The following is a 230,686-nucleotide window of genomic DNA, read 5'->3' on the forward strand; positions in this document are numbered from 1 at the left end:
TAAGTACTTTTTTCTTAGACCAGCACCATACTCCTTATCCATCACATCAACCATTTTATTGAGCACAACATTCTTCATTTGCTCTGTTTCAAGTTGACGTTCAAGCCGTTTGATTTGTTGGGCTGTAGTTTCTTTTGATTTAGGCATGTTTGGCATACATATGGGTTGCGACCAATCAAGTTTACCATGCTTTCGGAGCCAGGCGAGTACAGTACTTCGTCCTTGGATCCCGTAATGCTTTTGAGCTTGTTTATAAGTTAAGTCGCCTTTTTCAACTTGCTCTATGACTGCTAATTTAAAGCCTAACGTATAATCACGTTGTGAACGTTTGGTGCCTGTAGTAATTGAGCTTTTCATTTTAAAGTCCTAAATGTGTAAACACATTTCAGGACGGGACATAGAAAATAAAAAAGCCAATTGCATTATGCAATTGGCTTTTTTTAGCTCTTCAAATTTACATAGAAGAGTAACGGAACAACTTAACCCAGTGTCGGTTTAGTTGGACCCGCTGAGTTTCGGCTAGTAACTTGCGAAACAAGTGCTGACTTACCAGATACAGTATGTGATGTTCTTTGCGCTTTCTCTACGAAATCACTTGGAATAACACCATTACTAATAATGGTTTCAGGCTTTGTCATTGGTGCCGATGCTTTACCTGATGTTTTAGTTGCTGCAGCTTTAACTTGACGCTTAATGTTTTTAACTTTAGCACGTACTTTCTTTGGTTTTTCATCAACGGTTACTGCTGGCGTATCTTCAACTACCTCTGCAACAGTTTCTATGCTTGTTGAAGTTTCTACTTTAGCAGGTTCTACCACAAGCTCTGGTGCTGTTGTGGCAACAGGTTGCTCGATAGATACTTGTTCTTCCATTTTAGTGTCTACAACATCAACCGCAGCCTTTGGTGCTATTTCTTCAACAGTAGGTGTTGTGTCTGTTTTAGTCGTTTCAGCCTCTACTTTTATCGGCTGTTCATTAACTTCTTCATCAGCTTTAATAACAGTTTTTGCAGGCTCATCAAAAGGTAAGTTTTGTTGAACTTCATTTTCTGGGTTATTAATAACTTCAGTTAATATCTCAGCGTGAACTTTTTGAACTTGTTCTACAGTCGGCGCTGACTCAGTAACTTCATTTAAAGTAGTATCAGATGAAGTTGCATTTTGCTCAGGGTAACGAGCAGTAACTGGATCTTCAGTAATTTCAGTACTTACTTCGCCTGCTTCTGCACTTTGTCTACGACGTTGGCCGTGAGCTCGCATATGACGAGGAGAACGACGACTTCTTGGACGTTGTTGCTCATCTTTTGCTGTGTTAGCTGTTTGCTCTACAGTGACGGTTTCGACGTTATTCGTTGTTTCTACTACCGCTGAATTTTCAACTTGAATGGTGTCAACTGTACTTGTATCAACAACATTACTTACAGGGGCTGCAGCTTCAACTTTTACATCTTCAACATGCGTATTGTTTTTAACATCAGAATTAACACGCACTTTTTTACGATTGTTACGACGTTGACGACGCTCAGCTACCTTTTCTTCTTTAGGCTTTTGAACACGTTCTTTTTGAGGCTTAGCGGTTGTAGGTGTTGCATTGCTTTGTTTATTAGCACTATCATCGCTGACTTCTTGAGGCTTACGCTTGTCATTACGTGTGTCATTACGACTTTCGTTACGTGAGTCATTGCTTGAATCATTGCGACCTTCATTTCGTGAGTCATTACGATTATTACGACGTTGACCTTGGCGAGCTCTTTGTGGGCGACGTTCACTATTTCTAGTATTACTCTCTGGAGCCTTTTTGGGAGCCGGTTTAACTTCTACTTTTTCTTCTGCAGCAAAAAGTGCTTTAACCCAAGAAACCACACCTGTGATTAAGCTTTTTGATTCAGCTTTACTCTCTACAACCGGCGCGGGCTCTTGCTTCTTAGGCGCTTGTTTAGGCGATGACATGCCTTGTAGTAAAGGTTCTACACGTTTGCTGATTTCTTTATCAAACTTCGGCATTATTGCTTCTTCAGGCACGGCTTGCTTAATAGCCATATCGTAGCTAGCTTCTTCAATACCTTCGTCATTTCTTACGCGAATAACTTCATATTGCGGCGTTACCATATTCGGATTAGGGATAATAAGAATATTTACGCTGTGATGTTTTTCAATATGAAATACAGAACGACGTTTTTCGTTTAATAAATACGTTGCAACAGGCACAGGTACTTGCGCTTGAACTTGTTGTGTATTGTCTTTAATGGCTTCTTCTTCCATTAAACGTAGAATTGACAATGCTAATGATTCAACACCACGAACATGACCAGTACCACTACAACGAGGACAAACACCTTGGCTAGTTTCACCAATAGAAGGGCGTAAACGCTGACGCGACATTTCAAGTAAGCCAAAACGTGAGATACGACCTAATTGAATGCGAGCTCTGTCTTGTTTCACCGCATCGCGCATTCTATTTTCAACTTCACGTTGGTGGCGAACAGGGGTCATATCGATGAAATCGATTACCACTAAACCACCTAAATCGCGCAAGCGTAATTGGCGTGCAATTTCTTCAGCAGCTTCTAAGTTAGTATTAAATGCTGTTTCTTCTATATCTCCGCCTTTAGTTGCTCGGGCAGAGTTAATATCAATTGATGTTAGTGCTTCTGTAGGGTCAATAACAATTGAGCCGCCAGACGGTAAACGTACTTCACGTTGAAAGGCTGTTTCTATTTGCGTTTCAATTTGATAATGGGTAAATAAAGGTACGTCATTGCTGTAAAGTTTAACTTTACTTAAAAAGTCTGGACGAACAATTTCAATGTGCTTTTTAACACTTTCAAATATTTTAGGACGATCAATCAAGACTTCGCCAATATCACGACGTAAATAGTCGCGAATAGCGCGTAAAATAACGTTAGTTTCTTGATGAATTAAGAAAGGTGCAGGACGGCTCGCGCCAGCTTCTGATATAGCATTCCAATGATGTAATAGAACATTTAAGTCCCATTCAAGCTCTTCATATTCTTTACCAACACCAGCGGTACGAACAATTAAGCCCATGCCTTTAGGAAGAGTAAGTTTGCTTAATGATGTTTTTAAGTCAGTACGCTCATCACCTTCGATACGACGAGAAATACCGCCAGCACGAGGGTTGTTTGGCATAAGAACTAAATAGCTACCAGCAAGACTAATAAAAGTAGTTAACGCTGCGCCTTTTTGGCCACGCTCTTCTTTATCAATTTGCACGATAACTTCTTGGCCTTCACGCAATACTTCTTTGATATTAGGACGGCCTTGGAAGCTGTAACCTTTAGGGAAGTATTCTCGAGCGATTTCTTTCATAGGTAAGAAACCGTGACGATCAGCACCGTAATCAACGAACGCCGCTTCTAACGACGGTTCAATACGGGTGATTTTTGCTTTGTAGATATTTGATTTTTTTTGTTCGTGACCAGGACTTTCGATATCTAAATCATAAAGTTGTTGACCATCGACAAGTGCTACACGTAATTCTTCCGATTGTGTAGCGTTAATTAACATACGTTTCATAGTTTGTGTGACTCATTTTAGTCACAACACACCATTGCTTAGAACACAAAGTAATCTATCGCTATGGTAACAGCAACTTGTCAGCCTCACGGGTGTCAATCTTACTACGCCATATTACGCAGCAAGCTGTTAAAAATTCTGATTGTCTTTATAACTGAGGTGATAAACACCACAGTAAAATTGATTCTTTATGTGCTCAGACTGTGTGCTGTGCGCAACAGGAAATTAAGTGCATCGTTAATTTTAGTTCGATAATTTTATCGTGTTTTTCTAATATTTAACGGTTGAAAATATGACTTATTTTTTCTGTTTAATTACATAATCGCTTTATTGCGCCGGACAATATGTTTATGTGTTGTTTTTGACAAGTTACACGCGTCAAATTCACAATAGGCCTTACTTTTAATATCTCGACAATGATGTTTGATAAAATTGTCTAATACTAACGTGGCCGCATATTTGCCTCTTACGTCTCGCTTAAAGCATCCTTTTTACTTGTTACGGCTGAAATGCAGCGGTAACCATCCTATTATCACACTTTATTTATAGATAAGGCAATAAAATCCTCGTTTAAATTGCCTGTAATAGCAAAAAAATATGTTAAACTGCGGGCAATTATGGTTCCTAGTAAAACAGATATGACAGATAGTCCAAAACCTCAAGTTAGATTTTTCACCGTAGACAGCGAAGATGCGGGTCAACGTATCGATAACTTTTTAATGAAAACACTAAAAGGTGTGCCAAAAAGCATGTTTTATCGCCTCTTACGAAAAGGTGAAATTCGTGTCAATAAAAAGCGTACAAAACCTGAGTATAAGTTGGTTGATGAAGACATTATTCGCGTTGCTCCCATTCGCGTGTCAGAAAATACGAATACCGTTTCTACACAATTAAATGTTGTTGCTAATTTAGAGAAGCAAATATTATTTGAAGACGAGCGTTTAATTGTTATCAATAAACCTTCTGGCATGGCTGTGCATGGTGGTAGTGGATTAAGTTTCGGTTTGATTGAAGCATTGCGAGCTTTGCGACCCGATGCGCGAATGCTAGAACTTGTACATCGACTTGATCGAGATACATCAGGTTGTTTAGTTGTCGCAAAAAAACGTTCAGCATTACGACACATGCATGAGCAACTAAGAAATAAAACCGTACAAAAGTATTATCATGCTTTAGTTAAAGGGCGTTGGTCTGCTAAATTGACCCGCGTTACTGAAGGTTTAAAGAAAAATGACTTAAAGTCAGGTGAGCGGGTTGTGGTGGTTGATAATATTAACGGCAAAGAATCTGAAACACGCTTCAAAGTACTGCAACATTATAAAAATGCAACGCTTGTGAGAGCCTTTCCTGTAACTGGGCGGACACATCAAATTCGTGTGCATTGTCAAACCAAAGGGCATTCGATTGCTTGTGATGCAAAATATGGCCATGAAGATTTTGATCACGAAATGAAAAATTTAGGTTTAAAGCGCTTGTTCTTGCATGCCGCCAGTATTGAATTTATTCACCCGTTAAGTAATGAACGGATTAAAATTGAAGCTCCCTTAGAGCCCTCGCTGGAAAAATTGTTAAAAAAATTGACTAAAGCGGATGATCAGTAATTAAATCACAAGGTCTGGGTAGAGTGAGGATTTATGATTAGCACAGAATAAGTTTTGTTTTACTGCTCTGAAAATATTTAATTTAAACAGTACCTATATATAGGTACTGTTTTTTTTATTGCTAATTTAAACTAACTTAACTTGCTCAATGCTGCGTCTTAAAATGCTCTGGGCTTAGCTTTTACTGCTCAGCTAAAACATTAACGCCATGTTGCTTTAATAACTCAACCAGTTTAATCAATGGTAAACCGATTAAGGTGTTGGGATCATCACCCTCTAACTTTTTAAATAAACAAATACCTAATCCCTCACTTTTGAAACTGCCCGCACAATTATAAGGTTGTTCTGCGTGAAGGTAGTTTTCAATATCGCTGTGCGAAAGCTCATTAAAATGCACCAAGAAAGGCTCTATTAAGGCGGTTGTGTAATCTAAACCGCTATCATAGACACATAAGCCGGTATAAAAGGCGACGGTTTTATTGCTAAATTTTTCAAGCTGCTTAACGGCGTTTTCAAAATTATGCGGTTTTCCAAGAATTTCACCATCACACATGGCTACTTGATCTGAGCCTATTATCAAGGCATCAGGAAATTCAACTGCAACGGCCTTTGCTTTTTCAATTGCTAAGCGTTCAACCAATGCAATAGGTGATTCGTTTTCAAAAGGGCTTTCATCTATGTTAGGTTTAGCACAGTCAAAGGGAATATTAAGTTTAGCTAAAATTTCTTTGCGAAAAGGAGAAGTGGAGCCTAAAACAAGTTTTTTCATTAATATCACTCAAAATATAAACAGATTACTGTTAATATATGGCCTATCTTTAATTTTTAAACAAATTTAGCTATTTTTCTTTTGACACAGGCCGGTAGGCACTTTATTATGCGCGCCTTATGAAAAATCTTAAACTCCCGATAACGATAGACCCATCTAGAAGCGCACAACGAAAGTTAGTGTGTGACGGATACTTTGAAGTATCTGGGATGAATAGATTGCTTGCTGTGTGTAATACAGGATGTGAGCAGGTCCAAGTAAATGCTAACTTTGATGTGGATGAACAGGGTTTGATAGTAATATCAGGTACCTCATCGGCAACAGTTGCATTAACTTGTCAGCGATGTACTGAAGAGTTCGAGTTGGCATTAGAAGTAAGTTTTACTTTTAGTCCAGTGAAAGACGTTGAAGCTGAAGCTGAGTTGCCGTCATATTATGACGCAATTGAATTAGATGAAAATGGTGAAGTTAACTTGCTAGAGTTAGTGGAAGATGAGTTTTTACTCGCTATTCCTTTAATTCCAAGGCATCCAATCAAAGATTGTCAGTCTCCGGCTGATAGTGTTTGGGGTAAATTGCCTGAAGAGCTAGAACAACCGAATCCATTTGATGTATTAAAAAACTTAAGTAGTTAATTTTAGCTAATAACCGATTTTTAGGAGTAGGCAATGGCAGTTCAAAAGAGCAAAAAGTCTCGTTCAAGACGTGGCATGCGCCGTTCACATGACGCAGTAACGACAACGCATTTATCAACAGATCCAGTATCTGGTGAAACTCATCGTCGTCACCATGTAACAGCTGATGGCTTTTACAAAGGTGTTAAAGTAATCAATAAGTAATCTGTAACGATTACCTTGATTAATCTAACCATTGCGTTAGATGTTATGGGGGGCGATCAAGGCCCCCACGTAACACTTTCTGCGGCAATGCTCGCAATAGAAAACTTCCCCAATCTTCACTTATTACTGTGCGGTGACGAAACTGTCATTGTTGAAAAGCTTTCAAAAAAACAATTTTATCCTCATCCAAGAATAACCTTATTCCCGACAACTCAAGTTGTTGAAATGGATGACAAGCCTATTTTCGCCTTACGTAATAAAAAACAGTCATCAATGCGCAAAGCCCTAGATTTAGTTCATGACGGTCAAGCTCAGGCTTGTGTTAGTGCTGGCAATACGGGGGCGTTGTTTTCAATGGCTCATTTTGTTCTAAAAACCTTACCTGGTGTTGAACGCCCCGCACTGATCTCTGCATTACCTAGTAACGATCCTGAACAGCATGTATTTATGTTGGACTTAGGCGCAAATGTTTTTTGTGATTCTAGTGTGTTATACCAATTTGCAATTATGGGCTCAGTAATGGCAAAAGAAGTCGATGGTATTGAAAACCCTAAAGTTGCGTTGTTGAATATGGGTGCAGAAGATAATAAAGGCAGTGATCACATAAAACAAACCGCGAGTTATTTGCAGGCAAATGACGATATTAATTATATTGGCTTTATAGAAGGTAATGATATTTTTACCAACAAAGCTGATGTGATTGTTTGTGACGGCTTTGTTGGTAATGTAGCACTGAAAACTTGTGAAGGTGTGGCAAGAATGGTCTACACACAACTACAAGAAATTATCAAAAAACACTTTTTAGCGCAAATTATGGGCAAATTGTTGTCACGAACCTTAAAAAAACTGTTTAAACCCATGAACCCCGACCAGTATAACGGCGCAAGTTTGATAGGATTGCGCGGTATTGTGGTGAAAAGTCATGGTAATGCTAATGTAACGGCTTTTTATACCGCTATTATTGAAGCGATTACCGAGGTTGATCGGCAAGTACCAAGCAAAATTAAAGATAAGCTTGAACAGAGTTTGTGCCACAAATAATAATATTTGGGTGGTACTTGATGTTTATATACCTAAGTAATAGATAAATATAAGCTTAACAAAGTACGGCAGCCTAAATCACGTCATGATTTACGCTGGTGCAGTTAAAAATTAAAACTAATTAGGTCAAATAATGCAAAATAATTTAGCGTTTGTCTTTCCCGGTCAAGGTTCACAATCTCTAGCTATGTTGGCAGACTTTGCTGAACATGAAGTAGTACAAAGTACTTTTTCAGAAGCATCTGCAGCACTAGGTTACAATTTATGGCAATTGGTTCAACAAGGACCTGTTGAAAAGTTAAACCAAACAAACTTTACTCAACCTGCGCTATTAACAGCGAGTGTTGCTATTTGGCGTGTTTGGCATGCTAATTCATCAGCAACACCTAAATTGTTAGCTGGACATAGTTTAGGTGAATACTCTGCGTTAGTTTGTGCAGGGGTGTTATCTTTAGCTGATGCTGTTAAGCTCGTTGAGAAACGCGGCGAATTCATGCAGGCGTCGGTACCTGAAGGTGTTGGTGCAATGGCCGCCGTTATAGGTTTAGAGGATGCCATTATTATTGATGCCTGCTTAAAAGCAGCAAATGATGACGTTGTATCAGCAGTTAACTTTAACTCGCCTGGCCAAGTGGTTATTGCAGGTCATAAAGCGGCAGTTGAGCGTGCAGGGATATTATGTAAAGAAGCAGGGGCGAAACGCGTACTTCCTTTACCTGTAAGTGTGCCGTCACATTGTGCATTAATGAAAGATGCAGCAGAAAAGTTAGCTGTAGAATTTAATAACGTTACCTTTAACGAACCTACCATCCCAGTGGTTAATAATGTTGATGTTGCCACTGAAAGTTCGGTTGAAGCGATAAAATTAGCATTAATCAAACAATTATATAGCCCAGTTCGCTGGACCGAAACAATTGAGTATTTAGGGCAACAGGGTATTGAAATTGCAATTGAAGCCGGGCCAGGTAAAGTATTACAAGGTTTATTAAAACGCATTGATAAAACCATAAGTTGTCAATCTGTTAATGACAGTGCGTCGTTAACTAAAGCATTAGAATCAGTAGAGTAAAAAATATGTTTTCATTAGAAGGTAAAGTCATTTTAGTGACAGGTGCAAGTCGTGGCATAGGTAAAGCAATTGCAACTCAACTTAAAGCGTTAGGCGGTAATGTCATTGGTACGGCAACATCTGAACACGGTGCAGCTAATATCAGTGAATATTTAGGTGAAGGGCAAGGTTTAGTATTAAATGTTACTGATGATGCCTCTATCAGTGCTATGTTTGATATTATCAAAGAAAAATATGGTGCGGTGGATATTTTAGTTAACAACGCAGGTATAACGCGTGATAACTTAATGATGCGTATGAAAGATGACGAATGGAATGATATAATTAATACTAACCTAACGTCAGTCTTCAAAATCAGTAAAGCGGTATTGCGCGCGATGATGAAGAAACGTAATGGCCGTATTATTAATATCGGTTCAGTTGTTGGTTCAATGGGTAACGCTGGCCAGGTTAACTATGCGACAGCAAAAGCTGGATTAATTGGTTTTACTAAATCATTAGCCCGTGAAGTAGCTTCTCGTGGCATAACCGTTAACACAGTTTCACCGGGTTTTATTGATACCGATATGACACAAACATTGACGGATGAACAAAAAGAAGGCATTTTTGCTCAAGTTCCGGCAAATCGTTTAGGTAAACCTGAAGAAATTGCGAATGCAGTTGCTTTCTTAGCATCTGATTCTGCGGCATATATTACGGGTGAAACATTGCACGTAAATGGCGGCATGTACATGGTATAACATAGTTTAGCTTATTGGCAGTTTTGTGATAAATTCGAATAAATTATATACAGTCAACAGGTTAGACCAGCAAAAAATTAAAATTAGAAGCTTGCATGGTTGGCTTTTGACGAATAAACTACACACAATTTTGAAAAATTGTATTTTTTAGTAAAGGAAAAATAAATGAGTACTATCGAAGAACGCGTAAAAAAAATAACTATTGAGCAACTTGGTGTAAGCGAAGACGAAGTTAAAGTTGAAGCTTCTTTTGTTGACGACTTAGGTGCAGATTCTTTAGACACCGTTGAATTAGTAATGGCATTAGAAGAAGAATTTGATACTGAAATTCCTGATGAAGAAGCTGAAAAAATTACAACTGTTCAAGCTGCAATCGATTACGTTACTGCTAACCAGTAATAACAAACGAATGTGATTAATTTCAGGCGGTTTAATTACCGCCTGATTTGTTTTTATAGTTTGAAAATATTTAAAAGCATACTCTTAACTTAAGTAAAATTAAGTGATCAGTACGCTAAAATAAAACACCGCTTATATTCAATTCTATCGGAGTCAGCACATCTCATGAGACGCGTTGTAGTTACCGGTCTTGGCATGCTTAGCCCTTTAGGCAACAGCCCTGAATCAACCTGGCAAAATTTACTACTTGGCAAAAGTGGTATATCTGACATTACGCATTTTGATACCACTGGGTATCCAACGCGGTTTGCCGGTCTAGTAAAAGATTTTGATTCACAAGACTATATGGCTCGTAAAGAAGCCAAAAAAATGGATTTATTTATTCAATATGGCGTTGCAGCTGGTGTGCAAGCTATTAAAGATTCTGGTATAGAAATTACTGAAGAAAATGCCCAACGTATCGGTGTTGCTGTCGGTTCAGGTATCGGTGGTTTAGGCCTTATTGAAGAAAACCATGCTAAATTGTTAAAAAGTGGTCCTCGTAAGTTATCACCATTTTTCGTACCTTCTACCATTATCAATATGATTGCTGGTCATTTATCAATAATGTTCGGTATGAAAGGCCCAAATATTTCAATAGTTACCGCTTGTACTAGTGGTGTGCATAATATCGGCCATGCGGCCCGTATGATTGCCTATGGTGATGCTGACGCTATGATTGCTGGTGGAGCAGAGAAAGCGTCAACACCATTAGGAATGGGTGGCTTTGGTGCTGCCCGCGCAATGTCAACGCGTAATGATGCTCCGCAGCAAGCTTCACGCCCATGGGATAAGGACCGTGACGGTTTTGTCTTGGGTGATGGCGCCGGTGTGCTTGTGCTTGAAGAGTATGAGCATGCTAAAGCGCGAGGTGCAAAAATTTACGCTGAACTAGCAGGTTTTGGTATGAGCGGTGATGCGTATCATATGACCTCACCGCCAGCTGATGGTGCAGGTGCGGCTTTAGCAATGAAAAATGCAATCAATGATGCGAAAGTTGATGTGGCTAAAATTGGCTATATTAATGCTCATGGCACCTCAACACCGACAGGTGATATTGCTGAATCCAATGCCGTTAAATCAGTATTTGGTGATTCCGCCTATAAAGTGATGGTTGGGTCAACGAAATCAATGACCGGTCATTTACTTGGAGCTGCAGGCGCTATTGAAGCAATTTTCAGCATACAAGCATTAGTGAATAGTGCTGTGCCGCCGACCATTAATTTAGATAACCCTGATGAAGGCTGTGATCTTGATTATATTGCTCATACTGCACGAGATGCGAATTTAGATTACGTTTTGTGTAATTCATTTGGTTTTGGTGGCACAAATGGCTCGTTAATCTTTAAAAAAGTTTAATCAACTATTTGTATATAAGCTGACATTATTTAATAAAATAGTCTTTTTATTTTAATACAGCTTGAATTCAAATGCTTAAGCCTGAATACTTAACTCTGTATTCAGGCTTTTTTTATGGCAATTATGGCGTTAAGTTTAGTAGATGGACAAAAAGCTGACTCGATATCAATTTATGATCGCGGTTTAGCCTATGGTGATGGCTGTTTTACCACCGCATTAATTATTGATGGCGAAGTAGCTATGTTAGCGCAGCACCTCAATCGTTTGGTAGTACAAAGCCAGCAATTGGGCTTACCTAAATTTGACATAAATGCTTTAAAAGTCAGTATGAGTGAAATCAGTGCGGGCATTAACATTGGTATCGTTAAAGTTATTATTACTTGTGGTAGCGGAGGTCGAGGTTATTCACGCCATGGTGCAGAGCAGGCAAAAGTCATTGTATCAGTATATGATTATCCAAAAATTTATCCTCAATGGCAAAAACACGGTATATCTCTCGGAATTAGTGAGCAAAAGCTGGGTATTAACCCTATGCTTGCTGGCTTAAAACATCTAAACCGCCTAGAGCAAGTGATGCTAAGAGCTGAATTAGACAAACGCCCAGAGGATGATTTACTTGTCTGCGATATCAATGGCAGTGTAATTGAATGTTGTAGTGCGAATGTATTTTGGTTAAAAGCAGGGGAATGGCAAACCCCCATTTTAAATACTGCCGGTGTAGCAGGCTTAATGCGGGCAAATATTTTGCTAAATAATGTGGAAATTCAACAAGGGCATTATTCACTTGCTCAATTGGATAATATTGATGCCATGTTTATTACTAACGCTATTTTAGGTATAGTGCCGGTTAAAATTTTTAATGGTCAACCATTGGATATTTCACGCGTTAAAAGCATAAAAGCTCATGCATAAACCTTGGATGTTATAATATAAAGATGAAAAAAAAATTTCTAAGTTTACCCTTGTTGATTAGACGCACCCTAATGACTTTAACTCTTTCAGTGCTATTAAGTATCTTGGCGATTGTTGTCGTTATCTTCATATCAGATATGAAAGTTCAGCAACAATTAAACATCAAGCAAAGTGAATTTATTACGATTAAGCCCGGTACTTCATTTAATGCTTTTACAAAGCAACTGGTCAATAAAGGGTGGTTGCAAGATCGTCTCTGGTTACGTATTTATGCTAAATTTAATCCTAAAAATAGCCATATAAAGTCAGGGACCTATCAGGTAGAAGCGAATATACGCACTGTAGATCTACTTAATTTAGTGGTGTCAGGCAAAGAACATCAATTTTCGATTACCTTTATCGAAGGTAGCACATTTAAGCAAGTGTTGGCGCTGTTAGCAGAGCATCAACATGTTACTCATCAACTTGCGAATTTAACACCCGCAGCTATCGCAAAAAAATTATTAATAGCGCAAGATAATCCAGAAGGATGGCTGTTTCCTGATACCTACGCATTTACTCAAGATACTGCAGATATCAGTATAATTAAACGTGCCTATGAAAAAATGCAAAGCGCACTGGATATACAGTGGAATAATAGAGCTGCAGATTTACCTTATAAATCGCCGTATCAAGCGCTCATCATGGCGTCTATCATTGAAAAAGAAAGTGGCCGGCATACTGAGCACCCTCGTATTGCATCGGTATTTGTTAATCGCTTAAATAAGAGAATGCGTTTACAAACAGATCCTACAGTAATTTATGGTTTAGGTGAACGTTACCAAGGTGATATAACCTACGCACACTTACGAGAAAAAACCGCTTACAACACATACAAGATAAAAGGCTTACCACCTACACCGATTGCTTTACCCGGTGCACAAGCGCTACAAGCCGCATTAAATCCTGAGTTAAGTAATTACTTGTATTTCGTTAGTAATGGCGCAGGAGAGCACATATTTTCAACGAACTTAGCCGATCATAATCGTGCAGTGACAAAATATCAGCGTAATAAAAAGTAAAGGTTAATCCCTTGCTCTTATTGATTAGCTTGTTTTGAAAATAATTACTGATAAAAATTTTATCATATTAAGTTATATCATAGCGCTAGCGGTCAGATATACTTAATAATTTGTAATTAATATAAGCGTTAAATTAGCGATTAAAAATTGAGACATTATATGAAAAAAGGTTTTATGGTTGTTTTTGATGGTAGTAATGGTGCTGGAAAAACAACGGTTATTAATGAAGTCGAAAAATATATCGCATCAAAAGGTTTAGACGTTGTTTTAACGAGAGAGCCTGGCGGTACAAAAATTGGTGAGAAAATTCGAGATATTATTCTTGATCCCTCAACACCAGAAATGTGCGATATGACTGAATTAATGCTATTTGGCGCTGGCCGAGCGCAACATATTAAAGAAAAAATTAATCCTGCACTAAAAGCAGGCCAAATAGTTATTTCAGATAGATTTGACGCGGCGACATTTAGTTTTCAACACTACGCTAGAGGCATCGATTTACCAAGCATTATGAAAATAAATGATTTAGCATTGAATGGTTTTGTGCCTGATATGAATATCATTTTAGATTTAGACCCCATTGAAGGCTTGAAAAGAGTTAAGAGCCGTGGTGAAGGGCTAGACCGTTTAGAAGATGAAAAATTAGACTTTCTTGTCAAGGCAAGAAATGGTTATTTAACTCAAGCAAAAGCTAAACCTGAGCGTTTTGAAATTATTGATGCTTCGCAATCTAAAGCATTAGTTTTGAGTGATGTGATTAAGGTCATCGATGCTTTAATTTTACAGCACAGTTAATTATCCAAATATCTTATATTTGCTATTTTAAACTTGCGTATTTTAATCTTTATTAAGTACGGCACTTATTAGGCAAATTTAATTAAAGCAGCACAAAGTGAAGTTAACGGTTTTAAATTTTAAGTCGCTAACACTGATTGTTCGTTGTTAGTCTTGCTTTGTAGATTTACGTAAAACTATTTAATTTTTTGACAAACACAATGTTATTCGTTTAATGAAAGCGCGAGATAGAAACGATATAATTGATGTTAATCAAAATCACAGGTGCTAGATAATGATAATACAGCGCTTGAGGCTGTTATTTTTGCCAACAAAGGCTATAAGATGAAAACTTGGTTACTTGCACTTCAACAGCAATTATCGCGACAAATTCGCGAAAACAAACTTCCTCATGCCTTATTATTTTCTGGTGTTAACGGTGCCGGTCAGGAAGATATTGCACAATGGCTTATCAAAGTGTTGCTATGCCAAAATCTAGAGCAAAACTTAAATGAAAATTTAAACCAAGCCAGCCAAGAAAATACCAAGGTAGCGTCATCAATTATTCAGCCTTGTGGTTTTTGCAAAACGTGTAAGTTGTTTGCAAGTGATAGTTACCCAGATCATCTCACTATTGTGAATGATAAAAATACCATTGGCGTAGACGTAATACGTAAATTGGGCCATTTTTTTGAGAGAACGGCTCATATAGGTACAGCGAAAACCGCATTGGTGAATCATGCTGATACTATGACTATATCAGCGGCTAATGCGTTATTAAAAACCTTGGAAGAGCCAACATCTGATAGTTTTATTATTCTAACAACACAAAGCAGTGACTTACTGCTACCTACTATTATTAGTCGTTGTCATGAATTTGAAATACGCCCACCAGTAGGTAAAAAGCTTTTGGCTGAATTTAACCAACAAGGTGATGACGCTTTTGTAAACCTCAGCCATCTTAACGAATTAACAGATGAAGAAACCGCCGTTGCATTTGTGGTTTTTCGTGATAAGGTCAAACACTATTTATGCACTCATCAATATCGTGCAGAGATACTCGACATATTGGTTGAACGTCGTGAAGGCTTTCGATGGTTAGAGAAAATTCTGGTTAATTTAATGCGCGAACAGTGGGGTTGGCCAATAGCAGATAGTAAAAATGGTCAAGTTAACAGCATCAACAAACAACAGTTATGGCAAGTCTATAATTTAGTGCAAGCTGCCAATGCTAAGTTAAAAACATTAGTGCAAGTTAATCGACAGTTTTTAAGTGAAAAACTACTTGTAGATATTAGCGTTGCTGTACAAAACAACAAGCAAAAAATAGAGGGATGATTTTGGAAAACATAACACTTGAATTTATTTCAGATCGTGATTTATATCAATCATATATGCCGTTTATGAAAAATGGTGGTTTATTTGTGCGCACTACGGAACACTTCGAATTATCAACTGACGTGAACTTAATCGTTACATTACCCGATTCATTAGAGCCTTCTCACATCAAGGGTAAAGTTTCTTGGATAACACCCATAGGAGCGCAAAATGGTACACCTGCAGGAATAGGCGTTAGCTTTGTCGAAGACCCTGACCATATTCGAAATCAAATTGATAAGTCGATAGGGCGTTTATTGAATTCTTCAGAGCCCACTTTATCCATGTAAAAAACTTATTTTGATTTCATTGAAATAGCATTAGTCAGTGTAATGCCAATTGAATTTTTCAAATTGCTGAAATAATTTCATTGGTGTAGTCATTCCCTATTAATTTTAAGCACATTCGTGCGGAGTAACCAGTGTTTATAGATTCTCATTGTCACTTAGACCGTTTAAAACTCGAAGATTTTGACAATAATTTAGATAACGTAATTGATGCAGCACTCGTCGAAAAAGTGAATACCTTATTATGTGTTAGTGTGACGTTACAAGACTTTCCAGCAATGGCAGAACAAACCGCTAAATATGATAATGTCTGGCTAACTTGTGGTGCGCATCCGCTAAATCAAGACGACGAAATAGACCCTGAACAATTAAGAAGTTTAGCGACACACCCAAGAGTTATTGCTATTGGTGAAACTGGCCTAGATTATTTTTACGCGCCAGAAACAAAGCCCGTACAGTTAGACTCTTTTCGCAAACACGTTCGAGTTGCCAATCAGTTGAACAAACCCCTAATTATTCATACTCGTGATGCTCAAGAAGATACATTGGCTATTTTGAGAGACGAGCAGGCGTCAAACGTTGGCGGCATTTTACATTGCTTTACTGAAAGCTGGGAGATGGCTGAACAAGCAATAGCAATGGGTTTTTATATTTCCTTTTCTGGTATTGTTACCTTTAAAAATGCAACAGCCCTAAAAGAAGTCGCTAAAAAAGTACCCTCAGACCGATTTTTAATTGAAACTGATTCACCATATCTAGCACCAGTGCCGCATCGTGGTAAACAAAACCAACCGGCATATGTGGTTGAAGTTGCAAAGCACCTTGCCAGTATTAGAGGTACCTCTGTTGCTGAAATAGCACGTCAATCGAGTGAAAACTTTCATCGTTTGTTTCCACAAAGTGTTATAACTTAGTCTTTTTAGATAAAATAGTATTAGGCAAAAAAATGCCCAAAACTACTGCTAGTATCGGGCTCAGGGGGTAGCTCAAAAAAGTGAGCTTGTGCTAATAAATTGTCAAATTTACTTATCAATAAACATTAAAAATAAAAACCTATATATGATTTCCTCATCTAAGAGGGCAGCGAGCAACAAGTTGACAAATCACCTGTTAAATTAAGTGTAGTGTAAGCTTTTTTAAATGCAAAATTTAATAGCCAATTAATGTATCCCCTTTGTGATAATCATATATATAAATTGTGTACGGTTTTATCATCGTTTTGGTATCCCTGTTGACGAATCACTCGACTAGGTAATCGTGATTTTTTGTGTCATGATATTTTCTATTAAGAACAAAAATAAAAGAGCTAAAGTTTGTTAAATCGTATTTGGAGTGGATTTTTCTTTGTTGCATTTATTTCCTCCGTGGTGCAATGGCTGGTTTTTGATCAAATATTAATATTTGAAGAAATTGTTAACGCAATTTTCGATATGTCGCGTGTCACTGTTGAAATTGCCATTGGTTTGATTGGTATTTTAAGCTTCTGGTTAGGCATGATGAAAATAGCGGAGCATGCCGGTATTATTGATAAAATCGCGCAGTTTATTTCACCACTATTTGTTCGCCTCATGCCAGAGGTACCCAAAGGTCATCCCGCTATAGGTTCAATGACCATGAACTTGTCGGCAAACTTTTTAGGTTTAGATAACGCTGCTACACCGCTAGGCTTAAAAGCCATGCAAGATTTACAATCGCTGAATCCAAAAAAAGACACCGCTAGCGATGCGCAAATACTTTTTTTGGTTTTGAATACTTCTGCGGTTACCTTATTCCCCGTTACTGTTTTTGTTTATCGTGCCCAACAAGGAGCACTAAACCCTACCGACGTTTTTGTGCCTATATTATTAGCGACATTTGCTTCAACTCTGGCAGGATTATTCGCTGTGGCATTTGTACAAAAAATAAAGCTTTATCAGCAAGTGATTTTACTTTATTTAGCCGCAGGTATTGCCTTAGTAGGCGGCGTTGTTGTTTATTTTAGTACCTTAAGTGCACAGTTATTAGCGCAACAATCATCACTGATGGGAAATTTGTTAATATTTAGCACACTGATCAGCTTCTTATTTTTCGCCTTAAAACGTAAAGTGAATGTTTACGACAGTTTTATTGAAGGAGCTAAACAGGGCTTTGAAACCAGTATTAAAATTATTCCCTATCTGTTAGCCATGTTGTGTGCAATAGGGGTATTTAGGGCCAGTGGCGCTTTAGATATTTTGGTTGATGGTATAAGACAGTTAGTCTTGTTTTTTAACGGTGATACCCGTTTTGTTGATGCCCTACCAACAGCATTTATGAAGCCCTTAAGTGGCTCTGGTGCACGTGCCATGATGATAGAAACCATGAATGCCCATGGTGCTGATTCATTTGCCGGTCGTTTAGCCTCTATTGTGCAAGGTTCAACGGAAACAACATTTTATGTTTTAGCGGTATATTTTGGTTCTGTTGGTATTCGATATAGCCGCCATGCCTTGGCCTGCGGACTGATTGCGGATCTTGCTGGTATTACGGCAGCAGTCGGTATCTGTTATTGGTTTTTTGGCTAATCCCCTATAATTGTCGACAGTTAACTATTTTTGTTTTAGGTCAGATAAATAAAACTATAACGTTTATCAAACGGCTTCTAATTTTTAGGTTCACTTTTAAAGCAGCTGTTTCAGCTGATTTAATAACAAATACGTTAACCCTTTACACCTACCAAGCTGTAAAGGTTTTTAACTCATACCAAAGCCTTATTGTCGACAATTTATTATTACTTCCATTGACTAATGATGAGATGTCGTTATTATAACGGCATTGTTTTTATAAGTGTCGACAATAATGGCGTTAGATAATCCTACAACACAAGCTGCAGTTACTACTGCCGACAAGGTTTTTGAGCAAATGTTACACGCCATTGTTGATGGCACCATTAAAGCTGGTAGTAAAATTAGTGAACCAGAACTAGCCAAAAATTATCAAATCAGTCGTTCAACCTTACGTGAAGCACTAAATCGCTTGGAAAAATGTCATTTAATTGAACGTAAAGCCAATGTTGGCTCGCGTGTAGTTGAATGCTCAATTGCCGGGCTATTAGAGATTTATGTCGTACGCGAGGCACTTGAAGGTATGGCTTGTCGCCAAGCAGCAATCAATATGACTGATGATGAAATTCTCGAAATGAAGGCTATGCTCAAGCAACATGCAAGTGCGAAAGCATTACGTGATGGTATTTCATATTATCAAGAAGAAGGTGATTTAGATTTTCACTATAAAGTGATACTCGGTAGTCATAATCAACAACTTATCAATATTTTATGTGGCCAACTTTATCACCTTGTTCGTATGTATCGTTGCCAATTTGGTATGAACAGCCCGCGAGTCACTAAAGCGTTTGATGAACATTCTCGTATTATAGAAGCAATTTCCGATCGCGATGGCGAATTAGCCGAAATACTAATGAGGCGCCATATTGCCGCTTCTCGTAAAAATATTGAAAACAAAATTGCCCAGCAACAATAGCGGTAAGCTTATTTTAAGCTACCTTATACAACAAACACTTGACTAAAAAGGATAAAGCAATGTCTACACAATTATCTCCTGGTGCTAAGTTTCGCCAAGCTATAGTGAATAATAAACCTCTGCAAGTTGTCGGTACCATCAATGCCTATTGTGCAATGATGGCTGAAGAATTAGGTCATCAAGCTATTTACTTGTCTGGTGGTGGTGTTGCTAATGCCTCTTATGGTTTACCCGATTTAGGCATGACATCGTTAAATGATGTTATTGCTGATGTTCAACGCATTACTAGCGCATCTTCTTTACCTTTGTTAGTTGATATTGATACCGGGTGGGGTGGGGCATTTAATATTGCAAAAACTATTCGTGATATGGAAAAAGCTGGCGCAGCCGCTGTACATATAGAAGATCAAGTGGCGCAAAAACGCTGTGGCCATCGTCCAAATAAAGAAATTGTTTCGACCGAAGAGATGGTTGATCGAATCAAAGCTGCGGTTGATGCTCGTACCGATAAAGACTTTTTTATTATGGCGCGTACGGATGCCTTTGCACAAGAAGGCTTAGAAGCTGCATTAGAACGCGCAAAAGCTTATGCGGCTGCTGGCGCTGATGGTATTTTTGCCGAAGCGGTTAAAACCGAAACACATTACCGCGCTTTTACTGAAGCACTTGATGTGCCGGTATTGGCTAATATTACAGAGTTTGGACAAACTGAGCTTTGGAATAAAACCCAGTTAGGTGAGTGGGGATGTGCCATGGTACTTTACCCATTATCAGCATTTAGAGCGATGAATAAAGCGGCCGAGTCGGTTTATAAAACGTTACTTGCCGATGGCGACCAAAAAGCAGAAATCAACAACATGCAAACACGTATGGATTTATATGACTACCTGGGTTACCACGATTACGAACAAAAACTTGATGCCTTGTTTACTGAAGGTAAAAACAAGTAACTAATCATTAAAATACATCAATAAGAAACTAATTTTTAACCATTAACGGTAAATACATTACGGTTAAAGGACAAGAGGAAAGAATGATGACAGAGAAAAAACTCTCAGGTGCTGGCTTACGTGGTCAAAGTGCAGGCGAAACGGCTTTATGTACAGTAGGTAAATCAGGTTCTGGCTTAACTTATTGTGGATATGATATTGCTGATTTAGCTGAAAATTCTACGTTTGAAGAAGTAGCCTACTTGCTCTTTAATGGTGAGTTACCTAATGAAAAAGCATTAGCGACATATAAAGCTGATTTATTTGCTATGCGTGATTTACCGCAAGCATTAAAAGCAGTGCTTAAGCTTATTCCAAAAGAAACTCATCCTATGGATGTTATGCGCACCGGTTGTTCATTTTTAGGTAACTTAGAACCAGAAAATGATTTTAGCGAACAAAATAAAGCTGCTAACCGCTTGTTATCGGCTTTTCCTGCCATCATGTGTTATTGGTATAAGTTCTCACATGAGGGTATAGAAATTGACTGTACCTCAGAAGAAGCGTCTTTAGGCGGGCATTTTTTACGTTTATTAAATGGTAAAAGTCCGTCAGCACAGCATGAACGTGTTATGGATGTTTCATTAATTTTGTATGCTGAGCATGAATTTAACGCCTCTACATTCACCGCGCGCGTTTGTGCTTCAACGTTATCTGATATGTTCTCATGTGTTACTGGCGCTATAGGTACTTTACGTGGACCACTTCATGGCGGCGCTAATGAAGCGGCAATGGACATGATAGAAACATTTAGCTCTCCTGCTGATGCCAAAGAAAAAATGGCCGGTATGCTTGCCCGTAAAGAAAAAATTATGGGCTTTGGTCATGCAGTTTACAGCACATCAGATCCACGTAACGTTATTATCAAAGCATGGTCTGAAAAACTAGCAGCCGAAAACGGCGATACGTCGTTATACGATATTTCAGTGGCTTGTGAAGAGTTTATGTGGGACAGCAAAAAGTTATTTTGTAATGCGGATTTTTTCCATGCTTCAACGTATAATTATATGGGGATACCAACGAAATTATTTACCCCTATTTTCGTATGTTCTCGTTTAACAGGTTGGGCTGCTCACGTGATGGAACAGCGTACAAATAATCGCATTATTCGTCCATCAGCAGATTACATAGGTGCAGAGCCTCGTAAAGTGCAACCTATCGCCCATAGGTAAGCTGCTCTAGAATCTAGTCAATTAAAGCCTTATCTAACCAGATAAGGCTTTATCACTCTTAAAATAACTCAAAAAGAGTCTGTTTTACTCTTTTGTAAATATGGGGATTAAATTATGAATTATGACTACCGCAAACCCTTACCAGGCTATAAAAAAAATGGTCTAACCATTGACTTTTTTGATACCAGAGAAGCTATTGAAGCCATCAAACCCGGCGCTTATAAAACACTACCTTACACTTCACGTGTACTCGCTGAGCAATTGGTTCGACGATGTGACCCTGCGACGCTAACTGATGCTTTAAAGCAGATTATCGAAAGTAAGCAAGACCTAGATTTTCCTTGGTATCCAGCACGTGTTGTTTGTCATGATATTTTAGGTCAAACCGCATTAGTCGATTTAGCCGGTCTTCGAGATGCCATTGCTGAGCAAGGTGGCGATCCTTCAAAAGTTAACCCTGTAGTACCGACGCAATTAATTGTCGACCATTCGCTAGCCGTAGAGGCCTCTGGCGCTGATAGTGAAGCGTTTGAGAAAAACAGAGCGATTGAAGACCGTCGTAATGAACAGCGTTTTCATTTTATCGAATGGACTAAAACCGCTTTTAAAAACGTTGATGTTATCCCCGCGGGTAACGGTATTATGCATCAAATCAACTTGGAGAAAATGTCACCGGTTATTCAATTGCGTGACGGTGTAGCTTTCCCTGACACTTGTGTCGGTACTGACTCTCATACGCCGCATATCGATGCCTTAGGTGTTATCGCGATTGGTGTCGGTGGTTTAGAAGCTGAAACTGTTATGCTGGGACGTCCGTCAATGATGCGCTTGCCTGATATTATTGGTGTAAAGCTTACAGGTAAACGCCAGCCTGGCATCACAGCAACCGATATTGTACTAGCGATAACTGAATTTTTGCGAAATCAGAAAGTTGTTTCTGCTTATTTAGAATTCTTTGGTGAAGGCACTAAAAGCTTAACCATTGGCGATCGCGCAACTATCTCAAACATGACGCCAGAGTATGGCGCGTCTGCCGGTATGTTTTATATCGATGAACAAACCATTGATTATTTAAAAATTACTGGCCGTGAACCTGAGCAAGTCGCGCTAGTTGAAACTTACGCGAAACACACAGGTTTATGGGCTGACGATTTAGTTGAAGCGCAATATCCTCGTGTGATCGAATTTGATTTATCATCGGTAGGTCGTAACTTAGCCGGTCCTTCTAATCCACATCGTCGTTTAGCGACAGCTGATTTAGCCTCGAAAAATATTGCTAAAGACTTAGCTGCCTGTAAAGTACAAGAAGCTAATGGTGAAATGCCAGATGGTGCGGTCATTATTGCGGCTATCACTTCTTGTACCAATACTTCTAACCCTCGTAATGTTGTTGCTGCTGGCCTTATAGCGAAAAAAGCCAATGAGCTTGGACTAGTGCGCAAACCTTGGGTTAAATCATCATTTGCACCAGGTTCAAAAGTAGCTAAGCTTTATTTAGAAGAGGCCGGTCTACTTTCTGAAATGGAAAAATTAGGTTTTGGTATCGTCGGTTATGCCTGTACTACGTGTAATGGTATGAGCGGTGCGTTAGATCCTAAAATTCAACAAGAAATTATTGACCGCGATTTATATGCAACCGCGGTATTATCAGGTAACCGTAACTTCGATGGTCGAATTCACCCTTATGCAAAACAAGCATTTTTAGCGTCACCGCCATTAGTGGTTGCTTATGCGATTGCTGGTACCATTCGTTTTGATATTGAAAAAGATATTTTAGGTCAAGATCAAAACGGTAATGACATAACCTTGAAAGATATTTGGCCTAGTGATGAAGAAATTGATGCCATCGTTGCTTCATGTGTTAAACCAGAACAATTCAAAAAGATCTACACACCGATGTTTGATTTAGGGGCTTTTGAGCCTGCAGAAAGTCCGCTATATGCTTGGGACGAAACCAGTACTTATATTCGCCGTCCGCCTTATTGGGAAGGGGCATTAGCCGGTGAGCGTACCATGAAAGGTATGCGCCCATTAGCAGTTTTAGGCGATAATATTACGACCGATCACTTATCACCTTCAAATGCGATTCAATTGGATAGTGCTGCCGGTGCATATTTGCATAAAATGGGCTTGCCAGAAGAAGATTTTAACTCTTATGCGACACACCGTGGTGATCATTTAACCGCGCAGCGTGCGACCTTTGCTAATCCTAAATTATTTAACGAAATGTGTCGTGATGACAAAGGTGAAGTTAAACAAGGTTCACTCGCGCGTATAGAGCCTGAAGGCACTGAGTCACGCATGTGGGAAGCGATTGAAACCTACATGGAACGTAAACAACCACTGATTATCATTGCTGGTGCTGATTACGGACAAGGTTCATCAAGAGATTGGGCTGCAAAAGGCGTTCGTTTAGCGGGTGTTGAAGTGATTGTTTCTGAAGGTTTTGAACGAATTCACCGAACAAACTTAGTCGGCATGGGCGTTTTGCCGCTTGAATTTATTAAGGGTGAAACACGTCATACCTATAATATTGACGGCACTGAAACCTTTGATGTTGAAGGTACAACATCACCGGGTGCAGCTATGTCTGTAGTGATGACACGTCGCAATGGTGAAATAGTAACAATTCCAGTTAAGTGTCGATTAGATACCGCGGAAGAAGTGTCTGTTTACGCTGCCGGCGGCGTATTGCAAAAGTTTGCTAACGACTTCTTGGAATCGAATACCTAAAGCTATTTTTTTGATAATAGCGGCCTTGGTAATGCTCTGGGATGGACATTACTTAAGGCTACCGCTTTAACGCGGGTTAAAGTCCAGTTTTAAATAGTTAGCTTTAGTATTAAGCGTGTAATTTATTAGCAGTAAATAGAGACTATTTACTGCTTTTTATATGAAAGAATAAATAATAAAGGAGATTGTTATGTCTCACGTTCCTCAAGTGCACTTACCTCAAGTGAAAATTCCTGCTACTTATATGCGTGGCGGTACATCAAAAGGTGTGTTTTTTAATCTAACTGACTTACCAGAGCGTTGCCAAGTGCCTGGAGAAACGCGTGATAATATGTTGCTTCGTGTGATTGGTAGCCCAGATCCTTACGGTAAACAAACTGACGGTATGGGCGGTGCAACATCAAGTACCAGTAAAACGGTTATTTTGGCTAAAAGCGCGGTCGCTGATCACGACGTAGATTATTTATTTGGCCAAGTAGCTATAGATAAAGCATTTGTTGATTGGTCTGGTAATTGCGGTAATTTAACTGCTGCTGTTGGCTCTTTTGCGATCAACGCTGGCTTAGTTGACCATTCACGTATTCCTGATAATGGTATTTGTATTGTACGTATCTGGCAAAAAAATATTGCCAAAACCATTATTGCTCACGTGCCTATGACTAATGGCCAAGTACAAGAAACTGGTGATTTTGAACTCGATGGTGTTACATTTCCTGCGGCAGAAGTGCCGGTAGAGTTTATTGCTCCTGTTGACCCTTCAGAAGCTATGTTTCCAACTGGTAATGTCATTGATGAGCTTAACGTCCCAGCTATTGGTACTTTCAAAGCCTCGAAATATAAAGTCACCATGATCAGCGCAGGTATACCAACTATTTTCTTAAATGCAGAAGATCTTGGTTATACCGGAACAGAGTTGCAAGACGCAATAAATAACGATGAGGCAGCATTAGCTCGTTTTGAAACTATTCGTGCGGCTGGCGCGATTAAAATGGGTTTAATTAGTGATGTTTCTGAAGCAGCAGCACGTCAACATACCCCAAAAGTGGCTTTTGTTAGTACGGCGAAAAACTATGTAACCTCGAGTGGTAAAGCCGTGTCTGCATCAGATATAGATTTACACGTTCGCGCTTTATCAATGGGTAAACTGCATCATGCCATGATGGGAACAGCCGCTGTTGCTATTGGCACCGCGGCTGCAATACCCGGGACTTTGGTTAATTTAGCCGCCGGTGGAGGCGAGCGTGAATCGGTAGTTTTTGGTCACCCGTCAGGTACTCTTAAAGTTGGAGCTCAAGCAGCAATAATTGATGGCATGTGGACCGTAAATAAAGCCATTATGAGCCGCAGTGCGCGTGTATTGATGCAAGGTTGGGTAAGTATTCCAGGCGACTCTTTTTAAGTTTGTTGATTGCTACTTAAGGCTAGTGAAGGTAATTTAAAGTTCGACGAAGTTTAAAAGTCACCAACATTAAAGTGCGACTAAAACGATGTTAGCAGTATTTCTGACATCGTTTTTTTATTAATAACAAAACCATACTAGTGAATAACAAAAAATTGATTTGGGTCACTGCTATAATTATCAACTAACGTGGTAAAAATAAAACGCTTTAAAGGGTATTATTATGACAAAACCCGCAATAGCATTAAGAAAGTAATCATCATTAATTTTTGGTGCGATGAAACAATGAACATGTAATATAAAAAATAGTAGTATGTGAATTAACCTTGAAAAAGTGATAAATGCCTCAGTAAAGTTAACATTTATTAGAAAAGCACGATAAAATTGACAGATAATTGCCAATTGGTGCTGATAGCGCTTTAATTTCATGCGCTATCAGGGTATGTTATGCGTTTTTATCTTAGGCATCATCATTAATGACAAAAAATACCTTTTATCAAGACTTATACACTCAAATTGAAGCATTGATCAGTGATGAAGCTGATGTCATTGCTAATATGGCGAATGTTAGTGCTTTATTGTTTGAACAATTAGCAGAGGTTAATTGGGTAGGGTTTTACCGTATGGTAAATGATGAACTTGTACTGGGTCCATTTCAAGGTAAAGTGGCTTGTATTCGCATTCCTTTGGGGCGTGGCGTTTGCGGCACCGCAGCAGCAGACAATACAGTACAACGTGTCGCTGATGTGCATGAATTTGATGGTCATATTGCGTGTGACGCTAGCACTAACTCGGAAATAGTATTACCTTTAACCTTGAACGATAAGGTTATCGCAGTGCTTGATATTGACAGCATGGCATATAATCGTTTTGATAGTGATGATCAGGCAGGTTTAGAAAAAATAATTAGTTTGTTTGAAAATGTTATGATTAAGCATGGCGTGTTAAACTAATGAAAGAATTTATTGATATTCATGACTATTTAGTTTCAGAAGCCGTTGTTGGTGATTGGGATGGTGATGAAGAAGAAGTTGCTGAGCGAATTAACGAAATTTATCATACCGTTTATGACTTAGCAGAAGAAGATATTGCACCAGAGATTTTAGAGCAGTTGTTGTCTTTGGTGTGGGATACGTGGATAGGGCAAGAAGCCTTAGCTGAAATCGAAAGTGAAGATATTTATGATTGGTGCCGACATCTGTTGGAAAATCGTGAACAATATCTAGCAGATCAGAATCAAAATTTTTAAAAGTTGTATTTATGGAAACTAAAATAGAAAGTGAAGTAACAGTGGTAGCAGACGAAGTAGTTGAAGCTACATCAAATGTTGAAGCAAAGCTAAATGTTGATGCTGAAGTTAAACGCATTAGCACAAAAGAAATTATTGCCTACTTAGCGGAAAAATTCCCGGCATGTTTTTCTGTTGAAGGTGCTGCAAAACCATTAAAGATTGGTATTTTCCAAGATTTAGCAGAAAAGTTAACTGGCGATGAGACAGTAAGTAAAACCCGTTTACGTCAAGCACTTAGACATTACACTAGTAGCTGGCGCTATTTGAAAGCGATTAAAATGGGTGTTTTTCGTGTTGATATTGATGGCAATGACGCTGCCGAAATCGATCAAGAGCAAGCCGATTATGCCAGTAAAACGCTAAAAGAAAGCCAAGAAAAATTTGGTAACAAAAAGCCTAAAGACAAAGCAGCGAAAAAACCTTATAAAGGCACTGCCGTTAAGGGAACTAAGTCTGTAAGTAAAGACTCTACAGATAATAGCCGAAAAGAAAAATTCAATTCGGTTAAGTCAACCAAACGTGTAGTTGCAAAAACTGCGGTCAAACTTAAACCCGTTGAAACAAGCAATGTTGTTGTTGGCAAAAATATCAAAGTGCAATTAGGACAATCGTCAATGGATGCTGTTATTACAGAAGTTTCCGGCAAGGATGTTAGTGTTCAATTAAACTCAGGTATGATTGTTAAAACACAAGTTAAAAATATTTTTACAGAATAAATTTGGAGTATGTGAATGCATAAATTTTGTCGTATAGCTATTGCGGTATCATTGTCACTTGCCAGTATCTCGGTATTTGCTGAAAGTAAAGAAGACAATGAAAGCCTACCGATACTAGCACCTGAAAGCCAACATGCTACATCTTCAAAGCGCATTACGGCACAGTTTACGCGTGCACATTACAAGCAAATTAAAATTGATGACTTATTATCAGAACAGATATTTTCTCGTTATATTAAGCAATTAGATTACGCTCGTAACGTTTTTCTTGCCTCTGATATTAAGGGCTTTGAGCAATACCGTGATGAATTTGATACGGTTATTTCCCGTGGTAAGCTTGATATTGCCTATCAAATTTACAATCTAAATTTACAGCGTAGATTAGAGCGCTATCAATATGCTTTAAGCTTATTAAGCAGCGAAAAACCTTTCGATTTTGAACTTGATGAAACCTATAACTTTGATCGTGAAGATGCTTCATGGGCCAACTCTGTTGCTGAACTAAACGAGTTATGGCGTAAAAAAGTTAAATATGACGCACTAAATTTAACTTTAGCGGGTAAAGAGTGGGAAAAAATTCAAGAAGTGTTAGGTAAACGCTATCGTTACGCTATTAAGCGCTTAAAGCAAAGTGAAAGTGAAGATGTCTTTCAAGTTGTGATGAATAGTTTTGCGCGCGTAGTTGAACCACATACTTCATATTTATCTCCTCGAAATGCTGAACGCTTCCAAATGGAAATGAATTTATCTTTGGAAGGTATTGGTGCGGTTTTACGTGCAGAAGAGGACTATACCGTTATCCAAAGTGTCGTAGTAGGTGGCCCTGCAGATAAGTCGAAAGAATTAAAGCCTAAAGATCGCATTGTGGGTGTTTCGCAAGATGATAAAGAGTTTGTCGATGTTATTGGCTGGCGTTTAGATGATGTTGTTGAACTGATCAAAGGTCCAAAAGGTACAAAGGTTAGGCTTCAAGTTTTAGGTGAAGAATCAGAAGATGATAGCAGCATTAAAGTGGTTTCTATTATAAGAGACACTATAAAGCTTGAAGACCGTGCAGCAAAATCTGAAGTTTATTTTGAAAAAGAAGGTGTTGAAAACGCTAAAAAACTTGGTGTGATCACGATCCCAAGCTTTTACAACCACCTTTCACGTGATGTTAAGCTCGAAATAGCTAAACTTAAAGACGAAAATGTTGCAGGTATTATTGTTGACCTTCGTGGCAATGGCGGGGGTTCGTTAACAGAAGCAACTTTACTTACTGGCTTATTTATTGATAAAGGCCCGGTAGTACAAGTACGTGATGGTGCAAACCGCGTGCAAGTTAACAGTGATAAAGACGGTATCAGTTTTTATGATGGTCCATTAACCGTTATGGTCGATCGTTACAGTGCTTCAGCGTCAGAAATATTTTCGGCTGCGATACAGGACTATGGTCGAGGAATAGTGGTTGGCGAGCATACTTTTGGTAAAGGTACTGTCCAGCAGCATAGAGGTTTAGGTCGTGTCTATGACTTGTATGACAACCCGTTTGGTAGCATCCAATTCACCATTGCCAAGTTTTATCGAATCAATGGCGGTAGCACGCAACATCGTGGTGTATTACCTGATATTGAATTTCCATCGGCAATAGACCCAGCAGATTGGGGCGAAAGCAAAGAAGAAAATGCTTTACCTTGGGACCAAATCCCAAAAGCGCGATATAACAAACTTAAAGATATCAGCCAAGATGTAACTTACTTAACTTCATTACATAGTTCACGTGTTGCGCAAAACCAAGAGTTTAATTATTTACTTTCTGATATCGCAGAATATAAAGCCGAAAAAGATGACAAAACTATTTCGCTAAACTTAGCCAAACGCAAAGAAAAAAGAGAAAACCGTAAAGCTAAGCAGTTAAAGCGTGCTAACGAACGACTTACCATTATGGGTAAAGAAAAAGTAACTGATTTAGATGACTTACCAGAAGATTTAGAAGCGCTCGATCCATTTTTAGATGAAACAGCCAAAATCACCTTTGACTTAGTGTCATTAGGTAAAGTCGCGAAAAAATAACTGCTTTTGCTACGTAATATTGAAAGCCACCTCAGGGTGGCTTTTTAATGTTAATGCTTTTTAGCTAAAATTACTGCATAATTATTCTTGAAATCCTTATAAACAAAGGGCTAGTTAGCAGTGAATTGTAAGAAAAAACTTGCACTATCTGCGAACAGTCGGCATCTTACTAACACAAATAATTTAACCACTATAATAATTAAGATAATAAAGGTGTAAATTTATCTATGTCTGATCCTCAATCTTTGCGACAACCTTCTATGTTGGACTCTTTAATTCCAATTGTTGTCCTTATCTGTTTACTCATTGCCGCCGTAACATTTTTTGGTGATAGCTCATCATCTGGTCCTAATCAGATAGCCTTGCTTTTAGCTACGGGTGTTGCTGCGGTAATAGGGCTGAAAAATGGTCATAAATGGCCCGAAATGGAAAAGGCGATTATCCATGGCATATCAATTTCTCTAGGTGCGGTGTTAATTTTATTAGCGGTAGGGTCATTAATTGGTACTTGGTTGTTATCAGGAACTGTGCCGACTATGGTTTATTATGGCTTGAAAATAATAGACCCGAGCTGGTTTTATGCTGCAACATGTTTAGTGTGTGGTATTGTCGCGATGAGCATAGGAAGTTCTTGGACTACAGCCGCGACCGTAGGTGTTGCCTTCATAGGTATTGCTGGCGGCTTTGAGCTATCATCCTCTGTTACTGCTGGTGCCGTGATATCAGGCGCTTACTTTGGCGACAAACTATCGCCACTTTCCGAAACCACTAATTTAGCACCAGCGGTAGCCGGTAGTGAATTATTTGCTCACATTCGTTATATGTTATGGACGACTATTCCTTCGATTTCTATTGCGTTGATATTATTTCTTATTATTGGCTTTAATCATTCAACTTCAGGCGTAGGTAACACTGATACCATAGTGTCACTGACCAGTACATTGGAAAATACTTACAATATATCAGCTTTTAATTTAATCCCATTATTCATCTTATTAATCTTGGCTTATAAAAAAATGCCAGCATTTCCTGCCGTTGCTATTGGTGCCATAATCGGTGCGATTTGGGCATTGATTTTCCAGCAAGAATTAATTTTAGGTATGGCGCAAGATGGAGTAGATTCAACTAAAGCCACTATTATGGTGGTTTGGACCGCCTTTTTTGATGGTGTAGTTGTCGAAACAGGTAATACTGAAATTGATCAGCTATTAAGCCGTGGTGGTATGTCAGGTATGTTGAATACTATCTGGTTAGTGGTTACCGCGCTTAGCTTTGGTGCCATTTTAGAACATTTAGGTATGTTAAAAAAGTTTGTTGAATCAATTTTAGCGAAGGCCAAATCAACAGGTAGCTTAATTGCCAGTACCGTAGCTACTTGTATAGGGACGAACTTGATTACCGCTGATCAATATATGGCTATTGTCATGCCCGGTAGAATGTACAAAGAAGAATATGAAAAAAGGGGCTTAGACCCCGTGGTATTAAGTAGAACATTAGAAGATTCGGGCACTATCACTTCGCCCCTGATACCTTGGAACACTTGTGGTGCATTTATGTTTGGTGCTATGGCATTAACATCTTATGATTATATCTTTTATTGCTTCTTTAACTTAATTAACCCAATTTTAGCCGTGACATATGGCTATATGGGCTTTAAAATAAAAAGATTAGTGACAAAGAACTAAAACATTTGCAAAATTAATAAATATTCATAAAGCCTGTTTAGTACAGGCTTTTTAATGTCTGTTGCAGGCGTTTATTTCCAACAAAGATATAATGTACTCTATTAAGGATGCGCATGAGCGATTTTACCCCACGCTATTTAGCTGATTATAGCGAAGCCAACTTTTCTATTTCTACCGTTGAGTTAACCTTTGAACTCGACCAATATAAAACTCGCGTTACCAATCGCATGCTAATGACAAGAAAACTGGCTAATAATCAGCCGTTAATATTAGATGGTGAGCACTTAACTTTATTATCTGCCTCAATTGATGAGCAGCCACTATCAAGCGATGAATACCAAATCAGTAATACCAGTTTATCTATTGCTATTGATCGCGACGAGTTCATTCTAGAAATTGTGACTGAAATTAACCCTGTTGAAAATACCGCGCTTGAAGGCTTGTTTAAGTCAGGCGATGCTTATTGCACTCAGTGTGAAGCCGAAGGCTTTAGGCGTATCAGTTATTATCTAGATCGTCCCGATATTATGGCAACCTTTACCACTAAGGTTATTGCCGATAAAACACAATATCCGTATTTGTTATCAAATGGCAATAAAGTCGCGTCAGGAGATTTAGCTAATGGCCAGCATTATATGCAATGGCATGACCCATTTCCAAAACCTTGCTATTTGTTTGCTCTAGTTGCCGGTGACTTTGATGTTTTAAAAGATACCTATAAAACGACCTCTGGCCGTGATATTGCCTTAGAAATATTTGTTGATAAGGGCAATGTTAATAAAGCGCACCATGCTATGGCGTCTTTAAAGCATTCTATGAATTGGGATGAAGAAACCTTCGGTCTTGAATACGATCTTGATATTTACATGATAGTAGCCGTCGACTTTTTCAACATGGGCGCTATGGAAAATAAAGGTCTGAATGTTTTTAATAGTAAATTTGTTTTAGCCGATGAAGCTAGCGCTACCGATGTTGATTATTTTAATGTAGAGGCGGTTATTGCACATGAATACTTTCACAACTGGACAGGTAACCGTGTAACTTGTCGAGATTGGTTTCAACTGAGTTTAAAAGAAGGGCTAACGGTATTTAGAGATCAGCAATTTAGTGCCGACATGCATTCAGCTCCAGTTAATAGAATTCAAAATGTGCGGGTGTTACGCTCGCTGCAATTTGCTGAAGATGCTGGTCCTATGGCACATCCTATTCGACCAGAAAAAGTTATCGAAATGAATAACTTTTATACCCTAACCGTGTATGAAAAAGGTGCTGAAGTTATCCGCATGATCCATACTTTGCTTGGGGTAGATAAATTTAGACAAGGTTTAGATTTATATTTTAAACGTTTCGACGGCATGGCAGTAACATGTGACGACTTTATTAATGCCATGGCCGATGCATCGAGTGTAGATCTAAGCCAATTTAAGCGTTGGTATACACAAGCAGGAACGCCTCAACTGCAAGTTAATGAAAGCTTTGATGAAAACTTGTCTGAATACCAATTAACCCTTAGCCAAACTAATGGTGCAAATCCTGCTTTACATATTCCTATTGGTATTGAGTTAATTGCTATGGAAGGCGAACAAAGTCAGTCACAGTTATTACAATTAACCGAGCAAGCGCAAACATGGATTTTTAAAGGTTTTAGCCAAAAGCCAGTTTTAGCGTTATTGACGGGTTTTTCTGCACCAGTTAAAACGCAGTTTTTACAATCGGATCAAGACCTACAATGTATTATGACCCGTGCTAAAGATGAGTTTTGTCGCTGGGATGCAGGGCAAAAATTATTAACAACCTATATCAATCAGTTAATGCAGCAACCATCATTAAGTTTACCTGAAAATTTATACCAGGCTTTTAGAACTATATTAACTGCCGATATTTCAGCCGCTTTTAAAGCAGAGCAATTAACATTGCCAAGCTTTAGTGAATTAGCTGACAATATTGAAGCAGTTGACCCTATCAGTTTGCTTGACGCCATTGACAGCTTGAAAGAAAGTTTAGCGAAAGAATTAGCACCATTATTTTTACAGCAGTATCAGCAAAATATACAAGTTGAGTATGCAAGTGACGGCGTCGCTATTGGCAAACGGGCATTAAAAAATATTTGCTTATCTTACTTAAGTACCTTAAACAACATAAGTGACCAAGAAGATTTACTAGCTACGCAGTTTCAACATTCAAATAATATGACTGATACCCTAGCAGCACTTAATTGTGCGGCAAAGCATCATCATGGAAATTACGATGATATGATGGCAGGCTTTGAGAAAAAGTGGAGTGAAACACCATTAGTTATGGACAAATGGTTTGCGATACAAGCAAGTGTTAATAAAGACGCTATTTATGAAAACCTAGCAAAACTTATTACACATCCATTGTTCAGTTTAAAAAATCCCAATAGGGTTCGGGCACTTATTGGCGCTTTCACCGCTAACAATGCACGATATTTTCATTGCGCTAGTGGCCGAGGTTATCAGTTTTTAATTGATCAATTAATTAAGCTAAATGATATTAATCCGCAAGTGGCGTCGCGTTTAATTACGCCGTTGATACAATTTAAGTCGTTTGATCAGCACAGGCAAGTAATGATAAAAGCCATGCTTGAACATTTTACTAAGCAAGTTGTTTTGTCTAAGGATTTAAAAGAAAAGCTTGATGCTGCATTGGCGTCTTAGGAAAATAGTATGAAGTACTCTTTTCGCTTGAATATTACTAATCAAGAATATTTGCCTTATTATCAAGGGCGAGTTCAGTCTATTATTGTTATGACAGAGCAGGGTGTTAAGGTTGAATTTCCTGCGATGCATTTAAGAAATTATTTAACCGGTCATGGCATAAAAGGGTACTTTTGTTTACAAACTCAAAACAATAAGTTTTTGTCATTAGATAAAATATCATGATTAGAGTTTTTGCTTTAAACAGTGGTCTGACCATCAAAAGTTAAGTGTTATAAACGTAAGTAGTATGTCGGCGACTATTTATGTTCACTATTTGATGATTGTAGCTAATAATTAAAGGGCGTTTAAAACAGGTGTTTTAAACGCCCTTTTGCTCTCATCAGTTGACCCGATTCAAGGCTTTAGTGTAAAGGGCTTTAACAAAGATTTTAGCACTTGCCACATGGTCAAAATGATGTAATTATTGTTTCATACCATATAAGTAGAATATAAAAATAACAATGCAGAATCACATCTGGGGAGATAAGAAATGAAACAAAACCTTCGCAACGGTTTACAAAAAAAGCCACTGGCTCTGAGTATAGCCGCCGCTTTAATAACATTAGTTAGTACTAATGTTCAGGCAAAAAACTTTCAATTAGGAAACTTTGATATCAGCTTTGATTCTACATTTTCAGCAGGTACAAGCTGGCGCGTAGAAGATCGTAATTGGAATGATAACGTTGGTAAATCTAATAACGCTAATAATGGCTTTGATTTTAGTCAATATCATCCAATATTAAATGCTAATCCAAGTGCATCTACTGTATGGGATGGCGCTGGTGGTTATTCGACTAATGGCGATAACGGTAATTTAAACTTTAATGCTGGTGAAAGTTTTTCAAAATTAATTAAAGGATCACATGAACTTGGTGTGCGCTATGAAAACTTAGGTTTTTTTGGCCGCGCTATGTATTTTTATGATTTTGAGATGATGGATGGCGATAGAGCTTGGACCAACCCTCTCACAGGTAAAGTGAATGACCCTTGCCGAGACGACGAAGCGCGAGACCAAATATGCCGTGATGTTCGTTTGTTAGATGCCTTTATTTATGGTGATTTTGATATCGGTGAAATGCCGTTTTCAGTGCGTGTTGGTCAGCAGGTGATCAGTTGGGGTGAAAGTACCTTGATCTCTCACGGTATAAGTGAACTTAACCCAGTAGATATTGCACGTTTAAAAGCGCCAGGCGCTGAGCTAAAAGAAGCCTTTATTCCCTTTGGTGCTGTTTGGGCATCATTAGGTGTGACAGAAACTTTTAACGTTGAAATGTTTTATCAATACAACTGGGAAAAAACTGTTTTACCAGCACCAGGTAGTTATTTTTCAACTAATGACTTTGCGGGTGATGGTGGCCACTTTAATAATGTGCAGTTAAACTTTGCTAGTAACCCAGATATGGATCTAGATTCAGTTATCACTAATTTAAATGCCCTAAGAGCACAAATTTTAAATGGTAATGTTCCAATTGCTGATGCTGGTGGTGCCTATGTCGGTGGTTTCCCAACAAAGTTAACACTACGTGAAGAAAGTGCAGAGAATGAACCAGAAGACGGTGGCCAATACGGTCTAAAACTTTCTTGGTATTTACCTGCCTTGAATGATACAGAAGTTAGTTTGTATCACATGAATTATCATAGCCGTCGTCCTGTTTTTTCAGGTATAACAGCTGACTTTACTGGTGCAGCTTTAGCGCACGATGTTGGTATGTTGGCGTCTACTGAAATAACTTACGATAACTACACAGATTTAAAAGCCTTTTCACGTGTTGAACTTGATTATATTGAAGATATCAAGCTATACGCTTTGAGCTTTAATACTGTTCTTGGCACAACCTCGGTAGCAGGTGAATTAACATTCCGTCAAGACGAACCATTACAAATAGATGATGTTGAATTGTTATTTGCTGCTATGCCCCAACAGTTAGCGAACGACTTAGGTCGTGATGAGCTTGACGGCATTTCGCAAATGCCGGTTTTCGCCGGTGGCACACGTGCCAATGGCTATATCTTATCTGATACAATACAAGCACAAATGACGCTAACACATTTATGGGGACCAACACTTGGCGCTAGCCAATTTGTAACCTTGCTTGAAGTTGGTGGTATTGATATTCGTGATATGCCTGAACAAGATGTTTTACGTCTAAATGGCCCAGGCACTAGCCGAAATGGTGGTGTCGCAGGTAAAGAAGGTCTAGAAATGGCCCTACAAGACGGTATTGAAACAAACCCATTCCCAACTGCATCTGCCTGGGGATATCGCTTTGTTGGTAAGCTAGATTATAACAATGTTTTTGCTGGAATTAACGTTTCACCAAAAGTTGTCTTCTCACATGATGTTAACGGTATTACACCGGATCCATTATTCTTGTTTGTTGAAGATAGAAAGTCAGTATCGTTAGGTTTAGGTTTAGATTACCAAAGCCGTTGGTCTGCTGATCTTAGTTACAACAGCTTTTTTGGTGGTGTAGGTACTACTAACCAAATAGAAGATCGCGATTATGTATCTTTTAACATCAAGTATTCAATTTAAGGCAGTATGAGGATTACTTTCATGAGAAATATATTTAAAAATACCTTTAAAAAGGCAACGCTAGTATCAATGGCAGTGACGGTAGCATTAGCATCATCTACTGCTACTGCAAAAATAAGCGAGCAAGACGCCGCTAAGTTAGAAAAAGAGTTAACGCCTTTTGGTGCTGTACGTGCCGCTAACAAAGACGGTTCTATTCCAGCTTGGACAGGTGGTATTAAATCAGTACCCGCCGGCTACAAAGTAGGCGATCATCATATAGACCCATTTGCTGATGATAAAGCCATGTACACCATTACAGCTAAGAACCTTGCGGAATATAAAAGTTTATTAACGCCAGGCCAAGTTAAGTTATTTGAAACTTACCCTGATACTTACAAAATGAGTGTTTATAAGTCGCGTCGTTCAGCTTCATACCCTGAGCATGTTTATCAAGCTACTTTGGAAAATGCTACTCAAACAGAATTAGTTGAAGGTGGTAATGGCATTATTAATGCAGCAATTGGTATTCCATTTCCAGTGCCAAGTAATGGTTTAGAAGCAATTTGGAATCATATTTTACGCTATCGTGGTGAAAAAATTGTTCGTGAGGGTGGTCAAGCAGCTCCAACAGCTTCTGGTGACTATACCTACATGGGATTTGATGACCAATTACTTATACCTTACGGTGTTAAAGGTGTTAAAGCTGAAGAGCTTCAAAAAACTAATATCTTATTCAAGTTTAAACAAAAGGTTACTGAGCCAGCTCGTTTAGCTGGTACAGCTTTATTAGTTCATGAAACGATGGATCAAATAAAAACACCTCGTCAAGCTTGGACTTATAACACTGGTCAACGTCGTGTTCGTCGTGCACCTAATGTTGCTTATGATGCACCTGGTACAGCGTCAGATGGTTTAAGAACAACAGATGACTTCGATATGTTTAACGGTGCACCAAATCGTTATAACTGGACATTGAAAGGCAAGCAAGAGTTGTTAATCCCTTACAATGATTATCGTTTACATAGCGACGATTTAAAATATGACCAAATTTTGCAACCTGGTCATATTAATCCTGAACTAGTACGTTACGAGAAACATCGCGTATGGGTTGTTGAAGCGAATTTAAAATCAGATACACGTCATACTTATAAAAAACGGGTGTTTTATATTGATGAAGATAGCTGGCAAGTAGCGGTTACTGATATTTTCGATAACCGAGATGAGCTGTATCGAGTGGGTGTTGCCCATGGTATTAATTACTATGAAGTACCAACGCAATGGTCAACTTTGGAAGTGTTTCATGATCTACAATCTCGTCGTTATATCGCGATGGGCTTAGATAATGAAGCGAGTATGTATGACTTCTCTGCTGATTTACAAGATGTTGATTTTACGTCTTCAGCGTTACGTCGTGAAGGTCGAAGATAAATAAGTACTTAACTATAACGGCTGGCTAGTGCTAGCCGTTTTTGTTTCAAAGATTTCAAACGGTTAATTAATTTTCATTCCTCTTATTTTTAGCTAAACTAAAGGTAGAGGATATTTTGGTATCAATGGGCATTGCTTAGGGCCATTTTTTTCCTTAACATATCTAATTTGAGGCTTACCGCCTCTTCAGTCCAAATGAATGGAGCTAATATAGTTAATGATGCGTCTTCTCGTTATTTTACTCAGTTTTCTTACTATCCCTATTATTAATGCGCAACAGCTTGACGCAATAATTGCTCCACTAGCGAGTAAATCTCTCTTACTTGATATTACGACAATTAATCAGTCAAAATTAGTTGCTGTTGGTGAGCGTGGTCATATTCTATTTTCAACTGATGGTGTTCAATGGCAGCAATCACAAGTGCCTGTTCAAGTGACATTGACAGCAGTTTATTTTACCGATGAAGACAATGGTTGGGCGGTCGGTCATGACGCTACTATTTTATCGACAAAAGATGGTGGTATTTCTTGGAAAGTCCAGCAACATTTACCACATATGGAAAAACCTCTATTGGATGTGCTGTTTATGGACGCACAAAACGGTATTGCCATTGGCTCTTATGGTTTGTTTTATCGTACAAAAGACGGTGGAGAACACTGGGTAATTGAATATCATAATGAATTTCTTTACGCTGATGACCAAGCCTATTTAGCTGAATTAAAACTGCAGGATGAAGAAGCTTACTTAGATGAACAAAGCAGCATTTTACCACATTTTAATCGCGTAGTTGCCGACGGTCGTACTTTATATTTAGCCGGAGAAATTGGCCTAATTGCAAAAAGTAATGATTTTGGCGTGAGCTGGGAAAAACTTGATAATATATACCCTGGCTCATTTTACGATATAAAACGCACCCAGCAAGGAAACTTACTGGTTGTTGGCTTACGAGGTCATATCTTTCGAAGTTTACGCAATGGTACACCATGGCAAGAAAGTGAAAGCCATGTTACCGCGCTGTTAAGTGCTATCATACTCACTGATGATGAGCGCGTGTTTGTACTCGGTAATAATGGAGTATTATTAGAAAGTCGCGATGATGGTGGTTCGTTTACTAAACATCTTCAAAAAGATGGTAAACCACTTATTGCAGGGGTTTGGTATAAGAATAAAATTATTGCCGTCTCTGATGTTGGCATCAAAACCATTAACGTAACGAAGTAACTGTCATGAAACTTAATTCTATTATTAACGTTGTGGAAGCAACTCTTTTTCGTCGTCGTTTATCTGTATTGATATTCTTTGCTTTAACCAGCATGTTTTTGTTGTTTCAAGCAACACAAATTAAACTCGATGCCGCTTTCACTAAACACATTCCACTTAATCACAGTTATATGAAAACCTATCTAGAACATAGGGAAAATTTTGGTGGAGCAAATAACGTATTAATTTCAGTGTGTGATAGCAGCGAGGATATTTTTAATCCTGAGTTTTTTACGGCTTTAAAAGGCGTACATGACAAGCTGTTTTTTATCCCTGGCGTTGACAGAATTCAGGTTAAGTCTTTATTTTCACCCAGTACAAGATTTGTTGAAATTGTTGAAGATGGATTTGCTGGCGGGCCGGTAATTCCTGCAAACTTTCAACCTGATGAAGCGGGTTTAGCAATTGTAAAAGGCAATATAGAAAAAGCGGGCATTGTTGGCAGTATTGTTGCTGATGATTACAGCTGTTCTATGGTCAAAACTTCATTGATGGAGATTGATCCCAATACCGGTGAGAAACTAGACAGTATTGTGCTTGCCGGACAATTAGAAAATGAAATTCGTGGTGAGTTTGAAAAAGGCAAGATATCAGTACACATCATTGGATTTACCAAAATGGTAGGTGATGTTGCACAAGGGGCAAAAGGGGTTGTGACCTTCTTTGCCATTGCTATTGCTATTACGACCTTGATGGTATTCTGGTTTTGCCGATCGATTTCGTTAACCATATTACCTATTGCTTGTTCTTTAATTGCCGTTGTTTGGCAGTTAGGTATGTTATCAACACTTGGCTTTGGCCTAGATCCTATGTCGATATTGGTGCCATTTTTAGTTTTTGCTATTGGGGTTAGTCATGGTGTGCAAATGATTAACTCTGTCTCTAAACAGGTAAATATTGGCAAAACCAGCAAAGAAGCTGCGCAACTGAGTTTTCGTGTTCTTTTAGTACCTGGCGGCATTGCGTTACTTTCAGATACTGTTGGCTTTATGACCTTGTTGTCAATTGACATTGGTATTATTCGTGAACTCGCTATTACTGCATCACTTGGTGTTGCCATGATAATTTTAACTAACTTAATGTTATTACCACTGTTAGTTTCTTACATGAAGGTGCCAAAGAGTAAAGAAAGTGAGCAAGATAAATCATCTTCTGGGACTGATGGTATATGGCACTTTATGTCGACATTCGCTACACGCAAAGTGGCGATGGTTATCTTAGCGTTAACTGCTGTTCTTTATATTGTGGGTTACCAAAATGCACAAAACATGAAGATAGGTGAGTTACATGCAGGTGCACCGTCATTACACGAAGAATCGCGCTACAACCAAGATACCTTTTTAATTACTGATAAATACGCCATTAGTGTCGATTATATGTCAATTATTGTCGAAACTACTCCAGATGCATGTACTTACTATGACCATATGAACACTATCGATAGGTTTCAATGGCGCATGGAAAACGTTGCAGGTGTACAATCAGCTGTTAGTTTACCGTCCATCGCAAAAATAGTGAATTCGGGCTATAACGAAGGCAATCCGAAATGGCGTGTGCTTTCTCGTAATCCGCAAACCTTGGTACAATCAATCGCACGAGTACCATCGTCAAGTGGTTTACTCAATAGCGACTGTAGTGCAATGCCAGTCATTTTGTTTTTAGAAGATCATAAAGCTGAAACGATTAATCGTGTGGTTGATGCTGCCAAAATTGCTGCTATTGATTTTGGTAATGATAATTTAACCTTTAAACTCGCCTCTGGCCCTGTTGGGGTTATGGCGGCGACTAATGAAGCCGTAGAAGCTGCTCAAATCCCAATGATGCTTTATGTTTATGGTGCGGTTATTATTTTATGTTTACTAAGCTTTAGAAGTTTAAGGGCAACTATTGCTGTCGTTGTGCCACTTTACGTAGTGTCAACGCTCGCTCAATGGCTAATGACAGCGCTTGATATTGGTTTAACAGTATCAACACTACCAGTTATTGCATTAGGCGTCGGTATAGGCGTTGATTACGGCATTTATATCCTGTCTACCATGAGTGTTAAACTGAGAAATGGTGCTACCGTTCAAAGTGCTTATTTTGATGCACTTAAAGAGCGTGGTAGCGCGGTACTAATTACCGGTGTTACTTTAGCTATTGGTGTTTCAACTTGGTTTTTCTCTGATTTAAAATTCCAAGTTGATATGGGTATATTATTAACCTTTATGTTTTTAGTTAATATGATTGCCGCTGTACTGGTATTACCAGCTATAGCTGCATTTCTATGGCCAGAGCGAAAATAAAGTGTAATTAATTGATAATGTAGTTATGCATAAATAAACAAGAAAATGGCCGAAAGGTCATTTTCTATTTATAACTTATGAATAAACAATTGAAAGTTTTCATGTCTGTCACATAAATAAGCTATTTTTAAAGTAATGCATCTAAAATAGTGCTCGCAATCGCCCGAGTTTATCAATAAGATCAAGTTTATAGTCTATTCTCTTAAAAGACTCAAAATTTAGTAATTATTTCAAGCGTTTTATCCAAAAAGGAAAAAGGCATGGCGTTAGTAGACGGTTTACCTTCAGTGATACTTTCGAACGTAGCACAGTTAATACAAAAAAAAGTTCCAGCGGCAACAGCTCCCCTTGTCAATCAATTTGCTGAGTTGCTTTATAAAAATATTTCAACTTTAGATTTAGAACATAGAAATGACAGTGACATGTACGGTGCCACGCTAAGTCTTTGGAATACATTAAACGATCATCAAGATGATAAACCTGTGATTAAAGTGTTTAATCCACAGGTATCAAAAAATGGTTGGAAATCTAGCCACACCATTATCGAAATTATAGTTCGAGATATGCCATTTCTAGTCGATTCTGTGCGTATTGCCTTAAGTCGATTAAACCTAACCCCACATTTAATGCTTAATTCGCCAATAAAAATTGTTCGCGATAAAAGTAAAAAAATTACCAAACTTTCTTCTTCGGTTGATCAGACGTTCAAGTCAACGTCGGTTGAAACTGTATTTTTTATTGAAATTGATCGTCAAAATGACACTAAAGTGTTAACAAGTATCGCCAAAGAATTACATTCAGTAGTGAGTGACATTGCTGTAACAGTAAACGATTGGCAGCCAATGAAAGCACGTTTAAGTAGTGTTATTGAGGACGTGAAACAGGCGAATTTACCTTGTTCAAAAGCAGAACATAGCGACAGTATTAACTTTCTAGAATGGATATTAGCCGACAATTTCACCTTATTAGGTTATCGCGCGTACCATATTAAAACCTTAAAAGGTGATATGGCATTAGAGGCGGATGTTAAAACTAGCTTAGGCTTAATGAACCAATATGACGGCACCAAAGAGCGTCTTATGTCTGGTCTGAGCGAATCAGCACGCGAAATCGCCTTAGGTAAAAATTTACTAGTTTTAACGAAAACTAATGCTAAGTCACGTGTACATCGTCCGGCTCATCTTGATTATATTGGCATCAAGCGTTTCGACGATAAAGGTAATGTTATAGGCGAAGAGCGTTTTGTTGGTTTATTTGGTTCAGCTTATTACACGAATAGCGCTTTAGATTTACCCTTAATAAAATCTAAAGTGATCAGTGCTTGTAACGACTCAGGTTTCGCTCAAGGCACCCATGCTTACAAAGCGTTAATCAACATACTCGAAACTTACCCAAGAGATGAAATTTTACAAAGTTCACCTGCTGAATTATTGAAAAATGTTATGGGTATTTTCCAAATGCAAGAGCGTGATTATTCCGGTTTGTTTATGCGTCGTGATGCTTTCAACCGTTTTTACTCTTGTATGGTTTATGTACCACGTGAACGTTATAACACCGCGTTGCGTATTAACACTCAAAAACTGCTACAAGAAGCATTAGGTAGCAATGAAGAAGTAGAGTTTACCACTTACTTCTCAGAATCAGCACAAGCACGTACGCACTATATCGTTAGAGTTAATTCGACAAAAGCAGACATTAATGTGAAAGATATTGAAAAGAATTTAAATCATGCTGCACGCAGTTGGGATGATAATTTAGCCGATGCCTTAAACTCGCACAAAGGTGAAGCGAAAGGTAAAGCGTTAAGTAGAAAATATACCAGCTTTCCACAAGCTTACAAAGACGAAGTTTTACCTGGCACAGCCATCGTAGATATTGAAAAATTTGAAGCTTTATCTGACGATAACAAACTTGAAATGTTGTTTTATCAACCACAAGAGGAAGATGCCAATAGCCGCTTTGTGAAATTAAAGTTGTTCCACTCTGGCGAGCCCTTGCATTTGTCAGATGTTTTACCGATGTTAGAAAACTTTGGTTTACGCGTAATTGGTGAAAGTCCTTATGCAGTAAAAGCTGAAAGCGGTGAAGTTTATTGGATTTTAGATTTCTCAATGTTACTTACCGGCAAAGGTAAATTCAATTTAGAGATTGTTCAAAGCTTATTCCAAGACGCCTTTGCTAAAGTATGGGCTCGTAAGTTAGAAGACGATGGCTTTAACCGTTTAATTTTAGGCGCTGAATTGGGCGGTCGTGAAGTATCAATTGTACGTGCATATGCTAAATATGAACGTCAAATTGGTGGTACCTTTAGCCAGAGTTATATTGAAGATACTTTTGCTCGTTATCCAAGTATCGCTAAGTTATTGATTAAACTTTTTAAATTACGTTTTACCCCAACTAAAAAGTCAAATGAAAAAGCGATTGAGAAAGTACACACTAGCCTTGAGTCTTCTTTAGACAGTGTAGCTAGTTTAGATGATGACCGTATTATTCGTCGCTTTGTTGAGATGGTTAATGCCACTATTCGTACTAACTATTTTCAGCCGCACCCAGTTACCGGCGAAAAATCATACATTTCATTTAAAATATTACCTTCACAAATTTCTGATGTTCCACTACCTGTGCCAGCATTTGAAATTTTTGTTTATTCTCCTCAAGTTGAGGGCGTACATTTACGCGGCGGTAAAGTTGCCCGTGGTGGTTTGCGTTGGTCTGATCGTCGTGAAGATTTCCGCACGGAAGTTTTAGGTTTAGTAAAAGCCCAACAAGTTAAAAATACGGTTATTGTGCCGGTAGGTGCCAAAGGTGGCTTTGTTTGTAAGCAATTGCCTGACGGTGACAGAAATGAAATTTTTGAAGCCGGTAAAGAGTGTTACCGCACCTTTATTCGTGGTTTATTAGATATTACCGATAATATCATCGAAGGTGAAATTGTACCGCCAGTAAATGTTGTTCGTTTAGACGAAGATGACCCATATTTGGTGGTAGCTGCTGACAAAGGTACAGCAACTTTCTCTGATGTCGCGAATGCTATTTCTGAAGAATATAATTTTTGGATGGGCGATGCCTTTGCTTCAGGTGGCAGTGTAGGTTACGACCACAAAGCTATGGGTATTACCGCGAAAGGCGCCTGGGAGTCTGTGAAACGTCATTTCCGTGAAATGGATGTCGACTGTCAGTCAACCGATTTTACCTGTATTGCTATCGGTGACATGGCGGGTGATGTTTTTGGTAATGGTATGTTGCTTTCAAAGCATATCCGTTTGCAGGCTGCGTTTAATCACATGCATATTTTCATTGACCCAAATCCAGATGCTGCTAGTTCATATATAGAACGTGAACGATTATTTAATTTACCTGGCTGTACTTGGGAAGATTACAATAAAGAGCTAATTTCTGAAGGCGGAGCAATATTTAGTCGCCATTCAAAATCTATTAAATTAACCCCGCAAATCAAAAAAATGCTTGGCACGCAAAAACAAAACATGTCGCCAATCGATTTGATGCAATCCATATTGAAAATGCAGGTTGATTTATTGTGGAACGGCGGTATTGGTACCTATGTTAAAGGCTCTAAAGAAACACATCTAGAAGTAGGTGATAGAGCAAATGATGCATTACGTATTAATGGTGCTGACCTAAATGCCAAAATAGTGGGCGAAGGCGGTAACTTAGGTTTAACTCAATTGGGTCGCATAGAATTTGGTGCCAAAGGTGGTCGAATTAATACTGATGCGGTTGATAATGCCGGTGGTGTTGATTGTTCAGATAACGAAGTTAACATCAAAATTTTATTAAATGGTTTAGTACAAAACGGTGATTTAACCGTTAAGCAGCGTAATAAAATTCTTTATGATATGACAGACGAAGTAGGTGATATCGTAATTGATGATTGTTATCGTCAAACTCACTCATTGTCTATCACAGAATTACGTGGTGGCGGTCAGTTAAAAGAACAATCTCAATTTATTACTGAATTAGAGCGTTCAGGCAAATTAGATAGAGCCCTAGAGTTTATTCCAAGTGATGAAGACATTGCTGAACGTTTAGCTTTAGGTAAAGGTTTAACACGTCCTGAGCTTTCTGTGTTACTTGCTTATAGCAAAATGGTACTAAAAGAAGAGCTTGTTTGCCCTGAAATTTCAGATAACGAATTTCATCAAAGCTTACTTATTAAAGCGTTTCCAAAACTGCTACAAGATAATTACAGTGCTCAAATGCAAGATCATCCACTGCGAGCAGAAATTATAGCAACGCAATTAGCTAATAATATTGGTAATGATATGGGCTTTAACTTTGTCCATCGCATGAAAGCAGAAACGGGTGCAACAACATCAGAAATTGCTAATTGCTATACCATGGCGTGTGCCGTATTTGAATTGTCTGATATTTGGAAAAAAATCAGCGATTTGGATAATATGATTTCTACCTCGATCCAAACAGAAATGCTATTTCAGTTACGAAGAACTGTTCGTCGCGCTACGCGTTGGTTCCTACGTCATCGTAATAAATCGTTTAATATTGCTCAATCAATTGAATTTTATCATGCAACATTTGTAGCGCTTTCAAGCAACATTACAAGTTATATGGTTGAAAAAGAAGCGGCGCAAATTAAACGTGTGGAAAATGATTTAATTAAAGCAGGGGTGCCTGAGCAGATAGCGTTAAGAATTTCTTTACTGAGCACCTTGTTCTCAGTCATGGATCTTGCAGAAATTTCAAAATCTGAAGCTGTGCCTACTGAACTAGCAACCGATCTTTATTTTAAATTGGGTGCGAGATTAGATCTTCATTGGTTCCTAGATCAAATTACTTCTCAGCCGGTTTCTAATCACTGGCAAGCGCTTGCAAGAGCATCATTCAGAGAAGAACTCGATTGGCAACAACGTTCATTAACTTCGGTGATCTTACGGGGTAATCAAAACTCTACTGACGTTGATGAAATGTTGAATAATTGGTTTAACGATAGTGCCCAACCACTTGAGCGTTGGCAGCATATTTTGGCAGACTTTAGAATTGGCAAAACGCATGAGTTTGCCAAATTCTCGGTAGCCTTACGAGAATTGATGTTGTTAAGTTTGCACTGCGACCCAGTGAAATAAGTGTTAAGATCCCCGCCAAGAGCGGGGATTTTTTTGTCATCAAGTTTATGCTTATGAATCAATTGAAAGTATAAGCAGTTAGTTAATTAAAGAGGTGTTATGTTTTACTCAGCTATTCGTAAGGTGTTTTTTAAATTCGATCCAGAAGCAATTCATGAGTTGACGATTAAAGGTTTTAAAGCAACTGGCGCTACTCCGTTTAATATGCTTTATAAGCAAACTGTACCGAATAAACCTGTAGAAATTATGGGTATAAAATTTCCTAATCCAGTGGGTTTAGCTGCAGGACTAGATAAAAATGGTGAGTGCATTAAAGCCTTTGAAGCCCTAGGCTTTGGCTTCATTGAAGTAGGTACAGTAACACCAAAACCTCAGCCAGGTAATGACAAACCCAGAATCTTTAGGTTACCGGAAGCTAACGCTATTATTAACCGCATGGGTTTTAATAATAAAGGTGTTGATTATCTCGTAGATCAAGTAATAAAAGCTAAGTACAGCGGCGTTTTGGGCATAAACATAGGTAAAAATAAAGATACGCCAGATGAAAATGCAAAAGATGATTATATTCATTGCATGCGAAAGGTTTATGACTACGCCACTTATATTACGGTAAATATATCATCACCTAACACACCTGGTTTGCGCTCATTACAATATGGCGACGCGCTAGATGAATTGTTATCAGCATTAAAAACTGAACAAACAGCATTAGCAGAGAAACACGGCAAGTACGTACCTGTTGCGGTAAAAATAGCCCCAGATTTAAACCCAGAAGAAGTAAAGTCTATTGCAGAATGTTTAATTGCCAATAATATTGACGGTGTTATTGCCACTAATACCACTTTAGCCCGCGATAAGGTGTCACATTTACCCTTTGGTAATGAACAGGGTGGATTAAGTGGCGCACCGGTTAAAGATAAAAGTACCGAAGTTATCAAATTACTTGCCATCGCGCTTGATAATAAACTACCTATTATTGGTGTCGGTGGTATTGCTTCAGGTGCTGATGCCCAAGAAAAAATAGATGCAGGTGCAAAGCTAATACAAGTTTATACTGGTTTTATTTACCAAGGTCCGCAATTGATTAAAGAAATTGTTCAAACACTAAAATAAATCCGTAGTGAGTTATTTGCGGCTTAATAACTGTGAGAGATAAAAAAGGTCATCAACTATATCAGTTGATGACCTTTTTATTATTGATGGATATAATTATTAATAACCAATGAAAGCTGAATAGCCGATTAAGACTTGCTAGCTAATATAGCTTCTAAACGCTCCATTCGTTCTAGTAGTAACTGTAAGCTGGTATCAAATTCGTTGACCGTAGTCGCGGTAAACATTTGCTGTTTATCACGGCTTTTAGCATTGGCATCTAAAGTATTGAACTGAGACGATAATTTTTTTAGTTCGTCTTTTAAGCTGCTGGCCGCAATCATTTGTTCAGAAATAGCGTTTATTGAAAACTCTGTCGCGGTAATCTTATCTTTTAAATCACTAAGTGTGTCAGTATTTTTATCCTGCTGTTGCACCATTTTCATACTTTGTGAGTTTAATTCTTTAATTTCTTTTTGATTTTTTCGCCAAGCTGATGCCCATAGTTTATCCATTTCAGATAAGAGTAATTCTGTTTTCTCGCTTATGGACTCTAATTTAATCTTTAAAGCTATTGTAGACTCTCCCATTTCTTCACCGGTAGCTGAGAGCTGGTTTTCTAGCAGTTGAATCCGCCCTGAACTCGATTCTAGTAGCTGTTCTACGTTAAGATGTTGTTGATAAAAATACCAACCCGAGCCAGCTAGAGCGACGTAAGGCATCAACATGAATAATGTTTGCGCCAAAGTAGATGACTTATTATCCTTAGCCGTTATCCGAGAATTATCGGATTTTTTTACTTTAGGAGCGGGATCACGAGCTACCTTAACTTGATCTTGATCGATAGCAATTGTTGGAAATTCTGGTTCTACACGATTTGACAAGAGAGCATCCTACTAACAATGGCTATAACACCAATTGAATTAATGAATTTATTATTTGGAATAATACCAAGTTGATTAATTATCCGCTTATTTTTAATGCTAATAAATAAAAATTACAAGATAATAAAATTTAAAAAGCGAATAATTACTTACTAAATTATATGCTTTGTATTTATCGATTTATCATCATGAAAAAGTAGCACATCTAACTAATCTCATTGGTATCATAGCAAGTTGCGAAGAACTTTATAATATTTAGTATATTTGTACAAAAAAACCGGCATATTAGCCGGTTTTTCATCTTGAAGTATAAGGTGTCTTAATTAGTCAGTATTAGTAACTATCATTATGAACACTTTGCACTGCTCGACCAGAAGGATCCGCCATGTTAGCGAAACTTTCATCCCAGGCTAACGCTTCTGGTGTACTACAAGCTACTGACTTACCGCCAGGAACACATTCTGCCGCAGATGCGAGAGGAAAGTGCTCTTCGAAAATAGTACGGTAGAAGTAAGCTTCTTTAGTGTCGGGTGTATTAACTGGAAACTTAAATTCAGCGCTTGCTAGTTGTTGGTCGCTTACTTGAGCTTCAACATGCTGTTTTAAACCGTCAATCCATGAGTAACCAACCCCATCAGAAAACTGCTCTTTTTGACGCCATAAAATTTCTTTTGGTAAGTAACCTTCAAAAGATGAACGTAAAATAGCTTTTTCCATTTTACCGTTGCCACACATTTTGTCTTCAGGATTAATGCGCATGGCAACATCCATAAAGTTTTTATCCAAGAAGGGTACTCGTGCTTCAATACCCCATGCTGACATAGATTTGTTAGCACGCAGGCAATCAAACATGTGTAATTTATCAAGTTTGCGTAATAACTCGTTATGAAACTCTTCAGCATTTGGTGCTTTGTGGAAATATAAATAACCACCGAATATTTCATCAGCACCTTCACCAGAAAGTACCATTTTAATACCCATGGCTTTTATTTTTCTTGCCATTAAATACATAGGCGTAGAGGCACGAATAGTGGTTACATCGTAAGTTTCTAGGTGATATATCACTTCTTTGAGTGCATCGATGCCTTCTTGCTCGGTGAATATAACACTGTGATGAATTGTACCTATGCTGTCGGCAACTGTTTTTGCTGCAATTAAATCTGGCGAGCCCGCTAAGCCACAGGCAAAAGAATGCACTTTAGGCCACCATGCTTCAGACAAGTCGTTTTCTTCGATTCGCCTAGCGGCAAATTTTTGCGTAATAGCAGAGATTAACGAAGAGTCTAAACCGCCCGACAGTAATACGCCGTAGGGAACATCAGTCATTAAATGGCTTTTAACTGAATCTTCTAATGCTTCGCGTATTTTTTCTTTACTGGTATTGTTATCTTTTATTGCCGAGTACTTTTGCCAGTTGCGTTGGTAATATTTTTCAACTTTACCAACTCTGCTATCTAAAATATGACCAGGAGGAAACTCTGCTACCGTTTTACAAATAGGCATTAACGCTTTCATTTCTGAGGCTACATAAAAGTTACCTTCAGCGTCATAACCAGTGTAAAGTGGAATAATGCCCATGTGATCACGAGCAATTAAATAGCTATTGTCTACCTCGTTGTATAAACAAAAGGCGAACATGCCTTGGAGTTTATCGACAAAATCGCTACCAAATTTTTCAAACATTGGAATGATAATTTCACAATCAGAAGCGGTTTGAAAAGCATAATCAGGTGTATGCTGGTTGGCCAAAACTTTATGGTTATAAATTTCACCATTAACAGCTAAAACCTTTGTTTTGTCTGTATTATATAATGGTTGAGCGCCATTTTCAGTATCGACAATCGACAAACGTTCATGAACTAAAATTGCATGGTCGTTGTTGTAGATACCAGACCAATCTGGACCACGATGACGAAGTAAGCGAGAATATTCTAAAGCTTTAGGACGAAGTGCGTCTGCACCCGTTTTAATATCTAATATACAAAATATCGAACACATTGAAGTGCTACCCCTTTATATTTATTAATGACAAATTATGTGGTTAATACGCTTCAGTATGTTTACTGAAATGTACGATGCGGTAATATCTCGAGATAAGCATGATAATGTTTACAGAAAATATATCGCTCAGCAGTAATGCTGTTGTGACACTTTGACAGTATTTGATAATAAATCAATAGTATTTTTACTCTAATTTGATAAATGCGCATAATCACAGTTTTAAGTGCGATAATAATCGCTAGTTTTAAAAAAACAGATACATTAGTATATCAATGAATGAAAATACTATATCAATGATAAGAAAAGAAAAAGTTTGTTGTTTGAATTAAACTTAATCATAAGTAAGAGCTATCAATGTTAAAAATTGTAAATAAAATAAAAATAAAGACTTGTGTCGTCGCAATATCACTCGGCTTAAGTTTATGCGCGAATAGTGCCGTAATTAACCACGTTGAATTAACTGTTGAAGAATTGCGTATTGATAAAGCACTTAAATCATTGCCAAATGTTGCGTTTAGATTATCAGCACGTGTTGATGATTTTGCTAGTCAGCTAAATAAAGCGACTAACTATACGGTATTAACCCAATTAGTTATTCGACATGGCAAAGGCTTATGGTTAGATCAGAAAAAATCATTTAATCAATTGAATGACTTTGACGACAGACCTTTGTATTGGGCGCGCTTACAAATGAGCAAAGCGTTGCGCACTGCAAAAGCGTTTGGCGAATTATTTCCTAATCAGCAACGTAAATTGTTATGGACCTTTGAGTTGTTATCGCGTGGTCAAAAGGATGTAAAGTTTGATAAAAAAGCAGATAAAAAAATATTACTGACAGGTTTTGATCCCTTTTTTCTTGACCGTCATATCGACCAAAGTAACCCTTCAGGGGTTGTGGCACTATCTTTGGATGATTTAGTGGTAAGCATTGAAGGGCAGACCGCCGAAATTGAGGTGTTGATTGTACCCGTGCGATTTGCCGATTTTGATCAAGGCATGATTGAAGAGTTATTAGCTCCTTATATCCAAAATAAATCGGTTGATATGGTACTAACTATCAGTATGGGAAGAGAAAACTTCGATTTAGAACGTTTTCCTGCATTAAGACGCAGTGCTAATGCCCCTGATAATCTTAATGTGTTAACCGGCGCGACGAAAAATAATCCAATAGTGCCTAAGTTAAATAACTCTGCGTTGCAAGGGCCTGAATTTGTTGAGTTTAGCTTACCTATATCATCAATGTTAAAGGGGGCAGGAAAATATCAGGTTAACGATAATCGAACAATATCGACTTTATCTGGTGGTACATTCAATGGCAAAGCACTTTCCGATATAGTAAAACAAACTTCGGTAAGCGGATCTGGTGGTGGATATCTTTCAAACGAGATCTCATATCGCAGCATATTATTGCGAGACCAATATAATTTAACGTTACCGGTAGGCCATATTCATACTCCGAAAATTAAAGCCTTTGACCAACAAGCGCTCATGAATATTGTTAATCAAGCGAAAAGTATTATTACCCAAGGTGTTGCAGATTTATAACGATTGACTTTATAAGCTTTAACAATAAAAGAACCCGTTAAAAACAGAGTCGAAAAGCTCACCAATGCTTTATTTCAACACAAAAAAACGCTAACTAAGTTAGCGTTTTTTATGTCCTACTTTGTTACTAATAATGGCTAGTTAAAGCTTGTAAACTCATGGTTTTCAGCTAAATATGCTTACTGTCATCATAATAATATTAGTAATAGCGTGCTAAATATTATTAGTGACATCAACCGATAGTTTTAACATTTGTCCTGGTTGTAAGTATTTATTACGATTCAGACTATTCCAAAGTTCTATATCTTTAATCTTCACATTAAACTTGTCGGCTATACGGGCAAAAGAATCACCTTTTCGTACACGATAATGAATGTTGCGCATTATCGCTTTCTCGCTTGGAGTCATGGTATTTAAAGTAAGTTTCTTAACCGCTGTTTTTTGCCAAATAACCAGTTTTTGACCGGGTTTAATGGTGTCTCTAGGCGCCATGGCGTTCCATTTTGCAATGCTACGAGTAGAAACATTGTAAGCGCGACTGATGTCCCATAAGGTGTCGCCAGATTTAACAATATGAATACGTTTTTCACCCGCCAGTACTTTACTTTGTGTTTTGGCTAAACGTTGGTTTTGTGACAGTAGATAACTGTCTAATGACGCAGTAGCAACAGGAATTAATAAAAATTTACCTGCTCTTATCTGACCACCTTTAATGTTATTAACTTGTTCTATTAACGCTATTTCAGTATTAAATTTTTGCGCTATTTCACCTAAATTATCACCGTTTTTAATTTTGTAGCGTTGCCAAGCTAAACGATCTTTTTTGCTTAATTTTGCAAGACCTTGTTTAAATGTATCTATTTTATGGTTGGGCAGTAATAAATAGTGTGGGCCGTCTGGATCGGTCGCCCAACGATTAAACCCTGGGTTGAGCCGCTGTAACTCGATTAAGCTCAAGTCTGCCAATTGCGCTGCTTTTGCTAAATCAAGTTGTGAACCAATATCGACTTGACTGATCACCGAGCTATTTTCAATTTCGTGCAATTTAATTTTAAACTCATCGCTACGTCTAACTATGTCAGCTAACGCTAATAATTTAGGCACATAAGCACGGGTTTCTTTCGGTAAATCTAAAGACCAAAAGTCGGTAGGTAGATTTTTCTTTTTATTACTTCTAACCGCACGTCTTACTCGTCCTTCACCTGAATTGTAAGCAGCAAGTGCTAGCATCCAATCTCCATCGAAAAACTTGTTTAAGTATTTTAAATACTTAATAGCACCTTCAGTTGAGGCAACAATGTCACGACGTCCGTCGTACCACCAATTTTGCTTCATCCCAAAGCGTTTTCCTGTGCCGGGGACAAATTGCCACATACCTGAAGCGCGACCATGTGAGTAAGCAAAGGGATCAAAAGCGCTTTCAACAATGGGTAATAAGGCAATTTCAACTGGCATATCGGCAGCTTCTAGAGCTTCAACGATATAAAACAAAAAGGGCTCTGCACGTTTCGCTACGCGGTCTAGGTAGGTAGGGTGCTTAACAAACCAATTACGTTGGCTAGTAACACGAGGGTTATCTGGTATTGAAAACTCGAGGTTGCTACGAATTCGTTGCCAAACATCATTCGACAAGTAACTTTCTTGTTCGTCATTGCCCAAATCTATATTACCGTCGGCAATGGGATGAATAACGTCAATAGCTTCATCAACTAGTAACGCTTGGTTAATTTCTGTCGCTGATGCTACATCGATAAGTGTTTGAGTGTCTGAGTGTATTTCGAGATTATTCGACTCAGTTTGATTTAATATTGATTGGCAACCAGACAACAGGAGAATGGTTGCTATAGATAATGTTATATACTTCATGCAATGTCTATTTAAGTTCACTTAGCGTCAGTGTCACTTATTTAGGGCTGTTATTCAAGATTTGCGAAATTAAAAGCGACTTAGAAATTGTCTTTCCAAGCACGAATAATAGTAAAAGCTTTTAATTTATCATTTACAGTATCTTCACTATACTCACCAGCGCTTGTCATCAAACTAGCCTCATGGCAGCGTATAAACGGATTGATTTTCTTTTCAAGCATAATTGATGTTGGAATAGTCGCTATCCCTTGTTCGCGCTTTTGTAACACTTGATTATAATAATGAACTAACTCTGTATTACAGGGTTCAACAGTGAGGGCGAAGTTAAGGTTAGCTTGAGTGTATTCATGTGCGCAATATACGCGGGTGCACTCAGGTAATGCGCTAAGCTTTTCTAGTGATGATAGCATCTGGCTTGGGGTACCTTCGAAAAGTCTACCACAACCGCCTGAAAATAGAGTGTCGCCACAAAATAAGTTGTCTTGTGCTAAATAGGCAATATGGCCGCTAGTGTGACCAGGAAGATCAATAATAGAAAATTCCAAGTCTAAATCAGACAATTTTACGGTATGGCTGTCATTTAGCGCAACGTCACAATGAGGAATGTTTTCACTTTCAGGGCCATAAATAGTCAACGGCCATTGCTTGTTTTTGCAGTACTCGACGAGTTTGTTTATGCCACCAATATGATCTGCATGATGATGAGTGATCAAAATACTTGATAACTGCATTTGTTCTTGCTCAATAAACTCAATGCAAACATTGGCGTCACCTGGGTCAACTAGGGCCATCTTTTGACCTAAGTTCGACGAAATTGCCCATATATAATTATCTGAAAAGGCCTTTATCATGGAAACTTTCATATTAGTTGTGCTTTGACTTTGCAGCATGTGCGGCTCCTGAGTATACTGAAGCTATGATTATACTCATTTTTTCTTTCGTTTAATATAATGAAACCAGCACTCGCGTTTAGGCACCCTGATTATCCAAAATCTTGGCAGCATTTACCTAATGGTGACCTGATAGTTACCAATATAAATCAAGCACTAGCCGCTTGGTGGCCAAAATTCTTTGGTTATCATATGCTTAAAATTGGTGCTTTAAGTGGTGAAATCGATTGTGCAGACAGTCCAATTAAACATCAACTAACCTTAACCAATGAGCTTAAAAGCGCTGATATTGTCGCTGAAATTGATGACTTACCCTTATTGGAACACAGTGTAGATGTTTGTGTGTTAGCGCATGCTTTGGAGTTTTCTTTAGATCCTCACCATGTTGTTCGCGAGGCTAACCGTGTGTTAATTCCAAACGGATATTTAGTGATCACAGGTTTTAATCCCTTTAGTTTAGTAGGCTTTAATCAATTTATACCATACAGGCGCAACCAAACTCCTTGGAATGAAAGATTATTCTCACCTATGCGAGTTAAAGATTGGCTGCATTTGATGGGCTTTGAAATTCAACTAGATAAACGTTTATTGCATTCGTCGTTAGCAGGGCAATTAACTCAGGGAGCTTTTAGTTACCATTGGCATAATATAGCGGCACGCTATTTCCCAAGTTTAGGCTCTGTTTATGTGATTGTTGCGAAAAAGCGGGTATTGCCGCTAACGCCAATTAAAGCAAAGTGGCAACTTAGGCCACGTTTTGAACCGGTAAAAGTACCTACGATGAATTCATCAAACAAAACAATCAAAAAATTAAACAAGTAATTGTAAAATATAACAACTAGATATTTAAGGTCAGAATTAACCAATGCAACTTCATGAATTCGAAAAATATTTAAACACCTTATTAAAGCCAGAACAAATTAAAGATTTTTGTCCGAATGGCTTACAAATTCAAGGGCGAGATAAGGTTCGCAAAGTAATCACGGGTGTAACAGCAACACAAGCCTTAATTGAACAAGCAATTGCGGAAAAAGCCGATGCGTTAGTTGTACATCATGGTTTTTTTTGGAAAAATGAAAGTTATGTGATCAGAGGCATGAAACATAAGCGCATTAAAGCTTTACTGGCAAATGATATCAGCTTATTTGCTTATCATTTACCTTTAGATATTCATCCTACCTTAGGTAATAACGCACAATTAGCCAAGTTATTTTCGATCGATAAAGTTGCGCCATTAGAAGTAGGCAATGCATTAAGTGTGGCTGTTCGTGGTGAGTTTAGTACTGAACTTAGCCCACAAACGCTTGAGCAACGCATTAGTGAAAAACTCAATCGACCTTGCTTACACATAGCACCGCCATCAAATAAAGTGATTAAAACCGTTGCTTGGTGCAGTGGTGGTGGTCAAAGCTATATTGAATTAGCGGCTGAGCAGGGCATCGATGCTTTTATCAGTGGTGAAGTTTCTGAGCAAACCACTCATGTTGCACGAGAAATGGACATTCATTTTTATTGCGCTGGTCATCATGCCACCGAGCGCTATGGTGCTAAAGCATTAGCAGAACATTTTAATCAACACTTGCCAATAGAAGCTAAGTTTATTGATATTGATAACCCAGCATAAGTTCAGGATTAGCATAATAAGTAAGTAGTTAAATATACCGTTTGCTAAATAATGCTTACTTATTATGATTGTGTTTTTTTACTTAGCTATCAGTACATTATGTGAATTTTAAGCTTTAGCTAAATGGTTTAATAAGCCGTTAGCTTTTAATCCATTGCACTATGCGTCCAAGGGTTTCATGCCAAGCACTGGTAGTTTGTTGCAGTTTTTTTGCACTCGGTAAGTAATACTGCCATGGCGTTAGATCATTTTTCTTCACCCATGGGCTTGCCGGTGCAGGTATCGCATTTACACCATATTTTTCAAAGTAAGCCATGGCTCTAGGTAAATGATTAGCACTAGTGACTAACACGACATTTCTGTTTATCACTCGCGGCGCAATAAGCTGTGCCTCTTCTTCAGTATCTTGTGGAAAATTCTCTGTAATAATTCTATTTGCTGGAACCCCTAACAATACAGCAGCTTGCTTAACTTTTTCAGCGTTTGAACTGACATCACCACCGGAAAAACCTGAGGTTATTATTTGTGCCTCTGGATGTAACCGATATATACGAATCGCTTCAACCAATCTTGATAGTGAACTAGAATTTAACTGACTAGTTACTGGCAAACCCTCAACTGTTGTATGGTAACCACCTAAAATAATAATATAGTCAACCGGTTTACTGCTTCGGGTGAAAGCCGGATAATTATCTTCCAATGGCGCCATAATACTATCTGATAAAGGCGGAAAGGCACTGAAAAACAATAAAGCGGTAGCCGTTAATAGCGCCGAAAAACTAAGCTTTGGTTTTAAACGATAAAAAATAATGGCGGTAATTAACAGTATGATGATAATGCTAAGTGGCATTATCAATAGGCTGATGATTTTTTTCAGTAAAAATAAGTCCATATTAAACATTCCAAATAGGTGAATTATTTCAAGTTTTCAAGCTATTAAAGCATAACAATTAAGTAACGTTATAGCAGTAGCTACTTTTATTGAAATTAATTTATTTGGACGTCTAAAAGTCTGTTGATATTTCATATTAGATAGGGTCTAATAACTGCGCTGAAAATTGGAATTTTTACTCCATTTTTATAATGATGTTATCAATAATAAAATATTGAGGTAATGTTTTAATTTTCGCACCAGAAGAGGCGCAATTGCCAGGTAAGTAGCATGAGGACCCAATCCTATGACTGTTACTGATGGGGACAATTGCCGAGAATATTGATATGGGGGCATATCATGTTCGGTTACTAAGGCTGAATCCTTAGGGCTGTCACCGCTAAAAAATTACATGTTTTTAGCATAGGGTGGAGAGCTTCTGGCTGAATAGTACCGCCTGAATAACGGGTTTCTTAACCTCATTCGCTCTACGCTCAGTCACGCTCTTCCTGTTAGTTATTTGCCTGTTTAATTTGCTGTTTTTTATGAAATACCTATAGCAGTGCAGGCGTTTAGGAAGAATTTTTATGTTAACATCTTATCTTACAAGCCATTTTCGCAATAGCGTTGGCACATATTTGTCTAAATATTCATGTCGCTATAGACCTGGGTTTTTAATCATCCAAGCTCGAAATTATGGAGAATTTGCATGTCTGTAGTCGTTAGTCATGTCAGTGCTGATAACATTACCGTTGCAAAGTTTGGCGGCACCAGTGTTGCTGATTATCAAGCCATGCTTCGTTGCGCTGATATTATTAAAAAAAATAGCACTAATCGTTTAGTGGTGGTTTCAGCAAGTGCTGGTGTAACTAATCATTTAGTGCGTTTAAGCCAAGCTGATGTATCACAAAGTGAACGAGAACAAATTATTACTAATATCGCCGATATTCAATTTGCGATAACTAAAAACTTTACCAATCAAGAAAATATTAATAACGTAATATTAGCGTTATTAGCATCTTTACGTTGCTTTGCTGATGAACAAGCCAAGCAACACACTACGAAAAACAGTGATGAAATTTTAAGTTTTGGTGAACAGTTGAGTTCCCATATTTTTGCTCAAGTATTACAAACTGTTGGTGTTAATGGCCATTATTTTGATGTTCGCCAAGTCATGAAAACTGATGATTTGTACGGCAAAGCCCAAGTTGATTTAGCGCAATTAGCCGCGAATGCTATAACATTACTGTTACCTTTACTTAATGAACAAGTTATTGTTACACAAGGTTTTATCGGTAGCGATCAACAAGGAAACACGACAACACTTGGTCGAGGTGGTTCTGATTACAGTGCGGCATTGTTAGCTGAGGCTATTGAAGCGAGCAATTTAAGTATTTGGACTGATGTGGTTGGCATTTTTACTACCGATCCTCGCATTACAGATCAAGCGCGCTCTATTAACGAAATAAGTTTTGGTGAGGCGGCTGAAATGGCAACATTTGGCGCTAAAATACTTCATCCTGCAACACTTATTCCTGCTATGAGGCAAGATATTCCTGTTTTTGTCGGTTCAAGTAAAGAGCCTGATGCCGGCGGCACGAGAATACAGCGTCAAGTTGACTCTAACCCTACTTATCGATCAATTGCACTACGTCGAGAACAAACCCTAGTGACGGTAAAAAGTCCTGAAATGCTGCATGCCAGTGGCTTTTTAGCGAAAGTTTTTACCGTATTAGCTAAACACCAATTAAGTGTTGATTTAATTACCACTAGTGAAATTAGTGTCGCGCTAACCTTTGATAATCCGCATGGCTCAACCCAAGCGTTGTTAACTAAAGCGGTAGTAGAAGAGTTAGAACAACTTTGTGAAGTTAGTGTTGAACATGGTTTGAGTTTAATTGCGGTGATCGGTAATAAAATTCATGGCACTAAAGGTGTTGGTAGTAGTATTTTTGACAAAGTAAATGATTTTAATATTCGCATGATTTGTCACGGTGCCAGTAACCATAACCTTTGCTTTTTAGTTCCAGAAGCAGATGCTAACCAAGTAGTTGAGCGATTGCATGATACTTTGTTTTCTAGCTAAGCTCGAAGCTAACTGAAATGCTGTTAAAGTTTAAAAGTTTATAGAGATATGTAAACAGGTAAATCGAGATAATAAAAAGGGACATCTAATTGTCCCTTTTTGCTTTTAAAATTTACTTAACTAGATTGAGTAGCAAGCTTTACTCATATGCTAATGGGTCAATTACATTATTGTCAGCAAAAGCTTCTAGGCGTTCTTGGCATGCACCACATTTACCACAGGCCTTTTCGCGGCCATTGTAACAAGTCCAAGTATCATCGTAACGTAAACCCATATTTAAACCATCAGTTAAAATATCTGATTTACTGTTAGTTAAATACGGGCTAAAAATTTCAACTGCTTCATAGTTGGCAATTTTGCATACATCATTCATCTTCATCACAAATTCAGGTCGGCAATCAGGGTAAATTGCATGGTCACCAGAATGTGCACCATAATAAACTTGTGAAGCTTTTACCGATACAGCGTAACCCACAGCCAATGACAGCAAAATCATATTACGATTAGGTACTACCGTTGATTTCATACTTTCAGCTTCGTAATGACCTTCAGGGATTTCAATGTCATCAGTTAAAGAGGAACCCGCTAATAACTGGTTAATTGCCGAAATATCAATAACTTTATGAGCAACACCCAATTGCTGGCAAACTTTACTGGCACTGGCAACTTCTTTCACGTGTTTTTGGCCATAATCAAAAGTTAATGCATAGACTTCTTTGCCGTCTTTTAATGCACGGTGAAGTACAGTGAATGAATCCATGCCACCGGAAAAAATTACTACGACTTTATTACTCATATTTGCAGGTCTCTTGAGGTATAATAAAAACTTGCGCATTCTACTCGAAATTATCTAAGCATTAAAGTAATGACCACACGTTATAAAATAAATGAATTGTTTGAAACTCTGCAAGGCGAAGGCTCTTTTACCGGCCAACCGTCGATTTTTCTTCGTTTACAAGGTTGTCCTGTAGGTTGTTCTTGGTGCGATACCAAGCATACATGGGACATTCACCCTGAATTAGAGATCCCTAGCAAAACACTACTAGATAAGTCGGAAGAGACCGAACAATGGTCGAATTTATCTTTAGATGATATAGCTGCAATATTTAGTCAGCAGGGCTATAAAGCTAAACATATAGTGATCACCGGCGGCGAACCCTGCATGGTAGATTTAACCGAGTTGTGTTTATATTTTGAAGCACAAGGTTATAGCTGTCAGGTTGAAACTTCGGGTACCTTTGAAATTAGAGTATCTGAGCAATGTTGGGTGACGGTTTCACCCAAAGTTAATATGCGTGGCGGTTACGAAATTTTAGCCAGTGCCATGCAACGGGCCAATGAAATAAAGCATCCGGTGGCAACTGAGCAACATATTGACGACTTAAAAGCATTATTGGCCGAGCATAAAGTAGCAGACAAACAAATTTACTTACAACCGATCAGCCAAAAGCAACGCGCTACCGAGCTTGCTATTGCCACGTGTATTGAAAATAACTGGCGCTTGTCGGTGCAAGTTCACAAATACATTGGCATTGAATAGCACCTATCAAAGTAGCATAGTAGAGTACATAAATTTAATACTCTAACGTTCACTTTAGTGGTAAAAGTTATTTTGTTATTGGCAGTGAAATAATAACTTCAACGCCTTGTTGATTTTTTTTATTTACTGCCTTTATCGTACCGCTATGAAATTGACATATCAATCGCGCTATATACAAGCCTAAGCCCAAATGTGGCTGTTCATTATTGTGTTTCTTCCTGATGGATACCATAGAGTCAAATAGCTGTTCACTCATCTCTTTAGGTAGTAATTCACCGTTGTTGCTAATAACTAACGTGACCAGGTGATTAGATTTTTCAACGCTGACTACAATATTTTCATCATCAGAAAACTCAACTGCATTGGCGATAACTTTATCTAATAGCTGCGCGATATGCTCTGGAGAACCTAAAACTTGAACCTTTCCTATGGCTAATTCGCTAAACGAAAAGTTAATTTTTGGATAGATCAGACGATAACCTTGCATGCAACCGTTGAACACTTGACCCAAGTCGAACAAAGCTTTCTCGGTGTTCTCTAACATTTGCTCAATGCGAGTTGCTTCATTCATATTGGTTAAAATTAAGCTTAAGCGTTCAATACCATGTTGAGCACGAACTAAGTAGGGATTTTCAACCGATGAATTTGGTACGTTATCATCATTTTCTTGCTGAGTTGTATTGGTACTTTGCTGCTGCATGGCTAAGGTTTCTAACGATGTACGCACGACAGCAATTGGCGTGCGCAATTCATGTGATAAACGAGAAGACATATTTTCTAAATAGTGATTATATTGCCCAAGACGGTTAACGGCGGTTGAGAAACTACGTGATAAATCGCCAATTTCGTCATTGGTAGTCGAGGTATCAACATTACCGTTAATGCGCCCGTGTTCGTCAATAGCCATTTCGGCTTGATTGCTTAAGGTTCTGATCCGGTTTGAAATACGTGAAGCAAACAAGAAAAATGCTAAAGCGCCTAATAACATAATAGCCAAGATAGAACTGAACAGTTTTTCCAATGCTTGGTTTCTTAATGTACGAATGCCATTAGTCGTTTCTTCAACAATTACCGCGCCTTTAACCTGTTCATCAATAAATATAGGGTAGGCGGCTGATAGCACTACCGCTTGTTGATCGGTACTTAAACGCCATTGTGACATTGGCTCACCCGCTAAAGCACTTTCAATATGTTTACCCGTGAGGTTTTCTGAATCATAAAGTTGATCGATAAAGTTACTCGGTGGCTGGGTGAGTATTTTTTCATACAACGGCTTAAGTATATTGTTTTCAACGGTATGCCAGGTCGCAAGTATAAAATTGTCATCTGCATTGTCGATGTGTTCATTATTGAGATTAACGCGTTTATTCCACACACCACTGGCTTTTTTTATGTTCCCAGTTGTGGCTAATACCCGGTGATGTTGGTCAACAACCCAAATGCTGGAGTTGGTATAGCTCATCCCTTTTACGATACGCTCGATTTCTGGCGAGGGCACTAAAATAGTGCCTAACGTTGCACCAGAACTTGGATCTGCCGAGCCAAGTGATGCTTCAATTACACCCAATGGGCTATCAACATCGTGAACGGCAAAGGCTATATTGTCGTTAAATTCAGTCAATGGTACACGAACTTCAACATTATAACCTTGTGGTGTATCGCGCCAATGTCCTTGAATTTGTCTTGCAGGAACCGGAATATCATCTTTGATATCAGTAATACGGTATGCGTCTATCCAGCCAGTGGTTTTATTGCTAATAATAAAGCGACTAAATACGACTTGTGGATTGATAAAGGCGAGCTCTAAATGATCATTGTTGGTGATACTGCGAGCATTGGTGTCTCGATAGATGACATTATCGTCAATTACCGCAAAGTATAAATATAGATATTTACCATAAGTGCCAACAGCTGCTGTAAAGTTAATTGAAAGCTGCTCTGGCGTTAATTGACTATAAAGTTGGTTGTTTTGTTGATAAAAATGCGCCTTATTGGCAAAGTCGGGCCAATCTTGATTCAAGCCATCGAGTTGAATAGGCGCTGATAAGCCATAACTGTATAAGTCTTTGCCTTTTTCAACACTGGGTAAAAAGCTAGCTTGGTTGTTAAATAGGTTAGCTCGCTCATGCATAGCGGTTGCAAGCGCTCTTGCTGTGCCGATTATGGTTTGCTCTTGGCCATATCTTAGGTATTTCTCCATTTCCCAAACATATTGATAGCCAAACCAAGGAATGGTAAATAGAAAGCTTGATAATAATAGCAGCTTACTTCTTAAGCCAAAACGCCATTTCATTGCCATATTTTCTTAGCTACCTGCAGTTTCTACTGAACTTTGATTCCAGCGGTAACCCATGCCATAAACCGTTTCAATACAATTAAAGTCACTATCAATATGAGTGAACTTTTTACGTATACGTTTGATATGAGAGGTAATGGTTGAGTCATCAACGTAAATTTTTGAATCTTGCATTAACTGACTACGATTTTTTACATGCCCTGGATGTTTAGCTAATGCGAATAGCATCCAAAACTCGGTAATGGTTAACTCTACATGCTGACTTTGCCATTGAATGCTCATACGCTGACTATCTACGGTTAATGGTCCAATAGTTAACATATAGTCAGCTTGTTGTGGTTTACCTAAAGCGTCTTGGCGGCGAAACAGTGCGGCAATTCGCGCAGACAAATGCGGCAAACTAATATCTTTAGTGAGATAGTCATCAGCACCAATGCGCAAGCCAGACACGGTATCAACATCGCTATCACGTGCGGTTAGAAAAATAATGGGTAAGGTTGTCGACTTTGAACGCAGCCATTGGCATAACTCAAACCCAGCATCGTATTCGTGCTCAAGACCAATATCTAAAATGGCTAAATTAGGCAAGCGTAAGTTAAACGCTTGCATCGCCGTGGCTTTGTTAGCATAAGTTTGAACTTGGTAACCTTGCAGGCGCAGTACATCTGCGTAGTTTTCTCTAATGGCGGCATCATCTTCAACAATAGCGATCCGTTTCGACATGGTTATTGCTTATCCTTTATATACAAGTACGTAAGATTTACGTGAATATCTGCGTTAAATAATATCGAATAAACGCCATTGATGCTGCTAATTGTTGCAATTGCCATAATGTTGCCACATTTGCTCATTGAATTGCCATGTTTGCGTCCTTTAGTCGTCGTTTTTCTGCGGTTTAATAACATCATCAAAAACAAAGCAGCTAATTAAGTCATTAGTTAGCAACTATTTATTTATCACACCATCGATGAGAGACACTGATATGAAAAACCAATTAACTAAAGCACACTTAACTACACCAAAAGCAAATAACGTAAATAGCATTCAAGTAACAGAATCAGGTATTGCAAGAACATTGATTAATGTTGCTTTAATTTCTGCATTAACGGTAAGTCCAGTATTTGCCAGTTCTTATGAAAAAATAGTACAAGAGCAAGTAGAACAGGAAAACTCAGCGCAATTGAAGGAAGAAATTGGTTTTGGTACAGGCATGGTCATTGGTGCAATTTTAGGCGGGCCTATTGGTGCCTTTATAACTGGTGTAGCAGGTAATTTGATTGCTAAAAACATTAATGCTACCGACGAAATTGATAAACTATCAATTGCCTATAAAAAAGAAAAACAGAGTACTGAAACATCGCTGGCTCGTTATCAAAAACAAATTGCGCAAGCTGAGCAAGGCTATCAAATGGAGTTATTAGCGTTAGAGCAAAACTATCAAGCGGCAAGTCAATTACAAGCGCAAAATTTATTAATGAGTTTGCAGTTTTCTACTGGTTCAAGTGAAATAAAATCGCACTATCAAGAGCAAATAGCGAGCTTAGCGCGCATTGTTCAACAATCACCTAATTTGACCTTAGATCTTTCTGGATATACCGACAAGCAAGGTAGTGATGAGTTAAACCAAGCCATTTCATTAGCACGTATTAATGCGGTTAAAAATGCCCTTATTGACCTAGGTGTAAAAGCTGACCGGATTAGTTTATTTGCCTTTGGCGAGCAGCAACCTGTAGTAGCATCAGTAGATAAAGAAGTGAGCTTCTATGATAGAAGAGTGGTTATAAAGCTAAAAAATACCGCTTTAGCAAATGATGCGGCTAGCCAAGAGAATTCGCAAACTGCTAAGAACTATTAACCTTGTAAAACGGGAGGTCAGTTGATAAATATTTGGTCTAAAGTCATTAATAGGAGGTGTAAAATTAAACGTTAGCCAATCCTAACCACTAACTTTTAATAAAAATGATAAACGAAGGTTAAAAGAACAAAGCCAAGGTATAACACCTTGGCTTATTTATTAGCTATCGTTTACTGAATGAGGCGGGCTATAAATAAATGCGTGTTGATACACGTCAGTAGACATACTTTATTCCGCTTACATTATCAGACAAGCTTTATTAGGCTCACATCTTTAGGAAAAGGTTATTTTCCTAAAGTAAACTTGGTATCAGCATCACGAAGTAAATATAGCGCTGCACAAGCCGCCAACATAGGCCAAGCGGCAAAAAATAATAGATTATTAAACGCATCATAATACTGCGCGTAGGCTGAGAATGTAGAACCCGCATGCATCAGGAAAATTAAACCGTAAGTAAAACGTTTTTTAATGCCGAATAAGAACGCCAATACTAATACTAATTGTAATGCGCCTAAGCTATAAGCAACGATGTCATTAAAGCCACTGATTTTATAAAAATGTTCGAAAATTTTAATACTATGGGCAGGGTTAACAAACTTATCTAACGTCCAGACAAACATGACGATAAACACACCTACACGTAAAAGTAATAATGACCATTGTAAGTTGCTCTGTAGGTTTTTGTTAGCTAGGGTCGTATCTGTCGACATATAAATTCCTCAATTAAATAAAAGTGTTGATAACAGCTCTAAAAGACCGAGTAATTAAGGTTAAATTTCAGCATTTGGTTATTTTAATTACTTAAAGCACTTTAAAGCCTGAAGATAACAGTCGCCTTTTAGTTCTTTGAGCTATTGTTTAAAAGTAATAAGGGCAATAGAAACAAAGCCAAGCTGTTGCCGCTTTTATAAGGTACTTTTTAATGGCGATAATATTTTCCAATGAAGTAAGTATTAAATACATGCGATATGCACGTTTACATTTAAGGATTTAATGATGAAATTAGATTGTTTTTCAATAAGTTTAGCAGTGAAAGACCTAAAAGCTTCTCGAGATTTCTATCAAAAGCTAGGTTTTAGTGTTTTTGCTGGTGAAATGTCTCAACGTTTTTTAATTATGAAAAACGGGGCAACCAATATAGGACTTTTTCAAGGCATGTTTGAAGGAAACATATTAACCTTTAATCCCGGATGGGATCAAAGTGCCCAAGGTCTAGAAGACTTTACTGATGTTAGGAAGTTGCTGTATGAGATTGAACAGCAAGGAATTGAAATTACCGATAAAAATATTGAAGGTGACCAAGGACCAGCGAGCTTTTCTTTTGTCGACCCTGATGGCAATGCCATTCTTATTGATCAACATCGCTAAAGCGCACTATTAGATCCTAGACAAGTAAGCATAAAATATAACTAAACATCACAAGCGGTAATAAGCTAATTTCAAACATTCACATGCTATTTTATAACAGTAAATATGAGCCCTAAAGCAGCCTTTTATCCTGCCTCTGGGTGTACAGAGTTGATATAAGTATATGAAAAATTAAATGTCTGTTATCTGTAAAACAACTAAAGTGAAAAGTCACTTACGAAACAATTACATTGAAAATCTATATTCTTTCTATTGCCATCATTAATTGATGGCTTTTTAATATCTAAGATTGTTTGGTGCATATAGCCCTTAAATTAAACTACCTTAATGACCAAAATGGTGGTTTTGCTTCGGTCAGGTTTAATGTAAACCTATAAATTCAAAGTCGTCTGACACTTTGAGGTACTACAAATTATGGTTGCACATAAATTAATATGTTGGCTTGCCCTGCAGCGACATCAAAATAAAGCTTCTATTCAATGATGCGCTTAAACGGCGGTAATGAGTTTAGCAAGTCTTTGCCGTAACGCTTATTAATCACACGTCGATCCATTAGTACAATGACACCATAATCTTTTTCGTTTCTGAGTAATCTTCCGGTGGCTTGAATCAGTTTTTTTGAGGTTTCAGGTACGGAAATCGACATAAACGGATTGCCGCCTTTAGCCGTAATATACTCTGCTTGTGCCTCTTCTATTGGTGATGATGGCACCGAAAACGGTAATTTGGTGATAATAACATTGGTGAGATAATCTCCGGGTAAATCTAAACCTTCAGAAAAACTTTGCGTACCAAAAATAATACTTTCTTGTTGTTTATCACAAAGCGCTTTATGAGTTTCAATAATTTTTTGTCGAGACATCTCGCCTTGTACCAAAATGCTGAGCTTAGTTTGTTCTCGCAGCGCAGTAACAACCTTATCCATTTGCCAATACGAAGAAAACAATACCAATGTCGCTTTACCACGTTTAATTTGTTCAGGCAGTTTAGCAATAAGTTCATCAGTGAATAGGTCAGCACTTGGCTCATATTCCATGTTAGGTACAATAAGCTGCGCGTTGTTTTGATAGTCAAAGGGCGAATCAACTTTTTGGTATTGGCTGCCATCATCGGTTCTTAGTCCCGATTGTCGGCGAAAATGGTCGAACGAGTTCAATGCTAAAATAGTGGCAGAGCACAACACTGCGCCTTCACATTTAGACCAAAGCATATTTTCTAAGGTGAAACCAACTTCGATAGGTGACCCACTAATTAAATAGTCACTGCGTTTGCCCTCAATTTGCTCTAACCAACGTGCCATTGGCGCGCCTTTATCGTTATCGGTTTTGGCATACATTTGCCATAAGGCATTAAAATTTTCTAAGCGTTGGATCATAAAACCGGACTCAGCTAATAACGGCTCAGCTAAATACATTTGGGTATCGCCATCTTTTACTGATTCCATTAACAAGTTATAAAGCTTGTTTAAATGCGCTAAACACTTCTTAGAGCTGTCGGTTAAATCTTCCGCCCAATTCTTTAATGCTTGCGGAATAATACCATTCTCAAAACGGTACTGTAACGCTTGGTTTTGGCTTTGTTTAAGTGAGCTGTTTGACGGAGATTGATGGAAATAAATACTGCGATTATTATCGATAAAACTTAGCACTTTTTGCATGTCAGCTAAAATATCTTGGCAATCGTCGGCCATTTTTATTGATGGTGAGATGGCGCTGTTTGATTTTACCAACTTTGCTATTTTATCACCGGTTTCTTGTAACTTGCTAAGCCAGTCAATGGCTCCCTTAATGGTTAAGTTAGCACTTGAATGGTCACGCGTTACTTTTGGTAGGTGATGAGCTTCATCAATAATGTAAAAAGTGTCTTCTGGGGGGGGTAATATTTTACCGCCGCCTAGTTCCAAATCAGCCAGCAGTAAACTGTGGTTTACCACTAAAACATCAGCGGCATCCATGGTCTCTCTAGCTTTATGAAAAGGGCAATGGCTATGGTCTGATAAATGCTTTAAGCAACTGTGTTTGTCGGCTTGAATTTGTTGCCAAATGCTATGATTTACAGGCTCAGGCCATGCGTCAATATCACCAGGCCAAGTGTTATCATTGAGCGCTTTGTGCATTTTGTTTAAGGTGCGAATATCGCTCGCTTGTGGTTTTTCTGCAAAGGTAAAACCTGCTTGCGGGCTATCATCGTTAGCAACGGCTTGAGCAAGCTTCTGTCGACAAACATAACGTTGTCGCCCTTTTGCTAAGGTAAAGTTAAAGTCTAAACCACTGTGTTTTTTAAGAAAGGGTAGATCTTTATCAACCAGTTGTTCTTGTAGCGCTACGGTTGCCGTGGCAATACAAACTTTTTTGTTACGACTTAATGCTAATGGAATGGAGCCCAGTGCATAAGCTAAAGATTTACCCGTGCCTGTGCCGGCTTCAATGGTAATTATTTTACGTACTTTGTCGTAATCACCCGCCAGTGTTTTGGCAATTTCAGCAATTAAAAAGGTTTGCTGTTTACGGGGATTAAAATTGGTTAGGTTTTCACCTATGCTTTTATAGGAAGTTCTAATAACTTGTTTAATTTTATCGCTTAACATCGCGGCTGTAGTTTCCTATCGACAATAGATGATTTACACTGCTGTATATATTAACAGTTTGTTATGAAGAATTAGAACACTTAATGCAACTTTCTCCTGATCAAATTCCTGAACTAGCACAATTACCAGATGCTACAAGCGGCTTTCTTTTGACGCGAAGCGCTAGTGATCGCAATAATCATATTGAAATTACCTTATGGCTGAAAATGCCACAAGCTGTGGTGCAATTGATTATTGATAACGAACGGGCCGTTTTTTTTGTTGAAGTGAGTGACGTTAACCATGCAAGAAGTGTTTTAGCTAAACAAGGCATTGCTGTTGACGAAATAAAGCCGGTAGCGTTGAAGGCATTTAATCAAGCAGCGGTTGCCGCTGTATATTTTCTAACCTTACGAGGTTTTTATCAAGCGCGTGAGGCGTTAAAGCAACAAGGTATTAAGTGCTACGAAGACGATATTCGACCGGATGATCGTTTTTTAATGGAGCGATTTATTACCGCTGATATCACTTTTGGTGGTAAAGAAGTTAATTTGAACTTAGCCGATAACCAACATTATCGGCGCTTTGAGCAGGTTAAATGTAAACGTATTGATAAAGCACAGCAAACTGATATTGAACTCTCGACCGTATCGCTTGATATAGAATGTTCAATGTCAGGTGAGTTATATTCCATCGGCTTATATAGCGAGCAGTGTCAGCAAGTATTAATGATTGCCAATGAACAAGAAATAGCCCGTGAACAAGTTACCCAAAGCGATATTGATATTATATGGCAAGCCGATGAACGACAATTACTCGTAAGTTTATTAGCATGGTTTACTCAGCATGATCCCGATATTATTATCGGCTGGAACGTGATCAACTTTGATTTTGACTTATTACAAAAGCGTTATAACTTACATGGGCTTAAGTTTGCGATTGGTCGAGACGGAAAAGTGCCTTATTGGCGAAAAAATCAAGCCAGTGATCAACAATTTATTGAAATTAATGGCCGGGTGGTGCTAGATGGTATCGACTTATTAAAAACGGCAACTTATAACTTTCCTAGTTTTTCACTCGATAATGTTGCTAATACGCTATTAGGTATTGGTAAAAAAGTTGATGACGTTGATAACCGACTACAAGAAATAACCGATAACTTTCATCACAATAAAACCGCATTGGCGATTTATAATTTAGAGGATTGTCGCTTAGTGCGGTTAATTTTTAAGCATACTCAGTTATTAGAATTTGCCATGCTTAGGGCACAGTTAACTGGTTTGTCCATTGATAGATTCGGTGGCTCAGTAGCCGCTTTTACTAATTTATATCTACCAAAGTTACATCGCAGTGGTTATGTTGCGCCTAACATGGGTGATGGCGATCAAGGTTTTGAATCTCCGGGCGGCTTTGTGATGGACTCTACCCCTGGGCTTTATCAAAATGTGTTGGTGTTAGATTTTAAAAGCCTATACCCCAGTATTATCCGCAGTTTTAATATTGACCCTATGGGCTTGATTGAAGGTTTAAAGTCACCAGAAAAAGCGATAGAGGGCTTTGATGGTGCTTATTTCTCAAGAGAACAACATTTTTTACCTGGCATAATAACTGAGCTTTGGAAAGAGCGTGATATCGCGAAAAAAGATAAGAATGCAGCCTTATCGCAAGCAATAAAAATTATCATGAATTCATTTTATGGTGTTTTAGGCTCAACAGGCTGTCGATTCTTTGATCCCCGTTTATCAGGCTCTATTACTAAACGCAGCCACAGCATACTAAAAACCACAAAAGCTTGGATTGAAGCGAAAGGTTATCAAGTTATTTATGGTGATACCGATTCGATATTTGTTCATGCCGGTGATGATCAAAGTGCAGAAAATAGCAGGGCACTTGGTAAAACCTTACAAGATTATATTAATCAGAAGTGGCAAAAATTACTCAAAGAACAATTCAATATTGTTAGTGAGCTTGATATTGAATTTGAAACTCATTTTAGTAAATTTTTAATGCCAACCATTCGTGGTCAAGACATAGGTACAAAAAAGCGCTACGCAGGCTTAGTGCAAAATGGTGATGAACAAGAGTTAATTTTTAAAGGTTTGGAAAGTGTGCGTACTGATTGGACTGAATTGGCAAAACAATTTCAACGCACCTTGTATATGAAAGTTTTTAATGACGAACCTGTCGCAGATTACATAAAAGAAATGGTCGCTAATACTTTAGCGGGTAAGCACGATGATTTACTCTATTATCGCAAGCGATTACGTAGAAAACTCGAGCTTTATGTCAAGAATGTACCGCCACATGTGCGAGCTGCTAGGCTAGCTGATGAAATATATCAGCAACAGGGAAAACCGCTTAAGTATCAAAATAAAGGTTGGATTGAATATGTGATGACCACCAATGGCCCCCAAGCCAGAGGCTGTCAGAGTGCAGCCTTAGACTATCAATTTTACATTGACCGACAATTATTGTCGGTAGCCGATGCTATTTTACCTTTTATTAATACCAGTTTTGACGAGATAACAAATAGCCAAATGAATTTGTTTGAGCGTTAATACCGATAGCTGAATACTTCTCCTGTGTTATTAATTGTGAAGAAAAGAAAGGCTATCAATGCGCTTAATACTGATGACTACTATGTTATGACAAAATAAACCGTGCTTCTTTGCTTGATTCACGATATAAATATTATAGATGGCTAGATAGCTATAGTTGTTTTTATCGAGCGATGCCTAAATAATTGTTTAATCCAGGAATGTAACCTAGACATGAAAAAAGAAACAAAACTCATTAATGCTGGCCGCAAAAGCCAATGGACACGTGGTGTAGTTAATCCGCCAGTAGAACGTGCTTCTACGGTAGTTTTTAATTCTGTTAAAGAAATGAAACATGCGACAGCAAATAAAACTAATCAGGTTTTGTTTTATGGTAGGCGCGGTACATCAACGTCATTTGCTTTTAGTGATGCTATGACCGACTTAGAAGGCGGTGCAGGCTGTGCAATATATCCCTCGGGTACTGCCGCGATTACTAATGCTATTTTGGCGTTTGTTAAAACTGGTGATCATATACTCATGGTTGATACGGCTTACGAACCAACGCGCGATTATTGCGATAAAATATTGGCCAAATTGGGTATTGAAATCACCTATTATGATCCACTCATTGGTAAAGGTATTGAGTCATTAATTAAAAGCAATACTCGCATTGTTTTTCTTGAATCTCCCGGTTCTATTACCATGGAAGTACAAGACGTACCTGCCATTGCAGAAGTGGCACACCGCCACGATTGTATCGTGATGTTAGATAACACTTGGTCTGCGGGAGTAAACTTTCAACCCTTTGATTACGGTGTTGATGTTTCAATTCAAGCCGCAACAAAATACATTGTTGGCCACTCAGATGTGATGCTCGGTACGGCAACGGCAAATACTGAGCATTGGCCACAATTACGTGAAAGCAGCTATATTATGGGGCAATGTACTTCGCCTGATGATTTATACCTTGCCATGCGCGGTATTAGAACATTAAATGTGCGTTTACAGCAGCATCAAGCCAGTGCACTGAAAATTGCCGATTGGTTGTCATCACGCCCAGAGGTAGAAACCATTTTACACCCGGCATTACCTTCTTGCCCTGGTCATGAAGAATTTAAACGTGATTTTACTGGCTCAAATGGTTTATTTTCTTTTGTATTAAATAAAGGCAACCAAGCAGCATTAACCGCATTTTTAGATGGCTTGGAGCATTTTAAGATGGGTTATTCGTGGGGTGGCTTTGAAAGTCTTATTTTGGGTATTTCAAACGTTAACAATATGCGTACTGCCACAACTTGGCAGTATAAATTTCCGTTAATTCGTTTACATGTTGGTTTGGAAAATGTTGATGATTTAATTGACGATTTGGAACAAGGCTTTTCGCGTTTTAATGCCGCATTAACGCCGTAGGTTAAACGTTTAGTTTTCTTTTAAAGCCAATAGATGCAAAACGCCGAGTAGGTTACTCGGCGTTTTTTTGTGTTTATTTAAGTAAAATTTTAGTTAAACTTTATGTATAAACAGTTTTAATCTTTACCTAACAAGGTGAAAATTTTCTTGCCTATATCGGTATTGTCTTGAAAGCCGTTAAACATTTCACTGCCTTTACCAAAAGCAAATACCGGTACATCAATACCAGTATGCGTGCCCGATGGGCTTATAGAACCCCAACCAGTATTTGTTTTCATATCAATTATTTTCGTAATAACGTTAAGTACTGATTGATGATTTTTAGGTGTTCTTTTGCCTTTTTTATCGGCAGCAGATAATAAATTAAATTGCTTTACGATATCTTGGTCAATAAGTTTAGCTTGCTGTAAATTATTTAAATCCAGAGTCGATATTTCGAATGACAGTAACTCATTAACCTGTGCCAAGGTTAACTCCTCGTCAGTAAATTTCAGCGCTATTGTTTTTGGTGACATGGTCATGGTTCTTAAAAACTCAGGTTTCCATAGATACTTACTATTAATGTTAGGATCTGAACGTTCAGTTTTTTTACCAATAGTTAACCCTCCAGTACTATGGTCGGCGGTGATCACCACTAAAGTATCTGGATTTTCTGCAACATAGGTCTCAAGGTATTCAATAGTTTTTGCTAAATCGTCCATTTCCGCCATGGCTGCAGCAATATCCCTAGCATGCCCACCATAATCAATTTGACTACCTTCAACTAACAGAAAAAAACCATCTTTGTTTTCTAATTGTTTTGTTGCCGCTTGCGTCATCAGTAATAAACGATGCTTGTTCGTGTCATCTAATGCCCAGGGTAAATTGGTTTTATCAAATAAACCTAATACCGGTTTATTTTTAGGAATAGTGTTTATTTCACTATATTTATCAATATAGTGAAAGCCAGACTCAATAAATTCATTGACAAGGTTTCTATCTTTACGGATAAAATATTCCCAGCCACCACCAAAATATAAGTCCGCTTTTATCCCATCATCAATATAACTGTCGGCGATAGCGTTGTAGTTATAGCGATGGACATTATGTGCCAAATAAGAAGCAGGTGTAGCGTGATTTATCTGAACGGTAACCACAACACCGGTTTTTTTACCCTTTTGTTTAGCATACTCTAAAACAGTTTCAATGGGCTGTCTGTTGATATCTAAACCGATAGCATTATTATAGGTTTTAACGCCCGTAGATAAGGCAGTAGCGCTCGCCGCAGAGTCAGTAATATAACCTGACTCAGGGGCTGGGTAGGTGCTACTTGTACCTTTAAAATTACGATCAAAAACAGTTTTTTCAATTTCTGGTGTTTTTGGATCGTCATTATAATACCGATAAGCAGAAGTATAGGCTGGGCCCATACCGTCACCAACAACCATAATAATATTTTTTGGTGTGTTATCAGCACTAGTGTGTACCGGAATATGGTTAGTCGCTTGGAGCTGGCTACAAGATATTATCAAAAGACTGGTTAATAAGGTTGGAATGAACTTTTTCATATTTATATCCGCTAACTTTATAGGTAAATATAGCCACTTAATTATGTTTATATTAAGTGGTTATTTGTTCTGATACATTATTTTTTAAACGTCACATCAACCCATACGAGTCGGTGATCTGACGAAGCGGCACGGTCTTTAATTAAACGAAATTCTGCTTCGCTTTCTTTTGGCCAAAATATACCTGAGTTTAGTACGTTGAGTTGCGCTTTTGCCGGCAAAACATAATCGGCTCGCATGCCCCAAAATGCCGTATGATATTTAGCATTTGGATTATCCTTTCGGTGTAACTGTCCACCTTCGCTAATAGGTTTAGGATCAATAACACGAGGGTGATTTATTAAGCGATGAATGCCAGATTTTATAGCATTACCATCTACAGCATCAGCATTTAAATCCCCTAATATAACAAAAGCTTTATCTTGAGCTAAACCACCAAAATTCTTATTGTCATCATAAATATAACTGGCAGCACTTGGGGTTAGATAATCACTCCAAAACCGTATTTCATCAAAGTTTCGTTTACCGTTTCTGTCTTCGGGGCCGTCAAATACCGGCGGGGTGGGATGGCTAGCCAAAATATGCAATTCATTACCATTTACATTAAGTGGTATATCCCAGTGAGATTTAGACGACAGTCTGAAATTATTCCATGCTTGTTCATTATACCAAGGTATTTTTGATTCAGGATTTACTGGTATTAAAGCATCGGGCATATCACGCCATTTAAATAGCTGAAATGTTCTAATTTTATCTTCAACAATAGGGTGTTTAGATAACAATGCCATGGCGAAATGCCCTGAAAAAAGTCCATAACCGTAAGCATCGTTAGGTAACTCACCTACTTTATTATCGTTATTGAAATCATAACCAGTAGCAACACCGGTATTAACGGGTCCTTGATAAAAATAGGGGTAATCAACAGCAGCATTACCTTGCTGACTTTTTGTCAAATATTGTGCTAAAAAGCGTTTTAATGATTGATGTGTAGGATCATTGCCATCAAATTCATTCAATAAAATAATATCAGGGTTTACTCGTTGAATAATCTCAGCAATATTTTTGATCTGCTGATGATCATTTGCTAATGCTGTCGCTAATTCTTTACCTGTGGGCTTACGCTCTTTACCTAATTTTGATGGTAAATAGTTCAGGGCCTCCATGCTGACATTGAAGGTGGCTATACGTAAACTTGACGGTGAATTATTTGATGTTTCTGACATAGCTATACCCGAATATACTAACAACATAGTTGCTAATAAACTTGTTAACACTCTCATATAAATTCCTACTTTAAACCGCAACCACGTAATATAAAATCAGTTAAAAACTCGGTTACTTCGGTAATATCATCTTCTTCGTAATCGGCACGATTCATAATGGTTAATATTTGTTGCTCAAAATCTGCATAATGTTGAGTAGAAGACCAAATTAAAAAAATGAGTTTTACGGGGTCAACATTTTTCATTTCACCGCTGTCGATCCACACTTGAAATACTTTAGCTTTTTCCCTAACCCACTGGCGTAAATACGTGCGAGCAAAGTCTTTTAAGTGCAAAGCACCTTGTATGATTTCCATGGCGTAAATTTTAGACGCCTGTGGATGTTCAAAAGACATTTTTACTTTCGAAGCAATAAACTTTTCAATTGCAACGACAGGACCGTCGTTAATATCGAGTTCACCAATGCCTTGATCCCAAGTATCTAGCGTTAACTGCAATACCGCATGATAGATATTTTCTTTATTCTTGAAATAATACAATACGTTTGCTTTAGGTAAACCTGCACTATCAGCAATAGACTGAACGGTAGCACCTTTAAAGCCTTGTAGAATAAACTCTTTTTGGGCCGCTGCTAAAATAACAGCTTCACTTCGGGACCTAATACTTCCTTGCTTTTCATTGCTAGTATTGTTGCTCACGTGAATAACCTTTCCATTGATGTTTTTAATATTTATTAAGGCTATTTTATTAGCTTAATATTACATTTTTTAGCTTATTCTATGCTGATAAAAAAAATAATTTTAAATATTAGCATTGTCAGCAATTTTACAAATTTAATGTGGTATTTATATCGATTAATCAGTGTTTAATCGTAAAAAATTAGCTAGTTTAATTTAAATGTATTGTTAAGGCACTGTTTTAATACGTTTTGTATAATTAAATAATAATTATTTGGTATATTTTAAATAAATTTCACTTGTGGTTAATTTATATAAATTAATACAGGCCTTTATAAACTTACTTAAAATCATACTTTATTTTATCTTGACCAAATGGTTTGTTTTTATGATTTTTTGCTATAGTTAAATTGTTTTTGCAACTATATCGTTATAAGTGTTTTTTGCATGCGTTTTAAATTTAAAGCTAGGTTGTTGTTATTAATACCTTTAAATGATTGAACTCTGTTTTTTTGATTCTTAAAATAAAGAAACGTAAATTATTAGAAAATTAGTTGTAAAAGTTTGTAATGAAAATGTAAGAAAACTCTGTTTTAATTTCGTTTGAATAAGCTTATAAAATAATAAGTAGATTAATAATTAGCCAAGTGAAACTTACATTAAACATATTACAAAACAAAAATTTAACTTATATCAAGGAATAATATGATGAAAACTCATCGTCTCTCACTCATTACTGGCGCAGTTGTACTTGCGCTAGGATTGTCAACAGCAGCGTTTGCTAATAATACATCTTCTTCAATTAAAGGTGAAATTGTTGGTCCTCAAGGAAACGCAGCAGTTGGCACTTCAGTAACCTTAACCCATGTTCCATCTGGAACGACTCGTACTGTTGTTGTTAACAACTCCGGCTTGTTTGGTGCTCAAGGTTTACGTGTTGGTGGCCCATATACCATTACAATTAATTCAAATAAATTTAAGAATAGAATCGTAAACGATGTTTATTTGAAATTAGGTGAACCACTTGATTTAAACTTTGCTTTAGATACTGATACAACAGAAACTATTACTGTTACAGGTTCTAGCTTAACGGCTGCCGAATTTGGTTCTACAAGTCCAGCAACTCACTTTAACTTAGAAGATCTTGAAAACGCGGCATCCGCAGATAGAGATATCAAAGATTTAGTTCGAGTAGACCCTCGTATTAATATCGGCGAAGCCAATGGTGAAGAAGCTATTATTTGTGCTGGTAGTAATCCACGCTCAAGTAGTTTAACCGTTGATGGCGTTCGTATGAACGATAGTTTTGGCTTAAATTATAATGGTTATCCAACTGTTCGTATGCCATTTTCTTTCAGTTCTTTAGATCAAATTACTGTCGAAATAGCGCCATTTGGTGTTCAAGCTGGCGGTTTTACGGGTTGTAATATAAATGCCGTAACTAAATCTGGTACAAATGAATTACACGGTAGCGTATTTTATGACTATTCAAGTGATTCACTTCGTGGTGATAAAATTGAAGGCGAAGATATTGATACCGGTAACTATACCGAAAAACGCTTTGGTTTTGACGTTGGTTTTCCTTTAATTCAAGATAAGTTATTCTTTTTTGGTGCCTATGAAAAGCTTGAAGGCGCGCAAATGTTTCAATATGACGCATTAGGCAACCAAATATCGCAAGCTGAATTAGATCGTGCTATTCAAATTGCTCGCGATGTATATAATTATGATGCTGGTGGAACTCCATCATCAATGCCGGTAGAAGATGAGAAAGTTCTAATTAAATTAGACTGGAACATTAATGACGAGCATCGTGCATCACTAGTTTATAATTATAATGATGGTTTTCGTTTAGACCAATCAGATGAACGTAATAATACTGTAACATTGAGCAATCATTTTTATGAAGTTGGTGCAAAACTTAATTCTATTGTTGGTTCACTTTATTCAGATTGGACGGATAACTTTTCAACAGAGTTAAGAGTCGGCCGAATTAAACTTGATAACCGTCAGCAGTCGCTTGATGCTGATAGTGGCTTTGGTGAAGTTCAAATTGAACGTATAAATGGTGCCAGTATATATTTAGGTCCAGATGATTCTCGCCAATCTAATGCATTAAACTGGGAAAGTGAATCACTTAAATTTTCAGGTTCATATTATTTAGATAACCATACTATTTCTGGCGGTTATGAGTTTGAAAACTTAAACGTATTTAATTTATTTATGCAACATACTGTTGGTGAATATCGTTTCAACGGATTAGATGATTTTGAATCTGGTATGGCTGATGATATTTATTATAACAACTCGGCGGGTACAAATAACCCTGATGATGCAGCAGCTAATTTTGAATATGCAACACATGCTGCTTACATTCAAGACGAATACGTATTTGACGATGTGGATTTAACGATTGTGTTTGGTTTACGTTATGATTGGTACACCAGTGATGACAAGCCAAGATATAACGAAATTTTTTCTGAAAGATATGATATGAGAAATGATCATACACTTGACGGTAAAAGTTTAATACAACCTCGCTTTGGTTTTAACTGGCGTGTTGAAGACAACCTAGAAGTTCGTGGTGGCTTTGGTCTTTATTCTGGTGGTAATCCAAATGTATGGCTATCTAATTCATATTCAAACGATGGTATTACAAATATTGATACCTATCGTAGAGACTTTCAGTTATTAAACCCTGATGGTACACCAATTGACGGCCTATTTAGTGGTGCTGGCAATCCAATATATAACCCATTACAAGAACAAGTTGATGAAGTAACTGCAAATGATCCATCTTTAGGGAATGAGCCTTCAGTAAATGCAATCGATGCTGATTTTGATATTCCGTCTGAGTGGAAATATAACTTAGGTTTTACTTACACTACAGAAAGTGAATATATTATCCAAGGTGATATTCTATATTCTCAGAAAAAAGACAGTGCGATTATCAATGCGTTAAGTTGGGATAATGCTGGACGAACTGAAACTGCCGATGGTAGAGCGGTTTACGACTATGTTGTTGTCGGACAACGTGATAATGGCAGTGACATTAAGCGTAATTTCCGTAAGAGTGACTTAATATTAACTAACGCAAAAGAAGATGGTAAATCTACAACTATCTCTATTGCAGTAAAGAAAGAGTTTGATTTTGGTTTAGATGCTTCATTTGGTTATGCTTATAATAAATCTGAAGATGTTTCACCAATGACTAGCGCCGTATCATTTTCTAACTTTACCGGTTTTGCAACGACAGATGCTCAAAACCCTGGTTTAGCTACGTCGAATTATGAAACGCCGCATAGATTTACATTTAACTTACGTTATGCCACAGAGTTTGTTGATAACTATAGAACAACGTTCACTCTATTTGGCTCTCGCACACAGGGCAGACCAATGTCTTATGCGTTTGATGGTATGACTGTTGGTGCAACTGAATTTAGCAGTCGTAGACATTTACTTTACGTTCCAACGGGTATTGATGATCCAAATGTAAACTTTGCAGATGATTTTAATCACGATGAGTTTAACCAGTTTATTGATGCTGAAGGTTTAAAGCGTGGTGAAACGGTTAAGCGTAATTCACATAATGCTTCTTGGCACACCCGTTTAGATTTCAAAATTGATCAACAATTACCAGGTTTCTATGAAGGCCATAAAGCAAGTGCATATTTAGTTATTAAAAACCTTGCTAACATGCTGAATGATGACTGGGGTGTTAAGAAAACCGGTAACTTTACTGCGCAAAACGTAGTTGACGCTGATTTGAATAGTGATGGTACTTATGACTTTAATGAGTTTATCCCTTCCAATGCAGAAGAGACAACGTTCTTAACGCAATCGTTATGGGAAGTTCGTATAGGTGTTAAATACAAGTTTTAATAACTAGTAATTAATACTTTGTTTTAAAAGCCAACAGTGATGTTGGCTTTTTTTTTACTTAATTCTAATGTTAAATTATTTGTTCATATTTTGACGATACTTTGATTTATTTACACACAGTTTAAAACTTTTAAGTTGCTTTTCTATTAGTGATTTAATAGGATAGATGATAACTTGACCACATGGTCAGATAAAGGTTTTTTATAATGTCTAATATTGAAGAAAATAAAATCTTAGCGCTTGTTGATGCAGCGAAAGATGGCTTTGAAAAAGCCTATGCGCCATACAGTAACTTTCATGTTGGTGCTGCTGCGCTAACGGTTAGCGGTAAGATCGTTAAAGGCTGTAATGTTGAAAATGCTTCTTACGGTTTAACGGTTTGCGCTGAACGTAATTGTTTAGCACAAGGGGTTATTTCAGGCGAACAAGCGTTTTCAGCGATGGTGATTTATACCAATCAAGAAAAGTTAACGCCGCCATGTGGTGCTTGTCGACAAGTTATTGTTGAGTTTTTAGCTCCAAACGCACTGGTTATGGCTGTTAACCATAATAATGACAGAAAGCAATGGACAGTAAACGAACTATTACCTGATGCTTTTATGCCCAAAGATTTACTTGAAAAATAAGGATTTTAGTTCATGTTATTACCGCAAGAAATAATTCGCACCAAACGAAATGGTGGTTCACTCTCTAAAGAACAAATTCAGAGCTTTGTTGATGGATTGGTAACAAAAGATTTTAATGATGCTCAAGCAGGTTCAATGGCAATGGCGATATTTCAACAAGGTATGGAAACCCGTGAAATTATCGACTTTACCATGGCAATGAAAAATTCAGGTGATGTGCTGTCGTGGCCAGAATTAGAAGGCCCGGTGGTTGATAAACACTCAACGGGTGGTGTTGGCGATAAGGTTAGCTTTATGTTGGCGGCCATTGTTGCAGCTTGTGGTGCTTATGTGCCTATGATCGCAGGTCGTGGCTTGGGTCATACGGGTGGTACAGCAGATAAACTAGAAAGTATCGCCGGCTTTAATGTTCAACCCAGTATTGCTGAGTTTAAAGGTATAGTTAAAGATTTAGGTATGGCGATTATCTCGCAAACTGACAATTTAGCACCTGCGGATAAACGCTTATATGGCATACGTGATATTACTGCTACGGTAGAATCTATTCCTTTGATCACCGCTTCTATATTGTCGAAAAAGTTGGCAGCAGGGCTTGATACTTTAGTTATGGACGTGAAAGTTGGCAATGGCGCTATGATGTCCAATATTGATGATGCTAGAGCCTTAGCGCAAAGCATTGTAAATGTTGCCAATGGAGCTGGCGTTCCGACGCAAGCTATTATCACTGACATGAACCAAGTGCTAGGGGCTACTGCAGGTAATGCTTTGGAAATGGCTGAAACGGTTAAATATTTAAACGGCACATTACGTGAACCTCGTTTACATGCCGTGGTAGTTTCATTAGCTAAAGCTATGTTAGTTAGTGCAAAGGTTGTGGAAAATGAAGATAAAGCCTTGATAAAAATTAACAGTGTACTAGCTTCTGGTGCTGCAGCTGAAATATTTAGTAAGATGATTCATGCGCTAGGAGGTCCAAATGATTTTATGGAAGATCCGTGGCGTTCAATGGAGCGTGCGCAATGTATTAAAGATGTTGTTGCTTTAGAGCATGGTTATATCAATGGCATGCAAACACGTGATATTGGTTTGGCTGTTGTTGGCTTAAAAGGCGGACGTACAGCAAATGGTCAGCAAATTGATCATAGTGTTGGTTTTGACCGAGTATTGCCTATTGGCACGCTAGTTAACCGTGGCGACGTCGTTGCCCGAGTACATGCTAGAGATGAAAACTCACTACTACAAGCAAGTCAGCAATACCAAGCGGCTTTAGTTATTGGTGAAAAGCAAGCTGAACAACAGCCGATTATCTATCAAACAATTTCCGCTTAGTTGTTAATAAGATAGCTATATTTTTATGAGAAAACTAAAAAGGAATGCCATGGCATTCCTTTTTTATTCGTTAGGTTAAATTTAAAGGCTTTCGAACTCAGTTAATGCCAAACTAGCGCTTTAAAGTGCTTTCGACAAAGCGATTCGTAGCGTTCATTACCACCCACTTCTATTTGCTCACCACCTTTAACAGCATTGCCATGTTCATCACAGCGCATAACAAAATTGGCTTTTTTCCCGCAATGACAAATGGTTTTTAATTCTACTAATTTATCAGCCCAAGCTAACAGGGCGGCGCTGCCAAGAAAGGTTTCGCCAAGAAAATCTGTACGAATGCCATAAGCTAACACGGGTATTTTTAATTCATCAACAATATTGGTTAATTCTTTAACCTGCAGTTTAGTTAAAAATTGCGCTTCATCAATCAATATACAAGCAATTTTACTATCCTTAATTTGATTTTTTACCCGGCTGAATATATCGGTATTATCATCAAATAATAAGGCGTCGGCATGAATGCCTAATCTTGATGATACCTTACCTTTGGCAAATCTATCGTCTATTTGTGCAGTAAACAATAATGTTTCTAAGCCACGTTCTTGATAATTATAAGATGACTGTAAAAGGTGAGTCGATTTACCGGCATTCATGGTTGAATAATAAAAATATAATTGTGCCATTGCTTAATAATGTCCTAATTATGGTTGATTGATTACTGATAATTAAATCTGTTTGAAATAATTTAATTAATAGCTTGTTGGGTCTGCAGTTTTATTAGTCGCGCCTAAAGTGTTGAGTAAATTCGTTAATAAACTACTGGCACCAAATCTAAAGTTGGCTTTAGTTGCCCAACTATCACCTAAAATATTTGCGGCTAAATCTAGGTAAACCGCGGCATCATCAGCATTTTTTACGCCACCAGCAGGCTTAAAACCCACCAGCGTATTTTTATCTTTAATTACTTTTAGCATTAACTCAGCTGATTTAGGTGTCGCATTAACTAACACTTTACCTGTTGAGGTTTTGATGAAATCAGCACCGGCAGCGATACAAATTTCACTGGCTTGAGTAATAAGTTTATCAGCTTTAAGCTCACCAGTTTCAATAATAACTTTCAGCTGTACGCTACTACCACATACTTTTTTACAAGCTTTGACGAGTTCGAAGCCAACTTTATCATTACCCTTTATTAATGCGTTATAGGGAAATACAACATCCACCTCATCTGCGCCATAGGCGATAGCCGCTTTAGTTTCAGCTACAGCTATATTAATATCGTCGTTACCGTGTGGAAAGTTTGCTACCGTGGCAATTTTTATTTCTGGCGTACCTTGTTCAGCTAAGGTTTTTTTCGCTAAAGGTATAAAACGCGGGAAGATACAAATGGCGGCTGTGTTACCGCAAGGTGATTTCGCCTTTTTGCAAAGCTTGATAATATCATCGGCTGTTTCAATATCGGTTAAACTGGTTAAATCCATCATGTTAAGTGCACTTTGTGCGTACTGTTCTAACGTTGTCATGATCTGCCTCAGAGTTGTGATAGGTTTTAACAAAACAGCCTAGCGCTGATGGCTAGGCTTTTAGAAAATGGTTATAACGTAATAAACTATAAGCTTACGAATACACCGGCAATAGCGGCACTCATTAAGTTAGCCATAGTTGCTGCTAGCATTGCTTTCATGCCCAAACGAGCAATATCAGGGCGACGACTTGGTGCCATTGAGCCAATACCACCCAATAAAATAGCAATTGAAGATAAGTTAGCAAAACCACACAAAGCAAAAGTGACAATCGCTTGAGTTGTTGGAGATAAAGTGTCTTTAATTTCAACAAAGTTGACGTAGGCAAAGAACTCATTTACCACTATTTTTTGGCCAATAAAGCTACCTGCTTGCAACATTTCTTCAAATGGTACACCGATAAGGTAAGCAAATGGCGCAAAAATATAACCCAGTAGCCATTCAATAGTAATGCCTTCAAACCCTAATAAACTGCCAAAACCTGTCACCATAGAATTAAGTAATGCGATAATGGCGATAAAGGCAAGTAACATGGCACCGACGTTAACAGCAAGTTTGAGGCCTGAAGCGGCACCTGTGGCTGCTGCATCAATAACATTAGCAGGTTTAGCGCCTGCTTCAGCTAATTCTACCTCGCTGTAGTCATTAGTAATTTCTTCAGTTTCAGGTAATAGTAATTTTGCCATAAGCAAACCACCTGGCGCAGCCATAAAAGATGCAGCAATTAAATATTCAAGCTTCACACCTAAACCAGCATAACCCGCGAGTATTGAACCTGCGACAGAGGCAAGTCCGCCAACCATAATGGCAAAAAGTTCTGATTGACTCATTTTTGCAATATAAGGACGAATAACTAAAGGGGCTTCTGTTTGCCCAACAAAGATATTAGCGGTTGCTGAAAGCGATTCAGGCTTTGATGTTTTTAATAGTTTTTGTAAGCCACCACCGATAATTTTTACTACCCACTGCATAATATTAAGGTAATAAAGTACCGCGATAAGCGATGAGAAAAAGATAATAACGGGCAATACACGAATAGCAAAAACAAACCCAACGCCGTTATCAAACATGGCATCGGTACCTAAACCACCGAATAAAAAGTTTATGCCTGCTTGTGCACTATTAATAACTTGTTGAACACCATTAGTAATAGACCCCAATACATCTTTACCAAAAGGGACATAAAGTACAAATGCACCGAGTAATATTTGTAATGCAAAGGCAAAACCTACGGTGCGCCAATTTATTGCGCTGCGATCTTTAGATAAAAAATACGCCACTGCCAATAGCGCGAAAATACCAATGACACCTCGAAGTGCACTTAATTCCATAATTACCTCATAAATTATTTTGTTATCGTTATTATATTTATTTAGATTTTATCTATATTAATTTTTTATAAAAGCTTACAAACGTTGATTCATTAGTTGACGAATTTTTGCTTTTAGCATTTCTATTGCCATTCTATTTTTACCACCACGCGTCACCACAATATCGGCGAAGGGTTTATTTGGCTGTATATGTTGGTGATACATAGGTCGAACGGTGGTTAAATATTGTTCGGTGATTGAGGCTATGCTTCGTGACCGTTCAATGGTATCTCTATTTATTCTTCGAACTAAGCAAATGTCGAGCGGGGTATCAATATAAATTTTTATATCAAATTTGTCTCTTAGCTCTTTATCTGAAAATAGAAGAATGCCTTCAATTAGAATTATTGGTGTGGGTGCTAAATGCAGCGTTTCGGCTAAACGGGTATGAGTTTTATAACAGTAAGTAGGTATATCAACGCTTTCACCAGCACTTAATTGGGTTAAATGTTGTGACAATAAACTATGTTCAAAAGCACTGGGATGATCATAATTGGTTTTTACGCGCTCTGCCATCGACAGATGTGATTGACTATTGTAGTACGAATCTTCTTTGATGATAGCAATACCACTTGACCCTAGCTCAGGTAACAGTTCATCGTAAATAGTTTGCGCAAATAGTGATTTTCCAGATGCTGAAGCACCGGTTACCGCAATAATCGTCGGTTTATTGGTTTGCAAAACAGAGAGCCTTAAAAAATATGATTAACAAAAGGGTTAAGTATTTATAGCGATGCTGTGTAGATAAGTCATCGCACTCATATTATGGACTAATTAATCTGAAATTCATTAAAATTTAGGCAAAAGGATTAGCTATGCCCTAAATATTTACAAAATATCTGTTGTCTATAATGTATTGCTTGGTAAAGTATCACATGTTGACCATTTGGTCATGAAATTTATCAGTATAAATGAGGATAAATTTGAAAAATTTGTTAAAATGCATTGATCTAATAACAGGACATTAAAATGGCAAGAGCAATAGTTTTAGTAATCGACAGTTTTGGCATCGGGCATGCACCCGATGCAGCCGACTTTGGCGATATCAGTGCCAATACTTTTGCTAATTTAGCGCGATATTTCTATCAGCACGAAAAACGTGAAATCAAAGTTCCTAACTTAGCAAAAATGGGCTTAGTTCAAGCGGCTTTTGAAGCAGGTAAATGTAGTTTTCCCGTAGTAAAGCAAACGCCAGTGCAGGGTGTTTATGGTTATGCAGCAGAGATTAGTACAGGCAAAGATACGCCTAGTGGCCATTGGGAAATGATGGGTGTCCCCGTACTTTTTGATTGGGACTATTTTCCAAAGGAAGGTAATGCCTTTCCCGCTGATCTCATCGAAAAAATTAACAAAGCAACTGGCTTTGACTCAATTTTAGGTAATTGCCATGCCTCGGGCACCGATATTATTAACAAGCTTGGGCAAGAGCATATCAAATCAGGATTACCTATTTGTTATACCTCAGCTGACAGTGTGTTTCAGGTAGCAGCTCATGAAGAGCATTTTGGTTTAGATAATCTTTATAAATACTGTGAAACAGTACGTGAGATAATGGCTGACATGAATGTTGGCCGTGTTATCGCACGTCCTTTTGTTGGTAGCAGTCCTGAAGACTTTACCCGTACCGGCAATCGTCGTGACTATTCTATTTTACCGCCAGCGCCTACCGTATTAGACAAATTCACTGAAGCGGGTGGTTATGTCATTAGTGTCGGTAAAATTGCCGATATTTATGCACATCAAGGTATTAGCGAAAAAACTAAAGCAACAGGTATCGATGCTTTATTGGATGCTACAATTTCACATATAAATACGGCGCAAGACAATAGTCTGATATTCACTAATTTAGTCAATTTTGACCAAGATTATGGCCATCGCCGAGATCCGGTAGGATATGCTTTAGCATTAGAAAATTTTGATAAGCGCTTACCAGAAGTTGTAGCAGCGATGAATGAAGATGACGTACTCTTTTTAACCGCTGATCATGGTTGCGACCCTACTTGGCACGGCAATGACCATACCCGAGAGTATGTACCTGTTATTGCATTTCACAAACAGGTACGATCTGTTAATATTGGGGAACGCAGTACCTTTGCAGATATTGGTCAAACTATTGCAGAGTTATTTAAATTAGATAAAATGCCTTATGGTACAAGTTTTTTGTCTGATCTTGATCTATAAATAATTATTAATCACTTTGCCCTTTATATAGATAGAGGGCATAGTGAATAAAAATAAATTTAACATGAAACATAAACAGTTCTTGGGAGAGTACTTAAATGAATGTTTTTAAAAAAACGTCGCTCGCACTTTGTGTAAATGCGGCTATTTTCGCGTGTGGAGCAAGTGTATCTGCAACTGCTATTGCGCAAGAAAATGCTGACAAAATCGACGTTGTAGGCGTTGAAGTTATTGAAGTAACCGCGCGTAAGCGTACTGAAAACATAAAAGATGTGCCTATTTCAGTTTCGGCACTTACGCCTAAAAAACTTGAAGTATTAGGTTCTTCTGGAATGGATGTGAGAGCACTCTCTGCGAAAGTGCCAAGTTTATTAATAGAGTCTTCTTTTGGTCGTACGTTTCCACGGTTTTATATTCGTGGTTTAGGTAATACTGATTTCGATTTGCTAGCATCACAACCTGTTTCATTGATTTATGATGACGTTGTTTTAGAAAATGCCTTAACTAAAGGTATGCCAATGTTCGACATTGAACGTGTAGAAGTTTTGCGCGGTCCTCAAGGTACATTATTTGGTCGTAACACCCCAGCGGGCATTGTTAAAGTACAATCGAAAAAACCAACGCAAGATTTTGACGCCAACATTTCTGGTTCATATGGTAGTTTCGGTAGCACTGATTTACGTCTTGCTGTTGGCGGTGGTTTGACCGATACATTGTCAGCACGTGTAGCATTATTACAACAAGACCGTGATGATTGGATTGACAACAAAGCGCCTGGTTTTGAAGTAAAAGATCAACTTGGTGGTTACACTGAAACAGCAGGCCGTTTGCAATTGTTATGGGAGCCAAGTGACGATTTCTCTGCGTTGTTTAACTACCATTTCCGTGACGCAGAAGCCGATGCTCGAATCTTTAGAGCTAATATTATTAAGCCAGGTACTAACGACTTAGTAAATGATTTTGACCGTGAAACAGTCTTTCATGACGCTGCTGTTCGTAACAGCCAAACAGTTGATATGAAAGGTGCAAGTTTAAAACTTGAATATGATATGGGTGACCACACCCTAACATCGGTGACCGGTTATGAGTCAGCTGAAATGTTTTCAGTAGGCGATATTGACGGTGGTTACGGTGCATCATTCTTACCTGATTACATGGGACCTGGTTTCATTCCGTTCCCTTCTGAAACTGGTGCTAGAATGCCAGATCATAAGCAGTTAACTCAAGAATTACGTATCGCGAGTAATGACATAGGTAAGTTAGATTACCAATTTGGTTTGTTTTTATTCGACGAAGACTTAACTATTCATAACTTAAGTTTCGATACTTTAGGTGGCGGCGCACAAAACGGCATCGCTATCCAAAAGATGGAAACTTCAGCTTGGGCAATCTTTGGTTCACTTGATTACGAAGTTTCAGACAAATTAAATATTAATGGTGGCCTACGTTATTCAGATGATAAGCGTGACTGGGAAGGTGAATTAGTTCAATCGCCATTTGGTGCACCGGGCTTTTCTGAAATTAATAATGTTTCAGATTCACAAGTTAGTGGTGATTTAAGTGCTACTTACAAATTAAACGATGAAACTAACGTTTATGCTCGTTTAGCTCGCGGTTACCGTGCGCCAAGTATTCAAGGTCGTAGTTTACTATTCTCGGCAAATTCAACAACAGCAGACTCTGAAACTGTAGATTCAATCGAAACAGGTTTCAAATCGGTATTTTTAGAAAATACGGCTCGTGTTGATGGCTCAGTATATTACTTTGTTGTTAATGATCAGCAGTTAACTGCTGTTGGTGGTTCAGGTAACGTTGCAAGTTTACTTAATGCCGATAAATCTGTTGGTTATGGTTTTGAAGTTGATTCAGAATACTTTGTTACCGCTGATTTAGTGTTAACGGCAAGCGTAAGTTATAACCATACAGAACTGCAAGATAGCAATGTTGCAGTACCAGGTTGTGGTGGTGGTTGTACAGTAACTTCACCATTAAATGGTGACGGTTTAGCCATGATTGATGGTAATTCATTACCACAATCGCCTGAATGGATCACAAACTTAGCGGCTCGTTGGACGAAAGAAATTGGTGATGGTGAACTTTATGTTTACACTGATTGGTCTTACCGCAGCGAAGTTAACTTTTTCTTATACGAATCAACAGAGTTTACTGGTGATGCGTTATTAGAAGGTGGTGTTCGTGTTGGTTATGAATGGTATACAGACGGCGCAGAATACGAAGTAGCTCTTTTTGGTCGTAATATTACCGATGAAGAACAACTTACCGGTGCTATCGATTTCAATAACTTAACGGGTTATGTTAACGAACCTCGCTTTTGGGGTGTTGAATTTAAAGCGAACTTCTTTTAATAAGGAGCTTTGCTTTAAACATAACTTAATAAGTTATAATTAAAAAAACCGGTTATCAATTTGATAACCGGTTTTTTTATGTGCAGGATGTACGGTATATCTCGGCTGTATGTATGCAAAAGAGCATTTATGTGAGGGCTTAAATTGAGTTTTGTTCTTCAGATAATAACTAAGTAGTAACTTCCATCTTGGTATATCGCAGTTGCATCGATAAAAAAGAGCGGGCATAAAGCGGAATTATATTCTTTGAGAGTAATAAATATGCTTTACCTTCTTTCCTTAAATAACAAAGAAGGTCACCGCACTTTAATTACATTCTTGTTTTAATAGCGTTTGCTAAAACATTGAGGATTTCTTCGCTGGTATCTAGGTTGATACAAGCATCGGTAATACTTTGCCCGTAAACTAAAGGTTTATCTGCGACAACTTTTTGATTACCTGCCACCATAAAGCTTTCAATCATCACGCCGAATATAGATTGGTTACCTGATTGTATTTGCTCAGCCAATGAATTGGCCACATCAATTTGTTTGTTATGGTTTTTAAAGCTATTACCGTGACTACAGTCGATCATCACTTTTTCAGCTAAACCAGCTTTGGTTAAGGTTTCACAAGTTTGAGTTATATATTCTTCTTGATAATTCGGCGCTTTACCACCGCGCAAAATTACGTGGGCAAAAGGGTTGCCATGTGTTTGATAGATACACATTTGACCACTTTTATTAGGCGAATAAAGTACATGAGGAACACTTGAGGCTTTAATGGCGTCAACCGCAATTTGAATATTGCCATCGGTGCCGTTTTTAAAGCCAACTGGACATGAAAGGGCAGATGCCAATTCCCTGTGGACTTGGCTCTCTGTGGTACGTGCGCCAATAGCGCCCCAGCTGATCAAATCAGAAATATATTGGCCTGTTACCATATCTAAAAATTCAGTACCGGCAGCTAGCCCTAACTTATTAATTTCCATCAGTAAATTACGTGCTAGATTTAAGCCTTTAGCAACACGGAATGACTTGTCTAAATCAGGGTCACTAATTAAACCTTTCCAACCGACGGTTGTACGTGGCTTTTCAAAATATACGCGCATTACAATCAGTAATTCGTTGGCATACTTTTCATTCAATTTTTTCAATTTCTTTGCGTAGTCAATTGCCGCTTCAGTATCATGAATAGAACAAGGGCCAATAATGACCAGCAAGCGTTTATCATCGCCATTAATGATGGCTTCAATATCCTTACGGCTTTTGATAATAAAATTCGCGGTTTTATCGTCCAGCGGAATTTGCTCAGCTAGTTCAGCAGGCGAAACTAAATTGTCAATTAATGTGGTTCTAAATTCATCTGTTTTTATGGTCATGGGCTATCAAATGCTGGTTAGCCTGCATATGTATATGCAGCGCAATAATAATATCGCGCTAACATAACGAATATAGCCACTTATGTGAACCGCTTTCTAAGAATTTATGAAACTAAATTGTTATAAGTTAATATTTATAGCGCTGAAGACCTGTTTCAGACAATATTTTAGCAGTAATTTCTTCTATTGAAAGCTTGGTGGTGTTTAGGAAAGGAATTTTTTCTTGTTTATATAACTTTTCAACTTCTCGTACTTCCATGCGACATTGCCGTGCTGAGGAATATTTAGTGTTCGCCATTCTGCCATCACGAATATCCACTAAGCGCTCGGCATCTATGGTTAAACCAAATAATTTCTTTTTATGCATTTTTAAAAAAGAGGGTATTTGAAGTTCGTCCATATCGTCATCGGTAAAGGGATAATTTGCTGCTTTAATACCGTATTGAAGCGCTAAATAAAGTGCAGTGGGGGTTTTACCTGAGCGGGAAACACCAACAAGTATCACGTCTGCATGCTCATAGTTAGTCACATTTGAACCATCATCATTTGCCAATGAATAGTTAACCGCATCAATGCGATAATCATAACTATTCTCGTGAATACTGTGTGTTCTATGGGCTTTTGGTTTAGCTTCAATGCCAAGTTGTTGTTCAAGGGGCTTAACAAAGTGTTCGAGGAAGTTATAAATTACACCGTCACAGCCATCGATAATTTCTCGAATATCTGGATTCACAAAAGTGTGAAAAACCAGTGGCGGCAATCCAGTGCGTTTAGCGGCTTTATTTATTCGCTTACAAGCGTCAAGTGCTTTTTCTTTGGTTTCAACAAAAGGAATGGTGTCGTGTTCAAACTCCATCGGAAAAAGTGATAATAATGCATGACCAAAAACTTCAGAGGTGATGGCTGTTCCGTCAGAAATATAAAAAGCTGCGCGCATAGTAAAACCTATTATTTAATTTTGTAATGGATAGTGAAAACTTTCAAATAGTGCTTTAGTTTCAATGTTAGCAGTGTAAAATGTCTGCAGCGCGAAATACACCGTTTATTAATACTTAGATTGATAAAAGTGTTAAGAAAGTTATTTTTGATAGGTTTTTATAAATAATTTTCTTAAATTTTATTATTTCTAGTGGAGATGTTGTCGTGCAAGAATACGTGCTTTGGTATGAAAATTTAGGAATGAATGATGTTGATCGCGTAGGCGGTAAAAATGCATCATTGGGTGAAATGATTTCTAATCTTTCAAATGTTGGTGTGCAAGTGCCGGGTGGCTTTGCTACTACCTCATTTGCTTTTAATGAATTTCTAGAACAAAGTGGTTTGAACGATAAAATTTATCTTTTGTTAGATGATTTAGATGTCGGTGATATTAATGCCTTGGCTGAATGTGGTAGTAAAATCCGTCAATGGGTTATTGATACGCCATTTTTACCTGATATGCAGCACGATATAGAACAAGCTTACACAAAACTTGCCGATGGCTTTGCCGATGACGCTTCATTTGCTGTTCGTTCATCAGCAACCGCAGAAGATATGCCAGACGCTTCTTTTGCTGGCCAACAAGAAACTTTCCTGAATGTTCGTGGTTTAGACGCGGTAATGATCGCGATTAAACACGTATTTGCTTCACTCTTTAATGACCGTGCTATTTCTTATCGTGTGCATCAAGGATATGACCATCGAGGCGTTGCGCTTTCTGCGGGAATTCAACGTATGGTGCGCAGTGATATCTCTTCTAGTGGTGTTATGTTCTCTATCGACACTGAATCAGGCTTTGAAGATGTAGTATTTATTACTTCTAGCTACGGCTTAGGTGAAATGGTAGTGCAGGGCGCCGTTAACCCTGACGAATTCTATGTTCATAAACCGACCTTAGCGAAAGGTAAACCTGCCGTTGTGCGCCGAAATATTGGTAGTAAAGCAATTAAGATGATTTATGCTGCTACTCAAGAACATGGCAAGCAAGTTGAAATTGTTGATATCGAGCAAGCACAATCTGATACTTTCTCACTTAATGATAAAGAAGTTGAAGAATTAGCAAAACAAGCGGTAATTATTGAAAAACACTATGGCCGTGCCATGGATATTGAATGGGCTAAAGACGGCCTAGACGGTAAGCTTTATATTGTACAAGCGCGCCCAGAAACAGTTAAAAGTCGCGAAAATGCTAATGTTATGGAGCAATTTCAATTACAGGCTACCGCTGACATCATTTGTGAAGGTCGCTCAATTGGTCATAAAATAGGCAGTGGTGAAGCTAAAGTATTATCATCATTGGCTGAAATGGACAAAATATTACCCGGCGATGTTTTAGTTACAGATATGACTGACCCTGATTGGGAGCCGATCATGAAACGTGCTTCCGCCATTGTTACTAACCGTGGCGGTCGAACTTGTCATGCGGCAATTATTGCTCGTGAAATGGGTATTCCTGCGGTTGTTGGTTGTGGTGATGCGACTAAAAAGATAGCCACAGGTGATGAAATTACCGTTTCTTGTGCTGAAGGTGATACCGGCTTTATTTATCAAGGTAAATTGGATTTCACGGTGACCACCTCAGAAGTTGACTCAATGCCAGACTTGCCATTGAAAATAATGATGAATGTCGGCAATCCAGATCGCGCATTTACTTTTGCTCGCTTACCACACGCTGGTATTGGTTTGGCGCGCTTAGAATTTATTATTAACAAAATGATCGGTGTACACCCGAAAGCACTATTGAACTTTGACGAACAATCAGTAGAGCTTCAAGAAGAAATTCGTGAAATTATTGCTGGTTACGACAATCCTGTTGAGTTTTATATTGCTAAATTAACCGAAGGTATTTCAACTTTAGCCGCTGCGTACGCACCAGAAAAAGTGATTGTGCGTATGTCTGATTTTAAATCAAACGAATATGCTAATTTAGTCGGTGGCGAAGACTTCGAGCCAGAAGAAGAAAATCCGATGATCGGCTACCGTGGAGCGTCTCGCTATATTTCTAAAGATTTTAGAGATTGTTTTGCACTTGAGTGTGAAGCTATTAAACGCGTTCGTAACGAAATGGATATGACTCATGTTGAGATTATGATCCCGTTTGTGCGCACTGTTGAAGAAGCTTCTACGGTTATTGATATTCTTGCTGAGCACGGTTTAAAACGTGGCGAAAATGGTTTACGTATTATCATGATGTGTGAACTACCTTCTAATGCGTTATTAGCCGACCAGTTTTTAGATTACTTTGATGGCTTCTCAATTGGCTCTAACGACTTAACGCAATTAACTTTAGGTTTGGACCGTGACTCTGGTTTAGTCGCACACTTATTTGATGAGCGTGATCCTGCAATTAAAATATTATTAGCAATGGCGATTAAAGCGTGTAAAGCGCGTGGAAAATATGTCGGCATTTGTGGTCAAGGTCCTTCAGATCACCCTGACTTTGCTGCTTGGCTAGTAGAGCAAGGTATTGATAGTGTCTCACTAAATCCAGATACTGTATTGCCAACATGGTTGTATTTAGCCGAGCAGCATAATAAAAAGTAAATTGCAGTTTATGCGCTTTCAACTAAAGGTCCTGAATTTTTCAGTTTGAAGTTAAGCGTATATAAATTACTTTTACATTAAACAAGCCTAGGTACTTTTTATCATGACGATGATAAAAAAGTTCTTAGGCTTTTTTTGTTAAAAGATCAAATTGACAAACTGCCATGATATAATATTGGTCACATAATATTGTTAATAGAACTTTTATCCATGTTACCTCGCTTAAGTCCTCAAGAGTTAGTTTCTCCTCTATATCAAGAGTTTGCCAAGATTTTGGCAACTAAACACTTTACCGGTGATATTAATTTTCAATATAGCGCGCGTTTAGCTCATGCGACAGACAACAGTATTTATCAACAATTACCCCAATTAGTACTTCATCCGCGCAGCCAGAAAGACATTCAAATTGTAACGTTATTAGGCAACCAAGATAAATTTAACGAGATAAAGTTTAGTGCCCGCGGCGGCGGTACAGGTACTAATGGTCAAAGCTTAACACCTGGTGTCGTAGTTGATTTATCAAAATACATGAACCGTATTTTAGACATTAATGTTGAAGAGAATTGGGTTCGCGTTGAAGCAGGTGTGATCAAAGACCAACTAAACGATTACCTGAAGCCCTATGGGTTTTTCTTTTCGCCTGATTTATCAACCAGTAGTCGTGCAACCATTGGTGGCATGATTAATACCGATGCCTCAGGACAGGGCTCACTGGTTTATGGTAAAACTTCAGATCACGTTTTAGCACTTGAAAGCGTTCTGGCTAATGGTGAACTGCTAAGTACAAAACCTCAAACCATGGCACAAGCTCAAGCATTAACCAAACAAGACAGTACCGAAGCAAAATTAATGCAACAAGTACTTGAGTCGTGCGGTGATAATCGTGCATTAATTTTAAAAAAATTCCCTCGATTAAACCGATTCTTAACAGGTTATGATTTAGAAAACGTTTTTAATGATGACTTATCGATAGTCGATTTAAGTCGCATTATTACCGGCTCTGAAGGTTCGCTAGCCTTTGTTTGTGAGGCAAAATTAAATTTAACACCGATAGCTAACGCGAAAACTCTTATTAATATTAAATATGACAGCTTTGATTCTGCGCTTCGCCATTCTCCAAGGCTTGTGCAAGCTAAAGCAACGTCAGTTGAAACTATTGACAGCACAGTACTTAATTTAGCTAAACAGGATATTGTTTGGCAACTAGTCAGTGACATGTTGCAAGACGTTGATGGCGCCATTATGGATGGCATCAATATGGTGGAGTATAACGGCGATAGTGTTGAAAGTGTTGCTAAACAGGTTAATGCTTTATGTGCAGAGCTTGATAAAGATATTGCTAATAAAACCGGTGTTATTGGTTATCAAGTCACCTCTGATTTAGCCAGCATCGGCAAGTTGTATACAATGCGCAAGAAAGCCGTTGGCTTATTAGGTAATACTAAAGGTAGCCAAAAGCCATTAGCATTTGCTGAAGATACAGCGGTACCGCCAGAAAACCTAGCTGATTACATCGCTGAATTTAGACAACTACTTGATGGTTACGGATTGCATTACGGAATGTTTGGTCATGTTGATGCTGGGGTTTTGCATGTGAGGCCTGCACTTGATATGTGTGATCCTGAACAAGAGATTTTACTCAGAGAAATATCAGACAAGGTTGTTGCTTTAACAGCTAAATATGGCGGCTTAATGTGGGGCGAGCATGGTAAAGGTTATCGCAGTGAATACGGCCCTGAATTTTTTGGTGATACCTTATTTACTGAATTAAGAAAAATTAAAGCCGCGTTTGATCCCTTAAATAAAATGAACCCAGGTAAAATTTGTACGCCGTTTGATTCCACCGATAAGCTGGTTTCTGTTGATGATACCAAGCGTGGTTTTTACGATAGACAAATACCAGTAATAGTAAAAGACTCGTTCAATTCTGCACTTGATTGTAATGGTAATGGCTTGTGTTTTAATTATGACGTTAATAGCCCTATGTGTCCTTCAAGCAAAGTAACGCGTGATCGGAGGCAATCACCTAAAGGTAGAGCCGGCTTGATGCGTGAGTGGTTGCGCTTATTAGAAGCGAAAGGCGTTGATGTTTTAGCTTTAGAGCAAAATATACAAAGTTGGTCGGTGAAAAGCATATTAGACAAAGTTAAAAACCGTATTAATAGTCAATTTAATCGTGATGAAAACGATGACTTTTCCCATGAAGTCATGGAAGCGATGCAAGGCTGTTTAGCTTGTAAAGCTTGCGCGAGTCAGTGTCCTGTTAAAGTGGATGTGCCAGATTTTAGAGCCCGATTTATTAACCTTTACCACACGAGATATTTTAGACCTTTAAAAGATCACTTAGTGGCAAATGTAGAGTCAATGACACCAATAATGGCCAAAGTACCCAAACTAGTTAATAGTGTTTTAGCGTCTAATATTTACGATAAACTATCTCAAGTCACTATTGGTTATGTTGATACACCTTTATTGTCAATACCGACATTAGCGCAGCGAGTTACTGAGCAAAAATTTACTACATTTGAATTATCAAATCTGCAAAGTATGACGATAGATGAACGTGCTAATTCATTGCTAATCGTTCAAGACCCATTTACTTCGTTTTATGATGCAAAAGTTGTTGAAGACTTTATGTTGTTGGTGAAAAAACTTGGCTTTGATCCCATACTTTTGCCATTTAAGCCAAATGGTAAGCCTCAACATGTTAAGGGATTTTTAGGCAAGTTTGCCAAAACAGCTAAATCAACGGCTGAATTTTTAAATCAAATTCATCATCTAAAGATGCCTATGGTGGGTTTAGATGCGTCAATGGTTTTATGTTTCAGGGATGAGTATAAGCAGGCTCTTGGTATTAATCGTGGTGATTTTGAGGTGAAGTTAGCACATGAATGGTTAATAACGCTTATCGATGAAAAAACGAATAAGCCAATTAACCAAGTTAAACCTCAAAATTCTATTGCTTACAAGCTGTTTGCACATTGTACGGAGAAAACAGCATTAGCAGGTAGTGAAGGGCAGTGGCAGCACATATTCCAGTATTTTGGCTTATCTTTATCTAGTATATCTGTTGGTTGTTGTGGCATGGCAGGTACTTATGGCCATGAAAAAGTTAATTTAGAGAACTCTACATCGCTTTATAAAATGAGTTGGCAAGATAAAGTCGCCCAATTGGCCACTGAGCAAGTACTGGTTACTGGCTACTCTTGTCGTAGCCAAGTTAAGCGCTTAGACAATAAAGTGACATTACACCCAGTACAAGCGTTGTTAAACGCGATTTAGGATACTTTTAGTCGATTTAGATACGATTGCTAAGTTTAAATAATATAGCCGAATTATCGCTCTTTACATATTTCTGATGATTTTGGGATGGCCTAATTCTAGTTAATAAAAAAGCACCCTAAGGTGCTTTTTTATTAACTAGTACTAGCTTTAATTTATTAAGCTATTACGCACCGTTAGCAATAATATGACGCGCCATTTCATCGGCAATAAAACCTGTAGGCATGTTATTTGACGCTGCGGTTTCAAAAACAGTCATTAAAGTGTTGTAAATGTTTTCTACCAGTTTCGTCGCACTCTTGGCGCAATAAGGTTCTGGGTATATCTCTAAGGCAACATTAATAATACCACCAGCATTAATAACATAATCAGGCGCATACAAAATACCTTTTTCTAACAAGGCTTGATCATGACGCGATTCGGCCAATTGGTTATTAGCACAACCCGCAATGATGGTTGCTTTCAATTGCGCGATACTATCGTCATCAATTGACGCACCAAGGGCACACGGTGAATATACATCAACATCTTGACTATAAATTTCGTCTAACCCAACAACTTTTGCGTTTAACTCTGAAGCTGCTCTATCTAATGCGACTTGGTTTATATCGGTTACAATTAACTGTGCACCTGCGGCATGTAGTTTTTCACACAGTGAATAACCCACGCTACCTAAACCTTGTACCGCTACTTTAATACCGGTTAAATCGTCTTTGTTTAACTTAAATTTAACTGCGGCTTTAATACCTAAGAATGTCCCTAAGGCGGTAAATGGACCTGGGTTGCCGCTTTTACCTTCGAGACCAGAAACAAAGGCTGTGCTTTGGTTAACTATCGCCATATCACCTGTAGTAATATTAACGTCTTCTGCCGTATAGTAACGACCATTCAAATTATTAACAGCATGTCCAAAGGCTTTAAATAACGCTTCTGATTTTAGCGTTTTTGAGTTGCCAATAATTACGCCCTTACCACCGCCAAGTTTTAAACCGGCCATAGCATTTTTATATGTCATACCTTTAGATAAACGTAATACGTCTTTAAGTGCTGCTTCATCGCTTGCATAATCCCAAAAACGGCATCCGCCAGCTGCTGGCCCTAATACTGTACTATGAACGGCTATGATGGCTTTTAGTCCTGATGCTTCGTCACTGCAATAAACGACTTGTTCATGGTTATCAAAATCTACTAAATCGAAAACGGCCACTATCGAAATCTCCAATAATATTATACCAATTGAAATAAATAAAAATCATTCTAAGACGGCCTAAATATCCAATACCTGCGTTACTTTCAAAGCCAATAACCAGCTATTGCTCTATCAAGAGCCTTGCTCTTGAATATTTAGTCTCGCTTTTAAATGCTCACTTACTTAATTCAATCGGTATTAGAAATAGTTTAAGACTAATTTGACTTAAACTAGGGTTGTAATAATTCGCTGCGCACAATACCATTTAGGTAAATGCTTCGCTAGTGAAGCAATAAATAAATTTGAACTTAACTGTGAAGTAATTCATACAAACATTCTTAATGTTAATAACTTATTAAAATAATCAACAAAAAGACCATAAATATGACAGAACAAAAATCAATGACCGATGAACAAAAGAAAGATTGGATCCGTGAGCAATATTTAAAAGCCACTAAATATCTTGCTGATAAAGGTTTAGTAACCGAAAGTGTTGCTGACACTGAAAGTCGCTATCTAGTGCCTATTATGGCGGTATGGAAAATTAACTTGCTCGATAAAACATGTGTTTGGGTTATTTGCGGTGATTTACCTACAGATCACGTTGCCTTAAATAATGGCGAACCTGCACGTGATGTGGTTAGACATTTTTCATTGAAGTGGCAACTACAAGCAGAAAATTTACTGCGTATAGAAGACAAAGAACAACAGGAGTTTGCAAAATTGTTGATTGGTCGTGCTGATGGTTTGTATAAGATTTATGAGAAAGATGATCTTTGGCAAGAAGCGACATAACAGCTGCTGTTAGTGGCTTAGGTAATACTTAGCCACACTAACTTCATTTAATGGACAAGTCATTTTTTGTCTGGCCATTCCCGCTTCCATAAATACCGCCCCCTCAGTGTTAAAATGAAACTTTCGAAAATAATCGATCGTTTCTAAAGGACAATAGATAAAAATTTCTTTTAAGTTCATTTCTCGTGCTATTTTAAACAGCGCTTGCAAGATAATTTTATCTACTTGGTCTTTACGACAAGATTTTAACACTGCAATGCGGCTTATTTCTCCGGTAGAAAGAATACGGCCTGTACCTATTGGCTCTTGGGTTTTATCATGACAAGCAAGCACATGATTTGCAAAGTGGTCTTTTCGATCGAACTCAATACTTTTTGGTATGCGCCATTCATAGACAAATACCTGTTCCCTTACATTTTTAAGTAAGGGAGCCGCTTGTTCCCACTGCACTCTGCTAACCGTGTATGACATGTTTTTTAGTCTATATACCAATATCCCTTATTTAAAACATTAGTTAACAATTGTGTGTTTTTCAAACAATCAGTGAAACTTTTTACTTCACTGGTGGTTAAAGGCTTTTGTTGTGCTAAGTGTTGGGCTAGCACAAGGGTGCTTTTATCCAACGCGAAGCTTTCGCCGTTAATAAAAAGTGTTGAGTGATTATCGTTTATTATTGCCGCTTTTAATCCTGATACTGGCATAAATAAAATGTCTGGCTCTGACAGTATATCGAGCAATTTATTTTCATCTATGTCATTTACAGGTACTAATATCTCGAGGGCATGATGGCCTTGTGTAAGGTATTGGCCGATAAATTGTTCATAAAAGGCTTCTTGGTCAAGTTGCTGTAACATAAATGCTTTTAGTTGCTGCTTGTCATGCTGAGTTATATTAAAGCTCGTTTGAGATAATGCTCTTTCAGGGTCACTAAACCTTTGCTCACCTAAGTTGTTATCAATAAGTTTATCTGCAAAATTTGACCATAGCTCTTGGCTTGATGGTGCTTGAAAACCAATAGAAAAGTTAACCGAGTTTTCTATTGATACGCCATTGTGAGGATGGTTAGGTGGTATATAAAGTAGATCGCCAGCCTCGGTTATTTCATCTATAACTGGTTGAAAGTTGGAAACTTGCTTGAGATCTGGATGAGGTAACAGTGTTTTTAAGCTGCCATCTGGTGCGCCAATTTGCCAGCGACGTTTGCCACTGCCTTGAATAATAAAAACGTCATATTGATCTAAATGTGCACCAACACCGCCATTTTGTGTTGAAAAGCTGACCATAACATCATCTATGCGCCAATTTGGAATAAAAGCAAAAGGCGAAAGTAAATCATGTGTTGGACGTGACCAGTTGTTCACTGCTTGCACTAATAGTGTCCAATCAGATTCGCCGTATTTTGAAAAGTCTTCGAAAGGGCCATGATCTACTTGCCAATCGCCTTCACCATTAACACTAACGATACGTGACTCTATTTCAGCTTCCATCGCTAAACCAGCTAACTCATCTGCTGTTATTGAGTCCTGAAAATTAGCAAAGGCATTTTTGATCAATAGCGGTTTTTTTTGCCAGTATTGTGCAAGAAATATTTCTGGGGTTAAATCTCCCCAATTGAGCGATTCTATATTCATGGTGAAACCTTACTATTATGATGTTTTTAAAAACTGAATAACAAAAAGGGAGCCTATTGGATCCCTTTTCTATATTAATAAAACTTAGACTTTAATGAATAACTAGTCTAGTTCATCAATAAAAGTTACTGCGCGGCCAATGTATGACGCAGGAGTCATTTCACAAAGCTGTGCTTTTGCAGCTTCTGGTAACTCTAATGTCATAATAAATGCGCGCATTGAATCACCATTAACACGTTTGCCACGGGTTAATTCTTTTAGTTTTTCATAAGGTTTTTCGATACCGTAACGTCGCATGACTGTTTGAATCGGCTCAGCGAGAACTTCCCAGTTTGAATCAAGCTCTGCTAATAAATTGGCTTCATTCACTTGTAGTTTGCTGATACCTTTACGTGTTGCTTGATATGCAATTAAGGTATGAGCAAAACCAACACCTAAGTTACGTAAAACCGTTGAATCTGTAAGGTCACGCTGCCAGCGAGAAATAGGTAATTTTTGTGCTAAATGGGTAAATAAAGCATTGGCAATACCTAAGTTACCTTCTGAGTTTTCAAAATCAATCGGGTTAACTTTATGTGGCATGGTTGACGAGCCAATTTCACCGGCAATGGTTTTTTGCTTAAAGTGACCAATGGCAATATAGCCCCAAACATCCCGATCAAAATCAATTAAAATGGTGTTAAAACGTGCAATAGCATCAAATAATTCTGCGATATAATCATGAGGTTCAATTTGCGTGGTAAAAGGATTAAAGCTTAAGCCTAACGAGTTAACAAACTCGTTAGCAAAACCATGCCAGTCAACTTCAGGATAAGCCGATAAATGGGCATTATAGTTACCAACAGCACCGTTGATTTTTCCTAACATTTCAACTTGAGCAATTTGTTCACGTTGACGTTTTAAACGCACGTAGACATTAGCCATTTCTTTACCTAGCGTACTAGGAGAAGCTGGTTGACCATGGGTACGACACATCATAGGAATGTTTTTATATTCAACAGCCAGTGCTTTAATATCGCCAAGGATATCGTCTATCATTGGCATTAATACTTGTTCGCGACAATCAGACAACATTAAACCGTGTGAAAGGTTGTTGATGTCTTCTGAAGTACAAGCAAAATGTATAAACTCGGTAATAGCATTTAATTCAGCATTGCCGCTTATTTTATCTTTTAGAAAATACTCAACCGCTTTTACATCGTGGTTGGTGGTGGCTTCAATGTCTTTGATACTTTGCGCATCAGCTTCAGAAAAATCACTAACAATTGCATCTAATAGCGCATTAGCTTGAGCCGAAAATGGCGGAACCTCAGCTATTTCAGCGGTAGCTGCTAACTTTTGTAACCAACGTACTTCAACCGTAACACGGTATTTAATTAAGCCAAATTCGCTAAAAATAGGGCGTAATGATTTAACTTTACTGCCATAACGACCGTCAACCGGTGATATCGCACTTAATGCTGAAAGTTCCATAGTAATTTCCTGAAGTTATATTTAAATTTCTTTTAGTAATTGTTGGGCGCACGCAACAATTTTAGTGCGTCCAAATAATATATTTCTACGCTTTCCGCCTACTTGACGCCACAACACGCTAGAGCGAATACCCGCTAATAGTAAGGCACGAATTTTATGCTGATTGCTTTGTTGTTTTAGCAAGTTTGGTTCACCAGCAACTTGAATAGGCGTACCTATTGGGCTGAGCAAATCGCTATAAATACTGGCTAAACTGGCAATAAGCGTGTCACTGGTAATGTCGTAATGTGCTAGTTGTCGTTGGCTTTGTTCAATGCGTTCGCCGAGTAGCGATAGTTGATCTCTTTTATTGGCTAAACGTCTTTCTAAGCCTAATAAACTGACAACATAGCGGGTTAATTCTGGATCTTTGTCTTTAGTTTGATTGCCTAATTGTTCGATTAAGGCTTTTAATCCGGATTTTAAGTGTGCAATGTCATTACTATAAACCTCTAAAATGCTCACCGGTGAAGTCACCATAATACTGTTGAGCATGATAGCAAGTTCTGCTTCATCTACCGAGCCAGTACGGGCTATTTTTTGCACTAAAACGGAAGCTTGGCATATTGCGGCCATGGTAATTGTTTGTTTTTCTAAATTATTCATGAATACCTTATATTAACGAATAAGGGAGTTAATAATACCGCCGCCAAGGCAGATATTATCTTGATAAAACACCACAGATTGTCCGGGTGTTACTGAACTTTGCGGCTCAGTAAACATAATTAAATATTCACCATTGGCCATAGGTGAAAGATTGCAAGCGACATCTTCTTGTCGGTAACGAGTTTTTACCGTACAACTTATGGGGCTGGTTAATTCAACTCTGTCAACTAAGTGCAATTGATTTGCCACTAAGCCTTTAGAGAATAGGCGAGGGTGATCATGGCCTTGGCCAACGATTAATACGTTACGCTCAAGATCTTTGTCAACCACATACCATGGCGCTTCACCTGCATTGGCAAGACCGCCAATTCGCAAACCTTTCCGCTGACCTAGCGTGTGATACATCAAACCATCATGTTCACCAATGGCTTCTCCTTCTGGTGTTTCTATTACACCGGGTTGCGCCGGTAAATACTTACCCAAAAAGTCTTTAAATTTACGTTCACCAATAAAACAAATGCCGGTACTGTCTTTCTTATTGTGTGTGATTAAATCGGCTTTTTCAGCGATAGCTCTCACTTCAGGTTTTTCAATATGGCCAACAGGAAATAGCGTTCTACCCACTTGCTCGTGACTTAAAGTATAAAGAAAATAGCTTTGGTCTTTATTGCTGTCTAATCCACGGTGCATTTGCCATTTACCGTCGTTAAATTTACGTTGGACATAATGGCCAGTAGCAATGTAATCAGCACCTAGGTCTTCACAAGCAAACTCAAGAAAAGCTTTAAATTTAATTTCTTTATTACACATAATGTCAGGATTAGGCGTTCTACCAGCTTTATATTCAGCCAGAAAATATTCGAATACATTATCCCAATATTCAGTAGCAAAATTAATAGTATGAAGCTTAATGCCCAGTTTTTCACAAACACTTTGCGCATCAGCTAAATCTTCAGCTGCCGCACAATACTCGTCGTTGTCATCTTCTTCCCAATTTTTCATGAACAAGCCTTCGACTTGATAACCTTGTTCAATTAATAAATAGGCTGAAACAGATGAATCAACACCACCCGACATGCCAACAATGACTTTGGTATCTTGGGGTAACTTTTCGTTTGGCGTTATTGAGTTTAAATTTACATGTTCGTTCGAGGTCATGACAACTGTATTTCAATGGAAAATAGCGCGAAATTATAGCATGGTCATTTAGCGCGATGATAGATTAAAGATTAGATTTTAGGTGACTTAAGGGTATTTTTTTACCACTGAGGTAATCTTCGATACATTCTAATACCAATGGGCTACGTAATTGCGCTGATTTTGCTTTAATCTCTGCGAGTGTTAACCAATGACAGGCGATAATTTCGTCGTCTTCTGGTAGGCAAACTTCTATTGATTCGAGTTCAATAACAAAACAAAAACGTAAATAATAAAGATTTAGCGATTGTCGATAATAATAGTAAATACCGCAAAGGTAATCAGGTGAGTAGGTTAATCCCGTTTCTTCTTTTAATTCTCGCATTGCGGCAGCAACTAAATTTTCATCCGCTTCTAAATGGCCTGCAGGTTGGTTATAAACTGTTTTCCCATGTTCTACTTCTTCAACAATCAGAAATTTATCTTGGCAGGCGACAACAACGGCAACTGTAGTGTTAGGTTTGAACTGTGCGCTGCCGTGAGGGTTCGTTATTAGATTATTCATGATTTATTCTTTTATATTCGCCGTTGTTAATGCCATCTAAGGTCCATTTACCTATGCTATATCTAATTAATCGCAGAGTTGGAAAGCCGATGTGAGCTGTCATTCTTCTTACTTGGCGGTTTTTTCCTTCCTGTATCGTTATTTCTAACCATGTGGTTGGGATAGCTGCTCGCTCCCTTATTGCTGGCATACGTGGCCAAATATTAGGCTCAGTTATAATAGTTATTTTCGCTGGTTTGGTCAGTCCATCTTTTAATTCAACGCCTTGGCGCAGAACCGAAATATCAGCTTCTGTTGGGGCTCCTTCAACTTGTGCCCAGTAGGTTTTATCGGTTTTCTGACTCGGGTTCGCAAGCTTATGCTGCAGCTTGCCATCATTAGTTAATAATAGCAGTCCTTCACTGTCTCTATCGAGGCGACCGGCAGCATAAACATCTTTAACATCAATAAAGTCTTTTAGGGTTTTTCGGTTTTGATCATCAGTAAATTGGCATAATACATCAAAGGGTTTATTAAAAAGTACGATTTCTGGTTGAAAGTCAACTGGTCGTACCTTTACTGGTTTTCGCTTGTATTTGCTCGTAAGCTTTTGATTTTGTTTTATTGTCACGAATTTTCACTCTGTAATATATAGCCTAGAAATAATTCATCTATTTTAATGCGCTTTGAATTCCGATATTATGCGCGCGAAAATATTTTTTATCGATAAAATGAATAACTATTCGAAATTGAATGGCTATTCATTTTATCGATTAATGGCAAATCAGCAAAGGATTTTAAATGACCACAGTTACATCAAAAATTATTTATACTATTACCGATGAAGCGCCGGCTTTAGCGACGCATTCTTTTTTACCTATCGTTAAAGCATTTACTGCTTCTTCAGCTATCGATGTTGAAACTCGCGATATTTCATTGGCCGGTCGTATCATCTCTAATTTTCCTAAATACTTGACGGCTGAGCAACGTATGGACGATGCGTTAGCTGAACTAGGCGAATTAGCAAAAACACCTGAAGCTAACATTATTAAATTACCCAATATTTCAGCGTCTATTCCTCAGTTACAAGCTGCAATTAAAGAGCTACAAGCAAAAGGTTATAACTTACCTAATTATCCTGAAGAGCCGCAAAACGAAGCTGAAGAGTCAATTAAATTAACTTACGCTAAAATACTAGGTTCAGCGGTAAATCCTGTTTTACGTGAAGGTAATTCAGATCGTCGTGCACCTAGTTCAGTTAAGCAATATGCTCGTACTAACCCGCATTCAATGGGAAAATGGTCTCCAACGACTAAGTCACATGTAGCGCATATGCAATCAGGTGATTTTTACGGCAGTGAAAAATCAGTAACCATTAATGGCGCAACGAACGTTAAAATCGAATTTGTTGGTCAAAATGGTGATGTAACTTTATTAAAAGAGCATTTAGCTTTATTAGACCAAGAAGTTATCGATGCATCATTAATGAGCAAAAAGGCATTGGTTGAATTTTTTGCTACTGAGACTGAAAAAGCAAAATCTGAAAACGTATTACTTTCGCTACATTTAAAAGCCACCATGATGAAGGTATCTGATCCCATTATGTTTGGTCATGCAGTAAAAGTGTTCTACAAAGACGTTTTTGCTAAGCACGGCGCTACTTTCAATCAATTAGGTGTTGATGCTAATAACGGTATTGGTGATGTTTACTCGAAAATTTCACGTTTACCGGCACAAAAGAAAGCTGAAATTGAAGCTGATATCAATGCGGTATACGCAACACAACCTGAATTAGCTATGGTTGACTCAGACAAAGGTATTACAAATTTACACGTTCCAAGTGATGTAATTATTGATGCATCTATGCCCGCAGCATTGCGTGCATCTGGAATGATGTGGGCGCCAGACGGAACGCAAAAAGAAACCAAATTTATGATCCCCGATCGTAACTATGCAGGTGTATTTTCTGCTGTTGTCGATTTTTGTCGTGAAAATGGTGCTTTTAACCCAACAACAATGGGTTCAGTACCTAACGTAGGTTTAATGGCGCAAAAAGCTGAAGAATATGGCTCACACGATAAAACTTTTACCATGTCAGGTGAAGGTATTATGCGTGTTGTCGATGATAACGGCACAACCTTACTAGAGCATGTTGTTAGCGAAGGTGATATCTGGAGAATGTGTCAAGCCAAAGATGCACCGATTCAAGATTGGGTTAAATTAGCGGTTACACGCGCTAGAGCAACTAATGTTCCAGCAATATTCTGGTTAGATGAAAACCGTGGTCATGACGCACAAATGATCAAAAAAGTTAACACCTACCTTGCCGATCACGATACAACTGGCTTAGATATCCAAATTATGGCACCGGTTGAAGCCTGTGATTATACCTTAGCGCGCGTAGCTAAAGGTGAAGACACTATTTCAGTTACGGGTAACGTATTACGTGATTATTTAACTGATTTGTTCCCAATTTTAGAACTTGGCACCAGTGCGAAAATGCTTTCTATTGTGCCATTAATGAATGGCGGTGGTTTATTCGAAACGGGTGCCGGCGGTTCAGCTCCTAAGCACGTACAGCAGTTCGAAAAAGAAAACCACTTACGTTGGGATTCATTAGGTGAGTTTTTAGCCTTAGCGGCTTCTTTAGAGCACCTAAGCGTTAATACCGGTAATACCAAAGCACAAGTATTAGCTGATACCTTAGATCAAGCGACAGCTAAGTTTTTACAAGAAAATAAATCGCCGTCACGTCGTGTAAATGAGTTGGATAACCGTGGCTCACATTTTTACTTAGCTATGTATTGGGCACAAGCACTAGCAGCTCAAACAGACGATGAAAGTTTGAAATCAAGTTTTGTTGCTGTTGCTCAAGCACTAACTAAACAAGAAGCTAAAATTGTCGAGGAGCTTAATGCCGCTCAAGGACCTAGCATGAATATTAATGGTTATTATTTTGCTGATACAATATTAGCAGAAAAAGCCATGCGCCCAAGCGCAACATTAAATACGATTTTATCAAGCTTACTTTAAGCTTAAAGTAAGCTTACTTTAAGCTTGATTTATAAGTAGACTTGTCAAAAGCTAGGCTTTGCCTAGCTTTTTTTTGCCTATAATTTAATAAGTAAATTGAGCATTGTTTGAGTTGATATGAGTTTATTTTTAATAAAAGTTTGCAATTGATTTAAACAAGCGTTTTAATTATTCACAGTGATGATGTTGATTATCACTATTTCAGTATTAGTGTCATTGCTCTTTTTCTATTAGTTTAGGCATAAGAAACTAGCAAACGGCTATTTTTATTAGTAAATTTGGGAGAGCTCATATGTCGAACCATGTAAATATTCCTAGTGCAGGTGCTAAAATCACCTTAGAGAAAGGTTTGTTAAAAGTACCTAACAATCCCATTATTCCTTTTATCGAAGGTGATGGAATAGGTGTCGATGTAACGCCACCTATGATGAAAGTTGTTGATGCTGCCGTGAATAAAGCTTATGGCGGAGAGAGAAAAATTCACTGGATGGAAGTGTATGCCGGTGAAAAAGCAACTCAAATGTATGACTCAGAAACTTGGTTACCTGATGAAACATTAGCCATGTTCAAAGAATACAAAGTCGGTATTAAAGGCCCATTAACAACTCCCGTTGGCGGAGGTATGCGTTCATTGAATGTTGCCTTAAGACAAATACTTGATTTGTATGTTTGCCAACGTCCAGTGCAATGGTTTACGGGTGTACCAAGCCCGGTAAAAAAACCTAGTGAAGTCGACATGGTTATCTTTCGAGAAAATTCTGAAGATATCTACGCGGGTATTGAATATCAAGCAGGTAGTGACCAAGCTAAAAAGATGATCAAATTTTTAACTGAAGAAATGGGTGTTACAAAAATTCGTTTCGAAGAAAATTGTGGCATTGGTATCAAACCTGTTTCGAAAGAAGGCACACAAAGACTAGTTCGCAAAGCAATTCAGTATGCGATTGATCACGATAGAGAGTCAGTTACCTTAGTGCATAAAGGTAACATCATGAAGTTTACTGAAGGTGCTTTTAAAGAATGGGGTTATGAATTAGCGCGAGAAGAGTTTGGCGCTGACTTATTAAACGGTGGTCCTTGGTGTAGCCTTAAAAATCCTAAAACTGGTAAAGAAATCATCATTAAAGATGTCATTGCCGATGCGATGTTACAGCAAATATTATTACGTCCAGCAGAATATAGCGTTATTGCTACCTTAAATTTAAACGGTGATTATTTATCAGACGCTTTAGCAGCACAAGTGGGTGGTATTGGTATTGCACCAGGCGCGAATTTAAATGATGACGTCGCTATTTTTGAAGCGACTCATGGAACGGCACCAAAATATGCTGGACTAAATAAGGTAAATCCTGGTTCAGTTATTTTATCTGCGGAAATGATGTTAAGACATATGGGTTGGACTGAAGCGGCTAACTTACTGTTGAAGGGGATGTCTGGTGCTATTAACGCTAAAACGGTAACTTATGATTTTGAGCGTTTAATGGATAATGCAACATTAGTGACTTGTTCTGAATTTGGCGATTGTATTATTGAGAACATGTAATAGCTGTCAGTAATTAATACGCACTCATAAAATACTTATTTAGAAAGCGTTAACCACAAAAAAACACAGTCATGTTGCTGTGTTTTTTTTTAAGCCAACAAAAAATTTAAATTAATTGTCTGCTTCTAACTCTGATGGTGTAATACTCGCTGCGTGATCACCTTTTGGACCCGCGTCTAATTCGTAGTTTACATCTTGGCCCGCTTTTAACGTACGGTATCCTTCCATTTGAATCGTTGAATAATGAGCAAAAATATCTTCACCACCATCCTCTGGACGAATAAAACCAAACCCTTTTGCATTATTAAACCATTTAACTGTACCGTGAGCCATACTTCAACATCCTTCTAAAATCATCGGTAATTAGGTATGCTTTCATTAAAACATTCTCGAAAGCATTAATATTATTTTTAGCTGACTAAAAAACAGCCACCAAAGTAAATCGTAGATAATATTTAGAAATAGTCAAGTCTTATTTTATAGATATTGATTTTTTTAGTTATTATTATTTAAAATTCTTAAAGCAAAAACTTAACTGACAGACTAATATAGAATTATGAGTAAATGGAAAGAGTTAATAGATGACCAAAGTGTTCTAGATGACGAGGTTATTGAAAAATTTCAGAAACCCCCAATGTATACTGTTGTGCTATTAAATGATGACTATACTCCAATGGACTTTGTCATTGATGTATTGTGTAGGTTTTTTAATATGAATTCAGAGCAAGCGACAGATATTATGTTAGCGATTCATTATAAAGGGAAAGGGCGATGCGGTACATTTACTGCTGAAGTAGCCGAAACTAAAGTTGATCAGGTGTTGAATTACGCAACAAGCAATGAACATCCGCTTAAATGTACTATGGAAAAAGCGTAATAACGCAAGATTCAAATTGGAGTAAACCATGCTAAATAAAGATTTAGAAGTATCGTTAAATATGGCTTTTCGTCAGGCTAAAGAGTCTCGCCATGAGTTTATGACGGTTGAACATTTATTGTTGGCGTTGTTAGACAATCCATCATCCATTGATGCCTTAAAAGCATGTGGCGCTGATCTGACGAATTTAAAAAAAGAGTTGTTAGTATTTATTGCGGATACAACTCCTGTTATTCCTGCTGGTGAAGAAGAAAGAGAAACTCAGCCTACACTCGGTTTCCAACGCGTATTGCAACGTGCTGTTTTTCATGTTCAGTCTTCGGGTAAAAGTGAAGTTAATGGCGCGAATGTATTAGTCGCGATATTTAGTGAACAAGAATCTCAAGCCGCTTATTTTTTAAAGAAATGTGATATTAGCCGATTAGATATCGTCAATTATATTTCTCATGGTATTGCGAAAGTCGATCAAGAAAATAGCAATACTGAAGACCAGGCGCCTGTTGGTGAAGAAGAGCCACGTACAATAGATAATTTTTCTACAAACCTTAATGATGAAGCATTGAAAGGGAATATCGACCCGCTTATAGGGCGAGATAGCGAACTAGAGCGCACATTACAAGTATTAAGTCGCCGCAGAAAAAACAATCCTTTATTTGTTGGTGAAGCCGGTGTTGGTAAAACAGCGATTGCTGAAGGTTTAGCAAATTTATTGGTATCTGATAAAGCGCCAGAATTTTTGAAAGATGCCACTATTTATTCACTAGATATGGGCGCGCTGCTGGCAGGTACTAAATATCGTGGTGATTTTGAAAAACGCTTTAAAGCGCTGTTAAAAGAACTTGAACAAGACGGCAATGCAATTCTCTTTATTGATGAAATTCATACCATTATTGGTGCTGGTGCGGCTTCTGGTGGCATGTTAGATGCGTCAAACTTGATCAAACCTTTACTTTCATCAGGAAAACTACGCTGTATGGGGTCAACCACCTATCAAGAGTATCAAAGTATCTTTGAGAAGGATCGGGCCTTAGCTCGTCGTTTCCAAAAAATAGATGTAATTGAGCCAAGTGTCGATGACACGACAAAAATATTGCATGGTTTGAAAGACAAATATGAGGCACATCATGGTGTTAAATATTCAAATAACGCCTTGAGAGCTGCTGCACAACTTTCAGCAAAATATATTAATGACCGTTTTTTACCTGACAAAGCGATTGACGTTATTGATGAAGCTGGAGCGCGCCAACAAATAGTCGCTGCTTCTAAACGTAAAAAAGTGATCAGTAATACCGACATAGAAAATATAGTTGCTAAAATGGCGCGCATTCCTGAAAAATCAGTGTCAGCAACTGAAGTTGATAGTTTAAAAACGCTCGATCGTAATTTAAAATTAGTTGTTTTTGGTCAAGATCATGCCATTGATGAATTATCGTCTGTTATTCGTTTATCACGTGCAGGTTTAGGCAATGAAAATAAGCCTATTGGTTCATTTATATTCGCCGGCCCTACTGGTGTAGGTAAAACTGAAGTAACCCAACAACTCGCTAAAGTGCTTGGTGTTGAACTACTACGTTACGACATGTCAGAATATATGGAAAAACATGCCGTAAGTCGCTTAATCGGCGCTCCTCCAGGTTATGTTGGTTATGAACAAGGTGGTTTATTAACAGACGCTGTGATTAAAAATCCACACGCTGTTGTGCTATTAGATGAAATAGAAAAAGCCCATGAAGATGTTTACAACATACTGCTACAAGTCATGGATCATGGCACGTTAACAGACAATAATGGCCGTAAAGCTGACTTTAGAAATATTATTTTAGTGTTAACTACTAATGCTGGCGTAGCACACACTGTAAAGCAATCTATTGGCTTTAAACAACAAGACAATAGTCTTGATGCTATGAACGAAATAAATAAGGTGTTTTCGCCTGAGTTTCGTAATCGCTTAGATAATATTGTCTGGTTTAATCATTTAGACGATGAAGTGATACAACTTGTTGTCGATAAGTTTATTGTAGAACTGCAAGTTCAACTTGATGAAAAGGGTGTGTCGTTAGAGATAACCAAAGATGCTAAGAAGTGGATGGCTATCAAGGGTTATGATAAAACAATGGGTGCAAGACCTATGGCTAGGTTGATTCAAGAGCAGCTGAAAAAGCCATTAGCAAACGAGTTGCTTTTTGGTGAATTAACCCAAGGTGGTGTCGCCAAAGTTGCTGTGAAGAAAGACAAGTTAGTGATCAACTATGAATCGAAAAAAGAGTTAGTTGAACACTAAGCTTTAACCGTTGTTCAAGGGTTTGACATACTTTCACTTAATATGAAAGTATGTCAAACCGTTCATCCAGACATAAAAAAACCGAGCAAGCTCGGTTTTTTATTAATATTTAATTGGCATTAACTAAATTTAGGTTATAAAAAAACGCTTTATTAAGATAAAACTAAAGCGCTTTTTAAACTTAAATAATTAATTTTTATCTAGCACGGAAGATAATACGACCTTTAGATAAGTCATATGGTGTTAATTCAACAGTGACTTTATCGCCAGTTAAGATACGAATGTAGTTTTTGCGCATTTTTCCTGAAATATGAGCAGTAACAACATGACCATTTTCCAATTCAACACGGAACATAGTATTTGGCAAAGTATCTAAAACAGTACCTTGCATTTCAATATTTTCTTCTTTCGCCATTGGGCGCCGAACCTCTAAATTAGTGCGTAAACAAAAAGCTGCGCAGATAATGCCGAATTGCAGCACTAATGTAAAGCTATAGTGTTATTTATTTACTGTTTGCCATTGATTTTCGGCTAATATTTGATGGGGAAAGTAACGGTTTTTATAATTCATTTTACTACATCCTTCTATTTGGTAACCCAGATAGAGAAATTGTCGTTTAAGTTGAGATGTGATCTCAATTTGTTGCAAAATTGAATACACACCAAGACCATGTTTTCTATAGTTTGGATGATAAAAGGTATAAACCGCAGATAAGGCGTTAGGAATGTCATCTGTTATCGCAACACTAATTAATACCTCGTCATGCCATATTTCAATGTAGTGTTGCTGAGTGATTTCATTATCAGTGAAGCTTTGAAATTGCTCTTTTGATGCTGGAAACATACTGCCATCACTGTGAATGGTATTGATATATTGTTCGTATAGCGGGTAGTAGCTTTCTTTAACCTCTTTACTTAACTTAACATTAAACCTCTCATTGCGTTTCAACAAACGTTTTTGGCTTTTTGACGGAATAAAGTCTTGAACTAATACACGTAACGATTGGCACGCATGGCAAGCAATGCAATGCGGGCGATAGATATCATTACCACTGCGCCTAAAGCCTTGCTGCATCAGCCAGCCATAATGATCTCGTTCATGTAATATTTCATCAACAGCAATCAATAATCGCTCTTCCTGTTCAGGCAGGTAATTACACGGAAACGGCTTAGTAATACCTAGTTTATAGTTTGAACTCATTAATAAATTTACCTGTTACTGAACGTTTTATATAGAATGTTATAGTTGAAAAGCAAAGTGTTTAATCATTATAACAATTATGTCGGCTAACTATGTCACCTAATTACCATGAAATATAAGGTGTTGTATTATTAAAAGAATAATCCCAACAAACATCTTCCACTTAGTGAGATTTAAAGGCTTAAGTGAAACCAAGTTAATTCAATTGATATATAGGATTAGTATTGGTTAAATCAAGCGTTCAACAAACCTTAAAGGGGGACTGCTAGATTAATTTACAGGATCAATAAAAAGATGTGTTCTGTTTAAAAACGCTTAAAATTTAATTATAAGAAGCTTGAAAGAGCGGGCGCTGTTTTTCGATTAACATCGATTACTTATTACAGTGAATTAGCAGATTTTAAGGTTAAGTAGGCTGTTTCAAATGCCCCAAGTTGATAGTATGTTTCTGCCAATTTTTGCATTAATTCTACTTTATCACCTTGCATTTTATAAGTGTTTGCCAGTTCAATGGTGTCTAAAAGTAAGGTTTTACATTCTTGAAATTTTTTGTTTTGACATAAAAGATTAGCCATGTTTTTACGGACATGTATTTTTACTCGTTCAGAGTTACTTTCATCCGCGGCAATAATAGCTTCATTCAAATATTTTTTTGCTTGTTGGAAGTTTTCTAAATTGTTTTGATACTCTGATATCCTAGATAATGAAAAAGCCTGATTAAGTTTATTATTATCTTTTAACGCTTGTCGATAAGACTGCAACATCCACTTGCTAGCTTCTTGCCAGTCTTTTACTTCTTGATATATACGACCAATATTATAATAACCAATTGATAAATAATGAGGGCTCCCTATTTCCTCATATATATCAATAGCTTGTTTTTGATATTTTTTTGCTATTTCTATTTGTCCAAGCCTTTTGTTTGCCACACTAAATTGCTCAAGTATGATCGCCTTGTCAAAGGTATTGGGCAGTAATTCTAGGTACTTTATTGCCAGGTTTAAATCTTTTGTCGCTTTGCTATTATCGTCTAAGAAAATATAGGCGTTAGCTCTTTCTACTAAGGCGGCAATCTTATAATTTAATAAATTAGACTGCTCAGCTTGAATAACCGCCATATTAGCAGTAGCAAAAAACTCCTTATATTGCCCTCTAAGAAAGTATCCTCTAGCTTGACTGATAAGTACTCTAGTGTGCCAAGGTTCTTTTAATAAACCTGTCGCTAGCGCTGATTTTGAGTATTTAAGAATATGTTCGGGTTGATCAATAATATAAGCAACTTCTGCTTGCATCACCATCAACTTTGATTTTAGCGTTAGAGATAATTCTGTATCTGCTAAAAATGCTTCAATTTTGTAGAATGCGGCTTCTGGGTTAACAGGAATCTGTTGACTAAGCATCTGCTCAATGTCGACTTCGTCTGTGTTAAAGGAGTACGCAAAACCAGAGTGAAGCACAATTAAGATTAAATATAACCAAGTAATATTATTTCTCAATTACTTCTCCATGAATTAATTAGTTATGTCAGAGGAATGTTTCTTATAGAAAAATTTATAGCAAATTTTAGCTGTTATTAATACTTATAATTTTATTTACATGCGTAATTATTCAATTTAAATGATTTTTAATAATATTTATATCGACTTAAAACTATCAATAATACTATCGATTATTAAACTCAAGATTACCCGTAATGCCGTTGCCAAATCAGTTTAAGGTTAATTGCCGAGGTCGCCAAAAATTTTCAACAGGGCTTATATTTTTTGCAGCAATTTGCTGTGTGATAAATTCTTGGCGGGATACTTCAATACACCCCATAGAAGCTAAGAAAGGGTTTAACATTTGGCAATCAATAAGTTCAACACCTATGGATTTGAGCAAACTCGCTAAATACACCAGTGCGATTTTTGAGGCATTACTCTGTCGATAAAACATTGATTCACCCGAAAAGTAGCCGTTCACTGCTACACCATATAATCCACCGACTAATTCCTCGTTCTGCCATACTTCAATCGAATGAGCTTTGCCTTGACGATGCAGCTTTTTATAAGCTAATAGCATAGGATTAACAATCCAAGTTTCCTCTTTTCGAAAAGGAGCATCTGCACAGAGCTCAATAACCTGATCAAAATTTTTGTTGAGCGTTACGTTAAAAAGCTCTCGTTTGAGCACTTTTTGTAAAGTTTTATTAATTTTAATCTGCGATATATTAATAATTGCTCGTGGATCAGGGCTCCACCACATAACTGGCTCACCATCACTGAACCATGGAAAAATACCACATTGATAGGCTTGAATAATTCGTTGGGGTGATAAATCATCTCCGAAGGCGAGTAGGCCGTTCGGTTCTTTTAAAGTAGTAGAAAGTTCGGGGAAAGTCGAGCTATTCGAAGATAACCAAGGAATAGCTCGAGCCATTGACTAGTGACTACCTTTTGCGTCGAGATAACGCTCAGCATCTAGTGCAGCCATACAACCGGCACCAGCAGAAGTAATGGCTTGACGGTAAATATGATCGGCTACATCGCCAGCAGCGTAAATACCTTCAACACTGGTTTGTGTAGCGTTACCGTTCGTACCACTTTCAATTGTTATATAACCGTCTTTCATATCGAGTTGACCGTTAAAAATATCGGTGTTTGGCTTATGGCCAATAGCAATAAACACACCCATAACGTCAAACTCTTCTGTTGCTTCTGAATTCATGTCTTTAATGCGAACACCTGTTACACCCATTTTGTCGCCTAGAACTTCGTCTAAGGTACGATCTAGGTGCAATACGATATTACCGTTAGCCACTTTGTCCATTAAACGCTTAGTCAAAATCTTTTCTGAGCGAAAAGTATCACGACGGTGAATTAAATGTACTTCAGAGGCAATGTTCGATAAATATAAGGCTTCTTCAACAGCGGTATTACCACCACCTACAACAGCGACTTTTTGATTTTTATAGAAAAAACCATCGCATGTTGCACAAGCAGAAACACCTTTCCCCATAAAGGCTTCTTCAGATGGTAAACCAAGGTACATCGCTGATGCACCAGTACAAATAATAAGCGCGTCACAGGTATAAATACCTGAATCGCCTTTTAGTTTGTATGGCTTTTCACTAAAATCAACTTCGTTGATATGGTCAAAAATTATTTCTGTTTCGAATTTTTCTGCATGCTTTTGCATACGGTCCATTAATGCTGGACCTGTTAAGTCATCAGCATCACCTGGCCAGTTTTCTACTTCAGTGGTGGTAGTTAATTGACCACCTTGTTGTAAACCTGTAATCATTACAGGTTTTAAATTTGCACGTGCGGCATAAACTGCTGCGGTATAACCTGCAGGGCCTGAACCCAATATGAGTAACGGGCAATGTCTTGCTTCGCTCATGAACTACTCCAAAAATAAAATATGTTAATGTCTTAATGGTTGGGATTCTAAGTGATTATCTCAAGAGAGCAACAAAGAAATAATTATAAATAATAATTTCTTTCACAAAACTGCAAGGCTATTTTTACAAACAAGCCTGTAGGTTTGTAATCTTTCTCTTTTTTATAATCACTTATAAAACAAAAAAGCCGCTATTAATAAGCGGCTTTAAGCATTTTTACTGCTACAACTTATAAGGTCGCAATAGCTACTTCTGGTGCAACGTATTCATAACCAAGTACATCAGCCACTGGCTTATATGTAATTTTACCACCTAATACATTTAAACCGGCCATTAAGTGCACGTCGTCAAGCAAGGCTTGTTTAGCACCTTTGTTTGCAAGCGTTACAGTAAATGGCATAGTGGCATTTGTTAATGCCATTGTGGATGTTCTTGCAACACCACCTGGCATGTTTGCTACACAGTAATGAACTACGTCATCAACTACATAAGTAGGATCTTGATGCGTGGTTGCTTTAGATGTTTCAAAACAGCCACCTTGGTCAATAGCAACATCAACAACTACGGCACCTTTTTTCATCATTTTTATGTGTTGTGCTGTTACTAATTTAGGTGCAGCTGCCCCCGGAATTAATACGGCACCGATAACTAAGTCGGCTTCAACAATAAGTTGGTTCATGGCATCAGCAGTTGAGTAAACTGTTTTTAAGCGACCATCAAACTCGGTATCAAGTTGACGAAGGCGAGGTAAAGAACGATCTAAAATTGTTACGTCAGCACCCATACCAACTGCCATACGTGCAGCTTGAGTGCCAACAACACCACCACCTATGATAAGAACTTTAGCAGGAGCAACACCAGGTACACCACCTAGTAATGCACCTAAACCGCCTTGCGCTTTTTCTAAGGCGTGAGCGCCTGCTTGAATGGACATACGGCCGGCAACTTCAGACATAGGGGCTAAAAGGGGTAAACCACCGCCATTTTGAGTTACTGTTTCATAAGCAATACAGGTAGCGCCAGAAGCTACAAGCAGTTCTGTTTGCTTAGGATCTGGGGCTAAATGTAAGTAAGTAAATAGCACTTGACCAGGGCGTAGCATTTTACACTCATTGGGTTGTGGCTCTTTTACTTTGATGATCATGTCAGCGATAGCAAATATTTCTGCTGCTGAATCAATAATTTTTGCACCGGCTAAAATGTATTGTTCATTTTCAAAGCCGATTGCTGCACCACCATTATTTTCAACGATAACGTCATGGCCATTAACAATTAATTCTTTAACACCTGCAGGAGTTAAGCCTATACGGTATTCGTGGTTTTTTATTTCTTTAGGTACACCAATAATCATAGTTTTTATTCTCTGTTGTAAAATATGGAGCTAGTATAATGACTTTATGTCGAATTAACCTGTCGTTATTCGGTTGTTGTTGGGATATAATCCTGTCTATAGTTGGTTTGTTAGTGAATTATATATGAATTCTTCAACGGGAAAAAAAATAGATCGTATTGATAAAAACATATTATTTGAATTACAAAAAAATGGCCGTTTATCTAATATAGAGCTTTCAAAACGAGTAGGTCTAAGTGCAACGCCTTGTTTAGAGAGAGTAAAGCGGTTAGAGAACGATAAGTTTATTGTTGGTTATCAAGCTATTTTAAATCCAAAAAAGTTAGACGCCGCTTTATTAGTTATTGTTGAAATAACCTTAACTAAAACCAGCCCTGATGTTTTTGATGACTTTTCTAAGGCTGTTCATGAATTAGAGGTTATTCAAGAATGTCATTTAGTATCCGGAAATTTTGATTTCTTACTAAAAACTCGCGTTGCAGATATGACGGCCTACCGTGAATTATTGGGAAATACCTTATTAAGGTTGCCTGCTGTGAGTGAAAGCAGAACTTATGTGGTTATGGAAGAAGTAAAATCATCCAATCACTTGCCAATAAAGCGGTAAAAGTCGTTATTCACGGTAAATGTTTGTTATTTCGTTTTATTCATCGCTAATGTTTGGTATTTTAGCTGTATTATAATGATAATTTTCAGAAGAGTGTGAATTTGTCTTCTCCATCTCCAAAGTTAAATGGCGTTCAACGTCTTCTCGAAGCAGGACTTTTAGTGTCTTGCGTTTTTGCCATGTTTATTATGCTAGCGCTATTTAGTTTTGACCCCGCAGATCCCGGTTGGTCACAGACGGGCTATCAAAGTCACGTACGTAATTTAGGTGGTGCGGTTGGCGCCTACTTATCTGATCTATTATTAAATCTATTTGGTTTAATCGCTTATAGCTTACCCTTTGTAATTGCCATTACCGGTTGGCTATTATTTCAAAAGTATCATCAATTAATTCGACTTGATTACCTCACACTAGGTTTGAAATTTATAGGCTTTATCTTGTTTTATATCGGTATAACCTCGATTGCCAGTATGAATTTTGATGATGTTTTTTATTTTTCTGCAGGGGGAATTTTAGGTGATGTATTAAGTAATTCACTCATACCGTATTTTTCATTTGTCGGTAGTACCTTATTGTTTGTTACATTTTGTGGTTCAGGATTTGTATTATTAACAGGGATTTCGCTACTCAATGCTATTGATAGAGTAGGGGAGTTAGCCATTAATGCTATTGAATATAGCTTAACCTTACCAGCGTTGGTCAAACATCATTTAGGCACAGGTCTTGAAAAAGACACCAAAGTAGAAACGTCAAAGAAAGCAAATATTGATAATAAAACCTCTGCCAGTGAGAGTGACAATAGCTTAACTGAGCATTATATCGCTTTTGAAAAAGAATCTGATGAAGTAAAAAAAGCACTAGAAACCATCAGTGATACTGAACATGAGAGTATTTTTGCCAAAAGTGATGACGACAGTGCTTATAATACGCGTGAAAATGAACCCTACGTTGATATCGACGAGTTAATGGGCGAACCGCTTGCAATGAACGTGCAAGAACATGTCAGTGATGATGAAATTGCCGCCGCATTTGAGCCAGTTGAAAAAATCGTTGTTGAAGAGCCTACAACATTACATGATAAAATTTATCAACAGTTAGAAAATGATAAACCCGCTGAACCTGATTACAGTGATATGCCATCATTAGATTTATTAGACCGTGCTGACAGGGATAAAAATCCGATTGATCAAGAACAACTTGACCTAGTATCTCGTTTAGTTGAAGCGAAATTAATGGAGTTTGGCATTAAAGCCGAAGTTGTTGGTGTTTTTCCAGGCCCGGTTATTACCCGTTTCGAGTTGAACTTAGCACCGGGTGTTAAGGCCAGTAAAATCACAAATTTATCGAAAGATTTAGCGCGTTCGCTATCCGCTAAAAGCGTACGTGTTGTCGAAGTTATTGAAGGTAAATCTGTTATTGGTATTGAACTACCTAATAAGCATCGCGAAACCGTATTCTTTGCTGATGTTATTTCTTGTGAAAAATTTTCTAATTCAAAATCAAATTTAGCTATGGCTATCGGAAGTGATATATCAGGCCAGCCGGTTATTGCTGATCTCGCCAAAATGCCGCATTTATTAGTGGCAGGTACTACCGGCTCAGGTAAATCTGTTGCGGTTAATACCATGATTGTCAGTATTTTATATAAATCTTCTCCAGAAGATGTTCGTATGATCATGATTGACCCTAAACAAGTAGAGTTATCAGTTTATGACGGTATCCCACATTTACTTTCTGAAGTAGTCACCGACATGAAAGAAGCGGCGAATGCGCTGCGTTGGTGTGTAGGTGAAATGGAGCGACGTTATCAATTAATGTCGAAACTCGGTGTTAGAAATCTTAAAGGATATAATGACAAAGTGGCTAAGGCCATTGCTGCTGGTGAACCGCTTATTGACCCATTATGGCAGCCTAGCGATGCCTTTACACAAAAACCACCCACGTTAAGTAAATTACCCTCAATTGTTATTATCGTTGACGAATTTGCTGACATGATGATGATAGTAGGTAAAAAAGTAGAAGAACTTATTGCTCGAATTGCTCAAAAAGCTCGTGCTGCCGGTATTCACTTGATTTTAGCAACGCAGCGTCCATCAGCCGATGTTATTACCGGTTTAATTAAAGCCAATATTCCAACACGTATGGCGCTTAGAGTACAATCTCGAATTGAATCTCGTATCATTTTAGATCAACAAGGTGCTGATCAGTTATTAGGTATGGGTGATATGTTTTATTTACCTCCAGGTGAAGCTGTTCCTATTCGCGTTCATGGTGCTTTTGTTGACGATCACGAAGTACATGCGGTAGTTAAGGATTGGAAATCAAGAGCAGAGCCTAATTACGTTGATGAAATTCTTTCAGGCGATACAGAACAAGACATTTTACTGCCAGGTGAACAAGCAGACGCCGATAGCGAAGAAGAAATTGATACACTTTATGATGAAGCATTAGCCTTTATCACTGAAAGTCGCCGAGTGTCCATTTCCAGTATTCAACGTAAATTTAGAATTGGTTACAATCGTTCAGCGCGTATTGTGGAACAAATGGAGTCAAATGGTGTCGTATCTAGGCCGGGTAATAATGGCGCAAGAGAAGTATTAGCACCACCGCCAATTAAGGAATACTAACATGCAAACCAAGATTAAATTGATAAAAAGTAGTGCTGTAGTTGCAACATTATTTAGTGCCGTATTATCAACTACTAGTTTAGCTTTAAGTCATGAACTCGTGGATAAAACAGAGCTAAAAACCAGTATAAACACTAGTGAAAATGCCAAAGCAGTAAATAATATAGTAAACAAAAAAATAAATATTTCAGCAATAGATAATGCCGATAACAGCAAAAGTGCCCTAATGGCAAAGTTAGCAAAAATTGAATTCTTTAGTGCGGAGTTTAATCAACAAATATTTGATGACGCGGGTAATGAATTACAACAAGGTAGTGGTTTACTTTCGGTTAGCAAACCCAATTTAGTGAATTGGCAAACAACACTGCCAGATGAATCATTAATCGTTTCAGATGGGGAAAATTTATGGTTTTATGACCCGTTTGTTGAGCAGGTCAGTGTTTATACCTTAGAGAGTGCGATAGCCAATACGCCTATTTTATTAATAACGAGTAACGACGAAAAGCTATGGCAAGATTATAGCGTAAATCAGCTAACCGATAATCGTTATTTGGTTACAGCAAAAAATGAAAATGCTCGCGTTAAAAGTTTAGAACTTAGCTTCGCGAAAAGCGTTTATAACGTTGAACTTTCCGCATTTAATATTCTTGATGCGACAGGGCAATTAAGTGTTATTACGCTAAAACATCAAAATATAGCGCCTAAACCAAGTTTATTTAAGTTTACTGTCCCTGAAGGTGTTTATTTAGATGACCAACGCTAACGGCTCACTTGATTTAGCATTTGCTGAAGATGACCGTTTTAAACCCTTAGCAGCCAAGTTAAGACCTAAATCACTGGCTGAGTATGAAGGCCAAGAGCATATTTTAGCCAAAGGCATGCCACTATCTTTAGCCATTGAGCAAGGTAAAGTGCATTCCATTATATTTTGGGGCCCGCCTGGTACTGGAAAAACTACCATTGCAGAAATTATTGCTAATCACGCTAATGCCGATATTGAGCGAGTTTCTGCGGTAACCTCTGGCATTAAAGAAATTCGTCTAGCGATAGAAAATGCCAAAAACCGTGCCACACATCAGCAACGTAGAACCGTGCTTTTTGTTGATGAAGTACACCGTTTCAACAAAAGTCAGCAAGATGCCTTTTTACCACATATTGAAGACGGCACTATTATTTTTATCGGTGCAACGACTGAAAACCCCGCATTTGAACTCAATCAGGCAATATTATCTCGTGCCCGCGTATACACTTTAAAGAAACTCAGTGAGAGTAATCTAAGTAACGTACTAGCTCGTGCGATAACTTATCAAATTAAAAGCTCTCAGCTCGATGTTATTATCGATGAAGAAACAAAAAAGCAGCTTATTGCGTTGGCCAATGGTGATGCCCGAAGGTTACTGAACTTATTTGAAAACTGTTTAGAAATTACCAAAATTGAAAATAACCAACAAGTATTGAGTAAAGAACAATTAATTCAAGTTGCTGGCAATAAAATTGCGCTTTACGACAAAGGTGGGGATGCTTTTTATGATCTGATCAGCGCCTTTCATAAATCAGTTCGAGGCTCAGACCCTGATGCCGCTTTATATTGGTATGCACGAATTCTAGCAGGTGGCGGTGACGCACTTTATGTCGCTCGTCGATTATTAGCTATAGCGAGTGAAGATATCGGTAATGCTGACCCGAGAGCGATGCAATTAGCTATTAATGCTTGGGATACTTTTCAACGTGTCGGCCCAAGTGAAGGTGAACGTGCCATAGCGCAAGCTACTGTTTATATGGCATTAGCACCAAAAAGTAATGCTGTTTATATGGCGTTTAACCAAGCAAAAGCCTTGGCAGCTTCAACCTGCGATATGGATGTACCAATACATTTAAAAAACTCTACTAGCGCTATTACAAAAGAGTTGGGGCACGGCGATGAGTATCGCTATGCGCATGACGAAGTAGGGGGCTTTGCTGCAGGCGAGAATTACTTTCCAGAAGAAATAGCCCAAACTACATTTTATCAGCCAACTGATCGAGGGCTAGAAAAACAACTGCGTGAGAAGCTCAATTATTTAAACCAGTTAAACCAACAAAGTGACCAACGTCGATATGACTAATACTATAAGTAACTTCACTTTATACCTATTTGTAGCCTTGGGTGGTGCTTTTGGCGCTAGCTTTCGATTTTATATTTCACAATTAATTTTAAATTGGCTCGGAAAAGGATTCCCTTTTGCGACGCTGGCGGTTAATATTTCCGGCTCCCTGATCATGGGGACACTTTATGGGTTAATTGAACAAGGTGTTATAGAGGTAAGTGTTTATCGAACACTGATTGGTATTGGCTTTTTAGGCGCATTTACCACCTTTTCAACCTTCTCATTAGACACGTTGTTATTAATTCAACAAGGTGACATATTTAAAGCGACAATAAACATATTACTTAATGTTTGCTTATGCATTTTTGCAGCAGCGTTAGGCATGTATATTGTATCTATTTTTAACAAGTAAATAACAAAGAAAACACGTGACATATCATGCTTGATCCAAAATTACTTAGAACAGACATAGAAAACACCGCAGCTGAACTTGCTAAACGCGGGTATACGCTAGACACAGTGCAATTAATTGCGCTGGAAGAGCAACGTAAAGCGATCCAAATGAATACGCAAGATTTGCAAAATCAGCGTAATACTCGCTCTAAGTCAATAGGACAAGCTAAAGCCCGTGGTGAAGATATTCAGCCCTTGTTGGCAGAAGTAAGTAAACTCGGTGATGAGCTAGAAGCTGCAAAAGAAGAGCAGACGCAAGTATTAGCGAAAATTGACCTTATCGCATCTGCAATACCGAACTTAATCCATGAGTCAGTGCCTGCCGGTGCCAGTGAAGACGACAACGTAGAAATTAAACGTTGGGGTACGCCGCGCGTATTTGATTTTGAAGTCAAAGATCATGTTGATGTTGCTTCGGCATTAGGCAAAGGCTTAGATTTTGAAAGTGGTGCCAAGCTTGCCGGTACACGGTTTGCAGTTATGCGCGGCCAAATTGCTAAGTTACACCGTGCACTAGCACAATTTATGTTAGACGTGCATAGCGAAGAGCACGGCTATCAAGAAATGTATGTGCCATATTTAGTTAATCATGATTCTTTATACGGTACTGGCCAATTACCAAAATTTGGTGAAGATTTATTCCATACCGAACTAAATAATAAAAAATTATCTTTGATCCCAACCGCTGAAGTACCGTTAACTAACTTAGTGCGTGATGAAATTATCGAAGAGCAAGACTTGCCGATGAAAATGTGTGCTCATACCCCATGTTTTCGAAGTGAAGCCGGCTCATACGGTAGAGACATTCGTGGTTTGATCCGTCAGCATCAATTCGACAAAGTTGAAATGGTACAAATTGTTAAGCCAGAAGATTCTTTTCAAGCCTTAGAAGACTTAACGGGTCATGCAGAGAAAATTCTAGAAAAACTAGAGTTGCCTTATCGTACCGTTATTTTATGTACGGGTGATATTGGCTTTAGCGCGACAAAAACTTTTGATATTGAAGTGTGGTTGCCCGCACAAAATACCTATCGTGAAATTTCATCTTGCTCAAATATGGGTGATTTCCAAGCCCGTAGAATGCAAGCGAGATACCGTAGTAGTGAAACCAACAAGCCTGAACTTGTGCATACACTCAATGGCTCTGGTCTTGCTGTTGGCCGTACATTAGTTGCGGTTATTGAAAACTATCAACAAGCAGATGGCAGTATTAATGTTCCTACAGTTTTACAGCCTTACATGAAAGGTTGTACCAATATTAGCGGTTAATTAGTTAATGTGAGCTTGTTAAAAATCCAATACCCTAGGTATTGGATTTTTTTATGTACAGGATGTACGGTATGTCGCGGTGCATGGATGCAAAAGATCGATATTAATAATCAGAAAATAAGTCAAAAAATAAAACCGGGTTATTTATAGACTCGTTACCTTAATCAACTTCAAATAAGTGAATTCAAAAATGGATAGTTCATCAATAATGCTTTGGAGTGTTTTGTTTGGCGGCATTGGCATAGGTTATTTCTTGTATGGAAAAAAACAAAAAGCGATTGTTCCACTTTGTACTGGTTTAGCCCTTTTCGTCTTCCCATATTTTATGTCTAGTGTAATCATGTTGCTTATTGTTGGTGTTATTTTAGTAGCGATACCTTATTTTATTAAAATTTAAAGCTCGCTATACTTTTAACATCCTAATCCTATACAAAATACAGTAATAATAAACACCCTGTAATATGGTGGATTTGTTGGTATCTCAATATTAAAATTAGCTATTTTCTGTTCTTTAAATAGCACGTATGCCAAATAATATATCTTTATGAAAGTGGACCTTATGCTGGTGTTGTTTAAATTACATTCAAATTCAGTGGATTAGGCTCTATTTAGTTACTGGTGTCGATTCTTTCGTGTGTATTTTTTCTATGGTGTCGGCGGTCAAATAGCGATCAAATATTTTTTGATATTTTCCCGTTGCTTTAAGTTTTTGTAACTGCGTATTAAATTTATCGCGCATGGCTTCTGATTTAAATAAGAAGCCATTCGGACTTGCACCAAATAATGCAAAGCGGTCAACTTTTTGAGTGGTATCTATTTTATCCGAATTTGCTGCTTTAGCACGATAATAGTCAAATATATTGACATCCATTTGTATTACTTCAACTTTATCTAAAAATAGCAGTTTCACCTGCACTGATTGATCAAATGTTTCGCTGTATTGAGGGTTGTTATTTGCCATTTCAGCATAGGTTGCACCTAAATGAATCGCAGCATCTTGCCATGATAATAAACTATAATTTTTTAGATCACTTATTTGCCTAAAATTAAAGTTTTTGTTATGTAAACTAAAGGCGAAATTTTCGTAAGAATAGGCTGTGTCGGAAAGATATCCTTTGAGGCTATGTCCTTGTATGGTGTTTAAATTTACGTCAGATACGACATCAACCCCTCCTGCTTTATAAGACTTAGTTCGTCGTGCATAAGGTAAATAAAGATGCTCTATTTCGTAACCTAAAGGAGTCATTGCCGCTTCAATTATATCGACAATAATTCCTTCGTTAGTCTCTGATAATACCCAAGGCGCTAATTTCTCTCCAAATGCGACAGTAATTTTTTCGCTTGCACTCACTAAACTGGAAAATGAAAACAGCAGCACTGCAGATGTTATAACTAACGATTTCATACTCATTTTTTGCCGAATTACTGATTAAATCTTACTTTTATAGTAACTATTATATTAGGTTCTAACAAGCAAGGTATAAAACTAAGGCTGTTTTTATGAATAACAAATGAAGTTTAGGCCAGCAGCTACTCTAGTGGATACACAATAAGCGCTAATCGAGTAGTAATACAATATGGCGTAGCGAAAGGTTATGGGTATTTAAGCTAATGAATGTTATGTTTATTAACACCATTTTTAGCCAGCAATATAACTCCCAGAAGAGATGAGAAAGTTTTCTAGTGCTATTTTTCCATGGATAGTAATTAAAGATGCATGTCACTTTCTATTATTCTGATATAAAAATATAGACCAGCTAATATGTTATTTATCATTATTTACAGCTCATTTGGATACAAAAAATTACTTTTATTACATGGTGTTTTTGTACTTATCAATTTAAATTTTTGGTAGAATTTCGATATTTAAATTTAGACAAGGAATCGACTTTTGTTTGGTGAACGCTTTAATGATATAAGTTTCAAAGGTGATATTTTTGGTGGCGTCACAACGGCTATAGTTTCTTTACCTTTGGCGCTCGCTTTCGGTGTAGCTTCAGGAGCTGGTGCTGAAGCTGGCCTTTGGGGCGCCATATTAGTTGGCTTTTTTGCTGCTCTTTTTGGTGGTTCAACATCTCTTATCTCAGAGCCAACTGGGCCGATGACCGTGATCATGACCGCCGTTCTCACCAGTATGATGGCAAAATATCCTGAATCAGGCATGGCAATGGCATTTACCGTTGTGATGATGGCTGGTGCATTCCAAATACTCATTGGCTCACTTAAGCTCGGTAAATATATTACCTTGATGCCCTATAGTGTCATATCTGGTTTTATGTCAGGCATAGGCGTTATCTTAATTATTTTACAACTTTCTCCCCTTTTAGGCCAAGAGGCTCCTGCCGGTGGCGTTTTAGGTACTATATCAGCACTACCTAATATTATATCCAACATCAATTTTGGTGAATTATTACTGGGTATACTGACCTTAGTGGTTTTATTTTTCTTTCCGAAACAATATCGAAAATACGTACCTGCACAGCTTATTGCTTTAGTCGCCGTTACTTTATTCTCCATCTTATTTTTCGACATCGACAGTATTCGCCGTATTGGAGAAATTCCTGCAGGTTTACCTTCTTTAGTTATGCCGCACTTTACTGCTGATATGTTTATTACCATGGTTGTTGATGCGCTGGTATTAGGTACGCTTGGCTGTATTGATACTTTGTTGACAGCTGTTATTGGCGATTCACTCACCCGTAAAGAACATGACTCAGATAAAGAGCTGCGTGGGCAAGGGCTAGCAAATATGATCTCAGGATTATTTGGGGCTTTACCTGGCGCAGGCGCGACTATGGGTACAGTAACTAATATTCAAGTTGGCGCGCGATCGCCTTTATCAGGCATGGTTAGGGCGTTAATTTTAGCACTGGTGGTTTTAATTGCAGGCTCTCTAACTGAACCTATTCCCATGGCTGTATTAGCTGGTATTGCGGTTTATGTTGGTTTTAATATTTTAGATTGGAGTTTTATACAGCGCGCGCACAAAGTTAGCCTACAAGGCATGATGATTATGTATGGCGTAATGCTACTAACCGTTTTTGTTGATTTAATTGTTGCGGTAGGGCTCGGGGTATTTATTTCTAATATTATTATTATTGAACAATTGAGCCGAGCGCAAGCACAGCAAGTAAAAGCGATTAGTGATACCGATCAAGATGTTGTACCACTAACTGATAGCGAACGCGTGTTATTGGATCGCGCAAATGGCAAAGTGCTATTTTTTTACCTGTCTGGGCCGATGATTTTTAGTGTTTCAAAAGCTATTGCTCGCCAACATAGTAGTGTAGGAGATTACCAAGCGATGATCCTTGATTTAACCGATGTGCCTATGTTCGATGTCACTGTTGGATTAGCACTGGAAAATGCCATTAAAGATGCACAGGAGGCAAAGTGTGAAGTATTTTTGCTCTGCCCAAATCAACAAACCCGTCAGCAATTAGAAAAATTTGAATTATTAGCTATGGTGCCTAAAGAAAACAGTTATACATATCGCCATGAAGCACTACAAGCCGCATTAAATTATGTTGAAAATAGAGCAGCAGAAACTCCATTAATCGTCTAATGATGTAATCATCATTAGACAGCTATCCTCATTTTACTCAATGTAATTCACAGTAATTAACTGAATTTATGGCGATAATTGCTATTCAGTTATTGTTATAAACTTTTGTTTTTTTAAGCGTAATTATTTGATATTACTTACTGTTGATAATTGTTGTATAAATTAAGCTAAACCAAAGCTATTTCAGTTTGTGCTTTTATTTTAATACTTGCATGAACATTTAACAAAAAGCTTCCGCAATTTTATGCTTTAACCTATACTGTTTAAATGTACAGTATAGGTTGTGTTTTATGAAAGTTATTCCCATTTTTATTGAGGCTGGTATATCTGGCTTTGAATCTCCTGCGGCTGAATATAAAGAGCTTGGCTTATCACTTGATCAGTTGTTAATTTCAAACCCTGACGCAACATTTATTGGCTTAGCCCAGGGGCCTTCTATGCAAGATGTTGGTATTTTTGATGGCGATTTACTACTAGTTGACCGCAGTGAGCCTGTAAAAGATGGTGACGTTATTGTCGCTAACTACAACGGTTGTTTTACCTGCAAACTTATTGATAAAAAGAACGCTAGGTTATTATCTGCATCGTTCAAGCATCAGCCGGTTAATATTACCCCAGAAGATGAATTTCAAATAGAGGGCGTTGTTACGCGCTCAATACGATTACATCGACCAGCAAGGGAACTGAGCGCATGTATGCGTTAGTTGATGCCATCTCGTTCTACGCGTCTTGTGAGAAGGTGTTTGACCCTTTAATTAGAAATAGGCCAGTAGTCGTGCTAACCAATAATGACGGCTGTATATGCGCTGTTTGCCCCATTGGCCGGCGTTTAGGTATTCCAAAGTTTAAACCTTATTTTCAAATCAAACACTTCTTGGCAAAACACAATGTGGTTATTCGCTCATCCAATTATGAGTTATATGCCGATTTGAGTGAGAAGATGATGAATGTTATTGGCCGCTTTTGTGATAACCAATATATTTACTCGATTGATGAGTCTTTTTTACAATTCAAAAAATATAACCACATTATTAACGATTGGCATAAATACGGCCATGAAATACGACGTGCCGTATGGAAAGAAACGCGTTTGCCCGTTGGTGTGGGTTTTGGCTCAACACCCACACTAGCAAAAGCGGCTAATCATGCTGCTAAAAAATTACCGGGTTATAACGGTGTCGCGATTGTTGACGATGCTGCATCACGCAAAGAAGTATTATCAAAAATGACAGTAACTGACGTGTGGGGTATTGGTAGCAGATTAGGAAAACGTTTAAACGTATTAGGTATAGCTACCGCTTGGGATTTAGCGAACCAGTCACCCAAAATAATGCGTAGCCAATTTAGCGTATTGGTTGAACGAACGATTAACGAGTTAAATGGCATTACTTGTTTAAATTGGGATGAGGTTAAACAACTTAAGAAAGAAATATTTTCCACGAGAAGTTTTGGACAACGTGTTAACGAAAGTCATCACTTGAAAGCAGCGCTAGTTAGCCATGGGGTAGTTGTAGCGCGTAAATTAAGGCAACAGCATTCACGCGTTAAAAAGCTTGCTATATTTGCCGCTAGTTCGCCTCATGACGATAATTACTATAATAAATCGATAATGTGTGAATTTCCGGTGGCAACAGATAATACGCTCAGTATTGCCAATGCAATATCAGCCGCCTTTGATTGTATTTATGCCAGTGGTGTTAATTTTTATCGCTGTGGCGTGGGGGCCATTGAGCTTGAGAATAGTGATTTTCAACAACATGATTTATTTTCGCTAAATGAGGACGATCCAGAGCTGATGCTTTGTTATGACGGTATTAACCATCGTTATGGTAATGACACCTTGCAATTAGCGGCACAAGGTAGAATTGAGAAGTGGCATATGCGACGTGAGTTTCTTTCGCCAAGCTTTACGAGTAAATGGCGAGATATACCAAAGATTATTTGTTAGGGATATGTTGGTTTTGAGTTTCCACTATCAATTACTTTAATTTTATAAACCTGTAATTAAGTTTTAAGTTAAAAAAGATAATTCACTTTAGGTTAATAAGTTAGACATACGTTAGATATTGGATAAACAGGTACAAAAAAGCCACTTAAGAGTTTTTGTTTACTCTATAAGTGGCTGATTTATATTACTTAATGTGGTCGGAGTAGCAAGATTCGAACTTGCGACCTCACGTCCCCCAGACGCACGCGCTACCAAGCTGCGCTATACCCCGAATAATAAGCTTAATGGGGATAAAAGCTTATGCGGGATATATTAATGATTTATGGGTCGAATGCAATTAAAAAACACATCACCTTAGCCAAGCGACTAATTATTGTACGTTATGTGCTTGTTTACTGAATTGCTTAATAAAATTTACCCCATCAATCATTAATGGAAAATCAGGTTTTGCCGTAATAGGCGCAGCTAGCTGGATAGAATAACTTTGAAAGTTACCATTTTGATCAACAAACATTGATTTGTCTTTATTAAATACCACAATGCCATTGTCCATAGTATTAGCAATAATACGGTCATTGTTTAAGCCTTTAATATCAGCACCATTACTATAGCTTTTTGCTTTGATATCACAGTTTAACCAATTTTTAATTAGCGTGGGTTGCATATCCATATGGCTAGTCAGTTTGTTGATAGAGCTATTTTTACTTTCAGGTAAAACAAGTAATGCAGGTTTAATCGATAAACTGGTATCGATTGTGCTGTTACCAATAGAGCTAATCCAAAGAATATCGTTGCTTTGTTTATCATCTTGTTTCTTGTTTTGTGCTGACATTAAGGCGTCTAAAAACAGTTCAAATTGATAGCTATTGTTACCTTTAAAATAAAATACGTGTAAACCAGGGGCGTAACTATTGAGTTTATCGGCAAATATCAAACTTGATATATCTTCAAGTTTTGTCGTTGCTGGGAATAATTCATTGGTTAAGCTTAGTAATGCATTCGAATTAATTACCGCAGCTTCAGTGGTATCTTCACCCACAATGGTGAATGATTTTGCTAAGTTTTTCTGTGCAATAATTTGGAATAGTAGTGGTTGTGCATGCTGCTCGGTTAACGATTTTTTATAAATACTAGGCAAGCTGTAAAATAAATTAAACCATGCATCTTTTGGTAACGCGTTATCAATATGATTATCTAACGAGAGTATGCCACGCTTAGCTCTCTGCTTAATTTTATCTATTTGTTGAATGTGCAATGTTTGATCTGTAATTACCATGAAAACAGATTGTTTTAACGCAGATTGATTTGGGCATTGGCCTTGATAAACTGGGTATTGAGGTACCGCATCAGTAAAGGCAAGTGGGCTAGTACGACGGGCTATATAATCAACCTCATCAAACATACCATATTTAGTTAATAGCGTTTTTGCCGTTGATGGATAAGACAATGGTAATACAGTGTCTTGACGCAAAACGTCATATTCAAGATTGGCATCGGCCCAAATGTGAATAATATGACTAAAAAAGAAAAAGCTGACAAGAGGGATAACAATAAAGCGCGCAAAGATGGTTTTTTGTAATTCCTTTAGGTGTTTCCATGCGTAGTTTGAGGTTATCAGCTCAAACGATAATATAAGCATGGTCAACACTAAGCTAATAAACCAGAACGCTCGACTATTTTGCTGAATTTCGTTACTAATAAGTTCAAGTATTGGCGCACTTGATGAAATATTTAAATGATAACCTAAACGGGTATAAATAAAGGCGTCTAGTAATAACAGCAATAACTCGACGGTAAAAATAATAGAAGCGACAACCCGAATAAAACGTGTTCGGGGGAATAATATGGTGATCGGAAACAAAATTAGTACAAAACTGATGAAAGTTAAGAAAGCCATATGGCTTAACCAAGTGGTTACTAAATAAGTTTGACCTAACAAAGTGTCAGGCATTGATTCACTAAATACATAAATTGACGATAATAATATCGCCGCAATAATATTAAAAAAAGTGAACCAGTGACTCCAGCTAACTAACTGTAATAGGCGCTTACTATAGGGTTTTGATTCAAATGAAGCCATAGCGTAGTTTAATTCTCTTATTATTGTTTATGAATGTCGCTTATTATTTATACGTTTTACTTAGAATTTTGTATAGATTGTTTTAATGCGCTGGTAAAATTGTTTACTATTGCTTCTCGTTCCTTTTTTGGCACATTATTTACAATAATTTCTGTTAGGGTATTTCCTAGGCACATCAGTGCTAAATCAGGGGTTGCAGACTCGTTGACGAGTACATCAAGCAAATCTTTAATAATTTTTTCTACACGTTCGTTGGAATACTTGGATACAATGGGCATCTTAAACACTTATTGGTAATTTAATAAACAAACTTAAGTTTATCAAATGCCCGAACAATATAATACTGACCTTTATCTATGAGCTTAATAATTTCGAATATAACACTGCATTTTTTATCAAAAAAAGAAGAAACTGGTGAAGTTGTACTCAGGTTAGGGCCTGAAAATGTTGCGGCTAGTAGCAAAATTGAAAGTTTTGTTGATGCACTGCATAAAATTTACAATAGCAAAGGAAGTAAGGCGTACGGACATTTTTCATCAATGCCAGCCGCAGGTGAAAGTGCCCGATTTGTAGATATTATGGAAAGCTATTTAGGTGATACGCAAACTTTTCATCAATTTAGTAGTCAAGCCGGTAATTTACTTAAAAATGAATTAGAAAAATATGACCTGGCTGAAACTGGTTATTTAATTGTTTGTCATTACGAGTATATGGGCGGGCGCTATTTACTGGTAGCGATCATTCCTATTTCTGAACATTATTCTGTTGACGGTGAGTTAAACATTTCAGCAGATCAACATCTTGATACGAATAAGTTGCAGTTAGCGGCTCGTATCGACTTATTTGATTATAAAAATAATGTTGAAGGTAATCGCTACATTTCATTTATTAAAGGTCGCGCCGGTAGAAAAGTGTCTGACTTTTTCTTAGACTTTTTAAGCTGTGAAGAAGGCTTGAATTCAAAAGAACAAACCCAAACCTTAGTGCAAGCGGTTGAAGACTATGTGTCTGTTAATCAATTTGACGCTAATGAAAAGCAACAATCCCGTAAAGAGCTACTGAGTTACTGCAAAGAGCAAAAAGAGTCGGCGCAAGACGTTTCATTACAAGAAATAGGTAATGTTATTAAAACGGAAGAAAGCGGACAAGACTTTTACAAATTTTGCCAAGAGCAATCATACCCGATTGAAGAGTCATTCCCACATGATCAAGCCGTAGTAAATAAAGTCACTAAATACGCGGGTTATGGCAATGGGATCAGTTTAAGTTTCGAACGCAGCCATTTTGGGCAAGATGTTGTTTATAATCAGGCCAATGAAAGTATTACTATTTATAAAGTGCCGCCAAACTTAAAAGATCAACTATTAGCCTTAATAGAAAGTAATGCTAAACAAAGCGCGAACCAAAATGGTAGTCAAAGCCAAACAATGGCGACAGAGCAGAATAACGAAAGCTCAAACTTAGATAATGAAGATAATTCACTAAACGAATTTTAAGCCTTGTTACAAGAAAGGTTCGTAAGATATAAATCATGTTGCCCGCTAACGGTAATAGAAAATGAATAGATTAAATTAGGAATGAAAATGACCACATTAACGATTACTCGACCAGACGACTGGCATGTACATTTGCGTGATGGCGAAGTCTTAAATAATACCGTTGCTGATATTAGCCGCTACTTTGGTCGCGCTATTATTATGCCAAACCTTGTGCCGCCAGTGACCAATGCTGAATTAGCTAACCAATACCATCAGCGTATTATGGCTGCTAACCCGAGTAAACAGTTTCAAGCTTTAATGGTGTTGTATTTAACAGATCAAACTACGGCTGAAGATATTAAAGCCGCAAAAGCATCTGGTATTGTATACGCGGCTAAGCTTTACCCTGCAGGTGCAACCACAAATTCTTCATCCGGTGTAACCAACGTTGATAACATTGCGTCAGTATTAGCCGCAATGGAAGAAGTGAACATGCCATTATTAGTGCACGGTGAAGTTACCGATCATGATATTGATATTTTTGATCGTGAAGCCGTCTTTATCGATACCATATTGCGTCCGTTAGTAGCAAAGTACTCAACATTAAAAATAGTGTTAGAGCACATTACGACCAAAAATGCCGTTGACTTTGTTAAAGCAGCAGGGGCAAATGTAGCCGCTACTATTACGGTTCATCATTTATTATTTAACCGCAATCACATGTTAGTGGGGGGTATTCGTCCACATTATTATTGTTTGCCAATTCTAAAGCGCAATATTCACCAACATGCATTAGTGGAAGCAGCAACAAGTGGTAGCGAGAAGTTTTTCTTAGGTACTGATTCTGCGCCGCATCCACAAGGAGCTAAAGAAGCCGCTTGCGGGTGCGCTGGTGCCTATACAGCACATGCTGCGATTGAGTTATATGCTGAAGCTTTTGAACAAGCTGGTGCACTTGATAAACTTGAAGGCTTTGCCAGTTTACATGGCCCTAAATTTTATAACTTACCGGTAAACAGTGACAAAATAACCCTAGTAAAAGAAGCATGGGACGTACCTGCAACCATGGCATTTGGCAGCGACCAAGTGGTGCCAATTCGAGCAAATGAAACCATTGCTTGGCAAGTGAAATAGTAGGGGATTAGAATAAATGCAGTTATTTGTAAATGATTTAACCGTAATCGACTTCTCATATTGTTGTGCGGCACGTGGTATTGTTGGTGAAAGTTGGATTGTAGATGTTTTACTCGATGGCAGCTTAAACGAAATGAGCATGGTGCTTGATTTTGCCGTGGTTAAAAAGCAAATTAAGGCTATTATTGATGATGCTGTCGATCATAAATTATTATTACCGATGCAAGATAATGCGATTAGCGTTGAGGTTTCAACTGAACGTTCAGGGCATGAGTTTGTAAACTTCTCTTCAAAACAGGGTGCTTACTATTTACAATCACCTAGTTGTGCATTTGCAAAAATAGACACTAAGCAAATAGATATTGCTTCGATAACCGAATATTTAACCAAGATAATTCTGACGCATTTACCAAAAAATGTTCAGGGTTTAACGTTAAATTTGCGACCAGAAGTCATTGATGGTGCCTACTATCACTATACTCATGGTTTGAAGCTGCACGATGGTAATTGCCAACGTATCGCCCATGGTCATCGCTCTAAAATTCATATCTATAAAAATGGTCAACGCTCAGCTGCGCTGGAAGAAGTTTGGAGTTTACGCTGGCAAGATATTTACTTAGCCAGTGAAGCTGACCGTATGGCGTTAAGCGATATAGAATTATCTGAAACAGCTATTGCTAACTTAACTCCAAAACACCAATTATTTTCTTACTTTGCGCCGCAAGGACGATTTGATATTGCCGTACCAAATACAATTTTAGATGTAGTTGATTGCGACTCAACGGTTGAGTTGTTGGCAGACTTTATTGTTCGCCAACTTAAGAAACAATCACCGATTGATGAATTTAAAGTCGTTGCCTTTGAAGGTGTTGCTAAAGGAGCCATTGCTAATGGTTAAACAGTGTACTTTATTATTAAAACTTTCGTTTATTACTGGCTTATTAATTTCGCAAGCCCTGTCAGCTAAAACACTTCTTAGCGAGCAGTTTTTCCAAGGCGCATTAATTGTTGGAAAAACATCGCCCGACAATAAAGTAACGCTTAATGGTAAATCAATCAAAGTCTCTAAAAACGGAGATTATGCTTTAGGTTTTAGCCGAGACGAAAAAAATAATAGCGAACTCATAATTCTTAGCCCAAATGGCGCAGCTGAAAAGCGAATATTAAAGCCGCTAAAGCGTGAATACAACATTCAACGGGTTGAAGGCATCGCTAAAAGCATTATGAACCCGAACAAAAAGGCAAATATCCGTGTTGGGGAAGATAATAAAAAAATAAAAGCTGCTCGAAAAGTTGATAGTAACTTAACTGCATTTGCTAAGGGTTTTGTTGCTCCAATCGAGGGTATAATTACGGGCGTATATGGTAGTCAACGTTACTATAACGGCGTACCTAAAACGCCACACTATGGCTTAGATTACGCAGGAAAAACTGGCGACCCAGTTAAATCACCTGCAGACGGCACCATACTGATGTTTGTACCTGATATGTTTTATTCTGGCGGCACTATGATCATAGATCACGGCCATGGCGTTAGCTCAACATTTTTGCATTTAAGCGATTCGTATGTCAGTGTTGGTGATAAAGTGAGTAAGGGACAGCTTGTCGCTGCGGTTGGCGCAAGTGGCAGGGCTACAGGCCCACACTTAGATTGGCGTATAAACTGGTTTAACATGAGATTAGACCCCGAGTTAGTGTTAAAGCTTAAGCCTTTAAAGTAAATAAACAATAATAATTTAACAAAGGCTATTAGTCAGGATATTATGAAAAATTTTCTACTTTTAATTTGTTTAATTATAAACTTCACTAGTCATGCTAAAGATCTTCAAGTTGGATGGGAGCTATGGTTTCCATATCAATATAGAAATAGCCAGCAAGAGCTTGTTGGCTTAGACTTCGAAATTTTCAACACAATACTTGCCAAAGTTGGTTATACAACAGCGTACACAGAGTTACCCTGGAAGCGACACTTACACTATTTAAAAACTGGTGAAATGGATGTTGCTATGGGCGCATCAAAAAGTGAAGAACGTCTTCGTTATGCTATGTATAGCCAATCATATCGACAAGAAACCGTGAATTTATTTGTTAGAAATGGCGAAGCTAATACCATTAAATTAGTCACATTAAATGAACTCGCTGGTAGCGATTACATGATTGGAATCGAAAGTGGTTATTATTATGGTGACGAATACAAAGCACTGATGAAAACGGCTGAATTTCAAGAGCATATTATTGAGGTTGTTGATATTGAAGAGAATGTAACTTTACTATTAGCAGGGCACATTGATGGTTTTCTTGTTGATCCTACCACCATAAAAGCGTTCTCTAACAAGTATAAAATGAATGGAGAGTTTGAAAAACATTCATTAAATATTTACCAAGCAGAGATTCATATGATGTTTAGCAAAAAATCAGTTAAACCCACAGTTGTTAAAGCTATAGATCAAGCCATTAGTGATTTAAAAAAATCTGGTGAGTTAGATAATATTATTAATAAGTGGAGTAAATTAAATTAAGTTGTACCACTATTAAACAACAAAGAGTGTTATCTACCCGTTAAACTTTAGATAAATATAGTCGTAAACTCCTCCATCCTTATTGTATTCATTATACTCATCGTAGTTCCCCTAAAGCTTGAATGATAAATTTAACGCACCTATAGTGGTGGATAAAAGTACTTAAATAATTACTTAGCCTAGTTTTTATAAACTTGGTATTCATAAACTTTCATATAAGAGAAAAGGACAAAAAATGGCTGGCCAATATCCTGATAGAATAAAGCAACTGCCTCTTTATGATGGTCGATTTGATGCTTACAAATTAGCAGCAAATGGTAGCGAAGTGTTGTTTGCATCATATCCTGCGAGCACAGATATACCATCACATAAGCACGATACAGACAATTATGGTGTAATTACGCGTGGTGAATTAATTTTAACTATGCAAGGTGAAACTCAACGAATAACAACAGGCCAGTGATATCATGTACCTGCTAATGTCGAACACAGCGCTGTATTTGAGCAGGCAACGGATGAAATAGAAATATGGTTTCATGCAACATCATAAAGTTAAAAAAATACTACTGAACCTCATTTTCTTATAACATTGAATGCTTGCATAAAATAATTATAAAAATTTACGATAAAACTAGGGAATAGCATGAATACATCGGTTTTTTGCCGTTATTGTGGTGATCATATAATTGATAGCGCTCCGGATTGTGAACATTGTGGCGCAGAACAACACTTACCCAGTGCTTTTGGTGGTGTTTCCAGTAAAAATGTTCAAGGATTTTTTGCCTTTATATATTGTTTACTTCTGGGGGTATTTGGCGTTCATCGTTTTGTGTATGGGAGAAAGCGCAGTGGTTTTTTTATGTTATTTACCTTAGGTGGTGTCGGTATTTGGTGGTTGGCTGATTTAATTACCATACTTGCTGGCCGATTTGAAGATGCTGACGGCAATATACTAAGTCCAATATTTTAATAATTAACTTTATGTATAACAATATTTTATATTCCAGTAGTGAGCCCTGAACATTAGTGTTTACAAAAAAGTATAGTTAATTAATTAGACAGTAACATAAGAAGAAAATTATACTCAAGAATATATTTTATAATGTCAACTAAGCCTTATATCTAAACAGGTTTTTATATATGTTAACCGCGTTTAATAAACCGATAGTGTGTTTACCCGTGCTATCGGTTTATTATTTTATCTGGCTAAATCTAATGCCTTGAATACAATGCTCCAATATTGTTGTACCTAAGAGACGATTTATCATGTACCCATTAAGTTATATTGAACCTGTATTTAGACCTCCTAGTGAGTGGAAAAGCCTAATTTTACAAGTTACTAATGGCTGTTCTTGGAATAAATGTACATTTTGTGACATGTATACCAGCGATAGTAAAAAATTCAAACCCAAAAAACTTGAACTCATAGAGCAAGAAATACTGACTATAGTTGCATCTAACTTACCGGTTGGCAGGGTTTTTTTAGCCGATGGCGACGCCATGATGCTGCCGTTCAATCGTTTAAAAGCTATTTTAGGTTTAATCAAACAATATTTACCCAATGTGACACGAGTGTCGAGTTACTGTTTACCTAGAAATTTAGGCAATAAAACCGTGGAACAATTATCTGAGCTGCAAGCTTTAGGGTTAACCTTGGTATATGTTGGTTGTGAAAGCGGTGATAACGAGGTACTTGAGTTAATTGAAAAAGGTGAAACTTATCAAAGTTCATTAGTCGCGTTAAATAAACTAAAGCAAGCGGGTATGAAATCATCAGTGATGATTTTAAATGGCTTAGGCGGCCCCGCATTATCGAAGCAACATGCCATTAACTCTGCGCGCTTAATGAATGAAGCCCAACCTGATTATTTATCTACTTTGGTGGTTAGTTTTCCTTTAGGGATAGAGCGTTTTGCCAAGAACTTTAGTGAACGTAAAGGTCAAGAATTTCGACTACTGCATCAACAGGAATTGTTTCATGAAATGAAAATTTTATTATCCGAACTTAAATTAGATAAAACAATTTTTAGATCTGATCATGCATCCAATTATTTAGTCTTGAAGGGTGTTTTAGGTAAGGATAAAGCAAAATTAGTTAATACAGTACAAATGGCGATAGAACAATCTAAAAGTATTCCCATCAGGCAAGAATGGGAAAGAGGGTTATAAACTAAGGTATTTGTAGTAAACCCATGTTTATAGCATTTGCCAAGCGCTAAAAAAACACGGCGTAACTAACATACCGTGTTTTCATTTTTTACCTATGTTATTAAATGTGCATTTATATATTTGATGTGGTTTGAATAATTTGATTTCTTAACCATTTGTTTGCAGGATCGAAATCTACATTAGTATGCCAATATAAATGCACATCAATATCGTGCAAACTAACTGGCAAAGGAAATACCACCAAATCAAGTACCTCGCTGTACATTTTAGCTGTTGTTTCAATAAGCGTTAGCAACATGTTGTTCTCAGCAATTACTTTACATGCCGAAAATGCGTGTTGACACCTTAAACCAATTTTACGTTGCAGCCCTAATCGGCCTAACTCAAAATCTTCAATACTAGGTCCCGTTGTGCGAGACGAAACTAGTACGTGATCTTGTGCGAGATAGGTATCTAAGTCGAGCGTAGACTTTACAATAGGGTGGTTTTTTCGTGCAAGCACCACCAATTTATTTTGATCTAACTGTGTGTGCAAAATATTGTCACTCACTGGGACTAGAGTATCTATCGCTAAATCAATATCGCCACTAGCAAGTTTATTTTCCAACTCACTACGATTAACTCGCCGGCTACTTTGTAAATTAATTAAAGGTGCCTCTTTTTTGATACGTTGCATTAACGGCGGTAAATATGACGCTTCTAAACCGCCATGTAGCGAAACATTAAAGTTATTACGAGAAACCAAAGGTTCAAATTGTCTAGACTGAGCTAAACAAACTTTTAATTGCTGTAATGCTTCACGTACATCAGCAATAACATTATTGGCAACCGGTGTGGGTCGCATCTCGTTACCTTGACGTATAAACAAAGCATCATCAAAATTATGGCGAAGTTTACTCAACGAATGACTGACAGCCGGTTGCGATAAATTAAGCGCTGAGGCCGCTTTAGTAATATTGCCTTCGCAATAAATCGCTTCAAACACTACAAATAAATTTAAGTCTACCTTCATACTTTCCCCATTAGGTTTGCCAATAATTAATCAAATAATTTACTCATATTATTCATCATATGAATAATGGGTTGTTAATTCTATTCATTTTTTTAATTTAATAGCTGCAGATAGCATAGTCAAGTAGTACAAAATTTGTGCTGTACAAATCATTAGAATTTAACAAATGGTGATAATTAAGTAATATTTGAAAATCGATCAAATGTACTTAAATAATAATTCATGTTTAAACAATATATATGAAAAGCAATTTACGTATCCTTAACTTTTAACCATAGATATTAATACAGCCTTGCAATATTTTTATTGCAAGGCTGTTTATTAATAGGGTTGTCATCAGCAATATTGATGATCACACTTATCATCACAGCTTATGCTTTGCTCTATATCATTCCTCTTTATATTGTAACTGCATATATTCAGCCATTATCTTTAATAATTTCCAGCTCTATTTATTATTAACTCATACTTGATGTTATTCGTATATTGAATAACAGGTCATAATAACTATTCATTTGTTTAATTTGTCCATAGCATTTAGCATGGATTGATCGCCTATATCTGATGTGTGACCATCGCAGTAGTCATTTAACTAGTAATTAAAAGTGGTAAGTAAGCAATGATAAAAAGAGTATGTTTTAATTTACATAAAAATCAAGACGATATGGAGCTGGTTTAGTTTCATGTCTGCTATTTATCTTATCCGTCACGGGCAAGCTTCATTTGGTAAAGCTGATTATGATCAATTGTCTGAAAAAGGCGATAGGCAATCGCAATTACTAGGTAAGTTCTGGCAAGCTCTTCCGGCGCCTAACAAAATCTTTTCAGGTGATTTACTGCGCCATGAACAAACATTAGATAATTTTTTGCAAGGTTATCAGGGCATTAAACCCTCCACGGTTTTACATTCAGGTTTCAATGAATTTAACCATGTTGATATGTTGACCCGTTACGATGCCCAGTGGGAAAACTTTGTTGTTATGGCAGCAAAAATTAGCCAACAACCTGACGCGAACCGTTTTTTACAAAAAGAATTCTCCCTCGCACTCAAACGTTGGGTGAGTGGCAAGTACGACGGTGATTATATTGAAAGCTGGTCACAATTTAAAAAACGTTGTATAGCTGCTTTACAAGATGTGGTTACCCAAGAATTAACCATTAAAAAGTCTTTTGGAAGTGTTAATCCATCAAAAAACATATGTATTTTTACATCAGGGGGCACTATCTCCGTACTTGTTCAGCATATATTAGGTTTATCTGATGAAAATACCTTAGCGGTAATTCAGCAATTACGTAATACCAGTGTCACCAAATTATTTTTTTCAAAAAACAAGTTCAGTATCGATTATTTGAATAATTATGCTCATTTAACCCAAGCGGGTGCTGATTGGGTAACGTTCAGATAAGAAATAACAAATACAAAATTTATACATAGGAAGGTAGATATGAGTACCAATTTATTTGATTTAACAGGAAAGGTTGCTTTAGTTACTGGAGCAAGTCGTGGCATTGGCGAGCAAATAGCAAAATTACTAGCACAAAACGGCGCGCATGTCATTGTATCGAGTCGTAAAATTGAAGGGTGCCAAGCCGTTGTCGATCAAATTATAGCCGCAGGCGGCAGTGCACAAGCTATTAGCTGTCACATTGGTGAAATGGCACAAATAGAAAGCATTTTTGAGCAAATTTCAACAGAGCACGGTAAGTTAGATATATTAGTGAATAACGCCGCTACAAACCCGTACTTTGGTCATGTATTAGATACAGATTTAGCCGCATTTCAAAAGACTGTCGACGTTAATATTCGTGGTTACTTTTTCATGTCAACGATTGGCGCTAAATTAATGAAAGCTAACGAAGGTGGTGCGATTGTTAACGTTGCTTCTATCAATGGCGTTATACCCGGTGATTATCAAGGGATATATTCCATTACCAAAGCCGCGGTTATTTCCATGACCAAAACCTTCGCTAAAGAATGCGCGCAATTTAATATTCGTGTTAATGCTTTATTACCCGGAGGAACAGACACTAAATTTGCCTCAACTTTAGTCAATAATCCCAAAATATTAGAACAATTGTTACATCACGTACCAATGAAGCGTGTAGCACAGCCTGAAGAAATGGCAGGTACTGTTTTGTACTTGGTTTCAAATGCCTCTAGCTACACCACAGGTACAGCAATTAATGTCGATGGCGGTTATTTAATCGGATAGTAGTATTCATTGAAATATGTTTAACATTGTTTGCATGCAGTAAACCTTGTTTCAGATGTTCTGCAGTCACGCTAGTTACAGAACATTAGCAATTAAAAAAGAGAGTTTAGGAAATAACATGAGTAACAATAATGCAGCAACGGCAAAACTTTTTCAGTCATTTACGACAGGCGGTTTAACGCTAAGAAATCGTACGGTTATGGCACCAATGACCCGTACTTTTTCACCAAATTATGTACCCAATGCCGATGTAGCTAAATATTATCGTCGCAGAGCCGAAGGTAATGTCGGTTTAATTATTACTGAAGGTACTTTTATTTCGCATAAAGCGGCCAATGGTTATGAACGTGTCCCCGCCATTTTTGGCGAAGAAGCACTAGCAGGCTGGAAACATGTAGTTGATGAAGTGCATGCTGCAGGCGGAAAAATAGCACCACAGCTATGGCATGTTGGCTCAGTACGTAAAGAAGGTATTGGTCCAGATAAAGCAATTCCTGCCTATAGTCCATCAGGTTTATATAAGCCGGGCGCACCAAACGGTGTGGCGATGAGCCAAGCAGATATCGATGAAGTCGTTGCCTCGTTTGCTCAAGCTGCAGCTGATTCCAAAGCTATTGGCTTTGATGCGATTGAAGTGCATGGCGCGCATGGCTATTTGGTTGATCAATTCTTTTGGGAAGGTACAAACCAACGTAGCGATAAATATGGTGGCTCATTAGAAAATAGAGCGCGTTTCGCTGTTGAAATAGTTGAGGCTATTCGCCTTGCTGTCGGTGAAGACTTTCCTATCATATTTAGGTTTTCTCAATGGAAGCAGCAAGATTACAACGCTAAGCTTTGCCAAACACCCAAAGAATTAGCAACATTCCTATCTTTACTCAGCAATGCCGGTGTTGACGTGTTTCATGCCAGCACCCGCCGTTTTTGGTTACCTGAGTTTGAAGGTTCAGAGTTAAACCTTGCCGGTTGGACCAAAAAGCTTACCAATAAGCCCGTTATCACCGTAGGTAGTGTTGGCTTAGATAGCGACTTTACTGGTGAAGGTAGCACTGACCTTGGAGGTACCTCTAACCCAATGGGTATTGAAGGTTTATTAATACGTTTAAATAATGATGAATTTGATCTGGTGGCCATTGGCCGCGCGTTGTTAGTTGACCCTGAATGGGTAAACAAAATTCAGCACAATAAAGACGACGAAATAGCGCCATTTAATAAAGATGCGCTGATGAAATTAAGTTAATAAACGCCATTTATGTCTATATAACTATTGGCATGAATGGCGACATAAAAAACGGCATTTAAAAATATAAGGATTTCCCATGGATTTTGAATACAGCGACAAGGTTAAAGAACTAATTGCACGTGTAACCGTGTTTATGGATGAGCATGTTTATCCTGTTGAAGCGAAAATGCATGAGCAAGTAGCTCAAAATCAATGGTCAACGCCACCGTTAATGGAAGCACTTAAAGCCAAAGCAAAAGCGCAAGGCTTATGGAATTTATTTTTACCGGTAAGTTACGGTAAATATAGTGCCGGGTTAACTAACTTAGAATATGCACCGCTTGCTGAAATTATGGGTAAAGTGATGTGGGCACCTGAAGTGTTTAATTGTGCTGCGCCTGATACCGGTAATATGGAAGTATTAGCGAAATATGGTAACGAAGCGCAGAAAAAACAATGGTTAGAGCCGCTACTTGAAGGCAAAATTCGTTCAGCTTTTGCTATGACAGAGCCAGAAGTAGCCTCGAGCGATGCGACTAACATTGAACTACGTATTGAACGTGATGGTGATGAATATGTCATCAATGGTCGAAAATTTTATATTAGCGGCGCATGTCGCAAACAATGTGAAATTATGATCGTGATGGGCAAAACAGACCCAGGTAATAGCAACCGATATATTCAGCAGTCTCAAGTTCTAGTGCCGATGAATACACCGGGTGTAACTATGGTGCGACCAATGCAAGTCTTTGGTTATAACGACGCACCAGAAGGGCATGCTGAAATCACCTTTGAAAATGTTCGTGTACCCGTTACAAACATTATTGTTGGTGAAGGTAAAGGTTTTGAAATTGCACAAGGTCGCCTAGGTCCAGGACGTATTCATCATTGCATGCGCTCAGTTGGTATTGCACAACGCGCCTTAGATTTAATGTGTAAGCGGGTTAACGAGCGAATTGTTTTTGGCCGCCCGATGATCAAGCAACAATCTGTGCGTGAAGATATTGCAATTTCTGCTTGTCAAATTGAACAGGCACGTCTGATGACTTTAAAAGCAGCGCAAAAGATGGATACAGAGGGTAATAAAGCCGCTAAAGATATTATCGCGATGATAAAGATTGTTGCACCAAATATGTCACTTGATGTCATAGATCGCGCTATTCAATGCCATGGCGCTGTGGGTGTCAGTCAAGATACCTTTTTAGCTCATGCGTATGCCGGACAAAGAACACTGCGTTTAGCTGATGGCCCTGATCAAGTACACATGATGCAACTAGGCCGAGATTTAGTGAAAAAGTCGACGTAATAGCAGCTACTTTGAAGCAATGAGAAGAGATAAACCAATTGAAGAGAAAAAACCTATGACTGCAACGGTTACATTTGATGTAGAAAAATTAACTCAATACCTTGAGTCTCATGTCGCTGGTTTTATTGGCCCGATCACCTTAACAAAGTTTACTGGTGGGCAATCAAATCCTACCTATAAAGTAACAGCCAAATCAGGCTTGTATGTACTGCGCAGCCAGCCGCCGGGAAAATTATTAAAATCTGCCCATGCTGTTGACCGAGAATATCAAGTGCTTAATGCACTAAAAGATACAGACGTTGCCGTTGCTCAGGTCTATCACCTTTGTCGTGATACCAGCCTTATTGGTGCTATGTTTTACCTGATGGAGTTTTGTGATGGCGCTGTTTACTGGAGCGCATCATTACCTGAAATTTCAACCAATGCTTATCGTAGCCAAATGTATGATGCGATGAATAAATCATTAGTCGCGCTGCACAGTGTTGATATAGATGCTGTCGGTTTACAAGACTACGGAAAGGCGGGTAATTATTTTGAACGACAATTTGGCCGTTGGACTTCGCAATACCGTACAACAGAACTACAAAAAATTCCTGCCATGGATCAACTAATACTCTGGCTTGAGAAACATCTACCAGAAGATGATGGCAAAGTTTGTTTGGTTCATGGTGATTTTCGCTTAGACAATATGATGTTCGCCAAAGATAAACCTGAAGTTATGGCGGTGCTCGATTGGGAGTTGTCCACCTTAGGACATCCATTTTCTGATTTAGCTTATCAATGTATGCAATTACGTATGCCACAAGGCATGGGCACTATCGATGGCTTAAAAGGCGTTGATAGAGCAAGTTTAGGCATACCGACAGAAGAAGAATATGTCGGGGATTACTGTCAACGCATGGGTATTGATGGTATCCAAAATTGGAGCTTCTACCTTGCGTTTAGCTTTTTTAGGTTAGCGGCAATAGTGCAAGGTGTGGCAAAACGAGCATCAGAGGGTAATGCCTCAAATGAACATGCCAATAAAGTTGGGGCATTTGTCGAACCTCTAGCGCAAATGGCTTTAAGTATTATTAAAAATTCAGACGAGCCATAAATTAGTTTTATATCAAACAATATTTGTAATGTAAGGAAGTAACATGGATCCACTATTAGATTTTACCGGGAAAGTAGCTGTTATAACAGGTGCAGCGCAAGGCTTTGGCCAGCTGTTAGCTGAAGAGCTAGCCAAACGTGGCGCAAAATTAGTGATCAGTGATATTAACAAATCTGGCGTGCTAAAAGTGGCTGATGATATTGCAGCAACTGGCGCTTCAGTTATTGCCATGGCATGTGACGTTTCAAAAAATGATGATTGTAAAGCAATGGTAGATACCGCAATTGAAAACTTTGGTCGTGTCGATATTGGGGTTAACAACGCCGGTGTTGCTCATGAGTTTATGCCACTGCACGAAATTGACGAGTCAATAATGGACAGCCAATTTGCCATTAACGTTAAAGGTGTGCAATTTGGTATGCGCCATCAAATACAACAAATGTTGCAACAAGGTGAAGGCGCTATTCTTAATGTCAGTTCTATGGCGGGTATCAGCGGTGCAGCAAGAGGCAGTGCTTATGCTATGGCTAAACATGCGGTTATTGGTTTAACCAAAACAGGTGCTGTTGAGTATGGTCGCAACAATATTCGTATAAACGCTATTTGCCCGTTTTTTACCTTAACGCCTATGGTGACTAATTTTGCTGACCAAGAACAACAAAAAAGAATGAGCAAAGGCGCCCCTATGAACCGTTTAGGTCAGCCGAAAGAAATTGTTGCCATGATGCTGATGATGCTATCGCCAGCCAATACTTATATGACCGGACAATGTATCGCCATAGATGGCGGTGTTTCTGCTCAGTAATCTGTAATTGCTATGAGTAAAACGCACCGGTTAACCAATAAGCAAAAAACTCGGTGTTATTTAGAAAAGTAAAAAGATGAGAAGCTAATTTATGTCTGCAACATTAATGAATGAACGTGATCTTGAATTCATGCTCTATGAACTTTTTGATAGTGAGTCACTGATAAAAAGGCAGCGCTATCAAGATCATGACCGTCAAACCTTCAATGAAGTTATTAATACCGCTAAAGCGATAGCTGAGAAACACTTCTTACCTATTCGACAAAAGCTAGATACTCATCAACCCACATTCGACGGTAAAAACGTCAGCCTTATCCCTGAATTAAAACCGGCCATTGAAGCGGTGATAGCCTCGGGTATTTCGTCAGCTACGGCAGATTACGAATCAAACGGCATGCAGTTACCGCCTATTATTGCCAGTGCTGCTAGCACGTATTTAACCGCTGCAGGTGGTGTGGGTTTAGGTTACAACATGTTGACCAACGCTAATGCAAATTTACTTGAAGCCTATGGTAGCAAGGCGCTTATAGATAAATGGGTTAAACCTATGCGTTCAGGCCGATTTATGGGCACCATGGCGATGACAGAACCTGGCAGTGGTTCAGGGCTTGGCGATTTAATTACTAAAGCAGTGAAGTCTGAAGATGGCACATATCGTATTAGCGGTAATAAAATTTATATTTCTGGTGGCGATCATGACTTAAGTGAAAACATTGTTCATCTTGTTCTTGCCCGAGTTCAAGGCGCGCCTAGAGGCGTTAAAGGTATTTCGTTGTTTGTGGTGCCTAAGTTTTTAGTGAGTGATGACGGCATTGTGGGTGATGATAACGAAGTTGCTCTTGCGGGCTTATTCCACAAAATGGGTGGTCGTGCGCAAACATCAACGGCATTAAGTTTCGGTGAGAAAAATGGCTCAATAGGTTATTTGGTGGGAGAAGAAAACCAAGGACTTAAGTACATGTTTCATATGATGAATGAGGCACGTATTATGGTAGGTACAAGTGGTGCAACACTGGCGATTGCAGGGTATCAATACGCGCTAGATTACGCTAAAAATCGTCCACAAGGGCGCTTGCCATCTTGTAAAGATCCGCTTTCTCCTATTGTTAATATTATAGAACATGCCGATGTTCGCCGGATGTTATTAGCGCAAAAAACTTATGCTGAAGGCGCACTTTCGTTAGTACTTTACGGCTCACAACTAAGCGATGACGAAAAAACCGCCCCAACAGTTGAAGCGAGAGAGCACGCACACGTGTTATTAGACTTCCTAACGCCTATTATTAAAACTTGGCCGTCTGAATATGGCACCAAAGCGAACGATTTAGCGATTCAAGTACTCGGCGGTCATGGTTATATCAACGAACATCCTGTCGAGTTGTTTTATCGAGATAATCGCTTAAACGCTATACATGAAGGCACTACAGGTATTCAGTCGTTAGACTTATTAACCCGAAAAGTACCGATGCATAAAATGGCCGGATACACGGCAACACTAGGCGAAATTTATAAAACAATCGAAGCAGCAAAACAATGTAAAAATCTAGATGAATTTTCCACACAACTTATCGAGGCCGTTAATACCTTAAAGCAAACAACAGAAAGTGTGTTAGGCGCAATGTCGACCCGTAATATAGATTTAGCGTTAGCAAATTCTGTCAAATACCTAGAACTATTTGGTCACGTTATTGTGGCGTGGTTATGGTTAAAGCAGGGTATTGTTGCAAGCCAAGCACTGGGTAAGCATCCGCATCAAGCAGATGAGAATTTTTATAACGGAAAACTTCAAGCATTGCAGTATTTTTATCGTTTTGAGCTACCAAAGATAGCGTTATGGTCAAACATTTTACACAACACTGACAGTACAACGTATGACATGAAAGCAGACTGGTTTTAAAGTTTTACGATAGCGCTAATCCATAGTGAATAGGGCTATATCTTAACTTTAAGTAAAGCTTAACTAGATGAATCTAGCTAAAACAGTTAAATGGAGACTAACTATGCCAACCATAATAAAAAAAGATGTAATAGCAAATTACATTGGTTTTGAAGCCGAACCCACCCCTTGGCACGAGATAACGCAAGCGCAAATTAATCAATTTGCAGATTGTACTCTCGATCATCAATTTATCCATGTTGATGAAGAAAAGGCTAAAGCAACACCTTTCGGTTCAACCATCGCACATGGGTTTTTATCTTTATCAATGCTTTCTCATTTTGCTGAAGATTTCAGTGTCATTATTGAAGGTTTTTATATGGGCTTAAATGCTGGGTTTGATAAGGTCAGGTTCCTACAAGCTGTCAAAGTAAATAGTCGTGTTAGAGCACACGCTAAAATCTTAGTCATTGAAGAGAAAAAACCAGGGCAATATCGTTTATGTACACAAGTAACGGTTGAAATTGAAGATTGTGACACGCCAGCATTAGTTGCAGAGTGGGTTTCAGTTCAAATGGTGAAGTAAAGCCATATATCGTCTATACATTGTTTATAAAAAAAGTTTTAAGGAAGTATTATGTCAATTAATTTTGCAGGAAAGGTCGCCATAGTTACCGGCGCAGGTAACGGTTTAGGTCGCTCTCACGCATTAGCACTTGCGGCACGTGGCGCAAAAGTGGTGGTTAACGATTTAGGCGGCGCTCGCGATGGCAGCGGTGCATCGTCAGCAGCCTCTCAAGAAGTTGTGCGTTTAATTGTAGAAAATGGCGGTGAAGCTATCAGCCACGGTGCTAACGTTGCAAACTTTGATGAAGTGCAAGACATGGTTAATCAAGCCATGGAAAAATGGGGTCGTGTTGATATTCTTATTAACAATGCTGGCATTTTACGTGATAAATCTTTTTCAAAAATGACTTTGGATGATTTTAAATTGGTGATGGATGTTCATGTCATGGGCTCTGTTAACTGCACGAAAGCGGTTTGGGAAATCATGCGCGCACAAAACTATGGTCGTATCGTGATGACCACATCTTCCAGTGGCATGTACGGTAATTTCGGACAATCAAATTACGGTGCTGCAAAAATGGCGGTACTAGGATTGATGAATACCTTAGTACTAGAAGGGGCAAAAAACAATATTCGGATAAATGCACTCGCACCAACAGCGGGTACACGTATGACAGAAGATTTAATGCCTCCAGAAATTGTGCAAAAATTTGCACCTGAAGCTGTAACCGCAGGACTTTTGACACTGTGTGATGACGACGCACCTAATCGTTTTATTTTATGTGCTGGCGCAGGCGGTTATTCAAGTGCCAGTATATTTGAAACCGAAGGTTGTTTTATTCCCCAGCATAACCAAAGCCCTGAAGCCGTGCGTGAGCAATGGCAGGAACTAACACAGCAAACAGGCCAAGCGACATTAGCGTCAGGGGCAAAACAAGGTGAAAAGTTTGTTTTAAAAGCAATGGCCTTCATGAAATCACAATAAAAATAGTCACGCGTAACTGTTTTTAATGCAAAGTTATCTAGCTAATTTTAATTTATTCAGCAAGTTAAAAGGAATCAGTCATGAGAGAAGCAGTGATAGTATCAGTAGCACGTACGCCAATTGGTAAAGCATACCGAGGAGCATTTAATGATTTATCAGCACCAACACTTGCTGCTGTGGCGGTAAAAGCTGCGGTAGAACGGGCAGGAATCGATGCCAATGAAATTGAAGACTGTATTTTTGGTGCAGCATTAACGCAAGGTAATCAAGGCATGAACTTTGGTCGACAAGTAGCGATGGCGGCTGAATTACCAGTATCTGTTGCCGGTATGACTATTGATCGACAATGTTCATCTGGTTTAATGTCGATAGCTACAGCCGCCAATCATATTGTTTGTGATGGCGCACAAGTGATGGTTGCTGGTGGTTGTGACTCAATCAGTTTAGTGCAAAATGATAAAATGAATATTTATCGCTTGGTTGATCCCAGTGTTAAAACCTATCGTCCAGCGATATATATGCCTATGCTAGATACTGCAGAAGTCGTTGCCAATCGTTATGATATTTCAAGAGCGGCACAAGATGCCTATGCGCTTAAATCTCAACAACGTACAGCTGATGCACAAGCAGCAAACAAGTTTGACGATGAAATTGTCCCGGTTACGGCAACAAAATTGGTTATGGATAAAGCGACTGGTGATATCAGTAAAGAAGAAGTTACCTTAACGCAAGATGAGGGGAACCGCCCATCGACCAATATTGAAGGTTTGTCAGCATTAAAAACCGTGAAAGATAATGGTTCTATCACAGGTGGAAATGCATCACAGTTGTCTGATGGTGCAGCCGCTGTTGTATTAATGGAGCGTGAATTAGCAGAGCAGCGCGGCCTAAAACCGTTAGGCGCATATCGCGGTATGGTGGTTACGGGTTGTGAACCTGATGAAATGGGCATAGGCCCTATTTTTGCGATACCAAAATTACTGGCGCGTAATAATTTAACTATGGACGATATTGGTTTATGGGAAATTAACGAAGCATTTGCTGTGCAAGTTATCTATTGCGCAGAAAAGTTAGGGATTCCAGAACATCGCCTTAATGTAAATGGTGGGGCTATTTCAATTGGTCATCCATACGGTATGAGCGGAACACGTATGGTTATGCATGCGTTAATTGAAGGTAAACGCCGTGGTGTAAAATATGTTGTGATCAGCATGTGTATTGGTGGTGGTCAAGGTGCTGCAGGTTTATTTGAAGTACTTTAATCGATACAGCAAAGTAGAGCGACATCAAAAATAATAATAATGTCACTTATTAAATTCCATAAAATGAGTAAGCGGGGAGATATACGATGGAAAAAATTTGGCTTGAGAAGAGTTATCCACCAGGTGTTGAATGGGAAATAGACCCAGACAAATATATTTCTTTGGCGGATTTATTTTCAAAATACACTAAGCTTTACGAGAACAATACGGCATTTATTAATATGGGTGCCAGTATTTCCTATCAAGAATTAGAGCAACAAGCGACTGACTTCGCGGCTTATTTACAACAAGGTTTAGGCTTAGTAAAAGGCGATAAATTTGCCATTATGATCCCTAACCTTTTGCAATATCCAGTGGCACTATTTGGTGCTCTTATTGCCGGATTAACCGTGGTTAATGTTAATCCGCTATACACAGCGCGTGAGTTACAACACCAATTGAAGGACTCTGGTGCAAAATCTATTCTTATTCTTGAAAATTTTGCGCACGTACTGGAAGCGGTTATTGATAAAACTGATGTAGAACACGTTATTCTTACCGGTGTTGGTGACAGGCTAAGTAAAGTCAAAGGCCTGATGGTTAATTTCGTACTCAAGTACGTAAAAAAACAAGTACCAGCGTATAACTTATCAAAAGCAATAACATTTAATAATGCATTGGCTAGTGGCGCAACACTTAACTTTAACCCCGTTGAAATTGTGGGTTCTGATCTCGCTTTTTTACAGTATACCGGTGGTACAACCGGTCCTTCAAAAGGGGCGATGTTAACGCATCGCAATATGATCGCGAACCTAGAACAATCTAACGCAGCCACTAAAAATGTCTATGAAGTTGGCAAAGAAATTATGGTAACAGCTTTACCGCTTTATCATATCTTTGCGCTAACCTCTAACTGCCTGTGTTTTATGCCGTTTGGTGGAACTAACCTATTAATTACCAATCCTAGAGATATGCCCGGTTTTGTTAAAGAGCTCGCTAAGTATCCTTTCACCGCCATAACCGGCGTTAACACTTTATTTAATGGCTTATTGCATACCCCAGGCTTTGATAAACTTGATTTTAGTCCATTAAAACTTGGTTTTGCTGGTGGTATGTCAGTGCAGCGTCCTGTAGCTGAATTATGGGAAAAAGTGACAGGGACACGTTTATTGGAAGGTTATGGTTTAACGGAATGTGCACCATTAGTGACCATGAGCCCTTACAACCAAGAAAGTTACAATGGTTCAATAGGTCTTCCTGCTCCCTCAACAGATATTCGTTTAATTGGTGATGATGGTGAAGAAGTCACATTAGGCCAACCCGGCGAAATGTGGGTTAAAGGCCCACAAGTCATGAAAGGATATTACAATCGCCAAGACGCAACCGATGAGGTATTAAAAGACGGTTGGTTAGCGACGGGCGATATTGCCACCATGGATGAAAATGGTTTTTTCAACATTGTAGACCGCAAAAAAGATATGATCATCGTCTCTGGCTTTAACGTTTTTCCCAATGAAATAGAAGAAGTGCTTGTGATGCATGCTGGTGTGCTTGAAGCCGCGGCCATTGGTGTGAAACATGATGCTAGCGGTGAAGCGGTAAAAGTGTTCATTGTTAAAAAAGATCCAAATTTAACCGAAAAAGATGTTTTCGATCACTGCCATAAATTGCTGACTAATTATAAATGTCCAAAATTTGTTGAGTTTATGGATGATTTACCAAAAACCAATGTTGGTAAAGTATTAAGAAAAGAATTACGAAAATAAGCAGTTAAACTGCAACTATTTGCCAATATTGGCTTTATAAGATTAACAACTTCTTTATCTAATTTTAAAGCTTGGTAACCAAGTGCTGTGATACGCGTCTTGATTATTAGGTATTATTTATTAAGTAGTGTTCATTAAGCATGTTCATTAGCCTTTTTTATTGGATAAAGAAAACAACAAAGAGAAACATGATGACAACTTATACCGCAATTAATTTAATCGCTCGTCCAACTGGCGGCCCAATTGGTCCAGAACTATTTGAAATAGTTGAAAAAGAGCTGCCAAGTATTGGCAAAGGACAATTTTTAGTTAAACAAAACCATATGTCACTTGATCCTGCTATGTTTGGTTGGATGAGCCCTGATACAGAAAGTTATATTCCGCCCGTTGCATTAGGTGATGTTATGCGTAGCTCAGGCATAGGTGAAGTTGTAGAGAGTAACCATGAAGGTTTCCAAGTTGGCGATCGTGTCATGGGCATGATGGGATGGACAGAGTATTACTTAAGTGACGGCGCAGGTTTGAACAAAGTTGCTGCGCCACTGCCAGACGAAGCCGTTCTATCGGTGTTCGCTCTACCAGGTTTAACAGCCACACAAGGCTTGTACAGTATCGGTAAGCCAAAAAGTGGTGAAACACTGGTTGTTTCTGGCGCTGCTGGCTCGGTTGGCTCAATTGTGGGTCAGTTAGCTAAAGCCGATGGTTTAACCGTTATTGGTATTGTGGGTAGTGATGAAAAAGCTGATTGGATTATTAATGAATTAGGCTTTGACGGCGCAGTTAATTATAAAACAGATAACTTAGCTGAAAAGTTAGCTGAACTAACACCACGCGGTATTGACGTTTACTTTGAAAATACTGGCGGACCAATACAGCACCATGTATATGAAAGAATGAATGCCCATGGTCGTATTGCCGTTTGTGGCATGATTGCTGATTATTCTAAGCAAACTCCTGATTTAGCACCAAGCTGGATTAATATCATTAAAAAACGCCTGACGATACAAGGTTTTACCATGCCAGATCATTTTGGTGAAATTCCGGCGTTATTAACAAAACTTACGCCTTACGTTATGCAGGGGAAAATAAAGCATCGTGCGCATGTTTTAGAAGGACTAGAATCTGCAATGACAGGTTTGAACTTGTTTTTTACGGGTAAAAATAAAGGTAAGTTAATCGTTAAACTTTAAACAGTTAGTTAAAAATATACCCTTAAAATATATGTTATTGAACCACATGCTATAGCAAAATAATAATACACCTTGGCTATAGCATTATATTAAATTGGAAATAAATATGTGTCAAAAATTGATAAATAATGTCCTCAGCAGCTTGGTAATGTCGCTTACTTTAACCATATTTTCTGTTAATGCAGAAACTAAAGTCATAACTGAAACAACTGTTCAGGAAATTACTGTTGCTGAAGTTGTTGCAAAACCAACCGCGGTTAATGTCGATGAATCTAGTTTTAGTTGTATACGAGAAATGACACCAGTAAGGCACTTTTATGTTGATAACCTTTTAGGTGACATAAAAAGTACGCTAGCGGCTGCTAATGCACCTGAAGGGGCAATATATCCAGCAGGCTCAGTAGTACAGCTTGTGCCAACAGAAGTGATGGTTAAGCGCGAGTCAGGCACTTTTCCTGCTACAGGAGATTGGGAATTCTTCGAACTTGAAGTCAATGAAGCGGGTTCGAAAATTGCAAAACGCGGATTTGTTGATGTGGTGAACCGTTTTGATGGCAACTGTTTTGCTTGTCATGTACCGGCTCGTGAACCTTGGGACTTTATCTGTGAGTCAGGTCATGGCTGCGATACTATCCCAATTGACCATAAAATGACCGGTGCACTGCAACGTTCAGATCCACGTTGTGGAGACGCCGTACCAGAAGATGGTGACTGGATGGCACTTTTCAAACTTAAAAGCATGGTTACTATTGGTTTAACTAAAAAATGGTTTGAAGAAAAGTTTTAACGTAAATTTAAGGAATCTATAATGCCTACATCGATTGGTAAAACAGCACTAACCAATGTAGTCATTAAGTTAGGCAATATTTATGAGCGAAATTAAAACACATTACCGAAATTGTAATATTTGTGAAGCCATGTGTGGTTTGGAAATTAAATATCAAGATAAAAATATAATTTCCATTAAAGGTGATCAAAATGACCCTTTTAGTAAAGGATACAATTGCCCTAAAGCCATTGCCTTACAAGATTTTTACGAAGATAAAGATCGTTTGAAAACGCCTATCAGACGCACAGCAACAGGTTGGGAAGATATTTCTTGGGAAGAAGCATACACAGAGATTGCTGAAAAATTTAAGGCTATCCAAACTAAGTACGGAAAAAATTCATTGGCCTTGTATTTAGGAAATCCCAATGCCCACAACCTTGGTAACACGCTATTTTTAAAACCCTTTATGAAATCCTTAGGCACCATAAATCGTTTTAGCTCAGCTTCAACTGACCAAATGCCACACCATGTTGCCTCTAACTTTATGTTTGGTGCGGGCATGTTAATTCCGGTTCCCGATATAGACCGTACCGATTTTATGTTAATTATTGGTGGTAATCCTGTTGTTTCAAATGGCAGTATGATGACAGCACCTAACGTTATTGGTCGTTTGAAAGCGATTCAAAAGCGTTCAGGTAAAGTTGTGGTGATAGATCCTCGTAGAACCCATACTGCAAAAGTAGCGGATAAACATTTGTTTATTCGTCCAGAGAAAGATGCACTATTACTGCTTGCCTTGATCAACCGTGTTTTCGCGACTAATGCTGTTAACTTACGCCATTTAAATAATCTGGTTGAAGGTATAGACGGTCTTGAGAAATTAGTAAAAGCTTATTCTGCTGAGTCTGTTGCTGAATTTGTAGGCATTGACGCTAAAGAAATTTGTACCTTAGCGGACGAGTTTTTGGCGGCTAATTCGGCTGTATGCTACAGCCGCATGGGCGCTTCAACACAAACATTTGGTGGCTTATGTCAATGGCTTACCAACGTGCTAAATATCATTACCGGTAATTTTGACCGTGCTGGCGGGGCGATGTTTCCTCAACCGGCTTTTGATCTTTTAAGAAATCATAAAAAAGGCTATAAAAGTACATTTGGGCAGCACCATACGCGCGTGCGAAAACTGCCATTTTTTAATGGCGAATTTCCAGTCGCTGCACTAGCTGAAGAAATACAAACAGCAGGTGAAGGTCAAATTAAAAGTTTGATCACAGTTGCAGGTAATCCGGTACTTTCAAGCCCTAGTGGTCATAAATTAGCAGAAGCGTTTAAAAGCTTGGACTATATGGTTAGCGTTGATATTTATTTAAACGAAACAACCAAATACGCTAATATTATTTTACCGGCGACAACCGGTATTGAAAATTCGCACTATGATATTTTCTTTAATTCTTTTTCAGTACGCAATACCGTAAAATATTCAGCGCCATTGTTTGCAAGAGAAGAATACCAACGTAACGACTATGAAATATTAAAAGCACTAACAGAAAGAATGACTGACGAAGTTATTCCTGCGCATTTAAAAAATATTACGCCTGAAATTATATTAGATATGGAATTGAAAAACGGCCCTTATGGTGAGCAAGGATTTAGTTTACAAAAACTTATCGATAATCCTCACGGTATAGATATTGGGCCTTTAATGCCGTGTTTAGCAGCGCGGATCAAAACGGCTGACGGTAAAATCAATTTAGTGCCTCAACTCTATATTGATGATTTACCACGGTTAAATTCGGTAATGTCAAAGCCGCCTCGCGATAATGACTTTCCCTTTGATTTAATTGGTCGACGATTAGTGAAAAGTCATAACACTTGGACACAAAACTCTGCTCGTTTAGTTAAAGGTAAAAATCCGTGTACGTTAGAAGTTCATCCTGACGATGCAAAACAATTGGGTATATCAAACGGGCATCTATTAAGCGTTAGCTCGATCTCGGGCGAAGTATTAATTAATGCAGTTATTACCGATGATATTCAACAAGGCGTGGTCAGTATGCCGCAAGGATGGGGGCATAATCAAAAAGACACTAATATGTCAGTAGCAGCAACACAGCCAGGAGTTAGCATTAATGACTTAACGGATGTAAATCGAGTTGATTTGCTCACAGGCAATGCAGCGCTTAATGGCACGCCAGTAGCAATAAAAATTGCTACCTAGTAATAACAAACCGCCGGCCTGATTTCTAGCCGTATAAATATATAATCCATCATTCAATTTTTACGGATGCCCAAAAGTAACGGGCATCATCTTTATAGGTAAATACATGTTTAAAAGTACAGAGAATTATATTGCATCAGACGAACTTCGCTTAGCCGTTAATGCAGCAATTACTTTAGAGAAACCATTATTGATCAAAGGCGAACCTGGTACGGGTAAAACCCAGCTTGCGGAAGAGTTAGCAAAATCACTTAATTGTAAATTATATCAATGGCATATTAAATCGACTACTAAAGCACAGCAGGGGCTTTACGAATACGACGCGGTATCGCGGTTACGAGATAGTCAATTGGGCGATGAAAAAGTTAATGATATTTCAAATTACATTATTAAAGGCAAACTTTGGCAGGCATTTGAAGAAGAACAACGACCGATATTATTAATTGATGAAATAGACAAAGCTGATATAGAGTTTCCAAACGATTTATTGCAAGAACTTGATAAAATGGAGTTTTTTGTATATGAAACTCAACAAGTGATCAAAGCAAAACAACGTCCAATCATTATTATTACGTCGAATAATGAAAAAGAACTGCCTGATGCCTTTTTACGCCGCTGTTTCTTTCATTACATTAAATTCCCGACCAAAGTAGAGATGGAACAAATTATTGCTGTCCATCATCCTCGCGTAAAACAAGACTTGCTAGCGCATACCTTAGAAGTGTTCTTTAATCTTAGAGACTTGCAAGGGATTAAGAAAAAGCCGTCAACGTCAGAGTTAATAGATTGGTTAAAACTACTGGTTGCTGACGATGTTGCTCAAGACGTATTAATTAATAAAAAGTCAGACATAATCCCTTTATTTGGTGCCTTACTTAAGAATGAGCAAGATGTGTCATTACTTGAAAAGCTTGCCTTTATCAGTCGCAGAAACAGGTAGAAAACGTGTTTATAGATTTATTTCTAACCCTGAGAAAACACAAAGTCCCAGTAAGTTTGCGTGAGCTATTAGATCTTATTGCACTATTAAAAAAAGGTGTTGTGTTTGCCGATGTTGAAGCTTTTTATCATTTAGCAAAAATAGTGATGGTTAAAGACGAAATTCATTACGATAAATTCGATGGTGCGTTCGCTGAATATTTTGACGGTGTACAAAAAATCGATATTTTTGATAACGTTATTCCTGAAGAGTGGCTCAGGAAAAAGTTTGAAAACGAGCTAAGTCAGGAAGAAAAAGATAAGTTAAAGGCGCTAGGCGGTCTTGACGAATTAATGAAAACATTAAAGGAGCGTCTTGCAGAACAAGAGAAACGACACGAAGGTGGCAGTAAATGGGTTGGCACTGGCGGTAAATCACCGTTTGGCGCTTATGGCTATAATCCAGAAGGCATTCGTGTTGGCCAAGACGGCAATCGAAATAACCGCGCGGTAAAAGTGTGGGATAAACGAGAGTTTAAAAATTTCGACCAAGATAGAGAGCTAGGTACACGTAATATAAAACTAGCGCTTAAAAAACTGAGAAAATTTGCCCGAACGGGTGCAAGTGAGAAGCTTGATATCAACACCACCATTCGCTCTACCGCAAAAAATGGTGGTTTACTCGATGTGCATATGGAACCAGAGCGCCATAATTCAGTAAAAGTATTAATGTTTTTTGATATTGGCGGCTCTATGGATGAATACATTCATACCTGTGAAGAGTTGTTTTCAGCGGCACATACTGAATTTAAACACCTAGAATTTTTCTATTTTCATAATTGTGTTTACGAGCGGTTATGGAAAGACAATAGCCGTCGTCGCCATGATACCGTTGATTTAGAGGAAATAATAAGAACTTTTGGTAGCGATTATAAAGTTATTTTTGTTGGTGATGCCACTATGGGACCTTATGAAATTATCGCACCTGGTGGCAGTGTTGAACATTGGAATGAAAAACCAGGCGTAGATTATATGCAGCGAATATTGGGGCACTTTAATAAAGTAGCATGGTTAAACCCGCAGCCAGAAAATCAATGGGATTATTTTCAGTCAATATCAATGATTAAAGACTTGATCGACAACAAAATGTTTCCACTAACGGTTGACGGCATTGGTCGAGCGATTAAAGAAGTTAGCTAATACCAATTGGTATAAATTTTATTAAAAACAACTATGGCAGTTAGGGTTAAATATTACAAAATACATAAGTGAGCACTGATGAGATGCTCACTTTTGTTAAATGATATAAACCGCGTGTATTAATTTACGTAATTTAACTAAATCACTACCTATATATCGCAAAATATACCGGCTATAAAGAGATAACCATTGCAGAATCAAGTTCGATTGCTGCATCTAGTGCCGCTAAAATATCTTTTCTTTCTTTTAATTTAGTGCCGTGATGCGCTTTCATATTCAAGGTTAGCATTTGATTAGCAACACTCTTAGCGGTTGCCATTAACTGCTCTGGTTCAACTAAGGTATCTAAAAACCCAGCTAAAACAGCTGTTTCTGGCGAGAATAATTCTGCATTAATCACCGAGCGTGTTAAATAGTTAATCGGCATACGATTACGCGCTATTTCAATACCCGCTTGGTGCATAGTCATACCAATAGCCACTTCATTTAGGCCAATTTTAAATTGGCCTAAACTGCCGATACGGTGGTCACAGCTGAGCAATAAAAATGCGCCTTTAGCGATAGCATGGCCAGTACAAGCGCCAATAATAGGGAACTGAAATGACAACATACGACGAGATAAAGTAGAACCTGCAGTAACCAAGGCTACCGCCGAATCTGAACTTTCTTTCATTGTTTTTAAGTCAAAGCCAGCAGAGAATATCCCAGGTTGACCCGTTAAAATAACGACAGCACCGGCTGATTCAGCTTGATCTAAAGCGTCATTTATTTCTGCAATTACTTGGTGAGAAATAGCGTTAACTTTGCCATTTTTTAAAGTGATGGTTGCAATTTGTTCACTAATTTCAAAATCGATTAATTCCACGGTTTTTCCTAAAGTTATCTAATTTTAATAAAATCGTCTTGCTAACCAAAACTTGCTGCTTTTTGATAGGCAGGTCTTTGTTTAATGTTCGCAAGATAGGCTTTGGTTATTTCTCTACTTTTAATAACCCAAGATTTTCAGCAATTTCTAATACAATCGTCAACATGATATCAGCGGCACTTAAACAATCGCCAGCAAAATATGATCGTTTGCTTAAAGTATTTTCAATATATGAAAAGTCCAGCTGTATTTCTTTCGCTATATAACCATCAAGTGAGCTTGAGTCATCACACGTTTCCATTGACATCAGTAAGGTTATAATTATTGGAAAAATAAAATTATAGCCAAGCTTACTATCATTTAAGGTTGGACTCGCCGATATCTAATGAATGTTAACGTTGTCTATAATAACGTCTTTGCTTTCAAGTTACGTTGTTAGCATTTAGTGTTAATTTTAGCTAAAAAATGCAACGGCATTATTGATATCTTCACGATCAGTACGCGTGTTATTGACTGCTGCACTTTCATCTGCATAACCGAATGACATACCAAATAAAATTCCGCGCGTGTCGGGTAAGTTAAGTGCTTTTTTTATAGGATCTGGAAACTGACCTAGAGCGCCTTGCATACAACAAGATAAACCATGCTCTGCGAGTATTAATGACAGAGTTTGTGCGTAAATGCCTAAATCAACCGCGCCCATAATGTCTAAATATTTATCCATAGTGAAAAAAACAACGTGTGGCGCATCAAAAAATTGCCAGTTACGAATCATTGCCATTTGACGGCCTTGCTTATCTTCCCGGCTGACACCAATAGAACTGTAAAGAGCATTAGCTGAACCAAATTGACGATCGCGATGTACACCTTCATATTTTGGTAGCCAGTTAAAATCAGGATTAGGTGCTACACCTTTCATCACTGCGGAGACCAAGTCGCTTTTTAATTGCTCTTTCTTTTCACCTGAAACCACACAGGTTTGCCATGGCTGCACATTACAGTTCGACGGCGATTGTTGTGCCTGTTTAAAAATGGCTTCGAGTAATGCTTGTCGAACAGGTTTATTTAAATAAGCACGGGTAGAATATCGTTTTTCTAACAGGGCAGTCACTGACATAGGTAAACCTCTATAAATTGCAAATAAGTTTTGTTAATTAAATAAAATTTACAATAACTTAAGAGTGAGTATGTGTAATTATTTATATCATTTATGCTAAGCCGATACTTTTACAACACCAATGAATAATTATTATGAACTTGTATTCTTAAAACATATAGTTTGTGTTAATCATGAATAAAATCATCTCTGCTCTTGGCTACAGCGTAATATTACAGAAGTGCTTTTTATCACGCTAAAATATAGTTATATAACAGTAACTCATAGTATACGAATATCTAATAGTAAGTGATAAAAAATATTCATTTGTTTTATACCTACCATGTCAATAGCATGTAAATTACATAATTTTATAACGAGTGACTAGCAGAAACTGTTAAATAAATAGTGCTAACTCATATTAAATTTAGAACGTTCTAAAAGCGACTCAAATTTAACAGCTAGGTTATTCGTTATAAAAGTAATCTTAAATGTTCAATAACACGTATTTAAACGAGCTGATTAATTAAAATTGGTAGTAAACAATAAATGTTTGTCAAAAATAACGCGGAGAAAATAAATGCCTGAGTATAAAGCCCCGATTCGAGATATTAAATTTGTAATGAAAGAGTTGCTAGATTGCGACAAACATTACCATCAACTGGGTTACGACGATGCTACTGAAGACATGGTAGATGCTATTCTCTTAGAAGCTGCCAAATTTACTGAGCAGGTTATTGCGCCAATCAACCAAATTGGTGATCAACAAGGATGTACATGGACAGATGGTGTAGTCACCACACCCGACGGCTTTAAAGATGCCTATAAACAGTATGTTGATGGCGGTTGGCCAACATTGTCACAAAATGTAGAATTTGGCGGGCAAGGGCTACCACATTCTCTTAATGCCGCAATCAGTGAAATGATGTCAGCAGCAAATCATAGTTTTGCTATGTATCCAGGTTTAAGTCATGGCGCATTAGCAACCATTGAAGCGCATGGTACAGACAAACAAAAACAACAATTTATACCTAAGCTTGTTGAAGGTAGTTGGACCGGTACCATGTGTTTAACTGAGTCACATTGTGGTACCGATTTAGGTATGCTGCGCACAAAAGCTGAACTAAGTGATGACGGAAGTTATTCATTAACAGGTACAAAAATATTTATTTCAGCTGGTGATCACGACTTATCTGACAATATTGTGCATATTGTTATCGCACGTATTCCTGGTTCGCCTGAAGGTAGTAAGGGTATTTCTCTTTTTATCGTACCAAAATTCAATGTTAACGATGACGGTTCAATAGCAGATAGAAACGCTGTTAGCTGTGGCTCTATTGAACATAAAATGGGCATTAATGCTAATGCGACCTGTGTCATTAATTTTGATAATGCCAAAGGGTACTTAATTGGCGAAGTTAATCGTGGCTTAAACTGTATGTTTACCTTTATGAATGCAGCACGTCTAGCCGTAGCGCTTGAAGGAACAGCAGCAACAGAAGCGGCATTTCAAGGATCATTAGCTTATGCTAAGGATCGTTTGCAAATGCGTTCAATTAGCGGCATTAAAAACCCAAATGGCCCAGCAGATCCGATTATAGTGCATCCAGATGTGCGCAGAATGTTGTTAACACAAAAATCTATTGCTGAGGGTGGTCGAGCACTAATAGGTTATTTATCACAATTAGTGGATATAACCCATGTGGAAAAAGATGAAGCTAAAAGAGCTGAAGCCGATACCACACTGGCCTTACTAACACCGATAGCAAAAGCATTATTAAGTGAGTTAGGCTTTGAATGTACTAGTCATGGTGTACAAATATTTGGCGGCCATGGTTTCATAAAAGAATGGGGCATGGAACAATTAATGCGTGATACCAAAATTAGTTGTTTATACGAAGGTACGACTGGTATTCAAGCATTAGATTTACTTGCCCGTAAAATTTTAGGTAGCAAAGGCAAAATTTTACAACCATTTATGACTGATATTGGTGCGTTTTGTCAAGAAAACGCAGGTAATCCAGCCATGACACAGCACATACAAGCTTTAGGTACATACGTTAAGCAATGGCAAGAGATAACCGCTAATGTTGGTAAAAAAGCGATGGGCAACGCCGATGAAATTGGCGGCGCATCGGTGGATTATTTGATGTTTGCAGGTTATGTTACTTTAGCTTATTTCTGGGCTAGAATGGCAGCAGTGGCTCACAGTAAATTAGAAAACGGTGATGATAAAGCGTTTTATCAAGCTAAAATACACACCTGTGAGTTTTACTTTAAACGCATACTACCACGTGCTCAAGGGCATGCAGCTTGTATCGAAGGTGGTGTTGATTCAATGATGGCACTTCCGAGTGAAGATTTTGCTTTTTAACTGCCATATAATTTTATGACAATTCAATAGCATTTGTTCTTTATTAATTACAAATCTTCAAAATATCATTAGCGTAGAAAAGCAATTTTCTGCGTTAATGAGCAAATACTTAAATAGCTACCTTGTCAAATTCACCGCTTATTATCTTCTAATAAATACACTTTAGAAGCTTAACGTATCGACATATTTCAACATTACAGAACTCAACAGAACTAAATAGAACTAAATAGAACTCAACAATACTTTAGCCTTCAAATGTAAAAATCAATCACCAATACCACATGTTTTCTAAGTGTTAGCAACTATATCTTAAAGATAGCCAGTTATGTTCAAGATAAGTGTGTTGATAAACAATGAAAATTTTGAACATTGTGCTTAATATATTGCTATTGTTATGATAATTAATTATTTATTTTTTAATTTATTTAAAGTAACTTAATCACACAGGGTGATTTAAATTTAATCTCCCGTTCATAAGTTAAGTTTATTAAGTTGCTGCCAATTAGGCTATATATTAAGCAACACTCTTGAATAAATATAAATCGAACGATAGTTTATTGATCGTATATGTAAAAAATATAAAGAGATTAAAGGAATAATTTATTCATGAAGCCGGTGAAATCAACTAACCACCCAGATATTGTCATGATCTATCAAGATCGGGATAGTGTTGAGCCTGCAATTCAGCAAATTATGGAATTAGGACTGGATTTTAAAGCTTATAAATACAACCCAAGAAAATTAAATAGTTTAACCGCAATGAAGCCAAAAGTTTTGTTGCTATCGTCAAATAACATCAAAAGTACTATTGAATTTTATATTAATTATTTAGAAGAATATAAACAAAATATAGCACCTCATAGTGCCATTTTACTGATCAACAACCGTGAAACTTTTCGAGCATATTTAGCTTGTGAAAATGGTTTATTTGATGACTACGCCATTATAAATCCCTTAAATGAGCCTTATCGCTTAAAGCTAGCATTACTACAAGAACTTAAATTAATTGAAAATCGTAATAATGAGAGCTTAGAGCAACTTATTAATGATGGTGAAGATGAACTTGCCTCATGTATAGAACATGGCGTAGCACTTAAAAAGTCTTTTATAACTAAAGTTAATCAATGTGAAAAAGATATTTTATCGGCGACAAATATTGCATTAGATAACGATGACGCGAAAATAGTATTACAAAATATTATTGGTTTATCTATTGACGAAATGAACGAAAGCGTCTCAGGCAGTATACAAAATATTTTAGATCAACTACTTGAATTAAAAGCAAGTAATCAAGTACTAAAAGAAAACTTTGCCAAGATTAACCTACCGCAAGATAAAACCATTGTTGGTGTAAATACTGAGCTATTAATCTCTGAACATGAAAGTTTCGAACATCCACAAACTGCTTGTTATAAAGTGCTTATAGCCGAACCCTCAGATATGTTCACCCTTGTTATTGATAAAATTTTTTCTGGCACGGTATTCAAATATGTTTTAGTTAATGATGGTCAAACTGCACTGGAAAAAATTCACGACTTTCAACCCGACGTTGTACTTTTAGCCTATGACTTGCCTACTATTAATGGCATAGAAATTACCAAAATAATTCGTCAAGAGGGTAATCAAGTTCCTGTTATCGCTTACACGCAATATCGTGATAGAGAAGCAATTAAGCGTTGGTTCCCACTAGGCTTAAGTGGCTATTTAATAAAACCTTCAAAGAAAAGTGCCATATTAAAAAGTATTCACAAAGCAATTTCAGCACCTACTGAAGTACTTGAATATCATGAAAAAGAAGTTACTAATATAATTAAATGGTTGCCAAATTACGCAGTAGGCAATAAAGAGATTGATGAACAACATCAAGTAATATTTACCATGCTGAATGATTTTTATCATAAAGATAATAAGCAGTCAGCCATCATGCTATTTCAACATTTATCTTCATATATTGATTTGCAATTTGAGTCTGAGGAAGCTTTACTAAGACAAATTAATTACCCTGATACTGCCGAACATATAAAGGAACATCTGGAATTAAAAGAGAAGCTTGTAATGTTTTTAAATAAACTTGATGATTATGATCTCGATTTACAACATAAAATAGCCATGTTTATTCACGCTTGGCTTACTCAGCATATTTTAAAGTCAGATATGGCAATTAAGACTTATGCGCTATCGATAGAAGAAGAAAGCTTTATGGAGTAATGGTTTTCGTTTAAAAATCAATCTACTATTTTGTTAACATATGAAAAGTTAGCGAAAGCTTGTTCTGTATAACTATTAAAAAAACATTCAACATTACAATTTAAGAGAGCTATTTATTATGCATTTTGGTTCTGTTGAATAATCTTTTTTATGGTGTTTTCTGACAAGAGTAAAAATATCACCGCAGAAAGTATCGCCGAGGCGAAAATCATACACATCACTATTATTTGATACCGGGCAGCAATTAAGGGTGAAACGCCTGATAATATTTGCCCTGTCATCATGCCAGGTAATGAAACTAACCCAACAGCAAACAATGAATTAACTACCGGTATGGTCGCAGCGTTAAGCGCTTGCTTTCGCGCTATTGGAAAGGGCGTTTTATTTCCAATCTCTGAAAATATTCTTTCTGCACATAGACTAATACTATTCATAGCGGTAGCGAATATCATACCGGCCAGTGGAATAATAACTTGTGGTTGATACCATGGAGTTATTGACATTGCACCTTGGCTGATAACAAATAGCGTAAAACCACCACCAGATAATATAGCAATAAACCCATACTTAAATAGTACCAAACGGTGTTTAGGCAGAGTTCGTAAAGCTATCCAACACGAAATACAGACCATCGCCAATAATATTGATGAAATTAGCCAAGCATTGTCAGAATAAAAAATATAGCTTAATACATAACCAATGAGTAATAGCTGAACAAGCATACGTGAGAGCGCATAGCTGGCTTCTTTTATATTTAACGAGCATAAATATAAAAAACCTAGCGCAATTATTACTGGAATAAAAGCAACCGACAGATCAGCCAAACTGATCATTTGCAGGGTATCATTCATGGGCATTGATAATATTAATAATAGGTGCGGTTATTATTTATCATTTTTGTTACAGGGTATACAGCATAAAACATTAACTTTGTAAGTTTAGTGATGTCACTAGGTGTTTACCAACAATAGTCAAATATTGTTGACACAACATGTCTGAGTTTGACAGCATATAATTACCTTTGTTTGCAGGCATAGTGTATAAACCTTGTGATGCAAAGACAGAAGTAGCTTAAGATTAGTAACAGTTTTTATTATCTATGACGAAGCTTAAGTACATATAAATAAAAAGTTGGTGATGCTATCAACATCAAGGACCCATCTGTGAGTAAAACCGTTAAACATTCGTTACAATTACTGTTAATAATTTCAGGATTTTTTGCTTCATTTTCACTGTTAGCACATGGTGTAGACGATGCAACAAAACAGTTTTTAGAAGCTAACCAAGGCGCAGCAATATTCCCCTTTATTTATATTGGTGCTAAACATATGCTAACAGGCTACGACCACTTATTATTTCTGGTTGGCGTGGTGTTCTTTTTGTTTCGAAGTAAAGATGTACTGCTTTATGTGAGTTTATTTACCTTAGGACACAGTTTAACTTTACTCTATGGTGTATTTAGCAATATTGAAATTAATCCCTATATTATTGACGCCATAATAGGGCTATCTGTTGTCTATAAAGGTTTTGACAATTTAGGCGGTTTTAAACGTGTATTTAACTACCAACCCAATACAAAAATTGCTGTAACAATATTTGGTTTATTTCATGGCTTTGGTTTAGCCACTAAAATACAGGAATTTCAGTTACCCAGTAATGGTTTGATTAGCAACATAATATCATTCAATATTGGCGTTGAAATAGGTCAGTTTTTAGCGCTTGGTCTAGTGTTAATCATATTAAATTTTTGGCGCAGACATAGCAGCTACTTAAACTTTGCAACAGTCACAAACACCGCCTTAATGAGTGCCGGCTTTATGCTAATCGGTTTACAGCTTACTGGCTATTTTATCAATTAGTACCGGTTGTTTCTTTCGCTAATACTAGGAATAGCTAGTGGTCAATTTAGCTTTTAACATTCATACAATAAACAAAATGAAAACATTTAGGATTTAACATGAACAAATTTAATGTACCTGTACATAGCACCAAAACATTAATTAAAGCAGGTGTAATTGCAATTTTAGTCGCTATAACGTTACTTGTTACCTGTATTCTACCAGCAGAATACAATATTGACCCAACGGGGATAGGTAAAACATTAGGGCTGACCGCCATTGCTGAAGCGTCAGAGAAGTCGCCCACCTTAGTAATAGAGCGAGGTGACCAAAATGATCTATTACGCACTGACAATGTTGAAATCATAATTCTGGCAGGTAAAGGTTTAGAATACAAACTCAACATGGATAAACATGCTCATGTTGAATATGAATGGAAAACCGATGGTGAACCACTTTATTTTGACTTTCATGGTGAACCAGCAGGGGATAAAACAGGGTATTTTGAAAGCTTTTCAATTACCACCTCAAACCATATGCAAGGTTCGCTTACCACGCCATTTAAAGGTTCGCATGGTTGGTATTGGAAAAACAAAAGTCAGCAGCCCATAACTGTTTCATTATCTATGAAAGGTTATTACACCATTAAAGGCTAAGCTGTGCTGTCATAAAAAAGCCATTAATAATTTTTTATTAATGGCTTTTTATTCAAGGTTTACAATTATCAGGTACTTTACCTTCTAACGGTAATTTTTGTATTCGTTCATGACTCATTAGTTCGAAGCAGTCATTGGCTTCTTGGCAATCTATTCGCTCATTAATACTGGGTTCATGCACCGCAAATTCTTCAATATACACACCTTTGCTGCGCCATATTCCAGTATTCCAACGTTTAAAGGCGATAATACCGCGAATACATTCATCTAAGCTGGTAGCTAACCAAATACCCACCAAGCCATAGGCAAAATGCAGTCCCAAAAGCCAAGCCAATGGTAGGGCGATAAACCACATAATACCAAAGCCGAACATTGACACATATCGAGCATCTCCAGACGCCCGTAATGACGCACCTACAATCAAGTTAAAGCTGCGACCAAGCTCTCCCATTATGGCAACAAATAATATCAGCTTACCCAAAGCCCATATATCAGTGTTACTAGTAAATATAGCGAATAATTGATCCGAAAATGCCAGTAAGGTGAAAACAAAAAACATCGCGCCAGCTATACCCAGCTTGAGACCTAACATCAGTTGTTTATGAGCGTCATCAAATCGTTTAGCACCAATAAAATGGGCAACTTTAATTTGTACGCCGGCACTGACAGCAAAACCATAAAGAATAGCGGTAAAGAGTAAGTTAAAGCTATAAATACGGGTCGCTAGGGCAAGTTCGCCCATAGTAACTATCATCACCGTCATTAATATTTGAGTAAGTTGCCATGACATAGGGTCTAATACTGACGGCATTGCAATTTTCAAAATAGGGGCGCTATCTTTTTTAAATAACAGCCAACTTTTAGGTAAAGTAATCTTGATATGTAAATGTTTGAAGATGATAAACAGAGTAAAACACAAACTGACAAGCCAAGCGATAACTGATGCATAGGCGACACCTTGTACTCCTAAGTCAGGAAACCCGTACTTACCGTCGATTAATAAGTAGTTAAATAATATATTTACTATGGTCATCACAAAAGTTGACCACATGTTCCAATGTGTTTTACCTTGAGACGTTAAAACGGCTGCGGCTGCAAAACGAACAGCTAATATCCAAGTACCCATGCCAATTGTGCTTAGATAAATACTAGCCATAGCAGCCATATCATCTGTTAAACCCATCCACTGGGCGAAGGTTGGCGAAAAAGTCAGCATGATGATAGTTAATAAAATGCCACCAAATAAAAGAATGGCAAACAGCACACCATAAGTAGTGGCGAGTTTGTTAAAATCTCCTGCACCTATACATTGTGAAGCTACACTACTGCCACCTTGGTGTAACGTACTATAAAGTGCAAATGCAATACCCAAAATAGGCATAATAGCGCCAATAGATGCTGCAGCAGTATCAGATATACGACTTAAAAACCAAGCGTCAGCAACATTAATCATAAAAATGAAAAATAGATCAATAAAAATTGGCCAAGTTAAACTTAACAGACTTCTATCAGCAACTGATTGACTAGATTTTGGCACAATACCTCCCGAAAAATTCGCAATAGTCTAGTATAACAGTCGAATAAGTATTTACTGATGAATACGATTGTTACAAATCGTACTGACAAAGCTAAATATATAAAGAAGCGTTAATAATAAGAAAATGTCGGTGGCAAATCATTATTTGATGGTTTATTCAGCACTTAATAGCAAAAATCAATTAAAATGCCCATTATTGGCAATTAGCACTTTACAAAGTAGTGAACAGTATTTATTATTCGCCCCGTTCTGAAGCAGCAATGCTTTTTAACTTCAGGTGAGATGGCTGAGTGGTCGAAAGCACTGGTCTTGAAAACCAGCAAGGGTTTATAGCCCTTCTAGAGTTCAAATCTCTATCTCACCGCCACATTCTAAAAAACCGCTAATTTATTAGCGGTTTTTTTTCGTCTGGTGTTTACCAAACCCGATAATTGGGTTTGTAGCATAGTACCTACTTGTAGAGTTCAAATCTCTATCTCATAGCCACATTAAGAAAAGCCCGCTAATCGAAAGATTAGCGGGCTTTTTGCTTTCTGTAATTTATGTTTTTAAGTTTGCTTTATAATACCACCATCAAACTCACAATTATGAAAAGACGGCTTTTAGTAATAGCCCCTAATTCATCTTTGCCATCTGTAATATGGGTATATCTATGGGCTAATTATATCATTGTGATGCAAGGAGTTGACCGAAGCCAATAATTTCTCTGAAAAACCCTAATGTACATGGCCTACCAAAGAATGTTCAATTCTGCTTAATAGTTTTTAACATCAAGGATTAAGCTTTATAAATTACTAACGCTCTATCTTTGTTAGTGATCTTTATTCGGGGTGCAGTGTATTTTGAAATTCAATTCAGTAGGACAAAACTCAAAAACTCACTCAATATTAATTAGTCTGATAACAATATTCAGGGTTTAAAGTAAGCCTGTGTAGATTACATTTTGAAGTATACATAGGCCTTGATAAGAGAATTATGACTATATTTTGAGCTTCAAAGGACAATTTATGCCTGTCCTTATTTTCTCTTTTTTCGCGTGCTATGTGTTTTTTTAACCGGTTTCTTTTTCTTGTTTTGTATAGGCGCTTTTGAAAACACTTTATGGAAAGGCTGCTGCGTAACAACAGCAATGACTTGCCCTATGCTATTTTCAATATTAGTTAATTGTCTTATATCATTTTCTACAGCAAATGAAATGGCTATGCCACTGTTGCCGGCACGAGCAGTTCGCCCTATACGGTGTATGTAGTTTCTGGGATCTTCAGGAAGGTTATAGTTAATAACTAACGTAATATTATCAACATCAATGCCACGAGCAGCAACATCAGTGGCAACCAATACTCTTAAATTAGCATCTTTAAAGTTTTGTAAGGCTTCTTCTCTAACAGCTTGAGTTTTACCACTGTGAAGGCTCGCGGCAGTTATTGATGCTTTTTCTAACTCTTTAACAATGATGTCAGCGCCATACTTTGTTTTGCAAAAAATGAGCACTTTTTTATAGTCATGATTTTCGAGAATATTAAAGAGTAAAGGTACTTTATTCGACTTATCAAGGTGGTATACACTTTGATTAACCAAGTCGATGGTAATCGTTTCTGCAGCAATCTGCACTTTGGTTGGATCGGTTAATATAGCTTGTGCAAGAATCTCTATTTCAGCGGGCATAGTCGCTGAAAATAATAGTGTTTGTCGCTTCTTTGGCAGTTTAGATATGATGCTTTGAACATCGTTAAAGAACCCCATATCAAGCATTGTATCTGCTTCATCTAATACAAATACTTCTAACGCCTCAAAATTTATATCGCCCGTTGCAATTAAATCCAATAACCTGCCAGGGGTGGCCACTAAAATATCCAGGCCAAGCGCGATAGCGTCTACTTGCGCTTGTCTTCCAACACCACCATAAACCACCTTAGTTTTAAGGCCTAAACCTTCAGCGTAGTCGTCAATGTTTTGCATTATTTGCGAGGCAAGCTCTCTCGTAGGCGTTAATATCAGCGAACGCGTGCTCTTAGCTTTACTATCTATTTTGTTCCGGCCAAAATTATTGATAATAGGCAATGAAAAGGCGGCGGTTTTACCTGTTCCCGTTTGGGCTATACCAAGAAGATCACTTCCGTTAATAAGCGCTGGAATACATTCTTTTTGGATCGGTGTGGGTTGTTCATAGCCTTTAAGACTAACACGGTCAATAATTGACTCTAAAAGTGAAAATTCTTTAAATTCTGACATGCTGTCTCGGTATTCTTAAATCAATAGCCGACTATTCTAACAGAATGCTTTAACATGTTTAAGATGTATTCAAGTAGGCTGTTTCTGACAAATCTCCTCAAAACATCTCTCGAAAAAATAGTTCAGTAATGAAGTGTTCTGACGCCTTTATCTTTCTTTCACGTTTTTTTAAGGGGTTAGATAATTTGAAAATGGAGTTTGTTGTTCTATATATTCGAGTAGAAAGTAAATGCTACACAATTTGTGCATTAAAGAATGGTTTATTTAAATAAAACAAATGTAAAAATTAGAAATCCCACCCCATACGAAGGTAATAATGACCACCGTTAAAGCTAGCAGGGGAGTTTAAAGGATAAATAGCACCTAAAAAGCCAGAGGTACGGCCATCACTAAATTCTTTCGGATAGGCATCAAAGACATTTTTTACACCTAAAGCAACAACTAAGTCATCTGTAATATCATAGGAAAACTCTACGTCAGTTATAATGAGAGGGCTAACTTTTTCAATGAGAGATACGTCATTAAATTGTGCGTTATAAAAGCTACCATAATAATTAATACGCACCATCGCACTAATATCTTCTTGAGAAAAAGAGTAAGTTAATACAGAGCGCGTTTTTGGTATTCCTTCCTCCCGCTCTCTAAGTACATTAATATCTGTAATTGGACTTTTAGGATTGGTTACCGCTAGTTGTGTGTCTGTGAAATTAAAGGCTAATGATAAAGAATCATTTTCTCCGATAAAACTTAATGGTAAACTTACAACTAAATCAACACCTTGAGTCGTTGAATTAAAATCATTAGTATAATATTGAATATTGGTTACATTCGAATCAATCTCAGAGTCTGCTAACAATGGTGCATCACTTGCCACTATTTCACTGGAAAATAATGATAGCCGATCATCTACTTCAATATAAAAATAATCTAAAGTAATATTAATTGGCCCTATCTCTGATAATACGCCGAAACTAAAGCTTGATGCAGTTTCTGGTTCAAGTTCCCCTCCAGAACGTGCGGTTGCAATTGGGCTCAAAGCACTAACCAATTGTGATCTTTGCTGTACAACTCTATCATTTACAATAGAGTTTGAGGTCGATATACGTTGGAGAGTGGATTGAGCAACTGTAGGAGCTCGGAACCCTGAACTAAGTGTTGAACGTAATGCAATTTCATCAGTTACTTGTAACCGAGCTGAAAGTTTTCCATCAAAACTATTCCCTATTGCGCCTATATCTTCATATCGCATTGCAAGTGATATTGAGAAATCCTCAGTGATGTCGGTTTCCAAATCTAAATATACGGCGTTCGATTTACGATCATTCTTGCCAGCAGTATCGGGGGAGAAACCCGGAAAACCATTCGCACCTATTGCTTCACCATTGCTTGAAAAAGTACCTATCTCATAAGATGCGCTATCTCCAGCAACGACTTCAAATTGTTCGAAATGATGTTGAAAACCAAAGGCTATATTCAACTCCGATTCAAAACCAACGTAAACGGGATAAGTAAAATCTGTATTAAATATACGTTCAGTTTGAATTTGTGAGCCCAATTCGAAGATGCTTGGTGAGTTTTCACCTAATGATGCATTTACGCTATTACGTAAGCCATAATCAATATAATTTCTACCGACTACCATACTAATGTCATAAGTTAATTCAGCACGATTGTTATCTATAGAGCCTCGAAAACCAGCGACTATACTGCTATCATTTATTTTGCCGCTAAACCTTGGGGTAAACCCTCCAGGAAAACGTTCATTAAAAGCAAAGCAATTCACATTGCTAAAAACGGTCTTTAAGGCTTCAACATCTCCCGTAGTTCCTGGAATTGTAGGCGTAGGACAGTTACCTGAATTATTATTAGTCATGTCAAAAAATAGGCGGGTACCATCATTGGGGTTGGTAAATATACCTGCACGTGTATTAGGGTGGCGATAAAAAAAACTACCATCAACGGTGCGTTGTGCCCAGTTACCAAAAAGATAAAGCTGTTTATAATTACTGTTACCTGCAATATCCATTTCAATATTGCCCACTAGCTTTACATTGTTAGTAATTTTAGGAGCACCCCAAATAACAACAGGGTCTTGTATATCATTTATATTAATACCACTATCTATTAAGTTCTGTACTGCAGGATCTTGAATCCCGCGAGAAGTAGCATCGCTTTCTGATAGTTCGAATGAAAAGTTGGCCGTTCCACTTTCAGAAAAATTTGTTCCTAAAATACCTGACAGTTCAAACTTTGTGCCATCACCTTGATAATATTGGCCTGTTCGCATTTCAATACGGTTGACATCTGCACTGTTTTCTAAACGAAAATTAATAACCCCTGCGATGGCGTCAGAGCCATATTGAGCGGCAGCGCCATCTCTTAAAACCTCGACACTTTTAAGTGCAATACTCGGAATAGGTTCTAAATCTACTCCGTGTGCACCGACATTTAATCCAGATATATATTCATAAATAACACTACTACGGTGACGGCGTTTGCCATTGACTAATATTAAGATACTGTCTGTGGGTAAACCTCTAAGATTAGCCGGTCTTACCAAAGTACCAGCGTCACTAATTGCTTCCTGCGTTGAGTTATATGAGGGAATAACACTTGATAGCGTAGAAATAATATCGCTATTACTGCGCGTTTTTAAATCTTGCTTATTAATTATATCTAAAGGCGCTAATGCATATCTAGGTGAACGATTTATTCGACGTGAACCTATAATTTGAATACGTTCAGCTTCAATTACATTATGTTCATTTTTTGATTTTAATTCAGCTGTATTTTGAAAGGTAATTGACGGTACATTAACATCAATATTTAAAATATCATTAAATTGGCGATTTAATTCAATTTTCAACAGTAACTTGGTGTTAAAGTGCTCTGAGTAACTGTCGTAATTAGTTAATGTTGAAGATACTGCAATCACATGTTTTTCAGTGGCAATAGCATTAATTGGGGTATTTAAAAGAATTTTGGCTAAGGCATCGGGAAGTGAATAAGTGCCAAATAGTGGATTGGTTTGTACGATTATAGAATCACCAAATGGATATAAAAGTGAATATCCAGATATATCTGCCAACTTATCTAAAGCTTCAGCAGCATTCATAGCGGGTAACTTAAATTCGTAATATTCAGTGGCTTGACATACGAAAGTATTACCTGACAATAACAAGCTAAATACAATATAGAATGAACTGTATCTGTGCTTTTTATAGTTTATTAACCGACTGAATATTTTATACATATCTTATTGTCTGATAGCTTTTTCTTAAAATAACGATCATAGTGAGCATCTTCCGATCATTACTTGGTTTGGATTTATAAGTTTTTCCTTGTTATTACTGGAGATTATTTAAATCAGTAACTGCAATTGCTTCTTTAAATAGTATAGTAACAATGTGTTAGCTACTGATATTGTCATAGTAGTATCACAAAAGTCTATCGAACTATCCCAATAGTTTTAATTAGTTGTATTAATGTTACCGCGCTTTCATCGTTTTATAATGTGTGTGGTAAGTTATTAGAGCGTTGGCTTTGCTTTATATCCTTCATCAGCTACAAATTTTATGAGATTTTTTTATTTTTAAATAAAAAAATCCCAGCAAAAGCTGGGATTTATATTTGAATATAACGCTTGTAGTTTAGAAGTTATATGTTGCCTTCAAGTAGTAGAAACCACCATTAAAGCCAAATGGAGATGTTTCATAGTACTTACCACCCCAACTATTATTTGCTGCACCCGTTTGTTGCTCAAAATCAAGCTCATTCGGGTATTCGTCAAATATATTTTGTGCGCCAATACTTACTTTAAGATCTTCCATTACATGATAGCTAACTTCAACATCAACAGTAACTTCTGAGTCAGCAACAATTTCTGTACCTGGCTCTGCTGGAGAACCTATCCAATCAACGTGCACGCCTTGGTATTCACCGTAGTAGTTTACACGGGTAAACATACTGACATTGTCCCAACTTTGTGACCACGTGAATGTTGCACGATGATTTGGTAAATCATTTTCTAAGCGAGAAACTTTACCATCACCTGTAATTTCAGTGTAAGCATCAACGGTTGTTTCATTCCAGTTATAAGCTAAACCAAATGTGGTATCACCATCTAACAAACTCGTTGAATAGTTAGCCACAAAATCAATACCTTCAGTTGTAGTATCAAAATCATTGGTAAAGAAGCTTACTTGTTGGATAGAGTCTACGTTCGGTACACCATCAGCCTTTAACTTAACTTTATCATCAGCGGTTAAGTTATATTTAGTTGACTGAGAAACACGATCAGTTACTTCAATATTGTAATAATCAAGTGTGAAATGGATACCTTCTATTTCCCAAACCGCACCAAATGCTATGCTTTGAGATTCTTCAGGCGTTAATTCTTTTGCACCTAACTGAATAGCAATAGGGTTAGACGCTGGTAGTAAAGCAGAATCAACTAACTCACCGCCATCTAAAGAGGTTTGCACATTAGCATAGTTAGCTTGACCAACCGTAGGTGCACGGAAGCCTGAACTTACCGAGCCACGTACTGAAAAATCATCAGTAACATTATATTGTGCGGTGATTTTATAATTCGTGGTATTACCAAAAGTACTGTAATCTTCAAAACGTAGGGCATACCCCATTAAGAAGTCTTCAGTGTATTGTGCTTCAACATCAAGATAAAGCGCATAGTTTTGACGAGAAAATGAACCTGCAGCTGCTGGTTTAAAACCAGGAAAACCATTAGAACCAATACCAAAGCCTTGCTCTGTATATGGACCAGCGGTAAAAGATGCTTCGTCACCTGCAGTCACTTCAAAGGTTTCTTGATGGTATTCATAACCACCAGCAATAATTAGTGGCATCTCCAGACCTACTTCAAGTTCTTTAACTAAATCAATGTTAAAGAATTTTTCAAGTTGAACGTGGCTGCCTGGATTAAAGTCACGTGGTGTTTCAGGGCCTAAAGACGCATTCAACGTGTCATAAATAACATAACTTGATTCGTTACGACCTACAGAACCACTGACGTCATAAGACAAAGTGTCATCAAACTGACCACGTGTTCCCATGGTTATTGATGTATCAACGATGTTACCACCAAAATTAGGTGTAAAACCGCCTGGTAACATTTCATTAAAGGCAAAACAATTATCATTATTTGCGACATTGTTAATATAGTCGTCTTGAGTTAACACGTTTTCTGAGGTTACATTAACAGGGCTACAAGAACCACCAGTATCTAAACCATCTAAATCGGCAATCAGTAAATTGCTAACACCATCACCATCTGTATCGCCATTACTGTAAACACCACCACGAGTATGAGGGTTACGATAATAGAAACCGCCACGAACATCACGTTCTGAGAAGTTACCAAACATGTAAATTTCACGGTCGTTACCGATATCTAAACCGAAGTTACCAAAAATGGTGATGTCGTCATTAACTTCAGGAGAACCCCAAATTTGAGCAGGATCACCCACACCTGGCACACCAGCGTCAATAAAAGCGGCTGCATCTGGACGTTGTACACTACGGCTTGTAGCATCAGCATTTTTATATTGGAAGCTCAGGTTAGCAAAACCATCATCAGTAAGTGCCATACCAATATTACCATTGACTTCAGTAGTATCGCCGTCACCTTCATAATATGAACCATGACGCACTGTTAATGAACCACCATCTGCATCATCTTTTAAGACAAAGTTCATTACACCTGCGATAGCATCTGAACCGTATTGCGCCGCAGCACCGTCGCGTAACACTTCCACTTGTTTTAGTGCCGCACTAGGAATAACTGAAATGTCAGGGCCTTGAGCACCATCATTAATACCACCACCTAATAAGGCAATAACAGAAGCACGATGACGACGTTTACCATTGACAAGTATCAAGGTGCTGTCTGAAGAAAGACCTCGAAGGTTAGCTGGTTTAACTAAGCTGGCTGCATCAGATATAGGGTTACTTTGCACGTTAAATGAAGGCACAGTGCCTTTTAATAATTCAAGCATATCGGTGTTACCCGATTTCTCTAGTTCCTCAGAGCCTATTAAATCAATAGGAACGGGTGAAGCATCTACTGAACGAGGTGCACCGCGAGAGCCTACTACGGCAATACGCTCAACTTCTTCTTTTTTAACTTTGCCTGCATCGTTTTCAGCAGCATATGATTGAACAGTACCTAACGCTAAACTTACAGATAGCGCTAAAGTTGTAATTTTAAATGTTGACGACATGGTATTACCTTCCCAATATATTTATAGTTTTATAATTATCTTTTTCAGCTGCTATTTGATTAAATTTTTTGCAACTTACACTAAAGAGTTAGTTTGTTTGTAAAACCGTAAAGAAAATTTGTTTTTTCTTTAATTAATTTATAAATAGTTGTATTTACCGCTTTTTACCGCTTTATATTTAATTTTAATTTTTTATTAACAGAGGTAATAATAGAGCTGATAACGGGGTTTTCAGGAGGGTATGAGGTATTATCATTCATTTTCAATGATAAAACCTCAACACATAACTAAAATAAACATTTAGGCGTCTTGAGTTTACTTTTATTTAAACTAAGCCGTTATATTTTTTTAGTGAGTAATACTTTATTTGAACCAATGCGTTCAGACTTCATATTAAATGAAAGTTCTATCGCTTCTATTAACGCTTCACTGTCTTTTAGATCAAAACGTCCACTGATAGGAATATCGTGTAGAGTAGGATCATTTAAGACAATCTCAATTTCTACATAACGATTAATCTCTTCAATAACATCAGATAATTCTTCATTAACAAAAATTAATTTACCGTTAAGCCATGAAAGTTCACGAGCCATATTTTCTGCTTTGATGAATGTTAGGGTAGGTGTTTTATCTTGAGTTACAACTACCTTTTCACCTTTAATAATATAAACATCATCTTTTTGAATCGCTGTATTAGTTAAATCGTTAATATCGGTTAATGTTGTATTTAGTGCCACTTTTGACATCTTAACTTTACCGTCAGTTACCGTGACTTGAATATCTTCGGATTTTAAATGTACAACAAATTTTGTTCCAATAGCTTGTACTAGACGATCACCAGCATAAACAATAAATGGACGATTAGGATCATGAGCGACTTCAAATAAAGCCTCACCTTTTACTAATTTTATGATGCGCTTATTGTCAGAAAACTCAGTTTCAATGTGAGTATTGGTATTTAAATGTATAATTGAGCCATCATCAAATGTTGCATCCATCTGCTGACCAATTAATGTAGCATATGAGTTTTTATGTACGTCATTAGGCATTCCTACCCAAAGCAGCAGTGCCATAAAACTTATACTTGCTGCCAACATGACAGGCTTAAATATAGGTTTTAATATCGGCCATATAGATACCTTTACCGATGAATCTTTATTATCAATAATCATCAGTATCTCATCCATATCATCCCAGACATCGGCCATAGCTTTTAATGCTACTGGGTGCCTTTTATCTGCAGATAACCAAGTCTTCAATTCTTTTCTTGATTGATCAGATAAATTACCATTGTCTAGTTTAACTAACCAAATGGACGCTTCGTCATCAATCGTATTTAAGGTACGAAGTGGAATTACTTTATTACTATTATTCATTTTGTTTGCTCTTCGCTTGATTGATTCAGATGTACCGGAAGTTTGAGTTCATCAACTTCATATCCTTGAGCACAAAGTGACTGTTTGCATTGTTTTAAACCTTGCGCAATGTACTTTTCAATGGAACTTACAGATACATCCATTTTCTTTGCTATTTCCTTATGACTTAAACAATAGAGCTTTCTTAATAGTATCGCGCGGCGATGCTTTTCTGGTAATGAACTTAATACTTTATTAAAACGCTCAAATTTTAGCTTTTGATATAAGTCTTTCTCAACCGTATTCTCATCGTCATCTTCTATTAGTGCATCATCTAATTCTGTATGTATTTCTTTTGATTGTTGCATTAACTTTTTAAGCACTAAGTTTCTTGAAACAACAAATAAATATCCTTTTGGGGATTTAATTTGTTGTTTAGCATCAGAGTCTAAAACTCTAATAAAAGTTTCCTGTAAAATATCATCAACATCTTGCTGCTCTACACTCATCTTCATAATAGAGCGCACTAAACCATCCCTACATGACTGGAAAGCTGTTAAAACTCTATTGTTCGATTGCTTGTTTATTAGCATTTAATGTTTCCGTTAATACGCGCTTTAACTAAAGAGTCTGTTTGTCATGTAATCCATAACAATTTTAGACAAAAGATAAGATAACATCCTTTTTGTCCCAACTTGTATAAATTATAACCGCGTTATTATTCTTTACTTGTCTATTTTACCAATTGAATTAATGGATTTAATTGATGCTAAACAGCATAAAGTTGAATGATGCATCTTATGAAAAATAATGTTCATGAAGTTTTTAGTAAAAAGTTATGGATTATCGCTTAAACAAACTCTTTAGCGGTATCGATGAATTAATTTACTAGCACAATAAAAAAATATAACGGTGGAAATTATTTTGGAATTTGAAACTCTTTTCTCTTTAGGTCTTTATTTTAGTGCGATGCTTGGTATTGGTTTGTATGCGTATCGTAAATCAACCAGTGATGTCGCAGGTTATATGCTTGGTGGTAGGAGCTTAAGTCCTAGTGTTGCAGCGCTTTCTGCAGGGGCATCTGATATGAGTGGTTGGATGCTAATGGGCTTACCTGGCGCTATGTATATTTCAGGTGTTAGTAGTTTATGGATTGCTATTGGTTTAGTCGTTGGTGCTTTTTTAAATTACCTTATTGTTGCTCCTCGCCTTAGAACCTATACCGAAGTGGCTAATGACTCTATAACCTTACCTGATTTTTTTGAAAATAGGTTTAATGATAAATCACGTATGTTAAGAATAGTTTCATCGGTTGTGATTGTGGTGTTTTTCACTCTTTATACTTCGAGCGGTATAGTTGCTGGCGGCAAACTATTTGAAAGTTCTTTTGGTATAAATTATGAAGTAGGCTTGTATGTTACTGCGGGCGTAGTTGTTGCATATACGCTCTTTGGTGGTTTTTTAGCGGTGAGCTTAACTGATTTTGTTCAAGGTTGTATTATGTTTGTTGCTTTAGTATTAGTGCCTATAGTGGCTATTGGTGAAGTGGGTGGTATATCTGAACTGCACGCAAGCATTAGTACCATAAATCCTGCATTATTAGATGTTTTTAGTGGTGTCAGCTTAATCGGTATTATTTCTGCACTGGCATGGGGGTTAGGGTACTTTGGTCAACCCCATATTATTGTACGCTTTATGGCGATACGCAGCATTAAAGACATACCGGCAGCTCGTCGAATAGGAATGAGTTGGATGATCGTTTCTATTATTGGCGCTATGGCAACTGGCTTTGCTGGTATTGCTTATGTTGCTAAAACAGGATTAAAACTTGATGACGCTGAAACTATTTTTATTGTTTTATCTCAAATATTATTTAGCCCGTTAATTGCAGGTTTTTTATTGGCGGCAATCTTAGCGGCCATTATGAGTACTATTTCTTCTCAGTTATTGGTTACATCAAGTTCATTGACTGAAGATTTTTATAAAACATTTTTGCATCGAGACGCTAGCGATAAGCAACAAGTGCTGGTAGGACGAATTGCGGTATTTTTAGTTGCTTTGGTGGCAATTTATCTAGCCTATGATCGTAACTCATCTATTTTATCATTAGTCAGTAATGCTTGGGCAGGTTTTGGGGCGGCTTTTGGTCCTGTGGTTATTGGGAGTTTATTTTGGAAAGAAATGACTAGAAATGCCGCTTTAGCCGGAATGATAACAGGGGCGTTAACGGTATTGTTGTGGATTTACGTACCTATCAGTATTAATGGTCAATCATTAAGTTCAGTAATGTATGAATTAGTGCCAGGCTTTATTCTATGTTCAAGCGTTATCTATGTAGTAACTAAAATGGCCCCACAAGATGATGCAAAGGTTTTAGCTAAACATGATGAAATGTTAACGCATCATGTTTAATTTTAAGATTTACTGAATTTATTTTCAAAACATTTAAACCCCTAACAGATCTAACAACTAAGTTTGACCTGTTAGGGTAATAGTACAATAAATCCAATTATACTTAACTCCAAAACACTATTTAATATTTTGAGGAAAAGCATATGCTTTTTAATGGTCCGTTTATCTCAGATTGCCCAACTCGTCAAAAAATCCGTGAATTATGTGCGTTTGTCTAGAACAGCTTTACATCCTTTAGTTGTCTTAAGCTGGGCAATAGCTAAATAAATAATCATTGACAAAGCGGACGTTCCTAACATCGGTTTTGAGACTATTTCAGGGTATAAAAAAACAAAATGAAATTATAGAATGAAAACAAAACCTATGACGGCTGCAAGTTCATAGTTTTAGTTGGCATTCCATCTATAGATGCTAATTTCTGCTACAAAACAGTCATACTGCATTATTTAATAGATTCTAATGACTGGTCAGCTTTGGGATAAGAAAACTGACAGTTATATATTTCAGTATTTTATAGTCGATGGTAAGAAGCAGACATTCGTATACTAAATGTAACATTAACTTATTGAATGAAGAGCTAAACTTTATAGTAAGTTAAAAGTTTAGCTCTGAATTTTCAATATGCAATTTATTTAGCCGAGCCAACATAAATGATTTTAGTATCTTCATTTTTGCGATTAAAAACGGCGGCAATATCTTTTATTTCGACACTTGTGGTAGGTATTTTATCTTTTTTGGAGGTGAAATGGTTTAAATACGAAAAGGTATCTAACGCATCATATTTATGGGCAAAATGCGCCATTACCATATCATTACAAGTAATAGAATTAACAGCAAAGCGTTTTGAATTAATCGCAGAACTCCTCGAACTTAATCTTAGTGCATTTTTTAATCCATCTTTATTATTACTGCCAGCAAATACACACATTTTTGTCTCAATACTACTATCTGTTGCAATAAACTCGTACTTGGTAGCATTAGAATTGAAAGATAATAATACGAACACTACTGCCAATGTTAAAGTTTTCATAATTGACTCCTTTATCGTTGCAAGTACCCGGTACAACTTAACTAAAACTCTCGAATAGTTAACGGGAGATAGGAAGCTATTTAACACATCCTTATCCGTACTGTTATAGGCATTTTTTGCGCCATTCAGAATTGGTAAAGCCTAATTGTATGAATACAAGGCGGTTAAAATGTGTAACTAAAAGTAATATTGATTTTGAAATAATAAGTGTAAAAAAATCTGACACTGGCTAATAAAAAACTCAAAATATAGAGAGAAATCTAGTGTTAAATTTGGAAATATACATATTTAGAGACAAAGCATCATATTTGTAGAATCAAAGCTTTATATTTGCAGTGTAATGTATTATAAACTGTAAAAAATGCTGACATTAAAGTCCGCTTTACACAAAGTGGACGAGCTGTAAAAAGTCATGCAATACAACTATGTGAACGATCGCAATGGTGGTTTTGTTCGCATTCAGGCGTAATGGAGTGGCATAGTTAATTTGGCCACTACATAAAGGGTTATTGGCAAAAAATCATCATCTAGGGATACATTTTTTCATCTATAGCGAATGTCATCTATCAGGAACCTGTTAACTTATTATGGTTATTCAACAATACCCACTGTAGATCAAAGCATGCTACTATACTCTAGGAACGCTCAAATGATAACGTATTAAAAGTGATACAAGTGATCATTAGAAGCCATTATCATATAGTGGTTGGGAGTCTCAAACATTATGCGTAGTTACATAAATGAGAATGCTGAGAAATATTATCAGCACTGACGAGATTAACCAGTAAACAAAATTAACTTATTTTATCGACTGTTTAATGTATACGCCTTAGTTTTCTATAATATATACTCTCAGGGCAATTTTAATGAATAAAACCAGTGCTCATACTCGTCCCATTCTTCCCGTCACATTATAGAGAAGGCGCTAATCGAAAGGTAGCGCCTTTTTGCAATTTATGTGGTTAATTATAGAAACAAGGTTTGTTATTTTAAAGCTATTTAGAGAATCAAAAATTTGAAATATCATCGCAGTCACAAACTTTTCATTATTATCATGAACAAAAAAATCACTAATCCGGTCTTAGTTATTACCTTATAACATCTTTAGGAAGTTACTATCTTGTTGCGCAGCTTATTAATACAAATATCTGTTTTTTTATTAATTTTTAATGCCATAGCAATGTTACGAGAAACTAGCATGTTGTCTACTAGTGCCAATATTGTTCCTGCAAATCACCAACTAAAAACCTTGATGAACAATGATATAACACTAGAAGCCGGTGGTAAGAAAACCATTATTTATTTTTTTGCTCCATGGTGTCAGGTGTGTAATTTTAGTATTGATAATTTGCAAAATATTTATCTAAAAAATGCTGATATAAATGTAATTGCTGTCGCATTAGATTTTGTCGATGTAGAAGAAGTCAAAAAATTCACTAACAATCATCAATTAACCTTTCCTATTGCGCTAGGGAATGAGTCAGTAAAAGCTGATTTTCAAGTAATAGGTTATCCCAGTTATTATGTTTTAAATGAAGAAAATACCATTATCGCGCGATCACTTGGCTATTCGTCGGAAATAGGCCTGTATTTAAGGAGTTTTTAGACTTCTGATCTTTTGCTGGTTTGTGTACACTAAGGCAATCAAAACAATAATGAGCAGAATGCCTTATGCAAATTTCAGCAAACTTTGACTCGGGTAATATCGATGTTATCTCAACTCAAGAACCCAGCAATATTCAACTAGCCATTAAAAAAGACCATCAGTCAGAATTCTACCAGTGGTTTCATTTTAAACTTCACAATACTGAACATACTGAACATGTTATGCATTTAACCAATGCAGGCAAGTCGGCTTACACCGAAGGTTGGAAAGACTATCAAGCCGTTGCTTCTTACGATCGTCAGCATTGGTTTCGCGTACCGACAGAATTTGATGGCGAAAAGCTCTCAATTACCTTCACACCAGAATATGACTCAACATATTTTGCTTATTTTGCACCGTACAGTTACGAACGTCACCAAGACTTAATTCATAGTGCACAATTAGATATAGATTGTCAGTTACAAGTGCTAGGCCAAACTCTAGATGGTCGTGATATGTCGGTATTAAAAGTAGGTGAAGAGGGCGAAGGTAAAAAAGTTATTTGGATAACAGCTCGCCAACATCCGGGTGAAACCATGGCAGAGTGGTTTATGGAAGGTTTTATCGACCGCTTATTAGATGAAGACGACGGTGTCGCACGCTCATTATTAAATAGCGCCGTATTTTATTTGGTACCAAACATGAATCCTGATGGTTCTGCTCGGGGCCACCTTCGTACAAATGCCAAAGGTGTTAATTTGAACAGAGAATGGCAAACGCCTTCAATGGAAAATAGCCCTGAAGTTTACCTAGTTCGTGAAATGATGCTTGCGACAGGCGTAGATATGCATCTAGATATTCATGGTGATGAAGCTTTGCCGTTTAATTTTGTCGCCGGTAGTGAAGGCGTTCCTTCATACAACGATCGTATTAAAGGACTTGAAGACAAATTTAAAAATGTACTTTTAGCGATAACACCAGAATTTCAAGATGACAAAGGCTACGACAAAGATGAGCCAGGTAAAGCTAACTTAACGGTTGCTGCTAATTGGGTGGGTGAACAATTTAACTGTTTAGCCTATACAGTTGAAATGCCATTTAAAGACAACAATTTATTACCCGACTATAGCGTCGGTTGGTCAGATGAGCGCAGTAGCTTATTTGGACGAGACTTTCTAACGGCAATTTACCATGTGGTGGGTGATTTACGATAGGTTTAACATATGCCATATTTTTACAACACTAAATTAACTTTAAAAAAACAATAATTATTAGGAGTCTATAGTGCAAGAAATTGTAAATACACTAAATAGCATTATCTGGAGCCCAGCATTGATTTATCTTTGTTTGGGTACTGGGTTATTTTTCTCTGTAATTACTCGGTTTGTCCAAGTTCGACAATTTCGCGAAATGTGGCGACTGTTGTTGACTGGCAAAAGCTCAGCGAAGGGTATTTCGTCATTCCAAGCACTAGCAGTATCTCTATCTGGACGTGTAGGTACCGGTAATATTGCCGGTGTTGCTGCCGCTATTGGCTTTGGTGGGCCAGGTGCGGTTTTTTGGATGTGGGTTGTGGCATTTTTAGGTGCCGCTACAGCTTATATTGAATCGACTAATGCGCAAATTTATAAAGAAGAACAAGACGGTTTATATCGTGGTGGTCCAGCTTATTATATTGAAAAAGCCATGGGGCAAAAATGGTATGCTTGGATTTTTGCAATTGCTACTATTATAGCCTGTGGTGCATTATTGCCAACAGTACAATCTAATAGTATCGGTGTAGCAGTTACCATGGTTTTTGGTACGGGTAATATTGTAGAGACAGCAATTGGTGCTATTGAAATGACCAAGCTTTATACTGCGATATTTATTGTGCTTATCTTAGGCTTTATCATCTTTGGTGGCGTTAAGCGTATTGCTAACTTTACCCAAGTTGTGGTGCCTTTTATGGCACTCGCCTATATTATTATTGCTTGTGTGATAATTTTCTTACATTTTGACCGTTTACCTGATGTATTTATGTTGATAATAACCGACGCGTTCACACCGATGGCAGGTGTAGGTGCGGCAATTGGTTGGGGCGTCAAACGTGGAGTTTACTCCAATGAAGCTGGCCAAGGTACTGGTCCGCATGCAGCTGCTGCTGCCGAAGTTGATCACCCTGCACAACAAGGTTTAGTACAAGCGTTTTCAGTTTATATTGATACTTTGTTTGTCTGTACTGCCACAGCATTTATGATACTGATCACCCAATCTTACAATGTACAGTTGCAAGGTTCAGCCAGTTTTATTGTGCAAAATATTGCAGGAGATATTGCTGCCAATAGTCCTGCTTATACTCAAATTGCAGTAGAAAGCATGTTAACTGGATTTGGTAAACCGTTTATAGCCATTGCATTGTTTTTCTTCGCTTTCACTACCATATTGGCGTATTACTTTATTGCGGAAAACAATGTTGCGTATATTAAACGTACCTTTAATTTTCCCGCTTTAACTTTTTTACTTAAAATGTTGATTATGGTCGCTACTTTCTATGGTACGGTTAAAGCGGCTGACATAGCTTGGGGTATGGGGGATGTTGGTGTTGGTATGATGGCTTGGTTAAATATTATCGGTATTCTTGTTATTTTCTTTATGGCCAAACCCGCGGTTAAAGCTCTAAAAGACTATGAAAGACAGCAAAAAGAGGGTGTTGAACATTATACCTTTGATCCAAAAAGTCTAGAAATTAAAAATGCTGACTTCTGGGAAAAGCGTTTAGAAGAACAAAATAAAAAATAAATGCTATTTACTGTAAATAAACGCCCGCAAGGGCGTTTTTTTTAGGTAAAATAAAGCATCGAAAAAGAGGTGGAAATATGGCCGTTATAAATTGCCCAAGTTGTAAGAAAAAAATTTCTGATAAAACCAAGTCATGTGAACATTGTAAAATAGACTTAACAACATTAGATGCAGAAAAAATATCGAGTTTAAAGCGCGTTAGTGCCGTGGCAACATCACAAAAGCTGATGAATCATTCATTTATCGCCATGTTGTTATTTTGTGGTGGTTTCCTGTTTCTTTATTCACAAGATGCTAAACCAGGTACTTGGGAGTATATTGCTGCTATCGCCAGTACTATTTTAGGTTTTATTCTATATATTATTACCCGGGTCAGGCTTTTATTAACCAAGCGCAACCAATCTTAATTAACCTTATTCAAAAGAGATGTTCATGGATATCATTCAGTTAGTCGACAATATGTCAGAAGAAATGTATTTGCGCTTAAAATGTGCCGCTGAAACTGGCAAGTGGCCAGAAGGAACTGTTGTTGCTAAAGAGCAGCAACTAAGTGCCTTACAAATTACCATGGCTTATCAATCTAAACATTTAAACTCAGATCAAACTCTTTCTATTAGCCCTAAAGGTGAGATGATCATTAAAACAAAACGCGAACTACGTTCAGACTTTCCTACAGCGCAAGACACTAATGACATTGCTAGGTTTTCAGATATATGATTTTTTCTAACTTTTTAAAAAAGAAATGGCAACATAAAAACAGTACGGTTCGTGTTGAAGCAATTAACAATAGCCTATCAATAGTAGAACCAGCACAACGAGAGATTGTTGAAGCGCTTGCTAAAACCGACGAAAATGAAAACGTTCGACGGGCAGCATTAATAAAACTCGATAACTTTCAATCTTGGTTAACGCATAGCCAAGAAAATACCATGGCTAAAGTAAAACAATATGCGGGCAAAAAAGTTGCTGCTATTTTAACTGACCAAGATGCAATTAAACTGTCTGAGCAAGAAAAACTCGATTACATTGCAGCGCACAACCATTATGACCTGTACGAAAACTGGCTAAAAAGTGCTGAAGATGCCAACTTGATTATCGCCTTATTTGAAAAGCTAGCTAATAAATCTAAAGCTAATGAACAAAGTAATAAAACAGCATTAAAGCCTCAGCTATTGCTTAACCTCTTTAGCCAAAAGCAAAATTTAACAGTGCAGCAATACATTGTTAATAAAGTTGATGATGTAGAGAGCTTAGAAAAACTGAAGAAAAAATCAAATCAAGCTGAGATCACAGAGAAATTAACTGAAAAAATTAGCCAGTTACAATTTGCGCTTGAACAACCCATAGTATTACGTAAAAAAGTTAACCTAGTATTAGCTAAGCTTCAAGCACTTAAAGACCAATACGAATACAAGATATATCTTGAAAAACTCACATTACTTAATAACGAATGGCAGAGTTTAAGTACAGAATTTACTTGTTTAGAAACAGCAGAAATTAGTACTTTTATTGATAAAAAATCCGCTATTATTACCCAACTCGATAAATTGTTCGTTGCTAAGGCAGAACAACATGCACAAGCTGAAATAGCACGTGAACTCGATATAAATAAGCAACAAGCGCGTGTTCATTTTGATAAAACACTAGCTATTATCGATCAAACATTAACGACTAGTATTTTCGAAAATGACGAAATTGAAGAGCAACAATATCAAACATTATTTGATAAATTAACCAGTGAAATTATTGCCTCAGCACTAACTAAAGATGAGCAGAACGAATTTATTGCTAAAATATGTCAACAACAACAAAAGCTGCAACAATTACCTGAAATTGCCAAATCGGTCAGTGATGCAACATATTTAATTTCAAAAGTGTCACAGTTAGCAATGCCAACAACTGTTTTAGAAATGAATGAACGTCAGCCAACTTTTAATGAGTGGTTAGCAAATTGGAAAAGCGCTGAGAAAAATGCATCGGGTAATTTACCTGATTCAATTAAAAACGCTGCCAATGAAATTCAGCGTAACTGGCGTCAAGCAATAAAACCCTTGCAGCAAGCACAAAAACAAGAGTTCTCAGTTACACAGAAAAAACTGCATGATGTTAAAAGGTTAATTGCTGCTGGAAAGTACAATGCGGCATTTGGTGTTTTTAAAAAGGCAAAACAATTATTTAATAGCTTATCTGAACAGCAACAATATCGACTTCAAAAAGATTATGATTCGCTGAATGAAAAAATAGCCGAATTAGCTGATTGGGAACATTACATCGCAACACCGCGCAAGCAACAATTATTAGCGGACATTAAAGCGATTGTAGAAACACCACTTGATAATCCAAACGAACAAGCGGAAAAAGTTAAACAGTATCGTAAAACTTGGAACAGCTTAGGCCATGCTGATGATGACGCCGAGCAAAGCTTAAATACAGAGTTTAATACATTATGTGAAACCGCATTCACGCCTTGTCGCTTATATTTCGCTGAGCAAGAAAAAATTAGAGCGCAACATTTGATCACACGTCAATCATTTGTTGAACAAGCAAAAATACTTGCCGAGCAGTTAACAAGCGCTAAAGAAAATGATAACGACAGCAGCGAAGTAGATTTTAAAACTTTAGAAGCAGAATTAAATCAGCTAATAAAGCAATGGCAAAGCGCTGGGCAGGTTGATCGTGGTGTTTATCAAGAAATTAACGAGCAATTTAATCTAGTTTTACAACCAATCAAATCTGCTATTAAAACCTTTCATCATGAAAACAAGTTATTAAAGCAAGAGCTTATTATTAGTGCTGAAAAGTTACTTGCGGATGAAGATATTTTTGCCGCTGTTACGCAAGTTAAAGAATTGCAAACACAATGGCGCAAAACTGGCCATGCAGGAGCCAAAATAGAAAATAAACTTTGGCAAAGCTTTCGTAAAATTAATGATAATATTTTTGCTAAACGTGAACAAAAAAGTGTTCTGGAAAAGTCAGCCACAATAGCTAAGGTTGCTGAGTTAGAAAGCACATTAACTAGGCTTGAAGAAGAATTTGCCCAAGTTACACAATTAATTGACCTGCAAAAATATGAGCAAGCATTGCAGGCATTACATAGTGATGTTGCTCAACAAAAGCCAAAAATGGTAAATCTGGAAAAACAAATTAACGCAAAAGAGAAAGCGCTAGCGAAGAAAATTGTTGATTTTAATCATGCCAACGAAAAGCGACAATGGGGTTATTTATTTTCGACACTTGAAGAAAGCATAACCAATGAAAAAAGCTTTACTGAGCAGAAAGACTATCTACATTTAAGCGCATTTTGGCAGAAAAAGTTAAAAGATTTAGCCAATAACACAACACACTTTAATAGAGAAGATGCGACGCTTGAGCTTGAAATATTATCTGGTATACCTTCGCCAAGTGAATTACAACAACGCCGTATGACAGTGCAAGTAAATTTGATGCAGACACAAATGTCTTCAGGGGCTGAAATTGATTTACCCGCTAAGTTTACGCAGTGGTTAATGTTAGGCAGTTTTACTCAACAAGATGTTGAACTACTACAGCGCATAAAAGAAATTTTTAAATAACAATTGCGTTAGTGTTTAAATTAAAAAGTCAGCATGAATTGCTGACTTTTTGTTTTTCAGATTGTTATCCAAGTCGCTAGTTTTTGTTTAACGCCTCTATAGTATAGTTTAGCTCAGTTCGCCACGTAAACTCACCTCGAGTAATTGGCAAATTTTTGCTTGGCTATAACCTTTACTAAGTAAGTAATGTAATTTAGTTAATGTGGCTTCTAATGTCATATCATGACCACTAATAACGCCTATTTTACTCAGTGCGTTACCTGTCGCGTAGCCTTTCATATTTACTGTGCCTTTAATACACTGGCTACAATTAACTATAACAATACCCGCATCATTAGCTTGCTTCAAACAATCTAACATCGCCTGATCTTGTGGCGCATTGCCAACACCATAACTACGAATTATTAACGCTTTAACCGGTTGTTTAATGATGTTTTTAATCAGCTCTACCGATATACCAGGATATAAATGCACAACACCAATGGGCTGTGGTGTAATTTGCGCCAGCTTTAAAGGCTCAGATACTGGCTCTGAAATCTTACCTTCAATTAACTTAATGTTAATACCCGCTTCTAGCAAAGGCGGTAAATTGGGCGAATCAAAGGCATTAAAGCCATCTGCATAAGCTTTTATACTACGGTTTCCCCGAAAAAGCTTATTGTTAAAATATAATCCGACTTCACTAATAGGATAATTAGCAGCAATATAGAGTGAATTCAACAGGTTCTCTTGTCCGTCGGAACGTAATTGACTCAAAGGTATTTGTGAGCCGGTAACAATCACGGGTTTGCTCAAATTCTCTAACATAAAAGACAACGCAGAACTTGTGTAAGCCATGGTGTCGGTACCATGTAAAACCACAAAACCATCATATTCATCGTAATGTTGCTTAATATCATTAGCAATGTGTTGCCAATCAGCAGGTGACATATTTGACGAGTCAATTAACGGATGATATTCATTGATGGTAAATTCTGGCATTTCTTCACGATGAAAGTCAGGCATTTTCATTATCGCGTCAGTTAAATGCTGCTTCTGCGGTATATAACCGTTTTCGCTCGGCTTCATACCAATTGTGCCACCGGTATAAGCGATATAGATGCGTTTTCTCATAGCTTAAGTCTTAATGTAAAATTAGCATAATGTTAAATGCCAAAGTAGAAATGGAATTGCAGAAGATTGTAACACACAGGATTAATAGACTTTCTAGAAAAAAGGCGGTTTTAGTGATAAAAAAAAACCCCGATAATTCGAGGCTTAATTGCATTAGTTAATATCTAAAATTATTCAACTTCACAAGCCAAGCAAAATGAATAAATACCTTGAGGATCATTTAATTGCGCTAGTTGTTTAAGCTCTAGTGATAGGGTGCTAATAATTTTAGTGAGACTGTTTTCACTGTAATCGATAGTCGATGGTTGACCAAATAATATTAACGCTTGGCCCAATAAACTTTGTAAGAATAACGCACGTGGGCTTTTTTCTTTTTCGATTAAAAGTGTATCGTAATTTGCTAAATTTGCTAGCTCAGCTGCGGCTTCAATTGCGTTATCAATATTACCCAAGGCGTCAACTAATCCAAGCTCTAATGCTTTTGAACCTGACCATACACGGCCTTGAGCAATAGCATCAACTTCTTCAGTGGTCATATTACGATTATTGGCCACAAGTTCAATAAAGTCGCGGTATCCGCGTTCAATATTTAATTGAACAATGTTAGCCATACCTGGTGTTAACTCACGTGTTAAGCCAAAACCTGCGATATCTGTAGTACCTACACCATCAGTATGAATTCCCATTTTACTTAAAGTATTTTCAAAGGTCATGAAAAAGCCAAATATACCGATTGAACCTGTAATAGTAGTACGTGAGGCATAAATTTTATCAGCAGGAGCTGATATCCAATAACCACCTGATGCGGCATAAGTGCCCATTGAAGCAACTACAGGTTTACCCGCTGCCTTTAATAATTCTACTTCTTGACGAATAATTTCTGAAGCGTAAGCGCTACCACCCGGGCTATCAACACGAAGTACAACCGCTTTTACATCTTTATTATCACGGGCTTCTCGTAATAAAGCTGCGGTAGAAGTGCCGCCAATATTACCAGGCTTTTGTTTTCCATCTAAAATGGTGCCTTTGGCGACAATAATAGCGACTTTATCTGCGTTAGCACTTTGCAATGAAATTTTTGAGTTAATTACAGTTAAATAGTCATTAAAAGCTATATTTTTAAAACTTTTTTCGCCATCGCTACCTACAGTGTTGATTAAGTCATTGCTTATCTGTTCACGCGTTTTTAACGCATCTACCCAGTTATTGGTTAAAGCATACTCAGCAACACTGCCTTTTGCCGCTTTTAGTTTTTTGACTAAGACATCAACGTCTTCATCAAAATTACTGATTGAGAAGTTACGTTGTTGAGCAACATCAGTTTTGTATTGTTGCCAGAGATCAGTTAACCATAATTGGTTAGCCTCTTTAGCTGCATCAGACATATTGTCTCTAATATATGGTTCAACCGCAGATTTATAAGTGCCAACACGAAATACGTGTTGGCTAATTGAAAGCTTTTCCAACGCAGATTTAAAATAGAGTTGATACCGACCGTAACCGTCCAACAACATCCAACCATTAGGGTTAAGCCAAACTTCATCAGCATAACTGGCTAAATAATATTGGTTTTGGCTGTAATGCTCACCAATAGCGATTATTTTTTTACCACTATTTTTGAATTGTGTTAAAGCGTTGGCCACATCACGTAACTTGGTAATGCCTGATCCTTGCATATTTTTTAGATCTAACACCATCATACTAATACGATCATCAGTCTCTGCATGTTTAATCACAGCTAATATATCAGCCAACAGCACTTCAGGTGCGGTATCTGGTTGTTCAAGTGCTTGGCTAATAAAAGCGTCCATGGGGTCTATATCATGCTTTTGCTCGACAATATCGCCACGTATATTCAATACAAGTGCTGAGCCTGGTTTTACATCAATATTTTCTTCATCACTGTTAATAGCAATAATAAAAATTATTAGCACAGTAAAAAACACTAAATTTATAATGATTTTGCGTGAGGTATTGAGCAAACTGAATAACCCTAAGGCTATTCTTGCTACGATGCTTTTATTTTCTTTCATAAAACGTTATCTATAGGTTACTTTTGTATGTGATAGGCACATGCTACTGAAAATTGACTCGCTTAAGTAGTCGTAAATGTAAATATTTTTGTCAGAAGGATAATTGAAAGAAATTACGGGTAAATTTATTCTACACTTAATCCACTTTCTAAGTTATTGGCGAAAGAAACAGATAAAAATTATTAACTTGTATTAATTTAATAACAAAATAATGTTAATGTTCATAACAACAAGGAGATAGCACTATATCACTGTGATTTGTAGCTTACAAAATACATTATAATTGGTCGCTATATTCATCAGTTCGTTTTAAGCCCAAAGGATTTCAACATAAAGGAATTTGTAATTTTATGAATGTATTAGAATTTTTACATACTCGTCAGTCTAATCCTCATTTACACGGTAATACCCCTGATGAAGGCGTTATTAATAATATTCTTAAGGCAGGCATGCGCGTACCTGATCACGCAGGTTTAACACCATGGCGATTTACCCTAGTTAAAGATGAAGGTCTAACAAAGCTAAGTAAGGCGTTTAAGTCAGCAGTGATCAGTGATGGTGCTGATGAAGCTAAAATAGAGAAAGCGGCTAAAATGCCTTTTCGTGCACCTTTAATTATTGTGATTAGTACCAAGTTTCACCAGCACGTTAAAGTGCCTAAACAAGAACAAATAATAGCGGCAGGGTGTTCAGTGCATGCGATGCAAATGGCAGCATCATGCTTAGATTTAGGTTCTGTTTGGCGCACGGGTGAAATGAGTTATCATCCATTAGTCAAAGAGCGCTTGAATATTGAACTACATGAGGAAATTGTTGGATTCTTATATATAGGTGATAAGTCAAAAGAGTTACCACTGAAAAGTAGTAAAGCGCTCGATGAATACGTTAGCTATTTTTAGGTGTTCCGTGTGCTAGTTGCTTGCTTTCATATTTAACTTCACTTGATTATATTTAATTTACTTTCACATTTACTTTCACATAATAAAAAAACCCTCAGTTGAGGGTTTTTTTATTTTTATATAATGCTAACTTAGCATTAACTTGCTTTAGTTTAGAATGCCGCGTTATTTGGCGTTCTTGGGAAAGGGATCACGTCACGCACATTTTGCATGCCAGTTGCATAAGCCACTAAACGTTCAAAACCTAAACCAAAACCAGAATGCGGTACAGTACCGTAACGGCGTAAATCACGATACCAACTGTAATCTGCTGGATCTAAATTCATTTCCGCTAAACGCTTATCTAAAACATCTAAACGCTCTTCACGTTGGCTACCACCAATTATTTCACCAATGCCCGGTGCTAAAATATCCATAGCAGCAACGGTTTTACCGTCGTCATTTAAGCGCATATAGAAAGATTTAATATCTTTTGGATAGTTTTGTAAAACTACCGGGCCATTGAAATGCTCTTCAGCTAAGTAACGCTCGTGCTCTGAGTTTAAATCTACGCCCCAAGCCACTTTGTTTTCAAACTTTTTACCACAGTTTTCTAAAATAGTGATTGCGTCTGTGTAATCTAAACGCACAAAGTCGTTGTTGATCACAGAGTTTAAACGTTCTACCACTGTCTTATCGACACGTTGTTCAAAGAAAGCCATGTCATCAGCGCGTTCATCAAGAACTGCTTGGAAAACATATTTTAACATTTCTTCAGCAAGGTCAGCAGCATCAGAAAGGTCGGCGAAAGCAATTTCCGGCTCAATCATCCAAAACTCAGCTAAATGGCGTGTAGTATTTGAATTTTCAGCGCGAAAGGTTGGGCCAAAGGTATAAACCTTAGAAAGGGCACAACAATAGGTTTCAACATTTAACTGACCAGAAACGGTTAAGAATGTTTCTTTACCAAAAAAGTCTTGGCTGTAATCAACTTTGCCTTGGTCGTTTAACGGTAAATTTTCCATATCAAGGGTACTAACACGGAACATTTCGCCAGCGCCTTCACAATCACTACCCGTAATTAACGGTGTGCTGATCCAAAAGTAGCCTTTACTATGTAAAAAGCGATGAACGGCTTGTGCTAAGGTATTGCGAACACGAGTTACCGCACCGCCAATATTAGTGCGCGGACGTAAATGTGCTTGTTCACGTAAAAATTCAATACTATGGCGTTTAGCCGCCATAGGATAAGTATCAGGGTCTTCTACTAGACCTAAAACTTCAACTTGTTCTGCTTGTAACTCAAATGACTGACCTTTACCTGGCGATTCAACCAAAATACCGGTAACTTTTACGGCAGCACCTGTCGTAAGTTTTAATATATCAGTCTGGTAATTATCCAAGTTGTTTGGCGCAATTGCTTGAATAGCGTCGAAACATGAACCGTCATGAACCGCTAAAAATGAAATACCTGCTTTAGAATCACGACGTGTGCGGATCCAACCATGGATAGTAATTGATTCATTAACAGGATATTTTCCTGCCAAGATATCAGTAATTGCAATGACTGACATTTAAACCTCTTTTTTGTCAAAAATGTACTCTAATTTTAAGGATTGATATGTTACCTTGCTTGTAAGGTTTAACAAGTAATAATTGCTAAATCTTGTCTTTATAAAAATAAAAAATACAATTAGAGATAAAAGGCGGTAATAAGTATGAAAAATACTAGAAAAGAGCGAAGGGATACTGCTGATTTATGGACTTATTTATTAAGGATATTTGCCATTGTAGGCTGGGGGTTATTCGTTTTTGCTTTAATTGTGTCTTATTATGCTGCGCCAGACTCTGATTACGGGATATTACGTTATCATAATATTGAAATTAGAAAGTTTTGGCTGACACCATTAACGGGCTATTTGTATATAGTGTTATGGCTAAGCGCGTTAAGTAGCTATTTTTGTTTAATACTTGATAAATATCGTAGTCGTCGAAAAAGCGATAGTAAGCATTTTAATATTTTATTATTGCTAGTGATCACCATTGCTTGGGTTAGCTTTATATTGGTACAAATCTCAGAAACTAAAATTGTTTAATATTCTGACTATAAGAACAAAGAACTAAAGTGTAGTGACTAGAGCCTAAGCGCTACTCATTTAATTACGCTGAAAACAATTATCTTCATCTAATACGACACTTATCGCCTTTATCAGTAAACTCAGTTGTGCTTTGTTGCTGATAAAAGGCGGCATAATATAGATAAGTTTACCAAAAGGGCGTATCCACACGCCTAATTCTACAAACCGCTTCTGTATCTCTGACATGTCAACATTTTCAATTGCTTCAACGACCCCAATACCACCTAATATTCGAATATCATTAACTCTAGTGTGAGCTATTAACGGGGTTAATTCTTGTTTGAAAATGCATTCAATATCAGCAATTTGCTGTTGCCATTCATTACGTTTTAATATCTTTAAACTAGCATTTGCAACCGCACAGGCTAGCGGATTTCCCATAAAGGTTGGTCCGTGCATAAAACATCCGGCTTCGCCATTACTAATAGTGTTGGCTATTTCATCAGTACATAAGGTAGCCGCTAGCGTCATGTAGCCACCAGTCAAGGTTTTACCTAAACAGATAATATCAGGACTAATATCTGCCCATTCACAGGCAAATAATTTACCCGTTCTTCCCAGTCCTGTGGCGATTTCATCGGCAATCATTAAAACGTTATATTGGTTACAGAGTGCTCGACAGGCTTTTAAATAATTAGGGTGATACAAACGCATGCCACCAGCACCTTGTACTATTGGCTCTATTATAAATGCGGCTATTTCATGATGATGTTTTGCAAACATAGCCGATAATTCATCTACGTCGGCAGCATCCCATACTTGATCAAAAGCCGTTTTAGGCGCTGGAGCGAATAAATTTTTCATTAACACAGGTTCAAACAACTGATGCATGCCATTTACCGGGTCACATACCGACATAGCAGCAAATGTATCACCATGATAACCATTCCTAACTGTTAGTATTTTATGCTTTTCAGGCTTGTTTTTACTGTGCCAGTACTGAAGTGACATTTTTAATGCCACCTCTACAGACACTGAGCCACTGTCACTTAAAAACACTTTATTTAAGCCTTCAGGAGTAAGCTCAATTAATGTTTTGGCGAGGATAATCGCAGGTTCGTGAGTTAAACCACCAAACATTACATGAGCAAACTTTTCGGTTTGTTTTATTAACGCCTGATTTAATTCAGGATGATTATAACCGTGCAAAACAGACCACCACGATGACATACCGTCGACAAGTTTCTCACCACTGGCCAAGTTAATAAAAACACCATCGGCAGATTCTACCAAATAGGAAGGTAATGGCTTAGACATTGAAGTATAGGGATGCCATACATGGTTTTTATCAAATTCTAGTATTTCTGTCTGTTTTTTGTTCATATGTAAGGCTTGGTTAAGTAAATTAGTTGACATCTTCCAGTTGGCGCATAGACTACCCGTTAATAATGCCAGATGCAATTTCAAAACGAGTGAATAACTATGACACAGCAAACATCAGCGATTAGTGAATCTACGCCTAATACTGTCGCTAATAATATCAACCAAAGTAACAGTGAAGCTCGCCATAACTGGCAAGCAGATGAAGTCAAAGCACTGTTTGACATACCATTTAATGATTTGATGTTTAAGGCGCAAGTTATTCACCGAGCAAACTTTAATCCAAATGAAGTGCAGGTGAGTACTTTATTGTCGATTAAAACCGGCGCATGCCCAGAAGATTGTAAATATTGTTCGCAAAGCGCACGCTATAAAACTGACATTGATAAAGAACGTTTAATGGAAGTTGAAAAAGTACTTGAAGCAGCGCAAGTGGCTAAAGATCAAGGTTCAACACGTTTTTGTATGGGTGCTGGATGGCGTAACCCTAAAGCAAGAGATATGCCTGCCGTGGTAGAAATGGTTAAAGGTGTTAAAGCCCTTGGACTTGAAACTTGTATGACTTTAGGCATGTTATCTGCTGACCAAGCCGATGAATTACAAGGTGCTGGTTTAGACTATTACAACCATAATTTAGATACATCGCCAGAGCATTATAATCAAATTATCACCACACGTACTTATCAAGACAGATTAGACACTTTAACAAATGTTCGAAGTTCAGGTATGAAGGTTTGTAGTGGCGGTATTGTTGGTTTAGGCGAAGAAAGTAAAGACCGAGCGTCATTATTGGCACAACTCGCCAACCTTTCACCACAACCGGAAAGTGTTCCGATCAATATGTTGGTTAAAATTGAAGGTACGCCGCTTTCTGACGTTGCCGATTTAGATCATTTTGAGTTTATTCGCTGTATTGCGGTTGCACGTATCATGATGCCTAAAAGTCATGTTCGTTTATCAGCAGGGCGTGACGCTATGAATGAACAGATGCAAGCAATGTGCTTTCTAGCCGGTGCTAACTCAATTTTTTACGGTTGTAAATTATTGACTACCGGTAATCCTGAAGCGAATAAAGACATGATGCTATTTGATCGTTTAGGTATTAATACTGAAACTATTGCTAGTTCAGAGGTCGACGAAGCAAAAATTAAAACGGCTGTTGTTGATCAACAAAATAGTGATCTATTTTATAACGCCGTAAATTAACCTTTATGGCGTTTGATTTTTTATCCGAAAATATTGCCCAACAAAAACAGCGCGCACGTTATCGTGTGCGCCAATGTGTTGCTGAGCAAAATGGTCGTTATGTCAAAATTAATGATAAAAGTTACTTAAACTTTTCTTCTAACGACTATCTCGGCTTAAATCATCATCCAGAAATTAACCAAGCATTGTTAGCTGGGGCTGAGCGATTCGGCACTTGCGCTAGTGGTTCGAGTTTAATTACTGGCTATTCTTATGCGCATCAAGCACTAGAAAATGATATCTGTGATTGGCTCAACAAACCTAGATGTTTGTTATTTTCTAGCGGATTTTCGGCCAATAACGCGCTAATGCACGCATTAGGGCATGAAAGTTGTCAGCTTTATTTAGATAAGCTCAGTCACGCGTCATTAATAGATGGTGCTTTATCGAGTAACGCTAAAGTAAAACGCTTTTTACATAACGATACGGCACAATTGCAGCGATTTTTATCACAAAGACAGCAAGTAGTGATTAAAGACGATAATGATATAAACAAGGTTATCGTCTCTGAAGGCGTATTTAGTATGGATGGCGATCAGGCCGACGTTGCTAATTTATCTAAAATAGCACAGCAGCATCAAGCCTTATTATATTTAGATGACGCGCACAGTATAGGTGTTGTTGGGAATAAAGGCGAAGGTAGTAGCAGTATTGCAGACGTTGATGTTGTTATGGCAACATTTGGCAAAAGCATTGCCACCAGCGGGGCCTTTGTTGCTTGTGATGAATTACTCGCTGATTATTTAGTTAACTTTTCACGGCATTATATTTACTCCACGGCAATATCACCGGCATTAGCTTGGGCAACAAAAAAGAGTATTGAAATTATTCAACGTGAGCATTGGCGAAGAGAAAAGATTACAGAATTGAGTCAATTACTCGCGTCAAAACTCAGCAGTAAAGTACAGTTAATTAAAAATGCTTCGTCAATTCATGCCATCGTTATTGGTGATGAGCTTGCAACACTTGATGTTTGTCAGAAGCTACGCAATAAGGGGATTTGGCTCAGCGCCATCCGTCCTCCGACTGTTCCTAATAATAGCTCGAGGTTACGCGTAACCGTATCATCGAGCCACGAAAGTAAAGATATCAATTACTTAGCTAATTGTATCAACGAGGTTATAGCATAATGTCTGAAAAGACTAACCGTTTTAAGATAGCGAGATCATTTGGCTCAGCTAGTACTTCTTATGACATTGCAGCGCGATTACAACGTTATTGTGGTAAGCACTTAATGCCATGGTTACCTAATCGAAACGATTTAACCGCCCTAGATTTAGGTGCGGGTACTGGTTTTTTTACCGAGCTTTTAGCGAGTCGTTATCAAAGAGTCATTGGTTTAGATATATCAAAAAAAATGCTTGGTTTTGCCAAAGCTAACCGTAATAAAGCCATCCATTGGCTTGAAGCCGACGCGTATAAAATACCATTACAAGATAACAGCATAGACTTAGTTTATTCCAATCTTATGATCCAGTGGTGTGACCCACTTGATTTGGTGCTAAATGAAGTTATGAGGGTTTTAAAGCCCGGAGGTTTGTTTGTCTTTAGTACGCTAGTTGATGGTACTTTATTTGAATTAAAGTCCGCCTGGGCACAAGTTGATAATGATCAGCACGTAATAGATTTTAAACACGAAAGTGACATTAGACCGTTATTTGATGGCACCGATCGCAAACTATTGGATGCGAAACAGCAAGATATAGTTTTAGAATATGAAAATGTTTTGCATTTAGCTCATGAATTAAAAAGCCTTGGCGCTAATCATGTTCCTAAAAAGCAGGGTAAAGGTCTCGCTGGCAAAGATAAATGGCAAAAAATGACTAAAAGTTACCAAGACTTTTTAGAGCCAAGCGATATATATCCCGCCACATATAAAGTTTTCTCTGGCCTAGTGGTGAAGTTAAACAATTAAAGTTTATAGAGAAATCACCATCCAATCGTTACTAACTGGAAGAGTCAGTTGTTATGTTGAAATTATTTATTACCGCTACCGACACAGACGCCGGTAAAACCTACGCCGCTCAAGCGCTTGCTCATGCCTTTGTGAGTAACAATAATAAAGTTGCGGTATATAAGCCAATTTCTGCTGGCTGCGAACGTATTAATGATGATCTAGTTAATGAAGATGCCTTGTTATTACTTAAGCAATCTAATTGCCAGCAAATCATTACTCAAGTTAACCCTATTGCTTTTGAACAACCTATTGCACCGCATATTGCTGCAGCTCAGTTACAACAAGTTATTTGTTTAACTGATATTCACAATGGCTACGAAGAAATTACGGCTTTAGATGCAGACATTGTAATTTGCGAAGGTGCGGGGGGTTGGCGTTTACCACTTGGGCAAGGAAAGTTTTTATCCGAGTTTGTGCAAACAAGCTGTCAAGATGTTGTACTGGTAGTCAATATGAAACTGGGTTGTTTGAACCATGCCATATTAACTTATCAGTCGATAATAGCGGATGGTTTGAACTGTTTAGGCTGGATAGCTAACTGTCCAGAAGATATGCCATATTTAGCAGAAAATATTAGTGAATTAACCGCGCTACTACCGATACCAAAATTGGCAGAATTACCTTTTGATGAAGATATTACTAAAGCGGCAAAGCGAATTGATATTTCGCTATTAACTACGCCACTTTAATGTTTAAATTATTATAAAACTCTTAGGTTACATGAGTTTATAGTAGGTAGTCTAGGTTATCATCAGGGCTGATAACTGTCTTTTTACTCGCCTTAAATAAAAATCCATTAGCGTCATTTGTCATCTCAGGTAAGCCAGACAATAATTTTATGGTGTTTTGCTTAATATCTAATGCTGTTCCTTCAACAATCGCGATAATAGCTGTTGTCGGGTTTAGTACCATAAATTCTGCTAAACGTTGTTCACGAGTTTCGCCATTATGACCGGCCGGGTTGTGATCGGTATAATGTGGGTTCAGCTGAAAATCAACAAGTTGCAGGGCATTGAAACTTATTGGTTCTATAATTGGCATATCATTCGTGGTTCTAATAGAAAGCCCCGCAATATTTGACCCAGCACTCCAACCTATATAAGGCATGCCTTCAGCCACTTTGTTTTGAATGGGTTTAATTAACTTGTTTTGATATAACTGATGTAATAAATGAAAAGTATTGCCGCCGCCAACGGCTATCGCTTGGGCTTTATTAATTGCGGTGATCGGGTCATCATATTGATGTATGCCTGTGACTTTAATCCCTACCTCAGCTAATGCGCTTTGAACTTTTGTGGTGTAGTCATCATAGCTTAACGTAACACCAGCATAGGGGATGAACAATAATTCATTCACACCATCAAGCTTTGCTTTTATCATTGCTAATGCATGTTGTAAATATTGTGTATCGCCAACACGAGAGCTGCTCAATAGCAGTAAATTTGCATTTTCTATAGTCAATTTCGTCAACTTATTTCTATTCATAACGTGGTTTTATTTTACCTGATTTAGCACCATAAGTTTAAGACTTATTGGCTTTTTCACTCAATGTCATTCCAATATCACTTAGCTTATATCAGGCAATCCCAAGAGCATTCAGTTAGCTAACTCGGTTAAACATGCCATAGCAATAAATCCAGAACGGGTTTTGTAATGAGAAGATTTAGCCACCCGATCATCAATTTGTTTTATCAATAACTCAGGTAAGGTGACGTTTATTTTATGACTTTTCCCCATGTAGGGAACAATGTCAAAATCAAGCACCGCCCAAATTGGAGACCCTTCAGCAGACAACAACATATGCTCTTCAATCGTTTTTGCATGTGGTACTTGTTCACCGTATTCAACCAATATTTTTAAGTGTGAAATCATCGCTTCATTTAATAATAAAAACCCTTCATCCATTGTTGTCGCTTTCACCTGACAACCCGGTAAATCAACAATTGAAAACAAGTAATTATTATCTTCGTTATTACGTAAAACCAAGACAGGATATTTCATAGGTATTCCTTTAATTTCATTATACATACAGTGTAACTCTAATAACTCTAACTGTACATACTATAATAACCCCACGGGTTATTATTTAGCTGCTAGTGATAACTCTGACAACCCTACACTTAGGGTGCAGCGCAACCCTGATAACTCTATATGTTTTGAAGTGACTATTCACTTACAATAAAAGTTTTTATTAATAGCGTATGTTTGTTATGGCGTTTAATGATTTATTCTAATATCTTAGAAAAATTTATTTTGTGATTTATATTTTTAATAGAGTTATCGGGTGGATTATGAATGCGTTATTGAGTGAAAAAACTTTAGGTGTAGTGATTTATTTGACCTGAGAATAGTTAAAAATAAGAAATTTAATGTGTATTAAATCGGTTTTAATCGTTGATTATGTATGGCATTCACGTTGGGTATGAACTATGTAATACGGTAATGTAGACTATTAAAACTGTCGAATATAAATGGCAATTACCGCAGGAATGATATCTTTTAAGGAGTGATTTTTTAAGTGAATTATCGTTATAAAATAGTATTTAAAACCATGTTTAGAAGAGTAATTAAAGCGAAAACTAATACTTTAATTGTTTATTATTTTAGCTAAGTAATAAAAATATCCATCAAAATTTCGTTAACGACAATGACTACTTTGTTGTAATTAAGACAGTGACTAATTACAACAAGATGACTTTTCAGATCAGCACTTTAAAATTGAGATGCGACAAGCTACCAATAATTTTCAAAACTGAAATGTCCAGAAGCCCGTCTTAAGTGTTTTTGAAAACCTAGCTCAAGTAATACATCTCGAGTGTCATGTACCATTTCAGGGTTACCACATAAATAGAAAAAACTATTTTGTTTATCAGGTGTTAATTCGACCGCCTGCATAAGACTACCGTCTTTTAATAACTCTGGAATCCTGCCCGACATTATATGCTGATGTTTTTCTCTTGAAACTATCGGTAAGTATGTAAGTTTACCAGCGTACTCTTGCTGAAACTTTTCGATTAATTCTTGATAAACTAATTCTTGGCGAGTGCGAACGGCGTGTACTAATATTACCCGTTCAAAACGATTTTGTGTTTCACTTTCGGCTAACATTGATAGAAAAGGGCCAATCGCTGTGCCAGTTGAAAGTAACCAAAGGTTAGTCGCTGTTTCAGGGATTTCATCCAGGGTCATAAAACCACTAGGTTTGTCACCAACGTAAATTTTATCACCAACATGTAATTGTCCAAGTTTAGGACTTAAACCGCCATTGGGAACATCTATGATAAGAAACTCCATACAATGTGCACCTAGGCTATGATTCGGTGAGTTAACAAAAGAATAGGCGCGTCTAAGCCAATTACCGTTTTGGTCAGGCAAGGCCAATTTAGTAAATTGCCCAGCAACATAGGGCCCAATCTCGGCTGTTACCGTGATCGAAAATTCATTGTCAGTCCATTGTTTGTAGTTAATAACTTCACCTTTGGCAAAACCATTGAGTTTTGTCATCATAGTGTTCTCCTGTAAGTTTAGTTATTCTTAGTTATATAACTAACTATAGAACTAACACATTATTTTACATAGAATTTTTTATGAGAAAGGGGAATAATTTGAAAATTTATGGCGATAGTCAGTCTGGTAATTGATACAAAGTACAATTAACCTGTGCCTTGCTCAATATAGAATATCAGTGGTTACCAATAGATATTCTTAATGGCGACAATACCGGGTTAAGTTTCCTCAATAAAAGCCCTAGCGGCAAAATCCCAATGTTAGAACTAGACGATGGTCGCTGTTTAGTTGAATCGAATGCCATTATTAATTATCTAGCTCATGGAAGTAATTTACTGCCAAATGAAAGATTTGTTTTAGCAAAAGTTCAACAGTGGCAATTTTTTGAGCAATACAGTCACGAACCTTACATTGCAGTTGCTCGCTTTATTGAAAAATATCTTGGCTTACCAAAGAGTAGACTTGCAGAATACGAGTCGAAGCTAGAGGGTGGTTATAAAGCGCTTATATTGATGGTTCAACAGTTACAGACAAGCCATTATTTAACTGGTGAGCAATTAACCACAGCGGATATAGCTTTATTTGCTTATACTCATGTAGCTGATGAAGGGGGTTTTGATTTGTCACAATTTTCAGCGATAAATGCTTGGCTTGAACGCATAAAGTTGCAAGCTAACTTTGTTGCAATGGCAAAGTCGCAATGACCAAGTAATTAAACCAGCAGTTATTTAAATTTTGAAATTTGTGTGAGTCTAGTAACTCAGTAAAGCATAATCAAATTGCTCTGTTTTATATTTGCAAACAAACTTAGAGAAATATACTAGTCAGTTCAGTATTTAAATTAATATAAGTTTTAAAGTTTATGTTTTTTTACTTCATTAAGGTTGATCTCGTAGGCATTTCTGCCAATACCGTGAAACTCCTCATCCGTAAAAATAATGACATCTTCATTTAGAAAAGTAATTGCTTCTTTTTGCGTAATTATTCCTAAATCAATACGATAGCTATCGCCAGAGAAAAAGTCATCTCCTTGCCAATTCTCAAAAAGCCATATGCGTTGAGAGTCCAGTAGTGCAAGTCTTTTTTTATTAGGACTTAAAGCTGCTGATGTTATCCAACAAAGTTTTATAGCAATAGTACAGGTTTTAAACTTACTTATTTTTTGAGCATCATAATTGGCGGCATGATCACCAATTTTATACAAACTGGTGATGCCGTTAAAAGGTACTGTGCGATTTTTGGTAAATAAATAAAGGTGTTTTTTATAAAAAACAAACGCTTCAACATCAAACTCCATTTCATGTGCTTTAGGCGGAAAGCTCACATGTTCAGGATATTTGAATTTTATTATTTCAGCTTCAGTTGTTTCACCTTTTATATCGATAGGGTTTTCAATTTTATAAATTGTTAACCATTTACGAAGATTATCATTATTACCAAAGTCGCCTAAAAAAAAATGACCAAAATCATCTTGAGTCATATCTTCCCAGTCAATATTCTTAGCGTTAGTAACGGTAATTGCTCTTTCAATACCACCGGTTCTATTAAGCTGATACAACTTTGCTTGATCACCACCATCATTAATTGCCCAAAGCTTCTTGCTTTTATCAAACTCAATGCCTGATATCTCTTTGAGTTGAGCATCAATAGTGGCATATTTATTTTTATATAACTGATAGCTTGCAGTCACTAAGATTATAACAACGGCCATAGCACTTCCGGTAAAAAATCCGGCGAGTGTTTTTTTCATAAATTTAAAACCATAAAACTGTCGCGATTTAATTGGAGCGCAGCATAGCAGGGAATATAAAAAATTACTTGTGCAATTTTCACACAAAGCTTTAAGCAATAATTAATCAAAGTTATTGCAGGGTAAATAAAGTGTAATTTTCTATTAATATTAGGTTAAAAAGCTCCTCAATATCTGAATAACACTTATGCTTAAAGAATAGCTAAGTTTGATATTTTCTTGGAGTGTATATGAAAAAACCACAAATGTTCTGGTTTGTCGGCACAACGTTAATATTTTTAACTGCCTGTCAATCGAGTAATACATTACCCAATTACTACCTTAGTAATAACCAAGCTAGCGAGTTTTTAGACGAAAAGTTTATGGGTTATCAAGCCATTTTCATAGAGACCGAAAATGAAATTTTCGCCTTAAGTGCTGAAATGAAAAAAATGGCGAAAAAAATCGGTTCAGAACGTGATACTCGTAAAAAAACCAAAAAGCTTCTTCAATATTTCTTTAGTCCTGAAAATATTAATTTAGCTTATAAATCTGGTGCCAATGTTATCGCTACTAAAGCATTTCAAAATAAAGAAGCTAACTGTTTATCATTAACTATTATGGCGTACGCTATTGCGCAAGAGGCAGAACTAAATGTTGCCTTTCAAAGTGTTGATGTACCTGAGTATTGGGTACGTAACGGTCGTGCAAATATGCTAACAGGCCATATAAATCTAGCTGTCTTAGAAGAAAAATTCCCTGATAAAAAGGTTATTTGGCAACGTACAGCAATTGAAATTGATTTTGACCCTTATGTTAATAAAAAGTCTTTTCCAAAACATAAAATCAATAAAAACACCGTGCTTGCAATGTTTTACAATAATAAAGGTGCTACTGCTATGATTCATGGTGATTATATTAGTGGCTATGCTTATTTAAAGCAGGCGACCCAAGTTGACCCTGTATTTTCCTCAGCTTGGGGGAATTTAGCTATTTTATATCGGCTAAAGGGGCTAGAGCAAAAAGCGATTGATACCTATCGTTATGCTATTTATTTAAACCGCAATAATTTAACAGCAATGGCTAATTTAAGCATGCTACTAAATAAAAAGGGTGAACATGAAGAAGCTAAGTTATTAGACAGCTACATAATGCGAAAACGAGCAAATAACCCTTATTATTATGCATTACTGGGTGATGAGAAATATTATAATGGCGATTATAAACAGGCTATAAATCACTACAAAAAAGCGATAAAACTCAATAGTAGTATTCATGAATTCTATTTTGGTTTAGCTAAAATTTATTACATGTTGGATGATGTTGATAAAGCAGAAAGCTATATCAGAAAGGCCATGGCAAAAAATCGTTTACCTCGACTTGATAAGCAATATCTAGCAAAACTAAATGTTTTAAATCAGGTAGATTAGCAAACTCACGTCAATGGTTATAACATCTTTCTCTGTGTTTTGTGTTACTGCTATATTTTAAACCCACCTTATTTTAAGCCTTTATTTAAAGCTATGACATAAGTTGTCACTTAAATCCCCCATTAGCATTCACAGCTGTTACTTTAATCTATCCAAAAATAAGCTTTCTTTACCAAAATATTTAAATTATTCAACGGGGCTACTCAGCTTGGTTAAAAACACGTTATAATAACTTTTACTAAAAAAATTAATTAACTGAGGTTAACTCATCGATGGACAAGCGATTTATAACAGCGCAAGAGTTACTTGAAGATTCATTCCGTGTTGCTGCGAAAGTATTTGAAGATGGTTTTAGACCACAATTTATTGTTGGCATTTGGCGTGGCGGTGCACCTATTGGCATTGCAGTACAAGAATATTTTGACTTTAAAGAAGTAGAAACTGACCATATAGCCGTTAGAACATCGTCTTATTATGGTATTAATCAGCAGAGCAAAGAAATTAAAGTGCATGGTTTGCATTATATTATTGAAAATGCGAATGCCGATGACGGGCTGTTAATAGTTGATGATGTTTTCGATTCTGGTCGCAGTATTGAAGCCTTGATAACTCAAATGAAAAAGCTAACCCGCAATAATATGCCCAAAGATGTCAGAATTGCTTGTCCTTGGTATAAACCAAAAAATTCTAAAGTAGATTTAGTACCTGATTATTATGTACACGAGTCTACCGAATGGTTAGTTTTTCCACATGAACTATCTGGCTTAACACCTGATGAAATAGCACACGGTAAGAAAGACTTGGTCAATATTTTAGATTTATTTGAGTAAGTTTTATATTACTTAAACAATTAACGCACGCTTTATAAAACACAGTATTTACGTGCGTTAATTGTTTTAATGTCAAATACAAAGAGCAAGTTTAAATAAAGTAAATATCACAAACGCTACTCTGCCAGCTTGTAAAAAAATAGTTATTACTTTATCTTACTTATTCTTAAATTAAAGTGCATTGAATCTGGTTGTATCGAATGAATCTTAAAGTAAGCATACTTTTAGGCTGTTTAGTTTCCACTGTTAGTTGGGCTAAAACACCACTAGTTCTTTTATCAATCGATGGTTTTGCTCAAAAATATATCGAACAATACCAACCAAAAACTTTAATGACGCTTATTCAGCAAGGTACCAGTGCTGAAGCCTTATTACCGGTTTACCCGAGTAAAACCTTTCCAAATCACTTAAGTATTGTAACCGGACGCTATCCGATAAATCATGGTATTGTGCATAATTCGTTTTTCCATCGAGATATTGCTAAAGAATACACATTTGGTGATGGAAAAAACGATCCCCGTTGGTTAACCGCTGATCCGCTTTGGCATATCAACGAAATGCAGGGCAATAAATCTGCAGTTTATTTCTGGCCAGAATCTGAAACTGCCATTGGTAACAAAATGGCCAGTTATTATTATCCCTATAATCATTCAACCCCTAATAAGAAGAGACTTGAGCAAATACTTGCTTGGTTACGATTACCTGAAACAGAACGACCAAACTTTATCGCGGGTTACTTTGCCACCATAGATGATGCAGGTCACGAATTTGGTGATAACTCGCCACAATTAATAAGTGCTATTAGTAAGCTGGATGCGTTACTTGCGAGTTTTATACTGCAAATTAACCAGGAGTTTGACGGTAAAGTTAATGTTGTTATTGTTTCAGATCATGGCATGACTGAAGTTAATAAGCGTCATGTCATCACTTGGCAAGAAAACATTGTTGATGGCGTAAAAGCCATTAATGGCTCTACGCAATTATATTTATATAGTGAAAACGACAAAGAATTGCAGCAAAGTGTTCGTTTGTTTAAAAAGGCTCAAACTCAAGATGAACAAGCTAATTATCGAGTATACCAATATCCTAACTTTCCAGCACATTGGCATTTAAACCGAAAAACGGCTGCAGTACCTAATGTGATTATTGAAGCTATGCCGTCCTATATTTTTAATAATGGTAAAACAGTTATTAAACCTGAAACACATGGTTACGATCCAAAATCAAATCGAGATCTTGATGCTATCTTTATAGCCATAGGTCCTGCCTTCAGTAAAAATAAACAAGTAGAAGCATTTGAAAATGTGCATGTTTTACCTATTATTATCCGTGCTTTAGGGTTAAATGATGTCGATAATATTGACGGAAACTATAAAATAGCAGAGATAATAGTTAAATAAATTTACTACGTATGTCAAAAGAGTATAAAACGTATAGTAAAATATGGATTCGTTAACCCAATCGGTCCCACTTTGGCTAACCCAAGTTAGGCTAAATATATATTAAGTTACACCATGGCAGAATTTAAATTTACCCTTGTGAAAGGTCATCAAGTGGCGTCAGGTAGAGGAAATGACCCACGTTTCCCAATGGGAACTATCAGCGCACAGTTACCTTTTTTTCATGCCCTAGGGTTAGATCTTAGTCATTTTTATCCAGCGACATTAAATGCTCAATTTAAATGTCACGCAATTGTCTTAAATCATTTTGATCATTATTTTAAGCAAGTGAAATGGCATGATGATATGGCTGCAGAAGATTTCAAATTTTGTCGATGTCATATTCTATTGAATTCAACATTTTACCCTGCACTAATTTATCAACCACAAATAGAAACTAAAACAGAACATTGGCAGCCTATTAATCAACTCGAATTACTCGCGCCATTTATCGCACATGTTGATTACGGTGATGTACTAACCTTGGTTATTCCAAACACGAATATTACGCTGTTTGATCTTTATTAATTGTGTATTTGGTTACACTTAATTAGATATTTAAAAAAATATTATCAACTTACGACATTTTCTCTTAAATAACTATTCATTAACATGCATAATGAGGTATGTTTTACTTACCATAAGTCTTTAAATAATCTACCTATGCAAATAAGTTACATTGCCCGTCAGGCTATACTTGACAGAAATAATCAAACGGTTGGTTACGAACTTTTATTTAGAGATAGTCCAGAAAATAAATTCCCTGAAATAGATCAAGATATAGCTAGTTCGAAATTGATTATCCAAAATCATTTTCAAGGAGATATTCAATCAGTCAGTTTAGGTAAATTAGCTTTTATCAATTTTACTGAAAAATGTCTGATCAATAAATATCCGCTTATGTTTGATAAGGCTAGTATCGTTATTGAATTGGTCGGGCATAAGTCAGCAACAGAACGGCTATTAAAAATCGTCAAGTTTTATCATGACAAAGGCTATAAAGTAGCATTAAGTGAGTACGACTTAGATGAAAAATGGGATGTGTTATTTCCTTATCTTGCAATGATAAAAATCGATATAGAAGTAACCAACGCCAAACGTATACGCTCAGTTGTGCATCGAATAAAACCTTTTGATATTAAGTTAATCGCCGAAAAGGTAGAAACTAACTATCAACTACAATCTTTGGCGGAAGTAGGCTTTGATTATTATCAGGGCTTCTTTTATCACGAGCCTGAAATTATTGAAGGACAAACATTAGCTCCTATTAAATCTCAAATGCTGCATTTAATCAGTGAAACCTTTAATAAACCATTAGATTTTGACCACATAGCAGAAATAATCGGTCACGATGTTAACTTAACAGTAGGGTTACTTAAATTAGTAAACAATGTTGCAACCGGAACGCGAGTAGAAATCACCTCGTTAAAACAAGCCGCAGCATATCTAGGTGAAGACAAGCTTAAACAATTTGTAACGATTCTGGCGCTTTCAAAGTTAACCACCAATAAATTCAGTGAAGTTTCAAAACAGTCGTTAATAACAGCAAAATTAATGGCGGCACTTGCCACTGAAAGTGCTTTTATTGAAATTAGCGACTTCGCCTTTATTACGGGTTTGTTAAGTGCAATAGAAGTGATTTTGAGCATGCCAATGGATGAAATTGTTAAAACTATGCCATTAGCAAAACCTATTGAAGACGCACTAGTAAACCACAGTGGGTTATTAGGCGAATTGTTGGATTTAACCACTAATTACATTACGGGTAATGGTGAGAATATCAAACAACTAACTGAATTATATGGACTCGACGCAGATTTCATCCATAAAGAGTTTGTTAATGCCAGTAACTGGTGTAAGTCTCTAGGCATATAGTGAGGTAAAAATTTTCTATAAAAAAGAGCGTATTGTTAATACGCTCTTTTGCTTTTAAAAATAATTAATCTTCAGTTAATTTGTCTTGAGTACGCTCTAAAAAATCACTTGCTTCATGTCGTTCATGGAGTTGGGTAGAAAGCTCTCCCCACGTTTTGTTTACCATGACACCACGTTTAACAGCAGGGCGCTTATCAATGTTTTTAGCCCATCGCATAACATGTTTATACGACGTTAAATCTAAAAACTCTGCAGCATCATATAAACGATTTAAAGCAAGTGCACCATACCAAGGCCAAATAGCAATATCAGCAATAGTATATTCATCGCCACACATGTAATTATTATCTTCAAGATGCTTATCTAACACATCAAGTTGGCGTTTTACTTCCATTGAAAACCTATCAATACAATATTCCATTTTTTCAGGTGCATAAGCATAAAAATGGCCGAATCCACCGCCAAGATATGGCGCGCTGCCCATTTGCCAAAATAGCCAAGACATACATTCAGTACGTTTTTCGGCTGTTGGTAAAAAAGTATTAAATTTTTCAGCTAAGTGAAATAATATTGAGCCTGACTCAAATAATCGAATTGATTGTTCATTACTTTGATCTAACAAAGCTGGTATTTTTGAGTTTGGATTAACCTCAACAAACCCACTACCGAATTGATCACCTTTGCTAATGTCAATTAAGTAAGCATCGTATTCGGCTTCTTTTATACCTAATGCTAATAGTTCCTCAAGCATAATAGTGACTTTTACGCCATTTGGTGTCGCGAGGGAATATAACTGAAAAGGGTGCTTACCTTTTACTAAAACTTTTTCGTGTGTTGGCCCGGAAATAGGGCGATTTATACTTGCCCAGTTGCCACCATTTTCAGTATTCCATTGCCATACTTTTGGCGGGATATATGAATTGTCATCACTCATACCAGCTCCAATAATAAAATATTTTTTATACGTTATGGTTAAACAGATTGAAATGCCAGTATTTCTGACTATTTTCTTATCTTACCTGGCTATAAGTCAGGTAAAGATGTTCTGATTAAATATTGAACCAATCTAAATAGTGAATGAACTGATAAGTGCTTGCAGATGTAATTTTCATGTGTGACGGGTAATATAATATATCAATACGACTGCAATGTTTCTGCGATAGTATCAACAATACTAAAAGCATTACTGCTATGAAGCACACTGTCTGAACTCCAAATGTTAGCAACACCCATTTGGGTAAGACTTGTTATGGCGTCATCAACAAAAAATGCATGGGTGACTATGATGGAAATACTCGATGGTGCTTGAAGTTGTATTTGTTCTACCGCTTGTTCAAGGGTTTTTCCTGTACTGGCAATATCATCAACCAGGATCACGTCGCGATTGGTCAAGCTTAGGGCTTTATTGTTTTTATTATGACCACTATTTTTATCACCAGTGTCGCTATTAGTCGCTAAGCTTACCGTAACATTTTTATCATCCAAGCGCTTTTTGGTCGCGATGGCATAATGCCAATGGTGCGGTTTGGCTATGGCTTCAACCCATTGCTTAGACTCTTCATCTGGACCAACGAGGACAGGTTGACTAAAGTGCTGCTGTAAGAATTTCGACATGGCGTTACTCGCATGTAAAGCAATGGCTTGACTGCTAATAGCCTCACTTAAGTTATTAATACGATGCAAATGTGGGTCGATAGTGATAACGCGATCAAAATAGTCTCCGAGTAATTTACCAATAATCTTTTGGCTAACAGCTTCACCTTCGTGAAAAGCGATATCTTGTCGCATGTAGCATAAATAGGGTGCGACTAAGGTTATAAATTTAACGCCTTGGGCTCGTGCTGCTGCAGCTGTGATAATTAGTTCAATGAGCTTTTCATTAGGCTGGTTTAAAGTACGACATATTATCACTTGCTTTGGCAATGTTGCCGGTAATAAAACTTTTGTTTCACCATCTGGAAATCGATGCAATACAATCCTTTTGAATGGAATCGATAAACTTTTCGCTAGTTGTTGTGCGGGTGTTAAATAATCGTCAAAACCCAGTATTAAAGTCATAGCAACTCCTAAAGGAAAAATTAAATAAAGTAGTTATCGTTTGTCACTGGTGGATTTTTATCTATGACATAAGCATTATTTTCATTAGAAAATTGTGTGGAAAATTCATAATTACTTTTAAAACAGGCGTATATCGTAAAAAGAATGTCACCTTTTTTAACTTTATCGCCTACTTTTTTGATGAGATTAATACCGGCATTTTTATCGATAGGAGCGCCAGCAAGACTTGCGATATGAGCAATATTTAAGTTATCTATGGCATGGATATAGCCACTTTTTAATGCAGTTACCGAGTATTCTAACGCGGCTTTACGCTGTTGTTTTAGCTGGACTCCTTGTGCTGCAATAATGGCTTGCATTTTCTCAAAGGCCCGGCCAGACTCTAAAATATCTCTTGCAATATTATACCCTTGACCGCCTCTAACATCAGGATCAAACTCTAATATTCGTCCCGCTAAGCGTAAAGATTTTTCCCGTAAATCACTTGGGGCACATTTTTGGTTATTTAATACTTGTTGAACATCTCTGGCTTCTAATGCGGGACCAATACCATTACCTATGGGTTGAGAGCCATCACTCACCACAACTTCTATATATAAACCAAACTGATCACCAATATATTCAAATAATTTTCTTAAGGCTAATGCCGCCTGATTATGATGTATTTTAGCGGAAGGGCCGACCGGTATATCAATGAGCAAATGGGTTGATCCCGCGGCTATTTTTTTAGATAGAATGGACGCAACTAATTGCCCTGTTGAGTCCATAGATAATGGTCGCTCAACCGAAATTAAAATATCGTCAACCGGTGCCAACCTTGCCGTTCCTCCCCACGTCAACATGCCGCGATGCTGCTGTACAACCTTTTTCATTTGTTCAATGGAGAGTTCAACGTTAGCCAATACCTCCATGGTATCGGCAGTGCCGGCCGGTGAGGTAATAGCACGGCTGGAAGTTTTAGGCATAAGCATACCGTGGGCAGCAATGATTGGCATAACTATCATGGTGGTTCGATTCCCAGGAATACCGCCAATACAATGTTTATCTACAACAATAGCCTCACCCCAGTTTAAGCATTTACCCGTGTCTACCATAGCTTTTGTTAAAAAGAATACTTCTTCACGTTCTAAACCGTTATGGCTACAAGCGACTAAAAATGCTGCAATTTCCATTTTTGAATAACGGTTTTCTAAAATATCCTGGCATATAAGATGATATTCATTTTTATTGAGAGTTTCACCAGCAATTTTTCGGTGTACAGATTCAAGCGATATGGGTGGGGTGGCTGGTGCAATGCTTACGTTAACTCCCTGCCTTTTGGCCAGTTGTCCGAAGGCTTGGGTGCTTAAACCGAGTTCATTTGTATCGACAATAGCGCTGTCATCAACAATATTTAATACCGCAAGTACAGGGCGAACATTACCTTTTACAGAGATTTCTATTTTCATTAAGGCCTGAAAGCCTTCGGTACGGTATAAAGGACAATCCCGGTGTAAATAGGCTACGTTCTCTTTAAAGGTGTCAATGGCAACGGATTTGAGTTTTAACATCAGCTAATAAATCCTTTTTTACTCAATTATAATAGTTGGAAACAGTACTCGCCTATAGCAACGTTAGTCAGTATGCGATAATTACAAAATAACTCGCTTATGGTCTGAATGATAACGATTCATAGATATAATGTAGCTAACCGCCGCATACCTTCGAGCTATAAAAATATTGGTAAAATAGCAGTATGAGCACGGTATTTTAAATCAAGTAAATTGATTTTTAGGGAAGATATATAGCTCATACCTATCAGTTAATTTTAGGCTGTGACGGGGGTGGTGTTAAAACTAAAGCTAGTTTTTTTATGATCTACATCGAACTGCTAACACATCACATTTTGCACCGTGTAAAATAGCATTAGCGGTAGAGCCGAGTAATAATTGCAACCCATGCACACCGTGGCTCCCCGTTATAATTAAATCGACTTTTTTACTGTCTGCAAAAGCTAAAATTTCCTCGCTAATGCGTCCTATAGGTATATGCAAGCTTTGCGCTTTAATACCTAAGCTTTTAGCCAGGGGTTTTAGTTGCTCTTTCGCACGCTCTTCTAATAATCTTGTGGCACTAACACTATCTGTCGCGTCTAGGTTAGGAACAACACCGTATATGCCGCCATAATAAACCTCAGGTATCGGCTCTATTACATGAATAACGCTCAGTTTGGCCTTAGTAAGTTGTTGCAATTCTTTAACTTTATTTTCAATGTGACTTTTAGTGTTATTTAGTTCTGTGGCAAATAAAATGTGCTGATACATAGACTTCTCCATTTTTAGATAACAATATTTTGTTTGTAACTGGCTTGTACAACACTAACTTTGTGTAAGTGTTTTAGTTTTTGTGAGAGCACTTCCATTGCTTCTTCTTCACCATGAACAAGAACCACAGGGGGTTTATTTTCAAAACCTTGATACCACTCTAACAAACCTTGCTGGTCAGCATGAGCAGAAAAGCCACCAACAGTATGAATATGGGCATTAACTTGTATTTTCTCACCCCATAAATTAATATTTTTAGTACCATCGACAAGTGCTCGGCCTATGGTGCCTCTTGCTTGAAATCCAACAATTATTACATGGGCGTTTTCACGCCAAATGTTATGTTTAAAATGGTGCTTAATTCTACCTCCTGTACACATGCCACTACCTGCGATGATGATAGCACCAGAATTAATTTGGTTGATTTTCATTGAGTATTCAGTTTTTTCTGACATGTGCAGGTTAGGAAGATCAAATAGACCATCATGATTTTTGTTAATATCTAGCGCTTTTTGGTCGTAAACTTCGCTGTGTTTAGCGTAAACACGGGTCGCTTTTATCCCCATAGGACTATCAAGAAAAATTTGCCAATCACCCAGCTGCCACTGGTCAAAATGTTGTTTAAATTCATAAAGTAGCTCTTGTGTTCTACCAACAGTAAAAGCAGGAATCAATATATTGCCTTTATTACTTTTAGCTTGAGCAATAATCTCACCCATTTCTTGCCAAGTATCGTCCCAACTGCGATGCAGCCGATCGCCATAGGTACTTTCCATAATGACGAGGTCAGCATATTTAATTTTGCATGGATCACGCAAAATAGGGGCGTTTTTATGACCTAAATCACCACTAAATACCACTTTTTTGTTCACACCATTGTCATTAAGCGTTAATTCAATGATGGCTGAGCCAATAATATGCCCTGCATCTTTGAGGGTTAGTTTTACACCGGGGCAAATTTCCACTTCTTGATCATAATTAAGCCCTTTAAAATACTGTAATGTTCTTTCTGCTTCTTCAGTGGTATAAAGCGGTTCTATCAAGGGTAAGCCTTTACGTTCAAGTTTTTTGTTTTCCCAACGCGCTTCTTTTTCGTGAATATAGCCCGAATCAACCAGCATGATTTTGCATAAATCCACCGTAGCGTTATGAGTAAATATACTGCCATGAAAACCTTCTTTAATCAGCATGGGTAATCGACCCGTGTGATCAAGATGAGCATGACTGACAATCACCGCATCAAGTTCAGTAACATCAAAAGGAAAGTCGTCATTATTATGTCGCTCATGCTCGTGAGAGCCTTGTAACATGCCACACTCCAGCAATATATTTTTATCATTAACTTGTATCAAATAGCACGAACCTGTGACTTCTCTCGTCGCGCCAAAAAATTTAATATTCATCTAAAGCTCCAATAATTATTGTTGAGGATAATATTGATACTTGGTATGTCGGTATGGGACTAAGGTATAATTTGGTTGTAAAAAAGTCACCAAATCAATCAGTTCAGTTACCGTCATTTCGTCATTAAAAATTTTCATTTTAGATTGTCCATCAGCCGTTTTTGCCTGAGTTAAGGCTGGATTAGAAAATTTATGAGAAGGGTTAATAACTGAAGTAACTAATTCAGCATAAGTGACAATTTCAGTTTTATTGCCACCAAGGAAAATTGAAAGACTTTCGTTTTTCTCAATACTGGCATCCTCAACATTGTTAATTCTGTGGCAAGCTAAACATTGAAACTTTAAAAATACTTTTTCACCTGCTGCTACTGAGCCTTTAGGCAGGCTAAAGCCTCTAGGTGAATCTACACCTTTATTACAACTGAACAGGGTTAATGACACTGTGATGAATAAAGCGACTAGAGTGTATTTCATTATTATTCCTTAACAGATTTATTGCTTAGATAATCGTCTATTTCTTCTTTAACTAGTAGCCTTGTGGGAAATAGAAGAGTTATATTTAAACTATGCTATCTTAAAGTTTTTTCACATCGCTAGAGTAAAGTTTATCTTTCAGTCTAGTTAAACTTAACCGATAGCACTTATTTATCTGAGCAAATATTGATTAAGATCAAATTGCTGACTTAGTAATGACATTGAATTTGTCAGCTGATTTAGCCAAAGTGTTTGATGAGTACTACATATAACGATAACAAAAAGTTATTCGATTACTCTATTGATACAGATCAACTGTTTTTATTTATAATCTGCTTTAATTAAGTCAGTTAAACTAGCATGAGGTTTAAGATGACATCAAAGCAGCGATATCCCTTTTTATCCATTACCTTGCATTGGTTAATGCTCTTGCTATTAATTGCTGTCTATTCCTGCATAGAATTTAGAGAGTTATACCCAAAGGGAAGTGAACCTCGAGAAGCACTTAAAACATGGCACTTTATGCTTGGTCTAAGCGTTTTTTGTCTAGTATGGATTCGCTTGCTTTTAAGGGGTACAACTTATACTCCGGTGATAACACCCTCGCTACCCAATTGGCAAAAACACTCCGCCAAATTTATGCATAGTTGTTTATATCTATTTATGATTATTATGCCGTTAGCAGGTTGGCTAATATTAAGTGCAGAAGGAAATATAATACCTTTTTGGGGGCTTTCTCTACCTAGCTTAGTAGCCGAAAACGAAGCACTTGCAAAAACTATTGAAGAGCTACATGAAACTACTGGCATGGTGGGATATTACCTGATTGGCCTGCATGCTGTTGCAGCACTTTTTCATCATTATGTACAAAAGGACAATACCTTAATCAGGATGTTGCCTTGGCTTAGCTCGAAGTGAGCTAAGTATAAGGAAGTATTGGTATAAGTAGAGCGAGATAGCTGCATGTAACATTAAATTCAATCAAATCCTCGACACTATAGCGATAGCTAACAACCCTAGGCATCATGAGTTTATCAAGCAATTTATACTAACCGCGTGATGCTAGGTTTATCATCATACGATAAATGTAAATACCAGTAATATGGGTATTATTCATTATACAAACAGGGGGAAATACACTATTTTTCAGGTTTTTACAGATATAGCCTCTTGGCTTGTGGTTGATATACTCGGTTTATCTAGAGCAACAAAACTAGGTGATGCGTTGCACTTTTTTATAGAAGATACCACAAAAATTTTCTTTCTACTGTTGGTGATGATTTATGTCATTGCCTTATTAAGAGCGTCGATGAATCTCGAACGTGTACGTGATTATTTAGCGGGTAAACACAAAGGAGTCGGTTATTTATTAGCAGCTAGTTTTGGCGCCATAACTCCGTTTTGCTCTTGCTCAAGCATTCCGGTATTTTTGGGTTTTACCTCCGCTGGTATCCCTGTTGGCATAACGATGTCATTTCTAATTACCTCACCCTTAATAAATGAAGTGGCTGTGCTCTTGTTACTGAGTTTATTGGGCTGGAAATTCACTGTGCTTTACGTCGTTGTTGGAATGTCGATTGGTATTTTATCGGGTGTTTTTCTTGATGCCATCAAAGCTGAGCGATGGTTGCAATCGTTTGCAGCTAAAGCCTTAGTGCAAGGTAAAGAAGCTTCTTTAAGTGTTAAAGTCGCACACATAAGCGCCTTATCTTTAAAAGAACGCCATAATTTTGCAAAAGAGGAAATGTTAGAAATATTTGCTCGAGTATGGAAATGGGTCATTGTCGGTGTGGGTTTAGGCGCTTCTTTACACGGCTTTGTCCCAGACGGTTGGATCCAAGAACATTTAGGGGCTGGTCAATGGTGGTCGGTTCCTTCCGCCGTATTACTGGGTATACCATTATACTCTAATGCCACGGGTGTTATTCCTGTGATGGAAAGCTTAATTAAACAAGGGCTCCCAATCGGTACTACACTCGCTTTTTGTATGAGTACCGTTGCGGCAAGTTTCCCTGAATTTATTTTATTAAAGCAAGTGATGCAATGGCGATTATTAGCAGTACTTTTCTTGCTGTTACTGAGTGCATTTACATTAATTGGTTGGATTTTTAATTTTCTAACGCCGTTTATTTAAGGCCTTATTTGTAAAGGTTATATCATGAAAGAAATCAAAGTATTAGGTACGGGTTGTGCAAAATGTACAAAATCAGTTGAGGTGATTACAAAAATCGCAAATGAGCTCAATATTGAAGTCCATATAACCAAAGTCATCGATCCAGAAGTGATTATGGCTTATAGCGTAATGACCACACCAACGATAATTGTTGATGAAATAAACGTGCACAGTGGTTCTATACCGCATAGAGAAGCTATAATCAGGTGGCTAAAAGGTTAATTAACTGATATTTGTACTGTTTTTATAAGTTAACTAATGTGCTTGTTAACTAACATTAGTAGCTAAAATCACAATGATGTTGTGACTAAGCATTAAAATAGCAGGGCGGTTAATAGGGTATTTTAGTGTCGACCAAGTTAATAGTCCTGTATACAGAGGTTCATTATTGAAGCTAGCCGGAAAAATTAGTCAACTTTTCGGCGTTTACCGCTTTCAACACGCTTTTTATTTTCACTTTGCACATAAACAGTATCTGTTTACCATACTCGCGGCGTATGACTTAACCAGTGTGAAAATTCTTCTTTTACCTGTTACTTCTCGGGCTGCGACGGAAAAGTTAATATTTATTTAACTCCTGTGCTAACTCATGTATATGCTAATGGTAAAAGTTAAGGTGGTGCTTGCCAGACTATTTTTTCTCTGATTTAACTAAACCGCTGATCAGCTCCAAAGGTAGCGGGAAGATGATGGTAGAATTTTTTTCACCGGCAATTTCAGTTAAGGTTTGCAAATATCGCAACATAATCGCGTCAGGCTCTTGTGAAAGTTTATTTGCGGCTTGGGTCAGTTGGCTCGATGCCTCCATTTCACCAGTAGCATGAATCACTTTCGCTCTTCTAGTTCGCTCTGCTTCGGCTTGTTTGGCAATGGCACGGATCATACTTTCATTTAAATCGACGTGTTTAATTTCAACATTAGATACTTTTATGCCCCAACTGTCGGTTCTGACATCTAAGATAGCTTGAATATCGGCATTTAACATGTCGCGATTAGCCAACATTTCATCCAACTCATGTTGCCCCAATACTGAACGTAAAGTGGTTTGCGCAAGCTGAGAAGTTGCCTGTAAATAGTTTTCCACGTTAATGATGGCTTTTTGTGGGTCAATGACTCGAAAATAAATCACCGCATTCACTTTTACAGAAACATTATCGCGACTGATAACGTCTTGGCTGGGTACGTCCATGACTACAATACGTAAGTCGACTTTTACCATTTGTTGGATAAAGGGTATCACGATAATAAACCCCGGCCCTTTGACTTGATAAAACCGTCCGAGTAAAAATATCACCCCTCGCTCATATTCTCGTAAAATGCGAAAAGCACTGAAAAAAAGTGCAATGACTAAAAAGATCATCGAGCCAATGAATAATTCTGTACTACTAAATAGTTGTGTCATTACTTTGCTCCTCAGTGGTTGTGAAAATTGCAGTGGCAGGTGCTAAAACTAGCGTTAAGCCATTCACTTCGAGTACTTGTACCTGCTGATGTTTTTTTAATGCCTCTTTGCTGCTAGCAGCCCAGCGCTCCCCATTAAAGAGCACATACCCCAGCCCCGTAAAATCATCTTCTACCATCACCCAAGCATTAATTATCTCTTCTTGACCACTGACAATTTTATTTTTGCGCGCGCGGTAGATAAACCCTAACGCAAAGACAATAAATATCGCTGAAAATAAGGTGAAACTAGCAATAATTGGCAGTGATACTTTAAATTGCTCCAGTTTTGTGTCGAATAAAAAAATTGAGCCCAGGGCAAATGCGCCAACTCCACCAATACCAAAAACACCGAAGCTTGGTACTAATGACTCCATAGCTAATAGCACCACACCTAATAGCAGCAGGGCCGCACCAGCAAAGTTGAGTGGCAATAGTTGAAAAGCATATAAAGCGATCAGCAAGGATATACCGCCGATGATACCGGCGATACCACCGCCAGGGCTGTAAAATTCTAGGAGTAAGCCATAAATACCCAGTAACATCAGAATATAAGCAATATTAGGATCTGTAATCGTGGCAATAAATTGGCTGCGCCAGTCAGGTTTTTTACTGATAATAACGGCATTGCTTAACGCTAATTCAATGTTTTTATGCTTTACTTCTACTCGCTTGCCATTGAGTTTATCTAATAGAATTTTTGGTGTTTCTGCTATTAAGGTAATGACGTTATTTTCTAAAGCTTCTTTAGCCGTTAATGTTGCAGCCTCTGCTACGGCTTTTTCAGCCCATTGCTCATTGCGCGAACGTAATTGAGCCAGTGAGCGGATGTAGGCAATGGCATCATTTAATACTTTCTTTTCCATTGCCGATGGCGTGCTTTGTTTCGCTTTTTCGTCATCAGCAGGTGTCATTGGGGAGGCAATATTCACCGGTGTGGCAGCCCCCAGAGTAGTAGCCGGAGCCATGGCGGCAATATGGCAAGCATAAAGTATATAGGTACCTGCACTCGCTGCCCGCGCACCGGGAGGGTAAACTAAACAGGCAATTGGGATATCTGAATTTAGAATACTCTGATTAATATCACGTAAGCTAGCACTTAAACCACCCGGCGTATCAAGTGTAATTATAATCAAAGGGACATTATTACGACTATTAGCACTGTTTATCTCTCGTACTAAATAGTCACCGATTGCAGGCCCGATCGCTCCTTTGATAGTCAATAATGGTACTTGGGAAACGAGGGGGTGCAGGTTACTTTCTTGCTGAGATGGTGTTATTAATTGTTTGGGTAAAGTTACTTCAGCAGACATCACTATGTCTGCTGTGATCACAGCGCTACATAAAAGCCACAATACTCGTAACAGTTTACACATAACCATTCCCATTAATAAGTTAGTGTAAGTTTAGTTGAGGCTAGGCAATAACTCTAATTAGCACGCTTAAAGTTTGATTGAGATCAATAGCCAATATTAATTGTTCTTCGAAAAAAGATAAATTAAAGGGTGAATAAACGTTGAGATGTTACTAAACAAAACTATCAAACTGATATTTTAGTTAAACTCGATAAGGTATTAAAAATGGGCACATGGTGATTACACAGGCAATCGACGTGACCAAATAAGCAGTCTCAGAAATCAGTATTAACACAGGAATAACGATGACATGCTTAGATTATTTGAATCATTTATAATGTTAATCATCATTTATAAAAGCTTATGATTGAACTGTTAATGCCGAATATTGACAAAGTTAAAAATTTCGTAGCACAAAGTACTTCTATAACAGCTAACTATATCTACAGAGTAAACTCTTAGGTATCGATGCAGCAGTGTTACCTACACTGTATTTCACCTATATGGGTAATTACAAAATAGCATTGCTGACTTTTAATTTAGTACCTTATATGGCATTAAAGTTAATGACTTAATGCCATATATCGGCAGAATAATGCTTTGTGGTGGATAGTCAAGAACACTATGTTAGAGCTAACAAAACAGCAGTTTCATGGTACTAAAACAATAGGAATACCAACACGGTGGGCGAGTTGATTGGCAACACTTCCGAGCAAAATATCAACAATGCGAGACCGTCCATGTCTACCAACAAACAGTAAATTTGCATGGCTTGTTTTAACCTGTTCTAAAATGACTTCAACGGGAACACCCCAAACCAACTCAGTCGTAATATCCACAGTTGAATTATGATACTTATCAACCAGAGGCGTTAATACGCGCTTGGTGACATTAACCTCCTGTTTGGCTCGATCTAATAAGGGTGGGGCAACACCGTCAATTACTTGGGTCTGTAAATATGACCAATCCATGACAGTGATTAATTTTACTTTAGCGCCAATCTGTTCTGCTAAATTAATCGCACGTTCAGCTGCTCGCTCACCGAATTCACTACCATCAACGGCCACAAGGTATAAAGGTTTACTCATATGTATGTTTCCTTCATTAAGTACGCTATTTTTTATAATTTTCTACTAATAAACGGTTCTTCTATAGGGAACTAATTGATAATTTGATTGTAAAAAAGTCGTTAAATTAACGAGTTCAGATACGGTCATAACATCATTATAATTTTTCATTTTTGATACACCATCGTATTGAACAACGCTGAGTGCATAACCCTTAGCAAATTTATGTGAAGGGTTAATAACGGATGTCAGTAAATCCGCATAAGTTTTAACTTGGGTTGATTTACCACCCAGTTTGATATTATATTTGTCATTATTGATAGTACCTTCTGGTGCTTGTAAGCCAGCAACTTGATGACAAGCCAAACATTGGTATTTTAAGAAAACAAGTTTGCCGCTATCAACGTTTCCCTCAGGTAAACTAAAACCTCTGGGTGATTCAGGACCTAAATCACAACTGATTAAACTGACAATCATTAACGTGAATAAAATAAATAATAATAATAAGTGTTTCATAATTGCTCCAACTTTTCCTAAGTACATTTGATCATGTATTTAGGTTTACCATAAAAGAAATAACTATGATGAAGTCTAGTTCAGTAAATTACGCCTATCTAGTACCTATAGAGTAAAAGTTTAATGTAGATCAAACTTTTACTCTTTAACTTATCTCGGTTTTATTCATATTCAACTTTAATTTTCTTCGAAATACTAATCAACTTTTCTTTTTTTACCGCTTTCAGCACGTTTTTTGTTCTCACTTTGCACATATACGGTGTCAGTTGTAGCCATGCTTGCATGACCAAGATCTTCAGAAATATCTTTGAGAGGGCGCCCACGCTCAATTTCCATACTGGCTCCGGTATGTCTTAACCAATGCGCTGTCGCTTCTTTTAATTTTAGTGCTTTATTTGCACCTTCAGAAATACGCATATTTTCATGAGCTTGATCGAAAACATTTTGCACTAAACGTCGTAAATGTCGTGATGTCATACCGCCTTGACCACGTACTTTTTCAACCAGAATCGAATTTTCATTGCTTGATGGTAAGCCTAACAAACCACGAGACAAACGATAACGCTCTAAAAAAGGTAAAAAATCAACTGGCACCGTAATATCACGTAATTTACGGCTTTTACCAAAAACTTTAAGCCACCAGTTTTCATCATCATCTTGCCAAAAATGTCCCATTACTGGCGACCAATTAGGGCGTTCAGATAATTCTGAAATTCTCAGGAATAGTGTTTTTAAAGACGCTATAACAAATAAGTTTCGCTCAAACATAGGGTTTTCATCAGCCATTTCAACAGCTGTATCAAGTACATATTGCCATTGGCTAGCGGTTAAACGTTTTACTTCCTTAACTTGTGAGTCGATAATAAAGTGCCGGCAATCTTTTTTAGCTATTTGTGCGGGATTACCAATACAGAAATCCTCAGCCATCAAATAGTTATAGAACACGATAATGGCGGTAAACATTGATGAAAGTGTTTGTTGTGACGGACGATATTTTTTCTTATCAACAACATATTGAGATTTTAAACTTTTAGGTGCTTGAATTTTGTATGGAAACCAATGTTCATTAGCTGATGAATAACCATTAGATAATTTAAAACGCTCTTGATTTGATGTACCAATCCAAGTCACTGGTGGCTGCCAGCAAAAGTCAGCGTATTCTAGTAAGTCAGATTTACGCAATTGATCTATTGGTTTTTTCTTTTCGATAAAAGACCAAAGCAGAAAACGTTCAACGTCATTTCTAAATCTGTCATAAGTATGGGTAGATTTATTTCGACCAATATAGGTAAGGAATATTTTGCCCCAGTTAAACTGTTCAAGCCACCAAGTTTCGTTTGATGAAAATATCTTATCTAACTCTGGGTAATCTTCAAAATCAAAATCACATAAATCTAGATATGGAGGATATAAAGGTACAGGCTTATTTAACAACATTTAATTGAATACCAAGTAGATACGTATGATTACCGCTAGTCTAATGCATACAACCCACTATGTCCAATACTGAAGAGTATCGGACATAGTGGGGTATGTGAATGCTTTGCGTCGCTGTCTCGTAATCACTGGCAGAATGGAAATTTTAAAATTGGACTTTTAATCAGTAAATTAAGATAAAACCCTATATGTGTTTTATCTAATTTAAATCAACTCTATAAGATAACCGATCATCAATTAACACCTGATGTGTTTAAAATATAATATCAAGGCTATATCCATCGCCGTTTCTTAAAAAATATCAACATACCAGTAATTGAAATTGCCATAATTCCTAATACCCCTAAATAGCCATATTTCCAGCCTAGTTCTGGCATGTTAAATGGGCTTATACTTGAATCAAAGTTCATGCCGTACACACCAACTATAAAGGTTGGCGGTATAAATACCGTGGTAAATATGGTCAAAAACTTAATAACATCATTTAACTTCAAATTAACACTCGTTAAATAGAACTCCATGAGCCCTTGAGTCATTTCATGGTATGACTCAAGCGTGTCTTTAATTGACTCAACATGATCGTAACAATCCTTCATGTGCAGTATTGTGTTTTTAGATATGACCGAATTTTCTTCCTCTCGCAAGATATCGCCAATGAGATCTCGATGTGGCCATATGCGACGCCGAACTAGTAACACTTCTTTTCTCAGTGCATGTATCCGAGTTAGAATCGCCCTGTCCTTTGTATTTAGTAACTCATCTTCTATTGCTTGAATGGTTTCAGCATATGCTTCTAAGAGAGGAAAACCATAATCTATAGTAGTGTCTATCAGGCTGTACATCAGATAATCTGCAGGTAGTTTGCGGATTTTACCAACATTAGCCATTAATCTATCGATAACATTCTCGAACGGCATAAACGAACCGGAACAAAATGAGATAAGTGTATTTTTAGTGATAAATAGGCTTACTTGTTCTATTTTCGTCACGCCTTTATCACTTAAGGGTAAATTTAATATGATAAATATTTGGTCTTCATTAAGCTCAACTTTAGGCCGTTGACCATTGTTCAGTATGTCCTCAATATGTAACTCATGAATATTGAGTCCTTTAGCTAGAGTGATCATAGCCTCCGCAGAAGGATTTCCCTGAACATGTATCCAGGTAACATTAGTGTTTGCAATAAAATCTCGACAGGTTGCCAGCTCTAAAACGGTGTGATCTTCAATTTCTGATTTATTATAATCAATTAAACTAACGGTATAATTAACTACATCAGACTGAGAAATTGTACCGGGTTTAGTTCCGGGCTGGCTGTATTGTTTATTAAATAATTTCATTCACTTACTCTCATATTAGTGAAGCCTTACAATACCATGTTTTGTTATAAAAGCATCAAACAAGGCAATTGATAACATATGAATTTTACTATTTTCATATGTCTATTCAATCACTTGGTCTGAAACTTTCTTTATAAACCACACGTTTTATACTCTAATATAATTTAACATTATATCGGCTAAAGCATTGTAATTCGTTAGATATTCAAAATATTATAATCAAGATATCTATGGCAGACTTAATCAAAAATAAAGGGATCTTTTTTGGCTTTAGTGCGCATCCAATTAAGAGAAGATCTTACAGACTTTCGCGCTAGAAGATTTTGCTCAAGCTTGTGTTTACCTGGAAACGGTATCAAGCTCAGTCCAATCAACATGGTGATTAAACCTTGACCAGGTAAAACTAACATAGCAAGTCCACAAACAAACAATAATACCCCAAACAATACTTTTACTATGTTAACTATAAA

The 230,686-nt window shown here is 37.5% G+C and carries 185 protein-coding genes, 2 tRNA genes, 3 pseudogenes and 1 riboswitch (1 of these 191 cut by a window edge); of the genes and pseudogenes, 116 read left to right on the forward strand and 74 right to left on the reverse strand.

Annotated elements, in window-relative coordinates; translation table 11 throughout:
* Positions 1–357: pseudogene (locus H4J38_RS08200) on the reverse strand (IS3 family transposase); the annotation flags it as partial.
* Between the two features lie 122 nt (positions 358–479).
* The gene (gene rne, locus H4J38_RS08205) at positions 480–3,536 is read right to left on the reverse strand and encodes a ribonuclease E (RefSeq protein WP_182131301.1); all 3,057 of its coding nucleotides are present in this window, start codon (positions 3,534–3,536) and stop codon (positions 480–482) included.
* 638 nt (positions 3,537–4,174) lie between these two features.
* On the opposite strand from rne, the gene rluC reads away from it, so the two are divergent.
* Positions 4,175–5,137 carry a 23S rRNA pseudouridine(955/2504/2580) synthase RluC gene (gene rluC, locus H4J38_RS08210; protein ID WP_182131303.1) on the forward strand — a complete coding sequence of 321 codons (963 nt, stop codon included), beginning with the start codon at positions 4,175–4,177 and terminating at the stop codon, positions 5,135–5,137.
* A 181-nt stretch (positions 5,138–5,318) separates the two neighbouring features.
* On the opposite strand, the gene H4J38_RS08215 is transcribed toward rluC, so the two are convergent.
* A complete protein-coding gene (locus H4J38_RS08215; RefSeq protein WP_182131305.1) occupies positions 5,319–5,906 on the reverse strand; it encodes a nucleoside triphosphate pyrophosphatase in 588 nt (195 codons plus the stop codon).
* Between the two features lie 119 nt (positions 5,907–6,025).
* On the opposite strand from H4J38_RS08215, the gene yceD reads away from it, so the two are divergent.
* From yceD to pyrD, 32 genes are all read left to right on the forward strand, one after another.
* Entirely contained in the window at positions 6,026–6,541 is a 516-nt protein-coding gene (yceD, locus tag H4J38_RS08220; protein ID WP_182131306.1) for a 23S rRNA accumulation protein YceD, read from the forward strand.
* A gap of 33 nt (positions 6,542–6,574) precedes the next feature.
* Positions 6,575–6,745, forward strand: coding sequence for a 50S ribosomal protein L32 (rpmF, locus tag H4J38_RS08225; RefSeq protein WP_182131308.1), 171 nt, complete (start codon positions 6,575–6,577; stop codon positions 6,743–6,745).
* Positions 6,746–6,760: 15 nt separating this feature from the next.
* Positions 6,761–7,786 (forward strand): phosphate acyltransferase PlsX, encoded by a 1,026-nt coding sequence (gene plsX / locus H4J38_RS08230; protein ID WP_220465483.1) that lies wholly within the window; start codon positions 6,761–6,763, stop codon positions 7,784–7,786.
* Between the two features lie 133 nt (positions 7,787–7,919).
* Positions 7,920–8,855 carry an ACP S-malonyltransferase gene (gene fabD / locus H4J38_RS08235; RefSeq protein WP_182131310.1) on the forward strand — a complete coding sequence of 312 codons (936 nt, stop codon included), beginning with the start codon at positions 7,920–7,922 and terminating at the stop codon, positions 8,853–8,855.
* A 5-nt stretch (positions 8,856–8,860) separates the two neighbouring features.
* Positions 8,861–9,595, forward strand: coding sequence for a 3-oxoacyl-ACP reductase FabG (gene fabG / locus H4J38_RS08240; RefSeq protein WP_182131312.1), 735 nt, complete (start codon positions 8,861–8,863; stop codon positions 9,593–9,595).
* A gap of 165 nt (positions 9,596–9,760) precedes the next feature.
* Complete coding sequence (gene acpP / locus H4J38_RS08245; protein ID WP_077286054.1) at positions 9,761–9,994, forward strand: acyl carrier protein; 234 nt, start codon at positions 9,761–9,763, stop codon at positions 9,992–9,994.
* Between the two features lie 165 nt (positions 9,995–10,159).
* Positions 10,160–11,392: a beta-ketoacyl-ACP synthase II gene (fabF, locus tag H4J38_RS08250; RefSeq protein ID WP_182131314.1), complete on the forward strand. Its 1,233-nt coding sequence runs from the start codon at positions 10,160–10,162 to the stop codon at positions 11,390–11,392.
* 114 nt (positions 11,393–11,506) lie between these two features.
* Complete coding sequence (gene pabC, locus H4J38_RS08255; RefSeq protein WP_220465484.1) at positions 11,507–12,304, forward strand: aminodeoxychorismate lyase; 798 nt, start codon at positions 11,507–11,509, stop codon at positions 12,302–12,304.
* A 23-nt stretch (positions 12,305–12,327) separates the two neighbouring features.
* Complete coding sequence (gene mltG / locus H4J38_RS08260; RefSeq protein ID WP_259365448.1) at positions 12,328–13,365, forward strand: endolytic transglycosylase MltG; 1,038 nt, start codon at positions 12,328–12,330, stop codon at positions 13,363–13,365.
* 159 nt (positions 13,366–13,524) lie between these two features.
* Positions 13,525–14,160 carry a dTMP kinase gene (gene tmk, locus H4J38_RS08265; RefSeq protein ID WP_182131318.1) on the forward strand — a complete coding sequence of 212 codons (636 nt, stop codon included), beginning with the start codon at positions 13,525–13,527 and terminating at the stop codon, positions 14,158–14,160.
* Positions 14,161–14,484: 324 nt separating this feature from the next.
* Positions 14,485–15,477 (forward strand): DNA polymerase III subunit delta', encoded by a 993-nt coding sequence (locus H4J38_RS08270; protein ID WP_182131320.1) that lies wholly within the window; start codon positions 14,485–14,487, stop codon positions 15,475–15,477.
* Positions 15,474–15,806: a PilZ domain-containing protein gene (locus H4J38_RS08275; protein WP_182131322.1), complete on the forward strand. Its 333-nt coding sequence runs from the start codon at positions 15,474–15,476 to the stop codon at positions 15,804–15,806. The genes H4J38_RS08270 and H4J38_RS08275 overlap by 4 nt, the downstream gene beginning before the upstream one ends.
* A 131-nt stretch (positions 15,807–15,937) precedes the next feature.
* Positions 15,938–16,717, forward strand: a complete 780-nt coding sequence (locus H4J38_RS08280; protein ID WP_182131324.1) for a TatD family hydrolase — start codon at positions 15,938–15,940, stop codon at positions 16,715–16,717.
* Between the two features lie 399 nt (positions 16,718–17,116).
* Positions 17,117–18,346 carry a nucleoside recognition domain-containing protein gene (locus H4J38_RS08285; RefSeq protein ID WP_182131326.1) on the forward strand — a complete coding sequence of 410 codons (1,230 nt, stop codon included), beginning with the start codon at positions 17,117–17,119 and terminating at the stop codon, positions 18,344–18,346.
* 274 nt (positions 18,347–18,620) lie between these two features.
* The gene (locus H4J38_RS08290; RefSeq protein ID WP_182131327.1) at positions 18,621–19,301 is read left to right on the forward strand and encodes a GntR family transcriptional regulator; all 681 of its coding nucleotides are present in this window, start codon (positions 18,621–18,623) and stop codon (positions 19,299–19,301) included.
* A gap of 59 nt (positions 19,302–19,360) precedes the next feature.
* Complete coding sequence (prpB, locus tag H4J38_RS08295) at positions 19,361–20,251, forward strand: methylisocitrate lyase (RefSeq protein ID WP_182131329.1); 891 nt, start codon at positions 19,361–19,363, stop codon at positions 20,249–20,251.
* A gap of 86 nt (positions 20,252–20,337) precedes the next feature.
* Positions 20,338–21,462 (forward strand): 2-methylcitrate synthase, encoded by a 1,125-nt coding sequence (gene prpC / locus H4J38_RS08300; RefSeq protein ID WP_182131331.1) that lies wholly within the window; start codon positions 20,338–20,340, stop codon positions 21,460–21,462.
* A gap of 114 nt (positions 21,463–21,576) precedes the next feature.
* On the forward strand, positions 21,577–24,195 hold the full coding sequence (acnD, locus tag H4J38_RS08305) for a Fe/S-dependent 2-methylisocitrate dehydratase AcnD (protein ID WP_182131333.1): 2,619 nt from the start codon (positions 21,577–21,579) through the stop codon (positions 24,193–24,195).
* 190 nt (positions 24,196–24,385) lie between these two features.
* On the forward strand, positions 24,386–25,594 hold the full coding sequence (gene prpF / locus H4J38_RS08310) for a 2-methylaconitate cis-trans isomerase PrpF (protein ID WP_182131334.1): 1,209 nt from the start codon (positions 24,386–24,388) through the stop codon (positions 25,592–25,594).
* Positions 25,595–26,070: 476 nt separating this feature from the next.
* On the forward strand, positions 26,071–26,547 hold the full coding sequence (locus H4J38_RS08315; protein ID WP_182131335.1) for a GAF domain-containing protein: 477 nt from the start codon (positions 26,071–26,073) through the stop codon (positions 26,545–26,547).
* A complete protein-coding gene (locus H4J38_RS08320; RefSeq protein WP_182131336.1) occupies positions 26,547–26,843 on the forward strand; it encodes a hypothetical protein in 297 nt (98 codons plus the stop codon). The genes H4J38_RS08315 and H4J38_RS08320 overlap by 1 nt, the downstream gene beginning before the upstream one ends.
* An 11-nt stretch (positions 26,844–26,854) precedes the next feature.
* On the forward strand, positions 26,855–27,601 hold the full coding sequence (gene proQ, locus H4J38_RS08325; protein WP_182131337.1) for an RNA chaperone ProQ: 747 nt from the start codon (positions 26,855–26,857) through the stop codon (positions 27,599–27,601).
* Positions 27,602–27,616: 15 nt separating this feature from the next.
* Positions 27,617–29,653 (forward strand): carboxy terminal-processing peptidase, encoded by a 2,037-nt coding sequence (gene prc / locus H4J38_RS08330; protein WP_182131338.1) that lies wholly within the window; start codon positions 27,617–27,619, stop codon positions 29,651–29,653.
* 227 nt (positions 29,654–29,880) lie between these two features.
* On the forward strand, positions 29,881–31,338 hold the full coding sequence (nhaC, locus tag H4J38_RS08335; RefSeq protein ID WP_182131339.1) for a Na+/H+ antiporter NhaC: 1,458 nt from the start codon (positions 29,881–29,883) through the stop codon (positions 31,336–31,338).
* 107 nt (positions 31,339–31,445) lie between these two features.
* Entirely contained in the window at positions 31,446–34,016 is a 2,571-nt protein-coding gene (gene pepN / locus H4J38_RS08340) for an aminopeptidase N (RefSeq protein ID WP_404842603.1), read from the forward strand.
* A gap of 9 nt (positions 34,017–34,025) precedes the next feature.
* Positions 34,026–34,241, forward strand: a complete 216-nt coding sequence (locus H4J38_RS08345) for a DUF2835 domain-containing protein (protein WP_182131341.1) — start codon at positions 34,026–34,028, stop codon at positions 34,239–34,241.
* 307 nt (positions 34,242–34,548) lie between these two features.
* A complete protein-coding gene (locus H4J38_RS08350; RefSeq protein WP_182131342.1) occupies positions 34,549–36,594 on the forward strand; it encodes a DUF1302 domain-containing protein in 2,046 nt (681 codons plus the stop codon).
* A gap of 21 nt (positions 36,595–36,615) precedes the next feature.
* A complete protein-coding gene (locus H4J38_RS08355; protein ID WP_182131343.1) occupies positions 36,616–38,004 on the forward strand; it encodes a DUF1329 domain-containing protein in 1,389 nt (462 codons plus the stop codon).
* A 217-nt stretch (positions 38,005–38,221) separates the two neighbouring features.
* The gene (locus tag H4J38_RS08360; RefSeq protein WP_259365449.1) at positions 38,222–39,226 is read left to right on the forward strand and encodes a YCF48-related protein; all 1,005 of its coding nucleotides are present in this window, start codon (positions 38,222–38,224) and stop codon (positions 39,224–39,226) included.
* 5 nt (positions 39,227–39,231) lie between these two features.
* Entirely contained in the window at positions 39,232–41,550 is a 2,319-nt protein-coding gene (locus tag H4J38_RS08365) for an RND family transporter (RefSeq protein ID WP_182131344.1), read from the forward strand.
* 260 nt (positions 41,551–41,810) lie between these two features.
* Entirely contained in the window at positions 41,811–46,652 is a 4,842-nt protein-coding gene (locus tag H4J38_RS08370) for an NAD-glutamate dehydrogenase (RefSeq protein WP_182131345.1), read from the forward strand.
* Positions 46,653–46,751: 99 nt separating this feature from the next.
* Positions 46,752–47,765 carry a quinone-dependent dihydroorotate dehydrogenase gene (gene pyrD / locus H4J38_RS08375; RefSeq protein ID WP_182131346.1) on the forward strand — a complete coding sequence of 338 codons (1,014 nt, stop codon included), beginning with the start codon at positions 46,752–46,754 and terminating at the stop codon, positions 47,763–47,765.
* Between the two features lie 128 nt (positions 47,766–47,893).
* Here the strand turns inward: pyrD and H4J38_RS08380 are convergent, their stop codons facing one another.
* Together H4J38_RS08380 and asnB are read right to left on the reverse strand one after the other, a co-directional pair.
* Complete coding sequence (locus H4J38_RS08380) at positions 47,894–48,628, reverse strand: hypothetical protein (protein WP_182131347.1); 735 nt, start codon at positions 48,626–48,628, stop codon at positions 47,894–47,896.
* A 333-nt stretch (positions 48,629–48,961) separates the two neighbouring features.
* Positions 48,962–50,626 (reverse strand): asparagine synthase B, encoded by a 1,665-nt coding sequence (gene asnB / locus H4J38_RS08385; RefSeq protein WP_182131348.1) that lies wholly within the window; start codon positions 50,624–50,626, stop codon positions 48,962–48,964.
* 357 nt (positions 50,627–50,983) lie between these two features.
* Between asnB and H4J38_RS08390 the strand changes: the two genes are divergently transcribed.
* Positions 50,984–52,174, forward strand: a complete 1,191-nt coding sequence (locus H4J38_RS08390) for a hypothetical protein (RefSeq protein ID WP_182131349.1) — start codon at positions 50,984–50,986, stop codon at positions 52,172–52,174.
* A gap of 213 nt (positions 52,175–52,387) precedes the next feature.
* On the opposite strand, the gene H4J38_RS08395 is transcribed toward H4J38_RS08390, so the two are convergent.
* Positions 52,388–54,040 carry a LysM peptidoglycan-binding domain-containing protein gene (locus tag H4J38_RS08395; RefSeq protein WP_182131350.1) on the reverse strand — a complete coding sequence of 551 codons (1,653 nt, stop codon included), beginning with the start codon at positions 54,038–54,040 and terminating at the stop codon, positions 52,388–52,390.
* A gap of 80 nt (positions 54,041–54,120) precedes the next feature.
* Positions 54,121–54,930 carry a hydroxyacylglutathione hydrolase gene (gene gloB / locus H4J38_RS08400; RefSeq protein WP_259365450.1) on the reverse strand — a complete coding sequence of 270 codons (810 nt, stop codon included), beginning with the start codon at positions 54,928–54,930 and terminating at the stop codon, positions 54,121–54,123.
* Positions 54,931–54,990: 60 nt separating this feature from the next.
* Between gloB and H4J38_RS08405 the strand changes: the two genes are divergently transcribed.
* A complete protein-coding gene (locus H4J38_RS08405) occupies positions 54,991–55,752 on the forward strand; it encodes a class I SAM-dependent methyltransferase (RefSeq protein WP_182131351.1) in 762 nt (253 codons plus the stop codon).
* 43 nt (positions 55,753–55,795) lie between these two features.
* The gene (locus H4J38_RS08410; RefSeq protein ID WP_182131352.1) at positions 55,796–56,554 is read left to right on the forward strand and encodes a Nif3-like dinuclear metal center hexameric protein; all 759 of its coding nucleotides are present in this window, start codon (positions 55,796–55,798) and stop codon (positions 56,552–56,554) included.
* A 139-nt stretch (positions 56,555–56,693) separates the two neighbouring features.
* Here the strand turns inward: H4J38_RS08410 and H4J38_RS08415 are convergent, their stop codons facing one another.
* On the reverse strand, positions 56,694–57,446 hold the full coding sequence (locus H4J38_RS08415; protein WP_182131353.1) for an ElyC/SanA/YdcF family protein: 753 nt from the start codon (positions 57,444–57,446) through the stop codon (positions 56,694–56,696).
* A 235-nt stretch (positions 57,447–57,681) separates the two neighbouring features.
* Positions 57,682–57,872: riboswitch (Lysine riboswitch) on the forward strand.
* A 262-nt stretch (positions 57,873–58,134) separates the two neighbouring features.
* Between H4J38_RS08415 and lysC the strand changes: the two genes are divergently transcribed.
* Complete coding sequence (gene lysC, locus H4J38_RS08420; protein ID WP_182131354.1) at positions 58,135–59,511, forward strand: lysine-sensitive aspartokinase 3; 1,377 nt, start codon at positions 58,135–58,137, stop codon at positions 59,509–59,511.
* Between the two features lie 139 nt (positions 59,512–59,650).
* Here the strand turns inward: lysC and queC are convergent, their stop codons facing one another.
* Complete coding sequence (gene queC, locus H4J38_RS08425) at positions 59,651–60,307, reverse strand: 7-cyano-7-deazaguanine synthase QueC (RefSeq protein WP_182131355.1); 657 nt, start codon at positions 60,305–60,307, stop codon at positions 59,651–59,653.
* 69 nt (positions 60,308–60,376) lie between these two features.
* Here queC and queE point away from each other — a divergent pair, with 69 nt between their 5' ends.
* Complete coding sequence (gene queE, locus H4J38_RS08430; protein WP_182131356.1) at positions 60,377–61,051, forward strand: 7-carboxy-7-deazaguanine synthase QueE; 675 nt, start codon at positions 60,377–60,379, stop codon at positions 61,049–61,051.
* Positions 61,052–61,118: 67 nt separating this feature from the next.
* Here the strand turns inward: queE and pdsS are convergent, their stop codons facing one another.
* A complete protein-coding gene (gene pdsS, locus H4J38_RS08435; RefSeq protein WP_182131357.1) occupies positions 61,119–63,350 on the reverse strand; it encodes a proteobacterial dedicated sortase system histidine kinase in 2,232 nt (743 codons plus the stop codon).
* Between the two features lie 6 nt (positions 63,351–63,356).
* Positions 63,357–64,070, reverse strand: coding sequence for a proteobacterial dedicated sortase system response regulator (gene pdsR, locus H4J38_RS08440; RefSeq protein ID WP_182131358.1), 714 nt, complete (start codon positions 64,068–64,070; stop codon positions 63,357–63,359).
* Positions 64,071–64,329: 259 nt separating this feature from the next.
* Here pdsR and pdsO point away from each other — a divergent pair, with 259 nt between their 5' ends.
* Positions 64,330–65,202: a sortase-associated OmpA-like protein PdsO gene (pdsO, locus tag H4J38_RS08445; RefSeq protein WP_182131359.1), complete on the forward strand. Its 873-nt coding sequence runs from the start codon at positions 64,330–64,332 to the stop codon at positions 65,200–65,202.
* Between the two features lie 284 nt (positions 65,203–65,486).
* On the opposite strand, the gene H4J38_RS08450 is transcribed toward pdsO, so the two are convergent.
* On the reverse strand, positions 65,487–65,912 hold the full coding sequence (locus tag H4J38_RS08450; protein WP_182131360.1) for a DoxX family membrane protein: 426 nt from the start codon (positions 65,910–65,912) through the stop codon (positions 65,487–65,489).
* Positions 65,913–66,198: 286 nt separating this feature from the next.
* Here H4J38_RS08450 and H4J38_RS08455 point away from each other — a divergent pair, with 286 nt between their 5' ends.
* Entirely contained in the window at positions 66,199–66,570 is a 372-nt protein-coding gene (locus tag H4J38_RS08455) for a VOC family protein (protein ID WP_182131512.1), read from the forward strand.
* A 472-nt stretch (positions 66,571–67,042) separates the two neighbouring features.
* Here the strand turns inward: H4J38_RS08455 and dinG are convergent, their stop codons facing one another.
* Entirely contained in the window at positions 67,043–69,157 is a 2,115-nt protein-coding gene (gene dinG / locus H4J38_RS08460; protein WP_182131361.1) for an ATP-dependent DNA helicase DinG, read from the reverse strand.
* Positions 69,158–69,240: 83 nt separating this feature from the next.
* Here dinG and H4J38_RS08465 point away from each other — a divergent pair, with 83 nt between their 5' ends.
* Together H4J38_RS08465 and H4J38_RS08470 are read left to right on the forward strand one after the other, a co-directional pair.
* Positions 69,241–71,694 (forward strand): DNA polymerase II, encoded by a 2,454-nt coding sequence (locus tag H4J38_RS08465; RefSeq protein ID WP_182131362.1) that lies wholly within the window; start codon positions 69,241–69,243, stop codon positions 71,692–71,694.
* Positions 71,695–71,907: 213 nt separating this feature from the next.
* Positions 71,908–73,086 (forward strand): cystathionine beta-lyase, encoded by a 1,179-nt coding sequence (locus H4J38_RS08470; RefSeq protein ID WP_182131363.1) that lies wholly within the window; start codon positions 71,908–71,910, stop codon positions 73,084–73,086.
* A gap of 116 nt (positions 73,087–73,202) precedes the next feature.
* Here H4J38_RS08470 and H4J38_RS08475 read toward each other — a convergent pair whose 3' ends face one another.
* From H4J38_RS08475 to H4J38_RS08485, 3 genes are all read right to left on the reverse strand, one after another.
* Positions 73,203–74,633, reverse strand: coding sequence for an alkaline phosphatase (locus H4J38_RS08475; protein ID WP_182131364.1), 1,431 nt, complete (start codon positions 74,631–74,633; stop codon positions 73,203–73,205).
* A gap of 77 nt (positions 74,634–74,710) precedes the next feature.
* Complete coding sequence (locus H4J38_RS08480) at positions 74,711–75,913, reverse strand: endonuclease/exonuclease/phosphatase family protein (protein WP_310733458.1); 1,203 nt, start codon at positions 75,911–75,913, stop codon at positions 74,711–74,713.
* Positions 75,914–75,921: 8 nt separating this feature from the next.
* Positions 75,922–76,554 (reverse strand): TetR/AcrR family transcriptional regulator, encoded by a 633-nt coding sequence (locus H4J38_RS08485; protein ID WP_182131365.1) that lies wholly within the window; start codon positions 76,552–76,554, stop codon positions 75,922–75,924.
* A gap of 687 nt (positions 76,555–77,241) precedes the next feature.
* On the opposite strand from H4J38_RS08485, the gene H4J38_RS08490 reads away from it, so the two are divergent.
* The 3 genes from H4J38_RS08490 to deoA all read left to right on the forward strand — a co-directional run bounded on the left by H4J38_RS08490 (position 77,242) and on the right by deoA (position 82,370).
* The gene (locus H4J38_RS08490) at positions 77,242–80,415 is read left to right on the forward strand and encodes a TonB-dependent receptor (protein WP_182131514.1); all 3,174 of its coding nucleotides are present in this window, start codon (positions 77,242–77,244) and stop codon (positions 80,413–80,415) included.
* A gap of 206 nt (positions 80,416–80,621) precedes the next feature.
* On the forward strand, positions 80,622–81,041 hold the full coding sequence (locus H4J38_RS08495; RefSeq protein ID WP_182131366.1) for a cytidine deaminase: 420 nt from the start codon (positions 80,622–80,624) through the stop codon (positions 81,039–81,041).
* A 12-nt stretch (positions 81,042–81,053) separates the two neighbouring features.
* On the forward strand, positions 81,054–82,370 hold the full coding sequence (deoA, locus tag H4J38_RS08500; protein ID WP_182131367.1) for a thymidine phosphorylase: 1,317 nt from the start codon (positions 81,054–81,056) through the stop codon (positions 82,368–82,370).
* A gap of 101 nt (positions 82,371–82,471) precedes the next feature.
* On the opposite strand, the gene H4J38_RS08505 is transcribed toward deoA, so the two are convergent.
* The 4 genes from H4J38_RS08505 to udk all read right to left on the reverse strand — a co-directional run bounded on the left by H4J38_RS08505 (position 82,472) and on the right by udk (position 85,941).
* A complete protein-coding gene (locus tag H4J38_RS08505) occupies positions 82,472–83,050 on the reverse strand; it encodes a thymidine kinase (RefSeq protein ID WP_182131368.1) in 579 nt (192 codons plus the stop codon).
* 66 nt (positions 83,051–83,116) lie between these two features.
* Positions 83,117–83,890 carry a deoxyribose-phosphate aldolase gene (deoC, locus tag H4J38_RS08510; protein WP_182131369.1) on the reverse strand — a complete coding sequence of 258 codons (774 nt, stop codon included), beginning with the start codon at positions 83,888–83,890 and terminating at the stop codon, positions 83,117–83,119.
* An 86-nt stretch (positions 83,891–83,976) separates the two neighbouring features.
* Positions 83,977–85,221, reverse strand: a complete 1,245-nt coding sequence (locus tag H4J38_RS08515) for a NupC/NupG family nucleoside CNT transporter (protein ID WP_182131370.1) — start codon at positions 85,219–85,221, stop codon at positions 83,977–83,979.
* Positions 85,222–85,296: 75 nt separating this feature from the next.
* Positions 85,297–85,941, reverse strand: coding sequence for a uridine kinase (udk, locus tag H4J38_RS08520; RefSeq protein ID WP_182131371.1), 645 nt, complete (start codon positions 85,939–85,941; stop codon positions 85,297–85,299).
* Between the two features lie 288 nt (positions 85,942–86,229).
* Between udk and H4J38_RS08525 the strand changes: the two genes are divergently transcribed.
* Both H4J38_RS08525 and H4J38_RS08530 read left to right on the forward strand, forming a co-directional pair.
* Positions 86,230–87,441 (forward strand): phosphopentomutase, encoded by a 1,212-nt coding sequence (locus H4J38_RS08525; RefSeq protein ID WP_182131372.1) that lies wholly within the window; start codon positions 86,230–86,232, stop codon positions 87,439–87,441.
* 98 nt (positions 87,442–87,539) lie between these two features.
* On the forward strand, positions 87,540–89,807 hold the full coding sequence (locus tag H4J38_RS08530) for a TonB-dependent receptor (RefSeq protein WP_182131373.1): 2,268 nt from the start codon (positions 87,540–87,542) through the stop codon (positions 89,805–89,807).
* Between the two features lie 310 nt (positions 89,808–90,117).
* Here the strand turns inward: H4J38_RS08530 and H4J38_RS08535 are convergent, their stop codons facing one another.
* Both H4J38_RS08535 and H4J38_RS08540 read right to left on the reverse strand, forming a co-directional pair.
* Entirely contained in the window at positions 90,118–91,167 is a 1,050-nt protein-coding gene (locus H4J38_RS08535) for a 3-deoxy-7-phosphoheptulonate synthase (protein ID WP_182131374.1), read from the reverse strand.
* 127 nt (positions 91,168–91,294) lie between these two features.
* Entirely contained in the window at positions 91,295–92,104 is an 810-nt protein-coding gene (locus tag H4J38_RS08540) for a pyruvate, water dikinase regulatory protein (protein WP_182131375.1), read from the reverse strand.
* Positions 92,105–92,310: 206 nt separating this feature from the next.
* Here H4J38_RS08540 and ppsA point away from each other — a divergent pair, with 206 nt between their 5' ends.
* Together ppsA and H4J38_RS08550 are read left to right on the forward strand one after the other, a co-directional pair.
* Complete coding sequence (ppsA, locus tag H4J38_RS08545; protein ID WP_182131376.1) at positions 92,311–94,689, forward strand: phosphoenolpyruvate synthase; 2,379 nt, start codon at positions 92,311–92,313, stop codon at positions 94,687–94,689.
* A gap of 210 nt (positions 94,690–94,899) precedes the next feature.
* Entirely contained in the window at positions 94,900–97,971 is a 3,072-nt protein-coding gene (locus H4J38_RS08550) for an FAD-binding and (Fe-S)-binding domain-containing protein (protein ID WP_182131515.1), read from the forward strand.
* Positions 97,972–98,137: 166 nt separating this feature from the next.
* Here H4J38_RS08550 and H4J38_RS08555 read toward each other — a convergent pair whose 3' ends face one another.
* Complete coding sequence (locus tag H4J38_RS08555) at positions 98,138–99,178, reverse strand: amino acid dehydrogenase (protein WP_182131377.1); 1,041 nt, start codon at positions 99,176–99,178, stop codon at positions 98,138–98,140.
* A gap of 366 nt (positions 99,179–99,544) precedes the next feature.
* Here H4J38_RS08555 and H4J38_RS08560 point away from each other — a divergent pair, with 366 nt between their 5' ends.
* A complete protein-coding gene (locus tag H4J38_RS08560) occupies positions 99,545–99,955 on the forward strand; it encodes a DUF4826 family protein (protein WP_259365451.1) in 411 nt (136 codons plus the stop codon).
* Between the two features lie 9 nt (positions 99,956–99,964).
* Here H4J38_RS08560 and H4J38_RS08565 read toward each other — a convergent pair whose 3' ends face one another.
* The 7 genes from H4J38_RS08565 to H4J38_RS08595 form a co-directional block, all read right to left on the reverse strand.
* Positions 99,965–100,426 carry a GNAT family N-acetyltransferase gene (locus tag H4J38_RS08565; protein ID WP_182131378.1) on the reverse strand — a complete coding sequence of 154 codons (462 nt, stop codon included), beginning with the start codon at positions 100,424–100,426 and terminating at the stop codon, positions 99,965–99,967.
* Positions 100,427–100,431: 5 nt separating this feature from the next.
* Entirely contained in the window at positions 100,432–101,586 is a 1,155-nt protein-coding gene (locus H4J38_RS08570; protein ID WP_182131379.1) for a cupin domain-containing protein, read from the reverse strand.
* A 102-nt stretch (positions 101,587–101,688) separates the two neighbouring features.
* Positions 101,689–103,059, reverse strand: a complete 1,371-nt coding sequence (gene purB, locus H4J38_RS08575) for an adenylosuccinate lyase (RefSeq protein WP_182131380.1) — start codon at positions 103,057–103,059, stop codon at positions 101,689–101,691.
* A gap of 21 nt (positions 103,060–103,080) precedes the next feature.
* The gene (gene hflD / locus H4J38_RS08580; protein ID WP_182131381.1) at positions 103,081–103,704 is read right to left on the reverse strand and encodes a high frequency lysogenization protein HflD; all 624 of its coding nucleotides are present in this window, start codon (positions 103,702–103,704) and stop codon (positions 103,081–103,083) included.
* Positions 103,705–103,716: 12 nt separating this feature from the next.
* Complete coding sequence (gene mnmA, locus H4J38_RS08585; protein ID WP_182131382.1) at positions 103,717–104,862, reverse strand: tRNA 2-thiouridine(34) synthase MnmA; 1,146 nt, start codon at positions 104,860–104,862, stop codon at positions 103,717–103,719.
* A gap of 64 nt (positions 104,863–104,926) precedes the next feature.
* Positions 104,927–105,406, reverse strand: coding sequence for an NUDIX hydrolase (locus H4J38_RS08590; RefSeq protein ID WP_182131383.1), 480 nt, complete (start codon positions 105,404–105,406; stop codon positions 104,927–104,929).
* Positions 105,399–106,010, reverse strand: a complete 612-nt coding sequence (locus H4J38_RS08595) for a pseudouridine synthase (protein ID WP_182131517.1) — start codon at positions 106,008–106,010, stop codon at positions 105,399–105,401. The genes H4J38_RS08590 and H4J38_RS08595 overlap by 8 nt, the downstream gene beginning before the upstream one ends.
* Positions 106,011–106,186: 176 nt before the next feature.
* Between H4J38_RS08595 and H4J38_RS08600 the strand changes: the two genes are divergently transcribed.
* Both H4J38_RS08600 and icd read left to right on the forward strand, forming a co-directional pair.
* A complete protein-coding gene (locus H4J38_RS08600) occupies positions 106,187–108,418 on the forward strand; it encodes an NADP-dependent isocitrate dehydrogenase (RefSeq protein ID WP_182131384.1) in 2,232 nt (743 codons plus the stop codon).
* A 292-nt stretch (positions 108,419–108,710) separates the two neighbouring features.
* A complete protein-coding gene (gene icd / locus H4J38_RS08605; protein WP_182131385.1) occupies positions 108,711–109,961 on the forward strand; it encodes an NADP-dependent isocitrate dehydrogenase in 1,251 nt (416 codons plus the stop codon).
* Between the two features lie 111 nt (positions 109,962–110,072).
* Here the strand turns inward: icd and cspD are convergent, their stop codons facing one another.
* Positions 110,073–110,294 (reverse strand): cold shock domain-containing protein CspD, encoded by a 222-nt coding sequence (cspD, locus tag H4J38_RS08610; RefSeq protein ID WP_182131386.1) that lies wholly within the window; start codon positions 110,292–110,294, stop codon positions 110,073–110,075.
* Between the two features lie 223 nt (positions 110,295–110,517).
* Between cspD and clpS the strand changes: the two genes are divergently transcribed.
* Entirely contained in the window at positions 110,518–110,838 is a 321-nt protein-coding gene (gene clpS / locus H4J38_RS08615; protein WP_182131387.1) for an ATP-dependent Clp protease adapter ClpS, read from the forward strand.
* A 28-nt stretch (positions 110,839–110,866) separates the two neighbouring features.
* The gene (gene clpA, locus H4J38_RS08620; protein ID WP_182131388.1) at positions 110,867–113,119 is read left to right on the forward strand and encodes an ATP-dependent Clp protease ATP-binding subunit ClpA; all 2,253 of its coding nucleotides are present in this window, start codon (positions 110,867–110,869) and stop codon (positions 113,117–113,119) included.
* 196 nt (positions 113,120–113,315) lie between these two features.
* Here clpA and infA read toward each other — a convergent pair whose 3' ends face one another.
* The 6 genes from infA to ald all read right to left on the reverse strand — a co-directional run bounded on the left by infA (position 113,316) and on the right by ald (position 119,053).
* On the reverse strand, positions 113,316–113,534 hold the full coding sequence (infA, locus tag H4J38_RS08625) for a translation initiation factor IF-1 (protein WP_011043571.1): 219 nt from the start codon (positions 113,532–113,534) through the stop codon (positions 113,316–113,318).
* A gap of 84 nt (positions 113,535–113,618) precedes the next feature.
* Positions 113,619–114,320 (reverse strand): arginyltransferase, encoded by a 702-nt coding sequence (locus H4J38_RS08630; protein WP_182131389.1) that lies wholly within the window; start codon positions 114,318–114,320, stop codon positions 113,619–113,621.
* Positions 114,321–114,700: 380 nt separating this feature from the next.
* Complete coding sequence (locus H4J38_RS08635) at positions 114,701–115,816, reverse strand: lipopolysaccharide assembly protein LapB (protein ID WP_182131390.1); 1,116 nt, start codon at positions 115,814–115,816, stop codon at positions 114,701–114,703.
* A 211-nt stretch (positions 115,817–116,027) separates the two neighbouring features.
* Positions 116,028–116,738 carry a leucyl/phenylalanyl-tRNA--protein transferase gene (gene aat / locus H4J38_RS08640; protein ID WP_182131391.1) on the reverse strand — a complete coding sequence of 237 codons (711 nt, stop codon included), beginning with the start codon at positions 116,736–116,738 and terminating at the stop codon, positions 116,028–116,030.
* Between the two features lie 3 nt (positions 116,739–116,741).
* Positions 116,742–117,701, reverse strand: a complete 960-nt coding sequence (gene trxB / locus H4J38_RS08645) for a thioredoxin-disulfide reductase (protein WP_182131392.1) — start codon at positions 117,699–117,701, stop codon at positions 116,742–116,744.
* A 230-nt stretch (positions 117,702–117,931) separates the two neighbouring features.
* Complete coding sequence (gene ald / locus H4J38_RS08650) at positions 117,932–119,053, reverse strand: alanine dehydrogenase (protein WP_182131393.1); 1,122 nt, start codon at positions 119,051–119,053, stop codon at positions 117,932–117,934.
* A gap of 124 nt (positions 119,054–119,177) precedes the next feature.
* On the opposite strand from ald, the gene lrp reads away from it, so the two are divergent.
* The 7 genes from lrp (at position 119,178) to H4J38_RS08685 (ending at position 126,493) form a co-directional block, all read left to right on the forward strand.
* Positions 119,178–119,660 (forward strand): leucine-responsive transcriptional regulator Lrp, encoded by a 483-nt coding sequence (gene lrp / locus H4J38_RS08655; protein WP_182131394.1) that lies wholly within the window; start codon positions 119,178–119,180, stop codon positions 119,658–119,660.
* Between the two features lie 95 nt (positions 119,661–119,755).
* Positions 119,756–122,287 carry a DNA translocase FtsK 4TM domain-containing protein gene (locus H4J38_RS08660; protein ID WP_310733459.1) on the forward strand — a complete coding sequence of 844 codons (2,532 nt, stop codon included), beginning with the start codon at positions 119,756–119,758 and terminating at the stop codon, positions 122,285–122,287.
* 1 nt (position 122,288) lies between these two features.
* On the forward strand, positions 122,289–123,050 hold the full coding sequence (gene lolA, locus H4J38_RS08665; RefSeq protein WP_182131395.1) for an outer membrane lipoprotein chaperone LolA: 762 nt from the start codon (positions 122,289–122,291) through the stop codon (positions 123,048–123,050).
* Entirely contained in the window at positions 123,037–124,392 is a 1,356-nt protein-coding gene (locus H4J38_RS08670; RefSeq protein ID WP_182131396.1) for a replication-associated recombination protein A, read from the forward strand. The genes lolA and H4J38_RS08670 overlap by 14 nt, the downstream gene beginning before the upstream one ends.
* A complete protein-coding gene (gene crcB / locus H4J38_RS08675) occupies positions 124,385–124,786 on the forward strand; it encodes a fluoride efflux transporter CrcB (protein WP_182131397.1) in 402 nt (133 codons plus the stop codon). Before H4J38_RS08670 ends, crcB begins: the two co-directional genes overlap by 8 nt.
* Before the next feature lie 26 nt (positions 124,787–124,812).
* The gene (serS, locus tag H4J38_RS08680) at positions 124,813–126,096 is read left to right on the forward strand and encodes a serine--tRNA ligase (protein ID WP_182131398.1); all 1,284 of its coding nucleotides are present in this window, start codon (positions 124,813–124,815) and stop codon (positions 126,094–126,096) included.
* Between the two features lie 190 nt (positions 126,097–126,286).
* On the forward strand, positions 126,287–126,493 hold the full coding sequence (locus tag H4J38_RS08685) for a hypothetical protein (protein ID WP_182131399.1): 207 nt from the start codon (positions 126,287–126,289) through the stop codon (positions 126,491–126,493).
* Positions 126,494–126,700: 207 nt separating this feature from the next.
* Here the strand turns inward: H4J38_RS08685 and H4J38_RS08690 are convergent, their stop codons facing one another.
* On the reverse strand, positions 126,701–127,501 hold the full coding sequence (locus H4J38_RS08690) for an ABC transporter substrate-binding protein (protein WP_259365453.1): 801 nt from the start codon (positions 127,499–127,501) through the stop codon (positions 126,701–126,703).
* A 486-nt stretch (positions 127,502–127,987) separates the two neighbouring features.
* Between H4J38_RS08690 and H4J38_RS08695 the strand changes: the two genes are divergently transcribed.
* The 3 genes from H4J38_RS08695 (at position 127,988) to H4J38_RS08705 (ending at position 131,609) form a co-directional block, all read left to right on the forward strand.
* The gene (locus H4J38_RS08695) at positions 127,988–129,661 is read left to right on the forward strand and encodes a SulP family inorganic anion transporter (protein ID WP_182131401.1); all 1,674 of its coding nucleotides are present in this window, start codon (positions 127,988–127,990) and stop codon (positions 129,659–129,661) included.
* A 290-nt stretch (positions 129,662–129,951) separates the two neighbouring features.
* Positions 129,952–130,365 (forward strand): LexA family transcriptional regulator, encoded by a 414-nt coding sequence (locus H4J38_RS08700; RefSeq protein ID WP_182131402.1) that lies wholly within the window; start codon positions 129,952–129,954, stop codon positions 130,363–130,365.
* Entirely contained in the window at positions 130,353–131,609 is a 1,257-nt protein-coding gene (locus H4J38_RS08705; protein ID WP_182131403.1) for a Y-family DNA polymerase, read from the forward strand. The genes H4J38_RS08700 and H4J38_RS08705 overlap by 13 nt, the downstream gene beginning before the upstream one ends.
* Before the next feature lie 194 nt (positions 131,610–131,803).
* On the opposite strand, the gene H4J38_RS08710 is transcribed toward H4J38_RS08705, so the two are convergent.
* The 3 genes from H4J38_RS08710 to H4J38_RS08720 all read right to left on the reverse strand — a co-directional run bounded on the left by H4J38_RS08710 (position 131,804) and on the right by H4J38_RS08720 (position 133,967).
* A tRNA-Pro gene (locus H4J38_RS08710) sits at positions 131,804–131,880 on the reverse strand.
* A gap of 99 nt (positions 131,881–131,979) precedes the next feature.
* Positions 131,980–133,689, reverse strand: a complete 1,710-nt coding sequence (locus H4J38_RS08715) for a DUF3413 domain-containing protein (protein WP_182131404.1) — start codon at positions 133,687–133,689, stop codon at positions 131,980–131,982.
* Positions 133,690–133,745: 56 nt separating this feature from the next.
* Positions 133,746–133,967 carry a DUF1414 domain-containing protein gene (locus tag H4J38_RS08720; protein WP_182131405.1) on the reverse strand — a complete coding sequence of 74 codons (222 nt, stop codon included), beginning with the start codon at positions 133,965–133,967 and terminating at the stop codon, positions 133,746–133,748.
* Positions 133,968–134,045: 78 nt separating this feature from the next.
* Between H4J38_RS08720 and yejK the strand changes: the two genes are divergently transcribed.
* The 8 genes from yejK to H4J38_RS08760 all read left to right on the forward strand — a co-directional run bounded on the left by yejK (position 134,046) and on the right by H4J38_RS08760 (position 140,989).
* Positions 134,046–135,185: a nucleoid-associated protein YejK gene (gene yejK / locus H4J38_RS08725; protein WP_182131406.1), complete on the forward strand. Its 1,140-nt coding sequence runs from the start codon at positions 134,046–134,048 to the stop codon at positions 135,183–135,185.
* An 87-nt stretch (positions 135,186–135,272) separates the two neighbouring features.
* Positions 135,273–136,301, forward strand: a complete 1,029-nt coding sequence (gene pyrC, locus H4J38_RS08730; protein WP_182131407.1) for a dihydroorotase — start codon at positions 135,273–135,275, stop codon at positions 136,299–136,301.
* 16 nt (positions 136,302–136,317) lie between these two features.
* A complete protein-coding gene (locus tag H4J38_RS08735; protein ID WP_182131408.1) occupies positions 136,318–137,199 on the forward strand; it encodes a 6-carboxytetrahydropterin synthase in 882 nt (293 codons plus the stop codon).
* Positions 137,192–138,022 (forward strand): M23 family metallopeptidase, encoded by an 831-nt coding sequence (locus tag H4J38_RS08740; protein ID WP_182131409.1) that lies wholly within the window; start codon positions 137,192–137,194, stop codon positions 138,020–138,022. The genes H4J38_RS08735 and H4J38_RS08740 overlap by 8 nt, the downstream gene beginning before the upstream one ends.
* A gap of 42 nt (positions 138,023–138,064) precedes the next feature.
* Positions 138,065–138,820 (forward strand): ABC transporter substrate-binding protein, encoded by a 756-nt coding sequence (locus H4J38_RS08745; RefSeq protein WP_182131410.1) that lies wholly within the window; start codon positions 138,065–138,067, stop codon positions 138,818–138,820.
* A gap of 235 nt (positions 138,821–139,055) precedes the next feature.
* Positions 139,056–139,283 (forward strand): cupin domain-containing protein, encoded by a 228-nt coding sequence (locus tag H4J38_RS08750; RefSeq protein WP_259365454.1) that lies wholly within the window; start codon positions 139,056–139,058, stop codon positions 139,281–139,283.
* A 180-nt stretch (positions 139,284–139,463) separates the two neighbouring features.
* Entirely contained in the window at positions 139,464–139,790 is a 327-nt protein-coding gene (locus H4J38_RS08755; RefSeq protein ID WP_182131411.1) for a TM2 domain-containing protein, read from the forward strand.
* Positions 139,791–140,086: 296 nt separating this feature from the next.
* Complete coding sequence (locus H4J38_RS08760) at positions 140,087–140,989, forward strand: radical SAM protein (protein WP_182131412.1); 903 nt, start codon at positions 140,087–140,089, stop codon at positions 140,987–140,989.
* Positions 140,990–141,101: 112 nt separating this feature from the next.
* Here the strand turns inward: H4J38_RS08760 and H4J38_RS08765 are convergent, their stop codons facing one another.
* Complete coding sequence (locus H4J38_RS08765) at positions 141,102–142,001, reverse strand: LysR family transcriptional regulator (RefSeq protein WP_182131413.1); 900 nt, start codon at positions 141,999–142,001, stop codon at positions 141,102–141,104.
* Between the two features lie 683 nt (positions 142,002–142,684).
* On the opposite strand from H4J38_RS08765, the gene H4J38_RS08770 reads away from it, so the two are divergent.
* The 16 genes from H4J38_RS08770 (at position 142,685) to H4J38_RS08845 (ending at position 161,373) form a co-directional block, all read left to right on the forward strand.
* Positions 142,685–143,407 carry a histidine phosphatase family protein gene (locus H4J38_RS08770; protein WP_182131414.1) on the forward strand — a complete coding sequence of 241 codons (723 nt, stop codon included), beginning with the start codon at positions 142,685–142,687 and terminating at the stop codon, positions 143,405–143,407.
* A gap of 39 nt (positions 143,408–143,446) precedes the next feature.
* The gene (locus tag H4J38_RS08775) at positions 143,447–144,214 is read left to right on the forward strand and encodes an SDR family oxidoreductase (RefSeq protein ID WP_182131415.1); all 768 of its coding nucleotides are present in this window, start codon (positions 143,447–143,449) and stop codon (positions 144,212–144,214) included.
* Between the two features lie 118 nt (positions 144,215–144,332).
* Positions 144,333–145,454 (forward strand): NADH:flavin oxidoreductase, encoded by a 1,122-nt coding sequence (locus H4J38_RS08780; protein WP_182131416.1) that lies wholly within the window; start codon positions 144,333–144,335, stop codon positions 145,452–145,454.
* Between the two features lie 79 nt (positions 145,455–145,533).
* Complete coding sequence (locus H4J38_RS08785) at positions 145,534–146,742, forward strand: acyl-CoA dehydrogenase family protein (protein ID WP_182131417.1); 1,209 nt, start codon at positions 145,534–145,536, stop codon at positions 146,740–146,742.
* A 19-nt stretch (positions 146,743–146,761) separates the two neighbouring features.
* Positions 146,762–147,838, forward strand: a complete 1,077-nt coding sequence (locus H4J38_RS08790; RefSeq protein WP_404842604.1) for a phosphotransferase family protein — start codon at positions 146,762–146,764, stop codon at positions 147,836–147,838.
* A gap of 43 nt (positions 147,839–147,881) precedes the next feature.
* Complete coding sequence (locus H4J38_RS08795) at positions 147,882–148,643, forward strand: SDR family NAD(P)-dependent oxidoreductase (protein WP_182131418.1); 762 nt, start codon at positions 147,882–147,884, stop codon at positions 148,641–148,643.
* Between the two features lie 91 nt (positions 148,644–148,734).
* Positions 148,735–150,540, forward strand: coding sequence for an acyl-CoA dehydrogenase (locus tag H4J38_RS08800; protein WP_182131419.1), 1,806 nt, complete (start codon positions 148,735–148,737; stop codon positions 150,538–150,540).
* 103 nt (positions 150,541–150,643) lie between these two features.
* The gene (locus tag H4J38_RS08805) at positions 150,644–151,105 is read left to right on the forward strand and encodes a MaoC family dehydratase (protein ID WP_182131420.1); all 462 of its coding nucleotides are present in this window, start codon (positions 150,644–150,646) and stop codon (positions 151,103–151,105) included.
* Positions 151,106–151,156: 51 nt separating this feature from the next.
* Positions 151,157–152,071, forward strand: a complete 915-nt coding sequence (locus tag H4J38_RS08810; protein WP_182131421.1) for an SDR family NAD(P)-dependent oxidoreductase — start codon at positions 151,157–151,159, stop codon at positions 152,069–152,071.
* 80 nt (positions 152,072–152,151) lie between these two features.
* Positions 152,152–153,333 (forward strand): acetyl-CoA C-acyltransferase, encoded by a 1,182-nt coding sequence (locus tag H4J38_RS08815; protein WP_182131422.1) that lies wholly within the window; start codon positions 152,152–152,154, stop codon positions 153,331–153,333.
* Positions 153,334–153,419: 86 nt separating this feature from the next.
* A complete protein-coding gene (locus H4J38_RS08820; RefSeq protein ID WP_182131423.1) occupies positions 153,420–155,078 on the forward strand; it encodes an AMP-binding protein in 1,659 nt (552 codons plus the stop codon).
* A gap of 191 nt (positions 155,079–155,269) precedes the next feature.
* Positions 155,270–156,268, forward strand: coding sequence for an NADP-dependent oxidoreductase (locus H4J38_RS08825; RefSeq protein WP_182131520.1), 999 nt, complete (start codon positions 155,270–155,272; stop codon positions 156,266–156,268).
* A gap of 148 nt (positions 156,269–156,416) precedes the next feature.
* Positions 156,417–157,055 (forward strand): hypothetical protein, encoded by a 639-nt coding sequence (locus H4J38_RS08830; protein ID WP_259365455.1) that lies wholly within the window; start codon positions 156,417–156,419, stop codon positions 157,053–157,055.
* An 82-nt stretch (positions 157,056–157,137) separates the two neighbouring features.
* The gene (locus H4J38_RS08835; RefSeq protein ID WP_182131425.1) at positions 157,138–159,255 is read left to right on the forward strand and encodes a molybdopterin-dependent oxidoreductase; all 2,118 of its coding nucleotides are present in this window, start codon (positions 157,138–157,140) and stop codon (positions 159,253–159,255) included.
* 106 nt (positions 159,256–159,361) lie between these two features.
* Positions 159,362–160,195 (forward strand): MoxR family ATPase, encoded by an 834-nt coding sequence (locus H4J38_RS08840; RefSeq protein WP_182131426.1) that lies wholly within the window; start codon positions 159,362–159,364, stop codon positions 160,193–160,195.
* A 5-nt stretch (positions 160,196–160,200) separates the two neighbouring features.
* Positions 160,201–161,373 (forward strand): VWA domain-containing protein, encoded by a 1,173-nt coding sequence (locus H4J38_RS08845; RefSeq protein WP_182131427.1) that lies wholly within the window; start codon positions 160,201–160,203, stop codon positions 161,371–161,373.
* A 172-nt stretch (positions 161,374–161,545) separates the two neighbouring features.
* Here H4J38_RS08845 and H4J38_RS08850 read toward each other — a convergent pair whose 3' ends face one another.
* From H4J38_RS08850 to H4J38_RS08860, 3 genes are all read right to left on the reverse strand, one after another.
* On the reverse strand, positions 161,546–162,238 hold the full coding sequence (locus tag H4J38_RS08850; protein ID WP_182131428.1) for a crotonase/enoyl-CoA hydratase family protein: 693 nt from the start codon (positions 162,236–162,238) through the stop codon (positions 161,546–161,548).
* 106 nt (positions 162,239–162,344) lie between these two features.
* A complete protein-coding gene (locus H4J38_RS08855; RefSeq protein WP_259365457.1) occupies positions 162,345–162,539 on the reverse strand; it encodes a glutathione binding-like protein in 195 nt (64 codons plus the stop codon).
* 153 nt (positions 162,540–162,692) lie between these two features.
* On the reverse strand, positions 162,693–163,355 hold the full coding sequence (locus H4J38_RS08860; protein ID WP_182131429.1) for a nitroreductase family protein: 663 nt from the start codon (positions 163,353–163,355) through the stop codon (positions 162,693–162,695).
* A gap of 559 nt (positions 163,356–163,914) precedes the next feature.
* On the opposite strand from H4J38_RS08860, the gene H4J38_RS08865 reads away from it, so the two are divergent.
* Together H4J38_RS08865 and H4J38_RS08870 are read left to right on the forward strand one after the other, a co-directional pair.
* Positions 163,915–165,708, forward strand: coding sequence for an acyl-CoA dehydrogenase C-terminal domain-containing protein (locus H4J38_RS08865; RefSeq protein ID WP_182131430.1), 1,794 nt, complete (start codon positions 163,915–163,917; stop codon positions 165,706–165,708).
* A gap of 606 nt (positions 165,709–166,314) precedes the next feature.
* On the forward strand, positions 166,315–167,916 hold the full coding sequence (locus H4J38_RS08870) for a hemerythrin domain-containing protein (RefSeq protein WP_182131431.1): 1,602 nt from the start codon (positions 166,315–166,317) through the stop codon (positions 167,914–167,916).
* A 116-nt stretch (positions 167,917–168,032) separates the two neighbouring features.
* On the opposite strand, the gene H4J38_RS08875 is transcribed toward H4J38_RS08870, so the two are convergent.
* Positions 168,033–168,773: an ABC transporter permease gene (locus H4J38_RS08875; RefSeq protein ID WP_259365458.1), complete on the reverse strand. Its 741-nt coding sequence runs from the start codon at positions 168,771–168,773 to the stop codon at positions 168,033–168,035.
* Positions 168,774–169,079: 306 nt separating this feature from the next.
* Between H4J38_RS08875 and H4J38_RS08880 the strand changes: the two genes are divergently transcribed.
* Both H4J38_RS08880 and H4J38_RS08885 read left to right on the forward strand, forming a co-directional pair.
* Positions 169,080–169,775 (forward strand): HupE/UreJ family protein, encoded by a 696-nt coding sequence (locus H4J38_RS08880; RefSeq protein ID WP_182131433.1) that lies wholly within the window; start codon positions 169,080–169,082, stop codon positions 169,773–169,775.
* 98 nt (positions 169,776–169,873) lie between these two features.
* The gene (locus tag H4J38_RS08885; RefSeq protein WP_182131434.1) at positions 169,874–170,410 is read left to right on the forward strand and encodes a hypothetical protein; all 537 of its coding nucleotides are present in this window, start codon (positions 169,874–169,876) and stop codon (positions 170,408–170,410) included.
* Between the two features lie 52 nt (positions 170,411–170,462).
* On the opposite strand, the gene H4J38_RS08890 is transcribed toward H4J38_RS08885, so the two are convergent.
* Complete coding sequence (locus H4J38_RS08890) at positions 170,463–171,947, reverse strand: MATE family efflux transporter (protein WP_182131435.1); 1,485 nt, start codon at positions 171,945–171,947, stop codon at positions 170,463–170,465.
* Between the two features lie 276 nt (positions 171,948–172,223).
* On the opposite strand from H4J38_RS08890, the gene H4J38_RS08895 reads away from it, so the two are divergent.
* Positions 172,224–172,314, forward strand: a tRNA-Ser gene (locus tag H4J38_RS08895).
* Positions 172,315–172,964: 650 nt separating this feature from the next.
* Here H4J38_RS08895 and H4J38_RS08900 read toward each other — a convergent pair.
* The 5 genes from H4J38_RS08900 to H4J38_RS08920 form a co-directional block, all read right to left on the reverse strand.
* Positions 172,965–174,179 carry a DEAD/DEAH box helicase gene (locus H4J38_RS08900; protein WP_182131436.1) on the reverse strand — a complete coding sequence of 405 codons (1,215 nt, stop codon included), beginning with the start codon at positions 174,177–174,179 and terminating at the stop codon, positions 172,965–172,967.
* Positions 174,180–174,465: 286 nt separating this feature from the next.
* Positions 174,466–177,354 carry a TonB-dependent siderophore receptor gene (locus tag H4J38_RS08905; protein WP_182131437.1) on the reverse strand — a complete coding sequence of 963 codons (2,889 nt, stop codon included), beginning with the start codon at positions 177,352–177,354 and terminating at the stop codon, positions 174,466–174,468.
* Between the two features lie 475 nt (positions 177,355–177,829).
* The gene (locus tag H4J38_RS08910) at positions 177,830–180,418 is read right to left on the reverse strand and encodes a TonB-dependent siderophore receptor (protein WP_182131438.1); all 2,589 of its coding nucleotides are present in this window, start codon (positions 180,416–180,418) and stop codon (positions 177,830–177,832) included.
* Positions 180,419–180,756: 338 nt separating this feature from the next.
* Positions 180,757–181,794: a FecR domain-containing protein gene (locus tag H4J38_RS08915; protein WP_182131439.1), complete on the reverse strand. Its 1,038-nt coding sequence runs from the start codon at positions 181,792–181,794 to the stop codon at positions 180,757–180,759.
* A complete protein-coding gene (locus H4J38_RS08920; RefSeq protein ID WP_259365459.1) occupies positions 181,791–182,366 on the reverse strand; it encodes an RNA polymerase sigma factor in 576 nt (191 codons plus the stop codon). The genes H4J38_RS08915 and H4J38_RS08920 overlap by 4 nt, the downstream gene beginning before the upstream one ends.
* Positions 182,367–182,742: 376 nt before the next feature.
* Between H4J38_RS08920 and putP the strand changes: the two genes are divergently transcribed.
* Complete coding sequence (putP, locus tag H4J38_RS08925) at positions 182,743–184,185, forward strand: sodium/proline symporter PutP (protein ID WP_404842607.1); 1,443 nt, start codon at positions 182,743–182,745, stop codon at positions 184,183–184,185.
* A gap of 628 nt (positions 184,186–184,813) precedes the next feature.
* Here the strand turns inward: putP and H4J38_RS08930 are convergent.
* Positions 184,814–185,215 carry a DUF3718 domain-containing protein gene (locus H4J38_RS08930; RefSeq protein WP_182131442.1) on the reverse strand — a complete coding sequence of 134 codons (402 nt, stop codon included), beginning with the start codon at positions 185,213–185,215 and terminating at the stop codon, positions 184,814–184,816.
* A gap of 1,198 nt (positions 185,216–186,413) precedes the next feature.
* Between H4J38_RS08930 and H4J38_RS08935 the strand changes: the two genes are divergently transcribed.
* The 6 genes from H4J38_RS08935 to H4J38_RS08960 all read left to right on the forward strand — a co-directional run bounded on the left by H4J38_RS08935 (position 186,414) and on the right by H4J38_RS08960 (position 193,156).
* Positions 186,414–186,821: a TlpA disulfide reductase family protein gene (locus H4J38_RS08935; protein WP_259365460.1), complete on the forward strand. Its 408-nt coding sequence runs from the start codon at positions 186,414–186,416 to the stop codon at positions 186,819–186,821.
* Between the two features lie 65 nt (positions 186,822–186,886).
* Complete coding sequence (locus tag H4J38_RS08940) at positions 186,887–188,014, forward strand: carboxypeptidase family protein (protein WP_182131444.1); 1,128 nt, start codon at positions 186,887–186,889, stop codon at positions 188,012–188,014.
* 70 nt (positions 188,015–188,084) lie between these two features.
* The gene (locus H4J38_RS08945) at positions 188,085–189,581 is read left to right on the forward strand and encodes a sodium:alanine symporter family protein (protein WP_182131445.1); all 1,497 of its coding nucleotides are present in this window, start codon (positions 188,085–188,087) and stop codon (positions 189,579–189,581) included.
* 77 nt (positions 189,582–189,658) lie between these two features.
* The gene (locus H4J38_RS08950; protein WP_182131446.1) at positions 189,659–189,988 is read left to right on the forward strand and encodes a hypothetical protein; all 330 of its coding nucleotides are present in this window, start codon (positions 189,659–189,661) and stop codon (positions 189,986–189,988) included.
* Between the two features lie 25 nt (positions 189,989–190,013).
* The gene (locus tag H4J38_RS08955; RefSeq protein WP_182131447.1) at positions 190,014–190,298 is read left to right on the forward strand and encodes a YeaC family protein; all 285 of its coding nucleotides are present in this window, start codon (positions 190,014–190,016) and stop codon (positions 190,296–190,298) included.
* Positions 190,295–193,156 (forward strand): DUF349 domain-containing protein, encoded by a 2,862-nt coding sequence (locus H4J38_RS08960; RefSeq protein ID WP_182131448.1) that lies wholly within the window; start codon positions 190,295–190,297, stop codon positions 193,154–193,156. The genes H4J38_RS08955 and H4J38_RS08960 overlap by 4 nt, the downstream gene beginning before the upstream one ends.
* Positions 193,157–193,264: 108 nt before the next feature.
* Here H4J38_RS08960 and ansA read toward each other — a convergent pair whose 3' ends face one another.
* Positions 193,265–194,269 (reverse strand): asparaginase, encoded by a 1,005-nt coding sequence (gene ansA / locus H4J38_RS08965; protein ID WP_182131449.1) that lies wholly within the window; start codon positions 194,267–194,269, stop codon positions 193,265–193,267.
* 170 nt (positions 194,270–194,439) lie between these two features.
* Positions 194,440–196,302, reverse strand: coding sequence for a signal peptide peptidase SppA (sppA, locus tag H4J38_RS08970; protein ID WP_182131450.1), 1,863 nt, complete (start codon positions 196,300–196,302; stop codon positions 194,440–194,442).
* Positions 196,303–196,652: 350 nt separating this feature from the next.
* Between sppA and H4J38_RS08975 the strand changes: the two genes are divergently transcribed.
* Positions 196,653–197,201, forward strand: a complete 549-nt coding sequence (locus tag H4J38_RS08975; protein ID WP_182131451.1) for a nitroreductase family protein — start codon at positions 196,653–196,655, stop codon at positions 197,199–197,201.
* Positions 197,202–197,353: 152 nt separating this feature from the next.
* Here the strand turns inward: H4J38_RS08975 and asnS are convergent, their stop codons facing one another.
* Positions 197,354–198,754 (reverse strand): asparagine--tRNA ligase, encoded by a 1,401-nt coding sequence (gene asnS, locus H4J38_RS08980; protein ID WP_182131452.1) that lies wholly within the window; start codon positions 198,752–198,754, stop codon positions 197,354–197,356.
* Positions 198,755–198,898: 144 nt separating this feature from the next.
* Between asnS and H4J38_RS08985 the strand changes: the two genes are divergently transcribed.
* Complete coding sequence (locus H4J38_RS08985) at positions 198,899–199,276, forward strand: hypothetical protein (protein WP_182131453.1); 378 nt, start codon at positions 198,899–198,901, stop codon at positions 199,274–199,276.
* 60 nt (positions 199,277–199,336) lie between these two features.
* Here the strand turns inward: H4J38_RS08985 and bioA are convergent, their stop codons facing one another.
* Complete coding sequence (bioA, locus tag H4J38_RS08990; RefSeq protein WP_182131454.1) at positions 199,337–200,641, reverse strand: adenosylmethionine--8-amino-7-oxononanoate transaminase; 1,305 nt, start codon at positions 200,639–200,641, stop codon at positions 199,337–199,339.
* A 99-nt stretch (positions 200,642–200,740) separates the two neighbouring features.
* Here bioA and bioB point away from each other — a divergent pair, with 99 nt between their 5' ends.
* From bioB to bioD, 4 genes are read left to right on the forward strand one after another with little or no spacing between them, the layout of a single operon-like run.
* Positions 200,741–201,844, forward strand: a complete 1,104-nt coding sequence (gene bioB, locus H4J38_RS08995; protein ID WP_182131455.1) for a biotin synthase BioB — start codon at positions 200,741–200,743, stop codon at positions 201,842–201,844.
* 5 nt (positions 201,845–201,849) lie between these two features.
* On the forward strand, positions 201,850–203,013 hold the full coding sequence (locus tag H4J38_RS09000; protein WP_182131456.1) for an 8-amino-7-oxononanoate synthase: 1,164 nt from the start codon (positions 201,850–201,852) through the stop codon (positions 203,011–203,013).
* A complete protein-coding gene (gene bioC, locus H4J38_RS09005) occupies positions 203,013–203,798 on the forward strand; it encodes a malonyl-ACP O-methyltransferase BioC (protein WP_182131457.1) in 786 nt (261 codons plus the stop codon). Before H4J38_RS09000 ends, bioC begins: the two co-directional genes overlap by 1 nt.
* A gap of 53 nt (positions 203,799–203,851) precedes the next feature.
* A complete protein-coding gene (gene bioD, locus H4J38_RS09010) occupies positions 203,852–204,529 on the forward strand; it encodes a dethiobiotin synthase (RefSeq protein WP_182131458.1) in 678 nt (225 codons plus the stop codon).
* Between the two features lie 37 nt (positions 204,530–204,566).
* Here bioD and pepE read toward each other — a convergent pair whose 3' ends face one another.
* The 3 genes from pepE to H4J38_RS09025 all read right to left on the reverse strand — a co-directional run bounded on the left by pepE (position 204,567) and on the right by H4J38_RS09025 (position 207,347).
* Complete coding sequence (gene pepE, locus H4J38_RS09015) at positions 204,567–205,310, reverse strand: dipeptidase PepE (protein ID WP_404842605.1); 744 nt, start codon at positions 205,308–205,310, stop codon at positions 204,567–204,569.
* A gap of 126 nt (positions 205,311–205,436) precedes the next feature.
* A complete protein-coding gene (locus H4J38_RS09020; protein WP_182131460.1) occupies positions 205,437–205,841 on the reverse strand; it encodes a type II toxin-antitoxin system HicB family antitoxin in 405 nt (134 codons plus the stop codon).
* A 732-nt stretch (positions 205,842–206,573) separates the two neighbouring features.
* Positions 206,574–207,347 (reverse strand): ferredoxin--NADP reductase, encoded by a 774-nt coding sequence (locus H4J38_RS09025; RefSeq protein WP_220465486.1) that lies wholly within the window; start codon positions 207,345–207,347, stop codon positions 206,574–206,576.
* A 98-nt stretch (positions 207,348–207,445) separates the two neighbouring features.
* On the opposite strand from H4J38_RS09025, the pseudogene H4J38_RS09030 reads away from it, so the two are divergent.
* A pseudogene (locus tag H4J38_RS09030) lies at positions 207,446–208,051 on the forward strand (glutathione S-transferase family protein).
* Between the two features lie 149 nt (positions 208,052–208,200).
* Here the strand turns inward: H4J38_RS09030 and H4J38_RS09035 are convergent.
* On the reverse strand, positions 208,201–209,097 hold the full coding sequence (locus tag H4J38_RS09035) for a hypothetical protein (protein WP_182131461.1): 897 nt from the start codon (positions 209,095–209,097) through the stop codon (positions 208,201–208,203).
* Positions 209,098–209,327: 230 nt separating this feature from the next.
* Here H4J38_RS09035 and H4J38_RS09040 point away from each other — a divergent pair, with 230 nt between their 5' ends.
* The 5 genes from H4J38_RS09040 (at position 209,328) to H4J38_RS09060 (ending at position 214,650) form a co-directional block, all read left to right on the forward strand.
* Positions 209,328–210,506, forward strand: coding sequence for a tetratricopeptide repeat protein (locus H4J38_RS09040; RefSeq protein WP_259365461.1), 1,179 nt, complete (start codon positions 209,328–209,330; stop codon positions 210,504–210,506).
* Positions 210,507–210,778: 272 nt separating this feature from the next.
* Positions 210,779–211,336 carry a phosphoribosyltransferase gene (locus H4J38_RS09045; protein ID WP_182131462.1) on the forward strand — a complete coding sequence of 186 codons (558 nt, stop codon included), beginning with the start codon at positions 210,779–210,781 and terminating at the stop codon, positions 211,334–211,336.
* A gap of 200 nt (positions 211,337–211,536) precedes the next feature.
* On the forward strand, positions 211,537–212,736 hold the full coding sequence (locus H4J38_RS09050; RefSeq protein ID WP_182131463.1) for an ectonucleotide pyrophosphatase/phosphodiesterase: 1,200 nt from the start codon (positions 211,537–211,539) through the stop codon (positions 212,734–212,736).
* Between the two features lie 114 nt (positions 212,737–212,850).
* Complete coding sequence (locus tag H4J38_RS09055; RefSeq protein ID WP_182131464.1) at positions 212,851–213,303, forward strand: hypothetical protein; 453 nt, start codon at positions 212,851–212,853, stop codon at positions 213,301–213,303.
* Positions 213,304–213,438: 135 nt separating this feature from the next.
* Positions 213,439–214,650 carry an EAL and HDOD domain-containing protein gene (locus H4J38_RS09060; protein WP_182131465.1) on the forward strand — a complete coding sequence of 404 codons (1,212 nt, stop codon included), beginning with the start codon at positions 213,439–213,441 and terminating at the stop codon, positions 214,648–214,650.
* A 64-nt stretch (positions 214,651–214,714) separates the two neighbouring features.
* Here H4J38_RS09060 and yghU read toward each other — a convergent pair whose 3' ends face one another.
* The 6 genes from yghU to H4J38_RS09090 form a co-directional block, all read right to left on the reverse strand.
* Complete coding sequence (gene yghU, locus H4J38_RS09065; RefSeq protein ID WP_182131466.1) at positions 214,715–215,584, reverse strand: glutathione-dependent disulfide-bond oxidoreductase; 870 nt, start codon at positions 215,582–215,584, stop codon at positions 214,715–214,717.
* A gap of 200 nt (positions 215,585–215,784) precedes the next feature.
* Positions 215,785–216,708 (reverse strand): ribose-phosphate diphosphokinase, encoded by a 924-nt coding sequence (locus H4J38_RS09070; RefSeq protein ID WP_182131467.1) that lies wholly within the window; start codon positions 216,706–216,708, stop codon positions 215,785–215,787.
* 20 nt (positions 216,709–216,728) lie between these two features.
* Complete coding sequence (locus tag H4J38_RS09075; RefSeq protein WP_182131468.1) at positions 216,729–218,258, reverse strand: thymidine phosphorylase family protein; 1,530 nt, start codon at positions 218,256–218,258, stop codon at positions 216,729–216,731.
* 300 nt (positions 218,259–218,558) lie between these two features.
* Positions 218,559–219,011 (reverse strand): universal stress protein, encoded by a 453-nt coding sequence (locus tag H4J38_RS09080; protein WP_182131469.1) that lies wholly within the window; start codon positions 219,009–219,011, stop codon positions 218,559–218,561.
* A 14-nt stretch (positions 219,012–219,025) separates the two neighbouring features.
* Positions 219,026–220,414, reverse strand: a complete 1,389-nt coding sequence (locus tag H4J38_RS09085; protein ID WP_182131470.1) for an MBL fold metallo-hydrolase RNA specificity domain-containing protein — start codon at positions 220,412–220,414, stop codon at positions 219,026–219,028.
* Positions 220,415–220,429: 15 nt separating this feature from the next.
* Positions 220,430–220,888: a c-type cytochrome gene (locus H4J38_RS09090; protein ID WP_182131471.1), complete on the reverse strand. Its 459-nt coding sequence runs from the start codon at positions 220,886–220,888 to the stop codon at positions 220,430–220,432.
* A gap of 372 nt (positions 220,889–221,260) precedes the next feature.
* Between H4J38_RS09090 and H4J38_RS09095 the strand changes: the two genes are divergently transcribed.
* From H4J38_RS09095 to H4J38_RS09105, 3 genes are all read left to right on the forward strand, one after another.
* Positions 221,261–221,806, forward strand: a complete 546-nt coding sequence (locus tag H4J38_RS09095) for a cytochrome b (RefSeq protein ID WP_404842606.1) — start codon at positions 221,261–221,263, stop codon at positions 221,804–221,806.
* A 223-nt stretch (positions 221,807–222,029) separates the two neighbouring features.
* On the forward strand, positions 222,030–223,022 hold the full coding sequence (locus H4J38_RS09100; RefSeq protein WP_182131523.1) for a permease: 993 nt from the start codon (positions 222,030–222,032) through the stop codon (positions 223,020–223,022).
* 24 nt (positions 223,023–223,046) lie between these two features.
* A complete protein-coding gene (locus H4J38_RS09105) occupies positions 223,047–223,283 on the forward strand; it encodes a thioredoxin family protein (RefSeq protein ID WP_182131473.1) in 237 nt (78 codons plus the stop codon).
* A 409-nt stretch (positions 223,284–223,692) separates the two neighbouring features.
* On the opposite strand, the gene H4J38_RS09110 is transcribed toward H4J38_RS09105, so the two are convergent.
* Together H4J38_RS09110 and H4J38_RS09115 are read right to left on the reverse strand one after the other, a co-directional pair.
* Positions 223,693–224,463, reverse strand: a complete 771-nt coding sequence (locus H4J38_RS09110; RefSeq protein WP_182131474.1) for a slipin family protein — start codon at positions 224,461–224,463, stop codon at positions 223,693–223,695.
* The gene (locus H4J38_RS09115) at positions 224,447–225,868 is read right to left on the reverse strand and encodes an NfeD family protein (protein ID WP_404842608.1); all 1,422 of its coding nucleotides are present in this window, start codon (positions 225,866–225,868) and stop codon (positions 224,447–224,449) included. The genes H4J38_RS09110 and H4J38_RS09115 overlap by 17 nt, the downstream gene beginning before the upstream one ends.
* A 449-nt stretch (positions 225,869–226,317) precedes the next feature.
* Between H4J38_RS09115 and H4J38_RS17445 the strand changes: the two are divergent.
* A pseudogene (locus H4J38_RS17445) lies at positions 226,318–226,431 on the forward strand (hypothetical protein); the annotation flags it as partial.
* Between the two features lie 75 nt (positions 226,432–226,506).
* Here H4J38_RS17445 and H4J38_RS09120 read toward each other — a convergent pair.
* The 5 genes from H4J38_RS09120 to H4J38_RS09140 form a co-directional block, all read right to left on the reverse strand.
* Positions 226,507–226,944 (reverse strand): universal stress protein, encoded by a 438-nt coding sequence (locus tag H4J38_RS09120; RefSeq protein WP_182131475.1) that lies wholly within the window; start codon positions 226,942–226,944, stop codon positions 226,507–226,509.
* Between the two features lie 45 nt (positions 226,945–226,989).
* A complete protein-coding gene (locus H4J38_RS09125) occupies positions 226,990–227,439 on the reverse strand; it encodes a c-type cytochrome (protein ID WP_182131476.1) in 450 nt (149 codons plus the stop codon).
* 195 nt (positions 227,440–227,634) lie between these two features.
* The gene (locus H4J38_RS09130; RefSeq protein ID WP_182131477.1) at positions 227,635–228,876 is read right to left on the reverse strand and encodes a site-specific integrase; all 1,242 of its coding nucleotides are present in this window, start codon (positions 228,874–228,876) and stop codon (positions 227,635–227,637) included.
* A 272-nt stretch (positions 228,877–229,148) separates the two neighbouring features.
* Complete coding sequence (gene corA / locus H4J38_RS09135) at positions 229,149–230,216, reverse strand: magnesium/cobalt transporter CorA (protein ID WP_182131478.1); 1,068 nt, start codon at positions 230,214–230,216, stop codon at positions 229,149–229,151.
* A 239-nt stretch (positions 230,217–230,455) separates the two neighbouring features.
* Positions 230,456–230,686, reverse strand: partial view of a hypothetical protein gene (locus H4J38_RS09140; protein WP_220465497.1) — the 3' portion only. It continues 150 nt past the right edge of the window; only the last 231 of its 381 coding nucleotides appear in the window; its start codon lies off the right edge, out of view; its stop codon occupies positions 230,456–230,458.

Origin of the sequence: Colwellia sp. BRX10-3 (genome assembly GCF_014077505.1) — a bacterium.
Lineage (GTDB): Bacteria > Pseudomonadota > Gammaproteobacteria > Enterobacterales > Alteromonadaceae > Cognaticolwellia.

What these genes read in the sequence shown, in the direction of transcription:
- rne (WP_182131301.1), bottom strand. Translation starts at nt 3,536, where the DNA reads ATGAAACGTATGTTAATTAACGCTACACAATCGGAAGAATTACGTGTA.
- rluC (WP_182131303.1), top strand. Translation starts at nt 4,175, where the DNA reads ATGACAGATAGTCCAAAACCTCAAGTTAGATTTTTCACCGTAGACAGC.
- H4J38_RS08215 (WP_182131305.1), bottom strand. Translation starts at nt 5,906, where the DNA reads ATGAAAAAACTTGTTTTAGGCTCCACTTCTCCTTTTCGCAAAGAAATT.
- yceD (WP_182131306.1), top strand. Translation starts at nt 6,026, where the DNA reads ATGAAAAATCTTAAACTCCCGATAACGATAGACCCATCTAGAAGCGCA.
- rpmF (WP_182131308.1), top strand. Translation starts at nt 6,575, where the DNA reads ATGGCAGTTCAAAAGAGCAAAAAGTCTCGTTCAAGACGTGGCATGCGC.
- fabD (WP_182131310.1), top strand. Translation starts at nt 7,920, where the DNA reads ATGCAAAATAATTTAGCGTTTGTCTTTCCCGGTCAAGGTTCACAATCT.
- fabG (WP_182131312.1), top strand. Translation starts at nt 8,861, where the DNA reads ATGTTTTCATTAGAAGGTAAAGTCATTTTAGTGACAGGTGCAAGTCGT.
- acpP (WP_077286054.1), top strand. Translation starts at nt 9,761, where the DNA reads ATGAGTACTATCGAAGAACGCGTAAAAAAAATAACTATTGAGCAACTT.
- fabF (WP_182131314.1), top strand. Translation starts at nt 10,160, where the DNA reads ATGAGACGCGTTGTAGTTACCGGTCTTGGCATGCTTAGCCCTTTAGGC.
- pabC (WP_220465484.1), top strand. Translation starts at nt 11,507, where the DNA reads ATGGCAATTATGGCGTTAAGTTTAGTAGATGGACAAAAAGCTGACTCG.
- mltG (WP_259365448.1), top strand. Translation starts at nt 12,328, where the DNA reads ATGAAAAAAAAATTTCTAAGTTTACCCTTGTTGATTAGACGCACCCTA.
- tmk (WP_182131318.1), top strand. Translation starts at nt 13,525, where the DNA reads ATGAAAAAAGGTTTTATGGTTGTTTTTGATGGTAGTAATGGTGCTGGA.
- H4J38_RS08270 (WP_182131320.1), top strand. Translation starts at nt 14,485, where the DNA reads ATGAAAACTTGGTTACTTGCACTTCAACAGCAATTATCGCGACAAATT.
- H4J38_RS08275 (WP_182131322.1), top strand. Translation starts at nt 15,474, where the DNA reads ATGATTTTGGAAAACATAACACTTGAATTTATTTCAGATCGTGATTTA.
- H4J38_RS08290 (WP_182131327.1), top strand. Translation starts at nt 18,621, where the DNA reads ATGGCGTTAGATAATCCTACAACACAAGCTGCAGTTACTACTGCCGAC.
- prpB (WP_182131329.1), top strand. Translation starts at nt 19,361, where the DNA reads ATGTCTACACAATTATCTCCTGGTGCTAAGTTTCGCCAAGCTATAGTG.
- prpC (WP_182131331.1), top strand. Translation starts at nt 20,338, where the DNA reads ATGACAGAGAAAAAACTCTCAGGTGCTGGCTTACGTGGTCAAAGTGCA.
- acnD (WP_182131333.1), top strand. Translation starts at nt 21,577, where the DNA reads ATGAATTATGACTACCGCAAACCCTTACCAGGCTATAAAAAAAATGGT.
- prpF (WP_182131334.1), top strand. Translation starts at nt 24,386, where the DNA reads ATGTCTCACGTTCCTCAAGTGCACTTACCTCAAGTGAAAATTCCTGCT.
- H4J38_RS08315 (WP_182131335.1), top strand. Translation starts at nt 26,071, where the DNA reads ATGACAAAAAATACCTTTTATCAAGACTTATACACTCAAATTGAAGCA.
- H4J38_RS08320 (WP_182131336.1), top strand. Translation starts at nt 26,547, where the DNA reads ATGAAAGAATTTATTGATATTCATGACTATTTAGTTTCAGAAGCCGTT.
- proQ (WP_182131337.1), top strand. Translation starts at nt 26,855, where the DNA reads ATGGAAACTAAAATAGAAAGTGAAGTAACAGTGGTAGCAGACGAAGTA.
- prc (WP_182131338.1), top strand. Translation starts at nt 27,617, where the DNA reads ATGCATAAATTTTGTCGTATAGCTATTGCGGTATCATTGTCACTTGCC.
- nhaC (WP_182131339.1), top strand. Translation starts at nt 29,881, where the DNA reads ATGTCTGATCCTCAATCTTTGCGACAACCTTCTATGTTGGACTCTTTA.
- pepN (WP_404842603.1), top strand. Translation starts at nt 31,446, where the DNA reads ATGCGCATGAGCGATTTTACCCCACGCTATTTAGCTGATTATAGCGAA.
- H4J38_RS08345 (WP_182131341.1), top strand. Translation starts at nt 34,026, where the DNA reads ATGAAGTACTCTTTTCGCTTGAATATTACTAATCAAGAATATTTGCCT.
- H4J38_RS08350 (WP_182131342.1), top strand. Translation starts at nt 34,549, where the DNA reads ATGAAACAAAACCTTCGCAACGGTTTACAAAAAAAGCCACTGGCTCTG.
- H4J38_RS08355 (WP_182131343.1), top strand. Translation starts at nt 36,616, where the DNA reads ATGAGAAATATATTTAAAAATACCTTTAAAAAGGCAACGCTAGTATCA.
- H4J38_RS08360 (WP_259365449.1), top strand. Translation starts at nt 38,222, where the DNA reads ATGATGCGTCTTCTCGTTATTTTACTCAGTTTTCTTACTATCCCTATT.
- H4J38_RS08365 (WP_182131344.1), top strand. Translation starts at nt 39,232, where the DNA reads ATGAAACTTAATTCTATTATTAACGTTGTGGAAGCAACTCTTTTTCGT.
- H4J38_RS08370 (WP_182131345.1), top strand. Translation starts at nt 41,811, where the DNA reads ATGGCGTTAGTAGACGGTTTACCTTCAGTGATACTTTCGAACGTAGCA.
- pyrD (WP_182131346.1), top strand. Translation starts at nt 46,752, where the DNA reads ATGTTTTACTCAGCTATTCGTAAGGTGTTTTTTAAATTCGATCCAGAA.
- asnB (WP_182131348.1), bottom strand. Translation starts at nt 50,626, where the DNA reads ATGTGTTCGATATTTTGTATATTAGATATTAAAACGGGTGCAGACGCA.
- H4J38_RS08390 (WP_182131349.1), top strand. Translation starts at nt 50,984, where the DNA reads ATGTTAAAAATTGTAAATAAAATAAAAATAAAGACTTGTGTCGTCGCA.
- H4J38_RS08395 (WP_182131350.1), bottom strand. Translation starts at nt 54,040, where the DNA reads ATGAAGTATATAACATTATCTATAGCAACCATTCTCCTGTTGTCTGGT.
- gloB (WP_259365450.1), bottom strand. Translation starts at nt 54,930, where the DNA reads ATGCTGCAAAGTCAAAGCACAACTAATATGAAAGTTTCCATGATAAAG.
- H4J38_RS08405 (WP_182131351.1), top strand. Translation starts at nt 54,991, where the DNA reads ATGAAACCAGCACTCGCGTTTAGGCACCCTGATTATCCAAAATCTTGG.
- H4J38_RS08410 (WP_182131352.1), top strand. Translation starts at nt 55,796, where the DNA reads ATGCAACTTCATGAATTCGAAAAATATTTAAACACCTTATTAAAGCCA.
- H4J38_RS08415 (WP_182131353.1), bottom strand. Translation starts at nt 57,446, where the DNA reads ATGGACTTATTTTTACTGAAAAAAATCATCAGCCTATTGATAATGCCA.
- lysC (WP_182131354.1), top strand. Translation starts at nt 58,135, where the DNA reads ATGTCTGTAGTCGTTAGTCATGTCAGTGCTGATAACATTACCGTTGCA.
- queC (WP_182131355.1), bottom strand. Translation starts at nt 60,307, where the DNA reads ATGAGTAATAAAGTCGTAGTAATTTTTTCCGGTGGCATGGATTCATTC.
- queE (WP_182131356.1), top strand. Translation starts at nt 60,377, where the DNA reads ATGACCACACGTTATAAAATAAATGAATTGTTTGAAACTCTGCAAGGC.
- pdsS (WP_182131357.1), bottom strand. Translation starts at nt 63,350, where the DNA reads ATGGCAATGAAATGGCGTTTTGGCTTAAGAAGTAAGCTGCTATTATTA.
- pdsR (WP_182131358.1), bottom strand. Translation starts at nt 64,070, where the DNA reads ATGTCGAAACGGATCGCTATTGTTGAAGATGATGCCGCCATTAGAGAA.
- pdsO (WP_182131359.1), top strand. Translation starts at nt 64,330, where the DNA reads ATGAAAAACCAATTAACTAAAGCACACTTAACTACACCAAAAGCAAAT.
- H4J38_RS08450 (WP_182131360.1), bottom strand. Translation starts at nt 65,912, where the DNA reads ATGTCGACAGATACGACCCTAGCTAACAAAAACCTACAGAGCAACTTA.
- H4J38_RS08455 (WP_182131512.1), top strand. Translation starts at nt 66,199, where the DNA reads ATGAAATTAGATTGTTTTTCAATAAGTTTAGCAGTGAAAGACCTAAAA.
- dinG (WP_182131361.1), bottom strand. Translation starts at nt 69,157, where the DNA reads ATGTTAAGCGATAAAATTAAACAAGTTATTAGAACTTCCTATAAAAGC.
- H4J38_RS08465 (WP_182131362.1), top strand. Translation starts at nt 69,241, where the DNA reads ATGCAACTTTCTCCTGATCAAATTCCTGAACTAGCACAATTACCAGAT.
- H4J38_RS08470 (WP_182131363.1), top strand. Translation starts at nt 71,908, where the DNA reads ATGAAAAAAGAAACAAAACTCATTAATGCTGGCCGCAAAAGCCAATGG.
- H4J38_RS08475 (WP_182131364.1), bottom strand. Translation starts at nt 74,633, where the DNA reads ATGAAAAAGTTCATTCCAACCTTATTAACCAGTCTTTTGATAATATCT.
- H4J38_RS08480 (WP_310733458.1), bottom strand. Translation starts at nt 75,913, where the DNA reads ATGAGAGTGTTAACAAGTTTATTAGCAACTATGTTGTTAGTATATTCG.
- H4J38_RS08490 (WP_182131514.1), top strand. Translation starts at nt 77,242, where the DNA reads ATGAAAACTCATCGTCTCTCACTCATTACTGGCGCAGTTGTACTTGCG.
- H4J38_RS08495 (WP_182131366.1), top strand. Translation starts at nt 80,622, where the DNA reads ATGTCTAATATTGAAGAAAATAAAATCTTAGCGCTTGTTGATGCAGCG.
- deoA (WP_182131367.1), top strand. Translation starts at nt 81,054, where the DNA reads ATGTTATTACCGCAAGAAATAATTCGCACCAAACGAAATGGTGGTTCA.
- H4J38_RS08505 (WP_182131368.1), bottom strand. Translation starts at nt 83,050, where the DNA reads ATGGCACAATTATATTTTTATTATTCAACCATGAATGCCGGTAAATCG.
- deoC (WP_182131369.1), bottom strand. Translation starts at nt 83,890, where the DNA reads ATGACAACGTTAGAACAGTACGCACAAAGTGCACTTAACATGATGGAT.
- H4J38_RS08515 (WP_182131370.1), bottom strand. Translation starts at nt 85,221, where the DNA reads ATGGAATTAAGTGCACTTCGAGGTGTCATTGGTATTTTCGCGCTATTG.
- H4J38_RS08525 (WP_182131372.1), top strand. Translation starts at nt 86,230, where the DNA reads ATGGCAAGAGCAATAGTTTTAGTAATCGACAGTTTTGGCATCGGGCAT.
- H4J38_RS08530 (WP_182131373.1), top strand. Translation starts at nt 87,540, where the DNA reads ATGAATGTTTTTAAAAAAACGTCGCTCGCACTTTGTGTAAATGCGGCT.
- H4J38_RS08535 (WP_182131374.1), bottom strand. Translation starts at nt 91,167, where the DNA reads ATGACCATAAAAACAGATGAATTTAGAACCACATTAATTGACAATTTA.
- H4J38_RS08540 (WP_182131375.1), bottom strand. Translation starts at nt 92,104, where the DNA reads ATGCGCGCAGCTTTTTATATTTCTGACGGAACAGCCATCACCTCTGAA.
- H4J38_RS08550 (WP_182131515.1), top strand. Translation starts at nt 94,900, where the DNA reads ATGTTACCTCGCTTAAGTCCTCAAGAGTTAGTTTCTCCTCTATATCAA.
- H4J38_RS08560 (WP_259365451.1), top strand. Translation starts at nt 99,545, where the DNA reads ATGACAGAACAAAAATCAATGACCGATGAACAAAAGAAAGATTGGATC.
- H4J38_RS08565 (WP_182131378.1), bottom strand. Translation starts at nt 100,426, where the DNA reads ATGTCATACACGGTTAGCAGAGTGCAGTGGGAACAAGCGGCTCCCTTA.
- H4J38_RS08570 (WP_182131379.1), bottom strand. Translation starts at nt 101,586, where the DNA reads ATGAATATAGAATCGCTCAATTGGGGAGATTTAACCCCAGAAATATTT.
- purB (WP_182131380.1), bottom strand. Translation starts at nt 103,059, where the DNA reads ATGGAACTTTCAGCATTAAGTGCGATATCACCGGTTGACGGTCGTTAT.
- hflD (WP_182131381.1), bottom strand. Translation starts at nt 103,704, where the DNA reads ATGAATAATTTAGAAAAACAAACAATTACCATGGCCGCAATATGCCAA.
- mnmA (WP_182131382.1), bottom strand. Translation starts at nt 104,862, where the DNA reads ATGACCTCGAACGAACATGTAAATTTAAACTCAATAACGCCAAACGAA.
- H4J38_RS08590 (WP_182131383.1), bottom strand. Translation starts at nt 105,406, where the DNA reads ATGAATAATCTAATAACGAACCCTCACGGCAGCGCACAGTTCAAACCT.
- H4J38_RS08600 (WP_182131384.1), top strand. Translation starts at nt 106,187, where the DNA reads ATGACCACAGTTACATCAAAAATTATTTATACTATTACCGATGAAGCG.
- icd (WP_182131385.1), top strand. Translation starts at nt 108,711, where the DNA reads ATGTCGAACCATGTAAATATTCCTAGTGCAGGTGCTAAAATCACCTTA.
- cspD (WP_182131386.1), bottom strand. Translation starts at nt 110,294, where the DNA reads ATGGCTCACGGTACAGTTAAATGGTTTAATAATGCAAAAGGGTTTGGT.
- clpS (WP_182131387.1), top strand. Translation starts at nt 110,518, where the DNA reads ATGAGTAAATGGAAAGAGTTAATAGATGACCAAAGTGTTCTAGATGAC.
- clpA (WP_182131388.1), top strand. Translation starts at nt 110,867, where the DNA reads ATGCTAAATAAAGATTTAGAAGTATCGTTAAATATGGCTTTTCGTCAG.
- infA (WP_011043571.1), bottom strand. Translation starts at nt 113,534, where the DNA reads ATGGCGAAAGAAGAAAATATTGAAATGCAAGGTACTGTTTTAGATACT.
- H4J38_RS08630 (WP_182131389.1), bottom strand. Translation starts at nt 114,320, where the DNA reads ATGAGTTCAAACTATAAACTAGGTATTACTAAGCCGTTTCCGTGTAAT.
- aat (WP_182131391.1), bottom strand. Translation starts at nt 116,738, where the DNA reads ATGGCTCGAGCTATTCCTTGGTTATCTTCGAATAGCTCGACTTTCCCC.
- trxB (WP_182131392.1), bottom strand. Translation starts at nt 117,701, where the DNA reads ATGAGCGAAGCAAGACATTGCCCGTTACTCATATTGGGTTCAGGCCCT.
- ald (WP_182131393.1), bottom strand. Translation starts at nt 119,053, where the DNA reads ATGATTATTGGTGTACCTAAAGAAATAAAAAACCACGAATACCGTATA.
- lrp (WP_182131394.1), top strand. Translation starts at nt 119,178, where the DNA reads ATGAATTCTTCAACGGGAAAAAAAATAGATCGTATTGATAAAAACATA.
- lolA (WP_182131395.1), top strand. Translation starts at nt 122,289, where the DNA reads ATGCAAACCAAGATTAAATTGATAAAAAGTAGTGCTGTAGTTGCAACA.
- H4J38_RS08670 (WP_182131396.1), top strand. Translation starts at nt 123,037, where the DNA reads ATGACCAACGCTAACGGCTCACTTGATTTAGCATTTGCTGAAGATGAC.
- crcB (WP_182131397.1), top strand. Translation starts at nt 124,385, where the DNA reads ATGACTAATACTATAAGTAACTTCACTTTATACCTATTTGTAGCCTTG.
- serS (WP_182131398.1), top strand. Translation starts at nt 124,813, where the DNA reads ATGCTTGATCCAAAATTACTTAGAACAGACATAGAAAACACCGCAGCT.
- H4J38_RS08685 (WP_182131399.1), top strand. Translation starts at nt 126,287, where the DNA reads ATGGATAGTTCATCAATAATGCTTTGGAGTGTTTTGTTTGGCGGCATT.
- H4J38_RS08690 (WP_259365453.1), bottom strand. Translation starts at nt 127,501, where the DNA reads ATGAAATCGTTAGTTATAACATCTGCAGTGCTGCTGTTTTCATTTTCC.
- H4J38_RS08700 (WP_182131402.1), top strand. Translation starts at nt 129,952, where the DNA reads ATGAAAGTTATTCCCATTTTTATTGAGGCTGGTATATCTGGCTTTGAA.
- H4J38_RS08705 (WP_182131403.1), top strand. Translation starts at nt 130,353, where the DNA reads ATGTATGCGTTAGTTGATGCCATCTCGTTCTACGCGTCTTGTGAGAAG.
- H4J38_RS08715 (WP_182131404.1), bottom strand. Translation starts at nt 133,689, where the DNA reads ATGGCTTCATTTGAATCAAAACCCTATAGTAAGCGCCTATTACAGTTA.
- H4J38_RS08720 (WP_182131405.1), bottom strand. Translation starts at nt 133,967, where the DNA reads ATGCCCATTGTATCCAAGTATTCCAACGAACGTGTAGAAAAAATTATT.
- yejK (WP_182131406.1), top strand. Translation starts at nt 134,046, where the DNA reads ATGAGCTTAATAATTTCGAATATAACACTGCATTTTTTATCAAAAAAA.
- pyrC (WP_182131407.1), top strand. Translation starts at nt 135,273, where the DNA reads ATGACCACATTAACGATTACTCGACCAGACGACTGGCATGTACATTTG.
- H4J38_RS08735 (WP_182131408.1), top strand. Translation starts at nt 136,318, where the DNA reads ATGCAGTTATTTGTAAATGATTTAACCGTAATCGACTTCTCATATTGT.
- H4J38_RS08740 (WP_182131409.1), top strand. Translation starts at nt 137,192, where the DNA reads ATGGTTAAACAGTGTACTTTATTATTAAAACTTTCGTTTATTACTGGC.
- H4J38_RS08745 (WP_182131410.1), top strand. Translation starts at nt 138,065, where the DNA reads ATGAAAAATTTTCTACTTTTAATTTGTTTAATTATAAACTTCACTAGT.
- H4J38_RS08750 (WP_259365454.1), top strand. Translation starts at nt 139,056, where the DNA reads ATGGCTGGCCAATATCCTGATAGAATAAAGCAACTGCCTCTTTATGAT.
- H4J38_RS08755 (WP_182131411.1), top strand. Translation starts at nt 139,464, where the DNA reads ATGAATACATCGGTTTTTTGCCGTTATTGTGGTGATCATATAATTGAT.
- H4J38_RS08760 (WP_182131412.1), top strand. Translation starts at nt 140,087, where the DNA reads ATGTACCCATTAAGTTATATTGAACCTGTATTTAGACCTCCTAGTGAG.
- H4J38_RS08765 (WP_182131413.1), bottom strand. Translation starts at nt 142,001, where the DNA reads ATGAAGGTAGACTTAAATTTATTTGTAGTGTTTGAAGCGATTTATTGC.
- H4J38_RS08770 (WP_182131414.1), top strand. Translation starts at nt 142,685, where the DNA reads ATGTCTGCTATTTATCTTATCCGTCACGGGCAAGCTTCATTTGGTAAA.
- H4J38_RS08775 (WP_182131415.1), top strand. Translation starts at nt 143,447, where the DNA reads ATGAGTACCAATTTATTTGATTTAACAGGAAAGGTTGCTTTAGTTACT.
- H4J38_RS08780 (WP_182131416.1), top strand. Translation starts at nt 144,333, where the DNA reads ATGAGTAACAATAATGCAGCAACGGCAAAACTTTTTCAGTCATTTACG.
- H4J38_RS08785 (WP_182131417.1), top strand. Translation starts at nt 145,534, where the DNA reads ATGGATTTTGAATACAGCGACAAGGTTAAAGAACTAATTGCACGTGTA.
- H4J38_RS08790 (WP_404842604.1), top strand. Translation starts at nt 146,762, where the DNA reads ATGAGAAGAGATAAACCAATTGAAGAGAAAAAACCTATGACTGCAACG.
- H4J38_RS08795 (WP_182131418.1), top strand. Translation starts at nt 147,882, where the DNA reads ATGGATCCACTATTAGATTTTACCGGGAAAGTAGCTGTTATAACAGGT.
- H4J38_RS08800 (WP_182131419.1), top strand. Translation starts at nt 148,735, where the DNA reads ATGTCTGCAACATTAATGAATGAACGTGATCTTGAATTCATGCTCTAT.
- H4J38_RS08805 (WP_182131420.1), top strand. Translation starts at nt 150,644, where the DNA reads ATGCCAACCATAATAAAAAAAGATGTAATAGCAAATTACATTGGTTTT.
- H4J38_RS08810 (WP_182131421.1), top strand. Translation starts at nt 151,157, where the DNA reads ATGTCAATTAATTTTGCAGGAAAGGTCGCCATAGTTACCGGCGCAGGT.
- H4J38_RS08815 (WP_182131422.1), top strand. Translation starts at nt 152,152, where the DNA reads ATGAGAGAAGCAGTGATAGTATCAGTAGCACGTACGCCAATTGGTAAA.
- H4J38_RS08820 (WP_182131423.1), top strand. Translation starts at nt 153,420, where the DNA reads ATGGAAAAAATTTGGCTTGAGAAGAGTTATCCACCAGGTGTTGAATGG.
- H4J38_RS08825 (WP_182131520.1), top strand. Translation starts at nt 155,270, where the DNA reads ATGACAACTTATACCGCAATTAATTTAATCGCTCGTCCAACTGGCGGC.
- H4J38_RS08830 (WP_259365455.1), top strand. Translation starts at nt 156,417, where the DNA reads ATGTCGCTTACTTTAACCATATTTTCTGTTAATGCAGAAACTAAAGTC.
- H4J38_RS08835 (WP_182131425.1), top strand. Translation starts at nt 157,138, where the DNA reads ATGAGCGAAATTAAAACACATTACCGAAATTGTAATATTTGTGAAGCC.
- H4J38_RS08840 (WP_182131426.1), top strand. Translation starts at nt 159,362, where the DNA reads ATGTTTAAAAGTACAGAGAATTATATTGCATCAGACGAACTTCGCTTA.
- H4J38_RS08855 (WP_259365457.1), bottom strand. Translation starts at nt 162,539, where the DNA reads ATGGAAACGTGTGATGACTCAAGCTCACTTGATGGTTATATAGCGAAA.
- H4J38_RS08860 (WP_182131429.1), bottom strand. Translation starts at nt 163,355, where the DNA reads ATGTCAGTGACTGCCCTGTTAGAAAAACGATATTCTACCCGTGCTTAT.
- H4J38_RS08865 (WP_182131430.1), top strand. Translation starts at nt 163,915, where the DNA reads ATGCCTGAGTATAAAGCCCCGATTCGAGATATTAAATTTGTAATGAAA.
- H4J38_RS08870 (WP_182131431.1), top strand. Translation starts at nt 166,315, where the DNA reads ATGAAGCCGGTGAAATCAACTAACCACCCAGATATTGTCATGATCTAT.
- H4J38_RS08875 (WP_259365458.1), bottom strand. Translation starts at nt 168,773, where the DNA reads ATGCCCATGAATGATACCCTGCAAATGATCAGTTTGGCTGATCTGTCG.
- H4J38_RS08885 (WP_182131434.1), top strand. Translation starts at nt 169,874, where the DNA reads ATGAACAAATTTAATGTACCTGTACATAGCACCAAAACATTAATTAAA.
- H4J38_RS08900 (WP_182131436.1), bottom strand. Translation starts at nt 174,179, where the DNA reads ATGTCAGAATTTAAAGAATTTTCACTTTTAGAGTCAATTATTGACCGT.
- H4J38_RS08910 (WP_182131438.1), bottom strand. Translation starts at nt 180,418, where the DNA reads ATGTCGTCAACATTTAAAATTACAACTTTAGCGCTATCTGTAAGTTTA.
- H4J38_RS08915 (WP_182131439.1), bottom strand. Translation starts at nt 181,794, where the DNA reads ATGAATAATAGTAATAAAGTAATTCCACTTCGTACCTTAAATACGATT.
- H4J38_RS08920 (WP_259365459.1), bottom strand. Translation starts at nt 182,366, where the DNA reads ATGCTAATAAACAAGCAATCGAACAATAGAGTTTTAACAGCTTTCCAG.
- putP (WP_404842607.1), top strand. Translation starts at nt 182,743, where the DNA reads ATGCTTGGTATTGGTTTGTATGCGTATCGTAAATCAACCAGTGATGTC.
- H4J38_RS08930 (WP_182131442.1), bottom strand. Translation starts at nt 185,215, where the DNA reads ATGAAAACTTTAACATTGGCAGTAGTGTTCGTATTATTATCTTTCAAT.
- H4J38_RS08935 (WP_259365460.1), top strand. Translation starts at nt 186,414, where the DNA reads ATGTTGTCTACTAGTGCCAATATTGTTCCTGCAAATCACCAACTAAAA.
- H4J38_RS08940 (WP_182131444.1), top strand. Translation starts at nt 186,887, where the DNA reads ATGCAAATTTCAGCAAACTTTGACTCGGGTAATATCGATGTTATCTCA.
- H4J38_RS08950 (WP_182131446.1), top strand. Translation starts at nt 189,659, where the DNA reads ATGGCCGTTATAAATTGCCCAAGTTGTAAGAAAAAAATTTCTGATAAA.
- H4J38_RS08955 (WP_182131447.1), top strand. Translation starts at nt 190,014, where the DNA reads ATGGATATCATTCAGTTAGTCGACAATATGTCAGAAGAAATGTATTTG.
- H4J38_RS08960 (WP_182131448.1), top strand. Translation starts at nt 190,295, where the DNA reads ATGATTTTTTCTAACTTTTTAAAAAAGAAATGGCAACATAAAAACAGT.
- ansA (WP_182131449.1), bottom strand. Translation starts at nt 194,269, where the DNA reads ATGAGAAAACGCATCTATATCGCTTATACCGGTGGCACAATTGGTATG.
- sppA (WP_182131450.1), bottom strand. Translation starts at nt 196,302, where the DNA reads ATGAAAGAAAATAAAAGCATCGTAGCAAGAATAGCCTTAGGGTTATTC.
- H4J38_RS08975 (WP_182131451.1), top strand. Translation starts at nt 196,653, where the DNA reads ATGAATGTATTAGAATTTTTACATACTCGTCAGTCTAATCCTCATTTA.
- asnS (WP_182131452.1), bottom strand. Translation starts at nt 198,754, where the DNA reads ATGTCAGTCATTGCAATTACTGATATCTTGGCAGGAAAATATCCTGTT.
- H4J38_RS08985 (WP_182131453.1), top strand. Translation starts at nt 198,899, where the DNA reads ATGAAAAATACTAGAAAAGAGCGAAGGGATACTGCTGATTTATGGACT.
- bioA (WP_182131454.1), bottom strand. Translation starts at nt 200,641, where the DNA reads ATGAACAAAAAACAGACAGAAATACTAGAATTTGATAAAAACCATGTA.
- bioB (WP_182131455.1), top strand. Translation starts at nt 200,741, where the DNA reads ATGACACAGCAAACATCAGCGATTAGTGAATCTACGCCTAATACTGTC.
- H4J38_RS09000 (WP_182131456.1), top strand. Translation starts at nt 201,850, where the DNA reads ATGGCGTTTGATTTTTTATCCGAAAATATTGCCCAACAAAAACAGCGC.
- bioC (WP_182131457.1), top strand. Translation starts at nt 203,013, where the DNA reads ATGTCTGAAAAGACTAACCGTTTTAAGATAGCGAGATCATTTGGCTCA.
- bioD (WP_182131458.1), top strand. Translation starts at nt 203,852, where the DNA reads ATGTTGAAATTATTTATTACCGCTACCGACACAGACGCCGGTAAAACC.
- H4J38_RS09020 (WP_182131460.1), bottom strand. Translation starts at nt 205,841, where the DNA reads ATGAAATATCCTGTCTTGGTTTTACGTAATAACGAAGATAATAATTAC.
- H4J38_RS09025 (WP_220465486.1), bottom strand. Translation starts at nt 207,347, where the DNA reads ATGATGACAAAACTCAATGGTTTTGCCAAAGGTGAAGTTATTAACTAC.
- H4J38_RS09035 (WP_182131461.1), bottom strand. Translation starts at nt 209,097, where the DNA reads ATGAAAAAAACACTCGCCGGATTTTTTACCGGAAGTGCTATGGCCGTT.
- H4J38_RS09040 (WP_259365461.1), top strand. Translation starts at nt 209,328, where the DNA reads ATGAAAAAACCACAAATGTTCTGGTTTGTCGGCACAACGTTAATATTT.
- H4J38_RS09045 (WP_182131462.1), top strand. Translation starts at nt 210,779, where the DNA reads ATGGACAAGCGATTTATAACAGCGCAAGAGTTACTTGAAGATTCATTC.
- H4J38_RS09050 (WP_182131463.1), top strand. Translation starts at nt 211,537, where the DNA reads ATGAATCTTAAAGTAAGCATACTTTTAGGCTGTTTAGTTTCCACTGTT.
- H4J38_RS09055 (WP_182131464.1), top strand. Translation starts at nt 212,851, where the DNA reads ATGGCAGAATTTAAATTTACCCTTGTGAAAGGTCATCAAGTGGCGTCA.
- H4J38_RS09060 (WP_182131465.1), top strand. Translation starts at nt 213,439, where the DNA reads ATGCAAATAAGTTACATTGCCCGTCAGGCTATACTTGACAGAAATAAT.
- yghU (WP_182131466.1), bottom strand. Translation starts at nt 215,584, where the DNA reads ATGAGTGATGACAATTCATATATCCCGCCAAAAGTATGGCAATGGAAT.
- H4J38_RS09070 (WP_182131467.1), bottom strand. Translation starts at nt 216,708, where the DNA reads ATGACTTTAATACTGGGTTTTGACGATTATTTAACACCCGCACAACAA.
- H4J38_RS09075 (WP_182131468.1), bottom strand. Translation starts at nt 218,258, where the DNA reads ATGTTAAAACTCAAATCCGTTGCCATTGACACCTTTAAAGAGAACGTA.
- H4J38_RS09080 (WP_182131469.1), bottom strand. Translation starts at nt 219,011, where the DNA reads ATGTATCAGCACATTTTATTTGCCACAGAACTAAATAACACTAAAAGT.
- H4J38_RS09085 (WP_182131470.1), bottom strand. Translation starts at nt 220,414, where the DNA reads ATGAATATTAAATTTTTTGGCGCGACGAGAGAAGTCACAGGTTCGTGC.
- H4J38_RS09090 (WP_182131471.1), bottom strand. Translation starts at nt 220,888, where the DNA reads ATGAAATACACTCTAGTCGCTTTATTCATCACAGTGTCATTAACCCTG.
- H4J38_RS09095 (WP_404842606.1), top strand. Translation starts at nt 221,261, where the DNA reads ATGACATCAAAGCAGCGATATCCCTTTTTATCCATTACCTTGCATTGG.
- H4J38_RS09105 (WP_182131473.1), top strand. Translation starts at nt 223,047, where the DNA reads ATGAAAGAAATCAAAGTATTAGGTACGGGTTGTGCAAAATGTACAAAA.
- H4J38_RS09110 (WP_182131474.1), bottom strand. Translation starts at nt 224,463, where the DNA reads ATGACACAACTATTTAGTAGTACAGAATTATTCATTGGCTCGATGATC.
- H4J38_RS09120 (WP_182131475.1), bottom strand. Translation starts at nt 226,944, where the DNA reads ATGAGTAAACCTTTATACCTTGTGGCCGTTGATGGTAGTGAATTCGGT.
- H4J38_RS09125 (WP_182131476.1), bottom strand. Translation starts at nt 227,439, where the DNA reads ATGAAACACTTATTATTATTATTTATTTTATTCACGTTAATGATTGTC.
- H4J38_RS09130 (WP_182131477.1), bottom strand. Translation starts at nt 228,876, where the DNA reads ATGTTGTTAAATAAGCCTGTACCTTTATATCCTCCATATCTAGATTTA.
- corA (WP_182131478.1), bottom strand. Translation starts at nt 230,216, where the DNA reads ATGAAATTATTTAATAAACAATACAGCCAGCCCGGAACTAAACCCGGT.